A 230,686-nucleotide genomic window follows, 5' to 3' on the forward strand; every position below is an offset into this window, starting at 1 on the left:
ATTCTGCGTGCTTCATGCAGATGCCAGCAGTCCTATCCCGAGCAGACCGATGGAACAGCAAGCCGGTTTCACACAGTATCCCGTTCGCATGACCGCAGTCATGGTCGCGGTGATCCTGTTGGCATTTCTCGGCTTCAGCATCGCGGCTCGATGGTATCTGCTACCCAGTCGAATGGATGACGTCCTAATGAATGCATCCGAAGGCGAAATTCCCGAGCGAATGACGCTGGTATTACAGCATTCGCCCACGCCTTATCAGAAACTTGCGAAGTGGATGGCATCGGATCGGCCGGCGATTTCGTTAGAGGCAAGTCGTCGCTTGCACGAGCAGATCAAGCAATGGGAGCAGTACTCCGGCATTCAAATTGCCAACGATGCAACGCAACTTGCCGAGGCATTACACAAGGAGATGGCCCAATATCCCGACAAGGTTCGGGACGACGTCCATCAAATGGCCGTGCGAATGGCTGGTTGGGACATGGGAGGAGCGACTCAACAGGAAGGAGCTTTTCTCGTGGCGGTCGAACGGTTGATGAATCGCTCGGCAGCTTCGAAGGCGGCATCTGAACCGGCGGCAAGTGACGCGATGCTGTCAGAGTATCTCGATCAAGCCGATACCAAAGAAGCAACGTATCCTAGAATCGAACCGATCAAACATGTCAACGAGGTACCACTTAGCTCTGGCCTGCCATGGAATCAGGCTGATTTGCCGACACTTCCTCGTGTGAAAAGCACGGCCTCCCAAATTCCATTAGAACCATCTGTTACGACGAGTGCAGATGTGAATGAGACGTTACGTGCCAATCAACTACTGAGTATCGGCCAGCCCCTCAAGCTTCCACCACTGACTTCGTCACCAAGGCATATCGATCCGGGGCCTAAGCCGCTGGAAGAACTTCCTAACTATGGATCCCTAACGACATTGGAAGTTATCTGGAAGCTTCATGCTCAAAGCACGCGATTAGTAGAGCACGCACGTAATGAATTGACATCCAGGCGATTTACATCAGCCGATCTAGAACTTGCTGCACGTGTTTCGCACCCAGAAATAGCCCAGCGGCTTCAAGTTGTACGCGAGTTGCCACTCATGCAGCGTGATGATCGCAAGACGTGGCTTTACTATATGACGAAGGACCCAGATGAGAGCGTCCGCTATGCAGCTGCGGCCGCTCTCATAACTTCATCCGATCCTCGTCTCTTAAGGCAACTGAAGGCCGAGTTAACGACTGATCCCAGTCCTCGCATCCAGTCCTTGATCAAGAGATAGGTTGCCTGGGCCGTATTCGGGCAAGGCCTTAAACAGAAAGTCGACTTAGCATATCGACTGCTTCTTTAGCACGAGAAACGCCACCCAGCGTTTCGACGAACTCTTTCGCGGTGATTAAGTCATCGGCCGTAATCTTGCCAGACTTGCCAGGTCCTTGTGATTTGCGTTTATCCATCGACTTGATGGTGCTGACATATTGCGGCGTTACATCTTTGTAACCTGACTTCTTAAGCGCATCGGCAACAACGGAAGGAGACGCGCCTGGATTGTCCTTCTGATAGTTGCGGATAGCATCGGCTTTGGAAGGTTTGTTTGCTGGGCGTTTGGCCATGGTAATTACTTTTTTGTGTTAAACAGATAAATGTGATAGATGCAGTGTCGACGTTGAATTCTAGTGTAAGCATAAACTAGTCAATCGTCGATGAGACGGTGAGAGATTTCGCGATGTCCGCAATCTCCGAGAACGTCAGTATGTCTCGTGGATTTTTCGCAACATGCTTGATGTTAGCCGCAAGCAGGACATCTTCGCGTTATATGAAACATAGCATGTAGACTCATCGACATCTTATATTTCACCACTTAGGTTCCCACCGAAACGCATCGACGCGGATCGATAGATGATGTAACTGTTAACATGGACTGTACTGCAGGGTGGATTGCAATTGTCTACGTGTGGGGGTATGTGATTCCCCGCGAAAGAGTCGTGCCTGTTCGTCAAAGGCAGGGAGTCGTAGTTCTATTAGGTTGTATGTCTGGCGCTACAAGGGTGCTAATTGCAAAGCGACTCGCAGGTTCTTGCTATGACACTTCGGCAGTACGCATTGACTAGTTACAAACGCGTGGCGGCCATGCCCGCCTAGAAACGTCTAATTGAGAGAGATGATTCTCACGCTCTTCTTGTTGTGGTTGGTCAACGCACGTCGTGGCTTGAGCGGCACATTGACTTGCCTTTGCCCCGAAAGTGGTAATTGATGCTGAGATAGAGAGACACGTTCCACCAAAAGGTGGTGGAACGTGTCATGCTCGGCAACGTGGACAAGCTAGGTCCAGTGTGAGTGTGATTCGGCAAACATGCCGGATATCAGAGTGTGTTCTATCCGATCCGCGAATGAAAATTACGCGGCGATGAGAAAAAGAAGTGGGGATGACAGGAATCGAACCTGCACTCCTTGCGGAACTAGATCCTAAATCTAGCGCGTCTGCCAGTTTCGCCACATCCCCAGGTTACCGTTCTCCCCTATGTGGACGTCGGGGACGGTCACTAAGTTCCTCAATATATCACGGACTTCCCCCGCTTGGCAACGCGGCCCCTCTTGGGCAATCTGGGAAAAAATGAGACAACCGAAACAGGCTTTCCCAGAAACCAGGTTCGCCTTACTCATTCAATTACCCCGTAAGAAGTAGAAAACGAGATGTCTGCGATCCGCGCCGTGGTGTTTGATATGGATGGAACCATCCTGAATACCGAGATGCTCTATCCCAAAGTATCTGCCGAGATCTTACGACGGCGTGGTCTCAACCTGACGCAAGATTTGACCGATGCCATGATGGGCCGACCAGCTCCGGTGGCATTTCAGGCGATGATCGATTGGCACGACTTGGCGGATACGATCCAAATTCTGGAACGAGAATCGGAAGAGATCTTCGCAGATATCTTGGAGGTTTCCCTGGGGTTGATGCCTGGCTTCACTGAGTTATTCAAATCGTTGAAGGATTCCAGGTACCCACTAGCTGTTTGTACCAGCGCCAGTCGCTCGACTGCGCTCGATTTGCTGAGTCGGTTTAACATCACGCCCGATTTAGATTTTGTAATCGGGGGTGATGAGGTACAGCACGGCAAGCCACATCCTGAAATCTATTTGACTGCGGCAAGTCGTCTTGCGGTTTCCCCGCAAGAAATTGCCGTGTTCGAAGATAGTGAAACGGGCTGCAGGGCGGCAATTGATGCGGGTACACATGCCATTGCTGTACCCGGAGATCATAGCAGAAAGCACACATTTGATGGGGCACAGCTGATTGCCGACACGCTCCATGATCAACGTATCTACGATCTGCTGAAACTCTCTCGGCCGGTCTAGCGGTACCTTGTGATAAGTCGAGCAATCACCTAGTTTCGTTCTTAAGATTGACGAAAAACACCTGCGCCCCCTACACTGCAAGTGCAGACCCCTGGCCGCGTGCTGCGGCCGCACCTCCCTCCCGCACTAAAGGATTGCCGCGATGAAACACCTCGCCATCGTTCAGATCGATGACCAACTCAATTTGGCACCTGGAGAGCAGCGAAGCGACGCATTGGCTCCCAGTAAATTGGCCGGTCGAAAGCTTGCCGCCAAACCTCTGATCGAATGGCTGGTTCGACGCGTTTCGGAGGCTGAACTTATCGACGGTATCGTGGTCGTTATGCCAGATGAACCGCAGTATCGCGAGTTGGCGAACTTGATTCCGCTCGATATCCCTTGCCATTTCAGTACGAAATCAACTCCATTGGCCCGACTGGCCGATGCTTCGGCTGAGTACCCATCCAGTTCGGTCGTTCGTGTTCCTTTAGAAACGCCCTTCTGCGATCCCGTGCTGATTGATCGTCTCCTGACAACCGCTCAGCAGCACGAGAAAAAGGACTACATCGGATATTCAATGGAAGATGGTTCGCCGGCTTGTCGGTCGAATATTGGGCTTTTTGCCGAGTGGATTCGAAGTTCGGCCCTAGCCAAAGCGGCCCGAGAAGTGAAGTCCGTAGCCGATTCGTACCATATCAATAGCTCGTTCCTCGACTATCCCGAACTATTTAAGCAAGAGACGCTGCCGGTCCCCAAATCGCTTGATCGGAATGATCTTCGTTTCTCCGTGGGCAACGAAGATGACTGGGAAGAACTGCTGGCGATCGTTGATGTGCTGGGAACTGAAACCTTGGAATGGCAAGACATGGTCCGCGTTATCGATGGTCAGCCGACGATGCGAGATCGTATGGCGCAACGAAATCGTGTGATCGCTTAGTTTTGTGAATCCCAGCAAATTCAAATTCAAATTGAAAGGCCGGCCTCGTTTTCGAGGCTGGCTTTTTTCGTAGAGAGTCAGGGCGAGGGAGCTGTTAAGTGCTAGCACTCGTTGGCAGTAAATCCGTTGTAACCGTTAAATTCGACTCAACTTGCCAGATTCGGTACGTCGATAGAAGGAAGGAAACGATATCCCTCGACGATTCGGCTCCCTTTGCAAGGCTGCGATGCCATGAAAACATCCCTCTACCTGATCGCCACTGTTATGCTATCCAGCAGCTTGGGCTGTTCGATGTGTAGTCATCCTTTTGACTACTCGTATGCGGCGTTCGACGAGGCGCAAATGAGCGGCCATCGCGCGGGGTCCGCTTTTGCTCCCTACAGTTCAACGACTCACACGGTGATTGACGGTGCTGGTCCGACCGAGGCTGATGGCGAAATCGAATCGATGGAAGAAGAAGTCATTTACTACGATTCTGCCAACCCGTAGTCGAAGCGCGCCGCGCTCCAGCCACGCACTCTCTTCTCTCTCTATCACAGGCAAGTTCTTTTCAAGCCTGTCAAAATGGGTTAGCCTGTAGCCAACCTCCTCCATCATCCCCCGGGACGCATGTCCCCTCACCTCGTTGTCTCCCATGAGCGAAGCTGCGCCCCCTCCCGGAGAAACACCGGACGAGATCGATCTCACTCTGGATCCACCTACTCGTTTCGCTTCCATGCTTACGCGACTCGGGCCTGGGCTAATCGTAGCTGGCTCAATCGTTGGCTCGGGCGAGTTAATCGCTACGACTAAGACGGGTGCTGAGGCAGGGTTCGCCCTTCTGTGGCTCATCATCTTGGGCTGCGTGATCAAAGTATTTGTTCAGGTCGAGTTCGGACGTTATACGATTACCTCCGGTAAGACCGCGCTTGACGGATTGAATGAAATCCCAGGCCCTGCCGTTCGTTTCAGAGCCTGGGGAGAGCGCCGAAGCATCAACTGGTTGATGGTTTATTGGCTGTTGATGACGTTGGCCAGTCTCGCGCAGCTAGGTGGTATCGTCGGGGCGGTGGGGCAGGCGATGCAAATCTGTGTCCCGCTGACCGAACGAGGACAGCAGTACAACGAATTCGCCAAGACCCAAGCTGAGGTTCAAATTCAGGAGACACTCGCGCGACTTGCTCGGCAACGCGACGACAAGCCTGCGTTGGCTCTGGCAGAAGCAAGCCTAGATTCTTTAGAAGCCAATATGTCCGATGTTTCGACGCAATACTTAGAACTACGGCGAACGATTCAAGCTACTCAAAGTCAACTAAGCACTACAACAGACGAAGCAGAAATCAAACAACTAAATCAACGAATAAAAAACTCGCGTTCAGCGATGGAGGAATTAAAGCAATCCATCGTCAGTATTGATGACAAGCTGTGGGCCGGGATCATTGCCGTTATCACCTCCGGATTGCTGTACATGGGGCGTTACCATTTCATCCAAAACTTCTCGACGATCTTGGTTGCCAGTTTTACGTTGGTCACCATCGGCAATCTCTTTGCATTGCAGTTTTCTCCTGACTGGGCTGTCTCCGGCAGTGAAGTACTAAAAGGGCTGAGCTTTAGTTTGCCAGGAACCACCGTCGCCGGAGCAACGCCTGTCGTGACGGCACTCGCCACCTTCGGCATCATTGGTGTCGGGGCTTCCGAGTTGATCACCTATCCCTACTGGTGCGTCGAACGAGGGTATGCCCGATTCACTGGCCCATGGGAAGCATCTGAGGGCTGGGCGAAGCGCGCCACAGGTTGGATGAAGGTCATGCAACTCGACGCATGGGGATCGATGTTCGTCTATACGTTCGCCACGATCGCGTTCTACTTGCTAGGGGCCGCAATTCTCGGACGCGCCGGAATGAATCCAGAGAGCACCGAATTGATCCGAACGTTAAGCGTGATGTACGAACCTGTTTTCGGCGCGATCGCTCCTACACTATTCTTGTTTGGTGCGTTCGCAGTCCTGTATTCCACATTCTTTGTCGCTAACGCCGGGCATGCACGCGTCGATGCAGACGGGATTCGCTTATTCGGAGTCATCCCTCCTTCGCCCCAGGCACTGCACAACACCGTTTCGGTCTTCAACATTGCCTTCCCGCTGCTTTGCTTCGTTGTATATGCCTTTATTCCAGCCCCCGCCCGACTAGTGCTTTTGAGCGGCGTGATGCAAGCGATCATGCTTCCGATGCTTTCGTTCGCAGCGTTATATTACCGATACCGACGAATTGACGCGCGACTTACGCCAGGGCTGCTTTGGGATATCGGACTTTGGCTGTCTTCGTTCGGGATGTTGATCGCTGGAGGTTATCTGTTTTACGCCAAACTCCCCGAGTTAGCGGTATTGCTAAGCGGGGAGTAATTGAAACGTCTCACAATCGTTACAAACGATAACGACGACGTCATGCAATGTTCGCATAAGGCTAAATCGATCAAGCTGTGACGCTTGATGGAACGTACGTTTGAGAAAATCAACTCAAACGACGAGCCCATCATGTCTGATGTCATTCTATCGCCGCCTGATCAACAAATCGCAACCTTGCCGGAAGAACCGCAGTTGCGTCCTTTGGCCAAAGTTGCACACGTCATTAACGGCGAATTTTATTCCGGAGCCGAACGCGTCCAAGACCTACTCGGCAAGTGTCTTCCAAGCTTCGGCTACGATGTAAGCTTCGTTTGTCTGAAGCCTGGGCAATTTGCAGAATCTCGCTCGGCAAGCGTTGGCCCCATTTACGATTTGCCGATGCGAAGCCGTCTCGACTTGTGGAAAGCCAAGACGCTTGCTGACCTGATCAAGCAAGAAAACTTTGAGATCGTGCATGCCCATTCACCTCGGAATGCGATGATCGGAATGGGAGCTGCCTATTTGGCGAATGTTCCTTTCGTCTATCATGTTCACAGTCCCACGTCGCGAGATTCAACGCATCAGTTCCGTAACTGGGTGAATCAGCGAATCGAACAAGTCTCAGTTACGCGGGCAGAGAAACTTGTGTGCGTTTCTAACAGTCTAGCGGCCCACATGAAATCGCTCGGCGTACCTGAAAGCAGGTTGGCTGTGGTCCATAACGGGGTACCACAGGTTTTCGATGTTCCTTACCGCGAACTCCCGGTTGGTGACTGGACTTTGGGAACGGTCGCCTTATTCCGACCTCGCAAGGGCCTCGAGGTGTTATTGGAAGCGATGGCACAGCTTCGCGAACGTGGTCATCAGGTTCGACTACGAGCTGTCGGTCGTTTTGAAACGCCTGACTACGAACAAAAGATCAAGTCGTTGGTCACTCAGTTGAGATTAGCCGAAGCGATCGACTGGGTCGGTTTCACGAACGATGTGGTCTCCGAATTCGCAAAAATGGATCTCTTTGTCCTGCCTAGCCTGTTCGGTGAGGGACTGCCGATGGTTGTTCTCGAAGCAATGGCCACCGGAGTGCCGGTCGTCGCGACCGACGTGGAAGGAGTCACCGAGGCAATCATTGATGGCGAAAGTGGAATCATCGCGATTCCGAACGATCCCAATAACTTGGCGCAACGAATCGAATCGATATTGATCGGTACCGTGGACTGGCGAGCGATGCGTCGCAACGCCATGGAGCGTCATGCGGAATCGTTCTCTGACATGGCCATGGCCCGTGGTGTCGCATCGGTTTACGACGAGATTTTGCAGCGAACTCCCGCGGTTTTAGAGACCGTGTGACCTAACGTGTCATGTCCCTGCGAGAGACTTGATCCGTAATGCCACTCTTTAGGTGACTTCTCCTCCATGCCGAGGGGCTGTATCCTACGAGGGACACGGACAAGATTTTCTCCAGGGATGGCCTGATGCCAATATCGCGTAAATTTCTATCCTGGGACGAGCCCATTTTACCGTCGGCGGCCGATTGGCTGATCCGCACCATGGGGGTAACGACCAGCGACCCACCCCTGGTTGACCTTTCCCGCTGCTTGGTGGTCGTACCTGGCGGTTTGGCGAGTCGACGTCTGCAGGAACTGCTCGTTCAGCGCGTCGAAAAGGATGGTCGCTCGCTCATCCCCCCTCAGGTGATTACGGTTGGTTTGTTGCCTGAGCATCTATACGACGCGCGATTTCCTTTCGCATCGGAATTGACGCAGCAGTTTGCCTGGGGTGAGACGCTTCGTAGTGTTTCCCCTGCCGAACTTGCGCCACTTATTCCTCAGCCGCCAGAAACGACCGATTTCGCCAGTTGGCGAGACTTCGGCGATGCCGTCCGGAAGGTTTATCGCGAGTTGATTTCCAACGCGTTCGACTTCACCGAGGTGGCAGAAAAAGCGCAGTCACTGGAAGGATTCACCGAACAAGCCCGCTGGGACGTTCTTGCCCGTCTCCAATCTGCCTATCTCGAGCGTCTTGATGCTCTAAAAATCTGGGACAAACAATCGGCCCGCCTATATGCCGTGAAACATAACGAGTGTCATTGTGATGAACACATCGTCCTATTGGGGACGGTCGACTTGAACCGTGTTACGCGTCAGATGCTCGATCAAGTCGCTGCCAAACAAGGGGAAATCACGGCCTTGGTCGGGGCTCCGGAAGCCTGGAGTAATCATTTCGATGAACATGGTTGTCTGATCGCCGACGCTTGGGAAGAAGAGGCGATCGACCTCGATTGGCAATCGATTGCCATTGTCGATGGACCGACACAGCAAGCCGATCAAGCTGTAGGCACCATCGCTCAGGTTGCCGAGCAGTATTCCGCCAAGGACATTATTATTGGTCTGCCAGAAGAGTCGCTCCTGGGTGAAATTCGCCGGATTTTCCAACAGCATGGACTCAAATGTCGCTACGGTCCTGGTGAGCCTGTTACGGCCTCGCTGCCGTTTCGCTTGTTGGAATGTGTGATCGAGCTTTCTCAAACGCGCCGATACCAAGCCCTGGCGTCCGCGGTGCGGCACCCAGACTTGTTCGGTTATCTGAAGTTCTTTAATCCAGGCATCGAACAGTTAGATGCCTGGTTTAACGATCGCTTGCCAGACGAAGTGAGTAGCAAGCTGATCGACGAGAAACTAGGTGAAGCGGTCACGGCGCTGTCCGAATTGACCACGCCATTCGCCACCGACAAGCTGACTTTGCCCGAGTGGGCCGAGCGCATTCGTGAATTGCTCCAGGCCATCTATGGCGAGCGGATGATTGACCTAGATTCAAGTGATAACCAACGCATCGCTCGTCCCCTTTCCTCCATCAATGACGCTTTGGCTGCCTGGAGCGAGATTCCCGAATCGCTTTCATTGCCATGCGTTTCGACGGACATGATGAGAGTCCTAAGGAACCAACTTGCCTCGCTCATGGTGCCGGCCGAACATGATCCCGAGTCGATCGAGGCACTCGGTTGGCTCGAACTGCCGTTAATGGACGCCCCTGTTTGCATTGTAACCAGCTTTAGCGACGGGTTGATTCCGAGTTCCAATTCGGCCGATTTGTTTTTGCCAAATACGTTACGAAAACTATTGGGCCTGGAAGACGATTCACTTCGCTATGCTCGCGATGCGTATCAAGTTCAGGTGATTCAGCACACGCGTAAAGTAACTGCTTGGATCGTGCCCAAACGAAACGCGGATGGCGACCCGCTGGCACCTAGTCGATTGCTCTTTACGGGGGATACAACGGACCTACCGCAACGCGTGCAAAAGTTCTTTGGTTCGGCTCAGACGCCACTGAATAGTGCGAAGCAACCCAGTTCAGAAACGCGTGATCATCGCCAACGCATTGTCATTCCTGCTCCGGGTGAATATGAGATGCCGTCGTGGGATCGCTTTTCCGCCACTCGCATCAATCAGTATTTGAAGTGCCCTTATCGCTTCTATCTGAAATACGTCGCACGGCTCAAAGGAGATGATGACTGGGCGACAGAACTTGACGGGGGCGCGTTTGGAAACCTGGCTCACGATACGCTGCAAGCCTTCGGTACCGGAGACGTGAAAGATTCGACGGATGAAAAGGTGATCTTTGACTTTCTGTCTGATACGCTCAGCGATGTTGCCCTCAAACGATACGGCAAGGATCCACAGGCAACTATTAAATTACAAATCGAACAGCTAAGGCTACGTTTACGTGCTTTCGCACGCGGTCAGTCGCTGCACCGGCAAGAGGGCTGGCTGATCAAACGAACCGAGGTTGAAATCGAAAGTCCTTATCCTACGATCAAAGTTGATAAGAAGGAGATCGAACTCGAAGGACGAATTGACCGGATTGACCACAATCCGGAAACGGGTGAATGGGCCGTGTGGGATTACAAGACGGGCGATAGCGTAAGCGACCCCGAGAAAGATCATCAATCAGGTCCACGCAACGAGAAAGTATGGACCGGTGTGCAGTTGCCGTTTTATCGGCACCTAGTTAAAGCGGTAGGCGTCAAAGGTCCGGTATCGCTTGGCTATATCACGCTTCCTAAACTCGGCGAGGAGTTTCGCTTCCGCGTAGCAAAGTGGACTGAAGATGATCTCGATCAAGCAGACGCAACCATCGTTGATGCCATCCGAAATATAAGAGCCGGAAACTTCTTTCCGCCTGCCGAAATGCAGTACATCGACGAGTTCTCTCGAATCTGTCAGGACACGGTTCTCGGCAAATGGGAGGTCACCCAATGAACGCGGCGTCTCCCTTCCCGAATACGTTGATTCGCGCCTCGGCTGGTAGTGGTAAGACCTATCGCCTGTCGAGTCGATACCTAGGCATCGTTGCGCACAGTGGCCGTCCGGATGAAATCTTGGCGACGACGTTTACGCGAAAAGCGGCCGGTGAGATTCTCGATCGTATCATGATGCGTCTGGCGGACGCAGCCGCCAGCCCGAAGAGATTGGCAGAGCTTAACGCTTCCATTGAAGGGCAACCGCTCACGCAAAGCGAATGCTTGGAAGCCCTTCGCCAAATTCCGCAGCAAATGCATCGACTGCAAGTGAAGACGCTTGATAGTCACTTCATACGCTTGGCGCAGTGTTTTAGCTTCGAGTTAGGTTTGCCACCCGACTGGAATATTCTTGACGACGTCGACGACCAGCGGCTGCGAATGGACGCCGTGAATCGGGTACTCTCGCATCCAGAGACGAGCGAAGTCGTTCAATTACTTCACTTGTTGAGCAAGGGAAGTTCCGAGCGAAGCGTTTCCCGATTGGTGATGAACCTGGTAAACGATCTGTACGGAATCTTCCTCGAATCCACCGAAGCATCATGGCAGGTTCTAACCGCCTCGGCCGCGCCGAAGGAGAAAGAGGTCGAGGATGCAATCCATTTTTTGGAGAGCTACCAAACCGATGCGAAGTCGCTTAAGAAGGCAATCGATGCCGATGTCGAGCGGTTTCGTAGTTCGAACTGGCCTAAGTTCTTCGACACAGGAATCACGCCGAAGGTAGTCGCAGGCGAAGAAGTCTTCAGCCGCAAGCCGATTCCAAAAGAGATCATTCGCGTTTATCAAACGTTGATTCGCTATGTTCAAAGCATTTTGATTGGTCGTACGGTTGATCAAAATCGTGGCGCATATCAGCTGTTATCACAATTTCACGAGCAGTACGAACGCCTGAAATGGCAACGACGCGGATATCGCTTCGAAGATGTAACGCGCAAACTGAGCGATGCCTTGGAAAAGAATTCCGAAATTCAGAATCAGTTTCGACTCGATCGTAAAATCGAGCACTTGCTGCTGGATGAATTTCAAGATACCTCGCCCACACAATGGGAAGTGATTCGTCCAGTCGCTCAGAAGATCGCTCAGCAACCTCAAGACCGGTCGCTGCTCTGCGTCGGCGATATGAAGCAGGCCATTTATGCCTGGCGTGGTGGTGTGGCAGAGATCTTCGATGCCGTCGAGAACACGCTGCCAGGCATCGATTCGGTCGACATGGATCGTAGTTACCGATCTTCGCCTATCATCATGCAAACGGTCAACAAGATCTTCGGCCGCTTGAAAGACTTCCCCGCAGCCGGGAAATTACGAGCAGGCATCGATCATTGGCTGCGTTTTTTTCACGACCATGAGACGGCTCGTACCGAGTTGCCAGGACACGTGACGCTGGAAACGGCGGCACTCGACATCGAAGGTAAACCAAGCGAAGAGATGGTCTTGCGGCGAACGGCGGACCTGGTTGCGGAACTCGCTCACAAGGCACCGCACGTCACGATCGGGGTCTTGGTGCGTCGCAACGCGACAATCGCTTCAATGATCTACCTGCTTCGCCAACGCAATGTCATGGCCAGTGAAGAAGGGGGCAACCCTCTCACTGATTCGGCGGCCGTTCAGTTGATTCTTTCGCTGCTTGAGTGGATCGATCACCCAGGCAACACGGCGGCTCGGTTTCATGTACTCGAATCTCCGCTGGCCACATTGCTGGAATTTGAGGGAGGTAAACCGGCAAACTGGGAGTCGGTGGCAAACAAACTTCGGTACGAATTGCTGGTCGATGGCTACGGTGCAGCCATCGGTCGTTGGGCAAAATTGATTCAGCCGAAATGCTCGCCGCGGGAAGAACGTCGTTTAGAACAGTTGCAACGATTGGCCTTTGCCTATCAGTCGAAAGCAACGCTTCGCCCACAAGATTTTGTCCGGTTCATCGAATCGCAGCGGGTTGGGGATTCTTCGAGTGCGGCTGTCCGAGTGATGAATGTTCATCAATCGAAGGGCTTAGAGTTTGATGCGGTCTTTCTGCCAGAACTCGACAACCGAATTCCATCTCAATCGGATAGCTTCGTCCTGGAGCGAGAAGATCAGATCGGACCGATCCGCGGTGTAACCCATTACATCTCTGAAAATCTGCGTCAATTATTGCCAGAGCCCATTCAAGAGATGTTCGAACAAGCACAGCAGAAGAATGTGGTCGAATCCTTGTGCGTGCTGTACGTCGCATTGACCCGGGCCGTCCATGCATTGCACATGGTGGTCGCGCCTCGTCCCCAGCCGAAATCAGGGGGCGATGGGCCATCCAAATCGTTCGCAGGGATCGTGCTGAATGGCCTTGCCGATACGCCGTATCCAATTGAACAGCGGCTTCTGTATCACGACGGCGATCCCGTCTGGTACAAACAGGTCGAACAGGAAGTCGCCGAGTCTGACGATCAGGCTTCCGCCAGTGAAACACGCTTGCCAGTTACATTGAAACAAGCCGACAATTTCGCCTTGGGCGAGTTTGTTGCTCCTTCCTCGCTCGAAGGAGGACGACTCCGCCGCGTCAAGGATCTCCTCCGTAGCGAAACGAACAACGCTGGCATGCATTACGGCTCGGCCATGCATCATTGGTTCGAGTCGATAAATTGGCTGGAAGGTTTTAGCGTGGAACGCAGCGAGATGATCGCTTCCGCGCGAACTTTGTTTGGCGAGTTCCCGTATGAGAACGCATTCCGCAAGTTCGAGTCACTACTGAAATCGCCGGAAGCAATCGGACTGTTGTCTTCCGCAGGATATCAGACAACTCCTTGGTGGAATTCCACTACCGAATGTGAAGTCTCGATTCGCTGCGAATTTCCCTTTGCGATTACACATGAAGGGGGAGTGTTGCGGGGCTCGATCGATCGTCTTGCATTGGTGCGACAAAATGACAAACTGATCGCGGCGGATGTGATCGACTTCAAGACCGATCAGTTCGATAGTGAAGAGCGACTTGACGAAAAGGTTACGCACTATCGCCCGCAAATCGACTGTTATCGCCGTGCGGTCGCCAAGATGTTTCAACTTCCCTTATCATCCATCCGCGGAACGTTGTTCTTTGTGCACGGCCCACGCGTGATCAATTGGCTGGAAGAACCGACGACATGACGAAATTCATCCACACCGCCGATCTCCACATCGATAGCCCTCTGCGTGGCTTGGCGATGCGTGACGAGACGATGATGCGCACGGTACAGCGGGCTACCCGTACCGCACTCCAGCGGATCATCGACCTGGCGTTGAAGGAACAAGTTGCCTTCGTCCTAATCGCGGGCGATCTGTTCGACGGCGAATGGAAGGACATGCACTCTGGGCAGTGGGCGGCAGGGCAGTTTCGTCGACTGGAAGAAGCGGGTATCGGCGTCTATTACATTCGTGGTAACCACGATGCCGTCAGTCAGATTCAACGTAAGATTCGCTGGCCTTCGAATGTCGTTGAACTCCCGCATGACGAGCCGACGACAATCGTGTTGGAAGACCTGGGCGTAGCGATTCACGGACAAGGGTTCGCCGATCAGAAAGTCGAAATCGACTTGGCGGCTCGTTATCCCGAAAGGATCAACGGAATGTTCAACGTCGGTATGCTGCATACCAGCTTGACCGGTAGCGAACAGCACGACACCTATGCCCCGACCTCATTGGAAGTTCTGAAGAGCAAAGGGTACGACTACTGGGCGCTGGGGCATATTCATTTGCGAAACGCCGAGCCGATTTGTGTCGAGCCGTATGTCACTTACAGTGGGAATCCTCAAGGACGTCACATTCGCGAAGCTGGCGACAAAGGCTGCCTGATCGGCGAGATCGAAGGAGAGTCGCTTAAGGAAGTCAAGTTCCACAGCACCGATACGCTTCGCTGGCAGGAATTAATCGTTGACGTTTCAAATGATACTTCGCTCGATGGCGTGTTGGCCAAAGCTGGCCAGGCCATCCAAACCCAACACACACGGCACGGCGGATTGAGTTCTGCATTTCGATTAACCTTCTCCGGGGCGACCAAGGTACACGAGGAACTCTCCGACCTGATTCGACGGGCCGAAATATACCAGCAAATCTTTGCGGCCGCTGAATCGGTCGACGATGAAGTGTGGATCGAGAAGATTCGTTTCGATACACGACCTGTGGAAGACGCGATCACGCGTGATGCCCACGAACTGTGGCAAGCAATTGCCCAACAATTTGATCAAACACAAGACGATCCGGAAGCGAACCAGCAGTTGCAGGAATTGGTTAAACCGGTCCTTGATAAAATCACAGCCGCCCACATCAACTTGAGTGAAGAAGGCACGCTTGATCAGCGCTTACCGCAATGGATGGAAGCCGCCAAGCAACTTCTCCGTAGCCGACTAGGGGCACAGAACTCGTGAAACTCCGCCGACTCGACCTCGAAAACTTTGGCATTCATGCCGAACAGACATTTCCCTTCGCCGAACAAGGGCTGCAGCTGATCTACGGCCGGAATGAAGCAGGGAAATCAACGCTGCTACAATCGGTACGTGAGCTCCTGTTCGGCTTTGCGCATGCTGGGAGTAATCCGTTCGCACCAGATTCCAAAACGAAAAAGATGCGAGCGACTGCCCAGCTCACGCTCAAAGATGGAAGCGAACTAGAGATTGTTCGCCGTCAGGGGAACAAGAACACACTTAGCGGTGGCTATGTAACGAGTGAAGAATCGGTTGATGAAGTGCGCTGGCAACAACTGCTTAGTGGTGCCGATCAGCAGATGTATCAGCATGTCTTCGGTTTCTCGCTCCAGGAGCTCGCCACCGGCGAGGAAAGCTTGAAGGAAGCGAACCTCGACGAAGCACTGTTCGGTGGTGGACTCGGGCGATTGCATGATTACAAGCAACTGATCAAGAGCATTGAGGAGGAAGCCGACAATCTGTTCAAAAGTCGAGGTCAGAAACAGCAGATCAATAGCATTCTGGCAGAAATCAAAAGCTTAAAGTCCGAGCTGAAAGAATCCTCTCTTCGTCCGGCCGAATACGAAGAGTGGCTCAGTCAGGCCAATCGATGTGAGGAAGAACTGACGCGACTTCAAGCCGTTCGGGATCAGGTGTTTCGTCGTCAACAACATCTCGATCGGTTGAAGCGAGCTCATCCGCTATGGATCGAATTGCAGTCCAAGCAGCAACAGCTCGCCAAGCTCGATGCACCAAGTTCCTTTCCCGCCGATGCGTTGGATGAACTCGCGCAGACACGTAATCAGGCCAAGAAGCTGGCTAGTGAGATCGATGACCTCGTCCGCGATTTGGCTCGTATCGAAAAAGAAGTTGGCGATATCGAGTTCAACGAGGCGTTGATTGAATCAGGCGAGGCAATCCGCTCGCTGGTTTTTGGCATCAAGGAAGTCCGCAATTACCGTCGCGACATTCCGGTTCGTCAACAAGAGCGGGAGCATGATCTCGACGAAGCTCTACGCATCCTGCGACGAATCGATCCAAAATTACAGCTCGATCAGGTTGGCCAATTCGAATTGACATTCGCCGACCGAAACAGCATCCAGCAGCTCGCTCGCAAACGGCAACGCGTACTAACCGAATTGGAATCGCAAGCCCCGGAACTGGAGCGACTTGATCGCGAAATCCTCGAGCTGGAAGCGACTTTGGACGCCATCCCAGTCAAATCGCAAGAGTTGGTCGATAAGTTGCGCACCAGTCGCCAACCGTTGGCCGAGGCCATCAAAGAAAAACGCGAGTTGGAAGCGGCGATTTCCGATTTGACAATGCAGGTTTCCCAGAGAAGTGCAAGTATCGAGTCGGTTCTGACGGAAGAATTGAACTGGGAAAACGCCCTGCCGGTACCGATGGAGTCGACAATTACGAAGTTCGATCAGCAGCTGCAAGTCATTGCAGAAGAGATTCGCAGTGCCGAACGTACCGTTCGCGAAACGAACGAAGAGCTCGTTGCCAAACGAGATGAACTACGCCGCATGGAACAAGGCGTTGATTTGGTTTCGCAAGATTTATTGGACGAAAGCCGCGGCAAACGGGATGCGAATTGGAAGTCTCTGCGGCAAATCTTGCTGGGCGAATCGGACAGCCTGGCTCGTGACGAACTTCACCCACAGACGGAAGCGTTTGAAGGCCAAATAAAAGAATCGGATGTGATGGCCGATAAACGTTATCGCAATGCCCAGTTGCTGGCCGAACATCAAGCAGTCGCCGGACAAATCGCGACTCTGGAAGAGCGTTTTGAAGGACGTCAATCGCACGTTACAAATCTGAATGAGAAGCAAACACGCTTGCTCGCCGAATGGGAAGCCGAATGGAGAACGTGTGGCATCCACCCAAAGTCCCCTCGTGAGATGAACGCTTGGCGTCTCGCGTATTTGGAGTTAGTCCAGATTCATGCCGAGATCGATCGCAAGCGGCATGAACTGCAGCCTCTCGAAAAACGAATCGAAGCGACGACGAAGCTCCTGGCTGATACGAAGCAGTTGCCCGAGCAGGTGTCGACCATGGAGATGTTAAGCTGGATCGATGCTTATCTACGTGAAGCTGAGGGTTTTCGAGAAAAGCAGACGGAACTGAGGATTCGTATCGAATCGAAGCAGGACGAACGCCGATCGTCACAACAACAGCAAGAGAAGCGACAACAGCAACTCGCCGAGATCGAAGCTCGTGGTAGCGAGATCTTGACCATCTTTCAATCTCTCGGTGACGTTGACATTGAGTTGGCGGGCGAATTGATCTCGGCGATCGACGAGATTCAGGGGCATTTGACTAGCGCGGCCAAGCTGGAGCAGCGAATCTCGGACATGGAGGCGGGGTTGATTGATTTTCAACAGCAAGTTCAAACCGTCTTGGAGTCCACCGCGGAATCGCTTGAAGAAATGCCGCCAGAACATGCGGCCGAACGCCTGGGGACATTGTTAACGGAGGCCGAACGTCGTCATTCGAGGCGGAAGGAACTGCAATTCGAACGGCAGGTGACCTCACAAACACACGAGAACCGTCAAGCGGAACATGCGGAATTGGAGGCCCGATTGGCCAAGTGGCGGAAGCAAGTTGCTGTCAACAGCGACGAAGAACTGGAGAGCGTTTCGCAAACCGTTCGTGCTCGCCACAAGATGGAAGAGGAAATCGCAGCCAAGGAAAATGAACTAGCCTTGGTGCGTGAATCAGAAGAGCCCACGTCGTTTCAGGAAGCACTTGCGAGCCTCGATCGTGATCAGCTTGAACTCGATCTCAACGAGGTGACACGTGAGTTTGCTGGTATTCAGGAAAATCTCGCCCAGTCCAATCAACAACTGGGTGAACTCAATTCACGTCTGCGCGAAGTCGATCTTTCTAGTCGGGCCGTGATTGCCCAAGGAAAGATCGAGTCGCTTCAGTCCGATCTCTCTGATTGTCTTGATCGTCTGGGGCCACTGCTGATTGCCAAAGAAATGCTGGCCCGCGCGATGAAGGCGTTCCGGGAAGAAAACTCGGGGCAGCTGTTAGCTTCGATCAGCGAACTTTTGGAGCGGATGACCGAAGGGCGTTATGTGAAGGTCGAACCCGACTTGGAGAAAGAAGGCGGGCTGCTATTGGTGGGGCAGGGGGATATTCGGAAGAAGCCTGTCGAACTGAGCACCGGCACACGCGAGCAGTTGTACTTGGCGATTCGTCTGGCGTACATTCGCCACTATTGCCAAGGCGCTGAACCGTTGCCCGTGTTGATGGACGATATACTGGTGAACTTCGACGACGATCGTCAGGTCGCTACGCTGAAGGTGCTTGCTGATTTCGATCCTGAAATTCAAATCATTCTGTTGACATGCCATCAACCGCTCGTGGCCAAGGTACAATCGTTGAAAGGGGATAACCCGATTCATCGACTCGACGGACAAGCGGTCGTTGCAGAGACCGCCAAGCCGAAGTCAGCACGTAAGAAGTCCTCCGCAAAATCCTCGACACCGAGCTTGTTTTAAGATGTCTGACGAAGTCGTTGCTTTTTTTGCCTACGGAACGTTGAAGCGTGGGGAAGTTCGCGAGAAGCACTGGCCCTGCCGACCGATCGCCGTACTGCGTGGTTCGACGCCTGGTAGCTTGTGGGAAGTCGCCGATTATCCTGGTATGAAGATCGAAGGAGAAACCCGGGTAGCGGGCGAGATTTGGTTATTTCCCGCGAAACAAGAAGAGCGAATCTTGGCGGTGCTCGACGAAGTGGAAGGATACCCTGAGCTTTACTCACGTGAAGTGGTCGACTGTGAAACGCTCGACGGCCAGCCAATCGCCGCCACCGTTTACCTTTTCAATCCGCCGATATTGCCAAGTCATGCTCAGGTGCCAGCCGATGAACAAGGCCTTGTTACTTGGCGTGGATCGGGTCAGCGTTTCTCGTAGACCTCGGCCATCTTCTGCACGCGAGCCTTAATGGCTTCACGCGTCGATTTCGGGGCGAGGACCTCCGCTTCTGGTCCCAATGCCAGCACGCGCGGAATGATTTCGAGTTCGTGTGCGGCTTTCACAGTTAAGACAATCGAACCATCGTTTTGTAGTTCGACGGATTGTTCGGGATGCCAGGGATCTTCGACGACCCAGTTGGCCGCGATTGCGGAGATCTTAATCTTAAAGTCCATCGGCTTGTGGGCCGCGAAGATTCCGATCGAACCGCCTAAGTGTTTTTCCAAGTCGAAGTCTTTGGGAAGCTTGAAATAGTCATCCGTGACTTCCGCCTTCTTGAAACGATCGAGCTTCCAGTGCCGGATTCGGTTGGGATCACCCACTGGGAGTTCACTAGCGGCGGCCACGATGTAAATGCTTCCTTGGTGGAAAACGATTCCGTACGGTTCGAGTCTTCGCTGGCTGGGGGAAGGCTGTCCCGGCTTTTGATAGGCGACCTCCACGATCCGGTGCTGGTGGATCGCGCGATTGAGGTTTTTCAACGTCCCTTCCTGTGAAGAATAATTCTTCGCTGCTAATCCGGTCACATAAAGCACCTGGCGATATTTGCGATAGTGATCCCAGGTTGTTTCAGGAAGCTGTTCTTGGATCTTGGTCCAGAACGATTCAATCCCAACCCAGAAGGGCGTTCCCGACAAAGGAAGCAGCAGATCGCGTCCCAGCGAGAGTGCGATCAACTCCGTCGCAGAAGCGGTAATCTTGTGCATGCCGCGACCGCTGGAACCTAGCTTCCAAACCCGCCCCCGACCTGAATCGTGAACATCGATATCGAGACCGGCGGATTGTAATGATTCAATATCACGGCGAACGGTCCGCGTATGCAGCGATGAGAGTCCGAGCTCTTCGACCAGTGCGTCACGGATCTCTTCCAGCAGGCAGCCGTAGCGATAACGCTCGAGGATTTGCAAGATCTTATGCTGCCGGATGAGTTGCTCGTTGCGAGCCATGCCGATTGCCTCCGTGCCGAAATGGATGAGTTCAGGTTTCCGAGTTTACCTGACCAAACCGCTCGAATCTATCGATCGAACGTCCGTTTTTCTCGCAGCAAGTGATGATAATGCTGAGCGAAGCGGTGCGACTCGTCCCGCACGTACTGCAGCAGTCGCAGGGCGAACGAATGGCGGCTCAGGCGAATCGGCTCGCTTTCGCCGGGGCGGTAGACTTCTTCCTCGCGTTTGGCTAGCGAGATGACCGTTGGGGGCTCGATTCGCAGATCCCGAAATGCTGCCATCGCTGCGTTAAGCTGCCCTTTGCCACCGTCGATCAACAAAATATCCGGAAAGACTTCCGAGTTGTCACTTAGGCGTTTGAACCGCCGAGCGACGACCTCGTGGATACTCCGAAAGTCGTCGACCCCATCGACACCGCGAATTTTGAAGCGGCGGTATCCTGGCTTGAACGGCAGTCCGTCAAGGAACTGTACCAAACTGGCCACCGTGTCGCTGCCGCCGAGGTGTGCGATATCGACCCCTTCAATGGTCCGCGGCGTGGTTGCCAGGCCGAGCACCTTGCGGAGGCCTGCTAAGCCCTTCTTGGGATCAACGTAGAATACCTCGGGCTGAGCATGCGTTTCGAGTTCCCCTCGTTCGTCGAGACGATCAAGCATGTTGATCTCATCCCGCAGCTTCGCGGCTTTCTCAAACTCCAAGTTTTTCGAGGCTTCGAGCATCTCCTCTTGCAACTGCTTTACCAGACGTGTTCCGTTTCCTTCCAGGAACATTTGCAGGCGACGGATGTCCTTACGATACTCTTCCTTGCTAATCCGCAAATTGCACGGAGCAGTGCACTGATCGATACTGGCGAGCAGACAAGGACGAAACCATTTCCAGCGTTCGTCTGTTTCGTCGATATCAAGATCACAAGTGCGGAACTTGAAAATCCGCTGCAATACCTGAATCGCACCACGCAGGGCACTCGCACTGGCAAAAGGGCCGTAAAGCTTGGCATTCTTGTCGCGAGGTTCGCGTGTGAATTCGACCCGAGGGAAATCTTCCCGCTGAGTGATCATCAGGTAAGGAAACGTTTTGTCGTCTTTTTGTTCCTTGTTGTACTTCGGCTGGACATCTTTGATCAGCCGCGATTCCGCTAACAAGGCGTCGACCTCGTTTTCCGTTTCCAGAAAGTCAGCATCGGCGATTTCATTTACCCAATAACCGGTTCGCTGATCGATTGCTGCTTCCGCTAAGAAGTACGACCCGGCCCGCGAGCGGAGGTTCTTTGCTTTGCCGACGTAAATTACGCGTCCCTTGTCATCCTTGAAGATGTAAACTCCGGACGTAGTTGGGAATTTACGGACCTTATCCGCCGTAAGCGTGAAAGGGACATGCTCCGCAGGTTTGCCTTGATTAGTTTCATCAGCCGTCGGGGGGGAGTCCGCCGGACCGTTCGGATTATCTGCCATGAACTAGAAGTGTTGAGGGTGAACAAGTTTCCATCACCGAATTCTACCCCGTACCCGTATTTTTGGCAGCCTGGTTAACGTGCGGTTTATGCCAACCCGCACGCTAGCATCCCATTTGGGGGATTGTGAACCGAAGTGCGCCTCGCAAGCGATTGGCACTAAGTCGGCGGACGAGATGTCGGCGGTTCGATATGTCGATTCACGGTTCCATGAGCCAAAGCTTGAAGCGCCGCGCGATCGACTTTGCCGGTGACATTGATCGGCATCACTGGCAACACGACCACTTCTTCCGGTGCCTTATAACCGACGCGAGCCTGAGAGAAGGCAATGAGTTCGGAGATGGTCGGACGTGGGACATCGGATTGGAAAGTAACGTAGGCCCGGACAATCTCTCCATGAATCAGATCATGGATGCCGACAACGCCGGCAAAGGCCACGGCATGATGCTCTAGCAAGGACTCTTCTACTTCCTGAGGACAAATGTTCGATCCGTCGTGGACAATAATTTGCTTCTTGCGACCACGAAACCACAGATAGTCTTCTTCATCCGCCGATACCAAGTCGCCTGTATCGAGCCAGCCGTCGACAATAGTTTCCGCTGTTGCCTCAGCCAGGTTCCAATAACCGACCGTATTGCCACGGAAACGAATCCAGAGGCGACCCTCATCGCCCGTGGGAACTTCATTGCCTGCTTCGGATCGAATGGAGGCCTTGTACCCTGGGGCCAGTTTGCCGATGGAACCGATACGATTTCGTGTCGTTGGACTGATCGTTGAGAGGCCGGTTTCGGTCATGCCGTACACTTCCTCGATCTCCAGACCGGTGAGCTCGCTGAACTCGCGTTCGAGCTCCAGGCAGATTTTGTCTCCGCCAGAAATGCAGCGGCGAATTGAATGGAAATCGTCGCGAGCGGCGTTGTGATCGCGAACTAAGCCGAACAAGGGGGCTGGCAACATGCAGAGCAACGTAGGGCGAACGCGGCGCAAGAGTGGCAGGATTTCGTCGCCGCCAAATGACCTGGCAATGGCAACTTGCGCCCCGGCAGCGAGTCCAGCGAACGAAAACGAGGAGGCGGCAATGTGGGATGCAGATGTGGCAGGCACGAATGTATCCTTCGCGGATAACGATAGCCCGGCGATCGTACTGGCAATGATCCAGCCAAAAGTTTCGTGCGTATGGGTGACTCCCTTTGGCTTACCTGTGCTGCCGGAAGTGAAGAAAATGAATGCTGCCGTCTCAGGGCTTGGTGTCGGTAAATCGATCGGCGGAGATTCTTGAGCGAGCAAGTTGTTAAACTCGCAGCCATGTTTATCAACCCCCTGATAACGAAGTGTGCCGTGCGTTAACCGAGAGGCAAGTTGGCTTTCCGAGATTACCGTATCTCGTTCGGCATGGGCGATTAGGAGTGAGGCCTCACTGACCTTCAGGGCATGATCGACTTCCGCGGCTTGATAACGATAGTTAAGTGGCGTAGCGGTGAGACCTGCTTTAAAGCACGCCAGATAGTGAATCAGCAACAAACCGTCGTTGGGTAACAACGATGCGATTCGATCCCCAGTCGCCAAGCCCATGTTCAGATACTGCCGGGCCAAGTTCGTCGAGGCGTCGTCCAGTTCGATCCAGGTCCACGTGCGATCTAAGGATGCCAGTGCAGTACCGCTGCCATTCAGGCGAAGTCCGGCATCCAACAGCGTGGCCAGATGGACCGGGTGATCCAGTTGTTTGCCTACCAAGCCCACGGCCTCTTTCTCCGAAAGGTTGTCTCTCTACCGAAAAAGATGTACTTCCCAGGATGCATCGTCGAAGCCGTTCTACATCTTCAACGATTTTGGCACGATGTGTATCGCAACGGCAATCAAAGTTGTTAGATTCCCGAAAGATAGCGGTGATGTCGATCGGTTTCATCTCGCTATTGGCTATGCGAGAATATGGCGTTCCTCATCTTCTTTTATCGATTCCCCGAGCATAACGATGTCCCTGCCATCTGCTTTGCAGTCTTATGTGACGACACGCCGATTTTGGACCGATTTCTTGTGGATAACAGATGCAGAGCATACGCAAGGGCAAGATCCTTACCCACTTCTCAAGGATTTTCAATTCCGGTTCTCGGTGGCAGATGGATTTGAGGTCTCGATTTCACTGGATCAGGCACTGTGCTTCACGAGTCTCGATTTTGCTGTGCCTGGAAAGGACTCGCAGAACATTGCTTGGGATGATCAAGCTCATTGGCATCCGCACGTGTTGCGATGGTCGGAATTGGACCTGCTTTGCCAGTGCGTCGCGGCGCGCGATCCCAGTTTGGCTCACCCCGGTATTCCGCTGTTGTTTCTGCATCGCTTTGCCCCGATTTGCGTAGGGGATGATATCGACCAGATCGTCGCATTGCTCGAGACGGCCTGGCGAAAACTGGATTTGTTTTCTTCGGCCGAGATCACGACATTCATCGAACGCTTCGACGCCCGGGACGCTGATTTCCAGTGGAGATTTGAAGCTGGCAAAGGATGGTGCATCGAACAAGAGGACGATTCCGCGTCGAGGGGACTCTATTCACTACGAACGGCTGAAAACGACGAGTTTCCCTTCGCGGACTGGGAAAATCTAATCGATGCGGCCGAGCAGGTACCGAAGGTTGCCGCTGAAGTGCTGCCTCCTCCGCGCTGCTTTCCGCGCAAGAAGCATTCGCTGCATCTCACGATTCCCCATCAAGACAAGGATCGACCCGTACCGGTCCCTTTCATGCGACTTCTGAATCTCACGGTCGACCGAATGCTCTGCGATCTTCAGTGGGGACATTCGGAGCCTGGAGGTGGCATGTCGTCTCCCAACGGAGATGGTACCTACACCGAAATCGAATCGATGAATTACCTTCAATTGAAAGGGGATTTGAACGCGTCGCTCGATTTACTGCGCGGGCTGCTGTGGTGGAGCAAAGCTCCCGCGTCGGTTCGGCTTTCAGAAGGATATTCGGAGCCAATAGAATGGGATTTGACTCAGCCAGGGACCAACGTGCCTTTGGCGATTCAGCTGGGAAAGTTGATAACCTATCGCTGGAAGTCTGGCTATCGGTTTGATCCTGTTTCCCTGAAGAAGGCATTCCAAGAGTATCTGCGTGACCTCTTCGCCCAGGCGGATGTCATAGGGCCCGACGAAGATGGCTGGTACGACCTGAGGCTGCCTGACGAAGGGCAGCTAAGCATTTGTGCGAAACAGCTTGATGGCGAAGATAAGTGGTTTGGGCTGACGGTGATTATCAATCATTTGACTGAGGATGCCTCGGCCTGGGTCTATAGAACGATGAACGAACATGACTTGCTGTTGTTACCAGCGGTGATCGCGACGAGCGACAAAGTTGCGCAGCAAATCGATGCGCCTTGGCCAGAAGTATCGATCGTGTCAAACGCCAAGCAGCTACATCAGATTCTGACGGACGGCCCTTATGCCTGGTGGAAGCAATAATCGAGGCGTTCCGAATCAGAGTTGAAGGTCAGGGGGATAGGGGCTCTTCCGAAGTACGCCAACGGGTGATCTGCCGAAACGAACGTTCGTGGCACATTAGGTAGTCGCGCGTGCCAGGGATTGGGACGATCTCGTAGGCGGAACCTGCGTCGTCTGATGGAATTGAAGCGATCGGCTCTTTTTTCCCTGGTTGCCAAATATCAAATTGCCCCTGCCGAGCCGTAAGAATCGACTTTCCATCGGGGAGGAAGGCGGTTCCCATTTTGATTTCAGTGTTGGCCTGCCATTGATGCCTTACATGCATAATGTGGGTCAAGACTTCCTTAAATAGAACGCTCGCTCCATCTTGCGGAACGTTCACCAACAGCGACTCACCATCAGGAGACAAGATGACGCGTCGAGCTTGCGTGTCGCCGATGTATGAGAAACCGTCCATTGCGTCGGTCTGCAGATCGTAACGACGCAAGACATACGCGGGAGAGCCTACGACGGCATTGGTCACGGATGCGTACAAATAACGACCGTCTTTGCTGAATTGAACACCCTGGGCATTTGACAGATCGGCTTTGAAGGATCGGGCGATCTTTTGATCAACGACATCATAAATGTCGAGCGAAGTCCCCTGCCCAGCGACGGCAATCCAGGGACGTGTTGGGTGAAACGAAAGATAACCACATCGCGCCGGTAAGTTGATCGCACGGAGTTGTTTCCAGTTGTCAGTCCGGTAGAGTACCAACTGCTTCGGACCGACCGCAGCGAGAACTGAGGAATCGGGTGAATATCGCATGGCCAGTATAAACTGGTTGTCCGGTTCGATTTGCTTGATTACCTTTTGCGACTCGGTGTCGAAAACAACGATTGTTCCTAGTCGACCTGCGATGGCGAATTGTTTTCCCGAGGGAGAAGCTGCCAAGCCGTAGGCGACTTCGTTGAACGGGGTACTTTCCCAGACCTTTTGAATAGGGTCTGCAGCGCAGAGCGGACGAGCAGCAGGGAGACTGGTCAACAGAACCGATAGTCCCAAGACGACCAGGTTGGGGGAAGACGGCATCGCAGAGTTCGCAGGATGAAAAGTGGCAAGATGAGGTACTTCGATCCTACCTCGTTCGTGAAATTGATTCAAATAAGTTGCTCACGACAATAGCACGCTCACACTCCAAACTTCAAATGAAACAACTGTTCTCCGATTCGGAACTCGCAATTCTGGCCCGGCTCAAGGGTAGCCTTCGGCATTTTTAACCAGACGCCGTTGACCGACTTGTTATTTTTAATCGACCAATTTCCGCTCTTACTACAGCGCAGCAATGCATGCTTCTTACTGGTGAAGATGTCACTCTTACGTCGAATGCGGCACGTTTCGCCTCGACCGATCCAGTACTCCGGTTCGAGCAGCAACGTGGTGGAAGTTTTGCCACCGGCAAGTAGTTCAACTAACGCTGGGGCAGCGATTTCCGGCATGGTCTCGAACGGCAATGTTTCTACCACCGGTTTTCGATGGGGTGGTTCGTCCACGGAATCTTCCTGCGGAAGTTCAAAACGGTACTTTCCTCCCCCGATCAGAAACTCAGCTTGATTTTCGAGGCGCGCTTTGCGGACCTTGAAGTAAAGCCCATTTCGACTTTCCAGGTCTTCGATAACAAGACGTGGACTCTGTCCGTTCAATTGTTTCGTAATGACGACATGTCGTGCTGAAACCAAGTCGTCATGGGCGAGGCAGAGATCTCCCTCGGAACGTCCGATCTGAAAGGCGTTCTTTCGAATCCGAATTGATTCGCCGGTGCGTTTTCCATCGTCACAAACCGTCAAGATTGCGATCGGAGGCCGCTGGCTCGGACGAAATAATACCGCGTCCGGCGTCGGCTCGGACTTGGCTACATGGGTGACGGTTTGAATGTCGGCTTGAGCTTGCGCCGTTTCGTCACTCGATTCCAACAACGTATGGCGAGTCAGCGTTTCACTCATGCGGTTCACTTGGTCTAAGGTGTACGGGATTTAGTAAGCCCAGGGAACGATGGACGCAATCCGATTACTTGGAAAGCGGTCGGAAAGAGATGTTATCAAAGCGAGCGTAGTTCTTCGAAGTTCGCTTCCGATCAGAAATCAGGCTCACGCGAGCGTAGTGAGCGTTTTGAGGGATCGGTACCAGCAGTGCCACCGGCGCCCAGGCTTCGCTTTTAGGTAAACTACTTTCGTATCCCAGGATAGGAGGGCCGTCGCGAGTCTCTGAGTACGCGATGCGAAGTTTGGCTTGAACGTATTTTGGGTCATCGTTCTTCAACATCCCGCTTAGCAAAAAGTAATCGGTCTGGGAGGTACTTCGAGAAAGGTCCACGATCTGATAGCACTCAGCATCCTTCGTGCCGGTGGCAATCGTGTATTGCTCCCCCAGGTCCGATGTATGCTGGTGCGGTTCAACTTCCCAGTTACCACTGGCCGACTTCCAGGGAATAGCAATTCCGTTGACATCTACCGATTCGAAACTACCGTTTTCTATGAGCTCGGGGCCAATGTAGTCGTCAAGTAAATCGACGGGGTAATAACTCTTGAAGTTCTCTAAGTCTTGACGTAGTTTGTTCGCCCGATTGACGGCGCCAATCAGCTTGTAAGCATTGATCGCGTCCTCACACGCCGAGACCAACGCGGTGACATTCGGGGCTGGTTGGGAAATATTTTGCAGAACGTTCGGATTCACTTGCATCGTCGAAGCGAATTGGTCACGAAACTCGAGGATTTCAGCAGTCTTTCGCGTCGAGCCTACGCCGCCAGCGTTTGCTTTCATCTCTTCCGTTCGCAAGTAAGCTTCCAAGGCACTAAGGTGGGCAACTAGTTCTCGATGATAGTTCGAGATGCTGAAACGCAATCGCTGTCCGATCGCCATCGCTTGAGGAGAGGTCTCCAACGCGGGTGGAGCTGGTTTTGTGGATGGCGATGGATTGGCATCCGCTTGCTCGATCAGATCGGCCAGCGAAAGTTTCGAGGAAGCGTTATTGTTGACCGCAGATGCTGACGGATTAGCGTCCGGTTTTGTGGTCGTATCGGGCGAACTCAACGCGATGTTAGCTGGGTTGAGAGGGCGGTACTGAAATGATCGGACCTCGACTCCTGGCTCACGGTAAAAGCCGACTCGTCCCGTTGGACAGCGACGATCGACAAATGCGAACATCGCCCTTCCGTCGAGCCAAACCTGAATTTTGTTTCCTTGAAAAATAACGTCGACGGTATGCCACTGATTAGGAATAATTTGCTGGCTGGCAAATCGCCCGATCGAAACTTCTTCGGGGGTCAATGGTAATTGCAGATCTACTTCACCGAAGGAGGGTCCAGCGATTGGGATTAAGTAACCAACCGTTTGATTCTGCCCAGTCTTCAAGTAGTTAAGCAATATTGACGCGTTGGCCTTCGAATGGAGTACGCGATATTCGATTCGAAGGTGCCCATCAGACTTGGATTGATTCGAAAGTAGTAGACGTCGATGCGGATCGGATGCTGTCAGCAGCGAATCAAGATTATCGCTTCGGATGCTCCTGGCTTCATTCTTCTGTAAGGAGCCGAGGGAACGGTCAACTTGCTGGCTGGAAAGAATTGTTTCCCAGTCAGTCGTGTCGGTCATATTGACATAAGAAGGTGGAAAGAACCAACTGACCTTAGTGGCTTGAGCCACGTTGGAAGGCGTCGATGGTTGCTTAGGCGAGTCTGGCGTTTCCTGTGTTTGGTCGTCGACGGTTTGGTTAACTTCGGGGTCGGCATCCGTTGGAGTTTGCTTTTCCTCAAGCGGCAGCGGTTGGTAATCGATCGTCGTCAGTTGGCCTGCGACCACTTCAACGGTTGCGGATTGAACTAAGTCTCCGTTGGTATAAATCTTGACGTTTCGGTTACCAGAAGGGAGATCCGCACGTAGATTTCCACCGGTTTTATCGATGCTGGTGATCGGCTCACCATCGACAACGACTTCCGCCTCTGGAGACGCATTTCTAATTAACAAGGAACCTAGATCAGCCGAAGGATCGAACTTAGGGGCGAGAGTCCGCGACTGGAAGAAGCTCCACCCAAGCCAGCCCATAAGTAAAACCACCACCAATGAAATGGGTATGGCATACTTTGCCAGGGCTCTCGAAAGACGCTTGGACCATCCATTTGGGAGCGTCGTTTCACGCTCGCGGGTTTCGATTGGCGGAGGTGGTGGTGACGTACTCAGGTGTGGCGGAGTTGCTCTAGGGGAGGCAACTTCGCTCGGAAAAGGTGGAGGGGGAATGGGAGGCCCAGAGGCTGGGAAGCCAGAGCTCGTAAGGCTTGATCCTGGCGTATCGAAGAACACTTCGCCACCAGGGGCTGGCATCGATTGCGGCGACCCTATGGCCAAAGCCTTGAGTGCTTGCTGGACTTCGCGTGGGGTTTGAAATCGCTCGGCGGGATCTTTCGCCATCATTCGAGCGACAATGTCGGCCAACTCATCGGGGATATCAGGACGAACCAGATTCACTGTCGGCGCCGACTTCTGCGTTTGCGCCATCATTACTTCATACAAGGTACCGACAAACGGCTGGCGACCAGTCAGCAGGTGATAAAGCGTACAGCCGAGACTGTAGATGTCGGCTCGAATGTCAGCGTTGGCTGCGCTGATAATCTGTTCGGGGGCCATGTACTCGGGAGTACCAAGGGTCGCGCCGTCTTGCGTCAAACCACTCGAAGCCGCCTCCTTCATTGCTTTCGCCAAGCCGAAGTCCAGGACCTTCACGCGGAGTTCGGCATCTTGGGAAAAAACCATCACATTGGCTGGCTTCAAGTCGCGATGAATCAAACCGTTTTCATACGCATGTTGCAAGGCGGCGGCAATTTGTTGGCCGAGAGCACAAGCAACGGCTACCGGGACGGGATGATTTGCTTTGATGTATTGATGCAGACAAGAGCCGTCTACATATTCCATCGCGAATGCCAAGTGATTCTCTAGCGGGACTACCCGGTAGAACGTAACGATCGTTGGGTGGTTTAGCTTTCCGCCTGATTGGATCTCGTTGATGAAGCGTTGCTTGGCCGAATCTTTCGCGTAGAGATTCGAGTTGAGCACCTTGATCACTTCAAGGCGATCCATCGATACGTTCTTTGCGAGATAAACAATGCCCATCCCGCCGCGACCAAGTTCCTTCAAGATTTCATACTCTGAGGACTCAGCAAGTTCTGACGGGAGGTCGGCGAGAATCGAAGCACGTTCTCGTTTTTCGCGAGATGCCTTGGCAGGTTCGCGTTCTTGCTCCGCGATGTCGGTCCCGCGTGATAGTTGGGTCTGGCGATCAGCGGGGCCAGATTGCTGGGCACGAATCGCTTCAATTCGCGATTGAAGTTTGGGATGCTTTTCGGCGTAATCCTCGACTTTGCGTGCCAAGTGGGGATCAAGCGTTCCGCGCACGAAATCGCGCAGCATCTGATCGTCAATCTTACGCCGCTTCGCCATGCCCTGGAAACTTGCCCCCGACTTCTGGTGTCGTCCAATACCTCCACTAAGTGTAACTATGGACAGTACTTTATGCTACTCAGATCGTCGATCTGCCAAGTAGCCTACCGCTATGGTGCGGAACAAGGTGATAAGCCTGCGAACTATTGCCCTGGCTTCAAGTGCGTGTCAAAGAAGTCGAGGATGATTTGCCGCATTTCAGGGGTTTGAAATTCTTTTCCACCGTGACCTGCGCCGTCGACGATTCGGAATGTGGAGGAAACGCCTGCTTCGGTCAGCTTCTCGTGAAGTTTTCGGCTTTGTTCCAGCGGAACACTGGGATCTTTACTGCCGTGCATGATTAGGAAGGGAGGATCGTCCACGCTGACCTGGTAGAACGCACTGGCCTGCTTCGCGAGATCTGGCAAGTCGCGCACCGGACCGCCTAGCAGACGAGCTCCGTTCGACTTGGCGACATCCTCCGCGGTTCGACCATTGCCAACCACGTTCGGTGGCATCGTCAGCAAGTCGGAAGGGCCATACCAATCGCACACTGCTTGAACGCGACAGGGAAGCTGTTCATCGATTGGGGCATCGAGAGTTCCTAATAACGCGGCCAAGTGCCCGCCGGCCGAGCCGCCCCAAGCGCCGATGTGATCGGCATCGAGTTGGAATTCTTTCGCATTCGCTCTCAGCCAACGAATGGCAGTTCGACAGTCGTTGATCTGGGCAGGCCACTGGGCCTGATCGAGCAAACGGTAGTCAATACTAGCTACCGCGTAACCATGTTCGGCCAGCCATGCCGCAGGACAGCGGTCTTTTGTGCCACCTTTCCAGCCACCGCCATGCACCCAAACGACCACCGGTACCGGCTTCGATTGGTTGGTAGGATAGAACATGTCGAGCAGCAGAGGCTTACCATCTGCTTGGCCATATTCCAGATCGCGGTAAACGACAACGTTTTCTGTCGAAGGAAGCCCCTTTCTGTTCACCGGTTTCATTCCCGCACCAGCACGAGCGCGATCGATCGTGAAGTTGACGAGGCTTTGACAATGAAAGAACCCCGGCCAAAAGTTGTGGCCTTGTCCCTTGGGAACCACAAGATCCAATGCTTCGTCTGAACCGGCGGTGTGGTAGGCATCGGCGAGTGCCGCTGAATTCTGCTTCAACGGAACCACGCTATCTTCGTCGCCATGAATGATGTAAACCGGAATCCTCGCTTTCGCCAATCGGTCGACTTGGGAGATCGGATTGTTTTCATTTAAGCTCTTTTCGAGCTGTTCAGGTGTGAGTCCGTAGGCGGGCGCTGCTCGCTTTAGGCCGGGATAGGTTCGCAGATCGTAGACGGGATAAATGCCGGCAATCCCAGCCACTTTATCGGTGTTCCGAATCGCCCAGCTGCTCACCCATAAGCCGCCTCGACTGCGGCCCAGCAGGCAAGGCTTCTTCGCGAATCCTCGCTTCTCGGTCAGTTCGGTGTATAACGCCGAATTCGCTGTTTGTGATTCAGGGTTACCGTAGGCCTCGCCAACGTCGATGCCTGCAACCGCGATGCCTGCATCAAGGAATTGCTGGTGCATCCACTTCTCGTGCTGATCAGGATAAGCCGGCAAAGTAGGTGCGTAGAGTACCCATGGTTGTGGCTCACGCCGCTTCTCTTTCTCTGGCCACAAAATAAATGCTGGGTGTCCCTCGAGTAGGAACGACTCGCCAGGAAGAATCAACTTCTTAACAGACTTGCTGTCGTCTTGTGCGTGCGTGAAGTGAAAGGAAAACAGAAGCAGCACAATTGCGATCAGAAGTGTCGAGGTGCTTTTCATGACGTGGATCAATCGGAAAGGTGGGATGGGGGAAGAGAGCGAAGCCGTTGAGGTAACTCGATTCTCGCATGGCCGCATCAGACAATCCACCGGCGAACTTAAAAATGCGGACTTTGGAATGGTTTCGACAAGACCCCTTTCTAGATTGGCAATCGGAATGAATATCGATCACAATGTCAGCTACTTTCCTACTCAACTACTCATCAGGAGCCCTGCCCGATGAAGCGTATCCTCTTCTCGTTTGTAGCATTGCTGGTCTTGCAGCAAGCACTCCACGCAGCCGATCTGAAGCCACTGAAAGATGTGCCGTACGGGACCGACCCGCGCCAAGTGCTCGACTTCTATCCCGCCGAGTCCGAAACTCCGACGCCAGTGGTTTTCTATATCCATGGTGGGGGTTGGCAAAAGGGAGATAAGAAGACCAATCCCAAGCCATTTCTCGATAAGGGGATCTCGGTCGTAGCGATTAACTATCGCTACGTGAAGAACGCCGCGAAGGAGGGAGTCTCTCCGCCGGTCAAAGCTCCTTTGGAAGACGCGGCCCGCGCTTTGCAATTTGTGCGATCGAAAGCGGGCGAGTGGAACCTTGATAAGGAAAAGATAGGTGCGACTGGCGGTTCGGCCGGGGCCTGTTCTTCGTTGTGGCTTGCATTCCACGATGATATGGCTGATCCCAAGAGCGAAGATCCAATTAGCCGTGAGTCAACGCGTCTTTACTGTGCCGCGGTCAATGGAGCCCAGGTTACGCTCGATCCCAAACCACTGCGCGAGTGGATGCCCAACTATCGTTACGGTGCTCACGCATTCGGTTTGCCCAACCTGGAAGCGGTGATCGAGAAACGAGAAGAAATTCTGCCGTGGATCAAAGAGTATTCGCCGATGGCCCACGTAACGAAAGACGATCCACCAATCTACCTGTTCTATCGCGGCGAAGTCCCAGTCGTTGGCTCGTCCCCCAAGGATCCCACCCACTCCGGAATTATGGGCGTTAAGCTGGCCGAGAAGTTGGAAGAGACCGGTGTCGAAGTCGACATGAATCATCCCGGCATAGAAGATCCAGAATACAATACGACAACCGATTATCTGATCGATCGACTGACAAAATAGTAAACGCGTTTGAAAGCGTAACTCGAAGGGGACGGCCAAATGGCGGTCCCTTTTTTTGTTGATGGCTACCAACTCCACTGCATACGGACTGGTTCCGGCTCAGGCGGTTGGGGGATTCCGTTGACCGCGCCGAAGCCGGAGGAGATCTGGTAGATCGATTGGGCGATCTTTTGTTTGGTTTCCCAGTGGTTGGAGTCGTGATACATTTCGAGCAGCAAGGGCAATGCGGGCTTGGCCGCTGGTCCGAAATTGCCAAGCGACTCGATCGCCGCATCGACGGGGGACGGGAAGTACAACGGCTTCTTGCTCTGCCGTTTGCCTGCCAAATACTCGATGATGACTGGAACCGCCGCTGCGGCTGGTTCGCCGATTCTGCCGAGGGTGCGGATCGCGGCGACGGCGTGGTCCTCATCTTCCAGGTAGCTTCTCAGGTCCGGCACCGCCGCGGCGGCTTCCGGGCCGAGGTTGCCGAGTGCTAAGATCGCCGTGAAGGTCATTTCCGGGTCATTCTTCATCACGTCGACAAGAGCGGGCACCGACTGACTGGCCAGCCCCGATTGCGTTCCCAGTGCCTGAACGGCGCCCCGCCGATAGCTGATGCTCTTGGAATTTGTCCCTGCGATCAGCAGGGGCACGATCCGCCGTGGGGCTTTCACGTCCGTTAGACTCAATTCCCGGAGCGCCACAAGTCGCATGTTCCAATTGTCCCCTTCGAGGGCAGCCGCATACCGTTCCGCCACAATCGGCGCAGGAGCAAGTTCCGAAAGTTCGCGTAGGGCATCGTATTGATGGAACGGATCGGCCAGTTTGCGATCGAATGGTTCGATCAAAACCGATGTATCGGCTTCAATCGCTCGAAGTGTTCTCGCCACGGTTTCCAAGCGATGTGGCTCCTGGCCATATTCCAAAATCGTGGGGGCAGCTGAAATCGCCGCGGGGCCGATCGCGGCCAGCGTGCTACATGTAAACTTGAAGTTAAAGGGTTCGTCGTTGGCGAGAAGTTCGGTCAACTTGCCGACGGCTGGTGAGGCCTTCGGACCGAGAGTTTCCAGCAACGTGGTCGCGGCACTGGGGTATTCGTCCGGCGAATCAAGCATTTCAATCAGTTCCGGCAATAAGGGTTCCAATGCTTCGCCCGCTTTGTTCAGACGCTTCTCTGCTTCCATGGCTGTTTCCCAGTCCACGCCAGATCCAAACTCGGATTCTGCCTTGACGACGTCCAACAGGCGTCGCACGATTTTGGGATCTTTCGGGGAATAGTAGGAATAAAGGATCAGCGCCGAATGACGAATCTTGTCATCTTGCGAGTCGAGCAACTCGTCAAGTCCATCGGGCGGCGTTTGGGCGAGTATCCTAGTCAGATCGCCATCGTACCACTCAGCTTCGTCGAAAACGTTGCGTAGCACCTGTAGGATTTTTTGCTGTTTGGATCCGGTGTTTTGGGGGATTTCCCGTTCCAGTCTTCGGAATAATTGCATGTTCATCCGCTCGTAATCGAAGAGATACGGGGCATCAACGTCCACGTGATTCACGATCGCATCCACGATCGCGTCTTGGGATTCGATTGAAGTGGCTCCGTAGTCGGATAAGAATCGGACCAATGGTTCACGATCGCTATCCTCCGGCAGTTCAAGACACAACTTTGCCAATTTAGATATCAACTCGGTCGCACGCGCCGGATTGGCTGGAATCGCTTCCTCGGCCGCGAAACGAATGTCGTTGTTCGCATTTGGCAACCAGGCCGAGACCAGCAGTGGCGTGAGATCGCGAGACGTTTGCCCGAGATTCGTAAGCATGATCGCCGTGGCCTGGGCGACGCTTGGTTCTTTATCTTCGAGAAGTGAGACGAGGGCGTTCCACTCCTGTTCGCTGAAAACTTGCTGGCCTTCTTGCTCGTTTTCAAATGCTCGCAAGGCGAAGATACTGTTCATCCTGGTTTCTGCTGTCATGTTTGAGTCGAGGCTAATTTCGAGCAGCGTCTTTTGGCCAGGGATACCCATACCAAACAGGTTGGACGCAAGGGAGAACGAGCGGGGCTCGTGAATGATCTTGTCTTTCAAGAATTGCAGCAGATCGATTCGGGGAGGTTTTAACTCGGGATGTCGCGCGAGGTATACGAAGATCTCATCAGAGTGAACACCATTTTCAGCCAATTCGACAAGCTTTTCCACCAGCTCGGTACTGCTGGAATCGATTGCCAGAGCGTGGAACGCGTAGTCAATATCGGGACGTCCAGGAGTCGAGATCCATCGTAATACCGCCGGGTTCACTATCGCTGCCGGCGGTTTGGGCCACATATTCCGCAGGGCGACGAAGGCATCGTCCGCGACAGGGGACTCTTGCTCGCTTAGTTCCGCCAGTACCTTGGCAATTTGATGATTGTCATGCGGCTTATATTTAAGAAGCTGGAAGGCCGCCAGGGCGCGAGTGTCACGGTCGTCTGACTCGAGAGCGTCGTACAGCGGCTGCAAGGAAGGATCGTCTGCGTCGACCCAAATGGGAAATTCCTCGCTGACCTTCTTTCGCAATTCGAGCGGTTGCGATGGATCGGCCATGAACGTGGCGCAGGGCCTAATGGCAATGTTGCCGAGTCCCTGGACAGTACGTCGCACATCATACCACTGGTGGTCGACATTTCGCACTAAGGCTGAGATCACTTCTGGAGCATAGACGCCGTCCTCAACTAGCCGCATCGCGGCGACCGCTTGGACTTTCCGGCAGGGATCGCTCAGGTGCGCTCGATAGATTTGTTTTGCCTGATCGGTATCGACGTCGGCGGCTCTCAGCAGGTAGATCGCATTGTTGCGCGTTCTGGCGTCCGAGTGATCGACGTGTGCCAGGACGTAGCTCTTCGCATCGTCGCCGAGTTCTTCGATCCATCGCTCTTCGCCGTGATAGTCGAAGCGAGGATCCCGCAGGGCGAAGTATCGGTCTTCATCATCGCCAATCTCTTCGTCGGTAGGGCGATAGTCCTTGCTAGAGCTCACACATGGGTCTTGTTCCGCGGTGACATCTTCCCCTTGGCAGATCGGTACCGTAGCACACGAAAAGAACGCGAGTATCGCTAGTGAAAGTTGAAATCGGAGAGTGGCCCGAAGCATGCGTTGTTCCTACCAGAGAACTCAATCGATGAACGTGTGGTCGCATTCTCTTGAGATTGTGTAAACCTGGCAAGCAATTCTTTTGGCCTTTTTCGCGTGCGGTCTTGATGCTGCAAGACATCGCAAACGCTGCGAAATTTGACGTACGGGGCGGATCCGGGCAGAATGCAGTAACTTTCCTTTCGCGAGTTCTCGCGGAGTGTCCTGCCAAAGTATCTTCTCACCCTGTTGGGAGCCTGCCATGTCGCGTATCAATCGTCGTACGTTTCTTCAAACTACCGCTGCCGGTACTGGGCTGATTCTTGCCGGAACATCGGCGTCCGGTGCGGTTTTGGGCGCGAATGACCGCGTTCGGATTGCCGTCGCCGGTTTGAATGGCCGCGGTAAAAGCCATATCAACGGCTGGCTCGGCCAAGACAACGTCGAGATTGCTTACGTGATCGACCCGGATGAGAAGGTGCTTGCACGAACGCAAAAAGCGTTGCAAGAGAAGGTGAATGGCAAATACACGGTCAAAGGCGTCCGTGATGTGCGAGAAGCGTTGGATGACAAAAGCTTGGATGCCATTTCCGTAGCGACACCGAATCACTGGCACTCGCTCATCACTATTTGGGGGGCCCAGGCCGGCAAGCACGTTTATGTTGAAAAGCCAATGAGTCACGACGTCGTCGAAGGGCGTGTGGCGGTCGAAGCCCAGAAAAAGTATGGAGTCGTCATTCAGCACGGTACACAACGCCGCAGCGACGCCAAGATAGCTGGCCTGCACGAAGCGATTCAGGCCGGCAAGTGGGGCAAGCTAAAGATCTCGTACGGATATTGCTGCAAGCCACGTAATGGGATTGGCAACGAACCGATCAGCCAGCCTCCGTCGAATCTCGATTGGAACTTGTGGCGCGGACCGGCCGAAGTTGAAGAGTACCACGCCAACTATCACCCTTACGATTGGCACTGGTTCTGGAAGACGGGCAATGGTGACCTGAATAACCAGGGAACGCATCAATTGGATGTGGCACGCTGGGCCATCGATAAAGACCAAACCCATCCGGTGAAAGCGATGGCGATTGGTGGTCGGTTTGAGTGGGACGATCAAGGCGAAACTCCCAATACGATGTTCGCCATGGCCGAGTATCCCAACGGTCAACAAGTCTTCTTCAACGTAAGAAACGTGAACTACAAGGGCTACGAGCACCAAGTCGAGAACGAGTATTACTTCGAGGATGGGGGACGAATCATCCGCGGCAAGTATTACGCCAAGGGAAGCGATAAGCCTGAGAGTCTCGACATTAAGAGTGGAGACGTCACGCCAGGGGGCAACTGGGGAAGCTTCATCTCGGCAGTTCGGGCGAACGATCCGAGCATGGCCAACGGAAACGTCAACGATGCTCATTACGCGTGCGTGTTGGGGCACTTGATGAACAATTCGTATCGCCTGGGCGAAAAAGTTCCGTTCAGCAAGAAGGCGGGCAAGTTTGGCGACAATAAGGATGCCGCCGAGCATTTCGAGAAGCTGCACGATGTCATGGCCAAGGGAGTTGGTGTAAGTGACGGTGCCAAATACACGGTCGGCCCCACCCTGACCTTCGATCCAGAAACCGAACGTCACGTTGGCGATCATGCCGAGGCAGCCAATGCGTTGCTAAAGGATGAGAACCGTAAGGGCTTCCAGATTCCTGATTCGACCAAAGTGTAGGTTTCTGAAACCATTCAAAGTTGAATTGAGAAACGCCGCACTGATAATCGTCGCGGCGTTTCTTTTTTTCTTGCCAATTGAGACTTTGCGCACCTGAAGAGGGGAGGACCGTTGGCGAGCCGCGTTGCGACCGAATAGGATGGAAGGAACGCCAAACCCATCGATTCACCTCAACGATCTTCAAAAAACGCCCCATGAAAATCTCTTCTTTTGTCAGGCTGCATGGCCTGAGCTGCGTCACGCTGGTTGTCCTTCTCGCGTCGTCGAATCTCTTCGCCCAAGAGAGTGCCCGGCAAGATATTGTGATCGCTGACTTCGAAGGAGACTCGTACGGCGATTGGAAGGCGACCGGCGATGCTTTCGGTGAGCAGCCGGCCGCTGGCACGCTCGAGGGGCAGATGGACGTGAGCGGATTCGAGGGGAAGTCGCTCGTCAATTCGTTCCGAGGTGGCGATCGGAGCACCGGCACGCTAACTTCGCCGCCAATTGCAGTCGAGCGCCCTTACGTTACGTTTCTGATAGGTGGTGGTGCTCACGAAGGTGAGACTTGTTTGAACCTATTGGTCAACGGCGAAGTCGTTCGTACTGCGACCGGCCCCAATAAGACCTCAGGCGGAAGCGAACGTCTGCTTCGTGCTTATTGGGACGTGAAAAGTCTCGTTGGCAAGCAGGTTGTTTTTCAAGTCGTCGATCGGCATCAAGGCGGCTGGGGACATGTCAATGTTGACGACATCCGAGGTAGCGATCAAGAAGCTGGGATCCCGGCCGCAGATATCACCAAAGGCCCCGATCTGCGAACGTTTGCCACCTACGAAGAAGTAGGCTACGACCAGCCGTATCGGCCGCAGTTCCATTTCAGCTCGCTGCGGAATTGGTTGAACGACCCGAACGGAATGGTTTATCTCGACGGGGAATACCATCTCTTCTTTCAGCACAATCCGGTTGCCACCGTGTGGGGCAACATGACATGGGGACATGCTGTCAGCAGGGACATGGTTCGCTGGAAGCAATTACCGCATGCGATCTTGCCGTACGAAGGAGGAACCATCTTCTCGGGCACAGCAGCCGTCGATGTGAACAACACATTAGGCGTGCAAAAGGGAGATGTGAAGACTTTGGTTGCTGCATTTACGTTTGCCAAGTCCCCCTTCTATCAAGCGATGGCCTACAGTACCGATCAGGGGCGAACGTTCGAGCTGTGGAACGAAGGGAAGGCGATCGTTGCGAACCAAGGTTATGATTCCGGCGAACGTGACCCAAAAATCTTCTGGCACGAGCCGAGCAAGAAGTGGGTGATGGTCTTGTGGGTGAAGCAAGCGAAGCCAGGTCGTGTGTTGTTCTTCAATTCCGACGATCTGCAAAAATGGACGGAAGTTAGCCAATTTGATCGCGACTGGGTGTTTGAGTGTATGGACCTGGTCGAACTAACCGTGGATGGTGACCCTAACCAGAAGAAGTGGCTGTTGTACGATGCCAGTTTTGAGTACGAAATTGGTGAGTTCGATGGCAAAACGTTCACGACCGACAGAAAAGTTCACCGCGGCGACTACGGCCCCAACTATTACGCCGCCCAAAGCTTTAACAACATGCCGGACGATCGTTGTGTGTCGATTGGCTGGATGCGAGGCGATAACCATCCGTTCCTGAAAGAAGACATGCCGTTCAACCAGCAAATGAGCTTTCCTACGACGATGGAGCTGAAATCGACGGCGGACGGATTGAAGCTTTATCGCTGGCCTGTGAAGGAAATAGAAGACCTCTACGGCGACACGCTGACCATTGAAGCGGCTGATCTAAAATCGGCCGCAAATAAGCTGCAGAGCTATCCCGCGGAACTGGTCGATCTTAGCTTGGACTTTGAAGCAAACGACTCCACGGAACTGCTGCTCTACTTGCGTGGTGAGAAGATCACGTACCGAGAAGCAGCATTCCACTATGGAAACACGGTTGTGCCTGCCAAACCGGTCGATGGAATCGTTTCTTTGCGAGTTCTGGTCGATCGGGCATCGGTCGAACTCTTTGTGAATCAAGGAGCCGCGGTTTCGACCCATTACGCGATTCTCGAACCGCTGAATCGAAGTCTTGGACTAAGTTCCGAACAGAACGTCAAGATTCGCAAGTTGACCGTGAACCGTTTGAAATCGGCCTGGTGAATTTTGATCGGCGAAAGATCAAAAAGAGGCTGACCAACATATGGGTGGTCAGCCGTCCACTAAGGTCAATTGATGCGCTTCGGCCCAGGTTGGCGGTTCCAGCCGGTCGGCCAGGCGGCGAATGATCGCCTCTGGCACAACCGTCTCGCGCGACTTGTTTTGGCGGAAAAGGACATCAAGTGGAGGCTCGACGTAAACGATCTCGATCCAAGCAGCGTAGTCCGCAAACAAATCGAGCCAACGACCTCGCGTCAGGTGCATGGTGTTGGTGGCGTTGTACGCGAACGACGTACCAGCACGCAGGTGCTCGCGGCACGCTTCCCGAGCTCGCTGAATGACTTTGCCCTGATTGTCGGTCGGATCGATCATGAGGTCGCCTCGGATTTCGTCAAGCGAAACAACCGGCAGCTCGCTACGATGAATCGCCAACCATCGGTCTTTGCCGCTGCCTGGGAGCCCCGCCATCACGGTGACGCGACAGGAGAAATCCTCATGCGGTACGTAATGCAGATTCGGTTTATCCTGATGGAAAAACAGAAACCGAGCATGATCACTGGCAAACGGATACGGGCGCTCATAACAACTAGCTTCTTCGGAAGCAATCTTCCAGAAATGAAGGTCTTCCTCCGAACGAGTTTTCTTCTTCGCGCAGCGACCACGGAAGTCGGCGAGCGCGAAGAGGTAAAGCAGACGGTTGTTTACCAACCACGAATGACGAACGACCTCACGCGTCGGATCTGATTTATGCATCAGAAATACCGGCCGGCCGTGATACCGTACCATTCGGGCAATCTCTTCCCGTGTCGTCAAGTCACAGCCGCATTCTCGTAAAATCGTCCGAGCAAGATGCTCGCCTTTGACGGCATGCTTCGGCGAAATGATGTTACCGGTTAGAGGATCGACCTGTGTCGTGAGCGGCTTGGCGACATCGTGAAAGAGCGCTGTGAAGATGAGCACCGTTTGATCGTGGGACGAAAGATCGCTCCATGATTCCAGCTGCGGGAGTTCGTGCATGACCATCTGGGTATGTGTCCAGACATCCCCTTCGCTATGCCACTTGGCATCTTGCGCGCATTCTTGCATGGCCGCGCACCAAGGCTGGGTGGATGCCCAGCCGATGATCGACTTGATCGAAGCGGATTGTAACTGGCTCCATTTCATGACCAAATATCGACACCATTCGCAAGTTGATTGGGAACCATCGTCTGTTGTTGCCAATGGATACTTTGTTTGACTTTTTCGGTGAATTCAGGACGAACCCATTTTGCTCTAGCTGTGACCGTACCGCTTGCCTCGGTGCGGAGGTAAACTCCTTCCATCACATTGTCGATCTGACCAGTCACCGGATTCTCGAAGACACTCTCGAATTGCGATGGTCCTACCAACTCGGTCAGCGTCTTGCGAGATACGGCTCCACGATGAACCACTGGGACGGTTTCGATTCCGCTTCCTGCCAGGATGCCTAATCGCTGTTCGAGATCGATAAACGCGCTCTTCGTTTTGTCGTAAATATCGAACTCAAAGAAGTAATGCGACAAGCAACGATACGCAACCGAATGCCGAGCGTATACCCACTCTCCGAACAGAATGTACCGGTCCATCAAGCGATCTTCCAGCGTGTTTCGCTTGACGGCGGCCCACTGCTTGAACAGGTCGTACTGAGGATGCATTCCTTCAGTAATCAGATGCCCGCGACATTGAAGGACCAACTCGCCGGTTGAGCAAAAGTGAATACCGACATTCGTACCGTCCAGCTTCTCCTCTACGATCAGCGATTCGTCCGCCAGAAAGCGCAAAGAGTCCGCTTCCGACATGTGTTTGTCGTCGTCCGTACCGCGTGAACCAAAAAGGTGGGGCGTCCGCGGATACTTCACGAAATTGCCAAATGATGTGCCCATGAGGGGCTCCTCTCGCTCTGGGCGAAACAGCGATTCTCTGACGAAGCGGTTAGTTTTCTTAACAGAAGGTAGCTGAAAAGGACGCCACAACAATAAGAAAGGTTCACATTCATTTGCGCAGAATCTTCGCAAGTTCGTTCTACTTCGATTTCTTAAACAAAACAATTGACCTTGGTGGTGTAAACTATACACTAACTGTAGCGGCAGAATGAGAAGCCGCAAATCTCATCTTGAAAGGAACCCGAATCATGTTGGGGATTGGCTACGTTCAATCGCCTCCGACGACATACGTAATGCTCTTCCGAAAAGGAAAGCCGGTGTGTGAGGGGGCGGGGCTATCATTCTTCTATTTCGCACCGAATGCCACGCTGGTACAGATTCCGCTGGCCAGTACGGACGTTCCTTTTGTCTTCAACGAGGTGACGTCCGACTTTCAAGACGCCACCATCCAAGGTGAGCTGACCTTTCGCGTCAACAATCCAGGCAAGTTGGCCTCGCTTCTCGATTTCAGCGTCAATGGCCGAGGACGGTATCGTTCGGAAGATCCGTCGAAGCTGAGTGATCGGCTTATTCATACGACCCAGACTCTCGCGCGAGCGTTCACGCTTCGTAAGACTTTGCGTGAACTGCTGGTCGGCAGCGACGAGCTCGTGGCGCAGGTCTTTGCCCAACTAGCCGAATCGCCGGCGGTGGCCATGCTGGGGGTAGAGGTGATCAACTTGGCGGTATTGTCAATCAAGGCGACCCCTGAGATGGCGAAAGCACTTCAGGCTGAGGCGCGAGAGAAATTGCTTTTGGAAGCAGACGAAGCGATTTACGCTCGACGTAATACGGCTGTCGAACTCGAACGTCAGATCAAGGAAAACGAGCTAAATACTGAAATCGCCGTCGAGCAGAAACAACGCCAAGTGCGGGAAACGAAACTGCAAGCCGATATCGCGATCGAGCAAGAGCGAGCGACCTTGGTCGACAACCGTATCGAGAACGAACGGAAGGAAGCCAGTGCGAAAGCGGATGCATTGAAAGCCATGCTCGATCCGTTGAAAGAGATCGACTGGCGAACGTTGTTGGCGGCTGCTCCAGGGGGACTTGATGCCAACCAGATGATCGCGATGGCATTCCGCGATTTGGCAGACAACGCCGACAAGGTGGGCAATTTGAATATCTCGCCTGATCTCTTGTCGACACTATTGGGTGAGCAAGAGCAAAGTAACGGAAGCAAGCCGGCCAAAGGGAATCGACGTCGCTAGTCCATCGAGGAGGAATGTGCTATGTACGCTGGGACGAAGATGATCGCTGTGATCACGCGCGAGACACGGCTGGCCGGTTTGAAGCAGCGTTGGGGAACAGCAAGCCAAGCCGACTTTCTGATGGAAGCCGCCGTCGATCATGAAGTGGAGCGACGGCGAAAAGCATATTCTGCGAAGGGAGTCGATGTCTCGGATGATGATTTCCTATTAATGGAAGCATCTGCCGAGGAATTAACCGATCACTCCGCTTATGAAGAGGAGGACGAGACATACCAGCAATCGCTCCGAAAGCTGATGCAAGAGTTGGATGTCGATGTTCCGGTGCGGGAAGTCGATCGGCGTTATGTCCCCAACTTTGATTTTGATCGCTGCCTAGCCGTGGTGGTGATTGGTCAGGATGGACTCGTAGCGAACGTCGCCAAGTATGTGGGCGATCTGCCGGTGATTGGGGTGAATCCAGAACCGAGGCGATATGACGGTGTTTTGCTCCCCTTTCACGTGTCGGAAGCTCGGGCGGCCGTGCTACGAACCATCAAGCAGAAGGCACGAATCGAGAAGGTCACGTTGGCTGAGGTTAATACAATCTCGGGACAGCGAATGTTGGCGTTTAACGACTTTTTCGTTGGTTGCCGTACGCACGCATCGGCCCGTTATACGTTAGAGTCAGGCGGAAGCCGAGAACCGCAATCGTCCAGTGGCGTCTTAGTATCGACCGGTTCTGGTGCAACCGGCTGGATGTCTTCCGTCTTCAACATGGCAGCCGGGATCAGCCAGTATGTGACCGGAAAAGAAGTGCCGCGGTTGTCCTTGACCCGCGATGATCGAAAGCTGATGTGGACCGTACGCGAACCGTTTATGAGTCGCCATTCGTCTGCAGATAATGTGATGGGGATGATCAACGATCAGGAAGAACTGGTGATCGGTTCCCAGATGCCCACCAACGGTATAATCTTCTCGGACGGAGTCGAAGATGACTTTATTGAATTCAACAGTGGTAACATCGCCACGATCACGGTTTCCGATCAGCGAGCGCGACTGGTGGTTGGATAATACCGAAAAAGCCCCGGTCAAACGGGCTTCGACCGGGGCTTTCATGGTTCACTATTCCGCAGGCTATTGTCTTACTTCGCCTGGAACATCTTATCCTTAGAATCTCCGCCAGAGAGCACAAATGCAGTCAGGTCGTAGATTTCTTCTTCGGTCAACCAGTTCATCATGCCGCTGGGCATGATGGTGGTGGCCGTGGCGGATTGGTCTTCGATGTCTTCCTTCTTGATGATCGTTGGCTTGTTGGGATTGAGCGGATCGGTAACCAGGCGAATCTCGTCCTTGTTATCGGCTACGACTAATCCAGATACCACCTTGCCGTCGATCGTTAGAATCGTCTGCATGCGATACTTTTCGTCAATGTCCTTCGATGGATCGAGGATCGACTCGAGTACATGCGAGGCCGTTTTCTTCTCGGCTGTCAGTTTCGACAGGTCGGGACCAAAGTTACCTCCCTTGTCGTTCATCGAATGACACTGGGCACAGCCGAGCCGGTTGAAGTAAATTTGACCAACGGCGAAGTTACGTGGTGTGGCTTGAACTTTCTTCGGGTCGACATCGGCCAGCTTCCATTCTTCGACAAACTTCGGCACCCACTGATCGCCTTGCGATTCGATTGGCTTACGACCATCTTCCAGTGGGTATTTGGCCATCAGATCGTTAACGTGCCAGAACGTCGCGTCGCCACGATCGATCGAGCGAATCTTAGCGACCTGACTCGGTTCAATCGGTTTCGCGCGGTTCGTCCACGAGTTACGGACATAGGTCAGCACAGCGGCGAGTTCTTCGTCGTTGAGCAGTTGGCGGAAGCCGGTCATTGGTGGAAGTGGTGGGGAGCTATACGTCTTCCCTTTCACCTCAATCGTGCCATGCATACCGTCGAGTGCCAGTGCGATCAAGCGATCTTCGGAGCCGGTCGCCCAGAGGCTTCCGTCGATGGGCGGATAAAGGTTCGGCATCCCCTGGCCGTGCACCTGATGACAGGTCGCACAGTGGCTTTCGCGGGTGAACACTTCTTTACCGAGGGCCATCACTTTCGGATCAGCTTTCACAGGAATACTATTTCGCAAGTCAACCAGGGACTTAGAAAGCTGATTTCGGTTAGTCGTCGTCTTGGCGACCAACGTATCGCCCAGCGTCAGCAATGCGGCGTACGCATCCGATTGCTTTTCAACTGGACTAGCATCTTGAGCCAGCGTCACAAGTGACGCCAAAACCGCATCACGAGCACTTGCCGAGAGGGTCTCGGCGACCGTTTCAGGTGGCAGCGTCGAAAGGGCTTTTAAACCTTCGTCGGATAGATCGCCCGAGGTACTGAGCATCGCAAAGTCTTCAACCTTCTGCTTCACCTGGCCAGGCCAAGTGGTAACCGCTTCAATTGCGGCAACTCGTAAGTCGACCTGACCGGCAGGACGTAAAGCGGAAGTTGGAATTGGCTGCTTCTTGATGCCAGGACCTTCCCACATCACTCGCAGGCCGTCACCACCTCCGTTATCGAAGTAAGTGACGATCAACTCGTGCGGGCCCGCCGACAAACTGGCAGCGCCACTTCGTTCGACCATTCCGTGCAGACCGTCGTTGTTGATCAGTTCCGCACCGTTGAGATAGAGCCGCGAGCCATCGTCTGACGCGATGTAGAACTTATAGTTCCCGGCCACAGGAATCATCACGGCGGTCGTCATCTTTGTGGCGAACTCGTCTTGCTTTCCTTTGGGGACGTACTTTTTGAAGTTATCCATCCGCCCAGATAGCGTCGGCTTAACCGCGTTGAGGGTTTCAATGGCGACGTTTTGAGCCGGGTGAGGTGCGTAATGATCAAACGCAACCGCTGGACCATCCAGGGCAACCGATTTACTTTCTGGACGCAGATTCTCCGGCAGCTCAAACATTAACGGACGAATCTTAGTGAGCAGTGGTGCGGCAGCATCCGAGTTACTCACCTGTTTGGCACTTCGCAGCAGATCGGCCATCAGGGCATGGGATTGGGAAGCTTGTTGCCAAGCCGCGTCCGCACCACCTGCGAGAATCCAAGCCTGATAGACGGCACGACGAACCAAGGGAGTCTTGGTTGCCGCAGCGAGTTTGGCCAACTCTGAAGAAGAAGTCTTCAGTTCGGTAGGATTCGACTTTGGTAGCATCTGAGCCAGGTCATTCAGACTAGCCAGGTTTTGGTTGTCTGCCGTGGTAATCCAAGTTAGAAGTTCGGGAACTATGGAACTACTGCCAGACTGAGAAGCTAAAGCACGTAAGGCTTCCTGACGATATTGCGTTGGCACGCCACTACGGCTGAGGATTGCCTGATAAACAGCATCACTCCGATCAAGCTTCAAGAGCAAGTCAGTGCTGGCCTTCTCCAGCGCGTAGCTGGTAGCCGCCGGGGAAAGCTTGCGACCGGAACGAACCGCTTCGACGATCATCTGATCGACATTGATCCGGCTGCGAGCATACTTCAAAACGTTCGTCAATTCGGCATCCATCGGATGTGTGGCGGCTTCGAAGATAACTTCGGCAGACGCTGCACCAGGGAACTCAACGGCAGCTTTAATCGCTTCCGCGCGGACCAGCGGGGATTCGTCGGATGCGGCAGCGAGAAGAGTTTCTTCCCAATCTTCGACCGATCCAGCCCAATGTCCCAGCGTGCGGATGGAAGCAGCACGAACACGTGGCTCAGACGCTTGGAAGACGGTTTTCACAAGGTCGATGTTCGGCATGCGGTGTTCTTCTAGAGCCCATAAGCATTCGAGCATCGCTTGAGCATCGTCAGGGTCGTTCACATCTTTAGCCGCCACGAATTCAGAGATCGCCGACTGGACTTCTTCCGAATTGCGGCCACTGAGTTCGATTCTTGCCCGGTAACGCGTCGCATTATCCTTGGCATAAAACGCCGCGAGAACCTCCGGTAATGGCTTATCCTTCAAACGAACTGGTTTCAAGAGCGGGCGACCAGCAGCCGTGACACGGATGATGCGACCGTGCTGATGGTCACGGTTTGGGTCACGCATGTTGTGCTGCATGTGCCCAATCAAGGCATTCGCCCAGTCCGCGACATAAAGTGCTCCGTCTGAGCCAACTTCAACATCACTGGGACGGAAGTTGGGATCGGCTGAAACCAGGATGGGTTCGACTTCCTTACACGTGATGTCGGCACCGTCGTACTGGACTTCATGGTTCAGCACGCCCAGGAAACCGATGCAATTGCAAATCAGAAAGTTGTTTTGCAATTCTTCCGGGAAGTGGCTGCTAGACAGAATGCCGGTTGCAGCGACCGGGCGAACCCGCTTCTCGAACCACTGCTTGTTGCCAATTCCCTTACCGATGTTCACATAGGAACCGGTACCTGAGGTGCCATCGTTGGCGAACTGGTAGCCCCACCGGTCAAAAACGTCACCGTGTGGATTGGGGCCGATGGGATAGTGGAACTCCATCTCGAAGGTTCGCGGGTTAAAGCGGTGAACGCCTGTTCGAGTGGAGCGATAGGTTTGCGTGGGGGTTTCCATCGTGGCGACGTTGAACACACCGCGCGACCAATAGATCCATCCGTCGGGGCCAAGCACCATCGCATTGGCCGAGTGATGCGAGTCCGCACTGGAAAGGCCTTGCAGCACACGAATCTTCACGTCTGCTTTCAGGTCACCATCGGTATCTTTCAGGAACCACAGTTCGGGAAGCGCGGCGACCAGCATGCCACCTCCCCAAAACTCGAACCCGGTCACGCTGTTCAGGCCATCGGCGAAAACAACGCAGCGATCTGCTACGCCATCTTGGTTTTCATCGGGGAGGCAGACAATGCGATCGGTGCGGGGCTGAGTCGGATTCCAGTGAGGGTAGCTTGGCCAAACGGAGGCATATAAATTGCCGTTCGGATCAACCGCCATTTGGACAGGGTTGATCAACTCAGGGAACATCTCTTCCGAGGCAAAGATATTGGCTTCCAACCCATCGTGCAGTTTCAACTGCTCGAGCCCCTCTTCAGCGGATCGATACGAGAAGCTACCGTCGGGCTTGTCGCCGTCGCGATTCGATTTGACAACCAACTCTTCCGGGATGTTATCGTCTTTGACTTCCAAGTCGCCACCTTTGGCGACCGCCCAGACTCGGGCATCGCGGTTGGCGGTCATGACGTCAAAGATTTCCATCTCGCGCTTCATGACGTCGGCGTTTGATTGACCGAACCAAGCAAGCTTCGAGCGACCACCAAAGACGTTGTAACCGTCGACCACGCGATATCGACTGAACCAATAATAGTTCTTTTCGAGAACGGCATCCCGTAGCCTTTTGACCTCTGCTGAGTCAGCTGAGGGAGCTTGCTGTCCGAACAACTCGGGAACAATCACTTCGGCCACGGCTTGATTGCCATGATCGAGGAGATGGATGCCATTCATCGTGAGCGGCGTCTTCGCATCGGCGTAGAGCTTTTGTGTGGGCGTGAATAGATCGACGAACAGTACATCCTTCTGTTCGCACACTTCTCTCATTGCTTCGGTGTAGAGCTTCAAGTTGGGGTTATTCTTCGATCCATCCGGCAGATGACGGTTGTAAAGGTTCTCGTGAGCGATTGGGGAGAACATTACGATCTCCGGTGCGGACTCGCCGTTGTATTGCTGAGCACGCATTCCATCAATTGTTTCTCGCAAATCCTTCTTGAAGCTGGCGACGGCTTGGGGCCCTTTGAGGGCTTCGTTGTAACCAAAGAAAGCGAAAATTACGTCGGTTTCATTCTTGGCCAGCCATTGGTCTGGGCTGCCAAAGTTATCTTCGCGGGGGCGAACTTTGAGTTCATCACCAGGAAATGCCAGATTGCGAAACGTCAGATTCAATTCAGGGTGCAATGCGTGGACGTACGTCTCGAGCCAAGCATGATGTTGCATTCGATCGGCAGTGGTATTGCCGATGATTGAGATGTGATCTCCCTTATTGAGCTTCAACGCTTGAGCATGAGTATCGGGCGCCACGAAAAGGTTAGCCGAGACCAGCAGAGCAAGAATGAGAGTTCTCATGGGTACCTTGGTTCTGGGGAGGGTGAGAAGTAGGAGCAGTAGGGACCGCATTCAGGTGGGACAAGCTCAATACTAACCCGTGTTGATGCTGACGACCAGAGCTGAGCGGGAATCAAAAAGAAACGATTTTGCGCAGAGCCCAACTATGGTAGACTAAGTTTACTGTGGCAAGAGCACATGATTCCATTCGCGAGAAATCGGCTGTTTGCTACTAACTTCCCACCCTAAAAACCTTACCGAAGACGTTTCTGTTTCGGATCCCCGTAGTTTAAACCTGGCATCGGTACAGATGTATTCGGTTTGTCTTCGAAAACAACTTCCCAAAAGAAGGGGCTGCGTACCTTGAACCTACGTCGACCTCCTATCATGGCATTGTTTCCCATTGGTGCGATCGGCCTCGTATTGTGCATCGCAAGTGGTGCCCATGCAGAAGATCTGGTTGACTTTCGGAGCCAAGTGCGTCCGATATTGTCGGATCGCTGCTTCCACTGCCATGGCCCCGATTCGGGCAACCAGGACTCCGAGTTTCGGATGGATACCGAGGAGAATCTTCGGGCCGATCTCGGCGGTTATTTCGCCATTGTGCCTGGCGATCTCGCTGCCAGCGAATTCCACGCGCGAATTCATAGCGACGATGAATCGAGCGTTATGCCACCCCCAGATAGCAACCGGTCGTTATCGGAGGAAGAGAAACGCATCCTTGATCGTTGGATCGAACAAGGGGCGCCGTACCAAGGTCATTGGGCATTTGATATTCCCCAAAGGGCAGACGTGCCTCTCGATGAGATTGCTCGTTCGGATTGGCCGAACGAAGTTAAACAGCGCTGGTCGCAGAATCCGATTGATGCGTTTGTTGCGAAACGACTAATCGAAAAAAATATTTCTCCGTCGCCGGCCGCCGACCCACAGTGGCAATTACGCCGCGCGGCCCTCACACTAACCGGTTTGCTTCCATCAGCAGAATTGCAATCTCGATTCGCCGCTGATCCGACGGAGAAGGGTTATCGCAACGCAGTCGACGACCTGCTGGGTTCGATGAACTATGCCGAGAGACAAACCCTCCGCTGGCTCGATGCGGCTCGGTATGCGGATACCGACGGATACCAGAACGACAACGAGCGAACCAATTGGCCCTGGCGTGATTGGGTGATCAAGGCCATGCATGAGAACATGCCGTTTGATCAGTTCACGATTCAGCAGATTGCTGGCGACATGCTGCCCAACGCCACACCAGAGCAACGACTGGCCACTGCATTCAATCGCAATCATCGCCAGAATGGCGAAGCGGGTGCGCTGGCTGCTGAGTTTGGCGTCGAGAATGTTATCGATCGGGTTGAGACAACCTCGACGGTGTGGTTAGGGCTGACGATGGGGTGTTGTCGGTGTCATGATCACAAATACGATCCGATCAGCCAACGCGAGTTTTACCAATTTTATGGCTACTTCAATAACATCGGCGAATCGGGGATTGGGCGTGGTACCCAGGCCAATCCGATTTTCAAAACAACTTCTCCGCTGGCTAAGATCGATCCAGAAGTTCAGAAGGAATTGCACCATGCTCAAGCAAAATTGGCTGACGCGAAAGCTGGACTGCCGAAACGGCAAGAGGCCTGGGTAAGTGCTTATCGTCCGCCGAGTGGGGAGGAGCAAGTTGCCTGGCAGCGAGCCTCGATCGGCGATGCCAAGTTAACTGGCGATGGCGGCTTGATTGTCAACGAAGACCAGACCGTACAGTTTTCCCCTGGTAAGAAAGGGGCAAACATCACGCACGAGTTGATTATCACTCCGACAATCGAACGGCTGACTGCGGTGAAGTTAACCGCCTTGGTCGATCCAGCCTTCGCTCGCCCTCGTCAGCTTGCCCCAAGCGTGAACGGCAACTTCGTGCTTACGAATCTTTCGTTAATGTATGAAGGTGTGCCGGTTCCGCTCGATTCGATTTCGGCAACGTTCGAGCAAGAGGGCTTTCCTGTTGCCAACGTGATTGACCAAAACCCAAGTTCCGGTTGGGCTGTCTTTGGCAACAATGTTAAGGCCGAGCCTGTTGCGGCGATGGTTCGTTTGGCGAAACCAATTCAGGTCAAACCTGGCAAGCCGTTTGTCCTAGAGCTCCGTTATGACAGCCAATATGCCAACCATGTAATTGGTAAGCTTCAAATCGAGTTGTCAGACCATCCGGAAGCCGGCAAGGTGGAAGCAGAGAACAAACATGCGACAGCAATTGCAGCTTTGTCGAAACCGGCTGAGAAGCGTAGTGAGCAAGATCTAAAAGCAATCGGCGCGTATTACGAGACGTTCGATCCACCACTTCGAGAAGCGAAGCAGTCGCTGGCCAAGGCAGAGGCAGCCTATCGCAAGCAAGCAGGTCCCGAAGTCGGTGTCATGGTAATGCGCGAGCGAGAAGGAGATGCGACTCCGATTTATCTGCTGGATCGAGGGCAATACAACGAACCGGTGAAGGACGATCCGCTGAGCCGGGGAGTCCCGCGGGAACTGCTGAACAGTAAAGACATGCCCCCCCCATCCAATCGCTTGGAACTGGCCCAGTGGTTCGTTTCGCGCGAGAACCCGTTGACCGCTCGGGTAATTGTGAATCGTATTTGGCAAGAACATTTTGGCCGAGGATTGGTAAAGACGGTCGACGACTTCGGTCTACAGGGAGAAATGCCTAGCCATCCCGATCTGTTGGATTGGTTAGCGGTCGAGTTCATCGAATCAGGCTGGGATGTCCAAGCGATGCATCGATTGATCGTGACCAGTGCAACCTACCGTCAGTCGTCGGTGCACTCGGCGAAGCTGAACGAGTTGGATCCGGAAAATCGCCTGCTTGCTCGCGGGCCTCGCTTCCGTGCTGATGGTTTCACGATTCGCGATATCGCGTTGCAAGCCAGTGGACTACTGAGTGACGAGGTTGGAGGCCCTTCGGTCAAGCCTTATCAGCCAGACGGCTTATGGACTGTTGTAGCGGCCAGTGCCAATCAACGCTACGTGGAAGGGAAGGGAAGCGATCTTTATCGCAAGAGCATGTATACCTACTGGAAGCGTGCTGTGAATCCTCCTCGTCAGACTATTTTCGACGCTGGCGGACGCGAAGTTTGCAATGTGCGAGCACCTAGAACGAACACGCCGCTTCAGGCGTTGGTTTTGATGAACGATCAGACGTTCGTTGAGTGCGCCCGCAATTTAGCTCAGAGAGTATTGAAGTCGGGAGCCAAGTCGGATCGCGAGCAGCTTCAACAAATGATGCAACTGGCAACTGCTCATGATTCGGATGAGTCATCGCTGACGATCTTGGCCGAGAATCTGAACTTCTTCCGCCAACATTTTGCCCAGCAACCAGACGACGCGGAAAAGCTTCTTTCCACGGGGAAGTCGCCACGCGACATGTCGCTCGATTCAATAGATCACGCGGCCATGACTGTTGTAGCACATTTGATCTTGAACTTGGACGAGTTTGTTACCGTCGAGTAGTCCAGTGCCAGTCGTCCAGATCTAAGGAAATACCTGTGAAACCATTCGATGATGCCAGCGAAAGCCGGATGATGTTAACCCGTCGCCACTTTTTCGGGCGAACGGCTTCTGGGGTCGGCATGGCGGCACTCGCTTCGTTGATGGGGCGGGAGGCAAACGCGGACACAAACGAGGTGGAGAGCTCGCTCCGTGGCGGGGCGCTGACACAGTATCACGTTCCCCCGAAAGCGAAACGTGTTATCTACCTGTTTCAGAGTGGCGCACCGTCACAACAAGAGCTATTCGATCCTAAGCCAGTGCTGCGAGAAAACGAAGGGAAAGAGCTGGGTGACTTTGTCGAAATGACGCAGCGCGTCACGGGCATGACAGCGGGCCAGAAGTCATTTCCTTTGGCCGGATCACGCTACAAATTCACGCGATGTGGCAAGTCGGGTATTGAACTAGGGAGTGAGCTCTTACCCCACATCTCGACCTTAGCTGACGATATGTGCCTGATTCGCTCGATGCAGACCGAGGCGATCAATCATGACCCGGCGATGACGTTTTTTCAGTCAGGCAATCAATTACCAGGTCGTCCGAGCTTCGGTGCCTGGCTCCACTATGGTCTGGGAACGAGCAACGACAACTTGCCGACCTTCATTACCATGGTCTCACGGGGTACCGGCCGACCCAACTGTCAGCCCCTTTACGATCGACTCTGGGGAAGTGGCTTTCTTCCGTCGACCTACGCCGGGGTGAAGCTGATGAGTGTCGGAGACCCAGTGCTTTACCTCAGTAATCCAGCCGGGCTTGATCCGGTTGCTCGGCGACGGATGCTGGACGATTTGGCTCGGATGAATCAACAAAAATTGGATGAATACGGCGATCCTGAGATTCATACTCGCATTCAACAGTACGAACTGGCTTACCGCATGCAGACCTCGGTGCCAGAGCTCACCGACTTCTCGGACGAGCCACAGCATGTATTGGATGCTTACGGACCGAACGTGACCAAACGCGGCACTTACGCTTACAACTGCCTATTGGCGCGCCGGTTGGCAGAACGAGACGTTCGCTTTGTGCAGTTATTTCATATGGGCTGGGATCAGCACTTCACGCTGCCCAAGCAGTTGCCCGGCCAGTGCCAAGATACCGATCAGCCCACCAGGGCCTTGGTCAACGATCTGAAGCAGCGCGGCATGTTGGAAGATACACTGGTGGTTTGGGGTGGTGAATTCGGTCGAACGTCGTACTGCCAAGGAACACTCAACGCCGAAACCTACGGGCGCGATCACCACCCACGATGCTTCTCGATCTGGATGACCGGAGCCGGCGTTAAGCGTGGCATGACCTATGGCAAGACCGACGACGTCTGCTACAACGTGGTCGAGAACCCGATGCATGTACATGATTTGCATGCCACCATGCTGCATCTGTTGGGAATCGATCACGAGCGATTGACCTACCGCTTTCAAGGTCGTTACTTCCGTTTGACGGATGTCCATGGGAAGGTCATGCACGAACTTCTAAGCTGACCCGCTCCGTCCGGCGGTCCGCTGGCCAAAGAATGATCAGGCCGCACGAATGTTAGGTGAATCATGCTCGATCCGCGTGATTTCCCCTTCACGAGTTCTGCGCGATAAGCAACAATTCCTAGATGCCAGTCGTCTTTCGTTTTGTAGGAATTAGTTGTGCCGTCGAAGTCTGTTGAAACGATCACTTCCCCAGAAAACTCTATTGAACAGCCCTACGTTGGGGTGTTCGATTTGTTCAAAATCGGCATCGGTCCTTCCAGTTCCCACAGTGTGGGCCCAATGCGGGCCGCCGAGATGTTTCTGGCTAAGCTGAGCGAGCGAGGTCAACTCGATGCCGTCCAACGCGTGGAAGTCGATCTGTACGGTTCGTTGGCCTTAACGGGGATCGGTCACGCAACTGACATCGCGGTATTGATGGGGCTCCAAGGGGAAGTCCCCGATCAAATCGATCCCGAATCTGTCGCCGAAAAATTAGCGGTCATCCGCCGACAGAATCAACTGCATTTTGCTGGCCAGCGCGTGATCTCGTTTGTGGAGAAAGAGGACCTGCTCTTCCATCGAAAGACCTTCCTCGAAGGGCATCCGAACGCACTCCGATTTCGTGCATTTTCTTCGCGAGACTCAAGCGAACCGCTTGCGAATGAGACGTACTTTTCGATTGGTGGCGGGTTCGTGATTCAAGAGGGCTGCGAAAGTCAAGCGATTCAACACCCACTTTCTGCTGTGCCGTTTCCCTTCAGCTCTGCAGCCGAGCTATTAAGACTGGCTGAACAGAATGGCTGTGGTATCAGTCAAATTGCCTGGGAAAACGAAAAGGCATTTCGCTCGGAGACGGAGATCCATGATGGCTTGCAAAAAATCTGGGAGACAATGCAAGCATGCGTTGAACGAGGTTGCCGCAACGAAGGTATCTTGCCTGGCGGCTTGAACGTGCGTCGTCGGGCACCAAGTTTGTTTCAGACGTTGACTGGCCGACCCGAAGCAAACATGCGTGATCCGCTGAATATTCTCGACTGGGTCGATCTTTACGCAATTGCGGTCAACGAAGAAAACGCTGCGGGCGGGCGTGTGGTGACGGCACCGACCAATGGGGCGGCGGGAATTATCCCAGCCGTATTGTGCTACTTCGATCGTTTCTGTCCCGAGTCAACGCCTGAGAAGATCCATCAGTTCCTTCTGACGGCGGCGGCAATCGGAGCACTGTATAAGAAGAATGCGTCGATCTCCGGTGCGGAAGTTGGTTGCCAGGGTGAAGTTGGCGTCGCTTGCAGCATGGCCGCGGGAGCCCTGACCGAAGTTAGGGGAGGTAATCCACGCCAGGTCGAAGAAGCAGCCGAGATCGGCATGGAACACAATCTCGGTCTGACCTGCGATCCGATCAAAGGGCTTGTGCAGGTTCCTTGCATTGAACGCAATGCGATGGGGGCGGTCAAAGCGATCAACGCTTGCCGTTTAGCCTTGCGCGGTGACGGATCTCATTTCGTCTCTCTGGACCGCGTGATTCGGGTCATGAAACGAACCGGGGCAGACATGTCTTCCCGGTATAAAGAGACCTCGAGAGGTGGATTGGCGGTCAACATCAGTGAGTGTTAGTGAGCAGCCGTTCGCCATTTTAGCCCGAATTCGCCGTCACCATGGGGTGTATCTGCTTTTCCCGTAACCTTATGCCTAACTTAGGCATAGGTAGGAAGACCGTCCGTCGGTTCACGCAATTCTTTGCTGACGTCGAGGGCTCGTGGATATACTGGACCTATGAAAATCTCGCATCTTGCGCTCTCTTATTTTGGGAGCTTAATTGCTGCTTTCCTGCTTATCAATGTCGCTCGGTCTGCCGAACCTGGTGACATTCAGGCATTTTTGACGACGCATTGCGTCGAATGCCATGGCGTTGATACCCAGGAAGCAAAGATCCGGCTCGATTCGCTTGAATTCCCGAGTCGCAAACACGATACGACCCATATCTGGACTCGTGTGTTCGACGCGATCGAACGGGGCGAAATGCCGCCTGACTACCAGACGCAGCCCAAGGATCTGGAAAAGCAATCCGTTCTTCGTCAGATCATTCAAACGCTGTCTCGATCGACAACGCGGCCCACGGCCCTGCGTCGGCTCAACCGCCTCGAATATGAGAACACCGTTCATGACCTGCTCGGTATTGACATCCCCCTGGCTGATTTGCTTCCCGAGGATGGCAGTGTGCAAGGATTTGATAAGGGCGCGGAAGGCCTCAGTTTTTCCTCTGTGTTGGTAGAGGAGTATCTGACCGCTGCCAACGTTGCTTTTGATGCTGCGATTCGACGCTTTGCACCTTTGCCCCCTGAGGCACGCCGCGCAGAGTTGATGACGCTCAAAGAGAACATCGACTCAGTCAAAAAGAAGAAGGGAGGCGTCATTGAGGTCGACGATTCCTTCGTCAAGTTTACCCCAGGCTGGCCTCCAGCGAGAATTGATGCCGCTCATCCGATTGAGGATGGAATCTACCGATGCCGCGTCGCGGTTTGGCCGCACGACCCCAGCGATCGAACGGTGGCGGTCGCTCTGTACGTTGGTTCCTTGTTTGGTCCAGATACTCAAGACTTTGTTGGAATCTTTGACGCAACCGGAACCTCCCAAGAGCCCCGCGTCATCGAGTTTACACGCCGGATGAAAGAAGGGGATACGATTCATGTCGTACCGCGAGTTTGGCCTGAGCACATTACTTGGCGCGATAAACACGAACCACGTCCTGGTGTGGGGATTGCCTGGGTAGAAACGTACGGACCTCTCGATCAGAGTTTCCCCTCCGAAGCGACCAAGAAACTATTCGGTGAGCATGATTCCATTCAGATGAAGGAAGAATGGTCGATCTGGATGCGACATCGCAAAGGAGTCAAGAATCACGTTGTCGAATCGACCCAGCCGGAAGCGGATATCGAGCGGATCATGCGCGAGTTTATTCCGCGTGCTTTCCGTCGCCCTGTTACGGACGAAGAGATGCGTCCCTTCGTGGAATTGGCCTTGGGGCGATTTGCCGCAGGACGAACCTTTGAACAGGCTGTTCGGACAGGAGTCACGGCCGTACTTTGCTCGCCGAGGTTTTTGCTTCTCAATAGCGAACCTGTGGTGGACGATTACGTGCTCGCTTCGCGTATGTCCTACTTTCTGTGGTCGACCATGCCCGATCAGGAACTTCTCGATCTGGCAGCAGATGGAAAACTGAGCGATCCCAACGTTCGATACGCTCAGGTCGAGCGGATGATCAAAGACTCGAAGAGTGAAGCATTTGTCAGCGATTTTACGGGCCAGTGGCTGGATCTTTACGATCTCGAATTCACGACGCCTGACAAAAAACTTTATCCGGAATACGATCCACTGCTGTTGGCTGCCATGCTTGGCGAATCGCAGCACTTCTTTCGACATGTACTGGAAGAAGATCTGAGCGTTACCAGTTTTATTGATGCCAATTGGACCTTTCTCAATCAACGCTTGGCCGCTCACTATGGGCTGCCCAAAGTAGAAGGGCACGAACATTTTCAGAAGGTGATGCTGCCAGAAAACAGTTTGCGAGGAGGTGTCCTTTCACAAGCCAGCGTCATGAAGGTCACTGCCAACGGCACGACTACCTCGCCGGTCATTCGAGGTGTTTGGGTTGCTGATAAGTTATTGGGGCGTCCAGTGCCTCCTCCGCCTCCCGGGGTTCCGGCTGTGGAGCCAGATATTCGTGGAGCCACGACGATTCGTGAGCAACTCGCTAAGCATTCGAGCAACGGGGACTGTGCGAGCTGTCACAAGCGAATCGATCCTGTTGGCTTCGCTTTGGAAGAATTCGATGCGATCGGTGGGCATCGGGCTTGGTATCGCTCAATCGGTGAAGGGAAGAAAGTTGAGAACATCAAGACCTATCGCCAAGGCTTTGATGTGGAATCAAACTGTGAACTGCCTGATGGACGAGCGTGTTCGAATTTCACGGAGTTTCGTCAGACTGTTGTCAGCGACAAGACGTTTGTTAAACGAGCGATCGCGGAGAAGCTTTTGATCTACGCCACGGGACGGCGCATCGGATTAGGGCAGCGTAATACGGTCGAAAAGGTAGTTGCCGATTCGGCCAAGCAAGACAACGGACTGAAATCAATGATTCACGCCGTCGTCGAAAGTGATTTATTCCTCGCTCCTTAGTAAATTGCACTGAAACCTCCTCAAAGGACGTGCTATGGATTCCAGTTTGAATCGTCGAACCTTTTTACGAGCATCCGGCATCGCAATGGGTTTGCCACTTTTGAGCAGCATGGGGGCTTCTCGTTTGTTCGCTGAAAAGCAGGCTGCCGAGTCGACCGATGTGCGACGAATGCTGGCCGTATGCGCTCCGCTGGGAATTCATACCCCCAACCTGTTTCCGACCGAAGCTGGCCGGGACTATGAATTGACGCCCTATCTTGAACCAATGCGAGACCTGAAAGAAAAGTTCACGGTTATCTCGGGAATCATGCATCCCAACGTCGATGGGGGACATGCAGCGGAGAAGAGCTTTCTAACCGGGGCAGCTCATCCTGGACAGCCAAGCTTTCAAAACACGATATCGGTCGACCAGCTTGCCGCGGAGCAAATCGGTTACAAAACGCGTTTTGGCTCATTAACCCTGGCCGTTGATTTCAACAGCTTGTCGTATACGAGAAGTGGTGTGCAAATCCCGGCCGAGCGTAGTCCCGCTAAACTATTCGCGAAGCTTTTCCTGGAAGGGACCAAACAGGAAAAAGAACAGCAAATGCGGCGAATTGAAGATGGGCAGAGCATCATGGATCTGGTGCAGGATCAGACTCGTAAGGTGACCAAGAACGTTGGACGAGAAGACAATCAGACGCTCGATCAATACTTTACCAGTGTGCGAGAGTTGGAGCAGCGATTGGTTCAGGCGGAAGCATGGGCGAAGCGACCCAAGCCGCAGGTCGATCGAAAGACTCCGGAAGATATCGCGGATCGCGCTCAATTGACGGAACGCTTGCGTCTGATGTACGAGATGATTTTCCTCGCCATCCAAACCGACTCGACAAGATTGATCACGTTGGTTGGTCCAGGCGGAAATGAAGTCGTCGATTTAGAGGGCGTCGACGACGGTTGGCATAATCTCAGTCATCACGGTCGCGACCCTGACAAAATCGAAATGCTCTCCATCATCGAATTGGAAGAGATGCGATTAGTGGCTGAACTATTTCAGCGGCTGGAAAACGCTAAGGAGGGTGGCAACTCCCTTCTCGATCAGACCGCGATTTTGTTTGGTTCAAATCTTGGAAATGCTTCGAGTCATAACAATACCAATCTTCCGATATTAGCGGCAGGCGGTCGTTTTCGACATGGACAGCACTTGGCATATGCCGAAGGCAAAGCACCCCCTCTATGTAATCTGCTGGTCAGCTATTTACAGCATTTAGGTTTGGAAGTCGAACAATTCGCGTCCGGCAGTGGCACGCTAACCGGACTGGACGCGGTTTAGGTTGATTTTTCTTCGCTAGAAAGCCGTTGCGCATTGCCTGAGCGCATTGTTTCCAGCTTACGGTTACAATGTTTGGATCGTCGCTAACCTCTCAGCGGACGATCTTTGTCTGATCCCCCGCCTCATAAATAGACCCTGCTAACGTTACGGTTCTCTCATGATTCGCACTAGTCTCTGGGTGTTGACCTTTTCGCTCCTGCTTACTGTTTCTGCCCGAGCTAATCCATTGGTCTATGAGGGAGATTCAGGAATAGGGAAAGGGAAGCATATAGTCTTCCTAGCGGGTGATCACGAATACCGTTCCGAAGAATCGCTTCCGGCGATGGCCCGGATCCTTGCTAAACATCACGGCTTCAAATGTACAGTTCTGTTTTCGATCGATCAGAAATCTGGCGAGATCTCGCCTGGTTCGAGCTACATGCCAGGGACTGAGGCTTTAGCATCGGCCGATCTGATGGTGATCTTTCTGCGGTTTCAGGATTTCCCGAGAGAACAGATGCAACCGATCGTGGACTACTTACAGCGTGGCGGCCCGGTTGTTGGGATGCGTACTTCGACCCACGCTTTTAAGATTCCTGGAAATTCCGAGTTCGCTCGCTTTAGTTACAACTATCAGGGGGACGACTTCAAACTGGGATTCGGCCGCCAAGTTTTAGGGGAAACATGGGCTGGGCATTATGGTGCCAATCACAAGATGAGCACGCGGCTAGATATCGTGCCGTCGGAGAAAGAACATCCCATTCTGCGCGGCGTGAAGAATCCATGGGTGCAAGCAGGCGGCTATTGGACGGAGCCGATGCCCGATAGCGAAGTGCTGGCGATGGCGCAACCACTCGACGGAATGAAACCAGATTCACCGGTCGCCGAAGGAAAGAAACCTTGTCCCGGTGTCTGGACGCGCGAGTACGAATCGAAATCGGGCAAGAAGGGACGAGTTTTTACAACCACCTATGGTGCCTCAGAGGATTTGCTTGACGATGACTTCCGTCGCATGATGATCAACGGTTGTCTTTGGGCAGCCAGTATGGAGGAGCAAATCAAACCCGATCTGACAATCGATTTTGTGGGCCCCTATCAACCAGTTACCTTCAGTTTTGGTGGGCACCGAAAGGGAGTAAAGCCGTCCGACTTGGAAGAGTGGACTTCGCCGATCTTGCCAGATCACTCGCAGCCCAATAAGAAGACGACTAAACGTCCGGCCGGACGAGATCCACGCGTTCAAAACAAGATGGATGCCAGGAATCGCACCGCAAAGAATCCACCGAAAACGACGGATGAAAATTACTCGGCCTTCGCAATCTACGAAAAAACGGCTCCCAGGCCCAAAGCTGCCAAGCCGGTGGTCACGTCACTTCCTTTGACATTGGAAAAAGGAGACCGCATCGCCTTGACCGGGAATACGCTGCTTGAGCATTCACAAGACTTTGGTCACTTTGAGGCCATGCTTCAGCAGCAGTTTCCGCAACATCAATTGAGGGTCCGGCACCTGGCTTGGTCGGCCGACGCGATCGACAATCAGCCACGCCCTGACAATTTCGCTGATACGCAGCAGCATCTCGTTCACGAAGAGGCTGACGTGGTGCTGGCCGCATTTGGATTCAATGAATCGTTCGCCGGCGAATCAGGCTTAGCCGAGTTTCGAAAAAAGCTAACCGACTACCTTGTCGATCTCAAATCGAAGGCCTTCAACGGCGAGTCGGCGGCAAAGATTGTACTCATTTCGCCAGTTGGCAACGAGAATCTCGAAAACGTTCCCGCGGCCGATCTCAACAATCAGCGGATTGCCTCGTACGTCGAGGTGATGCGGGAAGTGGCAGGGGAACAGGAAGTCGGGTTCGCAGATGTTTTTCAGGTGACCGCCGATGCCATGGCCAGTCCTGGTTCTGACCTCACGATTAACGGTGTTCATCTGAATCGAGAGGGAGATCGCTTGTTTTCTGAGGCTTTATTTGAACAACTGTTTCAAGCCAAGCCTCCGGAAATCAGCAACACGTTGTTGTCCACGATCGTGGATAAAAACCAGCAGTTCTTCCGCCGCTTTCGTCCGTTGAACACGTTCTATTACACGGGTGGGCGAAATAAAGATTACGGCTACCTCGATTTCTTACCCGCGATGCGAAATTTCGATCTGATGGTCGCCAATCGGGATCAACGTATTTGGGACATGGTGCAGGGTAAGACGGTTCCCGACAAAGTTGACGACTCGAATGTTCCACCACTCCCGACAACAATCCAAAGTCGAGGCGCGAACGAGTGGATGTCGGCCGCAGAAGAGCAGAAGGCGTTTCAGGTGGATCCTCGTTTCGAGGTAAATCTATTCGCTGGCGAGGAGGAATTTCCCGACATGGTGAATCCGATTCAAATGCGGTGGGATGCTAAGGGAAGGTTGTGGGTCAGTTGCTCGACAACGTACCCGCACGTTTATCCTGGTAACGAGCCCAACGACAAACTCGTCATCTTGGAAGACACCGATGGAGACGGCAAAGCGGATAAATCGACGGTTTTTGCGGATAACCTAAGTATTCCATTATCGTTTGAATTTGGCGATGGAGGCGTTTATGTTTCGGAGCAACCTTGTCTGTCGTTCTTGAAAGACACGGATGGCGACGATAAGGCCGACGTCCATCAAACTGTACTTCGCGGTTTCGGTACCGAAGATTCTCATCACTCGCTGCATGACTTTACCTGGACACCTGATGGTGATTTGATCTTCCGTGAATCGGTCTTCCATCATTCCCAGGTCGAAACTCCTTACGGTCCGGTACGTCAACAGAATAGTGGTTGGTTTCGCTTCGATCCAAAAACGCAGCGACTGCTCAGCTTTGGTACCTATCCCAGTACCAACCCGTGGGGAGTCACGTTCGACGATTGGGGGCAACACATGGCGAGCCATCCAGTCTACGCGGAAGCTCATCAAGCTCTTGACCCGCCTTATCCGCTGCAGAACGCCCCACCGAAAGGTCTTCAGGCTTACTCCGGGGTTTGCGGACATCAATTTGTCGACACGGCCTCTTTTCCGAAGGATATGCAAGGAGACTTCATCAAGGTTCGCTATAAGCCAACCAATCGAGTTGAGATTTTGAGATGGAAGGAAGGTCCTTTCGGATACAGCGAAGAATACGTTGGCGATCTTCTTTTCTCAACCAACCTAAGCTTTATTCCTGTCGATCTACAGTTTGGACCGCGTGGTGACTTGTACGTCTGCGATTGGTACAACCCGATCAAAGGACACATGCAGTACTCGCTGCGAGACGATCGTCGTGACCGCCATTCTGGAAGAATCTGGCGAATTACTGCCAAAGGTATCCCGCTGCAAGAGGCACCCAACATCGCAGATGCATCGATCGACGAGCTATTGGATCTGCTCAAGCGTCCTGAGTATGCCGTCCGTTATCGAGTGAAGCAGGAACTGGGGCAACGCGATGTGGATCAGGTGAAACGCCACCTCGACCAATGGATTACCAAGCTTGATGACGCCGATCCACGGTTTCGCCATCATCAAGTGGAAGGCATTTGGACCTATCGCTGGATCGACCAAGTCGACATGGTTCATGCCGAGACTTCGATGCCTACTGCTGACTTGAATGTTGCCACCAGTGTGCTTCGCGATCTCTTATCATGCGAAGATTCTCATGCTCGGGCCGCCGCCACGAAGCAGCTACGCTACTGGTACCCGCTGCTAACAGATTGGCCGCAACTCTTGCGAGATTCGGCGAACGACGAGAATGGAATCGTCCGCATGCAGGCCGCGATTGCCGCGACCTACATCGGGACGAAGCCAGCATTTACTGCGATGCTCGATGTCTTACGGCATCCGCGGGACGGGCACTTAGCCTATGCGATCACCTGCTCGCTGATGTCGAAGTCGATGCGAACGCACTGGGAAGGCAACTCGCGGTACGGAATTGCTCGTATTTTGAAGCAGGCTGCAAAGGACGCCGAGATTAAAGAACCGAAACCCACCAAAGCTCAGGCCAACTTCGACGCCCAGTCAGACTTAAAAGTGGTAAAAGTTACCTGCATTCCAGAGCGAATGTTGTTCGACGTGAAACACTTCATGGTCAAGCCGGGACAACCACTCAAGATTGTATTCACCAATCCAGATGCAACAGATCATAACTTCGTCCTAGTTCAGCCGGATTCGCTGGCAGAGGTTGGAATGGCGGCCAACGAGATGGCGAAAGATCCCACGAACGCCGATTCCGACTTCATCCCGTACGACAAGTCGGATTTGATTATTGAACATACGCCAATGATTGGTCCAACGCGTGCCGCACAGATCGCGGTGCTTCGCTTCGAGGCTCCAACCAAGCCAGGGATTTATCCATATGTTTGTACTTTTCCAGGTCACTGGGTCGTCATGAACGGTGTGATGGTGGTCGCCGAAGATGACGCGAGTGCCCAAGCTCTGATGACCGCCAGCGTCCCCCAGGTTATCAAAGAATGGAATATGGAAGATTTCGCCGACTTCCCAAGTGTGATTCGTCCGAAGGATGAACAAACGCTGACCCGCGGAATGACCGCATTTGTCAAGGCACGCTGCAATCAATGTCACGTCGTTGCTGGGCATGGGACCAATCTCGGGCCAGACTTGGCCGAGTCGGTAAAGAAGTTGAAAGGTAAAGAATTGCTCAAGCAAATGGTCGATCCTTCCAGTCAGATTCACGAAAAGTTCCGGAACGTCCAATTCCTGACGATTGATGGGCGAGTAACGACGGGCGTTGTCGTTAAGCAAGATGACGAGGCTTATCACGTTGCGACCAATCTGTTAACACCGAACTCGTTGACGAAGATCCTGAAAGAAGATGTCGAGGAGATGGGTGCTTCGAAGATGTCGCCGATGCCAACGGGTTTGCTTGATACGCTTACCAAAGAGGAAATCTACGATCTACACGCGTTTGTTGAAGCTGGGGGGTATGAACTCCCTGAGCATCTCCAGCATATGCATCAACATGGCTCGAACGCGAATCCCGATTAAATGTAGATACTGCCGGACGTACTGGAAAGCAGTACGCTTTCCAGTAAGCCGACAACATCTTGCGAAAGGCTATTCCCATTCGGCGAATACTTCATCGATATACGCTGGGTCGTTGATCGCATCTCCGAGAACTTGTCCGAACATTGCAGCGGAGTCGTAGTTTTCTGCGGTGATAATTCGCCCATCGACGATCACATCGTCCGTGGCTGTCGTCGGATCGCCGATCGAGCCAGATTGGACCATAGAGCCTCCGTTGTATTCGATCTCTTGGCGAGTCGTGTGAAAAGCGGTATCGGAACCTGGCGAAGTATTCGCCCATGCAGAAACTGTCTTTCCGCTAATCGGACTCACGCCATCGACTCGAGCCCAGGCTAATACGGATACACCGTGGCAAATCGCGGAGACGTACTTGTCTTGATCGACAAAATCATTGATCAAGTCGTTAACGGTCGATTTGAGTTCTTCCGTACTATTGTAGGACCCATTGCTGTAGGTTCCCTCGAAGGCGTACTGGTAGCTCGCTGCTCCCCAGCCACCCACAAAAACGATCGCCGAGTAGTCGTCCGCATTCGCGTCAGATAACGCCAAGTCAGGTGTGACATGACCGCTCCCGTCGCCTTGACCTGAATTGGCATGCGGCGTGGCCGTTTCAGTGGTCGTAGCCGCGACAACAACTTCCAGACCTGCGGCTTCCAGTGATGCACGGGTATCGGCATACTCCTGGTAGTAAAAGTCTTGGTTGGCTATCACCATCAACACTGGTGGTGGTGTTTCGTCTTCCACCGGATCATCTTCATCGGCTGGCGGCGTCTTGAAATCATCGATCGGTTCGGTCACCGTGACCAACACCAAATCAGTTGGCCCACGCTGGACACCATCCGTAGCACCGACCTCAATCTGAAAACTTCCTGTGAATTCGGCACTAGGCATAATGCGGAGGATATCTCCTTCCACAACAACATCGACATCGGGCGATTCCGGATCGGTCAGCAAATCTGGATTGTCGTAATAACTGGTATCAAACGAGCCGAGGTGCAAGCTCCGATCGAACGACCCCCGCCAGCGGAAAAACTCACCTTCTGGCGTTAGGTAGAACCATCCCGCACTATCCGAGCGAATCCAGCGATTGTTTTGTCCCAAACAGTTGGTGTGATAATCGTCGGACTCGGTCAAATCGTATTGCGAATCGAGTTCCTGAGCGAGGGAAGGCACGATCGACGCCGAGAAGATTAAATCTTCCGATTCGATATTGCCACTTGCCGTCAATTCGACCTCAAATGCTTCGCCACCTCCGGCGAATTCGAGATCTCCAATCGGATTCATGCTCCAATCAGAAGTTGGGGTAGCCAACGTCGAAGTATCGACAAACTCCGATTCCAATGGCAACATCGCAACGTCGCCTGCCATCATGCGGCGATCTTCCAGGCATTGTAGTTGGGTGCCTAACCGACGTGATCGACGCTGCGGTGAAGCCTTTCTAGTGCGTTTGTTGGCGGCAAGAAGTCGTTTTAAAGCCATGTCTCTCTCCTTCTCATTTTCTCTTGGGGTGACTGCTGTGTTGCTGGCACAAGAGAGAAATGGGCTGAGAAAGAAGGACCTTTCAGCAGAAACCAGGTTTTTTAGAAAACAATTTCGAGAGAATAAATTGTACCGTTGTTTTCAGTTAGAAATTGGCCGCAAGCGGACGCTATGAAACGTCGTCTCGCTATCGTAAGCTCCCAGTCCCAGGGAGGGGCGTGGTAGCGCCCACAAGCCCAGATAACTCAAGTCCGAGCCATCACCGAGGTAGGTCGTGAGCAGCTTGCCATCTAGAAATGCCTCGACCCGATCACGCCGAACGCGAAGACTGATCGTATACGTCTGCCCGTTAACCAAGCTCACATTGTCCGTACGCGTTGGATTAGCGCGTGCATCTTGTCCATCGATGTTCTGAATCCCAGCGAGATTCTCTAGCCAGCCGTCGACATCGAACGTCGCTTCACCATCTCCATCCACGAAATGCAAAGCAATCGATTGATCACCTGAGTGACGCGTAAACATTACCTCGAAGTCATACTCACGGGGTGGCGTATAATTGATCATGATGCGAGCATCCTCTGCCGCGTCGACATGAAGCTGCCCGTCGTCGGTTCGCTCCCATTGCCCAGCAACGACATCGCCATCTAAGTCGACGTGTGGAATGAGGTCGACCATTTCTTGCTGCTGCGTGGCAGAATGAGGCGGCGTGACCAAGCCATTTTCGGCAATGTTTTCCTGTTCGGGGATAACTGGTGGGATGGGCGGAGAATCGTTTCCACCTAGCTTCCCCAATACGAACCAAGCAGCGATAGCACCGCTAAGGGCTGCCAATCCACCAACGAGCCAGCGGTTTTCGCGAATCCAGCTTGGACGGAGGTCATCCAAGCGATGCGATCGAGCTTTAGCCGACGCTTTTTCTTTTTGCACCGTCAACTTTGGCGGTGCCTGCCTCTCAACAGAAGGCATCGCAAGTACCGTATTAGCAGCACTTGGCTGAGTATCGGCAGTATAAGTCGAGTCAGGTCGACCGTATGGTTTCAGCGCTTCGACAAGTTCTGCTGGCGTTTGAAAACGATCGTCTGGTTTTTTGGCCATCAAGCGATCCACAATCGCTATGACTTCTGCGGGGATGTCGATTCGTAATTCGGAAATAGGTTTTGGCTGGCGTTCGCAATGGCCAAGAACCTTCTCGAAGGACGATCCGCCTGGGAACGGTGGTTGGCCGACTAACAGATAATAGAGAGTACAACCGAGGCTATAGAGATCGGCGCGGATATCTGCCCGTTTGGAATCGCGAGCTTGCTCTGGGGCCATGTAATCAGGTGTTCCGAGCGCCGTGAAGTCTGCGGTCAGGCCAGGATCATCCGACGCGCCATCCGCTTCGGTGGCAAACCGTGCGAGGCCAAAGTCAAGGATTTTGATCGTGCCCCTCTTCGTCCTCATAAGGTTATGCGGCTTGATATCGCGATGCACCATTCCTTTTTGAAACGCATGCTGCAAACCTTGCGCGGCTTGCATAACATAGTTGCAAGCATGTAACACCGGTAACTGTTTCCGTCTCGAAACAAGTCCCGAGAGACTGATCCCGTCGATGTACTCCATCACGAGAAAATGCATGTCGCCAGCTTGCTCGGCATCGAAAGCGGTCACGATATTTCGATGTGAAAGCTTCGCCGCAGCTTTTACCTCTTGCCGAAATCGCTCGACGGCCAGGTCGCTGCTAACCAGACGAGACGTAATCACTTTCAGCGCGACAGGTCTTTCCATCAGCTTATGCTCGGCCTGATAGACCACGCCCATTCCACCCTGACCGAGCATCCTTACGATACGATAACGGGGATGATCAAGAAGTGCGGCTGGAATTGTGCCTGTCTCATCGGCAATGTCAGTCGATGAAGGGCTGCTGAATGGGGTTGTTCCATCATCGACCGAACTAGTCGCGGCATGAATTCGTTCAACGAGCGGATCGTGAGGAATGGTGCGCAACACATCACAACACGAGTCACACTTGGCAATGTGGTCTTCGATAACCTGACGTCGCGATTCCTCGAGAGTGCCGTGAAAAAACGACTCGAGCTCGGTTCGCGAAGGATGGGAGACGGTTGTCTCACTCATAGGTCAGAGCACCGGTTGAAAAGCGAAGAGAAATCTATTCGATCAGGCCCAGCCCGCGTTGACGTAATCGGGACAAGATCCGTGATTTAGCTACGAAAACAGCATTCACCGAAATCCCTAACTCTTGGCTGACATCGTCCGCACTTAAGCCATCCAGGGCGAACCGCTGAAATGCCTGCCAGGTCTTGTCGGTAAAAGAAGGGCGTACTTCGTCAAGCAAGTATTGTAGCACGTGCCGATCATGGTCAAGATTCCACTGGGCACTTAGCCCGCTATTGGGATCTTCCAACTGATTGATCACTTCGCCAAAAGCACTTCCACCCATTCCTGCGGCGTGTTTGTTCTTCTTTCGCCAGTGATCGCGGACACAATTGACGGTAATCGTCCGCAGCCAAGCGCGAAATGCCCCGGTTCGGGGTTCGCGACGAAACTCCGGAAAGCGGCGAAATACCACGGCGAGCACGTCCTGACAAATGTCATCTAGATCCGTCACTGCCGCTCCATGCCGCTTGAGCCAACCACGAATCAACGGAGAGTAGAGTTCAACCAGGCGAGACCAAGCCTCTTCGTCGGAGGTTTGCTGCAAGGAGTCAAGAAAACTGACCGAGGTATCCATATCGCCAAGGGCATATTCGTGATGTGTGGGGTTCGGTGGAATGTCCCATCCTACACAGCTTTGGCGAACTCCGCCCCATGGACGAAGCTATTTTTCCTGGAACCGGCAATCTCTTGTGACAAAGATTTTGATTGGAATGGTCGGCCGAAGTTTCTATCTTGGAGACGTCATGCCCCCTCAACTACCCCAAGGTGATTCCCCCATGCTCAAAACCTTGTTTGCACTGGTACTGGCTTTTGCGATCAGCTTCGACGATCTGTGTGCAGCCGATATCTCAGGCGATTTGAAAACGTGGCACAAGGTCACGTTAACCGTCGATGGGCCTGAGGCCAAAGAGACCGATACCAATCCAAATCCGTTTATCGACTACCGGATGACGGTCACGTTTACGCACGAAAGTGGCGAGCCAACTTATCAGGTCCCCGGCTACTTCGCCGCGGATGGCAATGCCGCGAATAGTTCGGCGACCGCGGGAAACAAATGGCGCGCCCATGTTTCCCCGGATCGACCCGGTAAGTGGGATTACGAAGTTGCGTTCGTGCGAGGGAAGGGGGTTGCCTTGGAGCCTTTCGCAACCGGTTCCGCAATTCCGCCTACGAATGGATTGAAGGGCAGCTTCGAGGTCACAGCAAGCGACAAATCGGGAAGAGACTTTCGAGCAGAGGGACGCTTGAACTATGTCGGCCAACATTACCTCCGCTTTGCTGGAAGTGGAAAGTACTTTCTTAAGGCTGGCCCGGATGCACCAGAGACCTTGCTTGCGTATGTCGACTTCGACGGAACCGAGGCGAAGAAAAAGAACGTGCCGTTAAAGACCTGGCAGCCGCACGTTCGTGATTGGGGCGAAGGCGATCCGACGTGGAAAGAAGGGCAGGGAAAAGGCCTGATTGGTGCCGTGAATTACTTGGCTGCCAAAGGATGCAATTCGATGTCATTCCTTCCTTACAATGCAGGTGGCGATGGCGACAACGTCTGGCCTTTCGTCTCGCGGGATGACAAATTTCATTACGATTGCTCGAAACTTGACCAGTGGCAGATCGTTTTCGATCACGCACAAGCCAAAGGAATCTTCCTCCATTTCAAGCTGCAAGAGACCGAGAACGACGACAACATCCGAAATGGAAAAGCCGAAGTACCGACCTCCCTCGATGATGGCGACCTGGGACCGGAAAGAAAGCTGTACTGTCGTGAGCTAATTGCCCGGTTTGGATATGAGTTGGCCCTAAACTGGAACTTGGGAGAAGAGAATACTCAGACTCCCCAGCAGCAGCGTGATATGGCCCGGTACATTCATGACGTCGATCCGTACGATCATTTAATCGTCGTACATACGTTTCCAAATCAGCAGGATAAGGTTTATCCGAAGCTGCTCGGTGATCAATCGGTACTCACGGGAGCGTCGTTGCAAAACGATTGGGATGTTGCCCACGCTCGAACGCTGAAGTGGGTAACTGCATCGGCAGAGGCGGGCAAACCTTGGGTCGTGGCGAATGATGAACAAGGCCCGGCATCGCTAGGCGTGCCACCCGATGCCGAATACGAGGGGCACAGTGGTATCGCGAAGGAAGGAAAGAATTCATACGATCGCCACGACATCCGTAAACAAACGTTGTGGGGCACCCTTATGGCTGGGGGCGCCGGTGTCGAATATTACTTCGGCTACAAGCTTCCACAGAATGACTTAGTTTGCGAAGACTTCCGAAGTCGCGATCAAAGCTGGGATGATTGCCGAATTGCCATTTCGTTCTTCCAGAAGAATCAGATTCCCTTTTGGGAAATGACCAACGTTGACCGACTTCTAACTTCGGAGCATTCAAGTAAGACGTACGGTTTTGCAAAACCGGATGAGCTTTACCTTGTGTTTCTACCACAGGGAGGCGATGTTTCGCTCGATCTTCAAGACGCTAAAGGAAAGTATCAAGTCCAGTGGTTCAATCCACGCACTGGAGGTGACTTACAAGATGGTTCCGTCCTGGAAGTCATCGGCGGCCAAAATGTCGATCTTGGCAAAGCGCCCAGCGAAGCGGATCAAGATTGGCTTGTCATTGTAAGTAAAGCGAAGTAGTGGCTTGTCCATTAAGAAAGGGCGATCTAATGATCGCCCTTTTCGTTGATTTCTTATTGCCGATTGCGAATGCTTAGCGAATCACTTCCCCTTCAACATCGAGCAACTGCGAATTCGGCGCCGAGTTGCCGAAGACGTTGAACATATCAAACGTCCAAACTACCTTCTTCGTCTTCGGATCGATTTCAACGAGCAACGGATTTTCTGGACCGGCGTGGCAGTTGCCAATCATGTAGTTGCCGTTCGGAAGCACTTCGAGTGTCGTGACCCAAGCCAAGGTGATTCCGGGTAGGTCGTTTTGAGTAATCTTCCAAACGATTTCCTTGTCAGGCGTTACTTCGATCACACTGTGCCCATTGCCCGTTGCAATCAACGTGTTGCCATTCTTAAGACGCATTGCACTAAAGGCTTTATTGCCGAATGCTTCTGGTCCATGACCACCACGTGGCTCTTGACCAAACATCGGGACTTCATATTCCCAAACGATTTCACCGCTCTTGCCATCATATTCGCGAATGAACCCATCTGCTTCCTGAGCGACCAAGTAATTGCCACTATTAAGCTTACGAACTAAGCGGGTATCGGAGTGAGCGTCGGGATGATTTCGCTTCAGGGGAATTTCTTTTAGAAGTTTGCCATCACGATTGATTTCGATGATACGACCAGCACCTGACTCGACAATCATCACGTGGCCATTATCGAGTGGCTGAAACGCATGGACTTCGATTCGTTTCCCTTCGTTGCCGTTGCTTTTGGCGGAATCGTACGACCAGACCACCTTCTTGGTTTCCGGATCGATCTCAGCGACCTTGGCGGCACCTTGTTGGACCATGATGTGTCCGTTGTCCAATACGTGGATGTCGTGGATTCCGCCCCACGGCATTTCCCATTCGATCTTGCCGTCCTGATCGACGATCGCCAGCTTGTTATTCCCTTGCATGACCAAACGATAGGGGCCAGCCACTGCGATATTCGCAGTCAAAACAAAAAGGGCCAGGAACATGGATGCAAAACAAAACCAACGCGACATGAGAGAAACTCCGCAGGGTGCAAAGATATGGGGAAGGGACAGGGACTATCCGAGTATAAATTACCCAGGCAGACATCCCATCGTGGCAAGCGATTGGAAATGAAAAACCAACACGATTCTTGCGGATTTTCGCCGGTTTTTGCAGCCAAATTGAGAGTTCTTACGCATCAGCAACGCATTCCCCTGCCGTGTTGCTTGGGGAAGTCACCCGTCTAGATTCTAAAATTCACGGGGTCACAACCGCAACAAAGACGAGAGGGGGCGCCAAGCACAGTTAGATGCCAGACGCCCAAATGGTTCTTAAAATCGGGCGAGGGAAGAAGCCGGCGCGACGGTTTGTCGCGTCCATCAGCGCCGACTTGTTAGCAGCCATTGAATCGAAGCGCGGACCGAATTCTAATGTCGTAGCGACGCCATATAGCTTTCCGCGGAATCTTCATGATCTGGCACGCTCACGGGTGTTTTCAAACTGACGCGATCTTCACGAGGACGTACCAACTCGGCGACTGAATCGATGATCAAGTCTGGCTGGTAAGGATGTCCTGGAACATCTTCGCGCTTGGTGCCACCAGAGAGAACCAAAATCGTTTGATAACCCATCTGAACACCGCCGAGGATATCGGTTTCCATGGTGTCGCCAATCATGACCGTTTCCGACGTTTCCAGGCCAATCTCTTTACGCGCCATGCGCATCATCAATGGACTTGGCTTGCCGATGCTGAGGGCCTTGCGACCAGTGGCTTTCTCAAGGAAAGCAATTGTTGCTCCCGCTCCAGGACGCGTACCTCGCGACGTCGGGCAATTCGGATCATCGTTCGTGGCGATCAGCTTGGCACCATCTAAGATCATTTGGGTAGCCGTCTCGACCATATCCCAGTTCAACGTACGCCCTTCACCCACAACGACGAAGTCAGGATCGTGGTCCACCACCGAATATCCATTCTGGTGCAAGGCATTTAGAAGGCCGCCTTCACCCAAGACGTAGGCCGTGCCGTTCGGTTTCTGGTTGGCCAGGAATCGAGCCGTTGCCATCGCGCACGTGAAGACATGCCTCTCTTCGACCTCGATCCCCATGCGTGACAACTTGGTGACTACATCTCGACGGGTACGTTGACTGTTGTTGGTAAGAAACAGGAAGGGGGTCTCGTCGTTTCGAAGCTGTCGAATAAATTGATCCGCGCCAGGGATCAACTGACTGCCCCGATACATGACGCCATCCATGTCGATCAAAAATCCCTTACTCATCACTGAACCTCTCAAGGATAAAATTAGGTCCGCGCCGCCTGCCTCCTGAGAGGTGGCCGCCAACCGAAAAAGTTCTCAGTTGTTCCGCCAGATCCATTGGCAACGACTGTGCCAAGATTTCAGTAAGGGAAGAATCTTTTGTGGCCACTTTCGCAGAATGCGGAGAAAAAGCGGCGAAGCGTTAAATAGTGGTAGCTATTGTCACGTAGCAGAAAAAGAAGACTTTGCCAAAGATCGTTATTTCAGGGAGTGCTGTCAGTTTACGCGTGCTGTCTGCTGAATGTTTCGGCAGATGCCGAGCAGCTGGCATTCAATCGTCCCTAGTCTGGGGTGGTACGTAATGGCCATAGATTAAATAAATCAATAAGTCTTAAAGAAGTGCTTATCGTGTTCATCGCATCTTATTAACCGAAACTACGCAGTTTAAATGCTTGCTACGGTGTGTTTGAGTGTTGACGCCCGCTAGAGAGAAGAATTGGCTGTTTAGGCGATTTACGGCGCAACAATTTCCTGGCCATTCAAGAATGACAAAGTGTGGATTCAGGGAACGTTTCCTAAGGATAGCTGCAACTAGCCTAAATCTTGTTTTTCATCTTCCTACTCTCGTTAGATGTTTCGACTGCCGCTTCGACATGGATGAAGCAGGCAACGAATGGTGCATGGGCAGGAAAAAAGCCCGGCATTACAATGGGCCGGGCTTTCTGGTTTACAACATGTTGGTGACACGATCGGCCAGGCCCTTTTCGCCTAGTACGATGTTCAAATTACCAGTCATGGCGATCTTTTCGAGAACTTCCAGCTCGCGCAATCGCATCAAGGTCGGGTTGTCGGACAGCATTTTGGCCGTGTTGGCCTGACTTCGCATCGCGGCGACTTCCTCGCGCCGGACAATCAGGTTGGCTTCGGCCGCTTTCTTGGCTTCCATCACCTGATTCAGCAGGTTCTTCATTTCCCCAGGTAGAATCACATCTCGGATTCCAACGCTGACGATGCTTAGACCTAATTCACCAGCACGCCGCCGGACAATCGTTTCCAGCTCTCCCGCAACGGATTCCTTGGCACTTAGGAACGAATCAAGTTCCTGCGAACCGATCACGCTCCGCAGTGCCAACTGCACTTCGCGGTAGAGTGACTGCTGCAAGCTGTTACTTGCGGTCACCGCCAACTTGGCATCGACAATCTTGTAGGTCGCCACGGCGTTAATCCGCAGCGTGACCTTATCTGCCGTCATGATGTCCTGACCACCGATGTCGAGCATCGTCTCTCGCAGGTCATTTTCAACTAGCTTGATATCGGCTACTCCTCGCCAGAACGCGTAAGTACCTGGGGTCAGCGTTTCAACGTAGCGGCCATCAATGAACAATACGCCAGCGCACTCGCGATTGACGTCGTAGAACTCAAGTTGCTGCCGCGCGAACGTGTTCTGCCAGATCGGCTTCAATTGAGCATGTTCGAAGCGAATATCGCGCGCGTCAAAGGTCTCGACAACTACGTCGTGGAACTTCGTCCAGTAAGCGTACAAACCTGGACCGAATGCTCGATCGAAACGACCATCAACCCAGACCAGCGCGCGCTGGTGCTGCTTCAAGTCAAGAACTTGTGCTCGTTCCGCAAGCTCGCCCGACTTAACAATCACGTCCAGTTGTTCGTCAACAAGAAATGCGTCGCGCTGCGAATGAATCGACACTCGAACCTTATTCCATGGATCGAAGAACTTATGCGCTCCTGGTTCCAAGATTCCCGCGAAATCACCTTCACGAAACAGGAATCCGACTTCAAAGTTCTTGATCTTGATTTTCTTCTCGAACAACATGTTGCACCTCCTTTTGGCACAACGTTACTTGACCCGACGTGCGGTCCGCAAAAATAAACGTCCTCTCAGCGGACTCTTTCGAAGCAATTTGTTTGCAAGATAAAAAAGACACCCTTGGCAAACGGACGTTCGCGGTAGTCCCAGAAAAAAACGCGGAGTCATGGCGATTGCAATTACGTCGTTAGGCGGTCGGCGATCGTCGCCGAGACGATTACCGCAAAGCAAGCTCGACGGTAAAGCGAATCGAATTAGATCGCAGTTGGCCAAATTCGGATGGTTGCAATCAGCCATCCTGCAAGGCATTCTTCATCTGGTGCTGCGGGTGTGAGCCTGGTTCAACTTGGCACGCTGTCTGCCGAAACAAACAGCCCGCTTCCGTCGACGAGGTTCCCTCCCAGAGCTGATATAGCGTCGTCCGCTCGCCTCAGGCACTTGGTGGACCTTTCGGCCCGGTGGAGACGGATCTCTCGATCTGTCGTTTCGAGTGGGCAGGAGTCGAACCTGCAACTTTCAGTTCCCTAGACTGATGCTCTACCATTTGAGCTTCCACAAACCCAAGTTTGCCTTTTAGAGACCGTTCGTAGAACGCAAGGTACTAACCTGCCCAAAGGCATGAGTCCTGGCGCCACCGGAAAGCAAACTCAGACGTTCCTTACAAGGAGACGCGGGTGGGAATCGAACCCACGATAAACTGTTTTGCAGACAGCCGCCGCACCACTTGGCTTCCACGTCCTATGCAGAGGTAGACAGGAAGTCAAAAGAAGCGTTCGCTCAGAACCGTAAAAAAAAAATCGGCCGAACGTAACGACGTTCGGCCGAAGGGCATGACGCGGCGCTGCTCGCCGGGGATTAGTTTTGTGGTCGTGGACCGCCCGGGCCGCGACCGGGGAAACCCATGCCGGGGCCGCCGCGACCAGGACCGCCAAGTCCAGGACCTTGCTGACTCATTTGTTGCAAGCGGGCAAGTTGATCGTCGGTCAGGATGCTCTTTAAACGCTTGTCGACCAGCTTCTGTAGGGCGTCGAGCTGTTTCTTCTGAGGAGGCGTCAACTCGAGCTCCGCAGCCAAGAATTCGGGTAGAACTTGACCTGGCTGCATGGCCGGAGGACCACCAGGGCCGCCGCCAGGAGGAAAGCCTCCCATTCCAGGACCACCTAGTGGGCCACCGCCGCCCGGTCCGCCACCACCAGGGCCTCCTCGGAAACCGCCACGATGTCCGGACGATTCTTGCTCAAACAATGCAACCAGCTCGTCCTTCGTTGCTACGCCGTCCCCGTCCTTGTCCGCACGCTTTACGAGCGGCAGTAACCGTGAGTCTGTCATCTCTTCGGCGGAGATCGAGCCGTCCTGATTGGCGTCGAACACTTTCAGGCGAGCCAGGAAGCTTTCGACGGTCATCTGGTTAGAGCCGCGGCCAGGGCGGCCAGGTCCTTGCGAATAGGCAATGCTCGTGATCGCCAGAAGAGCAACCACGGAAGTGAAACAAAGGATCTTTCTCATGGCAAACTTCTTTCTCGATGGTGTTATGTCACTGGAAGAGTCTTAGCGGCGGGATTCAAATTGACGCTCATCGGGCGTTCGGCCAACGACAATGTCAAAATTCGCTGCCAACTCTCCTATCATCGATCCCTTAACTGGATTGAAGTCTGTTTGAACGAGTTCTCGATCAACCAAGTCTCCAGTCGAGCGGAAAACGCCGTCGGTATCATTTCCTTTGAATCCTCGAATAAAGATTTGCGAGGTAAGAAGTTCTCGGTCCCCTTGGGAAACCTTGAAGTGGATATGCCCAGCAGGACGTCCCGGATAGGGGACCGGCTTGATCGTGCGGAATCGGTATTCGCCGGAAGAATCGGTTTCAAACTTTCCATAACCTTGGAAGTTTTTGTCCTGCTGGTCCTTCTTGCCATTGCTATCGCGGGTATGGAGATAAACCGCATTGGCATCGCACTGCCAAATCTCAATAGTGGCATTCTTCAACGGCGCACCACTAGGTGACAAAATCTTCCCGGTAAGGTGCGTGATCTCGCCGATCGCGCGCGTTGTGCTATCGTTAATGATCAGCAGATCATTGTCTTGATCGAGCGGAAGCTTGTCGGGATAAAACGGACCTTCTGTCAAGCGTGGGGTCAGCGAAAGCATTTCCGCAAACACGCCTGGCGTAAACAAGGCCGTTGCACCCATAGCGGCGGCACCACGAAGAATTTGGCGTCGGGATGCAAACAGAGATGAACATGACATAGAGTCAACTCCAACGAATTGAATGAGACAAGGGACTAGAAAGGGATCGGTGGCCGCTACACCTACCCACTACGATGAAACCCTGCGAATCGTTCTAAGTTTCGCGGTTGCTGCGGCTTAATCGATCTAACGACTGATTTTCTCTAGGGATCGATCGCAATACCAGGCAAAGTGGGGCTTTTGCCCAAAGCCAATTTCCGCGACGATATTCATTATACGCTTACAGCACCCCTTCTTGAGAGGTGCGCGACTGATGTGAAATAACCTCCTGCGTTTGAACAATATGCCGCTGATTACGCTGAAGAACGTTCGCCATTCCTATCATGATCGACCTTTATTCACGGACGTGAATCTTGTGCTCGAGCCGGGCCAGCGTGTTTGCTTGATGGGAAGGAACGGAGCAGGTAAATCTACCCTTCTCAAGATTTTGGCAGGCGAAGTCATCCCAGACGACGGCGAAGTCGCTACGGCTGTTGGGTTGACGCGTGCTCAGATGGCACAAACCGTTCCGACTGACGATCGAGGTACGGTTTTCGACGTCGTCGCCGACGGCGTCGGGGATCTGGCGGCGATCCTACGTGAGTACCATACGCTTACCCATCAATTTGCAGAGAATGCAACGGACGAGATCGCCAAACGTTTGGATGAACTGCAACACGAAATCGATACGAACGACGGTTGGAATCTGCAGAATCAAATCGAACAAACGTTAACGCGAACCGGCCTCGATGGGGAATTGGTTTTTCAGAAGCTCTCGGCGGGGATGAAACGCCGTGTGCTGCTTGCTCGCGCGCTAGTCAACGAGCCTGATTTGCTGTTGATGGACGAACCGACGAACCATTTGGATATCGATTCGATTCTGTGGCTGGAAAAGTTACTGCTTAATACTTCTAGTTCGATTGTCTTTGTTACACACGACCGCGCTTTCGCAAGAAAGCTGGCCACCCGTGTGGTCGATGTCGATCGCGGGCGTGTTACCAGTTGGTCGTGTGGCTACGACGATTTCTTAAAACGAAAAGCCGAGTCTCTCGAAGCGGAAGAGAAACAGCAGGCTTTGTTCGACAAAAAATTAGCCCAGGAAGAAGCTTGGATTCGCCAAGGTATCAAGGCTCGGCGAACACGCAACGAAGGTCGGGTGCGCGCGCTGAAGAAGCTGCGAGAAGAGTTTCGTGATCGACGGAAGCACGTCGGCAGCGTGAAAATGGAAGCTCATGCGGCGGATCGGTCGGGGCAACTGGTCTTCAAGGCGGATGACCTCTCGCACCGATTCGGCGACTTACGAATCGTCGATGACTTTTCAACGGTCGTGATGCGTGGTGATAAGGTTGGCATTATTGGCCGGAACGGCATCGGTAAGTCGACTTTGCTGCGGATCTTATTAGGTCAACTCAAGCCTGACAAAGGTCAAGTCAAAGTAGGGACCAATGTTCAGATCGCCTACTTCGATCAACTTCAAGCTCGTCTCGATCCAGAGCAAACTCTGCGGGCCAATATTGGCGAAGGGAACGAGTTCATTCAAGTTAACGGCAAGTCGAAGCATGTGGTCGGCTACCTGCAGGAGTTTTTGTTCACACCCGAACAAGCGAACCGGGCGATCAAATACTTAAGCGGTGGCGAACGCAATCGCTTGTTGTTGGCTCAATTGTTTGCCAAGCCGTCGAATGTGTTGGTACTTGATGAACCAACGAACGACCTCGATGCCGACACGATGGAACTACTGGAAGACCTGGTAGTGAATTATCCTGGAACGATTCTTGTGGTCAGCCACGACCGCGAGTTTCTGAACAATGTGGTCACTAGCACGATTGCTTTTGAGGGAGATGGCATCGTTCGTGAATATGCAGGTGGATACGATGACTATTTGATTCAGAAGAACAAGGAAGAGACTCCGCAGTTTGAACCAGCCAAGGTCGAGCCCAAACCGGTTGCCGAAACGAAGCCTTCCGCACCCAAGAAGAGCAATGCGGAAGGTGGCCGCGGTCGGAAGCTGAGCTACAAAGAGCAACGCGAACTCGACAACTTGCCAGACCGTATCGCGGAACTGGAAGCGGAGCAGGAAAAGCTTCAGGCCAAGATCGCCGATCCAGGGTTCTATCAGCAATCGCAGGATGAAATCAAAAAGGTTTCCCAGCGAGTTGAAGAAATCGGCGACGAATTATTGATGGCGCTAGAACGCTGGGAAGAACTAGCGACAATCCAAGAAGGGAGCTAACGCTAAAATTGGGAAGTCGCGATAAACGTGCCCAGCATCAAGATCCAAACGACATCCAGAAAGTGCCAGTAGATCGCACATAGATCGACGCCCCAGTGGCTTTCGTGATCGTAGCGATGGTGATACGCGTGGTAGATGATCCAACCCAGAAAGATCATTCCGCCAACAACGTGCAGACCGTGGACGAAGACCAGAAAAAACGCGACGCCGAACTGAGGTTGTAGCTGATCTTGGCGATTTACCGTCTGAATGCTTTCTAGCAAAACGCTCAGTCCAACGGTTTGGCACAAGATGAATACGATCGACACAGCGACCGACGCCCAAAGCCAGTTCCGCAATTGAATCTGCCGCTCGCGACGGACGCTGACAACCGCTTGATGCAGGGTAAAGCTGACGCCCAGCATGAAAAGCGTGCCAACGGTTAATGGCCAAGGAATGCCGCTGAACGGGATGGCCAGGACTTTGGGGAAGAATCCAATCGCGATGAAGCCGACCAAGCCCGCCAGGAAGAACATGGTCAACGAGGCAATGAAGAGGGCGAAACCAATCCTGGCTTGGTATTCCTCGCGTCGCATCGACATCGTCGAGAAAGAGTTTCGGAGCATTGCGACTTGAGACCTCGACAGGTGGACCCATTATCCTGCTGGGCCACCTGTTCAACTCACGTTAACGGATGGTTACTCCACCGTCGCCGTAGCGTTGTAATACTGCTCGATCTGTGGCTGATACTGTTCCGAGTCGAGTAACGAGAACCCGATGAACAATGCCACGAAAATCAAGCTGAACACCAGCAGGAGCACGTTGAAAAACTTGTCGAAATAAAGGTGCATGAAGAATGCAGCAACCAACAAGGCCTTTACGGTAGCAATTGCCAAAGCAACCCAAATATCGATGCCGCCCAGTTCCCACTCTGCCACTGAGACCGTGAAAAAGGTCAGAGCGATCAGAGCTGCGAACGTTCCCAGCAACATCGGAATCGACATCACGTGCGATAGGCCGTGATCGTGATTGTCGGCAGAATTCGAATGGTCAGACATATCAGGATTCCGGGTTGGAATTAGGAACGAATGAGGTACAGAAGCGGGAACAGGTAAATCCAGATCAAGTCGACCAAGTGCCAGTAAAGACCGACGTAGTCGACAGGCCCAAAGTACTCACTACTGAAGTCACCCCGAATCGAGCGACGAATCAACCAAGCGATGGCAATCATCCCACCAACAATATGAATCCCGTGCAGACCAGTCATCATATAGTAGATGCCGAAGAAGATTTGAGCATTACGCGGTGCGTTCACAAACTCTTCAGGGCCACCGTGACCGTGAGCGTCGCCATGCTCAGCGGAGGCATGCTCGCCGGAGTCATGTGCAGTGGCGTGCTCTTCTTCACCATGGGCCGCTTCGCCTTCGCCGTGAGCGTGTTCTTCAGCGGCAGTATGTTCTTTCTTTTCCGCTTCTGCGACTTCCTCGGCAACCTCCGGGAATTGGATCGGGTGCTGCACCTGGTAGATGACGTTCGCTTCGCCCGTCAAAAGCCCCTTCTCGAACTTGTGAGTGTACTCGAAGTACTTAATCACAAGGAAAACGCCAGCCAGCAAAAACGTAGTGACAAGCAGGCCAATCAGGAGTTTCTTTTGGCTCAACTGAGCAGCGCGAACGGCCCAAGCCATCGACAAGCTACTAACGATCAGTACCACCGTATTGACGGCACCCAGTAACGTATTGAGTTCTTTATGAGCGTACAGAAAGACTTCCGGATGGTTGTACCGGTAGATAATGTACGCACAGAACAGCCCGCTAAAGAACAGGATTTCTGTGATCAAAAAGAGCCAAATGCCCAGCTTGCCCGAGTCGAACTGCTGTTGCATCGTCTCGAAGTGGTGAGCCTGGAACGGTGAGTGACCGTGATGGTCATCCTCCGCATGATGGGCGTTATCGTGGGTTTCGACGGCGGCGCTCATAGGGCAAATTCGTTTCTAAACGTCGTCACGCTAGGGAATGAATGAGTACTGACTGTTAGTGATGCGAATCAGTTTTTGGCTTATTCGCTGCTTCGGGATCCTTCACAAAGCCGCCCACCTGAGGATCGTACTTCAGGTCGCTGAAATCGTAAGGCGAACCGACAGCCGGAGCATGTTCAAAGTTGTAGTAGGGCGGAGGACTCGTGCAAGTCCATTCCAGTGTTGCCGCACCCCAAGGATTGGCAGGTGCCTTGCGGCCTTTGAACAGGGAGACAATCAACACGGTAACGGCACCCACCATTCCGAGACCGAGCACAATCGCTCCGATGGTCGAGAGTTGGTGGAAGATTTGGTATTCCGGGACGTAGGTTGCGTATCGGCGAGGCATGCCACGAGAACCCATGATGAACTGCGGCAAGAAGGTGAGGTTGAATCCGATGAACACCACCAAGCAGAACAAGCGACCGAACATTTCGTTGTACATCACACCAAACATCTTCGGCCACCAGTGATAGAGGCCACCGACGAATGCGATAACGGTACCCCCCATCATCACGTAATGGAAGTGAGCGACAACGAAGTAAGTGTCGTGCAGGTGAATGTCGGTTGCCAACGCACCGAGGAACAACCCAGTCAGACCACCAATCGAGAAGAGGAAGATAAACGACAAGGCGTAGCACATCGGCGTAGCCAAGTTGATATTCCCCTTGTACATCGTGGCCAGCCAGTTGAACACTTTGATGGCCGATGGAATTGACACGCTGAAGGTCAAACCACTGAAGATCACGGCCGTCATTGGGCTTTGACCACTTACGAACATATGGTGGCCCCAAACCAGGAAACCAAGCAGAGCAATCGCAATCGAGCTGTAAGCGATGAACGTATAACCGAAGATCGGCTTACGGCTGTAGACCGACATCAATTCACTGATGATCCCCATCGCGGGCAAAATCATGATGTACACAGCTGGGTGCGAGTAGAACCAGAAAAAGTGCTGGAACAAAATCGGGTCGCCACCCAACGCTGGATTGAAAATACCGATCTGCAGGATTCGTTCGGCCATCAATAGCAGAAGTGTGATACCCAAAACTGGCGTCGCCAGAATCTGAATGATCGCAGTCGCGTAAGTCGCCCACATGAACAGCGGCATCTTGAACCAGGTCATACCTGGCGGACGCATCGTGTTCACGGTGACGATGAAATTCAAGCCGGTGAAGATCGAGCTGAACCCGAGGATAAACGCACCAATAGTGGCCGCGATCACGTTGGTGCTCGTCTGGATGCTGTAAGGCGTGTAGAACGTCCAACCAGTGTCCAATCGCGTGGTAACCAAGGCGATTAGAAAGAAGATACCGCCCAGCACCCAGAGGTGGAAACTGGCCAGGTTCATTCGCGGGAACGCGACGTCCTTGGCGCCCACCATCAATGGCAACACGAAGTTGCCGAGTGCCGCAGGCACGCTAGGGATGATGAACAAAAACGTCATGATCGCGCCATGCAGCGTGAACAGTTGGTTATAGGTATCGTTATTGACCAGCCATTCTGGGAACAGGCCGTTCGGCATGAACAAGTGCAATCGCAGCAGCAACGCCATGATGCCGCCCAGAAAGAACGAGCTGAAAATGCCGACCAAATACATCACGCCGATCCGCTTGTGATCTAACGTGAAGGCCCACGAGAGAAACCCACGCGAACTAGTCAGGTAGTTCGAGCTTGGGTCGTCGTTGTGACCGATGTCGATTTGTGTGTCTGGCGTTATCGTAGCCATGGCTTAAATGCCCTATCTGGATTTCTTACTTGAGCGATTTGAGGTAAGCGATAATCGCGTTGATTTCATTGTCTTTGAGCAGCTGCGGCGTGAACACGGGCATCACCGGTTTGCGTCCCACAACTACCTTCGCATTTGGTTCGCGAACCGATTCGCGGATGTAGTTTTCGTCCATAACGACGGCTTCTGGCGAACTCGCACCACGTGGGATGACGTTGCGTTCGGTGCCCCATTGGCCATTAAGGGCCGGACCAGCGTATTTGGCCGAGTTGTCCCCCTCGACCGAATGGCACTGCGTGCAACCTTTCTTCTTGAACGCTTTTTCGCCGCCTTCTTCGGGTGGGATTCCTTCCAGGTAGTTCGCGGCACCTTCTAGCCACAGGTCAAAGTCACTTTGCTCGTGCACGTACACCTTCGCCAACATGCGAGAGTGATCTTTTCCGCAGTATTCTGCACAGAACAGGTCGTATGGTTCGTGAGCGTCTTTCTCGATGCCCTCCCCGGTCGTCTCGTTGGCGATGACCCAAGTCGATGTGTATCGCTGAGGAACACAGTCCATCTTGATACGGAAAGCAGGGACGTAAAAGCTATGCAGCACGTCGGACGATTGCAGAACAAAACGAACCGGCTGACCAACAGGAATGTGCAATTCGTCGGAGTCGGCCCCGTTGGGGTAGATGAACTGCCAGCTCCATTGCTTGGCGATCACCTGAATCTCGTAAGCGTTTTCCGGCGCTTCCCGCATATCAAGGTATTTGGTGAAGCCGTAGAAGAAGATGAAACCGACCAGGATGGACGGAATCACGCTCCAGGTAATTTCCAAGACTTCGTTGTGCGACGCGGAAGGCGTTTCAACATGACCTTTGCGGCGGTGATAACGCAGTACGAAGTAGACCATCACAGCTACAATCGCGACGAAGAAGAACGCCGAGAGGTAGTAGATGAAATCAAAAAGTCGGTCGACATCGCCCGCGAAGGTGGATCGTTCCGGCGGAAAAAACATGGACGAACTGGCGTCCGCCAAGATGGAAAGCATGGTTGAGCCTATAAGGTGGACCATCGCGTGCTAACTTGTTTACTTGCTTAGGTCGCTTGGGAAGACGAATGGCCTTCCGTTCGCTTGGAATATTCGTGATTGTTATTGGCTAAACTCTTCTGGCGATAGATCCAGAAGGGAGCAAGGCCAACGATCAAGCAAAGTACCGTGGTGAGGGCACCCAATTGCATGATCCTAACTGCTTCCGGGCCGTAGCGACCGGTTGTTTCATCGTACATGAAGCAAGTGAGGATAACGCGATCGATGGTGGTGCCGATCTTTCCCTCACTGGCTTCCACCAGCGACAAACGCAGGGTGGGTTCGTCAAACTGAACGCCGTAAATGTAACGTGAAATTCGCCCTTCCGGCGTGCATAACATCAGCACAGCGATGTGGGCATATTCTTTTCGTTCGGGCACATAGCGAAATTTGACGCCTGTGGCTTTGGACATCGCCAAGATCGACTTGGGAGCTCCTACCAGAAAGTGCCAACCGCTACCGGTGCCTCCTCGACCATACTCTTCGTAATAACGCTTACGGGTTTCTCTTGCACGTTGAGGAGTTTCGTTTGGATCGATACTGATCGACACAATTTGAAATGCTTCGCCAACGCTGGGATCCATTTCTCGCAGCGTGGCCACCAGGCCGTTCAGCTGTTGCTGACAAAGCATGGGGCAGTTGGAATAGTTCAGCGATAAGATGACAGGCTTCTCACCATCGAAAAAGTCACCGAGCCGAATTTGATTACCAGTATGGTCGGTGAATTTCGTATCGAGGGGGAGTTGGTCGTTGAGATGTTCTTCGACGTCCAACCCATCGACGGCTGCTGGCGTTTCGTTAATTTGGGCGGATGCGCTCATGCTCAGTAACGAGCACACGCACATGGCCAAAATTGATCGAACTAGCAAACCGCCTCGCATTCTATTAACACGCTGTTGAGGAAATAGTTAGTTGGATTCGTATTGCTGGGCGACAACCTTCATGGCCTGATCGATAGGCATGCCGATTGTCTTGGTTTCTTTATTGACCCAGGTGTAGCCATTGTTCAACTTGGCCTTCTGAGCACTTAGGATGCTCTCGACAGCTCCCAGACGAACATCACGTTTTGCGGCTTCGTGCGTGGTCGAATACTGCAAGTAGGCGGCCTGAAGTCCAATGATACAAATAAAGGTAACGATCGCACTCAGAAAACCTACCAGGGCGATCATCGGTGTGTTGAGATCGTCATAGTTCGGCGCGGTAGGAGCGTCGTGAGCATGATCGACTGCCGGAGCAGGCGTTGCTTCCGAAGCTTCCGTTTCAGGTGCGTTTTCAGGTGTATCTGACATCCAATCGCCCTAATTAATGATTTTGAAGGGCCAACGATTCGTCCAATCGGGGATCTTTGATCGGAACGAGCGGCTTATCCGTGGCAAACCAAATTAGCGAGCTAATGTAGACACCGCCAATTCCCAGCAAACAGCAGACATCCGTCAAACCGAAGGTCGGTGGTCCGTCTGCGGCACCAACTTGTGGCATGATGATGTAATACAGGTCAACGTAGTGCATCACGAGGATGAAAACGGCCCAGCCCGAAAGGATGTACTTGTTGCGACGGACATGTCGCGACATGACACCAAAGAATGGTATGAAGAACTGGCCGAAAAGCAAAAAGATGGCGACGTATGCCCAACCATGTTCCTGCCGACGCAGATACCATTCAGTTTCTTCAGGGATGTTGGCGTACCAGATCAGCAAGTACTGACTGAAAGCGATATAGCCCCAGAACAGCGTGAAGCCGAACGTGTACTTACCAAGGTCGTGGTAATGTTCCTTCGTGACGATGCCAACAAGCTTTCCGTCGCTTTGCAGGAGGAACAGGATCAACGTGATCGCTGCAAAAAAGCTAACCGCACAACCAGCGAAGAAGTAAACACCGAAGATGGTGCTGAACCAATGCGGATCGAGCGACATCAACCAGTCGAACGAGGCGAACGTGACCGTGAGGGCGAACACGATGACCGCAATTGAGCTGTTCTTTTGCAGGTTCAAGGTGATCTGCTTGTCACCCGTACCATCTTGTTTTAGCGAGTTGGTGTAGAAGTAACGAGCGATCCCAATCCATGCCGCGAAGTAAAGTACGGCACGAATGGCGAAGAATCCCCAGTTCAAGTAGGGAGATTTGTGGGCGATCAGTTGATCGTAATGTTCGCCACCGGGGACGGTGAGTTCGGGATTGTTCCAGTCGAACAACGAGTGGCTGCCAAACAAAACCGGAAGGAGGATGACGAGAAATAAGATCGACATCGGAATCAGGTTTTGCATCATCAACTCAGCCACACGACGAACGACAACGTTCCAACCTGCGCGGGCGAGGAAGTGGATCGGCACGAAAAACAACGCACCCAGCGAAATGCTCAGGAAGTAAACGAAGCTCGTGAGGAACGAATGGAAGAAGTAAGACTTATCTTCCTGCATCAGGCCAAGAGCCATGGCCAGAAGCAAGAACACGACTCCAGCGCCGAGCGCGACGACCCGCACCGACTGCCAAGCCGGATTGAGGCGGATCGATTCATCATCCGTCACGGTGATCGTAGGTTTATGGTGACCGCCCATTGCGTTACTGACCCTTAATTTCCAATTCTTTCAACTCGACGGCAGGAATTTCACTCTCCGTGCCCGTTCGCGTCTTCTGCAGAGCTCGAATGTAGGTGACGATTGCCCAACGATCTTCCGGCGGAATCTGATCGCCATAACCCTTCATCTTGCGGATGCCGTGAGTAATGGTGTTGAAGATCTTGCCATCTGGTTGCGTCAGAAGGTAATCGGTATGCAAGTTCGTTGGAGGAACCCAGGTGGGTTGTTCGCGTTCGATTGCTCGCTGCGAAACCAAGCCATCTCCGTCTCCAGCCAAGCCGTGACAGACCGAGCAGTAAATGTTGTACCGCTTCTGACCACGTTCGACGGTCGATTGTGTGACTTTAATCGGGGCAATCTTTACCCAGTTGGGTTCGTTTTCTTCAGCTGGGGCAGCGGCAGGGGCCTGGCCGTCCGCAGGGGCTTCGGCCATCGGTTGTTCCGCTGCTTCCTCCGCAGGCTTCTCTTCTGCGGGTTCTTCCGCAGCAGGTTCCGCTGGTTTGTCTTCTTCCTGAAGGAAGACGACGTTCTGTTCGTCTGAATCAGCCGCGATACCAGTCACGAATTCCGTATCCAACGAATCGCTGCGCGACACGGTGCCAGGAATTCGAGGCCGCATGGCACGGCCATCTGCGAAGATGTCCGAAGGCATCGTGGTTTGGGTATCCGCACGAAGCTGAACGTCCATGTCGCGAATCGGATTGATCCGTGGCACCGTTGAGGTGGAGTTGTAAGCTTTCCACAGGAGCAGTGGCGGAATCAAGGCGATGACGATCGCACACAGGCCCACGATCTTGATGACCGGAGGAAGGTTGGCTTCGCTTGGGTCTTCGTAGACTTCGAGTACGGCTGTTTGACCGCGGAAGCCATCAAACAATTCACGAGTCTTGTTGGGCTTGTACGATGGATCGTTGATGTCGACGGTCAAGAAGAACTTGTCGTCGGTAGCTCGGGCGAATTCCGGCACGCGGAATAGCGGATTCGAGAACGTTGGCAAGCGGTTGAGTGCCAACATGCCGATGAATACGGCGATGGCGGCATGCAGAATCACCAACTCGAAGATCACCGGAATGTTCGCAGGCAAGCTGAAAGTAGGCTTGGCCGAGATCATGAATGGATAATCGAAGGCGTTGGTATAGTACTGCAGAGCAAGACCAGCGGTTCCACCGATGATACCCAAGGACAACACAATCCAAGGCAGGATGGTTGGCTTGATGCCCAGTGCTTCGTCGATCCCATGAAGCGGGAACGGGGTGAAGGCGTCGGTTTTCGTGTAGCCCGCCTTACGCACTTTTTCGCACGCCACCAACAATGAGTCGGGGTCGTCGAACTGTGCCATCAGCCCGATCAGCTTTTGGTCCGAGTTGTTCGATTCTTGTGCCATTTATCTTTGGCCCTGTGGAAATGCCAGGGAAAAATGTCGGAATATTAGTGGTCGACTTCGTCGTCGTGGTAATCGCCTTGCGGAATGTCGTGGATGTCGTGATGCGGATGAGCCATCACCGACTTGACTTCCGCCATGGCCACGATGGGGCCGAAGCGAACGAACAACAGGAACAACGTGAAGAACAGCCCAAAGCTGCCAACTAACATTCCATAGTCAACCCAGGTAGGAACGAACTCGCCCCACGAGGAAGGTAGGAAGTCGCGTTGCAGCGAGGTTACGGTGATCACAAACCGCTCGAACCACATGCCGATGTTCACGAAAATACTGACGACGAACATGACCCATGGGGTAGTTCGGCAGAATTTGAACCAGAACAACTGTGGGCTGATCACGTTACAGGAAACCATCACCCAGTACGCCCACGGTGTCAGACCGAAAGCACGGTTAACGAAGGCGAATTGCTCCATCAGGTTACCGCCGTACCAAGCGATGAAGAATTCCATTGCGTAGGCGTAGCCGACCATCGAGCCGGTCGCCAGGAGAATCTTACAAACGTTTTCCAAGTGTCGTTTCGTCACGACATCTTGCAGGCCGAAGATCTGGCGAGCAGGTACCATCAAAGTCAGCACCATACCGAAACCACTGAAGACCGCACCTGCAACGAAGTAAGGTGGGAAAATCGTGGTGTGCCAACCAGGTAGCTGCGAAACGGCAAAGTCGAAACTAACGATCGTATGCACCGAAAGCACGAGCGGAGCGGCTAGAGCGGCAAACAATGTGTAGGCTTTTTCATAACGCGACCACTTACGAGCCGAACCGGTCCAACCGAGCGAAAGAACCGAGTAAACGATTCGCAGGATCGGGTTCTTCGTGCGATCCCGCAAAGTAGCAAGATCGGGAATCATGCCCGTGTACCAGAAGATGACCGACACGGTAGCGTAGGTCGAAACGGCAAACACGTCCCAGAGCAGTGGACTGCGGAACTGTGGCCACATCGAAAGTTGCAAGCTTGGGATTGGAAATAGCCAGTAAAAGACCCAGACACGACCGATGTGGACTGCCGGGAAAACACCAGCACAAGCGACCGCGAAGATCGTCATCGCTTCCGCGAAACGGTTGATACTTGTTCGCCAGTTTTGGCGGAAAATAAACAGAATCGCGGAAATCAGCGTACCAGCGTGACCAATACCGACCCAGAACACAAAGTTCACGATCGGAAAGCCCCAGTAAACTGGGTTGTTGTTACCCCAGACACCGACACCGGTGAAAACCAAGTAACCGATCAAGCTGCCGAACATGCCCAGCGTCATCAGGGACACCGCAAACGCAATGTACCAAGCAATGGGCGTTTTCGATTCGTTGATGCGGCAGACCAGCTCTGTCACCGAGCCGTAATTGTGTCCGCCAATCACGAGCGGAGTCCGGTTACCCGGATCGTCGATGGTGGTGTCGATGACTTCGTTTACGGTGGCCATTCGTGCTCTTGGTATTGAAACTCAGGCTAATGGATTTGCGAGGGGCGTTGTTGGGAAAAGAGGCTTAGTGCTTCTCTTCCGCCTTTTCCATTGGATGCTCTTCCGCTTTTTCGCCCTCAGCGTGTTCGCTGGTAGGATGGGCGTGCTCGTCTTCTCCGTGCTCGTGGCCATGTTCCTCTCCACCGTGACCCCCATGCCCTTGCGGAATCTCTGGGGCCAGCCATGGGTGCGGATTGCGGATCTTGGCCAAGTAGCGAGTACGTGGTTTGGTGTTGAGTTCAACTAGCATCGCGTAAGCCCGGGGATTCGCGTGGGCCTTGGCGACGCTGCTCTCTTCATTGTTCAGGTCACCAAACTCGATCGCTTGGGAAGAGCAAGCTTCCTGGCAAGCGGTTTTGATTTCGTTGGCACCGATCGGACGGCGTTCGGCTCGGGCTTCGATCTTGGTGTTCTGGATTCGCTGCACGCAGTAAGTGCACTTCTCCATGACACCACGATTTCGAACCGTTACTTCTGGGTTGAAGATCAGCTTCGCAAGTTCGCGGTTCGCGGTTTCGAAGCGGTAGTCTTCGGCACGCCAGTCGAGGTAGTTGAAACGACGAACCTTGTACGGGCAATTGTTACCGCAGTAACGAGTACCGATACAGCGGTTGTAGACCATGTCGTTTAGGCCTTCATTACTGTGAACGGTCGCGGCAACCGGACAGACGCTTTCGCATGGTGCGGTTTCGCACTGCATACAGGTCACTGGCTGAGTCACCGAGTGAACGTCTTCTTCTGGAGTCGTTTCGGGGTCAACTCCATCGCCGAAGCTGAAGTAGCGGTCGACACGAATCCAGTGCATTTCGCGGCCAACCGAGACTGCTTCCTTACCGACGATCGGAATGTTGTTCTCAGACTGGCAAGCGATGGTGCAGGCGTTACAGCCGGTGCACTTCGACAAGTCGATCGACATACCCCAGGCGTGGTTGTCGTACGAGGGGAGTTCCCACAGTGATTCCAGCGGTGGATGGTGAACCACATGTTCCGCGAAATTCGGATGCTCTTCATATTGTTCGAGCGTACCTTCGCGGACCAGTTGGCCAACGCGACGACCAATTTCTTCCATCCCGAGCGTGTCGATCGAGAAGTGGTCTTGCGTGGTTGCCAAGGGGAACATCTTTCCGGTGCCTTGGATTGTAACACCAGTGGTCAGATGCATCGTGTCCTTGGTACGTAGAGGACCGACATCGACACCCACAGTCGGAATGCCATCGTCAACCTTGCCGCCGACCATACCGGCTTGCGTTCGTCCGTAACCCAATCCGACGGCCAGTGTACCGTGCGACTGATTTAGCTGAATATAAACCGGCAATTCAACGGTGGTGTCATTGGCGGTAATTGCAAGCAACTCACCTTGTTTCAGGTTGTTGTCTTCGGCGGTCTTGCGACTGACGGTGACCACGTTGTCCCAAGTGACTTTGGTCAGTGGGTCAGGCAATTCTTGCAGCCAGCCGTTGTTAGCGTACGTACCATCGTAAGTAGCGGCACCAGCGTGGAACATCAGTTCCAGGCCTTCTCCCAGACCCGCTTTCCAAGCGGTAAAGTCCACATCACCCAGGTTCAGCGATTCGGCGAAGGTTGCTTCCACCGGAGAGCTAGCGGAACCAGCGATGAAACCATCATGGACGGCTTTCGTCCATGCAGCTTCGGTGGTGTTACTGGCGTACGAGCCAGAGATTGTCTGTCGAACCGCTTCGAGTGTTTCGGTGACTGGCGAACCAGCCAGCAAGCTCAGAAACTGAATCGGATCCTTGGAGTCAAAGATTGGTGAGATCAGCGGCTGTGTGATGCAGTAGCTACCATCGTAGGCGATCGCATCGCCCCATTGTTCCAGACCGTGTGAAGCGGGCAGATGCCAGGTGCAACGCTTGGAAGTTTCGTTCTGGTAGTCGCCGAAGTAGACCGACTTGGCCTTCGCGGCATCCAAAGCACCAACGAAGTCGAGGTCGGCCGGAGCATCGTAAATTGGGTTGCCACCGAGAACGAGAAGCGTGCTGACACTTCCACCGGAAAGAGCCGTGGTTAACTCTTCGATGGTGCCAATGTTTTCGCGGCTTAGCTCAGGAACATCAATGAACTCGATTGTCTTACCGAGATTTTCGAGCTTGTTATTAATTCGCCAGATGCGAACCAGAGTATCGTCGTCGAGGTAGGTCCCCCCGACGATCATGCTCTTGCCTTTATGGCTGACAAGGTCATTGACCATGGCGGCCAACAGCTTTTCAACCTTATCTTCTGGAGCTTCTTTCGTCTCGCCGTTTTCGAGGGCAGCGTCGATCGCCTGTTCCAGATCAGCAACGAAGCTGTTCATCTGTGAAGCGGCTACGGCCAAGCGATGGTCGGCTGCAATGCCGGTGACCGAAAAGCGGCTCTCGACGACGTACAAGCGATTCATGTCGCCAGTTTCTGGCGTGCGCCGCTTGCCGAACTCGAGGCTGTTGTAGCCGTGTGTAATGTGCGTTCCCAACAGGTCGGCACCGAGGTCGACAATGATGTCGGCCTGCTCAACGCGGAGTTGAGGACGTAGGGCCTTGCCGAAAGCAACTTCCGTAGCGAGCGTGCCGTCGCTGGAAATGGAATCGTACTGGTACCACTTCGCTTCTGGGAAGCGTTTGGCCAGCTGATTCATTTGCTCGAGGACACTTGGCGATGCATTGGTTTGATGCAGGATAGCAAGCTTGGCCGAGCCAGCACCTTCAAGAGACTTGGCCTGATCGTTCCACCAGCTGGTGAATTCTTCCCAAGTCTTCGCCATGCCTTCGTCGTATTTGACGGGGGTTTGGCTGCGATCTGGGTCGTAAAGCTGGAGGATGGATGCCTGGGCGAAGGTGTCCGCACCGGAAACCAATGGATGTTCCTGGTTACCGTCGATCTTAATCGGGCGGCCATCATAGCTGGTAGCGACTACAGGGCAGACTTTACCGGCGGCGATCAGCGTGGTGGCAAACTTCTCGGTCGCACCGGGAATGCGGCCTTCCGGACGACGTGAGAAGGGGGCGATCTGCTCTTCCGGATAACGGAAGCCAACCACTTCTTCTTCTGGGTATCGGCAACCGGCAGCACCGGTTGTCAACGCCAGAGAGGCTCCCATCAACTGCATCCAGCGACGACGAGAGACTCCGGTCGGAGCTTCTTCGGCAGCTTCCGGAAATTCGCGTTTGAGGAACTGCTCGAACTCAGGAGAGTTGTTGAGCTGTTCCAGACTACGCCAATATTTCGGTTTTTGATTCTGTTGTGTCATCGATGGCAAGTCGAGCAGTTGGTGGAAGGTTGAATTTTGAGCTCAGTACTGAGTTTCTCGCCGATCACGGCAGCTTCACCGTCCGGCACCCAATCGAGATTCGTCACCTCGTCGACCGGACGAATGTGCGATGTGTGGTCTCGGTGGCATTCCAAGCACCATGACATCGAAATCGGTTCTACTACCGTTACCACGTCCATGCGATCGACTCGGCCGTGGCATTCCACGCAAGAGACGCCACGCGTGACGTGAGCACTGTGATTGAAGTAAACAAAGTCCGGCAGATTATGAACGCGTTTCCAATCGATCGAGTCGCCTGTGGCCAGGCTGTCTCGCACTGGTTCCAAGGCGACACTGTCTGGCAAGACGGAAGCGTAAGGCGTGACCCCAGCAGCGTCTTTACCACTGTGGCAGTTACCACAGGTCGAAGTCGGTGGGACTGCCGCGTGGGCGGCTTTTTCGACGGTGTTATGGCAATACCGACAGTCCATCTTCAGCCGACCAGCGTGCAGCTTGTGGCTGAAGGGAACCGGTTGCTTTGGTTGATAACCGCGATTGAGGATCTCGGGAGAACTGGCTACGAAGAGCACTGTTCCACCGTACGCGCCTCCTATCAGAAGCACGCCGATCATCAGCGGAACGAACTTATTAACCCAGCGGGGAAATAGAAACCGGTCCATGACTTTCTCAGGCGTAGGTCGCTTTGATCACGAGACTTGGCGACGGAAAAGGGCTCAACTTTTGTTCTTCGAGTGACTAGTAAATCACCACGAAGTTTTTAAGCGGAGCACGTGGTCGTTAAATGCAATGTTAAGAGCGATAAGGTATGCTATTTCGCAATTCCTGTGCACCGCTGTTCGCGAGTAAATCGTAAAAAAAGGGGTGAAAAACCACGACGTGACAATAGGTCGCACAAGGATGGGGGGTGAGTGCTAATTGCCATTTCATGGGGCTAATTTCTTCAGCTTTCGTTGCAGCGTTCGGCGCGGAATATCGAGCAGTCTCGCAGCTTCGGAAAGGTTGCCACCGCAATCGTTTAGGACACGATGAATGTGCTCCCATTCTGCTTCGGCGAGAGATTGCGGATTGTAATTCTGTGGCTCGACGCTGGGTGTTTCCGCCTCGCGATTCTGGAAGGCTGCGAGTATTTCGTCTGCGTCGGCTGGTTTGGTCAGGTAGTTTATTGCACCCAATCGCACCGCTTCGACCGCGTTGGTAATGCTTCCATATCCGGTAAGGATGACCGTCTGCGTAAGTGGTGATACCCGTAGGAGCTCCTTCAGAATTTCGATTCCAGAAGTTTCTGGCATCTTCAAGTCAAGGACTGCTCGTTCTGGTTGAGCTTCCTCGGCCTGCGTGATGGCGTCTTCCTTCGTCTTGGCCGAGTAGACATCGAAACCACGTGACGTGAGGGCTCGCGTCAATCGATTTCGCAAGATGTCGTCGTCATCGACGAGGAGGATCGAAGGTCGCGACATGGTTCCGACGATTCCTGGCTGGGTAAGCTGGGGCTGATCTGATTAGCTCGTAAGTGCTTTTGGATTGTCACTATAGAAAAAACCGTCAGAACTGCCTATGCATCACGTCCCAAATTTGGAGGGGAATTTCCGTTTCGTATGGAGGGAACAAGAGGAATCGAAACCACAACGGTGGTTCCTTCGTCCGGAACCGACTCGATATGAACATTGCCATCAAGCTTTTCGATCACATTCTTCGCTAGGAAAACACCCAATCCGGTGCCCGAACCGGGCTCTTTGGTTGTAAAGAATGGCTCCCCAATACGGGCTAAAATATGAGGTGGCATGCCAGTCCCATGGTCCCGAATCGTAATCAGCATGTCCGAATGTCTTGCTGTCAAAGCTAATTCAACCGGCGCGTTACCAGGCGTGGCGTCCAAGGCATTCTTTACCAGTCCTCGAAGTGCTTGGGCTAACAAGTGCAGGGGCGCTTTTATCTCAGTAGTTGATTTTGCCGTCGAGGCTTGAATACGTTTGCGGAGCTGTGATTCAATTCGTTGAATCACTTCTTCCAACAGCATTTCTGCGGAAATGACGACGATTGGTTCGCCCGTAGCCTGTCCGGCATCCGTCGACATCTGATCGAGAATGGTTCGGCACCGATCCAATTCGCTTCGTATCAAGCCGATATCTTCTTTGATCTCTTTGGGAATATCTCCGGTTTCCAGTTCGCGCTGAACTTCCTTCGCGACCACCGCAATGGTAGCCAGCGGCGTTGAGAGCTCGTGCGCGGCCCCCGCGGCCAGTGTTCCCAAAGCTTCCAGCTTCTCGCTTCGGGCTTGCTGCATTTCCGTGCGACGGAGATTGGCTTCTTTGCGCTGCAGTTCTACATTCAAACGGGTGGTAAAATAGACGACCACCATGGCACACGTTACCAAGGCCATCGAAGAGCCGGCCAGCAGTACATGGACGGGAATGCCGCTGTGGTCGAGGTTTTCGATCTGCCAGCGACCGAGGAAGGGGAGCGGATAACTAGCGAGAAGTAATAGCCCGATACATCCAACGGTAATTAGGGCTAAGATTCCCGTGTTTTTGGGGGTAAGCACGATCGCTGCGAGGGCGACATTGACCAGGTAGAACACGGAGAATGGGTTAGATATCCCACCTGTAAAGTAGAGCATCGCTGTTAGAAAGCCGAGGTCCATCAGCATCACGGCGAACAGCAGTGTCTCCCACGCGGTCAGACTTTTCAGGTCTCTGGCACGCAACTGCTCGAAAAGGTAGGTGAAAAGCAGGTTACTGCTGGCGGTTAGAAATATAATGACGGCAAGAGGCTGCCAACGCACCTGGATCCCGAATAGGAACATCACGACCGCGATGGTGAACCATTGGCCGAACGCGGCCACCCAGCGGAGCTTGATCAGCCAGGCAGTATTGATCGTCAGCCGGGCCTTCCGCCCTTCCAGGAGATAGGGGCTGTTATCAAAATGGTTGGTTTGCGGCATGTCGTGGGTAGCCGGCAAGCAAGGTGATGGCGAAAAATAAAAGGAAACGAGCGGGCTTACCTGCCTGAGGACAGATTACTTCATGAACGAAATTGCTCAAGATCCCAACGCCCTGCGACTTTCCAAGTTTGGGCTAACTTGTTTCCTGGCGGCCGTCGTCATTATTCCGATCGGACTGATCTTGTTGCTCTTGGTCTCCCTGCCCAAAGCGTCCGATCGCCCGCTTCCGGTATCATTGCGACTGACAGAGGTAAACAGTCGTCCGGCGATCATTCTCAAGAATGACTCGGAGGAACCAATCACAAACATCGGGATCACGCTGAACGATTGGTTCAATTACTACTCCGGCAAACCGCTGCCTGGGGGGGAAGAAATGACGATCGCGCTCGGTTCGTTCGAGCGTAAGAACGGCATTCCTTTCGATCCGGCAATCCACCAGCTAACAGAAATTGGCGTCTACGCCCAACTGAAAGACCGTTCACGCGGCATTTGGGAACGCAAATCGGAGCATCTCATGGAAGATTTGCAGGCCGAAGCACAGTCCAGAGAAGCCCCACAAACGTGAAAATTATAGCGGAATTGCGGGATTTTAACGGTTACGCCCTCGTTTTTGCCTATCTTAACGCTTAACCTCCTAGGAGAATTCACGGGCTCGTGACATGATAGAGGTTTACCCTCGAATCGACGGCGGCCCTTGTAGGCAAGATCATGCACCAGACCGATAACATCAATGTTCATCGCATCGAAAAGCTCGCCCCACCTAGTGAGATCAAAAGCGAGTTTCCCAGTTCCGAAGCTGCCCAAGATTTCGTTTTCGAGAGTCGTCAACACGTTCAAAACATCTTAGCTGGTGAAGAAGAACGTTTGATCGCGGTCGTTGGTCCCTGTTCGATTCATAACGTCGATCTGGCGCTGGAGTATGCTTCGCGTCTTAAGAAGTTGTCGGATCAGGTCTCGGACACCATGCTTGTGGTTATGCGAGTCTATTTCGAGAAACCTCGAACCACGGTTGGTTGGAAAGGTTTGATCAACGATCCGCACCTCGACGACACATTCGATATCGCAGAGGGGTATCGGATTGCCCGCAAGTTGCTTGTTCATCTGGCTGAAAGCGGTCTACCAGCGGCTACCGAGGCACTTGAGCCGGTGACTCCGCAGTATATCGCCGATCTGATTTCGTTGGCTTCTATCGGTGCTCGGACTACTGAGTCTCCCACCCACCGACAGATGGCTAGTGGGTTGTCGATGCCGATCGGGTTCAAAAATGGAACCGATGGCGACTTGCAGATCGCGCTCGATGCGATGATGTCCTCGAACGCTCCGCACAGTTTCCTCGGCATTGACGGCGAAGGGGCTACCTGTGTGATTCACTCGAAGGGGAATCCGTGGGGCCACTTAATTTTGCGCGGCGGTCGTTCCGGCCCGAATTACTCGCGCGAATCGATCGCCGATGCAATCGCTCACCTAGAGAAGCGGAACCAGCAGCCTCGTCTTCTGGTCGATTGCAGCCACGGCAACTCGCTGAAGGATCACACGCGCCAAGCCGCCGTGTGGCGCGATGTCCTTGATCAGCGGATGGAAGGTTGCCGAGCAATCGCTGGACTAATGTTGGAGAGCAACTTGCTCCCCGGTAACCAGAAACTGGGAAACGACCCTTCCAAGCTCGAGTATGGAATCTCGATCACCGACGCATGTATCGGATGGGAAGAGACCGAGCAGTTGTTGATGGAAGCTCACGAACGCTTGAAGTCACTTGTCTCTGCTTAAGTGATCACTGTTTCGTGAGTCAGTTCTTCCAGATCGCAACGTTAGCCGACCTTCCAGAAACCGGGGGACGGCTGGTCATAGTCGACGAAGCTTGGATAGGGCTCTTTCTTTCGGATGGCACGGTCTACGCCGTTGATGCAATGTGCCCACACGCCGGAGCCAATTTAGCCAAAGGAGACGTCTGCGATGGCGTCGTCTTATGTCCCGTGCACTTTTGGCGATTTCGGCTCAGCGATGGGCGTTATCTCGACGCGGACGCCGATCGCTTTAACCTGAAAATCTACGGGGTACAGATCGACGGAGATGCGATCTGTGTCGAGTTGTCAGCGGAACCAAAGTCAGTTCGGTTAATTTAGCCGTTGCACTTCTTCACAGCAGCCACGACTTCGTCATGAAGCGTACCATTGGTGGCGATCACTCCTTGGTTCTCGGCCAACAAGGCTCCCTTCGAGAAATCGAGCGGATGGCCATGGATATCCGTCACCTTGCCGCCGGCTTCTTCGATAACCAGACAGCCAGCCGCGTGATCCCAAATTTTTTCGACATAGCCAGGCTTGGTAGGCAAGCGAAGATAGATCTCCGCCTCACCACGTCCCACGACGGCATACTTGGCTTGGCTGTCGAGGCGAACCGAATCGCGTGAGATTCCCAATTCCTTCGCGATGTCGGAGGACCAACTATGATCGCTATGTCCCGATTCGACTGACTCGCAGAAGCGTGCCTGATTGGCTTCCGTGCAATCCGACGTGGAGATCGGCTGACGATCGTTTGGATTGGAGAGAGGAGCGACAAATGCTCCTTCGCCACGAATCGCGGAAAAGACAAAACCGACTTCGTCACTTTCGGCGGTGTCGAGGTTGGGACATGCGAGCGCTGCAACCTGCACCTTGCCATCGACGAGCAATGCTAACGCGACCGCATACTGTTCTTTACGTAAGAAGCCCTTGGTTCCATCGATTGGATCGAGCGTCCATGTTCGCGGTGCCGCGTCGCGGGATACTCCCTGATCGATCCACGAAAGAACCTCGTCTGAGGATGCCGTCGGGAACAATGTCTTAACTTCTTTCACAACGCGTTCCAGCACCGAGATTTGGTCTGGTAGTCGAAGGGCAGCCGAATCTTCTTCGGCAATGATAGGATCACCCGGGAACGCTTCGTGAATTGCTTTACAAACCACTGCCTGGCTGCCAAAGTCGGCGACGGTGACGGGGCTCTTGTCATTCTTGGACAGCTCCGAGAATCCTTCGGTCGATTGTATGTGACGGCAGATCTTGCTTGCTTCGACAACGGCATCGATCGCGACACGAAGTTCTTCAGAAAAGGGGCTGCTGGCCATATCACTCGTTTCCAAGGGGATGGGTTGTCCTTGCAGATCGCGGTCAGACGCCATACGATCGGCGGTACGCTTAAATCTCAATTTAACCTACCAGTGTAGGGAGCTGACTTGATCTCCCACAACACCCCTTGATCGACGGACGGGAAGCGATGCAAACCTATCAGGCTCAGTGCGTTTTCGATATTCAAGCCACGCTCGGCGAAGGCCCCTCTTGGGATGCTACGAGCCAAAAGCTCCTGTGGGTCGATATCGAAAACAGCCTCGTCAATCGTTTCGATCCCACAACTGGCACCAATGAATCGTGGACGGTCGAAAAGGAGTGCAGCTTCGCGATTGCGACTTCCAAGGGGGATATCGTCGTGGGTACTCGCTACGGCATCGTACGGTTGGATCCGGAAAGTGGCAGTATCACGAAGGTCGCGAATCCAGATACAAACTCTGAGACCAATCGCTTCAACGATGCTAAGTGTGATCCCCGTGGGCGATTGTTTGCTGGAACGATCTCCGACACGCGAACACCTGGCGATGCGAATTGTTATCGGTTTGATAGCAAGTTTAACTACGTGACCGTCGTGCCCGGCGTTGTGAATAGCAACGGTCTGTGCTGGTCGCCTAATCAGAAGATCTTCTACTACATCGATACAGCCACACGAAAAGTCGATGCTTTCGACTACGAGATCGAAACGGGCGACATCACAAACCGCCGGACAGTCGTCGACATTCCTGAATCGATGGGCATCGGTAAGCCCGATGGAATGACGATCGATAGCGAGGGGATGCTGTGGACCGGCATGTGGGGCGGAGCCTCCGTTTGTCGTTGGAACCCGGAAAGTGGCGAGCTAATAGGTAAGATCGAGATGCCTTGTCCCAACGTCACCTCATGCTGCTTTGGTGGTGAGAAACTAGACCGTTTGTACATCACAACGCCACGAAAAGGTTTAAACGACGATCAACTGAAACAGTTCCCCAACGCAGGTGGCCTGTTCGTATGCGAGCCAGGAGTAGCCGGCGGACCGACGTTCCCGTTTGCGGGGTGAGATGAGTTTTTGGCTGTGCCAATTTCCACCATGCATAACTTTGTGGGGAAGCCCGTTTATCAATTCCGCATAAGCAAATACGATCCGGCCTATCGTGATCCCGAAGGCCACTATTTGTTGGAAGAGTGGACGAGTTTCAGCGACATCGGAAAGGTGTTCCAGGGGGAGCTCTTAACCTTCGACTTCTATGAGCAAATTGAGAAGGCCTATTTGCAGACGGCACAGGAATTCTTGCGAGAGTCGGGCGTGAGAGAGTTATTGATCACTAGCCCTGAGAATCACCATCAGCATTCGATCCCTGGAATCAGTTTTGATACCGGTGTCCAGCTCTCTGGCTCGAAGTTGGAGCACGTGATGCGTGATATTTTGCGTGAACGATGGTGGTGCAAACTCGAAGCGTCTGCATGCTTCATTCATTTTGGCTGGGATTACTACATGTACATTGGAGTCCCCGACAAGTGTGATCGCGCACAGAGAATGGCTCGGAAATTAGGGCTATATTGTGAAGTGTTTTCTTCGCCTTATCAGTGAGTCATTTCGCATGGCGATCAACCGAACCGCACGCGATGAGCCTAGAGATCAGACCGTCCACGATGCGGCAGCAAACGATTCGGATCACTTGCAGCAATTGTTGCGAAAGAATCCCCAGCTTAGGGACGCACCTGGTTGGTTTGGTAGAAGCCCGCTTCATGTCGCGGCAAGTGCCGCGAACGAGAAGTCAGTCAAAATTCTTTTGAACGCGGGAGCCGATGCCAATCGTCCGGAGGGTTTGCATCAAGACACGGCTCTAGCCTATGCAGTCACCGCCGACTCGGCGGATTGTGTGCGATTGTTGTTACGCGGCGGGGCAGATCCCAATCGCCGAGGAGCACGCGGACAGACGCCTATTTTCTTATCGCGATCCTTGCAAGTTTTGAATCAACTTGTCGAGGCAGGAGCGAAGCTAGATGTGGTCGACGCGAACGGAGATTCACCGATTCAAGCGTGTGCCAGCTATACCGGTTCGCTAGAGGTCTTGCGATTCTGGGTTGAGCGAGGCGCCGACCTCGACGCTGAACCGGTCGTCGGTTGGCCGCCACTGATTGGCATTGTTTCAACAGCGATTCCACTTGCCAAGCGAAGTGAGAGTGAACGCCTCGAAATGATTACGTGGCTGCTCGACCATGGGGCTTCTATCAACGTGCAGGATAACCAGGGGATGACGGCCCTCGCATACGCTGCTGAGAATTACCAACATTTGCCCCAATGCGTGCAGCTACTGCTCGAGCGCGGTGCCGACCCTAACTTGCCGCGAAAGTCACAAGAGACGCCACTTCACCTTGCGACGCAGCGGGGTTACTTGGATGTCGTGCAGATGCTTGTCACATATGGAGCAGATCCGAGTGTCCCGAACATTCACCAAGTTTATCCTCTTGATCTTTCTGGCAATCATGATGAAATCCGAGTGCTTCTTGAGCCAATAACGCACAAACAACTGCGTCCCGTACCGACGTCCGAAGCAGTGGTTGATCGTTTAAAAACAATTCCGAGGTATGCAGAAGTTGCCTTTCAAGGTTGTACGGAAGAAGAGATCAACGCGTTAGAAGAACGTCTGCACGTTTCCCTACCGCAATCTTACCGAGCTTTCCTGCGGACGATGGGCCATGGAGTTGATGACTTCATGGTTTCCGATCGTTGGACGTTTACGATCGACGACCTTCCGAAGATTGCCCGTGACAAGGAGTACGAAGACTTCTGTGATCTGCCGGAGAATTATTTCGTCTTCGCCGATCGAAGCGGCTACTGGTGGGTGTTCTTCATTCTCGATGGTATTAATGAAGATCCACCGGTTTATGGGTTTGATGACGGGGAAGATCGGACTTACCGGCAAGTCGCCCGCAGCGTCTGGGAGTTTGTCGAGTCGCTGGTAATCGACTACGAGCATTGGTTCAAAGACGAAGCGAAGTGACTGCCACGTTGTTGCGTCCACTCACGGACTCTCAAAAAAAACGGCTTGCTGGATAGGTGTACTGGTGTATACTTTCTGTTGCTTCGATCATGGCTCTGATGATTGATTGGGAAATCTGTTTCCTGGGGCGATTCGGGCGAGAACTTTCCTTGGCTGAAAGAATGGGCCATCGTATGGACGGCAAAGTCAAGAAGGTCGGTCGGGGTACTTCGCTCGACCCCCATAACCGCTTTGAATCGATCAGCAAGGAAGCGGACTGGGAACATCTTGAACACGACGAGGCAATCGCGAGTGGAATACCACAGAAAGTTCCTACGGAGTATTTCGCTGATGCTACCCAGTCTTTAATCACTAAGAACAACAGTCCCGATATTCCATTCACTTACAGTTTGAATCCGTATCGCGGCTGCGCGCATGGTTGTAGCTATTGTTATGCTCGTCCTTACCACGAGTATCTTGGATTCAGTAGCGGTCTGGATTTCGAGACCAAAATCATGGTGAAGCAAGAGGCACCACGACTCTTTCGTGAATTCCTTAAAAAGCGATCCTGGAAATGCGAAGTGATCGCCATGTCAGGTGTCACGGATTGTTACCAGCCGGCGGAACGTCAGTTCGAGGTCACGCGCGGTTGCCTCGAGGTTGCCTTGGAAGCTCGGCAGCCGCTGGGCATTATCACGAAGAACGCACTGATCCTGCGCGATATCGATCTTTTGTCGGAGATGGCGAAACGAAATCTCGTGTGCGCGAATATCAGCATCACGTCGCTCGATCAAAAGCTGACCAGCAAAATGGAGCCGCGAACTTCCAGTCCCGAGGCCCGGCTCAATGCCATCGAGAAACTGACTGCGGCCGGTATCCCAGTAAATGTGATGACGGCCCCAATTATCCCGGGGCTTAATGACGCGGAGATCCCCGCCATTTTAGAGGCCGTGGCCGAGCGTGGTGCTATCGGTGCCGGGTACACGTTGCTACGGCTCCCTCACGCGGTAAAGGAGATTTTCACCAACTGGCTGGAAGAGCATTTACCGGAACATGCCGAGCGAGTTCGTTCACGAATCGAGGCCTGCCATGGAGGACAATTGTACGATTCGACGTGGGGAAGTCGGATGCGTGGTCAAGGAATGATTGCTGAGACGATTGCCAAGTCATTCGCGATCTTTCAGCAGAAGTATGGATTAACGCAGCGCAGGGTATCGCTCGATACAACGGGATTTCGTGGGCCAGGACAAAACGGCAAAGCTCAATTGCGGATGTTCTAGGGAGAGGATGGCTTACTTGGTTGAAGTTGGGGAGTCGGCAAAGGATAATAGAGGGCCCTCCCAAGCCCCCATTCCCCAACTCAAGTTAGGAGTTCTCTCTCAATGCACAAAACAATTTTGCTGTCTGGTCTACTGCTTTTCGGCCTCACGACCGTTGCTCAAGCCGAGGAAGGTTGGATCGAATTGTTCAATGGTAAAGATCTTTCTGGCTGGACTCAGAAGAACGGCACCGCGACCTACGAGGTAAAAGACGGAACGATCGTCGGAACGACGAAGACGGGCAGTCCGAACTCTTTCCTTTGCTCGGACGAGGAATACGGCGACTTTGAACTTGAGTTCGATGTCAAAGTCCACGACAAGCTGAACTCTGGCGTTCAGATCCGTTCGCAGACCAAAGGCAACACGAACGAAGGCCGTGTGAACGGTCCGCAGGTCGAAATCGAAGCGGGTGTTGCCGAAGCTGGATACATCTACGGCGAAGCAACTGGACTCGGCTGGTTGACGCCTGAGAAGGAATTGATTCCGCACAAAAACTTCAAGAGCGGTGAATGGAATCATTACCGTATCGTTGCCAAAGGTCCGCGTATTCAAACTTGGATTAACGGCGAACCAATTGCCGACCTAACTCATGAAGAGATTTACAAGACTTATCCAAAAGGGTTCATCGGTCTGCAAGTGCACGGCATCGGTAAAAACGCTGGTCCTTACGATGTCGCTTGGAAAAATATCAAGTTAAAGAAACTGGACGACTAGTCCCTTCTGAATAATCGTTCCAATCCATCAAAGGGCGGTTCTCTTGAACGAGAACCGTCCTTTTCTTTTGCGCTTTGAATGGCCGTGATTCAAGCTGATTGTCGGACGACCATGGTTTGCTGATTAAGGAACTGCGTTGCGGCGACAATCAGATTTTGAATAGCTGCGAACTATGTGTTTTAGGACATGTAAGTCGAGAGTATTTCACCAGATAAAGCGAACCACGATCGTTGTTAGGTCCCGGGGTTTAGGGTGAATGCGTCGCTATTGGCACTCTGATTGCCATGTAGAACGGGCAACACATCATCGTGAACAAGCCGGCTAACGCTGCAAGTTAAGCCGGATGGGATGTCGTCCACACGAGGAAACATCCGCACGAACTTGGAAGTTCCCCCTCTCGATAGTAAAGGAAACCCAAATGAAATTTTCAACTAGCCACTGGATTTTGGGGCTGATCGCCGCATCCGGTATGGCATTGTCAAATAGTGCCTACGCTCAAGACGCTGGCGTTGATCTCGGAGCTAACGTTGAAGCTTCAGCTGAAGCGACTACTGACGCCGTAACGGACGGAGCGCAACAGGCTGCAGACGCAACCCAGAAAGGCGCGCAGCAGACCGCTGATACCGTGAAGGAAAGTGCTCAGGAAACTGCCGAAGTCGGTAAAGAAGCTGCCGACGGCGTAACTCCCGAAAATCCAGTCGTCCCGGAAACGCCGACTCCTTCCAACGATTTGACTGAATCGATCGAAGGTCCTTCCAAAGCAGCTGCCGATGTCGACACGACACTCGACGCCAGTGCACCGAACCTAAACGAAAATGCGGACGTCGATAGTCCTCCACAACTCGACGCCAAAGCTCAACAAGAGCTCGATGCGGATGTGAACACGCAAGCTGACGTCGACGTCGATGCCAACACTCAGCCGATGGTTGACGCAGATGTAAACGCCCAGCCGATGGTTGAAGCTAATGCAACGGCCGAGGCTGATGGTCGTATGCGTAATCGTGATGGCGACCGCGATCGTCGTGATCGTGGTGACCGCAACGCTCGCTGGCGTTTCAAGAACCAGAACGGCGTCTGGTGGTATTACACGCCTTCGAACTACTGGATGGTCTACCGTAACGGTGGATGGAATCGTTATAACGGGCCCGGTTACGGTCATGGCGGTGCTTGGTACGACAATTACCAGCCACGTACGACCACCGGTTATCGTGGATCGCCATACTCAGACGGACTGTACTACCGCGACAATGACGGCATGCGATTCTACTACAACCAGGGTCAGCGATACTACTTCGATAACAACGGTCGATACTACTTCGGTCCGAATGGTTCGCGAACCTATGATCGTCGCTTTGCCGATCCAGATACCATCCGTGGTGCCAACACTGGCGCTGCAATCGGTGGTGCCATCGGCGGGCAGCGAGGTGCCCAGATTGGTGCTGGTATCGGTGGCGCGATTGGCGCTGGCCGATAGTCAGTAATCCTTGAACCAAGGATGTTCAGGCCCCGTGAAGAAAGCATCTTCACGGGGCCTATTTTATTGCGCCGCTCTGTTACTTCTGCATCGGCAGATTGATGGTTCGCGGTTGGCCATCACGAATCACTTTGATGGCTACTTTGTCGCCAGGCGGGCAGTTCGCCGTTGCGTAAGCAATCAGGTCGGTTTCACGGACAAGATCATCTTGACCATCGAAGGCGACGAGAATATCGTCGACTTTAAAGCCCGATTTCATGGCCAACGCATGGTCGCCGTATCTCCCCATGAAACGGACACGCAAAGCCATCTTGGATGGATCTTTGATGCCTGCTGCTTTCCGCTGATCTACAGTCGCTTCTTCCAAGACCAGGCCACCCAAGACCATGCGACGCATTGGCCATGTTGAAACTCGCCACGAAAGATCATCCTGTTGCCGCCAGCCTTTGGGAAGTTCGATTGACACATCGATTTTCTTATCACCCCGCTCGACGACGGCCGCTACCGAATCGGTATCGTCGCAATGGTGTAAAACCCATTGGATATCGGCGATCGATAAAATAACTTGACCATTCAAGCTGACCAGTTCGTCGTCGGCCTGAAGGCCAGCTTTCGCTGCGATTGAGTCTGACGTTACCTCTTTCAAGGTGTTTGTCTCACTTGGATCGATGATCATGCCGATCGACTTCGGGTGAGGGTAGGGAAAGAGGTACTTGTCAGGAATAGGTTTCGCCTGGTCACGGAAGACAGCCTTTTGTGCGTCACCAATCTGATGGCAATGAATGCAACTCTTAACGACATCCCCTTCGTAATTCAGCGTCGCAGTGTATTTGTCTTTCAGTGAAGGGAATTTCTCTGGGGAAGGGTAAAGTGGCTCGTCCCCTTGCTTACCTTGGAACAACGCTTGATTCTGCGGGTAGTTGTCGTGAAGCTTCAGCCCCTGGGCCATTGCCTTGGCGAGCCCTTCAATCGAAACGTCGCTCGTCCAGTCGGTGCGATGCGAACGAGTACCAAAGCGACCGTAGATCGTCTTGTCGGCATTCATCAGGAATACCGCGAACGATTGATCGTAGTCGTATTGAAAGAGATTTAGGTCTAGGCCGTTCGTACCAACGATTCGGACTCGCACGTACTTATCCAGAAGGGGACGTAGAACGGGATCCGATTCCATGATCTCTTCGTCTAGCTTGACGCATTCCTCACATGGAATGCATCGCAAGACAACGACTAAGGGTTTGCCAGTTTCCTTCGCTTCCGCTAAACCTTTCTGAAAATCGTTGTAGATCCAGTATCCGCTTGAGAGGACTTTTTCGCGGTCTCCTCTTACCTTCTCCTCGCGTGTTAGCTTCTTCGGTTCCTCGCTAATCAGCGGAGCCAACATTAGTAGCAAAAACAGAATCGAGGTACATGTTCGCGGTAAGCTAATCATGAATAGATCCCAGAGAAGAGTAGAAAAAAGGGGAAGCTTCCCCGGTTGGTTACTTCGGACTGCGGAAGCAGTAGAGCCCTTCCACACTCCGAAGGTATAGGCAATCATCAACCACGGCGCCTGATGCCTGAAATCCAGAGGGGAAATCTGCTTCGCTGACTTCCTCGTATTCGTCGGCAGCCTTAAACACCGTAGCGTGACCGTCGTCGGTAAACGCGTAAATGAAACCGCCAGCACAAACCAGCGATGCGCGATAGTTGCCGCCGATTCGCTTGTTCCAGACGACGTCGCCCGTCTTGGCATCGAGGCAGGTCGCAACACCCGAGTCGTCGATTAGGAACATCCAGTCGTTCACAAACACCGGACCAGGACGTTGCGGGATTGCTTTGCCACTGTTCCAAACGATGTGCGTGAGCGAAACATCGCCACTACCAGAAGGGTCGACCGCGACCAGTTTCGTTTGTCCGTCACCACCAAAGATGTAGACCAGGCCGTGACGATAAACCGGACGGATTGCGGCATTCATGCCCCCATGACGTACACGCCAAAGTTCCTTTCCGGTTGGTGGGTCGTAGGCGATTGTTGCCGTTGCACTAGGGATCACCAACTGGCGTCGCCCCTTGTGAGTGAAGATCAAACCGGTTGAGTACGCTTTGTAGCGATCACCGTTATCGGTGCCATAATCGATGTTTCGATCTTTTTTCCACGTCGTTTCTCCCGTCTTCTTATTGAGTGCGACGACATACTGGAGATCGAACCCGTCGAGTGCGACGTAGACATTTTCATCGTCAATGATTGGCGAGGAAGCAGGACCACGGAAGTGATCGCAAGGGAATTCGCGACGTTCCCATAGCTTCTCGCCCGTCTTGGTATCGAGACAAGCCGTGCCGTACTTGCCGTAATGGACGTAAATTCGGCCCTCTTCGATGGCCGGCGTGCACGATGCGTAAGTATTCGTTGGATGACAAAAATCAGGCTCACTGTTTTCAAACACCAAAACGTCGTGAATCATCTCACCGGTGTGGCGATCGTAGCAAAGAGCGAATTGCTGCTTTCCATCCTCGGTTGCTGTGGTAATCCACAATTGATCACCCCAAATGACAGGCGAAGACCAGCCTCGACCATGCGGTTTGGTCTGCCAGGCGATATTACTCGTTTGGCCCAGGTCGGTGGGAACATGCGCCGACATATCGGTTCCGCTTCCATCGGCACCACGAAACTCGGGCCAATTGTTTTCTGCCTGCAAAGTGTTCCACAAAACCAAAGCAAAGCAGCAAGAAAGAAAAATCGAGAGACGCATTCAGAGATACCCTTAGAAAAGCTCAATGGCGAGGATCGTGGCAGTAGCCGGTGGGAAGCCACATTATCATCCGCCAGATGTTTCACCGTCAACTGAAATGCCCTTCATTGCCGGGGGGATCCATTTACAATAGACGCAACTTTAAATCAGAGAAGAACGCGGAATAGAGTGAGAATGTCAATGGAATTTGAGGGGCTTATTTTTGATCTCGACGGTACCCTGGCCGACACGATGCCGGCGCATTACCTGTCTTGGCGCGAGATCACCCAAAAGCATGGCCTGAAGTTTTCGGAAGATCGCTTTTACTCGTTAGGGGGGGTGCCGACTTCTCGAATTTTTTCGATGCTCGCCGACGAACAAGGCGTTTCGATTGATCCAGGTGCCTGTGCGATCGAAAAAGAAGAGACGTTCATCTCTTACCTCTCCGAAGTCGGACCAATCGATCCAGTCATCGAGGTGGTCCGCGAGAATCACGGCAAAATCCCCATGGCGGTTGCCACCGGGGCCATGCACTGGGTCATGGAGCGTATTTTGGACGAGCTTGATATCCATCACTACTTCACGGCGTTTGTCTCATCCGAAGATACCGTGCGGCACAAGCCGTTCCCGGATGTTTTCCTGGAAGCGGCTCGCCGGTTAGGTGTTACGCCCGAAAAGTGCTGCGTGTACGAAGACGCTCAGCTTGGGATCGAAGCTGGCAAAGCCGCCGGGATGCAAGTTGTCGACGTTCGCGAATTCCACACGCCTCGCCGGATTACGGCGGGGGCATAGCTAGAAGAATCGGTATGCTGACCAACGTCTATCATCACAAGATTGAAGTCGTTTCTGACGACATTGACCTGCAAGGGCATGTCAACAATCTGGTCTACTTGAAGTGGATGCAGGACGCAGCCGTGGCTCATTCCGTCGAAAAGGGATGGGGGCAAGAGCAGTACGAACGACTTCGTTGCGGTTGGGTGGTTCGTTCGCATCAGATTGAATATCGCTGGCCCGCGTTCGAGAAGGACTCACTCGAGATCGTCACCTGGGTTGAGTCATTCCGTCGGGCTTCCTGTGTTCGGAAGTACGAAGTGCATCGCTTGAGTGACCAGAAAGTGCTCGCGATTGCGGAAACCAACTGGGCCTTTCTCGATCTTGATAAGCGAATTCCGGCCAAAGTGCCCCAAGAGATTATCTTAGCATTTCAGGCCGATGGGGCCGCGATTTAACGCTTGGGGCTGCTGAATTACCCCTAAAATCCGCATTTCCGATTTTCTTCGGCCAAACTTTGGAACCGTAGCTAAGGGGTTCCTATAATTGGGGATAGGTTTTCAGAAGAGGTCTTTTTCCCCACCCGAAGTCTGTGAAGCAAATTTCTTCTATCAACTCGGTCTGCGTGATGGCGATCGTTTCTTTCACGATCGTGGTCGGTAGTGGTGCGGATGTGCGGGGAGAAATCTTTCACTTATCCAGTGGCGGAACCGTTGAAGGAACCTTGCTGAATCCAGATCAGTCTCCGCGAGTGACCTACGAGGTTCAAACCAACAAAGGTAAGTTGGTCTTAGGACGGACGACTGTTCGTGACGTAGTCGCGTTTTCGGAACAGCTTCGCCAGTACGAGACTTTTTTGCCTCGGATGCCCGATACCATCGAAGGGCAGTTCCAGATGGCACGCTGGTGCGATCAAAACAACCTGCCTGAGAAACGGGATTACCACTACAACGAGATTCTTAAACGCGAGCCGAACAACGTCGATGCTCGTAAGGCCCTGGGATACGAGAAGTTTCAAGGGAAGTGGATCATTCGTGAAGACTGGAATCGCCAGCAAGGCTACGTGCGATACGGCGGCACGTGGCGCTATCCGCAAGATATCAAGATGAGCGAGCAAGAGTCCGCCATCGAAGAGAAGCAGGTTGAGTGGCGGAAGCAAGTTCGCATTTGGCGAAGTTGGCTGAAACGTGGCGGCGACAAGGCACAGGAGGCTGCCACCGAGTTCCGCAAGATCAACGACGTCTACGCTGGTCTGGCGCTAATCGAATTGTTAGAGGATGAAAAGCTTCCGGCCGTGAAGGAACTGATCGTCGATGCGTTGACCAATATCAAGACGCCTGAATCGACGATGGCTTTGACCGAATTAGCCGCCAACGATCCGGACGAATCGATTCGCGACCGAGCGACGATTGGGCTCGAAAGCCGCGACAATCGTCGCGCGGTGAATTACTTGATCACGCAACTACGAAGCTCTGAAAACGAAACCGTAAACCGTGCGGCATTGGTCTTAGGACGTTTGAAAAATCCCGCGTCGATCATGCCGTTAATCGATGCTTTGGTGACGACCCACAAAGAAACGATTCAGTCGGGCGGTCAGCCTGGCCGAACGACGGCGGGATTCGGCACCGGCGGTGGTGGGATGTCATTCGGACAACCCAAAGCACAAGTCATTGAACGAGACGTTCAGAATCAAGGTGTTCGTCGGGCATTACTCGAGGTGATCGAAGATAACGTCGACTTTCAGTTCAACGAGAGTGCTTGGAAGGTCTGGTATGCCAACAAGAAGATTCCTTTGAACGTTGATCTTCGCCGTGACGATTAAACTTCGATCGCAACTTCTAGCGACTCGCAAACTGCATTGCTTGTTTGCGGATATCAAGCCCTACCATCTCTTCCCAGGCCGCAATCAATCGCTTGAAAACAGGACCTGGTTGGCCCACGCTGACCGGTTTTCCGTTCCATTGATTGCACGGAACAATGCAAGGAGAGGTGCTGGTCAACAAGATCTCGTCCGCCGTGCGGAAGTCTTCTGGGGTTAGTTGTCGATGAGTGACTGGGATGGCCAACTGGTCGGCCAATTCGCCAAGCGTTGCGATACTGATTCCAGGCAAAACCAATTCAGCGGGCGGTAGTTCAAGACCAGTATCAGGATGGTATTTTGCGATATTTGCCGTCGTGGCTTCCATCACATAACCATCTTGGTCGAGCAAGACGGCCCGCGATTTCGGATCTTGTTTCTTTGCTTCCAGATCGGCCAAGTAGTAATGAACCCGCGAGCGGACTTTCAATTCTCGTGGCCAGCATGCGACTGGTACCTGTCGTGTATCCGGAACGTAAAGTGCCTGACCTTCTTCGTACAAATGCGCGAACGTGTTGAAGGCTACCATCTGTGTGTGCACAGCCAGCCGGCCGGTCTTGTGCGGCTTGTAAGCCTGCTCCATCGGTCCAGGCGTAATAAAGATGGTAACACCCAGATCCGCTCCCGACGGGAGAATAGGATGATTGTGCTCAACAATCTGGTGAACGACGTCCGTCAGCGACTCGCGAGATTCAGGGGACTGGACATCGACGATTGCCAGACTTTGCCACAAACGATCCAGGTGTTGCTCAAGACGAAAGATCTTACCGTTGAACGTGCGTAGCTGTTCGGCGACGGTGGTTCCCAGCACGAAGCCGGTATCGTTGAGCGGAATCGTTAGCTCGCTCAGGGGCTTCCACTTTCCTTCCCAATAAGCAATTGGCTCGGCCATGGGTATCCTTTCAACACATGAAGTGAAGACGACCGAGCTTCGATCGCCATCAATTCGAGCTTAGCGTAGAGGTCTCGTCCGCGGAAGCGGGCGTCTTGTTTTGAGGAGGAACTGAAGTGAGCTGAACTAGGCCATCCCCGGATTGCTTTTTGCTACCGCAAGATCCGCAACCACCGCCACAAGATCCGCCAGCGGCTTGGGAGATGCCACGATAAATGGTCCAAACGACATAGCTGACGGCGATCGCGACGATACCCAATACAATTAAGTTTTGCCACATAGCAGGAAACTCCTAGTTGGAATCGTTACTTGTTTTCAGGGGAAGTCAACGCGATGAAGAGCTAACCCAAGAGAAACAACGCCGATACCTGGTAAGTGACCAACGCACCTACGTAAGCCAGGACGGTCATGTAAGTAAACGTAAAGATGGGCCATCGCCAGCTATTGGTTTCCCGTTTGATCACTGCCAACGTCGCTGCGCATTGGGCACAGAGGGCGAAGAACACCATGATCGACAAAGCGACAGGTACGTTGAATACGTTTTCTTCCGATTCATGCCACTTGGCATTTTTGATCGTTTCTTTCAGTGGCTCGGACTCTTCGTCGGTATCGCCGCCAAGGTTGTATAGCACGCCCATCGTGCTGATGATCACCTCACGAGCGGGGAACGAAGCGATCGCAGCGCTACCGATTTTCCAGTCCCAGCCAAGTGGCTTCACAACCGGTTCGACCCAGTGGCCGGCCATTCCCAGAAAGCTGTTGCGAAGAAGTTCGCCATCGATCTCGTTCTGAATTTCGGCCAAACGTTCATCGATTCGCGTCGCCTCTTCTTCGTTGGCGCCGTCACGTTGCTGTTCGAGCTGGGCGATTTCGTCGGCAAATGGAGCTTCCGCTTTGTTCTCGTTGCGTGGAAAGTAACTCAGGGCCCAGATGATCACCGTCATTGCGAAAATCAACGTGCCAGCTCGCTTTACGAAAGCCCACCCCTTTTCAACCACGACCCAAAACACGCCGGAAATAGAAGGAAACTTGTAGGTAGGAAGTTCCATCACAAACGGTGGTGTTTCGCCCGGCAGAATCGTGCGTCGCAAAATAAACGCTACACCAACCGCCGCCAGAATCCCCAGCAAGTACATGCTGAGCATCACCAAAACTTGCAGCGGGATGAAGCCGAGCAGGTTTGTGGCAGGAATGAATGCTCCGGTCAGCAAGACGTAAACCGGCATACGAGCACTGCAACTCATCAGCGGCGCGACCAGGATCGTGATCAGGCGGTCACGGCGATTCTCGATCACACGTGCCGCCATGATGCCCGGGATCGCACAGGCGAAGGAAGACAGCAGCGGAATGAATGACTTACCGCTCAGTCCCACTTTGCTGAACAATTTGTCCATCAAATAAGCGGCACGCGATAAATAGCCGCAGTCTTCCAAAATCGCGATGAAGAAGAACAAGATGCAAATCTGAGGCAAAAATACCAACACGCCTCCGACGCCGGCAATCACACCGTCGATCATCAACGATTTGAGGGCTCCATCCGGCAAGATCGCGTCGACCCCATTGGCGAGCAACTCGAATCCCGATTCAATCCAGCCCATGAGGATACCGGCTGAATAGTCGCTAAACACGGCCATGAACATCGATGACATCACGAGGATGAAGAAGATAGTCCCGGCAATCTTATCGGTCAAAATTCGGTCGATCCGGTCCGACCAAGTTACCTTGCGGTTTGCTTCACGCGTGACGACGCCAGCAAGTGATTCCTGAACCCACTTATATCGTGAAATGGCCTCGATGGCGGGGACCGGTTGGCCGAGTTCAGCCAGTTGGTTTCTAGATTCGACAATCCAACTGTGCAGATCTTGACCACCGTTGACAAGTTCTTGCTCGAGGTAGCCACTGGTGTCCAGTAGCAACCGTTCCGCCAAATAGCGTGGGGCGTCAGCTGTTTGCTCTTTGAGCTTGGAATGAAGCTGCGAAACTTTGTCGCGGAATTCTTCCGGGAACGGGCTGGTCGGTGTGATCGATTCCTGCCCAGCCAAAGCGATGATGGTTTCACGAAGACGATCGAGGCCTCCGCGTCGGTTCGCTTGGGTGGGGATAACAGGAATACCGAGTTGCGTTTGCAGCTTCTCGGCATCGATCGTGATTCCTTTTTCTTCAGCAATGTCGACCATGTTAAGTGCGACAACCGTTGGCAGCCCCAACTCTTTCACTTGGCTGACGATGTACAGGTTCCGCTCCAGGTTGCTCGCATCAACGATCACCAGAACGGCATTCGGTTTCGCTTCGTTCGACTGTCGGCCCAGCAAAACGTCAACCGTCACCATTTCGTCTGGCGAGCGGGGGGCCAAGCTGTATGTGCCTGGCAGGTCAATCAGCGTTACCTTTTGCCCTTGGTGGGTGAACGTGCCGTGTTTCTTTTCAACAGTAACGCCAGGGTAGTTACCGGTCTTTTGTCGGACACCAGACAACGCGTGAAAGAGTGTTGACTTGCCCGTGTTGGGGTTTCCGACCAGAGCAACGTTCAGAGTGCGAGCAGGTGCGTCGACAGACATTCGGCAAGATTTACTGGGGATTGCGGTTCAAGGAATCAGGCAGGAGGACGCACGAGGTGAGATTATCCGCGTTGGTAATAACCGGATCTGGCATCAACTCACGAGTTCAACCAATTCAGCCTCGGTGCGTCGCAGGCTGAGATGGTAACCGCGAATCTCAACCTCTAGAGGATCGCCAAAAGGAGCCGTGCCAACCAGTTTGACCGCACAGCCAGGTGTCATGCCCATTTCCATGAGCCGTACGGCCGCGACACCTGAGTTGTCGATCGAGGCGATCACCCCTTCTTCGCCGATTGCCAGTTCGGACAACTTCAACATTCCACCATGTCCGTGTTGACCAGGATGTTGAGGATGTCCGAAGGTCGGAAGCAGAGCTTCGAATGGCCGACGCGAAGGATGCAGGGGCTGCCACTTTGCAGCATTTCGACTTCCGTGCCGTCGCGCAAACCGAGTTCCGCCATTCGCTTTACATCATCGCAACCACCGATGACTTGCGAAATGCGGACCTTCGTCCCACATCGAACCATGCTTAAAGGAATATCGGGAAGCATTTGCATTACCTGCTAATTGAGAGCGATTCTCAGTACAGGAATCTTACCCTAGGCCAGCAGCAGTGACAAGAGAGTTGGCCTGCTTCTTTTGTGGCGAATCTTGGTAAATGCCGCCTGAGGACGAAGTCGCATCAGAGTCGCGGCAATTCGTTAAGCCAGACAAAATTAAGTTGAATACCAGTCTCTACATCCCCAGCCAGGCTGGACGTAAGGATTGTCCAGAAAAGAACTTAATCGTTCTCGTTTATTTCGTGGAATAGCCTAACTTCATTCTCGAAATAGTGATCGGAAACAGTGAAGAAAGGCCCTGTCGTGTTGCGTTGGCGAATGTGTAGCCCAAAACAGCAATCGCCTCCCTGGAGAATGCTGTATCCATTTCCACAATGACGGAATTTCCAATCGATTCCAATCTGTTCGTCGAGCACCTTCAGATATTCGCGCATTGTTAATTCGCGGGAAGGAAGTTGAATCATCCGATTGCGATCCGCTTCCGCCAACTGATAGGACGCAAGAATCCGCTGGGTAGGTGAGTGCCGCGAAGCCCATACCCCGAGGTCTCCGAGGGGCATTTCGAGTTGAGGAAACGAGAGTTTTCTTTCTAATTCGATTTCAACAGTCTTCACGGGCTGGTAGGAATGAGCGGTGTAAATGATTCCCAAGAAGATCAATGCCGTGGTGATTGTTCCGAGTATCGGAACGGGAGCCAGCCCTCTTTGCCGCCGAGATCGGACACGGGTCGAAAAGATAAAAAACCAGATCACAAGAGCAAGTAGCGCGAACGCGATAGGACCGATCACAACCAGACCAAGAACGGTCGGAAGGAGCAAGTCGAAACCAAACGAGAAGTCATCGCGACGCATGAAAACCAACTTCCTCAACAGAAAACAGCTACGCGAAATATCAATGTTCGAGTAACCCAAGGCAACAATTCTGCAAAGCAAGCGAATCATTGCTCACGGAGAATCTTGCCTTTGTTGCTTGACCAACTCCACCATCGTTTCGCCAAATGCATGACCGATATGGAAGAACGTGTCTGCCCTGCCGTAATAGTGGTAACCACCGTCAAACGATTCACCATCGCTGATCACGTAAGGGCTGGTCTTTACGAAGCGAACTTGGCCATGGAACTCCGGGAGCTCGGAGACGTCTGATTGGATCTTGCGAAAGTTGAAGTGCTTTTCAGCGTAACGCTTTTCTGGCTCCATACCCTGCTGGCCAAGTTCGCCGATGACAAACGGAAGGTTAGGAACATCAAGATCACGACGAACGTCGCGAATCAAGTTAGCCAAATTCACGCCGTACTCATCCATCTTTTTCTGATCGATGATGTCATTGAATCCTTGGAAAAAGACGAAGCCTGAAAGTTCGTAGCCATCGTCTTCTTGATAGTTGGGGACAAGCTTGTCAATATTCTTCAGAGAGTCTTTGACGATGCGAATCGTATCGCGATACGCTTCGCCATAGGTTTCCTCTGGCAGCGGCACGAGTTCCTTCGTTTTCTGATCACGCTGCGTGTAATCTCCTTTGCCTGAGCTGGGCGGGCGGAAACGAACGGCAAGGGCCCGTCCGCCCCATGCACACTTGACGATTAAAATTGGTTGATCGAATGCATTGCCAACGACATGGCCAAACTCAAGTTCTGGGCCAAAGCGATCTGTTGGAGTTCCGTATCCCAGTCCGAGCTTACCCTGTCCTCGATCGTCGTTGTACTTAATAAAGACATCGTCTCGTTCGACCCATTCGTCACCGCTGCGCAAATGAGCGTACGTTTTCGCAGTCTTGGGGTCAGCCAATAATTGCTCCAGGTGTTTGACAGCGCCTTTCCCTTCCATATTGGATTGGCCGCATAACACAAAAACCTTCACGGGGGCTGCCCAGGTAGAGCTGACAACCACGGTGGCGATTGTCACAGTAAACGACAAGATTAGAACGCGTGATGGGATCATCATGGAGAGACCTTCAGGCAAGTGAAAGTAGACAAGTTCAGATTTATTGTCCTCTACCGATGTAATGGAATCAAACAGTCATCATCACGATTCATTCGATGACTCTTAGCTGACTTGATCAGCCCAGACCTTGAAAGTTTTCAATTCGTTCATTCCAAATGTTGTCGTCAATGCGACATCGGCCGCATCTCGTCCCCGAGCCATGAGAACACGACCGATACGAGGCTTATTATTTCGAGCATCGAACGTGTACCACTGCCCGCCAAGGTACGCTTCAAACCAAGCGCTAAAATCCATCGGATCGGCCGATGCAGGTACGCCGATATCGCCAAGATAGCCAGTGCAATAGCGTGCTGGAATATTGCAATTGCGGCAAAAGGTGATCGCCAAGTGGGTATAGTCGCGGCAGACTCCGACTCCCTCGCGATAGACACCTAACGCTGTGCGATTGGCGCTCGCCTGCATATAGTCGAATGCAATATGCTCATGCACAAAATCGCAGATGGCTTGCACTCTCGGCCAACCGGGTGGGGTATGCCCGAAGAGCTCCCAGGCAATATCTTTTAGCTCGCTGTCGACCTCGCAATAGCGACTGGCCAACAGATAGGTCAGCGTTTCGTAGGGAAGTTCTTGAACTTCGGCTTGCCTGGCCTGCGGGACCTGGAGATCGGGAAGTCCACAATCGTCGACAAGCGCTGTATTGCGAATGACAATCTTCCCTTTGGGGGCGACAATTCGACCGCACCGATTTCCGTACATATCGTAGTATTCGGAAATCGGTAGATTGGGTGAGGTTCGTAGCTGATCGTGTTGGCGAGTCGTCAATTCTCGAGTTGGATGCAGATACAACATCAACAGCATGGGAGCTGGTTGTGGCGAGTCAAAGGCGATTTCGAACCCGACACGAATAAGCATAGGCATCCTTCTCCAAGTAGAAAGAACGAAGGCTTGTGCGGCCGGAGGAACATGAACCGTTTACCGTGCAAGACTCTTCCGAACAGAAATCGGACCGTGCTTTGATCGTACCAGTTCTTCGCCAGCGATCCGTGACTAATCGAACCACAAGCGGCAAAACGGTGTAATTGTCTCAAATAGTTTCGGAACCGTGCTCGTTTTTAGTCGCGATGCTGCTATCCCTGCACCATGGATATCAGCACTGAGAGTCTGGCATGTCGTCAAACTCTCAGTGCCATTAGAAGCGATTAGCGAAAACTCATTTGCGATTCAGCCAAACATAACGAACTTCAATCGCGCCCTCGCCAGGGATTTTGAGGGCCGAAAGAGTCAGATTGTCTCGTCCCTTGGGAAGATTCAATGTGCCTAGTGAGAATGCCTTGAAGTCTTTAACCGGAGATTCCGCTCCACGATTGAAGCGATCGCGTTCTGGGCCGTAGGCTTCTGGATCGTGCGCCTCCTGAATAGAAGCAGCCGTCTTTTGACCGAGTAGCTCGGCTTGGATTTCGACTCCCACATTTTCCTTAGGGCAAGTGTAATAGACAATCGCCTCATATTGTCCTGGTTCGTGGACTTCGACATCCCAGGTGATCGTGCCCTCTTCTGTTTTCCAATTGGTGAAGTAGGAACAGTTGGGCGCTGGGGCGCTTCGCTTAATCTCACCGTGAGCAACGCCATCGCGAGCAGGAAGCGGTGTATTCGCCGAATAGCCGACCGTAAAGGGACGATCATCGTCCCGGGGCAGCATTTCTTCGCGATACTGCTTGGCAACTTGCATTAGTTGTTTCGTGATCTCAGGATTCTGTTTCGAGACATCTGTCCGTTGGCCGATATCTTGCAAGATATTGAACAGCTTGCCATCGTTGTCGAGTCGGTAGGTTTGGTTCCGCACGCTGACCTGATTGTTGCGCGAGGCAATGAGCTCGCGATCTGGCCAATCGGTCTTTTGGCCCGTTAGGAGCGGTTTCAAGCTGCGGCCGTCGATTGGTTTTGGATAGTTCGCGTCGATTCCAGCAAAGTCTAGGAGAGTTGGAAGAAAGTCGACGGCGCCGGCTATCTGTGTGATTTGCGTGTCTGGCTTAATCGTTCCCGGCATGCGAATGAAACAAGGAACACGGGTGCCTCCCTCGTCGAGCGATCCTTTGCGTCCCTTCATGTCGCCGTTCCAGCGAAAGCTGTTGGGGCCATTGTCGGCGAAGTCGATCACAATGGTGTTGTTGGCCAGATCAAGATCGTCCAGCTTCTTCAGAATTCGACCAACGTTCCAGTCAACGTTCTCGCACATCGCGAGTGCGGCTCGCGTCATACCAAGTTGTTCCTTTTGCGGATCACGATTCTTCATCGAAGGATTCATCTCGGCAAACTTGTCGTAGAATTCGTCCGGAACTTGCATCGGCGAATGGGGTGTGCAGTAAGGAACATAACAGAAGAACGGCTTGTCCCTGTTGTCCTCAATAAACTGCATCGCGTGATTCGTGAAATCGTCGGTAACATAGCCATCGCCGCGGACCAACGTGTTGTTGTGATCGAGCTCAGGACTGAAGTAGTGCCCCCAGTGCCCGGAGCAAAAACCGTAGTATTCGTCGAAACCGCGAGCATTGGGATGATAGGGATGCTGCATCCCGTTATGCCACTTGCCAAACGCTCCCGTCACATAACCCGCTTCTTTGAAGTACTGAGCAATCGTTTTCTCGTCGAGATTCAGGCGTTCCTGTCCCGTAGAAACGCCGCGGACGCCCGTCCGGGCGTAAAAGCGTCCGGTGAGCATTTCCGCACGCGTCGGAGCGCACAAATGGCAGACGTAGAACCAATCGAATCGGGCACCATCTTTGGCTAGTTGATCGATATTCGGGGTGTCGATGTTTTTGTTGCCATGAATGCTTAAGTCCCCCCAGCCCTGATCGTCCGTAAGAATCATCACGACGTTAGGCCGCGAGGGCTCCGCGGCGAAGGTGTGCGAAGCCAGCCATGGCAAAATAAGAAGCGAGGCGAGAAAGGTGAATAGCGTAAGTCGGCGGGGCATAACGTAACCTGCATGCGAGATGAGACAATTTTGGGCGGGGTATCGAGATGACTCCTATTGTCATCGCGCCAAACGTCTCGGTCAATTAAGCAATGCAGGCTAATTCAGAAGCATCAAATACAGCGAGAAAATATTGATTTTCGTTCGATGAGTCCCGACAGTGCCTGAAAAGTAAAACTATGCGCAACGAAACAGGGGCAGAAGTTGGCTCGGAAAAGCGTCCCCTCCGCCCCTGCTCGCTGCTCAGGTTCAACTATGACTCTGCCGGACAAATCACCTGGAGATCGAGTTCGGGTGATTCTCGGAAAGCGGGGGCCGGTACGGCCTTGTTACCTGGATGCGAATACTGTGGCGGTGATTCGCTGTAGGGAACCATCGTTGGCAGATTATGGATGGAAGCCATAACGTTGCTGCGGATAGTTTCCGAAATCTGATTGAGCGGAAGATGATTGAGACGTTCTTCTGAGAATGGGTTCTCCAACTCAACGCCAATTTGATCGAGCGCCAATAGCGGATACGCAACTAGAAATACAATCAGCGGTGTTGCCATGCCGGCTGCGTCAACAATCGCGACGGGTAAGAACAACAAATACAGAAACAAGAATCGGCGAATCTTGATCGAGAATGCTTGGGCTAAGGGCGTTTTCAAAATTCGTTCGCAGCCGCCAATGTGATCGATTAGTCGAGCTCGTTCCGCTTCTGCTTGCAGAAAGAAGAAGCGGTCCATCTGACCTTGATTAACCGCTTCCTGCAGCATGTCGGCGACTCGGCGAACTACGTACATGGGCATATGGTTCGATTCACTTAGTCGTCGCGTTTCTTCTGTGCCAATTGTTTCGCTCAGTTTGGCGATCTCGTCGAAGGAACGCTCGCCTCGCAAACTGTGGCAGCAAACCGGCGAGAAAGCGGCAACCCAGCGTGCGTAATTTTCCTGCCAGGCTCGATCCTTCGGCCCATACATCAAACCAATCTGAGCCAGGTTTCGAGATTGATTGACGATTCCTCCCCAAATTTTGCGTGCTTCATACCATCGATCGTAGCCAGCATTGGTTCGCATCACTAACAGCAAGGCAAGGACAACACCGATGTACTCGTAGTGAGCGGTCGCCAAGCCGTTATGAACCTGGAGGACATCGAAGAACATGTAAACGGCAGCTCCGAACAATGAAAATGCTAGGAGTCTGCCAGCAACCCGTGGGGTCACGGATCCGTTCACCTTAAATACTTCAACCCAGAAGTCTTCTCGAATCATATGCTCTCTTCTTTTTCCGTTTTCAGCAGGCGTAGCGAGTCGCGGTTTGTTGGGAGTTATCAGCCAACGAGATAAAGGTCGTGCTCGGTTCGTTGCAAAATGTCCAGCGGAATCGCACCCGTGAGTCGACTCCAGAATCCAAGATTGGGAGGAATACCGAGGACCAGCAAGTCCGCCTCCCATTTATTTGCGTAAGGGATCAGTACGCGTCGAACAGGCCCGACCAAACAGCCAGTCTCTAAGTCGTAACGCTGCGTTTGGCAATAATCACGCATCGCCTGAAACGCATTCGATTTCTGATTCGCAGCGGCACCGATCCCTAGCAACCGACAATGAGCGTCCGGCAGCGGATTCTGTGCCAAGAAGGAACGAATCGCTCGGGCTGAAGCATCCGAACGGTCGTAAACTAAAAGCACTCGTTGGGGAGTGCTGAGGATTCCACGAGATACGTAATGCGGAAGCCGAGAACGAGCGGTAAGTTCCAGGTGTTGCCAGGGCGTTAAGTCGTAAGGATACGATTGACCTTGAATTGGACAGCAGGAAACCAACAAATCGTGATACTGCGACTCGCGAACCAGGTTTTCGATTGTGTCCCCCTCGGTGCCGCGAGATGTCGCCTCAATTTCCAAGCGAGCACCGACCTCCAGTAAGTGATCGTGTGAGAACGACTGGCGAAGTTCGAGATGGGCACGTTGACCCGATTCCGCCAGCATATGGGCCGCTGAGACAATACGCTCGCTCGATTGCGAGTCCTGCGATTCCAACGCGGAAAGTCCATGCAGGCGAGCGTAAGCACCTTGAGCGATCAATGCCGCTAACTCGATAGCCCGATCGCAGCCGCTACAGCCGCTCAAGTGGACGAGTACGCTTTTCAGCATGATGCTTCTTTCTGAACTATTCCCTGATCCCGTTCCTGGATGTTCGACATCCCGTAAGGTTTATACGCACTTTCGACCCCCGCGGGCACAGTCATTCTTTCAACTAGAGGCATCGAAAATTTCTATGTTCGAGAATCGTTTTAGGGGGGTATGGAAATTTTCTATGCCAGCAAAACTTCTGACGATAAATTAGGTGTCAGGGGACAGGCGTTTCGCCAGATTGCGGTTTCCGCGCGCGGTTGCCTTGCTAGAATGTGGCACCACCCTTCGCCGAATTAATATGAAGGGTGGCGAATGCGAAGCCCCACGATTGCCACGAACACGATGGACAAATTGCCTACATGATCGAGCGCCTGCAGGATCTCAATTTTCTTCATTTGTTCTACTTTTGGGTTGCCGTTCGCCAGGGAAGTATTACGGCTGCTTGCGAGCACCTTCATCTTTCGCAGCCGACCGTCAGCTCGCAGATCAAAAAACTGGAGAAATCACTCGGTCATCAATTGTTCGATCGCAGCGGTCGCGAGCAGCAACTGACCGAAGTCGGTGCGATGGTAATGGAGTATGCCGACGAAATTTTTTCGACCGGTCGTGAGATGCTTGGCAGCTTGCGCGGTATGGAGACTGAGCAAACGCTTCGTCTGAATGTCGGAGTTCCGATGTATGTTCCCAAGCTGATTACATATCGGCTCTTGGAAGTGGCCCTCCGATTTCCGACGCCGGTCCAAATCGATTACCACGAAGCTCCGATGGAACAGTTGGTGGACGATCTGGTTCATCATCGACACGATGTCATCATCTCGGATCGACCGATAGCTTCCGATGGCCGTCTTAGCAGTTTTAATCATCCACTTGGTGATTGTTCCGTCGCCTTTTGTGCGGTGAAGCCGCTGGCCGAACAGCTCCGCGCGGACTTTCCAAGTTCGTTGCAGCGAGCCCCAATGCTGATGCCGTCTCCTTCTACGGCGCTGCGTCGAAGTCTCGATCATTGGTTCGATCAGCACGATATTTGTCCTAAGGTGGTCGCCCAGTTTGACGATAGCGCGATGCTGAAGGAGTTTGGCAGCGGAGGTGCAGGCGTGTTTCCAACGCCGGTGGCCGTGATTGATCGCGTCTGCCGTCAATACGATGTGGAGGTAATTGGGACGCTGGAAGATGTACGAAGTCATTTCTTCGCGATCACCTCGCAGCGACGACTCATTCATCCGGTGGTGGTTGCGATTTCGGAGGAAGCGCCAAAGATCTTGCTCGATATGCGGAAAGGCAACAGCATCGGGGAATAGACGAAGTCGAGCATTCGGATCCAATGTTCACATCTCTGTTCGCTGGCATGTCTACGCTTCGTTCTTCAAGATTTAACTTGGGATGCGTGTTAGCTTTGCTAAACTCGATGCATTGTCACCAAGTGTCTTTATTCATTCGCCAACTGCGAGCCATGAACGACCCACGCCCCTACGACGAGCACGAACGCCTGCACGAAGAAATCCTCGACTCACTTGACGAAGAATTCGAGGCAGAACTTGAAGATGCCATGATGGAGCGGGACGAGGCTCGCATAGAAGGAGACGGCAAGGGGCGATTGCCTCGACGCGTCTACTTCCGCGAGCTTCTTCAGCTACAGCGTGAATTGATCAAATTGCAAAGCTGGGTAGTCGAGAACAATGCCCGTGTTGCGGTACTATTTGAAGGACGAGATGCGGCAGGGAAGGGGGGAGCGATCAAGCGTATCACGCAGCGCTTGAATCCGCGTGTGTGCCGAGTGGTCGCCTTATCGGCTCCGTCGGAGCGAGAGAAAACGCAGTGGTACTTCCAAAGGTACGTGAACCATTTACCTGCTGCTGGCGAGATCGTGCTGTTCGATCGAAGCTGGTACAACCGAGCCGGTGTGGAGCGGGTAATGGGGTTCTGCACAGAGAACCAACTCGAAGAGTTCTTTCGCACGGTCCCGGAGTTCGAGCAGATGCTGGTCCGCTCGGGGATGTACCTAATAAAGTACTGGTTTTCGATCAGCGACGAAGAGCAACAGTTTCGCTTTCAGTGTCGTATTCATGACCCACTCAAACAGTGGAAATTGAGCCCGATGGATTTAGAGTCGCGACGAAGGTGGGAGCAATACACGGTCGCTAAGGAAGAAATGTTTGCGCGAACGAACATCCCTGATGCTCAGTGGTGGGTTGTTGAAGCAGACGATAAAAAGCGAGCTCGGCTGAACTGTATGCATCACTTTCTGCAGCAGATCCCTTATACGGAAGTCCCACAGCCAGAAATTTCTCTGCCGCCTCGTGAGCACGAAGAGGGCTATAAGAGGCGCCCTCTGCCAGAAGACGTCTTCGTGCCGTCGATCTATTAGTTTTCAGAAGTGATCTTGAGTGGTCTAGCGAGAACCCCTTCGTTGCTAATCGTGATTGGCTTGATGTGACCGTTCTCATCGAACTCCATCCGATCGATGCAGGTCACGCGTGAATTACCGTCGGTCTCGCCAAGCGGGCGTCGATGGTAAACCGCGTAATACTCGTCTGTCCCTGGAATATGAATCACTGAGTGGTGTCCGGCGCCAGTGGCGATTTTGGGATCTTGCTGTAAAACTTTTCCGATCCGCTTGAACGGACCGAATGGTGAGTCTGCAATCGCATAGGCCACGCTATAGTTGGGGCCAGTCCATCCACCTTCCGACCACATGAAGTAATACTTGTTATTGCGGATGAACATGAATGGGCCTTCGACATAACCGTCTGGCGTGATCTCTTGAAAGGTTGTTCCGTCTTCAAATGGTATGAAGCCGGAGAAGTCGTCGTTGAGTTGAGCGATATTGCAATGTCGCCAACCACCATAAATCAGGAAATACTTGCCATCCTTGTCCTTGAATGCAAATTGATCAATCGGTTGGGCACCATTGTGAAACTTATCGATCAGTGGCTTACCAAGATGATCTTTAAAAGGACCCGCCGGTTTGTCAGCTACCGCCACGCCGATGCCGCCTAGTTGATCGTTGTTTTGGATGTCATTTGCACCGAAAAAGAAGTAGTACTTTCCGTCCTTCTCAATGATGGAAGGAGCCCACATTGCACGGCGAGCCCATTTGATTTCCTGGTTGTCCAAGATGCGTGGATGCTTGGTCCACGTGACGAGATCCTTCGAGGAAAAGCAGTCGAAGAACGTTTGCTCGTCGTAGGGCGCGGAGTAGGTCGGGTAGATCCAATAGGTATCTTCGAAAAGGATTCCTTCCGGATCGGCATACCAGCCTTCAAATACAGGATTTCCAGATTTCACTGACTTCTCGTGAGCGTACATCGAAGTGTTGAACGTCACAGTCAGGAGCAAGATCAAGGAGAGAGTTCGAGTCATGGATTCTTCTGGATGCAAAGGAGCGTCGGGCATTACTTCCGTCATTCTAGACGCCAATTTTTTCCGGGAAGAGCAACTCGAATGAATCGAAGCAAAAAGATCGAATCCTTTCGGTGCGAACACAAAAAAAGCCTGCCAAATTGAGATCTGGCAGGCTTACTTGTTTCAGAATGTACTTACCGATTAGTACATGTCGTCGTGGCTGTGGCCACCCTTCTTGTCGGCCTTTGGCTTCTCAGCGATCAAGGCATCGCTGGTCAGCAGCAAGGTCGCGACACTAGCCGAATTGGCCAGGGCGGTCTTGGTGACCTTGGCTGGGTCGATGACGCCCGACTTAACCAGGTCTTCGTAGGTATCGGTCAACGCGTTGTAACCCTGGTTGCCTTTGCTTTCCAAGATCTTTTCGCAGATGATACTACCGTCTTTACCAGCGTTGGTGGCGATCGTGGTGATCGGAGCACGGCAAGCACGGATGACGATGTTGAAACCGATTTCTTCGTCGTGGCTCAGGCCTTCGGCACTCACCTTCGACGAAGCTCGCAGCAGAGCAACACCACCGCCTGGAAGAATGCCTTCAGCAGCGGCAGCACGCGTGGCGTGCAAAGCGTCTTCAACGCGAGCCTTCTTTTCCTTCATTTCGCTTTCGGTCGCGGCACCGACGTTGACCTTAGCGACACCGCCAGCCAACTTGGCCAGACGTTCTTCCAGCTTTTCCTTGTCGTAGTCGCTGGTCGAGTTGTCGATTTCGCGGCGGATCTGAGCGATACGATCCTTGATGTTCTGAGTATCGCCAGCACCTTCGATGATCGTGGTGTTGTCCTTGTCGATGATCACCTTCTTGGCGCGACCGAGTTCGGCCAAACCGAGGTTTTCGAGCTTAATGCCCAGGCTTTCAAAGATGGCAGTACCACCGGTCAGGATGGCGATGTCTTCCATCATGGCCTTACGGCGATCGCCGTAGCCAGGAGCCTTCACGGCGACACACTTGAAGGTGCCACGCAGGCGGTTGATAACCAGCGTTGCCAATGCTTCACCGTCAACGTCTTCGGCGATGATCAACAGTGGCTTGCTTTGCTGGACGACCGCTTCCAGAACTGGAACCAGATCTTTGATGTTGCTGATCTTCTTCTCGAAAACCAGAACGTAGCAATCTTCCAGGTCGCAGGTCATCGTGGCCGGATCGGTCACGAAGTAAGGCGAAAGGTAACCGCGATCGAACTGCATGCCTTCGACCCATTCCACTTCCGTGGCGAGCGACTTGCCTTCGTCGACGGTGATCACGCCGTCCTTACCGACCTTTTCCATGGCGTCGGCCAGGAGTTCGCCGATTTCGCGATCGTTGTTGGAAGCGATGGAACCAACGTTGGCCATTTCTTCCTTCTTCTTGATCGGAATCGACATGCCGTTCAGTTCGGCGGTGATGGCTGCGACAGCCTTTTCGATACCGGCCTTCATCTGAATTGGGTTCACACCGGAGACAACAGCCTTCAAACCTTCGTTGAAGATCGCTTCGGCCATCAGCGTGGCGGTGGTGGTACCGTCACCTGCGACGTCCGAAGTCTTGCTGGCAACTTCGCGAACCATTTGAGCGCCCATGTTTTCATAGACGTCTTCCAGTTCGATTTCCTTGGCAACGGTTACGCCGTCTTTCGTGACGGTCGGGCTGCCAAAGCTCTTCTGGATGATAACGTTGCGTCCCTTAGGACCCAGCGTCGTTTTGACGGCCTTCGCCAGCTTCGATACGCCGCGGCGGATCGCTTCGCGAGCTTCTTGATCAAAGGCGATGATCTTTGCCATCGATGGTTTCTCCTAAAAATTCTTATTCGTCAGAGGTTGTACGGGTAGGGATGGAAGCCGAACCGAGGCCTAGCCTTCGATGACTGCCAGGATGTCGTCTTCGCGAAGCAGGATGACTTCTTCATCGCCAACGGTGAACGTGTCGCTGCCGGCATACATGCTGAAGACAACCTTGTCGCCTTCTTTGACCTGCAGCGGGCTACGGCTGCCGTCGTCCAACAGACGGCCACTGCCCACGCTGACAACAACACCGCGGGACGGCTTGTTCTTGGCGGTTTCTGGCAGGAAGATCCCACCAGCGGTCTTTTCTTCCAATTCGTCGCGACGGACCACCACGCGATCGCCCAGCGGCTGCAAACGTTGTTTGGTGCTCGAAGCCTTCTTTTTCGTAGCCGTTGCCATGCTCTTGCCTTCCTCCAGAAAACTAGGGGGTGCTGTTTCCTGCACTTCCGTCAGGAAACGCCGATGCGGGATATGAATGGATTTGGCAGGCAAGCGAGGTAAGTCTAAACCTCATCCGACTGCCATTGTTGCGCGAACAATTGCGTGCGGTGCTAAGAAGCAACTACTGTGCCAATAAGTGTCCTTGATGACGTAAGGGCATTGGTGTCAGCAGTTTGTGGCAAATCGAAGATCGGCTCGCTTGGCCAGGAATGACAAAGGCGAGCCGGTCTGCCAATGTGGCAGAACTGACTCGCCAGAAGGTTGTCACTCGTGGCAGAGCGAAGATTCGTGCTCAGAAGCAAGAGATTTATTGATTCAAAGCGCCTGAGAAGTGGCTGCCACCACCTAGAACAAAGCTGAGAATCGCGACGCCGGTCCAAATCATCATCAGTTGCCGAGCCTGATACTTGTCGACATTGACCCAACCCAAAACGAATGCGACGAGAAAACCCAACCCCAGACAGACTAATGAACCGAGAGAGAGGCCCCCTAATAAGGGGTCGCCATGCTGGAACATCTTAATGACGATAACGACATAACAGCCGATCGAAATGATGCCGAGAATACCGAGAAGGAAAAGTAGCAGAATCGCGATCATGATCTAATTCCCCCGAATTAAGTAGCGAGCCCCTGCGTCTCACGGTGAAACGTTGATAAAAGCTTTCTAAACCTCGCGGTGACCACAACGCAAATTCAATTCTGGTTTTGTCAGCGACTTTTCTCGGAATGTTTACCCGAGGCGCAATCTACCTGCGTTTTCTTACGACCGAGGTGGTTGCCGGTCGCGAAAGAGGACCTCAATGAGTCCGACCAAGACATCGCCCAGACAACTGAAGAGTTCGAGCAGCGCTTCCATAGCTTCCATTGGGTACTCCCTGCAATGTGATTTGATTCCTGCAAGGAGATATTCGCCAATATTCGAGCGTTCTTCCGCTAAATCGCCGGTGGATTTTGCGGATTTTCCACCCGTGCACTGATGGAGTATTCGGCTCGCTACGGAACGCTGGTTATCGATAACTCAGCAAGTTTTCACTCTGCATGAGCATCAAGGTATACGCCACAGCGAAGAGAAACTGGGCGAAGGAGATTGCCGTCCAAAAGCCCATGAACCTAAGCGAATCGTATTTGGTGACGTAGACCCAGCCGCCGATAAAAGCGATCAACACGCCAAAACCAGAGCAAAGCGTGAGTAGCAGCGAGATCAATGCGAGCCCGATATCTTGGTAGGCGAACATCTTCACTAAGATGATCACGAAGCAAACCAGATTGACGATACCCAGTCCCCAACACATCGCCAGCAGCATGGTTTCTGCAACAGCCATGATCTCTCTCCCCAAATTTAACCGCTTGGCGAGCGACCCACAGCGGGCACATTCGGCCAAGGATATCTAGGTCGAGAAAAAAGGGGGAGCAAGCGGACGATTATTAACCACGTGGAAATCGTGACCTAACCGTTACAACCGGTATTTTCTACCTACGGTTGCGGCGGCGCTGACGGGGCCTCGGGATTCAGTAGTTGAAAGAATAGAACGACGCACAACGCAAACACGCCATACAGGATTAGCTCAGCCGCCACCAAGCATGATAGGAAAATCATACGTTTGGTGGACTCGTACTTTCGATGATTACGCCAACCCACGACGAGCACGACCAACGTTCCGACCCAACTGACCGCACTTAGGGCAATTCCCAGGCCAGCAACATATTTGCCTGCCCAGTTATCCGCTACGCCACAAAGCGCGGTGATCAGCGTAATCCAACTCCAAAGCTCGTCGCCGCGGTCACTCATTCGGGACGAAAGGCCAAGCATACAGAACAGCTTGGCGATTCCCAGAATCGTAAGCGCGAAGACAAATGCCTTAAGGCCCCAAACCAGCGTATCTGCGTCTGGCATGTTTCATGCTTCATGGATGTTGACGAAAAATTAAACCCGAACCGCTTTCCCCTTCGCAACCGAATCGGCTTGTTTCTGGCACAGGACCAGGGCATCGACCGCCAAATCGCCGGCCAGAATGCTGGATGGTTCGCCGGTGAGAATGCTCTTCTCGACTTCCTTCAACTCTGCCACGAACGAATCGATTGGATCGGTGCTCTTGAGCTTGGGTTGTTTCGATTTCCCTTTTCTCGGGAGCACCGTCAGCGGCATCGAGCTAACTGGGGCCCCATCGATTACGGCGAAGTCCATCAGCAGGGTGGCGTTCTCGTAATGTATCTCGAAGGCGTGGGTGAAGCTTCGCGTGGCTTGGTGCAACACACCACTGGTCGCAGTTACCACGTAATCTTGTTCGGCAAAACCGAATTGCGTGGTGCAGTACTCCACGCAATCTCCGTTCATGCGACCGACGCTGCTGACGCTGGTCGGCATGCCGAACATCAAGCGAATGAAGTGGGCGTCGTGGATATGAAGGTCCAACAGCGGACCACCGACCTTTTCAAGATCGAAGAAATCTTTCAACCAGCTAGGATTGCTGATCAAACGCTTGAAATGGCCCCCTAAAAGCTTGCCAAACTTGCCGCTACGGGCTGCTTCCAACGCGAAATTGAACTCAGCAAAGAAAGGTAGAACATGCGCAGTCAGCATCAGCTTGCCGCTCTTGTCGGCCGCCTTTTGCATTGCTTTAGCGGCTTTCGTACTCAGGGCGATCGGTTTCTCGACTAGCACGTGTTTGCCTGCATTGAGTGCAGCAATGGTTGCTTCTTCGTGCATTGCCGGTGGCAAGCAAATGTCGACCATGTCGATCGAATCGTCGGCGAGCAACTCTTCAATCGTCGCGTAGACATTCATCTTCGAGACGTCGATCTTCTCGCCAGGAGGGCCGAAATTGCCTTGGATGCCGCGCCAATCCCCTTTTTGCTTTTTGGGATCTCGCGAACAGAACGCAGCCACCTGTATTCCGCGTATCTTCTGATACGCTAGGTAATGGATCCAACTCATAAACCCAACGCCGACGATTCCAACCTTAATCATGGGTGCTTTCCTCTTACGATCGATCTTTGAACTAACGGGGTACTTGGCGAGAATGCGAAGGGCATTGATGGGAGGGATGTTTGACACCACCTATGTGCCGAAATAGTCTCTTGCAGGATTGCTGTACTATGAACGACGGCCTGAGCAGTGGCAACCCAGTCAAAGGTAGGAACTTAATATCTTATGGCGCGAAAAGACTTGCACTCGTCGGCTGATTTGCCACTTGAGACTCCACGAACCTGGCTGCGCAGGATCGAAATTGGGGACTTCAATCGCGTATTAGCCATCTACGGAGACGAGCAGAGTGCCCAATTCGATTTCTATGGGCCATTCGGTGCCGCCGACGTAGAGCAGATGATCTTGTCTCAGTCCGATATCTATCTCGGAGATCCTGGTGTTCCTGTCTATTTAGCGGTACTTGAACGTGAAACAGGTGAGTTGATAGGAGTTATCAATCTAACCATCGATAGTCCTATCGATCGACAAGGCTCCATCGGGTTTGTGTTTGATCGCGCGTTCCACGGCCACGGATATGCATTTGAAGGAGCGAATGCGGCACTGCAGTTCGCTTTCACGAAGTTAGAGCTCCATCGTATGATTGCCGCTTGTGATACACGTAATGAGCGATCATGGAAGCTGATGGAACGACTTGGAATGCGCAGAGAGGCTCATTTCGTTCACGATGGCTACAGCGCAGACGAGAACATGTGGACGGACAGTTTCATCTACGCGATGCTCGACCACGAGTGGCGACCAAATGCTTGATGCGATCGCTGCCGGGGTCAGTCGACCTGCGTGACTTTCTCGAACCTTGGGAAGGCATCGTCCCACATGGTGGGTGTCTTCGGAGTGTAGGTGACAACGGGGAAACTGTTACGAATGACTTCTCGCCCCTCGGCCAAACTGTCGATGTCTCCGGCGGCCACGGCTTGCAGCATTAAATTGCCAATCGCCGTAGCTTCAACAGGACCTGCGACAACTTGGCAATTGCACGCATCGGCGGCCATCTGGCAAAGCAATTGGTTTTGCGTGCCTCCGCCGACGATATGAATCGTGTTGATCTTCGTACCGGTCAAGTCTTGGAGTTTGCGATGAACCACTCGGTATCGCATCGCCAGGCTCTCTAGCACGCAGCGGATGACTGCCCCATCGTTTTGCGGAACGATCTGGCCAGTTCGTTCGCAGAAATCGCGAATTTCGGCGGGCATGTCTTGCGGAGCGACGAAGTCGGCGTGATCTGGATTCACAAAGCTGGCTAGTGGTGTGGCTTCCTGCGACATTCGCACCAAGTCGGAATAACCGTACTCATGGCCGCGCTGTTTCCAGATGCGTCGGCATTCCTGAACCAGCCACAAGCCGGCGATGTTCTTCAGCAATCGTGTGGTGCCGTAAACCCCACCTTCATTCGTATAGTTGAACTCGGCACATTGCTCGTTGATGATCGGATGAGGTGTTTCCACGCCCATTAACGACCAGGTTCCACTGGAGATATAGCACCAATCCGGCATCTGACCGGGTGAGCTTTCCGCTGGGACAGCGACCACTGCCGAGGCCGTATCGTGGGTGCCTGGTCGGACGACCTTAGTTCCGTTGAGTCCGATTTGTTCCAGCACGGTGTCACGTAGTGGTCCGACAACGGTGCCTGGATCGACGATCTCGCCAAAGATCTTCTCAGGCAAACCCAAGCCATCGATCAACTTCTTCGACCACGATTTGGTAACGGGATTGAATAGTTGGGTTGTCGTGGCGTTGGTCAGCTCATTTCCTTTTTCGCCGGTTAACAACCAATGAAATAGGTCGGGCATCATCAGGAAGTGCTCGGCGGCTTCCAGAACCGAACTGTTTGCTTCTTTCATGGCCAGCAGTTGGTACAGCGTGTTGATCTCCATGAACTGGAGACCGGTCTCGGCGAAGATCTCCTCACGGCTGACCTTCGCGAATGCTCGCTCGAACATGCCGCTGGTGCGTGGATCGCGGTAATGATAGGGATTGCCTAGCAGTTCATCATTGCGACCGAGAAGGGCGTAATCGACGCCCCATGTATCGACACCTACACTGCTAATCTCGCTGCCGAACTTGGTACCTGAAGCGCTCAGCCCGTCTTTGATGTTCTGCCACAACTGCAAGAGATCCCAGTGCAGATGGCCCGCCAACGCGATTGGCCCGTTGTCAAACCGATGAACCTCTTCCAATTGCAGTTTGGAACCATCAAAACGGCCTCCGAGAACACGGCCACTTGAAGCACCCAAGTCAACAGCGAGGTAAGTCTTTTTCGACATAGCAGAAGGTATATTCAATGCAGGATGAGGGGGCAGAAACCCTGGCAGACCAAGGAAATGGCCCAGCGAGGAAGTGGGTATTGCAGTGTAATGGACGCACGCGGTGTCAACAATCGTTGCGGAGTGGCATATTTGCTAACAAACTTGCGAAAGCCCTATTCGCCTGAACCGGGTAATCGACGTAAAACTGTTGGAAGGCTTGGGCCCGGACTGCCGAAACCAACATTGATGCGACAACTTCCGAAAAACCAGCTCAACTAGCTAGAAAAACCGCCTGTGGACCCACTAGAAATCCTAGCACTCGACCTGATTGTGATTCTCGCTGCAGGATTCCTATCGGGGGCGTTATGTCGATATTTCCACTTCTCGACGATCGTCGGCTATTTGATTGTCGGTGCAATCATCGGAGAAGGTGGGCTGGGCTTTCTCCATACCGAGAGTCACGACTTGCAGATGCTGGCCGAAATGGGGGCTCTGTTCCTTCTGTTCTCGATCGGTACGGAAATCTCATGGGAGGAATTAAAGCACGTCGGGCCATGGATTCTGATCGCTGGCTTCATCCAGTTGATCGCGGTGAGTATTCCGGCCAGCTTACTTTTTGCCTTAATCGGAATTCCATGGCAGGGAGCCTGTCTGATGGGGGCCGCCGTCGCGTTGAGTTCAACAGTGCTCGTGTTCCGCGCCTTGCATGAACAGAACGTCGCCACTTCGCCCGCTGGTATCCGAAGTGTCGGTATCTTGCTCTTTCAGGACATGGCAATCGTGCCGTTGATGCTGGCCGTGCCGCTGTTATCGGCCACGGGGGAACACTCCAGCTACGAGTTTGTGCGTCTGGGACTGGTCTCTTTACTATTCGTGACGACAATCCCGGTACTGGCTTTCGTGACCCATCGCTTCGCTTTGCCGCTCTTCTCGTTGCTGCGAAGCCGAGAATTGTTGCTCCTATTTGCCCTCGCGCTGCTAGGCGGTGGCTGTTTCGTGGCCCACCGTTTGGGACTGCCGGCCGCCTTTGGGGCATTCGGTGCCGGGCTAATTCTTGGAGGAAATCGCTTTACGCAACAGGTCGACGCACTGACACTTCCGTTTCGTGAAAGCTTCGCCGCGGTGTTCTTCATCTCATTGGGCGGTTTGCTCAATTTTGCGCTCCTATTGGAAGATCCGCTGGTGGTGATCATCGGCTTCCCTTTGGTGCTGCTTGTGAAAACCTTCGGAGCCGGGCTCGCCTTGAAGCTTTCGGGCATGAACTGGCGAGTTGCCTTGCTAATGGGATTGGGACTCTCGCAGATCGGCGAATTGAGCTTCCTGCTTCTGTCTGAAGGGATGGACTCCGACTTGATTGATGAAACCAACTACAACCAAATGTTGGTTCTCGCGATCGGGACGATGATCATTACGCCAGGGCTAATTAAGTTCGCCGTTCGTAAGCTGGGGGATCACGAGTCGCTTCACACGAAGAAGGAAGAGAAGCCAATCGAGGCCCGGGAGTCAATTCGCGAGGCTGTTATCATCGGGGTTGGACCGGTTGCCCGACAGGTTGCTTCGCGGATTGAAACCTCAGGGGCGGATGTTCGCTTCATCGACTTGAATTCAGTGAATACCTACCCTCTGATCCAAGCTGGGTTTCGAGCGGTCACGGGCGATGCGACGAAGCGATCAACATTGCGCGAAGCCGAGATCGCCCATGCCAATCTCGCTTTGGTTGCGGTTCCCGACGACGAGGCGTCCGTCCAGATCGTTAAGAATATCCGCAGCATGAACCGACACTGCACCATCCTAGCCCGCTGCCGCTATCAGCGAAATCGCGAACGCCTTCACCTGGTTGGGGCGGACTACGTGACCGACGAAGAGTCGCAAACCGCCCTCATGTTGATTGGCATGATCGAGAAGCTGGAATCGAGTCACTCGTTCTAGATCGATTGGCTTACAAGAGGGGGTATTTCTGGTCGCACCCCTACAACCGGCAAAATTCATCCTGAAGATCATTGCCCTGCGTAACCGATGAAAATTCACGGCATCGAACCTATTGTTGACTAAGTTTGTCATGTTAGTTAACAATAAATCTAAGGGCTTCAAACCCATGCAACTGATTAGCCTCACCACGGACTTTCCAATTCAAGTGAACGCCATGTCGGCCGGCAAAGTAACTCCAGATACAGCAACGACTTCCGAGATGCTCGAGCCCACGCCAGAGCTTTTCGCCGAACTCGAGGAAGCCTCCCAGCGGCTAGAAACCGCCGAGCCTGCGGAGATTATCCGCTGGGGTGCCGAGCGTTTCGGCCAGAAGCTCACGATGGGGACGGCATTTGGCCCGGAAGGGTGCGTGATTCTTTACTTGCTTTCCCAAATCGCGCCCGATACGCCCGTTTTTAATCTCGATACGGGTTACCAGTTTCAAGAGACGCTCGATGTCCGGGATCAGATTCGCGAGAAATTCGGCATCGACGTCAAGCTGCTCAAGCCAGAGCACACGGTGGAAGAGTACGAAAAAATCCATGGCGGGCCACTCTACAAAACGAACCCCACGCAGTGCTGCTTCGATCGGAAGATCAAAGTGCTGCAGCGCGGTGCCGCGGGTAACCATGCTTGGATTAGTGCGATACGTCGCGATCAAAGCCCTGACCGTGCGAAAGCGAGCATCGTTGGCTGGGATAAGAAGTTTGGGTTGGTGAAGATCAATCCACTGGCCAACCAGACGAAGTCCTGGGTCTGGCGAATGATCACCGAGAACGAGATTCCATACAACGTCTTGCACGATCAAGGGTACACCAGCATCGGTTGCTGGCCATGCACCCGGGCCGTGATGGCCGGCGAGGATGAACGTGCCGGACGCTGGAGTGGCACAGGAAAAACGGAGTGCGGGCTGCACACCTTAGACGATAGTCCTAACGTATAAGCGAGCCATGAACGTTTCAGCGAAAACAGAATATGCCTGTATCGCGATGATCGAACTGGCGGCCCGCTATGAAGCAGGTCAGCCGGCTCGATTGCGTGAGATCGTTGAAGCCCAGCGGATTCCGCAGCCGTTTCTCGTGCAGATTATGTCTCAGCTAAAGGCAGCCGGACTCGTTGTCAGCACACGAGGGGCAACCGGCGGCTATCGACTCGCGAAGGCCCCAGATCGAATCTCTCTGGCTGACGTTTTTCATGTCGTGGAAGGGGCAGGGGATCAAGCCGACTCTAACCTGCAAAAGCCTTCGCCGGCGACGGAAGCGTTATGCGGTGTCTGGAGCCAAATCTGCCAGGCTCGCTCGAAGATTCTGGAGGAAGTCACACTAGCTAACCTCGCCGCACGCGTTGCGGAACAGCCGGACGAGATGTTTTACATCTAGTCATAAGACTTTCTCGATCTTTCTGCGGACTACGGCAACCGATGCCCCATCTTGTCTCGCTTGGTATCGAGATACTTTTGGTTGTGCGGATTGGTTTCCGCCATGATCGCAACCTGATCGACCACCTCTAGATCGAAACCGCCGTAGATGAATGCGTCGGTCTTCTTAGGGTTGTTCGTAAGTAACCGAATCTTGCTCAGGCCGAGATCTTTGAGAATTTGGATGCCGACACCGTAGTCACGCATGTCGCTCTTAAAACCAAGAGCATGATTCGCTTCCACCGTATCGAGACCCTGATCCTGAAGAGCGTACGCCCGGATTTTGGCTTTCAAACCAATGCCACGCCCTTCCTGCGGTAGATAAACGACGGCTCCGACACCTTCTTCGCTGATTCGACGAAGGGCCATATCCAACTGGTCACCGCAATCGCAGCGGAGCGAAGCGACAAGATCGCCAGTAAAGCAGCTGCTATGAAGGCGAACCAAAGGCGCGTCGACTGACGATAGATCGCCCATCGCCAGGACGATTGGTTCCTGCGTTTCATACTTCACATCGTAGACGATGATATCGAATTCGCCGTATTTTGTGGGCAACTTGGCTTCCGCACCACGCTCGACCAGCTTCTCGTTCACGCGACGATGCGAGATCAATTGCTCGATCGAGATGATCTCCAGATCATGCTTCTTCGCTAACGCGATCAGTTCGTCGCGCGAGGCTCGATCCCCTTCTTCGTTGAGGATCTCACAGAGGGAGGCGGCCGGGGTGAGTCCTGCCATGCGGGCCAGATCGACCGAGGCTTCGGTATGCCCGGCACGTCGTAAGACACCTCCTTCCTTAGCGAGTAGGGGATAAACGTGTCCTGGTCTAACGAAGTCATCTGCGGTCGAATTGGGATCGACCATCGACATGATCGTGTCTGATCGCTCGCGTGCTGTGATTCCCGTACGAGCAGTCTTGTGGTCGATCGGCGTTGTGAAGGCCGTACGCAAAGGAGCGTTGTTGTTCTCGACCAGCGGAGTGAGTTCTAGTCGCTCGCAAATGTCGGGTAGACACGCCGCACAGAGCAGACCCCGCCCTTGAGTGATCATGAAGTTAACGACTTCTGGGGTCGTTTTTTCTGCTGCAGCGACAAAGTCCCCCTCGTTTTCCCGGTCTTCCGCATCGACCACAATGATGACTTTTCCGGCTTTGATCGCGTCGACGGCCGCCTGGACGGTGGAGAAACGGTGAGTCACGGGAAGCAGTCTCCTGAAAACTTGGGGCAATGCCGATTAAAAAAGGGATGCCCTTCGCGACCTTCGGGGTTAATAATTGGGCTAGATCGGCGGAATAACTCATTATAGGAACCGTAGATTCGCGGCATAGTTCACCTTGACGGAGTCCCATGTGACTGGTTGGAAAATAACATCATTCGCGGCGATTACGTTGCTCGTCTGCGGGGCATTCGCCCGGGCCGAGGAGCTTGCCGTGCGAATGGTCCCAAATCAGCTAATTGCAGAACGGGCAGACAAGACCCTGCGGGCTGATGTGTACCTTCCCGCTGGCGAAGGTCCGTTTCCTGCCGTGTTGATGATTCATGGTGGTGCGTGGGCTGGCGGCTCGCGAAGCAACATGGCGGGCAACGCCTTATTTCTCGCAAATAACGGCTACGCAGTCGCTTCGATTTCCTATCGATTCGCACCCAGCCACGTGTTCCCGGCTCAGTTAGAAGATTGCCGAGAAGGCTTAAAATGGCTGGTCGAACACGCGGAGCAGTTCCATATCGATACCAATCGAATTGCAAGTTGGGGGCACTCGGCCGGAGGTCACTTAGCCTGCCTAGTGGCTGCAACCGATGCTGAGAAAGATCCTGAGGCTCCTCAACTGAAAGCAGTGGTCGCAGGAGCGGCACCATGCGACTTCACGAACGAACCGCTGGAAAGCCGGCGTCTGTCGTTCTTCCTGGGGGGCTCCAGAGCCGAAAAGCCGGGCGCGTACGTCATGGCTTCGCCCATTTCGCATGTGACCGCCAAGTGTCCGCCGATCTTTTTCTTCCATGGGACAGAAGACAATGTGGTGCCGATCGAGGAAGCTCAGGTGATGCACGACAAATTGTCGAGTCTTGGTATACCGACCGTTTTCTACAAATCTCAGGGCCGAGGTCATATCGGTAGCCTGATCGATCCGGAGGCCCGTCGAGAGGCATTGAAATTCCTCGACGGACAGCTCAAACTCGGTGGGTCGTAATTGGCCTGGGAACCGTTTCTCGCCGAGGCATCGAACCGGATGTGATTTCTCTGGTCATCACTCGAATCGCGTCCATACACCTGGTTTGCGGACGGCAAGCCCACTTGAGATGGCAGGAAATGCATGAGTGACGCGGCAAGCCAAGGGCCAGGACTCGATGTCGAAGAATACATCGAGCAGCAGCACTTCTTTCAGGGCGTTCAATCGGGATTAGATGACAATCGTCCGATGCAAGACATCCTGAAGTCGATGCGTGACGAGATTCTCGTGACCACCAAGTTGCCGATGGCGATCGACTATCTGGCCGCCGAATTGCGCCACAGCGGCCTATTTTACCCAGCGATGAAGCGTTTGGCTCACTATTTTACGGGGTTTCAAACGTTCATTGTGGAGTCGTCGGAAGACGATCGAGGAAAGTTCGATTTCTTGTCGGGACTTGAAATCTTAAAACTGGAGGCCAAGCTGCGGGCCGAGCATATCTCGGCTCAGAGCTTGTTTCTCTATCAGTTCGAGACCATTTGTCGGCATCGTTTGAAGTACGATCAGGGATTCGCCGCAATGGCATCCGATCCGATGTACGACGAACATTGGCGGCGATTTTTGGAGATCAATCGCCGAAGAGTCGGGCTGATCGATATCGCCGACATGATTTATACCCGTAGCGAGCATTACATTACGCAGCAGATTCGTCGTGGCGGCAATTTGCCTGGCTCGGACTTTCCTCCCCTTTTTGGTGAACGCGAAGGTCGGATTGCGCTGGCCAATCGGAAACGTGATCCGCTACTGCTCTTTTCCGCTTTGCAGCGTCAGATGGGCTACCCCAAGGTGCCGGTCAAGCGGAAGGTAGATGAGGCCCAGTTCCTGATTCCGCAGATGATGCGACGAATGGAACGGTTGGAAGCACGCATCAAGTTACTGGAAGACGAAAATCGTGGCGGCATCGATCTGACTAAGTTCTATCAGTCCGATAAGGGGGCCCCTAATTTCGATGATTTCGGGGACTGATAGCATCTCTTTGCCCGCCGCCCGCGGGTGCCGAAAAGTGTCCACCGAGTGGTAAGAGACGCCTAAATTGGATATGTGTGTCCATTTTTGGTGGTAATTGCGGTAATTTCTCCCTATTTTGCCCGTGTTCTCCTGGACGTCTTGTTCTCCGCCAGGGGGGAGATTGATAGACTATAGGTGTGCGTGAACCCCGAAAAATCGGCATAACCGGCAAATTTGTCACAGAAACGATAGGGGCCTCGTCGAAATCACATTTAGTAAATGCCGTTGCGATGGCAATGTGTTTCGGAAACCATCAGACAGATTGAAGGCGGATCGTTGCCAAAGAGGGCAGGGATCAATCGGCTTTTTCAGAGGCCATGAAGACCAAAAGGGATTTCGTCCGGCAGAACGCTGACGGGGATTCTGTCCACCACAGCACGGTGTGCGGTATCGCCGTGGTAGCCATGCTGTCACCTGAGGACGCTTCGAGGGTAGCCCTTCAAAGCGACACTCATTCTGCGGAATCAGGTCTTCACGCCCGATTTGCCGATTGCCTTGATTCGCAACTGTTTGATGCCCAGCGGATCGGTGCCTGCCGTCTTTTCAGCCAGCGGCTATCCCAGATCGGGATGGCTTCCAGCCCAAATTGCGTGGCGGACATTCATAACATTTGGTTAAGTAGTCACTCGCGAATTTTCGCATCGTTCACAGCTTCGCCAGCATCGCAAGGTCAGCGCCTTAACGCTATCCGATCTGCGCTCATTAGTCGCAGGCATCGCGATCTTCATAAATTCAATAGCAATCCAGTTGTTCCTCGGATACCCCGATAGATCATGTCCACCACTACCGAAAATACGACTGCCCTCAAAGACGTTCAGCCCCTGGAAGAAGCCACCGTACGCTTCTGTGGCGACTCTGGGGACGGGATGCAGTTGGCCGGGACTCAATTCTCGAACACTTCAGCACTCGCTGGGAACGATATCGCGACGTTCCCAGACTTCCCGGCTGAAATCCGCGCCCCGCGTGGAACATTGGCCGGGGTGAGCGGATTTCAGATTCACTTTGCTTCCCATGATATCTTTACACCGGGTGAGACGGTCGACGCCCTGGTGGCGATGAACCCGGCTGCCCTAAAGACGAATCTGGGCGATCTCCGCCGTAACGGCGTGCTGATCATTAACAGCGACGCGTTCGATAAGAAGGCCCTTGGCCAAGCGGGTTACGAGTCCAATCCGATCGACGACGATTCGCTGAGCGGATTCCAAGTGTTCGCTGTGCCAATGACCAGCATGACCCGTGGTGCAGTCGACGGGCTCGATCTCAGTGTGAAAGAGGCAGACCGCTGCCGGAACTTCTTCGCGATGGGTTTGGTCTTCTGGTTGTACGGTCGATCGATGGAGCCGACCCTGCGTTTCATCGACGCAAAGTTCTCGAAGTTGCCTTCTATCGCAGAAGCCAACCGCCGCGCGATCAAGGCTGGTTACAACTTCGGTGAAACGACCGACGCATTCCGTAGCAGTTACAAAGTCGATAAGGCCAAGCTGCCACCAGGTACCTATCGCAACATGACCGGCAACCAGGCATTGGCTTGGGGCTTGATGAGTGCTGCGAAGCTGAGCGAAAAGAAGCTGTTTTTGGGTTCCTATCCCATTACGCCTGCCAGCGATATTTTGCACGAACTGAGCAAGTACAAAAACTTCGACGTGCTGACCTTCCAAGCGGAAGATGAGATTGCGGCCGTTTGTGCGGCGATAGGAGCGGCTTACGGTGGCCAAATGGCACTCACCACGACCAGCGGTCCTGGTATGGCGTTGAAGGGCGAAGCGATGGGCTTGGCCATGATGTTGGAATTGCCGCTTGTGATCGTCGACGTACAGCGTGGTGGTCCAAGCACGGGTCTGCCGACCAAGACGGAACAAGCCGACTTGCTACAAGCAATGTTTGGTCGGAACGGCGAGTCTCCCATTCCGGTCATCGCAGCTCGCAGCCCAGCAGATTGCTTTGACGTCGCAATTGAAGCTTGGCGAATCGCAACACGGTTCATGACGCCAATCATCATCCTGACCGATGGTTATATCGCCAACGGTAGCGAGCCATGGCGTATCCCGAACGTGGCGGACCTGCCTAAGATCGAGATTAAGCATCCAGGCCCGCGGAACGAAGAAGATCCACCATTTATGGCCTACCAGCGTGATGAGCAATTGGCTCGACCTTGGGCGATCCCTGGTACGCCCGGCTTAATGCATCGCGTGGGCGGTCTCGAAAAACAGGATGGTACCGGAAACGTCAGCTACGATCCGCAAAACCACCAGCACATGGTGAATACGCGTGCGAAGAAGGTCGCCAATATTGCTGATTTCGTTCCCCAACAAGAGGTTATGGGAGCGGAGAGTGGCAAGGTTTTGGTCCTAAGCTGGGGCGGTACCTACGGTGCCTGCCGTACGGCTGTCGCTCGCCTTCAGGCCGAAGGAAAAGAGGTCAGCCACGCTCACCTCCGCTACTTAAATCCGTTCCCTCGAAACCTGGGAACCTTGTTGGCCAGCTTTGATAAGGTGTTGATCCCTGAATTGAACATGGGGCAACTTCGCATCTTGATTCGCGATAAATACTTGGTCGATGCGGCGGGCCTGAACAAAGTGCAAGGTAAGCCTTTCACCACCACCGAGATCGCCGAGAAGATCGAGTCGCTGCTCGCTTAACAAAACACCTCACATTCCCAATTGCATATATTCCCATGATAGAGAAGCAATCCACCATGGCATCCGCAGAATTGCCCGTTTTGAAGCCCGCGGACTACGGCACCGATCAGGACGTGCGTTGGTGCCCCGGCTGCGGTGACTATTCGATTTTGGCCCAGATGAAGAAGGTCATGTCGAACCTCAACATGAGCCGCGAAGACACCGTCTTTGTCAGCGGTATCGGTTGCAGTAGTCGTTTTCCGTACTACATGAACACCTACGGCATGCACAGCGTGCACGGTCGTGCCCCGGCATTTGCAACCGGTCTGAAGTCTTCGCGACAAGATCTGACCGTTTTCGTGATAACTGGTGACGGCGACGCGTTGTCGATCGGTGGTAACCATCTGATGCACGTGCTGCGTCGTAATGTCAATCTGAACATCATTTTGTTCAACAACCGGATTTACGGACTGACGAAGGGGCAGTACTCGCCAACGTCTGAAAAGGGCAAGGTTACCAAGAGTACGCCGATGGGGGCGATCGATAATCCGATTCATCCGTTGTCGGTGGCGATTTCGTGCGAAGCGACCTTTGTTGCTCGTTCGATTGACGTGCACATCAAGCACTTGGCCCAAACTCTGGAACGTGCTGTCGCCCATAAGGGAGTTTCGTTCGTCGAGGTTTACCAAAACTGCAACGTATTCAACGACGGTGCTTACAAGTGGGCGACCGATAAAGACACGAAGATGGAAACCGTGCTCGAGCTTGAACATGGCAAACCGCTCATCTTCGGGAAAGATCGCGACAAGGGAATCCGCCTGCATGGAATGACCCCTGAAGTAGTCGAATTGGGCAAGGGTATCAGTGAAGACGATCTGCTGTTCCACGACGAAAAGACCGCCGACCCGACACTAGCCTACCTGTTAACGCGGATGTCGCATCCTGAATTCCCTGAGCCGATCGGCGTACTGCGTGATATCGACGCCCCTTGCTATGACGACGCGATCAACTATCAAGTTAGCCAAGCCAAGGAAACCCGCGGCGAGGCCAGCTTGGATAAGTTATTCAACTCAGGCGATACCTGGGTCGTCGAATAATTCGCGAGCAGATCTACGGCAGTAAAAACAAGAGTCGGCTTAATGCGAAGGCCGACTCTTTTTACGCGCGTTCGCAACTGAATTCAGGTTGGCCAGTTGTAGCGGTTTCAACGACGCCCCGCTTTTCACGCTAGCGGGATCTCTGCGGTTCCGATAATTGTGACAACGAACGATTCAAACATCGATGCAGCGCGACCGCGTTGCCGTCGGTCCTTGTTTACCGGCGAAAAGGATTGTCACGGAGGGAAAGGGAATCTTGCCATGTGGCGCTCGCTATTTTTGGCAGTCGGGATCACGCTGATTATCGTCGGGGCTGAATGCCTGGTCGTCGATTCGGCCATGATGGCCAGCGACGGCGGTCCCAAACCATTCACGCCGCCCGATTGGGCCCCCTGGAGCATGATGTCGAGCGGTGCGATCGTGATCCTTTATAGCTTCACCATTCCCAAGCGGATGAATGGTTAGCGTTAAGAGTGTCGCTCTTTGCGATTCGTCTTCAAGCAAACGTGATCGCCAGTTTCAATCATCCAGTTTCGCAACAAAAAACGGCGACCGCATAGCGGCCGCCGTCTGTGGCTCTTCTGAACTAATTTTCTCTGATCCCTGAAAGCTTTCAGGGCGTGAAGGGTTCTAACCGATCGTTATCGACCTTCCCGAACGCGGTTGAAGTATTCTTCGGCGTTCTTCTGGTGATCCTTCGAGAGACGTGTCTCGGTTAACGCGTCGCCACCCAGAGAAGATTCCGATTCCATTGCGGCTTTGATGTCGATCAGCGTACGGCCAGCTTTGTTCTTGCCGTCTACATAGTCGACGATCACACCCTTACCATTCTTAGGATCGGCACGCACTTGCGAGTCGTATGATCCGGTCGCATTTTCTTCTTCAGGGCGGTCACCTTGTCCTTGCCCCTTGCCAAGTCCATTGCCCATTCCTTGGCGTCCCATCATGCCTTGCTGGCCCATCATCCCGGGCTGACCGTTCTGGCAGGCCTTGCACATCTGGTCGCGGGCCATTTCCATTTGGTCCATGGCTTCATCTAGCATTTCCAGTTCATCAAGCTGAGCTTGCAGGTCTTGCATCTCTTGGGCCATCTTATTCAGCTGGTCCGCAGCAGCTTGTTGTTGGCCGTTGGCCATCTGTTCGGCGGCCTTTGCCAGTTGATCGCCCATTTCCTGCATACGCTGCATTTGGGCGTCCTGCATGCCCATTTGGTCGAGCTGCTTCTGAAGTCGTTCCGCTTCCTTTTGGTCACCGGCCTGCTGGGCTTGTTTGATTTGCTCTTGCAAAGCCTTCTTGGCGTCTGCATGGGCTTTAGCCATCTCTTGCAGCTTCTTGCCCATCTCACCAAGTTGCTTTTGGAGCTGTTCCTTTTCTTCTTTGGTTAACTGATCGTTGTTCAGTTTGTTCTGCAAATCTTTCATCGCCTGCATGGCGTCTTTCAAGTCGCCTTTCTGCATGGCTTTGGCCAGCTCTTCGGCTGGGCCACCTTTCAGCATGTCTTTCAAGGCTTCCAGTTTCTTCTTGAAGTCTTCACTCGAAGCCAGTTCGTCGCGACGTTTCTTCAGTTCCTTGGCCAGATCGTTCAATTCGAGCAAGGTTTCCTTCTGTTCGACCTTATCTTTCTTGGCGATGTCCTTGGTGCCTTCTTCCAGCTTGCGGAACAACTCTTCCGCCTCCTTGAGACCTTTTTCTTCGGCTTTCTTCTTTCGCTCTTCGAGTTCCTTACGCAACTGGTCTGCCGTTTTCTTGACGACCTTGGTTTGCTCAGGATCGAGCTTGCCCGTATTGGCTTCCGCCGTATTGGGATCAATCACGGCATCAGGCACGAAGAGAGCGATCAACAAGGCACCCGCCATAACCAGAATAGGCGTCAACCCGCCCCAACCGCTGCGGATGGGAAAACGCTCGGTCACATCGATCCGTTCGACTTGGTGAGCCGCATCATTCATCAAGGCTTGGCCCCACTGGGTTTGACGCGACTCTTCGTCGAGTGACAACGAACTGGAAACGCGTTCCTTTAGTCCATACCGGATATCGACTTCAATGGCAGCTGCCAACGAGGAAGCTCGTTTGACGTAAGTCCAGGTGCTGGCCGCGATCAGACCCGCAGCAGCGGCGCCACCGATCCAGCTCCACATCCAGATGAATGGATCGACCCCGAGATGCCAGATTTTCGGAACGATCACCGCAACAGCGGCTAAGCTCATGGTGATAGAGAGGCAGATGATCAGCCTTCCTACGAATTGCTGTAAGATCATTCGCCATTGGGCTTTACGAACGTGCTTTTGCAACGTATCCATCAGCGTCGTCCCTATTTAATTCGATGCAATTCGGGGGGGCTCTTGCCTACCTATTCGTATACAAGAGGAGTTCATTGTTAAGTGTACCGGATTGGAAGCGGAAAGATCCACTGATTTTCCATCCAAAATGGATGCAACGGCGTTTAAATTGCAGTGTTTAACCCTTGATAGTCCCGGTTAAATCAAGGAAGGCACCTTGTTTCTACCTTTACGACGTTGCTTGAAGGGAAGAAGATTCTTGCTTTCAGCGATTAGGCAGACAGAATTGAAGAATCTATGAGTACGAAAACGCAGCAGAAGGGAACCTCAAGCGGTCTGCCCAAGCCAGGGCAGCGGCCAGGCAGCGATGTCGTGATCTACGATGGTGATTGCGTAATCTGTACCGGTGGGGTGAAGATTCTTTATCACTTGGATTGGTTTAAGAAACTCTCCTATCTCTCGCTTCATGACGATCGTGTCTCTGAAGTCGCCCCTGATCTTTCTTTCGAACAAATGATGGAGGAGATGTGGGTGATCGATAACCAGGCCCGAAAATATAGTGGAGCAGAGGCATTTCGCTATCTGACGCGTCGACTCGTGTTATTGTGGCCAGCCATGCCGCTACTTCACATTCCTGGATCGCTTCCTTTCTGGAAATGGCTCTACCAGAAAGTAGCTTCCGCGCGGTATCGTTTCGGTAAGATGTCCGGCGAAGACTGCGGCGATGCCTGCCAAGTTCATTTCGGTCCACCGAAAAACGATAATAACGCCGGCTAATTATTACGATCGCGATTTTGCGGGAAGGAGTCCTGGCGATGTTCGATCTTCGGAAGCACATGTCCCACGGAACGGGTAAACCGAAGGCAATTCGGCGCGCGGGGATGAAATCGCCGATCGTGGAAACCTTCGAGGATTATCAGATCGAAATCTCGGAGCGACCGGCCAGTCCGATCTCAAGCCGCGTTTGTTTTAGTGTGAAGATCGACGGCGGTGAACCGCTGCTTCGCGCCTACCTAACCGGGTTTCTCACCGAGAAATCGGCTCGAGCCGCAGCTCACTCAGAAATCAAAAAGCTCGAGTTCAAGTACGGACAGTACTATTCGCCTATCCAGGGCATTCTTAATAGCTTGAAGCAGCAGCGCGCGGCTAAACGGCTGCGTGACTTCAACGAACGGCGAGCTTAACAGACTCTCGCCGATGCAACGTTAGAAGCGAACGAACAAATCGTGCTGGTTCGCTAAGCCGCCGACTTCTTAGATTGGCGATTGGTCGCTGCTTCCGAGTCGTCCTCGACGTAGAGGCGTCGATAGGTCTTGCTTGTTTCGATCAGCTGCTCGTGCGTACCGGTGGCTTCGATTTGTCCGTGGTTCATCACGACAATACGGCTGGCAAGTTTCAGTGTACTAGCGCGATGTGTGATCAAGATGGCTGTTCGACCTGCGATGCAGTTTTTCAGACTGTCATGAATTAGTCGTTCGCTCTCCATGTCAATCTGGCTGGTCGCTTCGTCCATTATGATAATGTCAGGATTTCGCAGCAGAGCACGAGCGATCGAGATTCGCTGACGCTGTCCGCCTGATAGGCTGGTTCCGCGGTCGCCACACATCGTATCGTAACCGTTAGACATATGTGTTTGGACGAACTGATCGACATAGGCCAATTTGGATGCTTCCAATACCTGTTCGTCGGTCGCATCCATGCTTCCATAACGAATGTTCTCGCGAATCGATTCGTCGAACAGCACGGTCGACTGCGTGACCAATGCAATCTTCGAGCGAAGATCGTGTTGGGCAAATTGCCGCAAGTCGGTCCCACCCAGCAGTACCTGACCGGAATCAGGGTCATAAAACCGCATCAACAAATTGATGATCGTGCTCTTGCCGCAGCCGTTGGGACCAACAATAGCAATCGCTTCGCCATGTGCGATGTTCAGGTTCAGCTTCTTTAGTACCGGTGTGTTTTCGGTGTAACAGAACTCCACATCTTTCAGTGTGATATCGCGGCCAACACTGGACATTGGAACTGGATCTTTCGGGTCTTCGATCGGCATTTCCATTTGCAGTAGTGGGTAAACAAGTTCCGCACTTGCAATGCCGGCTTGGATGGCGCCAAACACATCGCCCAGTTTTCGCAGCGGATCGGTGCAGCCGACCAGCAAAGCGTAAAATGCCAAGATCGAACCTAACTCCATCGGCTTGTCTGCCAACGGAATTCCAAAAATGTGCGTTTCTTGATTTAGCACAAGGTAGCCGCCTGCAATCAGCGAAAGGCAGACCATACCTAGCCCTAAGACTTCGTTGTTGACACGGACCATCGAGTTGAAGAACCGAATCTTAACTTGTTCCCAGTAGGCCTGACGCGATTTAGCCTCGAAGCGAGCTTGTTCGTATTCTTCGGTGCCGTACGCCTTAACCACGTAGTAGCCATGCATGATCTGAATAAAGAACCCGGTGATGCGGGCGTTGATCATGATCTGCGAAAGGTTCAGGTTTTTGATCGTGCGTGCTAAGCGATATAAGACGAAAGCGGCCGCTGGAGCAATCAACAGCGACAGAATCAACAGTCGCCAGTTAATGTACGCCGCACCGGCTAAACAGGCGATCATCTTGATCGGTTCGCGAACGGTTTTGCCGAACAAGATTTCGAGCGAACCGCCGATCGAGGCAACGTCACCATTCATACGGCTAGTTGAATCGCCGGTTGAAATGTGTGTTTTGCCGAGGCGGACGTCTAGCAATTTCTTGAATAGCTGCTGCTTCAGGTCGAGCGTTGTCAACTGTGTCGCGCGGGCGACCAGCATCATGCTAAGTGAAAGGAAAATCCCTTTCAGTACGGTGCCAATAAGAAGAAAAGCGACCAGGGCGAGCAAGGTATTGAATGGGCCATGCGGCGCGTAAGCATCGATGTACGGCTTCGATTTTTCGACGTTCCCTAGCTTGGATTCCCAGCCCTTCAATTCGGTGTCAGCGAAATCACGTGACGATTTCAGCTTGGAGATTTTGCCTGGATCTTGGGCGGCAGCAATCTGTTGATCGAAATCAGCGATGTCCGCTTGGACTTCGGCGATCTTTTCCTTGCAGTTGGCTGTTTCGGTTTGCGCCCATTCGTGCAGACTTTGCCCTTTAAAGATGACTTCTGCAAACGGATAGACGGCACCGATATTGGCTCCCCACAAGACACCCACCAACAGGGAGCAAATCAGCGAACCAATGATCGACCAGCGGTACTTGGTAACACAGTGGCGTATCGCGAGCAGCAGGTAGTTCATGCTTGAATCGTGCAGTTTCTGAGTCGGCCGTGAGCAAAGGTTTCCCGGTGCACCACGCCGTCGGTCATCGCCGTCGGCCGAGGCACATCCGTGGCCCCCTGCCAGCATGGCGAAATTAGGAACCGGAGAAAGCTACAACGATTCGCGATGTCCAGCAATATCATTCGCCAGCATCGCGTGATTTCCAGCGGTTGCTAGCAGTTCATTTGTCAGAATTCGCCTTCTCGGCCAACATCTTTAGCATTCCGTCAGCCTCGAGAACCCCCAGTGCGAAGGAGGTACCCAGCATTAACTGACCCTTGGTATCGTAATGGACCGTATCTGCTAGCAGAGGTATTCCATCCGTGGGGACGTTCCAGACGCCAGTGATCGCCCGTGCTGAACCAGATCGCATATCAGCATCCTGTTGCGATTGGCGAATTTCGTGTCGATGCGTGAATCGCTCGAGTGCGGGATCGTGTGGCAGTACCTCTCCCATGACGAATGGAACTGGCGTGCTTTCGCAATCTTCTTCGATGCGACGCTTGAGTAGTGCAATTGACTGATCGTACGTCTTCGCAGAAACCTCTTGCTTGGCGTCCGCTTCTCCTTGCATCCAGGCAACACCGCGTAGTTGGGGCGTCTTGCCTGCTTCCGTCAGCGCGGACAGTGCCGCGGAAAACTGTTCGTGAAGTCGTTGGTAATGCTTACCAATGTTCGGATCATCGGCCGATTGACCGGGATAAAAAGTGGCGCGGTTAGGGCCTGGTTCTTCACCCATCCATTTTCCACCATTGAATCCAGCATGCAGTGGCTGACCACTGAGGGCGAATTTCACGATGTAAAACGTTTGGTCTGGATGCAGCGAGCCAAGGGTGTGAATGAAGCCGACCTCGGGCCCGAACCGATCAGGGCCGTTCAAGTGAAGCTTTTCGGGATCGAACGTTACGAATTCTTTTCCTGTCCAGTATCGAACGTTGGAAACAGGCTGCTTCCAGTGACTCGGCAACTGCGCTTTGCGTCCACTTCCCGCCATATTGGATTGGCCGGAGAGAATATAGACATCAGCAATCTCTTGCCCGAAAGCTGCCGAGGAAACGAAAAACGTCAACACGAAGAAAAGCAGGGTAGGGAGTCGATTCAGCATGATTGGTCGGGGGGAATCTAGGGAGTGACTAGCGTTAGGACTCTATGTTAACCCGTCAGGGAAGGCCTTCGAAACGAAAAAACGGGATGAAAATCTCCTCTCGGATCTGCGGCGTCCTATTCTTGCAGGTATCGCAAATCGCTCTTTCTCCTGACTAGGATACGATCGCAATGAAGAATCTGATTTTCACACTTGGCTTGATTTTGTCCGCCACGCTGCTCAGTGGTGGTGTCGAAGGGGCAACGGTTTTTGTCCTGGAAGGAGAACCGGGGGACGTTCCGGTGAAGATGACGATCGACGACATCTCGATGATTCATCCTTCCGCGATCGCTGGTTCGGTGATCACGGTAAAGGTCGACGGCCCGGCGGCTGCCAGAATGTACGATGTCCAGAAGATTGATGGACAGATGCCGCTCTTGGGAATGGCAAATAAGCGGGTCATGATTTTGCCGATCGACAAAGGCAAAGTCAAAGTCAGCGTCAAGATTAAGTCGCCGACCAGCGAGTCGATGAAGATCGAAGTCTACCAATTCGAGATAAAATAGCGGACTTCATCCTTTGAGAGTCCGTACGAAAAAAAGCCCACGTCAAACAATGTGGGCTTTCTCGAAGAGCGGGTGAAGGGAATCGAACCCTCGTAACTTGCTTGGGAAGCAAGGGCTCTACCATTGAGCTACACCCACGAGTGCTTCTGATAATATACCGCTACGCTAAGTCAGGGCAAGGATGTGACCGATCGAATTCGAGCTCGGCCAAATTGCCGGAATTGCGGGTCGAGTCGGTTTTGTCGGACAGGGAACGACTGACCTGACGTTTTTTGCTCTCCTTTTTCCTTCGCGCCCTTCTCCATCGCGCACACTTGGGAAACTCTCCCGAGAACCAAATCCCGGTCGATGGTGGTATGGCTTACTACTGGAAGGAATCTGAACGCGTCTTTTGGATCGCCGTGTATGTCTATGTCACGGTCTTGATTGCGTCTGCCGTTCCTCGCGCAGTGTCTGCCGAATCGATTTCTCGCCCTGCCACATTAGCCGAACTAAGTTGGGCGGCCGAGGGGAATTTACCCAACGAACGCATCGGTCAAGCGCAACAGCGCCTTCGCGACCATCTCCAATGGATGGAACAGCACCTTCCCGCTCGTTGGGGACGTATGGGGCTGAAAGAGCGCGGTGAATGGGTTTTTCAGTCGATGCACGATCAGCTTCTGATTGGCAACTACGCTGAAGATCAGAACTTGCTCAGCGAGGCACTACTCGGTGGCGATTACAACTGTGTTTCGGCGACCATTCTCTATCAAGTCTTAGCAGATCACGCTGGATTGCCAACGATGGCAATGCAAACCCGGGGACACGTTTGGTGTCGGCTACTTTCTCGTCCGGAACTTGATATCGAGACAACTTGCCCGACGTGGTTCTTATTAGAGCCGCACGACCAAGATCAAGCTCCAGGGATCCAGGCCGGTGATGCTGCCCGCGCCCTGACAGCTCGCGGCTTGGCAGCCAAGATTCCATACAATCGAGCAAGCCTCGCTGCCGCCAAGGAAGAATACGCTCAAGCAATTCAATTGCTAGATCGAGCATTGGTTTTAGATCCGCAAGATCCTGCCGCGATGAAGAATCGTGTAGCGATCCTCAATAACTGGGCGGTTCGTTGTGTGAGCCAGCACGATTGCGATCGTGCGCTTGAACTGCTCGAACAAATTGAGGCCCAGCAGGGTGGGGAAACGCAGGTTGGTGAGAATGAACGCCGAATCGTGGATACTGTGATCCAGCAGTGGTGCCGGGAAGGTCGCTTCGCCGACGCCGTGCGTTTGGCGCAATGGAAACCGGGAGAGAGTCGGCATTCCGTTCGTTCCATTTATGAGACTTGGATTGAAGATGCCAAATCACGCGGGGAGTGGTACGAAGCTAAGAACGTTTTGCACTCCGCAATGACCGCTCTCAGCGACGATCCACTCGCTGTCGCCCAGCTTAAACGTCAATACCGTCACCTACTGCCCGGATAAGTACGACTGCGATCACCCGCAATCGGGATTCGGGTGATTTGCCATCAGCACATCATGACGTATTTATTTCAATAGTTCCGAGACGACTGTTCGTGAAGAACGTCCGCGCCGACCGCCAGGTTAAGTGACCCAGTTGTCGAGCCAGACTCCTCATGCTGATCCCATCGATGTTTGTATTGGCGTTGGAACGCGCCAAACCGGCTTCTCTTTTTTGCTTCGCTTTTTCCCCTCCAGGTGTTGCGCTATGGCGAATGGTTCACCCGCCGTGTCAATTACGTCTGAATTTGATTTCACCTCTGTTCCATCCTGCTCAGAGTGCAGTGAAGCGAAAGTTCGTTCGACGGTAGGACACCTGATTAGCCGCATCTTGCCGAAGAAGATCACGAACGAGCGTCGCAAGGACTTTCGCTACCCCTATCCGCATTTGGTTTATTTAACACCCATTGATGCGGCTGGGCAGCCCTTGAACGAACTGACGACGGTGGTGGTTGGCAAAAATATCACGGAAAGAGGCATCGACTTCTTTCATCGCGAACCACTCCCTTATCGACGTGTAATCTTGACACTCGAATCGGAAGATGGAACTCGCGCCTCAGTGGTGACCGACTTGCTGTGGACACGTTTCACACGGCAAGGCTGGTACGACAACGGCGGCCGTTTCCTGCATGTACTGAGTCAAAACGGGCCAGACAGCCTTTCGGCATGATCAACTCCGATTCGCACCTCCTCGCTGAACTGAACTCAGCCAGTTCAGCGGAGGCTGCGTAGCGCTTTCAGAATCTCGACGTTGCCTTCCAGGCCGTCATGGACTTCTTCCAGAGTGACTTCCCCGTCACTGTTCTGGTCGAACTTGTTGAAGAGCCCGATTCCGATCAGGTTAACTTCGGCCTTTTGGACAATTCCGTCTCCATTTCGATCGAACCGCTGGACAATCTTTTCTGATCGATCAGCGAGATCTTCCTGGCTTGCGCCCATCACCAACAAGCCAATGCCTGGATCAGGCGCATTGCCGTTTTTCGGTACGGCAACATCAAAGTAACCGATCATCATCTCGTCGGACGTTTGATCACCCCAATGAACCGTTTTCGTCGGATCGGGATTGAAGAGATTCTTTTTCGAGTTGTCGTAGTGTGCGATGGCGTGAATGTACGATCCCTTAGGCATCTTTCGTGGTTGCGAGAGCATATACGCGGTTTGCCAATTGAAATCGTATTGAGGAATATCAATCAAGATTTCCTTCTCACCGGCTGGTGAAACGCTCATATAGCGAAACGACTTACCACGCAGATGCATGTGGGGCATGAAGCCCAGTAGGACGGTATTGTCATCTTTCGAGCGAGGCGAATCGGCGATTTCTTCGTGGTTGCCATCTCCCGGAGGAATATCGATTCGACGCTGTAGCGCGCTGGTGGTATGAATCTCATACTTCACTTCCTTCTCGTCGATGAAGGAAAGCCCTAACTGGCTGAGATCTTCCTGAGGGGATCCGTTCGGCGTGTAATGCATCTGAAAGATCAGCGTCGACTTGGCTGGGATTCGTTTCGCCATGCCTTTGGGGTAGTTCTCGGCGATCTTCCCGGGAACGTAGCCGACGAGAAAGCTACGCGCTCCGCCTTGGAAGCGATCCATATTGGTTCCGGGAGGGATGGCGAAGCAAAGAATATGATGGACGACCTGTAAATTACCTGGGCGAAGCTCGGCGCCCTTGATCCAAACATCTTTCTCGAAGCCCGGATCGACTCTGATGTACTTGTATTCGACTTCTCCTTCGGCAGGAACTGACGCGGCTTTCCCCGTTTCCGTAATATCGAGAATCAGGTCCGGCTTCTCAGGCAACGACCAACCCTTTACATAAGTCTTGGGTTCCGGCAATTGCTTGGGATCGCCTTCTGGCGCGCCAGCTTCGACCCAATCGAGCAGTGTGGTTTTCTCCTGCTCGCTCAAGCTGCGATCGTTCGAGAAGTGGCCATACTTTGGATCGGCATGCCAGGGAGGCATCCGTTGATCTTCCACCACTTCGGCGATCATCTCCGACCAGCCAACGACTTCGTCGTAATCGGTCAGGGCGAAGGGAGCGATCTCACCTTCTCGGTGACATTCAACACAACGGTTTTGCAGGATTCGAGCGACTTGGTTTGAATACGTGACTTCCGACGATTCGTCTGCTTCCAGGATACGGCCAATGTGGCAGCCGACTGGATCGGTTTCCGGGACGGTAACCTGTTGACCGTTCAGGACCTCTTCAAGGGCTATCTTGAGATCATCGCGGGTTGCCCCTTCGCGAACATTGCCAACGAGAAAGTGATCGTCGATTCGTCCGCGGTATTGAATGGTACGGCTTTGATCGAGCAAGATTACCTCAGGCGTGCGACGTGCTCCGACCTGATCGGCCAATCGGTTGGCTAGGTCTTTCAAGAAGGGAATCTCCAGCGAGTGCACCTTAGCGAACCCCGCCATCTCAGTGATCGAGTCATGCTGATTGGCGTCGATCGCTAGAATCGTGACGCCGTCGTCCTTGAATTCTTCGGCCAATTTCTGCAGCGTCACCGTGTACCGCTTGGCGACAGGGCACTCGCAGCCAATGAAAGCCAATACAACCGCCTTGCTGTCGGCGAAGTCGGAAAGCTTGTAGGTCTTTCCGCGGTAATCCTTCAATTCGAACTGCTCGATCTTTTTGCCGATCGGCTGCGGTTCGATCTTCGACTCGCGGGCGAATGAAGAAAGGGTGAAGAAACCGAGAAGGCAAACGGCGATCAGGTTGCTACGAAGCGGATGGTTCACGACGCGAACACTCCCAGGGATATCGAGGCAAGGTAATTCCTACTTCGTAAACTGTAACGAAGCGGTGGAAGTTTCGCCAACGAACAATTTTTCCCCAGGTTAGTCGGCCGATTAGAAAGTGGTCAACCGGTTCACACTGATGTTAACCCCCTGGAAGGGGACGACGCCGTAAATCCCTTTGGTGAATACCAGTTCGATGAATTCATCCGCCCATAAGATCGGGCTTTTGGGGACGATCACGATGTCCGCGTCGCGGATCCAAATCTCGTCCGAGGGAGCAGGGCGTTTGCCGTACAATGCACCCTTGAGATCGAGCTTGGTTGCGACCAAACGCCAATCTTCGGCACGGCGGAAGACGACGATTTCTCGCAGGTTCGCCCCAACTTTCCATCCCCCAGCCAGTGCCACACTTTGAATGGCCGTAGTCGGACCGGTTAACTCGTACCGACCTGGGTTCGGGACTTCTCCCAGCACATAGACGTAACGAGCCGCTCGTTGGATCAAAACCGGAGTGACTTCAATGCCTTCGATCTCTCGGGCGTATCGTTCGTCGATTTCGCGTTTGAGCTCGTCCAACGTCAGGCCTTGGGCTGGAATGCTGCCGATTGCCGGCAGTTGGATCGTCCCCTCGGGGGTAACCCGACTGCTCCGCTGCTGACCACCGACACCAGCGCGGCTATCGACCGTCGCTCGCAAGTCTTCCAGCTTGGTGTTGATCTTCACCGGTGTCACAGTGATCGAAGGTACTTTGTAGTACTTCTGATATCTCTTCTCGAGATCATCACGGACTTCTTGAATGCTACGACGGGCAGCTTGGACCTGTCCTAAGAGCATGACGGTAATGGAACCGTCTGGCATGACTTCGACCCGGTCGCGATCTAACTGCTTGTCAGTTAGTGACTCGATTTTGATTTCGTCCCCAACATTCAACCGGTAAACCTGCGAGGTTTCTTGCCGCGTCAAACGAAAGACGAAGTCGATTTGGTCATCGACACGCAACCGATATTCGGGAACATGCGGCGTTCGTGCGGGACCGACATATTCTCCTTGCGCGAAAACTTGCCAAGGGATCGGCCGTCGGGCGTTCCAGTGTGGCTCGCCTTCGCAGGTCGGATCGGTCGAATCGACACCAACGAGGATGTCCTTAGTCCGAGGATCGCAGCCTGGCTGAGCGTATTGAGCACGGGCTGAAGAAACACAGAAGGTGCCTATCAGACCACAAAGGATGAAGATCGTGTTGCGCATGGGAGGTCGAATCCTTGACCGTCTATCGAGTCGATTGCTGAGAGCGACGCTGAGCGATCGGCGGGATGTTCGCCGAAGGTGCCGATTGCTGCAGGTTGACGTCGGCGGCTTGTCCGTGCCGTGCCATTTCCTCTGGAGTCACCCAGCGGACGGCGTTCAGGTCACCGTTCAATTGTGCATATTGCTGAGCCATCTCCGCTTCTTGCTGAGCACGACGTGCCATCTCGGTTTCGCCGAGGGTTTCATGAATTGATGCCAGATTTTGCCAGATTTCTGGACGTGGCGACGATTGAACACCTTGCAGAAGTGCCTGCTTCGCTTCGTCAAATTGACCATATCGTGCCAGGAGGACGCCAAGTTCGTTGGCAGCTTCGAAGTTGTTTTGATCGACCGCCAAAGCGGTTTGGAATAGAGCAATCGAACGAGGGCCGATCAGAGTGCGATTGTCTCCCGTAGAGCCGTAAAGGTATTCCTGAATGCGTCCCAGCCCGACGAGAGCGCGGGAAGTTTCAGGAAGGTTGCCGCAAGCGATGATCAATTTCTCTTGGGCAAACGAAAAATACTTCTGCGTCGCCGTTAGCGTCGTTTCGTACTGTAGGTTTTGTCCTTTGAGCACCGGAGTCCGATGCGAACTAACGACCAGGTCGAGGTCGACGTTCGCCTCCAGGCGAGCCCCTTGCGGGATGAAATCGCCCGCTTCGTCGAGTGCTGCCACCGCTTCGGCCAAGGCATCGCTATGGCGGTGTGTTTTCTCCGCCGTATCCAAGGTTTGCGTCGCCAGGCGTAATGCTTGAATGAACTCAGCTCGCGACGAGTAGTAGGCACCTCGTTGGGCAAGTACCAGACCATGATCGACCAGCGAGTTCATGCGGCCGCGTACCGCGATCAACGCGTGGTTGATTTCGGGTGCCGACTTTCGTGGTGGTAACTCTCGCTGCGGTGCCGGCAGAATCGGCTGTGTTGGTGCGGGAACCGATAATCCAGGGCCTTCGAGATCCTCGATGACTTGCCGGTTAGGAATTAGTGCCGGATTTCGTTTGGACGAAGCAGGAGCCAGGCTGATGAACGAGGCAGGTGGTCCGGTGACGGACGGCAGCTGTTTTTCAATCGTCGGGGTTGGTGATTCGTTGTTCTGTGTGAAGCGACCAGCAGGTGGTAAATCTCGCAGATAGTTCGGTTCGATCGTCTTGCTTGGTGCGGGAGATTGCTGAGGACCATTTCGTTCGGAACTGGAAGATGCCTCATGTTGAGGTTCCAGCAGATCAGGTAGATCCAAGTCAACAAGATGCGGTTGAACTTCCTCCACTTGCTGCTGCGGTTGAGCTTGAGTATCTGCAGGCGAGGAGGGATTCAACGCGAGTGGCACTTGCGCGGTATTGAACTGTGCTGGCGGGGTCGCGGGGAGTCGCTCTGGAACTTCGTCCGTATGCGCTTTCTGTTGTGGTTTTGTCGATTGTTCCGGTTGCGTGGATCGTTCGATCTTTATTGGAAAGCGAACTGTTTCGAGCGGCGATTCGTCTTTCTGCGATGCCTCAGGCGTGACTGGCGGAATGCGATGTGGTCGGACGTGAGGATTGGCCACGATGTTCTCGTGCGTTTCGCTAATCGAGAGATGAGCAGCCAATTGCGCCATCGGGCGGACATCTTCCGGCGCATGAAAGAGGTGAGGCGCTGGAGCTCGTGTGGAGGCTTTCTCGGAATGGTTGGCGATTTCCGAACTACGTTGACACCCGATAACAGCTACAGCCGTTAAGGTCAACGCAATCGCAACACGCCGAGTTGGGGGCAGAAGTCGATCCATCGGTCCATCCATGAAGTCACTAAGACGAGACGTATTCCGATCCGTGGAAAATGTCTGTCGATTCCTATCAACGAAATCGACCAATCCAAAACGATGCAATCACTCATTCCGACGTGCCAGAGGGGCATCATACATCGTTGGGCTGGCATACTTGATACACATCGTAAGAGGGGAACCTTCGTGACAATCGTTACCATCCGCATATGGCGGACAAGAAACAAAGATAGATCGTGACCTGAAATCCTGGTCACATTTCTGCAAGATCCCGCCGTGATAAGAATTGTGTCCTAACCTTGTGAGATCTCAGATTTCGAGAGGTTCGTTAATACCTCGCATCCCAGAGCGCTGAATTGAGCACTCCAACGGTCCTACAATACGATAGTTGTCCGATTCGCAGCCGGGTTCTGGTTGTGGACGACGACAAGCTCATTCGAACGCTCGTCTCAGAGTTTTTGACGCGCGAGGGGTACGAGGTAATCACCGCAGAGAATTGCCTGCGAGCCCTGGAGTTGCTAGAAGATCCGAAATATGAATTCAAATTCATGGTCACGGATTGGGAATTGCCCGATGGCAATGGAATCGATCTGATACGCCACGCGCGACATGTGGTGCAAACACATTACATGTATATCGTGATGGTCACTTCGCATGGCGATCGCGAGAACTTGACGTTAGCGCTAAACTCTGGCGCCGATGATTTTCTGACCAAGCCGATCGATCGCGGCGAACTAATTGCGCGAATCCGGGCAGGACAACGCATTCTGAACTTGGAAACGCGGCTTACCCAGTTGGCCAATAGTGACGTTCTCACTGGATTGCCAACGCGCCGTGTCTTCGAGGAATTGGTAGCGAAAGAATGGAGCCGTACCCAACGTTATCGCTTGCCGATGTCATGCGTGATTTTCGATATCGACTTCTTCAAGCGAATTAACGACATCCATGGGCACGCCGCCGGGGACCAAGTTCTGCGGGAGATCGCTCATATATTCGCCACTTCCGTGCGTAAGTCCGACATCATTTGTCGCTATGGTGGTGAAGAGTTTTGCGCGATTTTGCCAGAAACATCATCGGCCCAAGCCTATGTTTGGGCAGACAATATTCGAAAACGAATCGCATCGACAGAAATCATCCTCGATACGGCCGTGGTAAATGTCACAATCAGCTTGGGCCTGGCTGAACCGTTATCGGAAATGGAAGATCTGAACGATCTAATTGATGTCGCCGACCATTGTCTGTTGGAGGCGAAGTCTAAAGGCCGAAACCAGATCGTTGCTTTCAACGAATTAAGTGAATCGGTTAGTAAGGACCCGACTGGGCACTTAGATTCCACGTTCCAAGGTGCGATAGCCGCTGATGCCATGACTCCGGTAGTCAGCACAGTGACTCCCCAGTCAAGCGTGTTTGATATCGCACAGTTCTTCCTCGACTATCGAATTCCTTCGGCGCCAGTCGTTGACGACAGCGGAAAGCTCGTCGGCATCGTGTCGGAAAAGGACTTGATGACGGTCGCGGTACGTCCGAATCCTCAAGATATCGAGATCTCAGAGGTGATGCGGCGAAATCTTATCTGTTATCCACCTGGTACATCCCTGCGAGTTGTCTGGGAATTCCTCAATCGGGTTTCGATTCGTACGGTGTTGATCACTGAGAACGACAAAGCCGTTGGTGTGTTGAGTCGGCAGAGCATTTTGCGGTGGTTTGCCAACACCTACTGGAAACATACTAGTCCCAAAGATCATCAGCTCTTCCAAGATATCCAAGAACGTGGCATGACGATGCGTCGGTTGGAAAACGCCGCACGGCTCTTGGCCGAGACCTCGCGTCAACTTACCGCGGATGTTGAAACACGCACCCCAGACGAACATGGAGCCATGGTCATCGGTACAGTTTCAAAGATGCAAGACCTCATGGTCGAGATGCTTGCCTCGGTTCGCGGCAATAAGAGCACTGGCGCGATGCAACTTCACGCGGCGGTTCCATCTCTGGAAGACTAACAGCCTGTTGAACTTCTCAGATCGGCTACGTCATTGAGATTGGGGCGATTGCGGCGTTGTGAATTCCTCGACATATCTAGTGGATATGCCTGCGGACTCACGCCTTGCCCTCGCCCCAATCTCAATGACTCGCTAACGAAGCAGAAAATCAACAGACTGCTAAGCCACTCATTTCTTTGGTCGTCTAACGAACCCAAATCTCATAGATCCACTGAATCGTCTTGGGGAACGGCTCTAAGTCAAGAGACGCATTTACCTCAAAGCCGTTCTCATTGGCGGGTATCTCAGGCGTTGGAAATTGTTCCTGCGGAATCACGTCAACGCAAACCTCGGCTCCGTTGATCTTCCAGACCCAAGGACCATCTAGCTCGAGGGTCGGCTCTACTTTGTTCTCGAGAAGCGATCCGTAACGACTGCAGATCCGAATTGGGTAGCCTTGCATCCGACAGGCGACCGAGAAGCGAATTCGTCCCGGTTCTTTTGTCGGTTCGACCGCAGCGGACCAATGGCTTTCGCCTGCTTTGCCAACCAGTAAGGCAATCGTGTTTTCGCCACGCTGTTCGAGATGAACCTCCTGAAGCGGCGGACTCTCAGGCCAGTCTTCGTCATCCTTGGAGCCTTCGATCGAAACAAAAATCGGCGTGCATTCTTCGCCTCGAACCAAGGCAACAACGTGACCAAAGCGATCGGCGTTTTTGACGAAGCTGACAAACAAGCCGACGTTGTCTTCACGGATCGATTCCACGAAGTGTTCTGTAGGTTCCGGCAATGTTTGCGACACGATGTTGTACTCCTGACGATCGATGAACGTGTTGCCGATCTATTGCCGGCAACACGCAAAAGCACTATTAATTCTGCGGCGACTCTTGGCCGACTCGCCAACGAAGGTACGAATCGAGGAACCCTTGAATTTCCCCGTTCATCACGCTGTGGAAACTGCCGACGTAGAAACCCGTCCGTGCGTCTTTCACGCGTTGGTCAGGGTGCAAAAAGTAATTTCGGATCTGTGAACCGAAACCAACTTTGGCTTGCGTCTTGTACTTTTCGGCTTGTTCACTTTCGCGGCGTTCTTCTTCGACACGTGCAATCCGCGAGCGAAGCATTTTCCAAGCCTGGGCTCGGTTCTTATGTTGGCTGCGTTCGTTTTGGCATTGAACGACGATTCCAGTAGGAATGTGGGTTAGTCGGATCGCACTGTCGGTCTTGTTGACGTGCTGCCCGCCCGCTCCACTGGCTCGGTAGGTATCGGTACGGACATCGTCTTCATCGATGTCGACTTCTTCACTATCGGGAATCTCGGGCGAAACGTCGACGGCGGCGAAACTCGTTTGGCGTTTTCCTTCCGAGTTAAACGGGCTAATTCGTACCAGGCGATGCATGCCCGTTTCACCCTTAAGGTAGCCATAGGCCATGGGCCCTCGAACGACGAAGGTCGCATTGTTGATGCCGGCTTCTTCGTTCTCGGTTCGATCGATCAACTCGACCGCATAGTCATGTTGATCCGCCCAGCGACCGTACATTGTTAACAGCATCTCGGCCCAGTCGTTGGCATCGGTGCCGCCGTCGCGAGCGTTGATCGTGACGATTGCCCCACAATTATCGTAGGGACCATCCAATAACGCCTTGAGTTCTAACGCTTCCAGCGTTTTTTCTAACTGATCAAGCAACCCAGGGACTTCAGCGGCGAGGGAGTCATCCTCTTCAGCCATCTCCAACATCACATCCAAGTCTTCGATGCCGCTGAGGCACTCATCCAGCGGTTCGATCAGGCTGCGAAGCGACTTCATCTGGCCGACCGTTTCTTGGGCTGCTTCCTGGTTATCCCAGAAATCGGGCGCGGCCATGCGTTCTTCAATCGACTTCAATTGCTGCTGCTTCGTAGCGTAGTCAAAGAGAGTCCTTCAGTTGAAGGAGTCGTTCGCGAATACTTTCAGCGCGATCGTAGAATTCACGTTCCATTGCGGATGCCTTTGTCCCAAGGGGTGCGTTGGCTTAAATGAGGCAGCGGATGAAGTATATCCCGGGTGGGGCAGGGCGGGAATGTCCCGCCCCAATGCCAAATCTTACTCGTCGTTGAGCTCGAAAATGGCTTCGACTTCGACAGTCATACCGGCGGGAAGAGCGTTGACGCCGATCGCACTGCGGGCCGCAACTCCGCAGTCCTCGCCGAAGACTTCTTTCATCAGTTCGCTAAAGCCATTAATGACGGCTGGCTGTTGGGTAAATCCGTCAACGCAATTCACCATGCCAAACGTTTTGACCAGACGTTTGATCTTATCGAGGCTTCCTAGGTGAGCCTTCAGCGTGGCTAACATTGCGAGACCGGTTTGTCGTGCCGCGGCGTTGCCGACTTCCTGTTCGACATCCTGACCAACTTTGCCTAGTTGCAGCGTACCGTCGGTGCTAAGCGGGCCATGTCCCGACAGGTAAACCAAGTTGCCCACGGTGATCGCCGGTTTGTAAAGGCCCATCGCCTTAGGGGCAGGCGGAAGTTCGACGTTCAATGCGGCGAGGTTGGCTTCAAAGCTCATGGTAGGTCTCTCGGTTGATTACTTCTTATAGACGTCGTTCGGATTGACCAAACGTGGTTCAACAATCTTGGTTTCGTCGCTTCCGACTTCCCGGAAGAAACAGGTGCGGTAACCCTCGTGACAAGCGGCTCCCTTTTGTTCCACCTTGAGCAGCACGGTGTCGGCGTCGCAGTCGACGAGAATCTGGCGAACCTGCTGTTGGTGGCCGCTTTCCTCTCCCTTTCGCCACAACTTGTCGCGGCTGCGACTAAAGTAAACGGCCCGGCCGGTAGTCAGCGTTTCTTGAAACGCTTCCCGATTCATCCAGGCCATCATCAGTACCTGGCCGTTGTCAGCATCTTGGGCGATGGCAGGCACCAAACCACCAGCCTTCTCAAAGTCGGGCTCGCGAGGTAAGGAGATCGACATCGCTCAAAACTCGTATTAATGGGCAGAGAAATGGGAAAGCAATCTGGTTTAGTGTGACCGTAGCGGACTCGATCGGCAACCGGGTAGGGGGCGTGTGACTAGCGAATTACGGCGAATGAGACGACCACTTCTTAACCCTGACCCCCGGGTAAACGGTACAGCCAAATCGGGGAGATCATTCGGCTTACTCGTAAGACTCGGCACATCCGAACCGACTTCGCTAGCGTTGTAGTCACTGGAATCGCTTTGCCGAATGGTTAGAAGGCTGGCCGACGATTAGGCCAACTGGGGCATTCTTCCCCCTAACGCTGCAATGATTTCTCCCCAAATGCATTAGGACAAAGGTACCGTCGTGAATAAGTCTCTTAGCATCGTCATGCCGGTTCATAACGTCCAATCGAGCATCGCCGCGGAAGTTGATCGCCTGCTGGAGATCATGGCCGACCTGACGACTGAATTCGAGCTGATGATCGTCGATAACGGCTCGACCGACGGTACGGAAGAAGTACTGTACGACTTGGTTTGTCGCTATCCCCAAGTTCGTTCGCGTCGGCACATGCCCAAACAAAGCAACGCGACGGCTATCGATCTCGGTTTGGCGGCTGCTTCGGGCGCTGTGGTTATCATCCAGGATATGGATCGCAAATTGACTTCCGACGATATCGTTTCGTTATGGGCCATGCACGTCGATGCGACGGCCGCTGGTCAGCAGCAAGTCATCAGTCCAGTTGCTCCTGCATTTCCTGAGCACCTTTTGCCAGAAGATCCTCGCCCGCTGAACGAAGACCTGCTCCGACGTTTGTCGGCTTGGGGGGCGGATATCTCGGAACTGGAAGAGTTGCCGGAAGCCCTGCTCCCGGAGAACGGCAATTCGCAAGAACGAAAAGACGTTGTTCAACCGCAATCACCCCGTTTGAAAATGCCACGCTTTCTCAAGCGTTTGCACGACTTCGCTACCGGCGAATAAACGGCAAATTGGGTGAAGTTTTCGGTTAGTTCAGATGCTGCCCCTTATCATGTGATCTGGGGCAAATTACTTTCCGATAAATTTGAGAAACGCTTGATTTGATTGAAACCTTTCGATAGAATCAGCCAGTGCCGAGAAAATGATTCAGGCGCTATTTTCCTCATTATCTCACCAAGGTGACCACCAAGTCCTAACTGATTAGGGCGGTCATCCGCGGCAGCTTCGGACTCATTCCGATGCTTGAAGCGTTTTCAGGCACACTTTTCACGAAGTTTGGTGACGTCCTGACTCTCCTCGAGGGCGCTTACTCGGCTTCAAAACAAGGCTTCGCCGATGGGACTAGGCACCCCTGGCAATTGGGCCTGATTCGAAACTACCGGAACAGACAATCAACTATCCCACTTCTTCACTGGACGCTCCTGCGCCCAGCGGATCTCACGTGGAATGTTGTCTACGACGTTGGTGGCGAATTCACCCACGAGCCAATCGGTAAAGTCTCCGGAATAGGGAGGACTTCTCATGGCTACGGTTCCATTGACTATGGACCACGCGGTTATTCCGTTTGCGCCTTCCGAGATGGGCAAAAAGTCCCCTCGTAGGCTGCATCGCATTCGCGAACTACGTAAACAACAGGGAGTTTCCCTTCGAACGGCATCTCGGAAGCTAGGCATGCCTGCTTCCCAGGTTCGCGAAGAGGAAAAGCCCGACACTGATCTACTGGTCTCCGAGCTTCTGCAATGGGCTGAGATCTTAGATGTTCCGATCGCAGATCTTCTGGAAGAGCCACAGAACAACCTTTCATCCCCGATTCGTGAACGTGCCAAGTTGGTACGGATCATGAAAACGGTGAAAGCGATTTCTGAGCGAACGCAGGAACCGAACATCGGAATTTTGTCGGAAGTGCTTGTCGATCAGTTGATTGATCTGATGCCGGAACTGGCGGAAATCAATGCTTGGAATAACGTAGGCCAGCGTCGCTCGCTGAACGACTTAGGCCAAATCGCTGAGCGTAGTATCGCCTGCGATTCGATTATCAATGCAATGCGAGACTAACCTCTCCGCGTCACAGCGCTTTCGTCCCGAACACCCCCAAATGCCCCAGGTTCGACTTGCTCGAGTCTGGGTCATTTTTTTTGAACGTCAGAAGATTAGGTTCCGCCAAGTGGCACGGACTTAGACCAAGTCCTTAAGGTGGAAATGAAACTTGCCAAGTTTTCCGCCATAGTTGCCAGCACCGATTGCCAGAACACCTTCTAACGCGGCCGCGTTCATCGTGGCTTTCATTCCTGCGGCCACTGCCTGTTCGCTGGTTCCGTCCAGCACGATTTCGAGAACGCAGTTCGCTCCTTCGACAACCTGCGATTCGACTCGGCCACGCAGTGTGGGGCAATTGCTATCGGAAGTAGAGGCCATGAGCCCCTTGTATTTCGATCCCACTTTACTCCCACTTCGGGCAACGCCTCCTGGGAAAGGCGCGATGATGTCGGCCATGGGAGCCAAAGCTTCTATGGCCTGTCGAGCGGCTGTGAGCGCGGTGGGTTGATCGATCGCTTGGAAAATGATGTTCCCGCCGGCGACTCCCTTTTCAATACCTACGGATTCGACGCACAAGAACTCACCATCCATGACAGGAATTCGCCAGTACCTGGTTCCTCCGACGACCTTACTCTTTTGGAAGCCGTCGCCAAAATATCGCAATGTTTTTCCAAGTGGGCAGCGCTTTTCTGCTTCTGGAAGGCCATCGAATACGGCGGTCGAGGCGCAGGTCATCACGCACTGGCCAACCCGTTTCGAGATCGCTTTGGAGAGAGCGTCACCTGAAAAACCAAATGCCAAGACGGCGGCACCAGGGCGTCCATCGGGAGTTTCTTCGGTCGTTAAAAGGCGTTCGACGCCCACTTCGGCGTCACATGCGATCACACTACTGCCGTAGCCGCAAACCTCGTTGGTCGCTGCTGAAAGCCAATGCTCGTCGAAGGCGGTGATGATAAGACGCGTGTAGACCATCCCGAAGGCTTCGGCAAAGGTATCGACGATTTGAGTATTACCAATCTGCACAACGTCTTCCGTCGGAATAAGCCCTAGTTATTTAGGGGAGGCCCTGATGCCATATCTTCCCCCGCGTTCCCCCTTCTGCCAACCCCGCCCAACGGACGCTTGGGTAACCAATCGAAGCATCACGTTCTACAATAGGGAAACCCTTCGAAACGCGAACTCCTATGAAAACAGGCCAGCCATGACCCAACCATCCTCAAATTCACGTCGAGTTGCAGTGATTGGAGGGGGGATTTCCGGACTTGCCGCCGCGCATCGCTTGAACGAACTTGAACCCCGCTGCGAGATTCATCTCTTCGAGGCAGATCAGAAATTGGGGGGCGTGCTGCAGACAACGCACACTTCGGATGGCTATTTGTTGGAACATAGCGCCGACAACTTCATCACCAACATTCCCTACGCTTTAGATCTGTGTAAGCGGTTAGGGATGGAGGCAGATCTGTTGCCTACCAATGAGTCCTTGCGCAAGGCTTATGTGCTACGGAAAGGAAATCTTTATCCAGTGCCTGAAGGGTTTGTCTTGATGGCCCCCAGCCAAATGTGGTCGGTCGTCACGACGCCCATTCTCTCTTGGGCTGGAAAGTTACGTTTGGCTCAGGAGTATTTTGTCAAAAGGAGGGATAGCCCTGCCGACGAAAGTTTGCAATCGTTTGTCACGAGACGTCTGGGCCAGGAAGTCTACGATCGTTTAGTTCAACCACTGATTGGCGGCATTTACACCGCCGATCCTCAAAAACTTAGCGTTCAAGCAACGCTTCAACAGTTCGTGAAGATGGAACGTGAGCACGGCAGCCTGATAAAAGGAATGCGGAAGCGTTCTCAAACCAGCGGTGAGGGAAAAGAGAGCGGTGCACGCTATTCGATGTTCGTCGCTCCCCGGAAGGGTATGGCCGAGTTGATCAGCAAGCTGCGAGAGAGCCTGGCAGAGCAAACGATTCATCTTGGGGCGAAGATCAACGGAATTCAGCTAGGAGAACATGGTTGGCTTGTTCAGCATGATGGGGAAGAGCAATGCTTCGATGCCGTGATTGTTGCGCTACCCGCTCCACAGGCTGCCGAAGTATTATCGCCGCATGATAACCTAGCCAAGTTCCTACGTCAGATTCCGTATGCTGGGTGCAGCGTCGCGATTGTGACCGTCGATCAATCGCAGATTCGCAAACCGGTTGAAGGATTTGGCTTTGTAGTACCTGAGATCGAAAACCGGAAGATCTTGGCGGTGAGCTTCTCAAGTGCCAAGTACGCTGGTCGAGCGCCGAAGGGTAAGGTGATCATGCGGGTTTTCGTCGGCGGTGCCTGCCATCCAGAACTGGCTGACCTCAACGATGACGAGATGCGTTCCATTGTCCAGAGCGAACTGGAGGAACTGATCGGGCTCGAGGGGGAGCCAGAGAACTTCATGGTGACCCGCTGGAATGGCAAGATGCCGCAGTATCACCTCGGTCATCTCGATCGCGTCGCTGCGCTTGAGGAGGAAACGTCTAAGCTGCCAGGCTTGGAGTTAGCCGGCAACGCTTATCGAGGAGTTGGGGTTCCACAATGTATTCAGAGCGGGGAAGCAGCTGCATCGCGCGTTATTGAATACCTCAAACAGTCCACGCCGACCTACACTGAGACCAATTGATAATTGGCTGCCTCGCCACCAACGTAGGTAACGTTCAGCGAGGAGCGTTTTTGTTGATCGTGCGAAAGCTCTGCAACAGCAGCTTGCGGGTCTTCATTGTAAGCTTGAGCAAATCGAGCCTGATCGCCGGCCGCTTTTAATGCGGATGTCTGAGCGGCAATGCTGGAAAGCAACGTCGATGCCTCCTGGGACTTCTGCAGGAGAGCATTCACTTGTTGAGCGAAGGGATCATCCGGATCGGACTGCAAGCTTCCATCTGGATTGAATTGCAGTTGATAAGACTCTGGCAAGTCGATTCCAGCACTGTGGGCCGAGCGACGCAGGACGTCTTCGAACTGCGACAGTAAGCGTTTCAGCTCATCACGAATATCCTCGGACTGATCGTTAAGTTGCCCGTTAGCTGCCAGGAACGATTCGACAGCCTGACTGCTCTCTGAGGATTTGGTAGCCGAGTTTTCCTCGGTGTCACTCTGCAAGAACGAAAAGAAGTTCTCGGCGGTGGACTGGATAGTCCCGGCCGCCAGCGATGCGGCTCCGATTCCGATCGGTAGTGCTGCTGCGATATTCATACGCGAGCTTTCTTATTCCAAGTGACATGAAACTGTATTCCAAGTTATCGTCTGACCGAATTGCACGACTTTAACGATTCGGTCGACTTTGCGGGCAAGCGGCGACCGCAAGATGAGCAGCTTGATGTAGTGCGACTCGAAGTTACTTGATGAGCAAAGAAGTGCTGCCAAGAAAGAGAAAAAGTTCCCATTACCTACGATTGAAACGCAACCATGTACCAGCCTGATATCAGCTCGATACCCTGCCCCAGGAGGTACACCTATAGGTAATGGGAACCAATTCTACATTCGTTTTAAGTTCGCCGCACATCTAGTGCGATCGAACCGCGGTCTCAGTTTCTCGACCGCGCAAGAGTCGATTCGACAATAGGTTATATCGAGCAGAATAGCGGTCTGCTTGAGCGTGGTCAAGGAAAAAATGCCGCAAATGGGTATTAATGCGCTATCCCTCTCCGTTGTATCACTCTACGAAGGGGGAGATTGATCACGCTGCGGCCAACCGCGCCTCATCTCGGAGGGTGCTTGGGAGGTTAAGAACTTCCCGGTAGAGATCAACATATTGCCGCGCAGCATTGCGCCAACAGAATCGGGCGGCAGATTGCTTCAGTTGATCGGCATAATTAGGGACCTGCTGAAAGGTCTCCATGCCTTGCTGATAGACATCCAACATGTGCTCGGCCGAGAAGTCATCCCAGTAGAACGCCTTTTTACCGCCTACTTCCGGTAAGCTGGTGCGACGTGCCAGGAAAACTGGTTTGCCGACCGTCATTGCTTCGATTGGGGGTAGGCCAAAACCCTCGGTAAGCGATGGGAAGACGAATGATTCACAGTTCTCATAAAGCCACTGTCGTTGCTCGTCGCTGACCGGACCTGGCAGAATCACGCGATCAGCCACGCCCAAATGCGCTGCAGTTCGCAAGATTTCGATGGCATAGTCCGAGTCATTCTGGCCAGCGACAATCAGATTTCGGCCAGGTAAGTTTCGTAGGAGGTCCAAGAGTACGTGGAAATTCTTCTTGCGGTCGATGATCCCGATCGAGAAGAGGAACGGTCGATCTTCACTGAGCCAAGTTGGTCGTTCGGCAGGAATCTGCGAGGTTTCAGGGCGACCGTTGTAAATCACGCGAAGCGGGCGGTTGCCCAAATCAAAGTGTTGCTGTACTTCTTCGGCGACAAAACGCGAGATTACGGTGACTGCGTCAGCCCTGGCAATGAGACGAGCAATGCGTCGATGTTCGCGAACGATCTTCTTGCCATTTTTCTCGCGTAGGTAATTTAGGTCGTGAATCGTGAGAACGACCTTGGTCTTGGAATTAAGCGGAAGGTAGCGAGCTTGTTGATGCGTGGCATGCCAAAGGGCTGTGTCAGGCGGGGTGATCATTTGCGTCCAGCGGTACCAACGCTGAAACATTTCTTTTCGCCATGCTTTGGCAAGCAAGGTATCTTGCGTCTCGAAATCATGCTCCTGCGCCGCAGCGACCAGCGGGACTGGTTCCAGTCCGCGAGCGGTCATTTCGGTCGTCAGCGCCCGTCCAAGATGGTAGGCAAACTGCCCCAGTCCGGAACAGCGGTTCCGTGACTTTTCCAAATCGAGAACGACACGTATGGGTGAATGGTGCATGAAGTTTGTTGTCGGAAACTTCCCCTGGGAAAAGCGATCTCCACCTGGGCAGCGTTGGTGCGACTTCAACTCTGCTAAGCGGGCGGGGCGAATTATCGCCTATCCATCCAGCCTATGCAGGGCCCAGAGATTACCCGTTTCATCGTCCGGGGGGAATACGAATCTAAACGATTGATTTGCCTAGTTTCCATTTGCTAGCATCCCGGTTCGAGTCACAATCGTTATAAGAAGTTAACAATGCCAGCACTGCGAGCGTCTAAGACGCTTGGTTCTGCCGTTCAAATAGGGCAGAATAGGCGTTTTCAGCGATGCCTTTCATCCTCGTCCTTCTCGTCCTACGCCCCACATTGAGGAAGCCACCCCTGTGAATATCTATCTGGGAATCGATATTGGTACGTCCGGAACCAAAACCATTGCCATGGCGGAGGATGGCAGCATACTGGCGGAATCGTCTGCTAGCTATCCGGCTTCGCATCCGAAGCCTCTCTGGAGCGAGCAAGATCCTGAATTGTGGTGGAAAGCAACGGTCAAAACCGTTCGGGCCGTGGTAAAGGCCGCCAAGGCCAAGCCGGAAGATGTCAAGGCGATCGGTCTTTCGGGACAGATGCATGGCTCGGTCTTTCTCGATAAGGACGACCAGGTCATTCGGCCTGCGCTGCTGTGGAACGATCAACGCACGGCAGCCGAATGTGCCGAGATTGAGTCTCGGGCCGGCGGCCGTAAGAATTTGATCAAAATGGTAGCCAATCCAGCGCTCACTGGATTTACTGCCCCGAAGATTTTGTGGCTGCGCAACAACGAACCGAAGAACTTTGATCGCTTGGCGAAAGTGCTCTTGCCGAAGGACGACGTGCGTCGTCGTCTGACTGGCGAGTATGCCACCGAAGTGAGCGATGCCAGTGGAATGTTGCTCTTGGATGTCGCCAATCGGAATTGGTCGACCAAGCTGCTTTCGAAACTCGAACTCGATCCAAGCCTGCTCGGCACCGTCTACGAATCGGAGGACGTCACCGGTACCCTCACTAAGCAAGCGGCCAAACAGTTGGGACTGACGACTGACTGCGTAGTTGTTGGTGGAGCAGGGGACTGCGCTGCCAACGCACTGGGAAATGGGGTTGTGAAGAAAGGAATCTTGGCGAGTTCGCTGGGAACCTCCGGCGTGATGTTCGTGCACAGCGATGAAATGGCCGCTGATCCAGAAGGTCGCTTGCATACGTTCTGTCATGCCGTACGTGGCAAATGGCACATGATGGGAGTCACGCTGTGTGCAGCGGGAACACTGGAATGGTTCGTGCAGAAGCTTTGCAGCGAAATGCGAGGACCACGTGGCAAGGTCGATCCTTACGCCACCCTAATGAAAGAAGCCGAGTCCGTCCCTTGTGGAAGTGAAGGATTGATGGTGCTGCCTTACCTGGCTGGCGAGCGAACTCCGCACGCCGATCCAGATGCTCGAGGCTGCTTTATTGGCATAACGCTGAAGCACGAGCGAGCCCATGTGACACGTGCGATCATGGAAGGGGTGACCTATTCTCTTCGCGAAAGCCTGGAAGTGCTCGATCAAATGAGTATTCCTGTCCGTCAAGTTCGTGCTGGAGGAGGCGGCGCCAAAAGTCCGCTTTGGCGTCAAATGCAGGCCAACGTTTTCGGTAAGAAGGTCGTTACGTTGAATGCCGAACAAGGTCCTGCTTATGGGGTCGCCTTGTTGGCAGCGACTGGCGCCGGAGCGTATAAGAATATTCAGGAGGCCTGTGCGGCAACGATTCGCGAAGTGAGCGAAACGAAGCCAGATCGCGCCGCGAAGAAGTATTACGATAAGGCTTTCCTGGTTTACCAAGATCTATATCGAGCGTTGAAAGACGACTTCAAGAAGTTGGGGCGTCTGGACGACTAGTGCCGAGTGCGGAAAGGGATGGCGACATGACGTGCCGTTTTTATCGCGAAGAAGAAGTGGCGGATGTGTTAGACATGGCCACCACGATCGAAGTCGTCGACGAAAGCTTTCGCCAACTCGGCTCTGGTGGTGCCGACAACGTACCACGTCGCAGAGCTCGGGCACCAGGCTTCGTGCTGCACGGGATGCACGCATCTGCCGAGTACCTGGGAACTGCCGGCTGGAAGATGTATTCGACGACGCGCATCGGCGCCAAATTTCATGTCGGAATCTATGATACGGATTCAGGGCAGATGATTGCCCTGATCGAAGCCGATCGGCTTGGGCAATTGCGCACCGCTGCCTCCTCCGCCGTTGGTGCTCGGTATCTGGCCAAAAAGCCTGTTACGCAGGTGGGGGTGTTTGGCGCCGGTTGGCAAGCGGAAGGCCAGCTAACGGCGATGGCGACCGAGTTTCCTCTCGCGCAAGCCTACGTCTATTCTCGAGATGAAGAAAAACGCCAGGCGTTCGCCGAACGAATGTCGGAGAAACTTAAGCTCGAGGTTCTGCCGGTCCACGATCCGCGCGAAGCGGTTGAGGATTTGCCGCTGGTCATCACGGCGACAACCAGCAAGCATCCGGTGTTTGACGGCAACCTGTTGGCGGAAGGCGCGCTTGTCTGTGCCGTTGGAGCGAACTGGAACTTCAAACGTGAGATCGATGTAATAACCGTGCGGCGCGCCGATAATTGGGTTTGCGATTCGATCGAAGCGTGTCGTGGTGAGGCTGGTGATTTCGTTCTCGCGGAAGAAGAAGGCTACCTCGATTGGACCAAGGCGGTCTCGTTGTCCGATGTGATGGCCGGAAATTCGATCGGTCGCAACAACCAAGACAGCATTGTCGTTTACAAAACGGTTGGGTTAGCGCTGCACGACGTGGCCCTGGGAACCAAGTTCTTGGAACTTGCAGGAAGCCAACCTGAAATCGGCGTCGATCTACCGTTTTGAGGAGACTCCGAATCGACGTTTCATGTTAGCGGACACTCTCGGCCGGGTTCTGAGGCAACTCGGCTACCGATTCAGGTGAATGAATCGGCTGAGTCGGTTGGCGTGGCGAGTTTGCTGTGATCGACTCGGCGTTGGCTACACGCAATTGGATCTCTGTTGCGTATTTCGTCACCGGCTGAGCACAATGAACTTCCGGCCGCACTACGAAGCTGCCGACTTGGCGAGTGTCGATCGTGACGGTAAGTCGAATGCTTTTGCCAGGAGCAATCGTCAGCGGGTCGAACATCGCTTGTCCTAGTCCCACCTTGCCCGGGTGACCATCCACTTTTAGTGGTTCGATCCCTTCCGACATGTTGACGACAATTTGCACCAAGTCGGTTTCTTTATCACTCAAATTGGTGACCTCGATGCCGTAATTAACCGGAGTGCCTTGGATGGCCTTCTCGTTGGGCGTGTAGACTTGAAGTTTCAATGCATCGATCGGCTGAACTGAAATTGTCGGCTCGACGGAGGCGCTGGCGGCACTTTCCGCAGCAATCTTTTCGATGGTCTTGTTCGCTTCGGCGACGACTTCTGGTTCAGGGGCTACTGGCTTGGGTGTTGCTACCGGAAACCAGTTCAGGTTCAACGGGACGTCGGTCAACGATTGCACCAAGTCCCAATCATTCTCAGCGATCAAAATCGAGTTAGGTTCCGGGACCAATCCGTCTTCATCCTTCACTAAGGCAACGTTGCCCATCGTCAGCTTGTTGGCGTTCTCGGTCTTGGAGATCACGTTCGTTCCAGAGTCGGTGACCTCGAATTGTCCGATGGGCATCCGCCCGGCGTACAGATCCCCCACACGCAGTCGTATCTCTTTCGCTTTCAAATCTACGGCCATCAGGACAGGACCTTGAAGGATCTTCATCGAGTCGCCCGGGGTAGGACCGTTTTCGTCGGTCCAGTCGTTGATTAACTTGAGGAAGCGAACTGGCAGTTTGTGTTCTTTCGCAACTTGTTCCAGCGACATACCCGGTAGGAACGTCATCGGTCGTTCGGCCAGGTGCTTATTCGGCGCGTAAATCACCGCCTTAGCCAGGAAGTCTCCCTTGTCTCGGATTTGCTGCATCTGTTCATCGGTGTAATTCCAACTACTGCTGACCTTGTCGATCTCTTGAAGGGCTTCTTTCCATTGGAATGCAGCTTCTAGATCGGCGATCTTGGCGATGAAATCGTCGAAGGCGAGCACGTTGGGTGTGGCTACGGAGGACTTCGATGAGGTTTCAGGCTCAGTCAACCTCGGTGCTGGCATGTTCGCGTCCGCTGGTTCCGAAAAGCGACTGGTCTTCTTCGGTTCCAAGGGCATCTCTGCCATGACGGTGCTGGTTGAGGCTGCGTCGGCTGGCGAAGGGGCTGTAACGTCCTCGACTTCGGCCGCAGCCTCAAGCACCGGGTTTGCTACCGGTATGTTTGTTTCGGCGGTGGTTTCTGAGGTAACCACCGTGGGGGGCACTTCAATATTGGCTTGGCTACGGTTCTCGGCTAACTCAGTAAACGCCTCCGCATTGAAGAGCGGCGCTTCCGCAACTGCCTCTTGGTCAGCAGGGGGTGAGGTGACCATTTGATTGCGGTAAATAACGTAGCCGTTATAGGCAACGCAGACCAAGAGTCCCACGATCAAAAGATTACGAAAAACAGACACGGCAAGCCTCGGCTAGGGCGAGTTGTCATTGAATAATTGCGCAAGTTAGCCGTGCTTTATCAAATCCATCCAATCCCATCCAGGCCAATAGTGTGGAATTTCCAAAGGAAACTGATGTGATTGTGTTTTTCCGTGGCGAGATTCTCAGCCATCTTCTACTATTAATTAAGTGATTCTAGGTTGGTGCTTTACCTCTATCTGACATGACCGACGCGCATGCAACGACCTGCCCAGCAAGAAGACTGGTCTCATTCCCAGGCCAAACTTATTCAATCCCTGCTAGCGGTCCGCGCCGATCAAGAGCTGCCCAAGCGCCGACTTCTGTCTTGGGATAATATCACGGGATCGGCATCCTTCCTCGTTTCTTTCTCTTTCCACTTCGCCCTGATCCTGCTGTTGGCGATGTTCACAATTGCGGAGCTTCCTACCAAGCAGGTCGAGCTTGTGGTGGTCGAGCCAGAGGACGAAGAGCGAGAACGCCCACTGGAATTCGAGCTAGACGAATCGGAGAAGATCGCCACAGAAATGACGATCGCGAACCTTACCATCACCGAGCAAGGCATGGAAGGAATGGTTGACGCCTCGCTCAGTGCTCCTTCGCTCGAATTGCCGCCTTCAGAATACCTGGATGGACCAGAGGTCACGCTCGATGTGAATTCGTTTCTCACGAAGAACACCGAATCTTTAATTGAAGACATGCCGATTGGCTCTGTTGGTTCTGTACAAGCGGTTGTCGGTGACTATCAAGAGGCGATGGATCAGATCTCTCAGGAACTGATCTGGATGCTTTCCAAAAACAAGGTCTTGGTGATTTGGTTGTTCGACCAATCGGAAAGTATGAAAGATGATCAGGAAAAGATTCGTCGCCGGATCCATCGGATCTATGGAGAAGTCGGCTTGAGTGAACATTCGAAAGGAAATGCCCTGACCTCGGCAGTCGCTAGTTTTGGTCAAGGTTTCCAACTACATACTCGAGCGCCAACCAGCGATGCGGAAGAAATTGATCAAGCAATCGCTGAGGTTCCGGTCGATCCATCGGGGGAAGAAATGTTCTGCTCAGCCGTCGGCGAAGCGTTGACTTTGCACCGGCGATATTCCAAGACCGCCGATCGGAAGATCGCTTTGATTGTGGTCACCGACGAAAGCGGCAACACCAAGGACAACGAAGGTCGCTTGGAAAAAGCCATTTCGGTCGCCCAGGCCACCGAGGCCCGCGTGTATGTCCTGGGACGTGAAGCCGTGTTTGGTTATCCTTATGCCCACGTTCGCTGGGTTCATCCCGAAACCGGTAGCACCCATTTGTTACCGGTCGATCGTGGTCCCGAAGCGGCTTTAGTGGAACAACTACAGACCGACGGTTTCGGCAAGCGAACCGACGCGATGGCGAGTGGCTTCGGTCCCTACGAACAGGTCCGCATGGCCAAGGAAACGGGTGGGATCTTCTTTATGCTTCCGGGCGAGGAGTCGAACATCAACCAGTCGATCGATCGTCGCTATGAAGCAAAGCTGATGGAACGCTACCGCCCTGACCTTCGCTCCCGCTTGGAGCAACTGACGGATGTCAAGAACGATCCACTTAAGACATTGGTCACTAAGATCATCTACGATCTGAATCCGTACCAAGAGAGTGTGTCAGATGTGATTGAGATTCAGCAGAGCTTTAGTGGTGATCCAAAGCGGTTCGCGCAAGATGTTCGAAAGCAGCAAGCGAAGATGATCACCTACATCAACTATTTGGATCGAGCTATTGAAGTTGCGGAAAAGAACCGAAACCTGCGGGACGAGTCGACCTCGGTGCGATGGGTGGCGAATTATGATCTACTGTATGGCCAGCTATTAGCCTACCGAGCTCGCGCGTTTGAATATGGTGCGTACCTGACGAACTTTCTACAGAACCCACCGAAATTACCGTCTCAACCGTCGTACATGGAATTTCGTGGTTGGCGGCTCGGGACGAGTAACGAACTGGCATCTGCCGAGAAAACGGAAGCAGATATCGCACTTTCGCAAGAGATACTAAAGCAAGTGATCGACGACCATGCCGGAACCCCTTGGGCAACGCGGGCGAGTTGGGAGATTCGCCGTGGATTTGGGGTGAAGCTTGAACCGACGTTCGTCGATACGCGTCGAATTAATCGGCCACGACCTGCTCCGGCGATGCAAATGCCGAATGCCCCGCCACCTATGCCGGTACGAATCCCTAAGCTGTAGTTTCTATTTTTCGTGCAGCGAGATCGCCTTCCAAAGTTTCGGAGGTGACATCGGAAGCTCGGTCATTCGTACTCCACAGGCGTGATAAATAGCGGAAGCAAGCGTCGCTGGAGGCGCGACAATCGGCGTTTCTCCCACGCCGCGGACTCCGTAAGGGTGATCTGGATTGGGAACCTCGACAATAATCGTATCGATCATCGGTAGGTCGTAGCACGTAGGGACTCGGTAATCGAGAAGCGACGCGTTAGCGACGGTGTGATCGTTTCGATAGAAGTACTCTTCATTCAGCGCCCACCCGATTCCTTGGGCGACACCCCCTTGCAGTTGTCCTTCGACATAGCTGGGGTGGATTGCCTTGCCTGCATCCTGAATTGCAGTGTATCGCAAGACGCGAACTTTGCCAGTTTCGGGATCGACCTCAACGTCGCAGATATGCACACCGAAGCCGTTGGTTGAGACATCCTTAGAAATGGATGCCCGACCTACGACCGGTTCGCCCGTCTCGGGCAACTGTTCGGCGAGTTGACGGAAAGTCAGGGAGTGACCCTTATGCGAGAAGGTCCCTTGATGAAATTGCACGGCGTCAGCGTCGCATTCCCACAGCACTGCAGCTCGCTGGCAAAGTTGTTTCTTGAGGTCGAGCCCTACCTCGTATGCGGCCAATCCAGTGGCAAACGTCGTGCGACTTCCACCCGTGACATCGGTGTAACCAACACTGTCAGTATCGACCACTTTGGGGTGAACGTCTTCTGCGGCGATGCCCAACGTTTCCGCCAATTGCATCGCAATTGAAGTTCGCGTCCCGCCGATATCGGTGGATCCCTCGAGCAGGTTCACCGTGCCGTCGTTATTGACGGTGGCCGACACACTCGACTTTAGACCAATGTTGAACCAGAAGCCTGCCGCGATACCACGTCCGCGATTCGCACCTTCTAGCGGCGTATTCCAATGATCGCTGTTCTTGGCGGCCTCCAGGCATTCGACCAAGCCAACTCTTGGGAGAACGGGGCCATCAACACGACGTGTTCCTTCCTTCGCGGCATTCAACAGGCGAAGTTCGAGAGGGCAAATGCCTAGCGTATCGGCGAGTTCGTTCATGACCGATTCGAATGCGAATGCGGCCTGAGTTGCGCCGGGAGCACGATACGCTTGGGTATGCGGCTTGTTGAGACAAACGTCGTAACCATGAACGCGAGCATTGGGAAGTTCAACGCAGCTAAACAAGCACATGCATCCGGGGCCAATGACACCGCCTGGGTAAGCTCCCGCATCATAAGCGAGATGAGCATCGCCAGCGACAAGCTTGCCATCCTTCGTAGCGCCAACTTTGACTCGCATAAACGAAGCCGGGGTCGGGCCGGTTGCCTCGAATACCTCGTCTCGCTGCATGACCATCTTTACTGACCGTCCACATTTTCGACTAAGGATCGCAGCAATCGGTTCGAGGTAAACCGAAATCTTACCCCCGAATCCGCCGCCAATTTCGCATGGGGTTACGGTCACGCTTGATATCGGAATTTGCAGCAGTTCCGCGACTTGTTGGCGACAGGTGAATGCTCCCTGGGTAGACGTCCAGATCTTCAGCTTGCCATCCTCGTTCCAAAGGGCGACCGAGTTATGAGGCTCGATGTAACCTTGGTGCACCGTCGCTGTTTTGAATTCTCGTTCGATCACGACGTCGGCCGAAGCGAACGCTTTTTCAACGTCGCCTGTTTCAAACTCCAGGTGCAAGGCAATGTTGGTTGGCTTGTCCCCTTTCTGGCCGAGGTAATCAGTTCGAAGGTCGTCATGGAGGATCGGTGCATCGTCTCGCATCGCTTCCTGGACATCGATCACCGAGGGTAAGACTTCATACTCAACCTGGATCAATGCCAATGCTTCTTCGGCAACGTGCACATTCCGTGCGGCAACGGCGGCGACTGGGTGCCCTTTATAAAGAACTTTGTCCAAAGCCATACAGTTAGCGCCGAGGTCGGCCAAGTTGATCGCGCCTTCACCCAAATTGGCAATCTTATCTTTCAGATCGGGCCAATCTTTGCCGGTCATCACCGCGAAAACGCCGTCAATCTGTTCGGCCGCTGCTGTATCGATGGAAACGATTCTGGCGTGCGGATGTGGGCTTCGCAAAATCTTTCCGTGAAGCATGTCAGGAAAGTGAACATCGTTGGTGTAGATCGCGCGACCGGTCACCTTATCGGTTCCATCGTGACGGATGGGCCGTGTTCCCAGCACTTGGTACTTCTTGTCGCTGTAGGAAATGGGAGATCCGTTCATCTTCATGATTCCTATTGCTGCTGCTGTGCTTGTTGCTGGGGCGATGGTGTTGCCACAACTGTCCCATCGGCTTGAATTCTCTTGGCGGCCGCTTGAACGGCACGAACGATTTTGTCGTAGCCTGTGCAGCGGCATAAGTTACCCGCCAAAGCGAAGCGAATTTCTTCTTCGCTCGGGTTCGGCTTTTTATCAAGCAACGCTTTCGCCGCCACGATAAAACCAGGCGTACAAATTCCGCATTGCAACGCGGCTCCTTCGAGGAAACATTGCTGAATCGGATGCAAGTGTCCTTGCTGGGCGATGCCTTCGATGGTTGTCAACTCGCGATCGGCTATTTCGACCGCGAGAACGATGCAGCTATTTACTGGCTCGCCATCGAGCAGCACCGTACACGCTCCGCAGTTCCCGTTATTGCAGCCTTCTTTGGCACCAGTTAACTGCAGAACGTCACGCAACACTTCCAGTAGACTTTGGCGCGGTTCACATAGAAAGTCATATGACTGACCGTTGATGGTGGTCGAAATAGCTGTTTTCGCTGGGGGCTTGCCTGGCATGCGGAGAACTTTCGAGCTTGGCTGCAAATTCTTAATGGGGATGGGCGACGATCACTTCGCCAGCCGCGCGACGCAAGGCAGTTTGCAGCGTGCGTTTCACCATCACGTAGGCTAATTGCTGACGGAATTCGATCGTGCCTCGCATGTCGTCAATCGGATGAGCATAAGTCGCAGCTTTTCTGGCTGCGGCTTCGATCGCCTCCTCGTTCGGCAATTTACTCATGAGCATGGCGGAGGCTTCGTCGGCTAATATTGCTGTCGGACCCACGGCACCTAAAGCGATTCGTGCTTCCGCGACCGTCCCATCCTTACCTAGTTCGACGTACGATGCCGCATTGGCGACAGCGATGTCCATTTCGTACCGCGGAATGAAACGCTGATACGCTGAGCCTGATTGGTTACCAGCCGGCGGAATGTAGATGGCGATCAAGAGTCCTTTGCCATGCATCACGTTTTTACCAGGACCGGTACAAAACTGACTCACAGGCAATTCTTGCACACCGTCCGAAGTGGCAAACTTTACCGTTGCCCCCAGTGCCAACAGCGCCGGAACGGAGTCAGCCGCAGGCGAACTATTGCAAAGGTTGCCACCAATGGTTGCTCGGGATTGGATTTGCCAACCGCCGATAATCTGAGTCGCATCACGGAGGGCCGTGTAAGATTCGGTCGCGGGACTGTTAAGAAACTGATTGCAGGTGACTGCCGCACCAAGAACTAATCCATTGGCGCCATCCATGCTCAGCTCGTTCAATTCGCTGATGTGCTTTACATCGATGACTTGGCTGGCATGCCGCAGATTTTCGCGAAGTTGAACGAGTATATCGGTTCCGCCGGCGAGGAAGACTGCGTTGCCGTCGCCAGAGGCTAACAATTGGGTCGCTTCCGGGACCGAGCGGGGCGCATGGTACGTGAACGATTGCACGCGAACTCCGTTTCATGAACTTGGGGCATTAGCTGGACGGCGCGTGAAATTAAACGCCAGAGGAGATGCTGCGATGTCCTCAATATCAAGAGTTGGCAGGGCAGTGTCAAGCAAAGCCAGTCGCGGAAGAACTAGGCGGAAGTCTATTCGTCGTCATTGATCAGAAAACGAGCGGACGCAAGCCCATAGCGTTTTTGATTTTCTTCTTCCCGCGTGAGTCTTGGATCACTTCCTGGTGATGCCTCTGCTGGAAGTTCCGCATAGGTCGCATTCGCGGTCGAGACACCTTCGGGTGGTTGATAACGCTCGGCAAAATATTCTTCCGAACAGGGGACGGGATCGCTCTTGGCGATTCCCAGAAACGCGGCGGTATCCAAAATCGAACCTGCAATAAAACGTCCCGGACCCAGCAAGCCATGCCAGAAAAGTAGTGTGCGATTCCAGTTATCGGAGTAATGAAATGGATCGTTAATGAGACCACCCATCCAGCCGAGGTTGTCCGTATCGGGGCTGGGGATAAAGAAGAAGGCAATCCCTACGTAAAGCATGACAATCCCGGACGAGACCGCCACACTTTGCCAGCCATACAAGGGAAGAAAATGGAATGGCACCCAGAAGAGACCGGCGGTCATCATCGTTGCGGCAAACAACTTAAAGCAGACCACGCCAGGGCTCGTTTGAGCGATATGTTCGGTATTGAGATCGACACTTCCGATCGGTTTCGGATCGTATTGCTCGCACCAATATTCATACAAGCTCATTTCCACATCACTCCCACGCAATCGCCAGACTTTTCTAAAGCCTATGCCACAATTGCCGGTTGTGTGCAGCGGAACAAATGTTGAGAGAAAGTCTCAATAGTTTACTAGTGAATTTTTATTGAGGGGGGAGCGAAATCTAGTTAGCGGACGACTACGATAGACACCAATGCGCGGAATCTGACGATTCCGCAGATTGCCTGTTTTCCTGCCTATTGTTGGAGAGAAATTGGTTATGAAGAAGTCTCTGCTCGTTGCGACCGGGCTGCTTTCCGTTGCTTTGCTATGCGGTGTTGTCATGGCAGATAAAGGGGAAGACTCGAAGTACAGCACCGAAGATATTATGAAGAAAGCCTTCAAGGGGAAAGATGCTCTCCTCGGTAAGGTCGTCAAGGGTGAAGCAGACGAGAAAGAATCGAAGCTCTTCCTAGAGATGGTCGAATCGCTCGGTAAGAACGAACCGCACAAAGGAAGCGAAGAGAGCTGGAAGGAAAAGACTTCCGCCCTACTCGCCGCTGCTAAAGCGACCGTCGAAAAGAAGGAAGGCGCTGCGGAAAAGCTAAAAAAGGCAGCCAATTGCAAGGCTTGCCACGACGAACATAAATAAGCAAACGATTACAAATTGTTTGAGAATTTGAAAAAGGCTCCCGGCCTTCTTGGCGGGGAGCCTTTTTGTGTTGGTTGCCAATTTGAGCGTCGTCCGGTAGCCTAAAAGGTTTGTGTGCCGCCCATTATTGTGGGCAATCTCCCCCTTAAGGAATCGCCATCCATGAACCGCGTCTGGATTCTCGGCTTAATACTCGTTGCTTTGCCCCTTTGTGTCGGCTGTCCCAGCAATACTCCTTCGCAGCCTACGTTAAAAGATGGCGGCTCTGGTTCGCAAACACCGGGCTTACCTGCGGACGATCCGGAAGCGGTCGCCGCTCTTGAAAAGCTGGGTGCCAAGCTCACCAAAGATAGCGAAGGCAACGTGACGCACGCAGACTTCACGACGATCGTGATCGAAGATGACAAAGTTTTCGAGCCCATCTCGAAGCTCGCTCACCTGCAAGTCGCGAAGTTCTACGGAGCAGAAATTACCGATCAGGTCACAACCTACATGAAGGACTTGACCCAGTTGCGTGATGTGACGTTCACCAACGGCGTGATCACGGATGCAGGTGTTGCCAACCTAACGAACTCGAAGGACCTATCGGCATTCGGGCTTCGTCGGACCAACATCTCGGACAAGGCGATCGAGATCATCTCGAAGTTCCCGAAGGTTCGCTACCTTGACTTCCGTTACTGCAACGTCAATGACGAAGGTATGCAGTACGTCAAAGATATGAAGAACTTGGAAGTCCTGCGTACGGAAGGCTCGTTCATTGGTGACGAAGGCTTGGCCAATCTGGCTGGCCTGTCGAAGCTCAAGTTCTTAAACCTCCGCGATAAGCGAATCACCGATGCCGGTATCAAGCATCTAGAGGGTCTGAAGAATCTGGAAACGCTGGAGCTGAACGAAGTCGCTTGCTCGAATGAAGGGCTTTCCTACCTGTCTGGTTGTACCAAGATGAAGAAACTTCATTTGTTCCGCACCAAGGTGACGGACGACGGCATGCAGTATCTCAAAGGCATGACCGAAATGGTCGACCTAAAACTGCGTCAGTCTCCCGTGCGTGGGATGACGATGGATCAACTGAAGGGGATGAAGAAGCTGAAAGACCTCGACGTCAGCGAAACACCGTTTGGTGACGAGGGTGTTGCGGTTGTCACCGAATTCGGGACTCTCGAATCGCTCAATCTCTGGAATACCTTCATCACCGATGCCGGTTTGGAGCCCGTGAAGAATCTGACGAACTTGAAGGAACTCAATCTGCAAAACTGCGGACTGAGCGATGCAGGTATCAAACATCTTGAAGGCATGACATCGTTGACCACCTTGGCACTCAAGGAAAACAGCTCGATCACCGAAGAGTCGGTTCCCGTTCTATTGACGCTAAAGAATCTGAAAAAGCTGACACTTAACTTCACGCAGATCTACGAAGATGGTGTCGAGAAGTTGAAGAAAGAGATTCCCGGTCTGGACGTCGAATACTAATATTCGCGTCGGGAAGAACCAGTCACAAAATCCTCCGTGAGTTTGGCTCACGGAGGATTTCTTTTGCGCTAAGCTTTCTTGCGAAGCGTCCGTAGGGCTCGGTGCGTGATTCGCTTTGTATGGGGCGAGTCATTCTCCGATCGCCAACGGTCACACAGGTCTTGCACAAAGTCCGGTCGTGTCTTGCTGGCATCGTTCAGCCAGTTGGCGACCGAGTCTTGAACGTACTTCTCAGAGTCTTCACGACAATGCGAGAGGAGTTCTTCAGCGATCTCGGGGCGTTGTTTTAGAGCGGGAATGTGTTTGCACCAAACGCCGCACGGACGTGAGACCTCGATTGCAAACCGACGAGCGAGGTAATTCTTGTGCTTTGCGAACGAATAGAGCCGTTCAATGTCGTTGACAATCGCATCGGCAGCCGGAAAGCGAACGCACATCCAAGCGATCTCCCGGACGCCCATGTTGCTATCCGTGGCGAACTTGCGAGCCCGCTGCAAACGTTTACTGAAGGTCAGGTTCGCATCTGCGGCATCCATGTAGGCCGCCCAGTTTCGTACGACATCGCTGGGATGCTCGGTCAACTCTTGATAGACCTTTTCTCGCGATTCGCTGTCCTCAAGCGTTTCGTGGAAAGCGGCACCGGTCGCGACCAATCGCTGCATAACTCCTTCCGAGGAGAGCCGTTTGATGGCCAAGGCGATTTTTTTGGCGTCCGCGTCGGCAAGCGATAATGCAGGACGGACAGCTTTGAAAAGTTTGACGTGGTCGATGACCAGAAACTCGACGAGGTTGACCGATTCCAGTTCCCCTCGATTAAGCGCGGTGACAACGTTCGACGGAACTTCGCTCCGTCGAACGGCACCTTTACGGGCACGCAGTGTTTCTAAGTCTGCCACATCAACGCCCTGGTTTTAGCTGCCGACGGTCGAATCGAATACACGAACCGTTTCCCAGTTCTCTTTGTTCTCTTCGATGAACTGTACGTGGCGTTCGGCGACCTGGTAGGCGTTTTGAGATTCGAGCGAATCGAAGACAACGTGCAGGGCAACCTGAAAGTCCCGATCATTGACGGGGCGATTCAATTCTTCGGTCAGCACTCCGGCGGCGAAGAAGACACAGCCAGGATGGCCGGACAAGTATTTCTGGCAGGCTTCGACGAGCTTCTGCTGAGCTTCAGGAGACTTATCCTTCAAAGTGAAGAAAACGTTGTGAGCGATTTGGGTCAGTTTTTCCATAGCAGGCAATTTGTCTTCTATGTGAATGAGGGGGAGGATAACGTAGAGCAATGCAATGTAGCGGTCGAGCACGTGGCTCACAACGCAGGCGCATGAAAAATGCCATGACGTGTTGATCATGGCATTCAATGTCCTTTTCGATCGAATCTAATCGCAAGTTCCTAGGACTTACGTCGGGCACTACCGATTCCGGCACGCTCTAACAAGGACTTGCCCAGGATTTCTTCGGCCACGTTGTTTTCGGCGGGAGGTGGTCCGGTGGCGCCTAGTTCAAGCGGATCGTAATGCAACTCATACTCATGCTTGGCAATCGCGATCACGGTACCTGGATCGATTCGCTTATCGGTCTCTCGTACCCGTTTGCCGTTCACCTTCGTGCCGTTGCGGCTGTTTTGATCTTCGACGAACCAGTAACCCTGCTTTACGTACAGCTGACAGTGATTACTCGAGACGTTGGCAAATCGAAGGACGACGTCGCAGGTTTCACGACGACCGACTAGGAGTGTTTTCTTCAAAAGTGGGATTGGATCGCCCCCACCGACGGGGACAAGCTCCCCAAATTTCTGACTCATTACAAGTGCCTCGTTCCGCTAGTGCCTGGAAGATAAGTCGTAAATCGATAAGAATACGGCAATCTTCACTCTATCAATTCCTAATCCCGAGTCAACGTTCATCAGTAGAGATTGATTTGTCTTCGGCTGCGAAATCGACCTGGCGCGAGGCCGGGCTCCGTTATTATGCGTATAGTTGGTATCTTCGGCAGCGATTCGGTGAACGAATCCAGAAGGTCAGCCTCGACGCAAAGTTCACTTGCCCAAACGTCGACGGGACGGTCGCCAAAGGGGGGTGTACATTCTGTGACAATCGCAGCTTCAGCCCCAGTCGCCGCGAGCCAATCCGGGATATCACCGACCAGCTTGCCAACGGCATGACACGGCTGAAACGCCGCTATAAGGTCGACAAGTTCATCGCGTATTTCCAACCGGCGACTAATACCTACGCTTCGGTCGACCGTTTGCGACCTCTCTATGAACAAGCGATTGACCACGAAAAGGTGGTTGGTCTCAGTATTGGAACGCGTCCCGACTGTGTGGCCGAGGACGTGATGGACCTCTTGGAAGAGTTTGCCGGTAGGACGTTCATGTCGGTTGAGTACGGCATGCAAACGATCCACAACAAGTCACTCGATTGGATGAATCGAGGTCATCATCATGACGCGACGATCGATGGCATCGAACGGAGCCGAGGTCGCGGCTTTGAGATCTGCCTACATGTGATCCTCGGTTTACCCGGAGAAACGCATGACGAGATGATGGCCACTGCCGCCGAAGTGGCCCGTTTGGACATCGATTCGGTGAAGATCCACAACTTGTATTGCGTGAAGAACACGAAACTAGCCGATCAGGTCGCTTCCGGCGAAGTCGCGTTGATGGAGCGTCAGGAGTACATTTCGACGTTGGTCGACTTCCTGGAGCGTATTCCCGAGAACGTGCTGGTGGAGCGAACAATCGGAGATGCCCCACCTCAGTTCTTCGTTGGGCCAAGTTGGTGTCTCGATAAGTCGGCGGTTCTCCGTGCGATTGACGATGAACTGGTCCGCCGCGATACATGGCAGGGCAAGTTTGCTTAAGCAACTAGGAAGACCGCTTGGCGCGCGAAAAAACCCAAGTGGATCGGTAAGCCGGGTTCTGTCCCGCAATGAATTGCGGTGATAGCCATTCCTCTAGGGCGGCGATTGCTCGACGCCTCAAGCAGCGTACCCGACGGTAAATGACGGGCCGGACGAGCCCGTGAGCGACTTGTTGTCAGGTCGCTCTTCCGCCTGTTTGCCTTGCTCCGGGTGGGGTTTACCAAGCCAGTCGAGTCGCCTCGACCGCTGGTGCGCTCTTACCGCACCTTTTCACCCTTACCGTTCTCCCGAAGGAGACTTAGGCGGTTTGTTTTCTGCGGCACTTTCCCTAATCTCGCGACCGGTCGACGTTATCGACCACCCTGTCCTGGGGAGCCCGGACTTTCCTCCCGTTGCCATCTAAAAAAGAAGGCAACCGGCGGCTATCTGATCCACTTGGGCAAGTGTTAGCATAGGTTAGATTGTGCTTGGTGACCACTTCCAGAAGCACTCTTGTTAGGGCTAGGAACGTGCATCGTGGGAAAAAGTTCGTTCCCTAGCATAAAATACTCGCGAAAAGAAGTTCTGAACTCATTAGAATAGAAGTCGTTAACCCTCCTTATCCATCCTCAACTTCTCGGGATACGTTGCACGATGCGCACTCTCTTCCCTCTCCTCCGGGTCGCCGCCTGCCTTTTGATGTCCACCTGTTTTGTCTTGAGCAGTTCGGCCGAAGAACGTGTTTACGAGCTTCGCACCTACACCACGAACGAAGGTAAGCTCGACAATCTTCATGCCCGCTTCCGCGACAACACAATGCGAATCTTCGAGCGGCATGGCATCGAGAATCATGTGTACTGGACCCCAGTGGGGGAAGGGGAAGACAACACATTGGTCTATATCATTTCGCACGCAAGCAATGATGCCGCCAAAGAAAGCTGGAATGGCTTCCGAGAGGACGCGGAATGGAAGAAAGTCGCTGCGGAGTCGGAGAAGGACGGGAAGATTTTGTCGAAACGGCCTGACGCCGTTTATATGGAACCTACCGATTTTTCCCCTCAGAACTTTGAGTCAGCTGACGAACCACGATTGTTCGAGTTGCGTACTTATACCACTGCAGAAGGGCGTTTGCCCGCTCTATTGAAGCGTTTCCGAGACGGCGAATTGAAGCTGTTCGAGAAGCAAGGCATGACAAATGTCGCTTATTTTACCCCTCAAGGCACGCCGAATACGCTAATTTATGTGGTGGCTCATAAGGACGAGGATGCCATGAAGAAATCTTGGGAAGGTTTCCGAAGCGATAAGGAATGGCAACAATTGTGGGAGAACTCGACGAAGGACGGCAAGATTGTGATTAAAGTCGATCGCCAGATCTTGCGACCGGTCGATTATTCGCCACTCAAGTAATTTGGTGAGGTAAGTTTGCTGCGGATTGCTTCTGCCAGAAGATGGGTCTGGATTAGCTAACTCATCAATTGTTCGTCGTGTCGGTCCACCGCTTTGCCCAGTCGCGCCTGAAGCAAGCGGAAGTAGGTTAGCCGTGGAATGAAAATCGAATTTCGTTGCCATAGTTGCCAGCAAAAGCTGAAAATCTCAGCTAAGGCAGCGGGTCTGCGACGAAGGTGTCCACGATGCCAAACGGAATTGGTCGTGCCGGCTCCCTCGGGGGGGCTGCATTCCGATAAGCCGAATTCGACGCTCCATTGGAACGACCGGCTTCCGGATGGTTCCGCTTCCGAACAGTGGAAAGCGCCGCCGCAGCGACCTTTCCCGGCTCCCTCGCAAAAAGAGGAGCACTTCGAGCGGCGGCTGCCGATCTCGGCTCCAGAATTCCCCTCGGATGGGTTGCGAATTCTCAAAGCGTTTGGTCCCCCCGTTAAAAAGACCGAGCCAACTTGGGCTTACAAACTGGGCGTTGCGGTCGTTGCGATGGTGATGATTGCCTTGCCGCTGGTCTATTTCACCTTCGTTGGAAGTATTTGCTACGCGATCTCCTGGTACTTTTCGGCAGGGCAATATGCGCTGTTGCCTGGCGCGAATATGGCTGTGGCGCGGTTATTTGTTGGTGGAGCCATCGGCGTGGTTGGAAGCGTCGTTGTCTTCTTTCTTCTGAAGCCGATTTTCGCCCGCCCGGTGAATGTGATTCGGACCCGTTCGATCACACCGCAAAGCGATCCTATGATGTTCGCCTTCGTTTCGCGCGTGTGCGACGTGGTAGGGGCTCCTTTTCCAACGCGAATCGATGTCAGTTACGACGTGAATGCTTCGGCCAGTTTTCGATCGGGGCTGCGAAGTATTTGGAAAGGGAACGACCTGGTGTTGACCATTGGGGTTCCCTTGGTTGCTTCGCTCACAATGCGTCAATTTGCCGGTGTGCTGGCCCACGAATTTGGCCATTTTAGCCAGGGAACTGGCATGCGGCTTACGTTCGTTATTCGCTCGATCAGCGATTGGTTTGCTCGCGTTGTTTTCGAGCGAGACGAATGGGACAAAGCCTTGGAAATGGTCTGCGGCCCGGAATTTCTCCCGTTGGCGGTCGTGACATGGCCAGCACGCTCGTGCGTCTGGCTATCGCGGCAGTTGCTGCGGTTGTTGATGAATATCGGCCTTCTCGTCGGCGGTTTTTTGCTTCGTGAGATGGAATACGATGCCGACCGATACGAAGCCCGTGTGGCCGGAAGTGACGAGTTCGTTCGCACGAGCTGGCGTATTCAGTTGGCGGGTTACGCTTGGCTGCATGCCCAGTCGCAAATATCTCAACTGGTCGATCGTGACATCATGATCGACGATGTAGCTCTCTTGGTTCGGCATCACATCGCGAGTATGTCGGATGCGATCATGGAACAAGTTCAACGCGAGAGCAAGTCAGGAAAAAGCGGCCTGTTTGATTCGCATCCAAGTGAAGCCTCGCGCTCGCAAAATGCGAAACGTGAGAATGCGCCTGGTATTTTCACTATCGAAGATGATGCGAGAAATCTGTTCGCCGACTTTGAGACGATGGCCAAAAATGTCACCTGGGACCTCTACTGCCAACTCCTTCGCCGAACGGTGAAGCGACAATCTTTGCAAGATACGCAAACTGTTCTCATGCGTTATCGAATCGGCGTCGGAACCGTTCGCCCATGGAACGAACCGGACTACTACTAGTAGGGCACGTTGCCTACAATCTTGTTAGCCAGAGTCGCACATTGCGGCTCTTTTGTTTTGTCGACTAGGCCACGGTTAACGGGATAGGCATGCCGTCGAAAGCACAACCGGTCAGATTACCGATCATTGGCTGGCGAGAGTGGGTCCAACTCCCCGATCTCGGCATTGCGAAAGTCAAAGCCAAAATCGATACCGGTGCTCGCTCCTCTTCTATTCATGCGTATGACTTGAAGTACGAAGAGCGAGACGGTGAGCAATGGGTCCGTTTCAAAGTCCACCCTCGTCAGCGAAGCTCGGCTGCCCCGGTCAGTACCCAGGCCAAGGTCCTGGAATTTCGCAAAGTACGAAGTTCCAACGGTCACGTGACGAAGCGACCGGTGATCCTCACAATCGTCGATTTGCTCGGCGAAAAGTGGGAGATCGAGGTCACGCTCGCCAATCGCGACGCGATGGGGTTTCGGATGTTGTTAGGTCGCGAGGCGATACGTGGCCGCTTGCTGGTCGACTCCGGGGCTTCGTATCTTTCCGGTGTCCCCAAACGCCTCAAAGGAAAAAAGGGGACCAACGGAACACCGGCAACTCGAAATTCTGAGAAGCCTCAACGTGATGCCTCCTAGTAAACTGGTTGCCTCTCGGCAAAATGTCTCTACCATGACGCTGGTAGGTGACGCCCCTTCCGCCCGTCTTACCACCTTGCGGGTGGCATTTTTAGAAACCTGTCCAGATGGATATGCGACGTTATGAAGTTAGGGATTCTATCGTGCAACCGAAATTGCTACAGCACTCGTCGGTTGCGCGAAGCTGCCGTGGAACGAGGGCACGAGGTCAAGGTGCTCAATACGCTGAAGTTCGCAATCGATCTGGAACAGGGCGAGCCTGACCTTTATTTCCGTTCCAAACAGCTCACATCCTATGACGCGGTGCTGCCCCGGATCGGTGCATCGATCACTTATTTCGGCACGGCAGTGGTACGCCAGTTCGAGCAAATGGATGTGTTTCCGGCGAACAGTTCGTCTGGCATCACAAACTCACGCGACAAACTCCGTAGCCTTCAAATTCTTAGTCGGCATCACATCGGGATCCCTCAAACCACATTCGTCCGGGATCGAGCAGACATCCTGCCCGCGATTGAACGTGTTGGTGGTGCCCCAGTCGTTATTAAGTTAATTGAAGGTACGCAGGGGGTCGGCGTTATCTTGGCCGATTCGGTGAAGATTGCTGAGGCGATCATCGAAACCTTGCACAGCACGCGACAAAATGTGCTGGTTCAGAAATTCGTTGCGGAAAGTCGTGGACGCGATGTGCGAGCTTTCGTGGTAGGCGACCAAGTTGTTGCCGCAATGCGCCGTGTTGCGCAGGGGACCGAATTTCGTAGTAACGTTCACCGCGGCGGCTCGACGGAACCTGTCGAACTCGACGATCAATATCGCGAAACGGCAGTTCGTGCGGCTCAGATCATGGGGCTACGTGTGGCTGGCGTTGATATGCTCGAGAGTTCCAGCGGCCCTCAGGTGATGGAGGTGAATTCTTCACCTGGGTTGGAAGGCATCGAGCATTGCACGAAGCTCGACATTGCTGGTGCCATCGTTGATTACATCGCCGCACAGGTCGATTTCCCAGAGATCGATATTCGTCAGCGTTTGACTGTAAGCCGTGGTTATGGCGTGACGGAGTTGCGAATTCCAGAGGGTTCGGAATATTGCGGAAAGACGATCGATGCGTCTGGTCTGCCAGATCACGATATTAACGTACTAACGCTCTATCGCGGCACTTCCGTCATTCCCAATCCGCGATTGAAGCGAACTTTAGAGCCGGGCGATCGCTTGTTGTGCTTTGGAAAATTGGACGCGATGCGAGGTTTGATTCCTGAGAAGATCATCAAGCAGCGACGACCCAAGGTTAAGAAGTTGTCGAAGAAGGCCTTTAAGGGGGAATGACGCTTCCCCGTTTCGTCTAATTATGAAGAACGCCGCTACTTCAAAGCTTGCCTGAATCAATACGCAAGCTCTTGCTTGTTCGCAGTGTTCCCGGCCAAATTTGCTCTCAATTGAAACGCGTTGCACTCTTGCACGCGTTCTGATGTTGGTAACAACCCTGACAATCGCGCAGCTGCGGTTGCCCGTGTTGCCAGTACCGAGTCCGAATTCTGCTCACGCTCGAAGTGTGAGAAATACGGTTGAATTCCAACATCACACGCTGCCATGCGTCCGGCTAAAATTTGGTCGAAAAAATGTTCGATAAAGTCGCTGTAGCCCGTCGTGACTCGCAACTAAGAACGTGGAAAGTATCGTCCCGTAAGTCTATGAATTGCGAGACGGAATCGGCCATTAGTGAAGTCGAATAGGCCAGGCTACCCACGCCGTAAACAGCGACCTACGCTTGCGAGGGAACCTGATGGAATGAAAACCGAATGTCAGGTAAAACAACACGCATCCCAATAGTCGATAACGTATTTATTCCCCAGTCATGCAAGCTACAGATCGCGTCCGTTTGACGCTGCCAATTCTGTGCGCATTACGTTGATGAGTTCGTTTCGTGGATGGGAACCGGTCAAATGAATTGGCTACTTCAACTCGCTGAGACTAATCCAACTGCCCAGGCGTTTGCCGTCATCTCTTTGGTGTGCATGTTGGGAATGATCCTGGGAAGTGTTCGCTTCAAAGGAATTGGGTTGGGGACCTCAGGCGTTCTCTTCGCTGGCATCATCGTTGGCAACTTCAGCAAACCAATTGATCACGAGACGCTCGACTTCCTGAAGGAGTTGGGACTTGTCTTATTCGTTTTTTGTATCGGACTTCAATTGGGCCCAGGCTTTTTTGCCTCGTTGCGAAAAATGGGGCTGCAACTAAATTTGTTGGCGGCAAGTATCGTTGGGCTTGGTGCGGCGGTAGCCGTTGGGCTTGGCTGGCTAATGGGGTTGGATCACGCGGCAGTGCTGGGTTTGTTTTCCGGAGCGACGACCAATACGCCTTCGCTGGGTGCCGCTCAGCAAACGCTAACGGGTATGGAAAACGTTCCGCCCGAGGAAATGGTTCTGCCTGCGATGGCTTACGCGGTCGCGTATCCGTTTGCCGTTGTGGGGATTATCGGGACATTGCTGGTCTTGAAGAGTAGCTTTAAGATCGATCCCGAAGCAGAAGCGAAAGAGTTCGAGAGTGCGAATGCGAACAAATCTGATCCTCTCGTTCGGCGAACGTTTATCATCGATAACCCCAATCTGGAAGGCGTTGCGATCGGAGCCGTTCCTGGTCGAATCGAAAGCCCGGTGACGGTTTCTCGTATTCGCCGATCGCAGCATTCCGAGATTGAAATCGCGACAAGCAGCACGACTCTCAGTCAGGGCGACACCATCCTGGCGGTCGGAACGCGTGAACATTTAGATCAGTATCAACGCGTAGTTGGACATGCGATTAACGAAGACTTGGCGACCATGCCGGGCAAAGTGGAATACCGCAAGGTGATTGTCACCAATTCGGAAGTACTCGGCAAAACGATCGAGCAATTAGGGCTTGAGCAAAAGCACGGAGTGGTTGTCACGCGTATCATTCGCGGTGACTTGGAACTGACGCCGGATCGTGAGTTGCGATTTAAATTTGGCGATGGCGTGCGTTTAGTTGGTCGGAAGGAAGATCTCAAGCGCGCGAGTAACTTGCTGGGCAATTCGGTTAACGCATTGAATGCGACGCATTTCGTTCCCTTTTTCGCAGGAATCGCGGCTGGGATTGCGCTGGGAACGATGCCCATCAACGTTCCCGGCCTGCCTGAGCCGCTGCGGCTGGGGCTTGCCGGCGGCCCGTTGCTCGTCGCAATCCTGGTTGGTCGATTAGGGCAGATCGGACCGCTGGTCTGGCACATGCCACGTAATGCCAACTTGGCGATCCGCGAGTTTGGTATCGCATTGTTCTTTGCGAGTGTCGGCTTGATGGCAGGACCGAAGTTCTTTGGGATTGTCTTTAGCTCGATCGGTTTACAGTGGCTCTTCGCTGGGGCGCTCGTGACCTTGATTCCGCTGGTGACGGTAGGGTTGTTCTCGCGGCTGGTCCTGCGGATGAACTTCGTCGCGATATCAGGTTTGTTCGCTGGCAGTATGACCGATCCACCTGCGTTGACCTTTGCCACCAACATTTGTCAGGCCGAGTCGCCGGCGGTGACCTATGCGGCTGTTTACCCGCTGACGATGGTCTTGCGAATCATGACCGTGCAGATCCTGGCCGTGCTCTTCTTTGGTTAGCGATTAGCCGGTTAGCGTAATGCGCATAAAAAAAAGCCTGAGACCACTTCGTCTCAGGCTTTTTGAATTGAGTGGAGGATAACGGGATCGAACCGATGACCTCTTGCATGCCATGCAAGCGCTCTCCCAGCTGAGCTAATCCCCCGTGCTAGGGGCATCGATCGAGCTCCTGTTCGGCGTTACGATCGATGCGTTTTACCTTATCGGCAATAAGTGCCGTCAGGTGAAGGGTTAAAGTTACCAATCTGGTTTTCGCCTGTCAATAAGTGGTAACGAGAGTTTCGTCGTAAGTTACACTTGAGATACGCTTTCCGCCGATTTCTTAGCGGACACGTGCCCTTTTCTGGGCGGATAACCGAGTGGTATGGAATCAATCTGCGTGAAAAAACACCTTCTCACTTTACTACGTTTTTTGGTACCCGGAGCGATCCTTGCCTACCTGTTATGGACGATCGGCAGCGATCCCGAAAACCTGGATGCGGTTCGTCAGATCTTTAGTGGTAAGACTCATTGGACTAGTGTTGGGTTCGCGTTCGGATGTGCGTTGGCTGCCCTTTCGCTGACCTTTTTGCGCTGGTATCTGTTGGTCATTTCGGTGGGAATCTCGTTCAATTTAAAAGATGCTTTCCGACTTGGTTTCCTCGGATACATGCTCAACTTTGTCGGCCTGGGCGGCGTCGGTGGCGATTTGTTCAAAGGCTTCATGCTGGCCAAAGCAAATCCCGAGAAAAGGCCGGAAGCCGTGTCAACGATTTTTATGGATCGACTGATTGGGCTCTACGCTCTGTTTGTCGTGACATCTCTTGCCGCGTTGAGTTTAGATTTAGAGAGTGCCACGCCTGCAATTCGGACAATGGTTTATTTCGTCCATGGCGCGTCTTTCGCTGGGCTGATTGGTTTGACGATCGCGGTGCTGCCAGGATTTTCGCGTGGGTCGCTGCGTGAGTTCCTGGAATCGATCCCGAAGCTAGGCGGCATCTTCAAACGAGTTTTCTCGGCAATTGGAATGTACCGTCGCCGTCCCAGATACTTGGCGATCATCGCCGTGTTGAGCCTGGGTGTGCACTCGCTGTTTTCCTTAGCGGCCTATTTCCTGGCGGCTGGATTGTTTGGGGTTCACCCAAGCGTGTTCGAGATGATGATCATCACGCCGCTGGCAATGGTCTTCGCAGCGATTCCGATCTCGCCGGGTGGGATGGGAACGCTCGAGTTGGCATTCACCGAACTTTACACAAGTGTGCCGGCGGAAGAGATGACACGAGCCAGTGCGATTACCGTTGCGTTAGGCTTTCGCGTACTGACGATTGGCTTGGCATTTATCGGAGCGATCTTCTACTGGACCAATCGCGCTACCGTGGATCAAACGATGGCAGAAGTTAACGCTGAAGAGGAGACGCTGGAGCACCTGGCCGAGGAATCCGACGAATCATTTGAGCGGACTGTGCGGCTGGAGCCTCACTGATTGGTTCGCCATCGATCTCGATGCGAGCGTCCTTCTGATAGGTTGCCGGAGCCGTGTTCTCTAACAAAGTGCTGTCCAAAACGGTCGTCTTAGAAAAGCCTTCGCCACGGAGCTGAACCGTGGCGTTATCGCCCAGCAGCGAGCGACTGATTGTGACTTTCGAGGCACCACCCACCGACACGCCGCTGCGGCCGTTGCCGCGCGAAGTGATTGAAACTAACTCGGTGTTGTAACAATTGCTGTGGGCGTTGATGCCGTCGAGTTGGAAGCCTTGTACGGTAAGATCGACGATCTGCACGTTACGGACTTCGTACAGTGTGATACCGGTTCGATGAGCCGTGTAAGTGATTCGGTAATTGCCTGGATCGACGTCTTTTTCAGAGCAGAAGAAGATCATTCCGTCGACCAAGTCCCAGGTCATCGGCTCGAGCTTGTCGAGCTGATTACGGCTTTCGACTTTGATCCGCTTAGCCGGTTTACCGTCCAAGTAGAGTTGTTGATATTGCTTGTAGGTTGGGGCGAAGCAGTAAACGTCCCCTTGCACGAATTTCCAATCTTCGATCTGGATTGGCGCCGTTCCATCGAGGACTGCTCCGTTGCCTTGAATGATGAAGGGAGCGAAGTCGAAGCCACTATTGTCGCCGCCTTGCAGCGAGATCGATTCCTTGTAGGGAACTCCGGTGTTGGTCAAGATGATCCGATCACCTTTGCGCGCGATTCGCAGTGCTTTGGCGATTGTCGAAATGGGGCCGCCAGATCCCTCAGATATCGAATTCGTGCGGCCTGTGTTGCGATCGTCGCCGCTGACGTTATTCACAAAGATATCACCGCCGCGTGCATTCGATGCGGAGAAGACCAGCAGTAAGACAAGGGCGAAACGTCGCATGGAAATCCACTTAATTGATGTAATCGTCAAAGTCGGCACAGTTTTCACCACCATCATGGCGTGCTAGCGACTGCTTTACCAGGGTGTTTGTCCATTTAAATGGCTAAAACCAAACGCGTAGGCCCGAAACAAATCCATTGAGTTCGACCCCCTCGAGGTTGGTGTACTGGTACCCTGAGTAGGCTTCCAGTCGTTTCCAATGCACACCCAGAGTCGAACGAAATCGAAACAAGTCGGCGGACCCCACTTTTCCGAGGTCGAGTTCTGTCGACCAGATCCAAGGCTTGCCGATGTAGGCGTCGTAGCTTCCGGTAAAGTTGATGCCCGCCTCCGAGCCGTTAGTATCGGCCAAGATATTGGCACCTAAGCCAAATCGAAGTTGGCCGTGATATCCTTGGTAATAACGCAGTGTGACGTTGATATCTCCGAGCGTTAGCTGATCGGTCCCGCCGCCAGGAACGTTCTCGAAGTACTCGTCCCACTGCGTATCGAGCCCCCAACGACGATTCCCTTCGACCAACAACTTTGTGCCGATTCGGGAAAGGCGAGAAAAATCGCTTGCGTATTCGACGGAGGCCCGGACCGATTTGTATTTGCCGACGCCGTACCACTCGTCTCCCATCAGCATGTAGCCGAAGTCGTATTGGTAGGGGTAGTCGGAGAAATAGCCTGGGTGTCCGATAAGGACAATCGTTTCTTCCTGCCCGCTATCGTGGGTGTAGATTACGGAGCGACGCTGCGGGATCGCCGCGTTGGCGGTCGCCAAAGCGCCCAACGCCAGCATTCCGCCAAACAGCTTGATACCTGCGTTACCGAGGTCGTCGTCGCAGTCATCGCAATCACTATGGTGATGCTTCTTTTCGCTCTTTGGCTTTGGGGGATCCGGAGTCGGCGGCGGATCGTCGGTGCGAGTTTCGTTCGCGGCTGACGAAAGTATCCCAGCGGACATGGCAGGTTGGGCGCTGGCATTGACCAGCATGATCAATACGATCAAACCGCTTACCAGTTTCCTTGCCATGATTGATGTCCTTGTGCTCTGGGCGCGCATGCGCGGCCTTCTTGTACGGTAATTACAAGCGCGGCAACGTTACGGAGAAGCGAATTTTGGGTCAAGGTGAATTCGGGTAAACCCATAGTGTCGCTGTTTCCGTCGCCGCTGGAGATCGTGCTCCTTCGTCGCGTGGGAAGTGATAGCCCTGGTAGCGTCCGCAGGCGTTCTCAGTACGATTAAGATTCGACCTCACTTTCTTCAGACCCCACTGCAGTAGATCATGGCACGCGTTCTTATTACCTCGGGCCCGACCCGCCAGTACATTGATCCGGTTCGTTACCTCACCAATGCGTCGAGTGGACGAATGGGGTGTAGCTTGGCAGAAGCTGCGCTGGCGGCCGGCCACGAAGTGGTAATTGTCTCTGGGCCTGTCACGGTAACGTACCCCAGCGAAGCCACGATCAAGTGGGTAACAACCACGGAAGAGATGCTGGAAGTTGCTCGAGAACAATTCGCGACCTGTGATGGGCTGATCGGGGTGGCTGCCCCGTGTGACTATCGCCCTGAGTTCGTTCAGGGGCAAAAGATCAGTAAGACTGGTCAGCCTTTGGTTCTGGAGCTGATCGAAACGCCCGACATTGTTGCTACTTTGGGGGCAGAGAAGGGGAGCCGCTGGGTCGTTGGCTTTGCCTTAGAAACGGAAGATCGTCGTTTCCGCGCTTTGGTAAAACTAGAAAAGAAGAGCTGCAACTTGATGGTGCTCAACGGCCCCGAAGCGATGAACAGCGACGACAACCAGGTTGAAGTTTTGGCAAAAGATGGCACGGTCGTTGCCAGTTTGTCGGGCAGCAAGCCGGAAGTTGCCACCCGAATTATGGAGATCGTCGGAAATCAGCTAATCTACGCGTAAAACGGCGGGAATGCGGGTTGGTTTGCCTTCGCGCGTGATACAAGCGAGCAGTGTACTTCCTTCCACGACCAACTCATCCTCGCGGCGAATCTCGTAGCTTAGCTCGATTCGAGCCCCCTTCGCTTTGACGGTCTTAACCGTTACGAGCAGCAGATCGTCGAATTCCGCGGGCAAGTGATAACGAACTTGGACATCGCGGACAACGAGCAGAAGTCCTTCTTCTTCCATTCTTTTATAGTTGAAACCGCCAGCTCGCAGCATTTCTGTTCGGGCGAGCTCGAAATAGGTGATATAGTTCGCGTGATGGACACGACCCTGGGCGTCCGTTTCCTGATAGCGGACACGGACTTCGATGGTATGTTCTGTCAGCATAAGACGCTTCTAAATTCTCCGTTCTGGTCGCCGGTTTGCGCGGCCCCGACCGGTGGGGGCAATGATTGACCGAAATCTAAGCCTTTTTTATAGTTGCGAGTATTACCCACCAATTTGGTTTTAGCATGATTGGGGCGACATGAGTACGGGAGCCGGCTCCGGTACCAACTTCAGCACGATGCGAGGTCGCGATTACCCCTCGCTCCGACAGTTCACCGTCTTTCTCGAGAACCGTGTCGGACAACTGCTGGAAATTGTACGAAGGTTCGAGGGAAGCAACGTCCGCATTGTTGCCCTTTCTATCAACGACGCCACCGAGTGTTGTTTTGTTCGTTTCCTGCTAAGCGATCCCGAAGGTGGACGCGAGATCTTAGAGCGAGCTGGACTCGCCTTGATCGAGTCCGACCTAATTGGCGTGGAGCTACCGAACGAAAAACAGCCCTTGTTGCGGGTATGCACGGCCCTCCTGCAATCGGAGGTTAATATCGTTCAGGCTTATCCACTGCTATATACTCCGCACAACCGAGCTGCGGTTGCACTGATGGTCGATAACGCTGACATTGCGATGGATACTCTGTTATCGCGTAACTTCCACGTGCTTACCGAAGATGATCTGAAATTCGACGAATAACCGCGCGTGGCGAACAATCGTTAAAATCGCGCTACGCCGAACGGAAGGCAATCTTCTCGGCTTGGTTCCGCTAATCGATTGCCTAAGTGGGGTCGTCGTCATATAGAATTCATTGCACGATGGATGGTCATGGACCGTTCCCTTTCCCTCGCCACTGGACACTGGCAGCCGCATGATTCACGTTCGTGATCTCGTCAAATCGTACGACGATCTCCAACTCGGCAAATTCACGGCAGTGGATCAAATTAGCTTTTTCGCGATGCCTGGCGAGATCTTTGGCTTGTTGGGCCCCAACGGCGCTGGCAAGACGACCGCGCTGCGGATTCTCAGTACGGTGCTCGAGCCCACGTCAGGCACGGTTAAGATTGCCGGCTACGATGTAACTACCGAGCCGGCGATGGTACGGCATCAAATCGGGTTTATGTCTGCCAACACGGCAGTCTACGACCGAATGACCGCCTGGGAAATGGTCGAGTACTTCGGCCAGTTGTACGGCATGCCCAAAGATCAGCTGCGCGAGCGGATGGAGGATTTGTTCCATCGACTCGGCATGCGCGAGATTCGCGACGTCCTCGGCGCGAAGATGTCGACCGGAATGAAGCAAAAGGTGTCCATTGCTCGCGCTCTAATTCATGACCCGCCTGTTTTGATCTTCGACGAACCGACCTTGGGCTTAGATGTCTTCGTCGCTCGTGCCTTGGTGCAATTGATTGCCGAACTACGTGACCAAGGGAAGTGCATTATCTTCTCGTCGCATATCATGCGTGAAGTGGAGAAGTTGTGCGACAAGGTCGCGATCATGAACCGAGGAAAGATCTTGGCTGAGGGAACCATCGAGGAGCTTCGCACGCAGTACGATCAGCCTGACTTGGAAGAGTTGTTCTTCCACTTGATCGGCGAACCGGAAGGAATCGAGAACTAAGGTGATCTTCCACCGCGGGATAATGGAATGAACTGGGACAACGTCAAACTGATCCTGAAACGAGAACTGCGTGACCAGGCGCGTGATCGCCGCACGCTATTTTCCGTGATCGGTTTGCCGGTACTGTTGTATCCGTTGATGGGCTTGATGGTGCTGCAAGTCATGCAGTTTCGCCAAACGCACCCGACACGTTTACAAGTAATTGGCCTATCCGAGCTTCCCGACACACCCGATCTTTTTGTCCCGGTTGAAGCGAAGAGTGAAGGCAATAGCGAGCCTGAAACACACTATGAATTCTCGCCAGAGCTACTAAAAGATGCCGGTGTGACAAGCCGGTTTGAGATTGAAGCCACCCAGGCTTCCATTGATTCTGAGGTGGTCAGCAAGACGGCCAAGGAAACGCTCAACTCTGACGGGTTCGATGCGATCATCTATTTCCCACCCGGTTTCAAGGAACGGTTGGAAAGTTTTCAGAACGAGATGGCCAATGGGGAAGGGGAAACCACGAGTGAGTTTCCTTCGCCGCAGTTGATCAGCAACTCGTCCGAGGAACGCTCGAAACTCGCCGATGTTCGTATGCAGCAAATCTTGCATGCGTGGCGCGAGAGGGTTATCCAGAAGAACCTGGAGGCTAATCACGTCCCAACAGTCATTACCGATCCCTTTAAGATTGGCACGCTCGATCTGTCGGAGAAGCCGCTTGATCAGTCGTCGTACATGTGGGCGAAGATCTTTCCGTTTATTGTCGTGATCTGGGCGTTGACCGGCGCGTTTTACCCGGCAATCGATCTCTGTGCTGGCGAAAAAGAACGGGGCACGCTCGAGACGTTGCTCTCCAGTCCGGCGCTTCGTTCTGAGATTGTGGCCGGAAAGCTGTTAGCCATCATGACATTCAGCATCGCAACCAGTGTGTTGAATCTCATGAGTATGGGCTTTACTGCGAGCTTTGTCATGGGGCAATTTGGCGATGGGGCGATGGCCGGTCGGATCAACTTCGGACCGCCACCGATCTGGTCGCTAGGTTGGCTTTTCCTGGCGCTGATTCCGATGGCCGCACTGTTCAGTGCGTTGGCCCTAGCAATTGCAACGATGGCACGCAGCAGCAAGGAAGGGCAGTACTACCTGCTTCCGCTGCTGATGTTGAACTTGCCTCTCGTCGTTTTGCCCGTGTTGCCAGATACCGAACTGACGTTTGGTACCTCGTTGATTCCGGTCAGCGGGATGTCCTTCCTGCTGAAGTCGTTAATGGAAGGAGACTACCAAACGGCGGCACTGTATACGCTGCCTGTGCTCGGTGTGACCGCGTTCTGTATCTGGGTAGCAATTCGCTGGGCGATCGATCAATTCAATAACGAGTCGGTTTTGTTCCGTGAGAGCGAACGTTTCAGTCTGCAAGCTTGGCTGCGCAAAGTTTGGCGTGATCGTCAAGCGACACCGACAGCGGCTGGTGGGTTTGTGATGGGGATCGTGCTTTTAGCCTTGCCTCACATGCTGGGTAAATATGTCTTTCCGTCTCCTGGAGCTGACGGAAAGTTAGGGACACCGGAACTGATCAAGTACATGCTGATCATTCAAGTCGGTTTGATCTTGCTACCAGTCTTAGTCGCAGCTGCGATCTTCACCCGCAGTATGGCGAGAACATTCTTGCTGCGAATGCCTGATCGACAAATGATGCTCGGAGTCGTGTTGGCTCCGGTGCTGGCGATTTGTCTCCACCCATTTGCACTCTATCTGCGAGGAATTATCCAAAACACGATTCCGATGTCGCAAGATCTGCAGGAGCAATTGCAGAACACGTTGGGTGGCGTCGAGAACTTGCCGATCTGGGCTATCTTCACAATGTTCGCGATCTTGCCGGCGATTTGCGAAGAGTTCGCGTGTCGTGGTTTTATCCTTTCAGGCATGCGACACATCGGCCACAAGTGGGCGGCGATTAGCATCGCGGCGATCTTCTTCGGTTTATTGCATGGCGTGTTGCAGCAATCGATTCCCGCTGTCATCTTCGGTTTGATGATTGGATTTGTCGCCGTACAAACGCGAAGTATCTTGCCAGCGATTTTGTTCCACGCGACCCACAACAGCCTGGTGTTTGCCCAGGGGATGATCGTGAATGACACCATCAAGGACTTTTGGCCGCTCAAGTTTCTGGTCGCCACGGTTACCGATACGCCAGGGGAGGCGGAGTATCATCCAATCTTGGTCGGCCTATGTGCCCTCGGGGCGTTCCTGATTGTGGGCGTCTTGGCGCGAATGCCGGCTGAGCTTTCGGCCGAGGAACGACGTCAGGCCGCGCTCGATCATCAGGGTACATTTCAGAATCAAGTCGGCAAATCGAAAGACGCCAGCCCAGCGGGGTAGCGCCAGCGGCTTAGCCGTGAATAGAAAACTTGTTAAAAAAAGCAGCCGCGTTTTTTGCGACGCGGCTGCTTACTTGCGATTCATCATTAGCGGAAATGTGCCTAGCGCGGTTTCTTTCTATTCCGCCCAAGCTGGGGCCGGTGCCTGGAAGGTGACCATCTCATTGGTTTGCGGATGTCGGAACGTGACTTCCCAGGCATGCAGGCACATCGGTGGTTCGTCGATGCCAAGTGTTTGCTTCTCTTGCATGACGCCTCCTTGTTGGTACATCGGATCACCAACGATCGGGAAGCCTAGATGCCATATGTGCAAACGGATCTGATTCGTGCGGCCAGTTTTCGGCGAGACTTCAAGCAATGCAGTACCATCTTCGAGGCGAGCACGAACGACGAAATCGGTACGAGCCGACTGACCACCTTCTTCCACGCGACGACCGCCGCCCGTTACGCGGGATGTGCCGATCGGCTCTTCGCAAATGAAGGAATCTTCCGTCGGATGACCGTACACGCGGGCCAGATATCGCTTCTCGACGCGGCCTTGTTCAAATTGTGGTTGAACTTGGCGAGCGACAGCGCTCGTTCGTGAAAGCACTGCGACACCGGTCGTGTTGGCATCCAACCGATGGGCGATCCGTAGCTTTTGAGGATGATAAACCTGTTCCAGGAAGCTGATCAGCGAATTCTTGTTAAATCGTCCACAAGGATGCATCGGCAGTGGAGCCGGCTTATTGACCACGACCAGTGCGGTGTCCTCGTACAGAATTTGTAAGTCGGTGCTTACGTCCGGCTCAGTAGTGCCTGGATATCGAAGCTCGAAATGTTGACCAGGCGTCAGTGGAGCGTTGGAATCTACTGCGCGGTATTCGACCAGGCGTTCGTCTTGGTGTTCGACGATCTCCACCATCAGACGCTGGGCCATCATTCGTTCCCAGAAACCTTGCGAGGCAGCCGGCACTTTCTTGGCCAGTACCTCGAAAAGTGTCTTTCCCTTTTGCTCGGACGAAACGTAGAGACGTCGCGTGTTGGTATAAGGGATACTGCCTGGAAGTGGCGTCGTGACCTTCTTGAGTTTCTCTTGCCGGCGAGCAACGACCGCGGCCATTGCTTGCTGGGTCGACTTAAAGCAGTGAGGGCAAGATTGTCCGGGCACGTAAAGTGGTGACTTTTGTTCTTCCGGGGTTAGTGGAGCCTGGCAGGCAAAGCATTGTGCGATCGCCGATTCCTGCAGTTGAGGATCAACGGCGACACGTTGGTCAAAGACGAAGCAGTCTCCTTGGTAGTGATCGCCACCGACCAGCTCAAAGTATTTCAGAATGCCCCCTTCTAACTGATAGACTTCCTGGAAACCCGCCTGCTGCATGAAAGGTCCCGCTTTTTCGCAACGAATTCCGCCAGTGCAAAACATCACCACGGGAGTTTGCTTGGCATCGTCCGGCAGTCCGGAGACCGCTTTCGGGAAATCGCGGAAAGTATCGATGCCGGCTGGGACGGCACCTGCGAAAGTTCCTACCTTTACTTCGTAGTCGTTACGAACGTCGTACAACATCAGTGGCTTCCCATCATCGAGCCACTGTTTGAGTTGTGCGGGCGGAAGCTTAGGAGCCGTGCGTTGGGCTGGCTCGATGCCGTCGATGCCAAACGCAATGATTTCTTTTTTGATTTTCACAAGCATTCGTCGAAATGGCTGGTAGCTAGTGAAGCTTTCTTTCGCTTCCAGCTTTTCCAGACCCGGCACCTGACGCAATTTGTCCAGAAGTTTCTGGACATTCTCATCGGGACCGGCGACGAAGAGGTTGATCCCTTCCGTGCTGAGAAGGATGGTCCCGCGCAGGTCAAGGCGCCGACAGGTCCGACGGAGCGAATCGCGCAGCCGCTTCAGGTCGCTCAGCGGCGCGAAGAGGTACGAAGAGATATTCAGTACGGGCCCAGTATCAGGCAGAACGGTAGTCGTATTCATACCACGAATTATCCGAGGTCACCCAGTTTTCGCAAACAGGGGGAGACAAGCTTATTGTGGTATTTCTTCCAGGGTGACTCGTAAGGGAAGGCCGCCCTTGTCACGCATGATCGGATCGGGACCGCACGAGAGAAGTAGCTCTTGCTTGAGCTCGGCCCCTTCAAGGGTGCCCGACCACAACATACTGCGGCCAGTTTCGTGGGCTTCCAGTGTTAGGTGGTAGCACTTTTCCAGCTCGTAATGAAACACATTACGGATGGAATCAATGACGTAATTAAAAGAATTTAAATCGTCGTTGTGCAAAATTACGCCGAAGGGAGGTTGGCGTTTTGGTCTCGATTGAAGACTTAGCTCTTCAGTGCTCATGGTGTTAAGTTCAAAACGAAAGAAACAAAGAAAGTGTTCCGATCTCCCCCACATATCGTTTTACTTTGCGGGTCGTTCGCTGCCAAAGGATTTTTTTCGCGGGTCTCCGTGAATTGTTATGAAAAAAAGGGCCGGCAACATCGCAATGCGAATATGCCAGGCCCTTTTTCGTCCTCAGCCGCAATCGAATTCAAGTCCGCAGTCTTTCTTTCCACCGGTTACCCGAAGGTCGAAAAACGCGTTGGAAGCGCTATGGGTTGCCGAGAGCGAGTGACGGTCGTGGGGTACCGTGATCGCCGGCTGGTTGTCTGTCTCGTGCTTCCGGGCCGAGGCCATGCAGTGCAAGCACCAACCCTTCGGCGGCAGGGGAGCCTTAGTCGTTCGGGATCATCGAATCGTCGATGACCTGCAACAGCTTCGAGATGCAAAGCTTGTTCATGCTGGTACGACGCGAGTGGGCTTCAACTCGCAACGACTCGTGCAGGCTCTTTGGCAGACGCACGGTAATCACGCGGGTTGGCTCTTTCGATTCGTTCTGAACGTTGGTGCGTTCACGCAGCTTGACGATCATCAGCTGGATTTCGCCGTACTCGTCCGACTGCTCGAACTTGGTGAACTCTTCCGGTTGTGGGAACAAGCGATGGATAACACCTTCGACGCCCATGATCTCACGGAAGAAGGTAACCCAATCAGGCACGCCACGGAAAAAGTCACGAGCGATGCGGACGACTTCAGCCTTCTTCTCGTCGAAGGTGGCGGTCGGAGCAACGTTCATCGCTGGACCAGCCGGAGCGGCCGGTTGAACAGGTGCCTGAGGCGTACCGGTGAAAGTCGGGCGAGCCGAAGCATAGCTGCCTTCGGTAGCTTGCGGCTGTGGCTGCGAAGTGTGATATGGCTGTTGTCCGCTTTGCTGCGGTGGGAATGTGGTGCTTGGGAAAACGGGTCGCGCCGCTGGCTGAGGCGTCTGCGGATACGAGTTAGTGCCTTGGTTGAACTGCGACATGGGGAGGCTCCTTCCTGGAAACGACTGAGGACAAAGTCACCGTCGTGGCTTGTTTGGCCACGCGATGTGTAACGGTATGCCAGAATCCTGTGACTTGAGTCAAGAGCAGCGTAGAAGTGACTGCAATGCAAGCACTTAGAGCTACTAGCAGTGCCTGCACGATTCGCTTGCAGTGACGCAACTTTTTTAGGCACGAAGGTCTCTGCCTAATTGTTAGGCAGTGTCGAAAGTCGCATCGGCCTAGTTGTCTTCCGAAGGCGGGCAAATTTTCTCGGAAATAGTTCAAATAGTTTCGCGCATGGTGGTTTAGATAAGGTGCTAGCGTAAAAAAGCCCCGGCGGAAGATTCCGTCGGGGCATGATTCAATCGAGATAGATCGGTTGGCTTAGGCCGATAGCTTTTCGGCGCAACGTTCTAGGAGCTTGCGGGTCGCAATGATTCCTTCGACTTCGCCGATTCCGCCACCTTCCCACTCGATGCCAACGAAGCCGTGGTAGTTGTGCTTGTTGACGACGATATCCATCATCTTGAAGTAGTCGGTATTCGTTTCGTTGCCTTCGTCGTCAAAGTTGTGCGTCTTTGCACTGACGGCTTTGGCGTATGGCATCAACTCGTCGACACCTTTGTACCGGTCATACATTTCCTCGTTGCTGACACGGAAGTTACCAAAGTCAGGCAGCGTGCCGCAGTTTTCCATGTCAACGGCCTTCATGACGCCGGCCAGCCAGGCACCGTTCGACGAAAGGCCACCATGATTTTCGACAATCACGTTCATATCAAAGCCCTTGGCAAATTCGCTTAATTGGGCCAAGCCGTCGGCGGCTAGTTTCATTTGTTCTTCATAGCTACCGCTGCTGGCTGCATTCACACGGATCGAGTGACAGCCCAGGGTTTTTGCGGCTTCGACCCATTTATGGTGGTTTTCGACGGCTTTCTTACGGGCTGCTTCGTCTGGAGCACCCAATTGACCTTCGCCATCGCACATGATGAGCACTTGCGTCACACCGTTGTCGGCGGCTCGCTTGTTTAATTCAGCCAGGTACTTCTCGTCCTTCGCTTTGTCTTTGAAGAACTGGTTCACGTATTCAATGGCTTCGACGCCACAGGTTTCCTTGGCGGTCTTAGCGAAATCGAGATTGTCGAGCTTGCCACTACGAAGTGTGCGGTGTAACGACCATTCGGCCAGCGAGATCTTGAAAGGAGCAGCCTTTTCAGCGGCAACAAGTTGTGAGCCAAGGGCCAGTCCGGCGCCGGCGGCAGCCATCGATTGAAGGAACTGACGTCGACCGAGATGCATAGGCATGGGTGTAATCCTCAGGTGGGATGAGTGATTTAGTGAACATTTGGCGGCAAGTTGCCTCTACTGTAGTTTAGAAGACGGAATATCCCGCCGCTATTCCTGCGGCCTGATCGAGGGAAAAATAGGTGGCTTGCTGCCGAAAATCTTGCCGTCAGGGGGTATGAATGCACCTTCGCTGATACGCCGAGGGTAGTTAAAATTGAAATAGAAGTCGTCCGAATACCCGCGGCGGCAGAAAATGGTTCCCGTGTCCGAACGAATAACCTTTCGGGGCACAGGTCATAGAAAGGAAAAGCAGGCACCGCTTGTGACAGAACGAGATCGTAAACAGAGCGTCGCTCAGGAAAATGCCATTCTCGTCAAGCTACTGGATCCGCACGTGGATTATTCGGCAGATCCACTGGATGAACTGGATGGATTGGCGACGACGGCTGGCACCACGGTGGTGGGTAAGCTGACTCAGCGACGGGAAAAGCCAGATCCAGGGACCTATCTAGGTAAGGGGAAGATTGAGGAGTTGAAGCTCTGCGCTGATGCGTCGGCAGCCGATGTGATCATCTTCGACAACGAACTGTCCCCTGGGCAGACCCGAAATCTGGAGCGGGAAACCGAGCGAAAGGTCATCGATCGCACCGAGCTAATTCTCGACATTTTCGCCACCCACGCACAAACGCTCGAATCTCGCTTGGCCGTGGAATTGGCTCAACTCGAATACTCGCTACCGCGGCTCAAGCGGATGTGGTCTCACTTGGACCGTATCAAGATGGGCGTCGGTATGCGTGGTCCGGGTGAAAAACAGTTGGAAGTTGACCGACGTTTGGTTGAGAAGCGAATCAAGGATCTGAAGGACGACCTGGAGAAGGTTTCTAAGCGGCGAGAGCGTCAGGTTTCTGCTCGCCGCGAGTCGATGACGATCAGCTTGGTTGGCTACACCAATGCTGGCAAAAGTACGCTCATGAATCGGCTGACTGATGCTCAGGTTTTGTCGGCTGACATGTTGTTCGCGACGCTCGACACGCGAACGCGGCGCTGGCGGCTGCCGCACTGGGGGCCGGTACTTTTGAGCGACACGGTTGGTTTCATTCGTGACCTTCCTCACCGCCTGATTGCCAGCTTTAAAGCAACGCTCGAAGAAGCCAATCAGGCCGACCTTTTGCTGCACGTGGCCGATGCCAGTAACCCGGAAGTCGAGCAGCAAATCGCAGCCGTTTATGACGTACTTGAGGAAATTGGCATTGAGCAGAAAGACACACTGCTGGTGCTTAACAAGATCGATCGGATCGAGGATTCTCGGCGTTTAGAACAACTGCAGGCTCGTTATCCGGGCTCGGTCGCCGTCAGTGCATTTACTGGCGAAGGGAGTGAGCGTCTGGCGATCGCTGTCAGCGACGCTCTTAGTAAATCGTTCTCTGACGTCGAAATTGAAGCCGAGGTTGGGAATGGAAAGTTGGTCGCTTACTTGGCTACCAATGGTGAGATCGTATCGAAGCGATATGGCGATGAGCGGCTCGTCGTGCATTGCCGAATTCCGACCGCCCACCTGGGGCGAATTCAGAACCAGAACCCCGACGTAGTTATCCGTCCTTACGGCGAGGAATCGTCGCCATCGGATGCTGTGGGGGATGTCGCCTGATGCGTCGTCAATTAGACGGTTTGAGGATGCTCGTCACGGGAGCATCCTCGGGAATTGGTCGTGCGATGGCCATTCTTGCGGCAGAGCAGGGGGCCAAGTTGCTGTTAACGGCCCGTCGAGAAGATCGCCTGGAAGAGCTTCTCGAAGTGGTTCATGCCAAGGGTTGCGACGCCACCTATGTGGTCGGCGATATCACCGATCCGGCCCTTCATCAGCGTCTGTTTGAGCGTGTGCAGCATGATCTGAAAGGGCTTGATGTCCTGGTCAATAATGCCGGCATTGGGGCCCATGGGAACTTTGACGAAGCGTCCCCGGAACGGCTTCGCCAATTGATGGAAGTTAACTTCTTCGCGCCGGTCGAATTGACCCGAAAGTTCCTACCGCTTCTGGAGCAGGGAAGAACGCCAGCGATCTGCAATATCTCGTCCATTTTGGGACACCGGGCAGTCCCGGGAAAGAGTGAGTATTGTGCTAGTAAATTCGCCTTGCACGGTTTTAGTGATGCCTTGCGGGCCGAGCTGGCGACTAAGGGAATAGACGTGATTTTGGTCAGTCCCAGCACCACGAGCAGTGAGTTCGGAGCCGCTGTGATCGAGCAGCGAGGTAAGCCGCCGGCAAAAGGAAAATTCGCTCGAACGCCGCACGATGTCGCCAAGGCGGCGCTCAAGGCAATTAAGTCGGGTCGGCACGAAATCATTCCCAGCAAGTCCGGCTACTTGATGGTCTGGATTGATCGTATGTGTCCTTCTTTCGCGGATTGGATGGTGGCTAAATTCGGTTGATTTTGACTAGTCAAAAATATGGCGTTGTTTTGGCTAGTCAAAAAGCTGTCCTGGTGCGTTAATTCTCGAACGAAATACGCTTTTGGTCGGCCGGCTTTCAGCCGCCGCTAGAGCATCCTTCTAGCGCCCTGGCTCGATTACCTGAGTTGGTTTCTTTCGGCTACTTATCGCCACACCGAAATAGTTGTCAGAAGGACTAAGAACAGTTATTCTTAGAGCAGCTCGAAGACACCCTAATTGGGGCGGTAATGTTGGTCATCTCGTGATCGCATGTCGCTTCGGTGTTCATGAGCGGTCCCACCTGCTACTCCGCACGAAACCTCTTGTTCATATAAAGAAGGCTATTCCCTATGACGAATCGCAAGTCTCGACGCGAGTTCTTGGAAAGCTCGATGTTCGCCACCGCGGCTGCCGCGGCTTTCGCTGCTCCGACTTCTTTGCTGGCTGCTGAAGCTAAACAAAGTAAGAGCCCCAATGAAAAGTTGCACGTCGCTGTTGTCGGTTTGAACGGTCGCGGCAACTCTCATATTGGCGGTTTCACCAACCGTGATGACGTGGTGATCACGCACTTGTGCGATTGTGATTCGAAGTTCGGCGAGAGCAAAGCCGAAGGGGTCGCCAAGCGACAGGATGGTCACAAGCCAAAGTTCATCCAAGACGTTCGCAAGTTGCTCGAAGAACCCGGCATCGATATCGTCAGCATCGCGACGCCCAACCACACCCACTCGCTGTTGGCTATCTGGGCCCTGCAGGCTGGCAAAGACGTCTACGTCGAGAAGCCAGTCAGTCACAACGTGAGCGAAGGTGCTCGCGTGGTTGAAGCTGCTGAAAAGTACGATCGCATTTGCCAGGCTGGTACCCAAAGCCGATCGAACCCAGGCATGCGGGAAGCCATGGAATTCGTTCATAGCGGCAAAATCGGCGACATCAAAGTCGCTCGCGGTCTTTGCTACAAGCCGCGTAAGAGCATCGGTCCAAAGGGTGTGTATCAACCGCCAAAGACGGTTGATTACAGCTTGTGGCTTGGCCCAGCTCAGATGCAAGACGTGACCCGTCCTCAGTTCCACTATGATTGGCACTGGCAGATGCCGTTTGGTAACGGCGACTTGGGTAACCAGGGTATCCACCAGATGGACCTGGCTCGCTGGGGGCTTGGTGTTAACGAGCTGAGCAAGAACGTCATCAGCTACGGTGGTCGTTTCGGATATGAAGATGCCGGCGATACACCAAACACCCAGGTCGTTGTGCACGATTACGGCGATAAGTCGCTCGTGTTCGAGGTGCGTGGTTTGGTCTACGACAAGAAGTTGAAGGAAAGCAGCGTCAGCTACAAAGGTTCGCGTATCGGTGTGATCTTTGAAGGAACCGATGGCTACTTGGTCATGACGACTTACCACTCGGGTACCGCGTTCGATAAAGATGGCAACAAGATCCGCGATTTCAATGGTGGTAACGATCAGTATCACTACAACAACTTCGTGGAAGCCGTTCGCAGCCGTAAGGCCGAAGACCTCAACGGTCACATCCAGGAAGGTCACCTTTCCAGTGCTTTGTGTCACACCGGTCTGATTTCGTACCAACTGGGCGAACAGGTCTCGAAGCAAGAATGCCTCGATCGAATGAAAGACATCAAGACCACGGAAGACGTCAGTGCGACTATGGCACGTGTCCAGGATCACCTGATGGACAACGGCGTAAATCTGGACAAAGAAGGTGTCCAACTCGGCCCGATGCTCGCATTCGATCCGAAGACCGAAACGTTCACCGACAGCGAAGCCGCCAACGGTCTGCTGACTCGTGAATATCGTAAGGGCTTCGAAGTCCCGGCCAAGGGCCAGGTCTAATCGGGCACTTGCCTGCTTCAGCAATCTGAAATGAGAGAACGCCGAGCTTCATCGCTCGGTGTTTTCGTTTCTTGGCGTTCGCTTGTGGGAAGCTTAAGTCGTCAGGCAAACGATCGCTATAATGGGCCGGATGAAAGAATCCGCAAGCAAGCCTGAGTTTGAAATCCTGTATGAAAAAGGTCCCTGCATCTGCGTGCAGAAAAAGGCAGGCTTGCTAACGCAGGCCCCTCCCGGGATCGACAACCTCGAGGATCAGCTGCGCGAATTCTGTAAACGGCGTGAAGGGAAGACCGGTAATATCTACTTGGCGATCATTCACCGCCTGGATCGCCCCGTCTCGGGAGCGATTGTGTTTTGTCGGAATGTGCGGGCCGCCCAGCGTCTAGCGGCCCAGTTTCGTGAACGTACCGTGCAGAAGAAGTACTGGGCCATCGTGGAAGGTGGCCCGGGTGAGGATCATGGCGAGTGGAACGACTTCGTCCGCAAGATCCCGGACGTTGCCCAAGGAGAGGTTGTCGATTCATCTGCTGAGGGAGCAAAGCACGCTGAGCTGGCATACCAGGTACTAGCGCGAAGCGATCATCATTGCTTACTAGAAATCGAATTGTTGACCGGGCGATATCACCAGATTCGATTACAGTGCGCGGTGCGTGGCTATCCGGTTGTCGGCGATCAATTGTACGGAGCGAGCGAGTTGTTCGGCCCAGAGGTGGAAGACCCCCGGCATCATCATATTGCGCTGCATGCTCGGCAATTGTCGTTTCGTCACCCGATGGTCGATGAAATGGTGGACATCACGGCGCCATTGTCCGATGCTTGGAACGAGTCCCCGGTTTGGCAGCAATTTCGCACGCAACTCAACAAGGAGTTCGCACCATGATCTGGAAATATCGCGTCGGCTGGGTATTTACGATTTGCGGGCTGCCGATCCAAGATGCCACTTTGATGGTGGAAGATGGCGAAATTGTCGCAATCGAAGAGTCGGCAATTTGGCCTGACGCAATTGATCTACGCGAGTGGTCCGTGATGCCAGCGCTGATCAATGCTCACACGCACTTGGAATTCAGCAAGCTGAAGTATCCGCTTGGTACTCAAGGCATGTCGTTCCCACAGTGGATTACCGAGGTCATTCGCTACCGACAAGGATTCGGCGACAATATCGGCGTCGAGAAAGCTCAGGCAGTTCAAAAGGGTTTGCGCGAATCGGCGAAGTATGGTGTGGGTGTTGTCGGTGAAATTGCCACGCTCCCGCTAACCGAAGCGTCTTATGATCATTCCAGCGTACACATAGTCTCGCTCTTGGAAGTATTAGGGCTCGATCCCGAACGTGTTGCTGAGCGTCTGGCCCAAGCCGAGGAGCATGCAATCTATCCATGGTCTCTTAGCAATATCTCGCCAGGCCTAAGTCCTCATGCTCCTTACACGGTGCGGATGGATGTGGTGCAACATTGCGTCGCGCTCTCTGCCGCTCAGCAGTTGCCGATTGCCATGCATCTTGCTGAGACGATGGAAGAATTAGAACTGATTGAAGAAGGGAGCGGTCCCTTCCGGACGATGCTCGAGAACATGGGCCTGTTTAGTCCAGCCGACTTTCCTGGTGGCAAACGCGTGCTCGGCTATCTCAAGCAGCTATCTCAGGCCTATCGGGCGCTGGTCGTCCATGGGAATTACCTCCATGAGACCGAGATTGCTTTCCTGGCCAAGCATGCCGAAACGATGTCGGTTTGCTATTGCCCGCGAACTCATGCTTACTTCCATCACGATCAACATCCGATTGAAGAGCTCTTGGCTCAGGGAGTATCCGTTGTGTTAGGAACCGACTCGCGGGCCTCAAACCCCGATTTGAATTTATGGAAAGAGGTTCAGCATGTTCAAAAGGAGTTTCCCGACATCCCTGACGAACAGTTGCTGGGGATGGTGACCAAGGACGCTGCGTTTGCCCTGGGCGTGGAAGACTCGTTTGGAACGATTGAGCCTGGTCGGCGTGCGTTGGTTGCCGCTTTCCCGATTCCAGGGGATGGTCCCGATGTGCTGACCGAGATGCTGGCTGGTCAGCCTAGGCTGTGGAATCTTGGGAACGGACTATCGGAGGTGGACCTTGCCACTACCTGAGGTGACCTTGCCGATCTCGAACACGTCGCAGCCTCCTTCGGCTAACATCTTCTGGACGCTCGCCGCGTAATAATTGCTGACGATCACTACCAGGCCGATGCCCATGTTGAAGACGCGCGCCATTTCTTCGTCTTCAATCTCGCCCAATTGCTGCAACCAAGGAAAGACCGGTAGGTCTGGCCAGCTTCCTTTTTTGATTTCGACGTCGACACCTTTCGGCAGAATGCGCTCCAGGTTTTCCTGCAGGCCGCCGCCGGTAATATGAGCGATTCCGTGGACTACGTTCTTGATCTTGTAGTGCGAAAGCACATTGCGGACAGGTTGGACGTAAATCTTGGTTGGCGTTAGGAGGGTTTCGCCGACCGTGCCGCCCAAAGCTTCAATTTCGTCATCCAGTGCAAGACCGGCGATGTCGAAAACAACTCTCCGCACCAGGCTAAACCCGTTGGAATGAACCCCGCTGGAAGAAAGACCGAGGACGACATCGCCTTCACCAATCGCTTTGCCATCGATCAGATGTTTGCGATCGGCCACACCCACGCAGAAACCGGCCATGTCGTAGTCGCCGACCTTATATAGGTCAGGCATGATGGCCGTTTCTCCACCAATCAGTGCTGAATCACTTTCAACGCACCCGTTCGTGATACCAGTAACGAGTTGTTCCAGCAGTTCGGGATCATCCTTTCCCATCGCAATGTAATCGAGAAAGAACAGTGGTTCTGCCCCGCAGCAGATTGCGTCATTCACGCACATGGCGACCAAGTCGATGCCCACGGTATCGTGCTTTCCACTATCGATCGCCAGCTTGATTTTGGTTCCGACGCCATCGGTGCAGGAGATAAGGACGGGGTCCTCATATTTGCGTTTGAAGAGGGCATTGTCGAAATCAAGCTTGAACAGCCCTGCAAACCCCCCATCGAGCTGCATCACTCGCGGGGAAAAGGTTCGCTTGACCAGCCGAGGAAGACGGGACATCGATTCTGCGTAAACGTCTAAATCGACGCCGGCATCTTTATAGGTGGCTTTTGCCATTACTGTCTGCTGAATGGGGCAAAGGAATTACCGCTAGCTTCGATGCCAGATTTTCGAGGGGATAGCGTAAGTTGTCAACGCACCATGCGAAGCAATCGTCAGCACGCGATTCGGAATGAAGCCCCAATGCTCGTCAGCTCTCACAGGGGGTTTCGCACACGATTTGGGCAGAAATCGCCTATGAAGCTGATCTCGGGAGGGGCTTGTGCTCATTTTCGGTGGACCGCATAGTTAAAATGAACCGGCAAAATCGGAGAAATAGGAAATTTGCTACTTGGCGGATAGGGCAAGCTATCCTATTTGGTCCGATGATTGCAAAGAACGGAAGCCAGCTGGGGGCTACACGGGATGGTGCGATTGTGACGCTCCCCAGGCGACTAAGCGGCAGGTAGCATTCCTTCGATTCGGTAAACTCACCGCAGGACCTACTCCTTCGCCCTAAGCTATTATTTCGCCAGATGATGCATCACGTGTTTTGAAGTAAAAAATTTGCTTTTAGGAGGGGTGTCTTCGCCGTGCTTTCAACGTTTTGAGTGGTAGTGTTTTATCACGTCCCACGAGAAATGATTCGTTGAAGGTTAGATCGGAATAGTCACCTATGCTTATGGTTCATCCGCATCCGGAGCTGCAATTTTCCCACGTGCTTCCTTATGGAGCCATTTTGCACGAACGCGGCGTTCGGTTTGTTGTTTTTAGCCGATCCGCCACGGCGATGCGTCTATTGTTGTACAACAACGTCGATGATCGCGAGCCGTCGGAAATCATCGATTTCGATCGTGAAACCGACCGCTGGGGAGATATCTGGAGCATTTTCATTCCTGGCCTTTCCGCAGGTCAGCTGTACCACTTCCAAGCGGAAGGCCCGTACAACCCTGATCAAGGAATGTTATTCGATGGGCGAGCTCGGTTGATCGATCCGTACGCCAAAGCCCTTGCCGGAACGTTCCAGGCCTCGACCGATGGCATTATCCGCCCGCCGAAGTGTGTCGTCGTCGACGAAAGCTTCAACTGGGAAGGGGATCGCCACCTCAAGAGAGACCTGAGCGAGACGATCATCTACGAGATGCACGTTAAGGGTTTCACCGCGGACGACTCCAGCTCGACCAAGAATCCCGGTACGTACCTGGGAGTGATCGAGAAGATCCCGTATTTGAAGTCGCTTGGTGTGACGGCGGTCGAATTGATGCCGATCCACGAGTTCCCGATCATGGACATGATGACGGGCAAGACTCCAACACGCGGCAACTATTGGGGCTACGACTCGATGGCCTTCTTCGCGCCGCACCGTGGCTATGCGGCTAGCAAGACGCCCGGTGGCCAGGTTCGCGAGTTTAAGGAGATGGTCAAAGCCCTTCACCAGGCGGGTATCGAAGTGATTCTCGACGTGGTCTACAACCACACCTGCGAAGGTAACGAGAAGGGACCGATCCTCAGCTTTAAGGGGCTCGAGAATCAGGTTTACTACATGCTGGCCAACGGCGGCCGGGAGTATAAGAACTACTCTGGTTGTGGTAACACGGTCAACGGGAACCACCCGATCGTTCGCGAGATGATCTTTAACAGCTTGCGGCACTGGGTGCACAACTACCACGTTGATGGTTTCCGCTTCGACTTGGCATCGATCTTAAGCCGCGATCGTAATGGTAATCTCGTGGCGAACCCGCCGCTGGTCGAAGCAATCGCAGAAGATCCGATGTTAGCCGATACCAAGATCATCGCCGAAGCCTGGGATGCCGCTGGTGCCTATCAGGTCGGTTCGTTCGCCAACTTGCGTTGGGCCGAATGGAATGGTCGCTACCGTGACGACATCCGCAGCTTCTGGAAGGGCGAACCCCACAAGCTAGGTGCATTGGCCACACGCTTGGCAGGTTCCAGCGATCTTTACCAAGCCGGCGGCCGTCAGCCGTACCATAGTATTAACTTCATCACGTCGCACGATGGCTTTCCGATGAACGACCTCGTGTCGTACAACCACAAACACAACGAAGCGAACGGTGAAGGAAACCGCGACGGCGACAACCACAACCTGAGTTACAACTATGGTGTGGAAGGTCCAACGAAACGAGCCAGCATCGAGAAAATTCGTACCCAGCAGATCAAAAATATGTTCTGCACGCTGCTATTGTCGCAGGGGGTGCCGATGATTTTGATGGGTGACGAAATCCGTCGAACGCAGCATGGTAACAACAATGCCTACTGCCAAGACAATGAGATCTCGTGGCTCGATTGGAAGCTTGTTAAGAAGAATGACGAGATGCGTCGCTTCGTGCGTGCGTTGATCGCGTTCCGTCGTGATCAGCCAACGGTCCGTCAGAAGCACTTCCTGGGTGGCTATCCAACTGGCCGGCGTGGCCTGTTTGACGTGAACTGGTACAACAATCTTGGGACCGCAGTCGATTGGGACAGCGGCGACTCGATGTTGACGTGCCTTTTCGCAGCACCAACCAAAGAGACCGACCCAGAACAATTCGGTCGCGACGTGTTGCTGTTGATGAATGGTAGCCCTTCGCCACAGCAGTTCATTCTGCCTCCGGTTGCCAAGGGAACGAGCTGGCGGATGTTCGTCGACACAGCGGCCTCGTCCCCGAGCGACGTCTACCCAGACCTCAACGGCCCACGCCCACCGGCAGCTGGCAAGTTTGTCATGCCGGAACGAAGCGTCCGAATCTACGTCGCTTCGCGATAAGTTCGCATCAACGGCAATAACAACCTAAAATGGCGGCTCGGATACGGGCCGTCTTTTTTTGTTCTTGTTCGAATTCTAATGATCAAAAGAAAACCAATCGCGCAGTGGACGATCTTGGAACTCATCTTTGTCCTCGGCGTGGCGACCATTGTTATTGGCGCAATGTACTCGACCGTGATCATCGCTGAGCTTTCCCTGATCTTGGCGATGGCTATCCTCTTCGGAAATCTGCTTCTGGCCATTGTTGGAAAAGGGGAGTGGCAGACATTTGCAATCAGCTTCACCGCGGTTGTCGCGACGTATGGGGCACTTATTTTTCTGATTGAGGATAGAATGGGGCCCTCACAGATTCATCGTTTCCTTCCGACCACATCGCTGTGGATGTATTTGAGGGAACCATTGACCAGGCGGCAATTTCTGATCGATGACAAGCCGATCGCGCCTTCTCTGGGCCCAAAGCTCTTGGAAGATGGTCGAACCATCGTAGACAAAGATGGAACGCCGTTGGGCGTTCGTAGGAAGAGCAGAGCTAATCAAACCCTGATCGCTGTCAAAGATACTCCGAACTTAAGCAGGTTCGAGCGGACTGGCTATTTCGCGTGGCTATTGCTTGCAGGTTATATGGGCGGAAAGTTCGCGGTAGGTTTTCGTCGATATCAGGACAAAGTTGAAGACGATTCGAGTGCTTCAGGGGGGCAAGCAAGTGACGGAATCTAAACAACCGTTGGTTCAGTGGACAGTCGCCGAACTCATCGTGGTTTTGATAACCGGATCCTTCACCATTGGCGCTATGTGGGCTCACAAGTCAGTGGTTTGGCTGGTGATGTCGTTGGCTATGGTGATTGTGTTTGCGATGCTGGCTATTGCATTCGTCGGGCGTCGCGATTGGCGTGTGTTTGGGGTCGGTTTCAGTGCGTTCGCGATTGGGTATTTTCTCACGCTTGCCATCGTGGAACGGTCTTCGGAGGGTATTCCCAATACGATGGGGCAGCTACCGACTACGTACGCTTTGATGTTATGCCAGGAATCGTTGACGTACGTAACTTACAAAGTCGACGGTGAAGTAATTCCCTCCGAGCGTGAACCGAAACTGCTCGCTTCGGGTACGCTCGTAGATCGTGATGGGAATCGGCTGGGAAGCAATCTCGTTGGCCCATTTATTCCAGGCTTAACGAGCCAGCCAAAAGGCATGGTCATCGTTGTTCATACGCCAGATCCGTTGACTTTCCATACCCTCGGCCAGATCTTTTGGATGCTCCTGTTCGGATACCTAGGTGGAAAGTTTGCTGTGGCGTTTGTCCGTTACCAAGATCGCCAGGAGACATTGGCGCTGACGAGCGTGTAAGGTAACAAGAACGCACCCTTCCCCCTCGTTTTGGAGTCATGCCATGAAAGCCTCATTTCTGCTTGGAATGCTTCTCACCTGTTTGTCATCTTTGGTTCATGCTCAGGATCAGCCTGTCTCTACACTGCAGCGTGTGATTGTCTCGTCTGACGGAAAAGATTTTCGTCTGCAAGGAACGGACGAACGTTTCTATGTCTGGGGAGTGAACTACGATCACGATCGAGGCGGGCGATTGCTCGAGGACTATTGGCATGAGGAGTGGCCAGCGATTGAGGAAGACTTCGCCGAAATGAAAACGCTGGGCGTGAACGTTGTTCGTGTTCACCTTCAACTTGCGAAGTTCATGAACACGGCTGAAGAGCCCAATGCACAAAATCTGGAGAAGCTTGCCGAGTTGGTAAGACTGGCTGAAAACACAAAGGTGTACCTCAACTTGACTGGGCTGGGGTGTTATCACAAGCAAGACGTACCGACCTGGTACGACGAAATGACCGAAGCGGACCGATGGCAGGTTCAAGCTAACTTTTGGAAAGCGATTGCCCAGACCTGCAAAGATAGTCCGGCAATCTTCTGTTACGACCTGATGAATGAACCGGTCCTAGGGGGCGGGAAAGACGCACAAGAGTGGCTCGTGGGTGAACCGCTCGGCGGCAAATATTTTGTCCAGCGAATCACAACCGATATGGCCGGTCGGGACAACAAAGAAGTCGCGGCTGCGTGGTTGAAGAAATTAACCGATGCGATTCGTGAAGTCGATTCGCAAACGATGATTACGGTTGGCGTGATTCCTTGGGCTCACGTTTGGCCTAATGCCAAACCGCTCTTCTACAGCGAAGAAGTTTCTGGGCCGCTAAGCTTTGTCAGCGTTCACTTCTACCCAGAAAAAGGTAAAGTCCAGAAAGCGATCGACGCACTCAAGGTCTACGACATTGGCAAACCGTTGGTGATTGAAGAATTCTTTCCTCTGAAGTGTTCGCTGGAGGAAGCAGATCAGTTTCTGACCGAGGCCAGACCAGTTACCGATGGCCTAACCAGTTTCTATTGGGGGACAACACCGGAAGAATATCGAGCCGAGGGGAACATGCAGGGAGCAATCATCGCTGGTTGGCTTGATTATTTCCAGGAGCATGCGGTGAATCATTAGCCACGGTGCTGGCTCGTTTTCATAAACTAGGGACTGTCATCCTTGTCGTTCAGATCAAGATGGTGCAGCGTGTCTTGAAAACGATCGTAGGTTGATTCGGCGTTGTGAAACCGGGTGTTTTTTTCGTCGTGCTCACTCTTCCACACTTCGGTTGTGCCGATCCGCAGGTAGATTTCCTGGTCGGTCATGCGTACCGGTGAGTATCGCCATTGCCACTGATTCTCGTTTCGTTGGGCTTCAACTAACAGCAATAGTTCCGGATCGGCTCCGGCGTCCCCCAACATCGCGAACAAAGCCCCAATGCGGTCCGGACCTTCGTATTGCATTAATTCCTTACCTAGCAATCGCAGCTCCCACCGTTTTCCTTCCCGGTCGATCGTATGGGCCTCGAAAGTTCTCGCAAGCTGACGAGCTTGTAATTGTCGTCGTGCATTCCCTGGTGCCACTGGAGGAGTGTCGGGGAACGGGTAGAAGCGATTACCGGCGGTTGGTATCCACGCTTTCAGTGCTACCTTGTTGACCGGAAAGATCCGTTCTTCCGTGAGTGCGTGCATTTCGTGAACAATTCGCTGGTTTTCTGGCTTTCCCTGCCAAGGAAAAGAAAAGATCGTCCCGACTACGGCAGGATATTCGCCGTCCATCCAAACGAACAAATGTCCAACTTGGCCGCGTGCTCGGCGAGGATTCGTCCAGACGAAGAGGGGCTGCTCGTTAAGCTTATACGTACGGTCGTGTGACGCATCGGCATATAACTGGTAAGCCTTGGCCGCATCCAAGTGGACCTGAAACATGTCCTCGGCCAAAACAGATTGAGCGGCAGCTTGCTGGGCCGACACTAGGAAACAGAATGCCGTAGCCGCGACAATAACAAGCCAGAAGCAATTCGACGATGAAGTTGAAATACGCATCCGATTCTCTCCGTAGCGAATTTCACGCGATGAGAAGTTTGGCAGAGTATCTTTTGGGCGGTATTATCAAGAATTATAGTAGGCTTGTCTATCTTTTTGTGGGTAAATAGATTTACGGCTTAGCAGGCGGAGCGTAGATTCTCGCTAAGAAAAGCAGTGACGCACTCGCCGGGAAGAGGTGCCGGTTGCCTGATAATACTGAATGGATCGACGAGTCAACGAAAACATCGGACGGTCGCTCGAATATCATCGAGCGACCGTTGTTCGATCTGTTTAGCAAAATCTAATTGGTGCCGAGCGTGCTCTTCAGCAAATCGAGCAGCATGGCCCACGACTTTTCGTCAGCGGCTTTGTTGTACTGCATGCCAGGATTGTTGTGCTTGCCCGAGTCTTCGACGGTGAAGCTATGCACCGCCCCTGGGAAGGCAACGAAGTCGAGGTCGACCTTGGCGTCGGCCAGTTTTTCCTTGAAGGCATCGATTGCCATTTGCGGTACGAAACCGTCATCGGCACCATGGCAAACCAGCACTTTCGCTTTGATGTCTTCGGCTTGCTCCTCGGTGGGCGTCGGCAAAGCGGCGTGGAACGTTGCGACAGCGTCCAAATCGGCCCCAGTGTAAGCAAGCTCTAAAGCGGTTGACCCTCCGAAGCAATAACCAATCGCGGCTAGTTTCTCGGGATCGCACTGCGGTTGCTTCTTGAGAATGTCCAAGGCGACCGTAGCCCTCTTCTGCCACTCGGCGACGTTAGCGCGGACTTTCCCGGCCATTTCGCCAGCATCCTTGGGGTGATCGACAAACTTGCCATCGCCATACATGTCGGCGGCGAAAGCAACGTAACCAAGTTCGGCCAGCATCTTGGTTCGCTTCTTCGCGTAGTCATTTAGCCCCCACCATTCGTGAAAGACCACGACGCCGGGACGCGGGCCCTTGATGGCATCGTCATAGGCCAGGAACCCGTCGAATGTCTTGTCGCCTACTTGATACTGGATGACTTTGGTTTGGACTTCGGCTTGGGCGAAGGTCGCTACGAAGAAAAGCAAAGCAAGGGAAACGGCAAAGCTGCGCATGGGTGATGCTCCTGGTTTAAGTTCAAGCAAAAAGGCCGCGAATCCCTGCGGGTGAATAGGTACGTCTCTCCGTTATAACCGCTAGCGATCTGCCCGTTCAATTCACCTGACGAGGGTATGTGGAATGGCTGGATTTATGTTGAAGACGAATGTTTGTGAGTCGGCTTAGAATACAGCGTGTGGATGCGCTATTGTGAGAAAGGTCCATAAAAAAACTCACCCCTACGAGTGGATAGGGATGAGTCATGGCTTTGATTCGAGTAAGCGACCAATGTGCTTACTTCTTGACTTCGTCCAGACGAAGGACTTTGATCGCCAGTTCTTCGAGCTGTTTGCGATCGACCGTGCTCGGAGCGTCGGTCATCAAGTCGGCCGCACGTTGCGTTTTCGGAAACGCAATGCAGTCGCGGATATTGTCCAAGTGACCAAACAGCATTACCCAGCGGTCGATACCCAGTGCGATACCGCCATGTGGTGGCGCGCCGAACTGTAGGGCATCGAGCAGGAAACCGAAGCGATTCTTGGCGTCTTCTTCAGTCATGCCCAACAGGCCAAACACCTTTTGCTGTGTCGCGTTGTCGTGGATACGAATCGTACCACCGCCCGCTTCGCTACCGTTGATCACCAGATCGTAGGCCAATGCGCGGCATTTGCCAGGATCGCTGTCCAGAAGTTCGATGTCCTGCGGACGTGGAGCCGTGAACGGATGGTGCATGGCGACCCAGCGGCCCTCTTCTTCGTCGTAGTCGAACATCGGGAATTCAACCACCCAACTGAAGTGCATCGCCTCGGGATCGTAAAGCTTCAGTTCGGCACCCAGCTTCTTTCGCAGGCCATAAAGTGCCTTGCAGGTTACCTCAAACTTATCGGCGACGATCAGGATCAAGTCGCCCGGTTCGGCGGCAAAGCGTTCCTTGAACTTGGCTAACAGTTCTGGTGTGAAGTTTTTAGCAATCGGTGAGTTGAGCGTGCCATCGGCTTCGACCTTGAACCAAGCGAGCCCCTTCGCACCGAAGTCGTCTTGGACCATCGAGGTCATATCGTCAATTAGACGACGCGAGTACTTGTCGGCGGCACCTTTCGCACAGATCCCGCGAACACGGTTGCCAGCTTCCGCCACGGCTTTGAAAACCCGGAACTCAGCTTCGGCGGCCAGATCCGTGGCGTCGACGATTTCCAAGCCGAAACGCAAGTCCGGAGCGTCGTGGCCGAAGCGTTCCATGGCCTCGTCATAGGTCATGCGAGGCAGCGGACCACTAAGCTCGATGTTGAGAACATCTTTGGCAACGTTGGCCACCAGGCCATCGATGATACCGATAACGTCGTCCATTTCGCAGAACGCCATTTCGAGGTCCAACTGCGTGAACTCTGGTTGGCGATCGGCGCGAAGATCTTCGTCACGGAAACAACGTGCTACCTGAACGTAGCGGTCGTAGCCAGCCATCATCAAGATTTGCTTGTACAGCTGTGGTGACTGCGGCAACGCATAGAACTCGCCATGGTGCACTCGGCTAGGCACCAAGTAGTCGCGAGCCCCTTCCGGCGTGCTGCGGCCAAGGATCGGAGTTTCGACGTCGATGAAGTCATGCTCGTCGAAGTAATCCCGCATCAACTTGATTATGCGACTACGAAGCAACAGCGTTTGTTGCATCTGCTGGCGACGTAGGTCGAGGTAACGGTGTTTCAGACGGAGGTCTTCGCCCGGCATGTCCATTTGGCTGGGGAAGAACGGAGGCGTCTTACACTTATTTAGGATCGTTAGCTTCTCGACTTTGATTTCGATTTCGCCAGTGACCAGCTTGGGATTCACTGTTCCATCCGGGCGAGGATCGACCTTTCCGACGACCTGGATCACGTCTTCGTTGCGGAGGCCACGGGAAAGTTGCTGCACTTCGGTGCCGCTATCGCTGCTGAAAACCAATTGCGTTTTGCCGTACCGATCACGTAAGTCGACGAATAATCCTCCGCCATGGTCGCGGTACGTGTCGACCCAGCCCGCCAGGGTGACGGTTTGGCCAACTTCGGATTTTCGTAATTCGCCGCAAGTGTGTGTGCGATACAAGGTTCTGTTCCTCGCGGAAGGGTAGGGCAACGTCGAAATGTTCAGGGGAAATCGAGTATTTTAGACCGATTGGGCCCAAGTGCCTAGATTGGGCTTCACGGGTCAATTTTCTGAGGGAACGGGGAGTTTTCAGCCCAAAAAGAGCACGCAGAACGTCAACTAAAGAAGATTTCGACCGTGGATTACTCGGATCAGAGCTTTGTTTGTGTTTGCTGATCGAATCTACTTACGATCCGTGGTTAGTCTTCGCATCTTCCAATTCACCTAGGTCTCTTCGCCTAATTAATCGCCCGTTAGTTCGTAACGATTGTGACGCCCGCTTTCCTATTTCCCTCGGTTCGGGTATACCGGCGCTCATGAGTAATCTGCTTGAAATTCCGGAAGTGGTCGGGCTGCAATCGCGAGCCGATGTCATACGTATCCCCCCCGAGTTGGACATCCCGATGACGCGTCGGGTTCGCCATTTAGTCGATACGGCCGAATTTCGCCGCTTGGTCCATATCAGCCAATTGGGACTGGTCTCGCTCGTTTTTCCGGCGGCACACCATAGTCGGTTCGAGCATAGTCTGGGCGTGTACCGGATGATGCTGCTCTATTTGCAGCGATTAGCCCATGTTCCAGCGTTTGCGGAAGTCATCGAAACCAAAGACGCCGAACTGATGATTGTGGCGGCACTGCTTCACGACTTGGGGCACTGGCCGTTTTGCCACCCGATCGAGGACATGCGGTTGAGCGGCGTACCGCAGCATGAATTGTTCGCCAACAGTTTTCTGCTCGAGGGAGAAGTCGCCGATTGCCTGCGTGACGATTGGGGCATTACGCCACGGGACGTGGTAAGCTTCCTGTCCGAGAAAGGGCGTAGCAGCAAGATGAAGCTGATGCAAAGCGTCATCTCAGGACCGATCGATGTCGACAAGCTCGATTATTTGCAACGCGATAGCTTGCATGCAGGCGTACCCTACGGACGTAATTTCGATCAGCAACGGCTGATTGCCAGTTTGTGCATTAGCCAAGCCGGGGACAAGTTGGCCTTGACCAACAAAGGACGCACAGCGGCAGAAATGATGGTCTTTGCCCGCTATGTGATGTTCAGCGAAGTCTATTGGCATCACGCGGTTCGGAGCGCGACGGCGATGCTGCAGCGTGCATTCTTCATGCTACGTCCGCAATTGGAACTGGACTCGCTGTTCCGCTTGACGGAACGCCCGATGATCGAGGCCATGCGTGAGGCAGCCGGCAATGGGCCTGCATGTGATTTGCTCGATGGTCTTTTTGGACCGACGCGACGTCTGTACAAACGGTTGTTCGAATACTCATTCTTCGATCACCCCGAGTTATTCCATCTCATTGCACGGCGTCCTTATGATTGGCTCGTTGATTTGAGCGATCAGTTCGCCACGGCACTCTCCAGGCATTTAGGACGACGGGTCGCACCGCACGAGATCTTAGTCGATGCTCCGCCAGTGAAGTTGGAAGTTCAGTTCAACATCGATGTGCTCGATATCAAGGCTGGTAAGTACCGTGGTCTGGGCGATGTTTCGCCAATGGTCGAAACATTAGCTAAGCGTCAATTCGACGATTATGTGAAGAAGGTCCGTATTTTTGTGCATCCGCGACTGCAAGAAGCGATGGGCAGCGATACGGCGATTGAGACCCTGTTTGTGGACACGGTTCGCGGAATGTTTCCAGAATCGGGTTAGCGATTACGATTACGATGCCATTGCTGATTGTTCGTAACGGGCCAGATACCATCCGTCCCCCAGCGAGACTGTGCGTTTCAGGAAATGGGGTTCGAGTAGGCCGCCGACGAACGATGCAGGAGCTTGTCCGCGGGGATGCCACTCCAGCCAAACGCCACGCTCTTTGCCAGACAATTGAAAGCGAATTCCCCCTTCATCTGCTTTCTCGACGCTGCTGAACGTCAAGCCATGCTGAGTGATATCGGGTGTCGTCAGCAGAATTAGCGTCTTCGGCTTGCCGGCAGGATAAGCCATGAAGGGGCCGAGTTGCTGATTGTCACCGTCAGCGGTTGGCCAGTCTTTTCGTAGGGAATCGGAGATGGGTTGAAAGGCAGCCACATGCGCGTCAATTCGCAAACGCTTGCCGACCCAAATCATCTCGTCCCAACCGGTTGCAAGGCCAAGCCAGCAGCAGGCGAGGGAAAGTACGACCATCCAGGAAGAAAGAGCTCGATGTCCACGCGCTCCCATGGTCAGTCCAAATGTCATTAAACCGAGGCTGAGCACCGAGATGGCGAGGATACCGCCGAGCAGATAGATCTTCCACTGAAGGAGAAACGTCGAGGCAAATTCGTCTAGCTTCGACGAGTCAGGTGTCAGACCAATTTCATATTCCAATTGGTCCCAAGTTGCGGTGAAACGTGCATCCCAGACAATCCAAGCCGCCAGTAGAAGTAAAAGGCCAGCGTTGATGCTCCACAAGATCACTGGATGCTTGCCCAGCACGAGATCCCGCAGCCAGAGGGCACGGGCCAGGAATCTCGACCATCGAGTGCTCGATGGTGAACAATCCACATCTGGGGATGGATCGTCTGCTGGAACTTGCATCGTGGATGAAGACTCTACGAAACGGTTACGAACACCTGACAGGTGACTCACCGTTTACTTTCTATTGGGGTGTTTGGCCAGCGGCTGGCTTTTGGTCAGCGTCGCAGTAAGACAATGCCATCAAAGCGAATGCGGTGGCCAGATTCTTATCGTTCTCGAACCAACGACCGTTTTCATTTGCCCATGAGCCGTCGTCATTCTGGCGCTCGGCTAACTCGTTGATTAGATCTTCTCGCCAGTTGTGCTTGTTACCTTCGGCGTCGGTCAACTCGTCGACTCCGGCTGTGCACAGACCGGCAGCGAAGGTGTGGTAGTAGTAAAACAGCCCAGCGCTACCCATGCCTGGATTCTTTTCAACGCTGTAATTCTTGGTAACCCAGTCGGTGGCAGCTTTCACCCGCGGATCATCTTTGGTCAGGCCGGCATAGATCATACTTTTCAGTCCGGCGTACGTCATCGAACCGTAGCTGCGAATGCCGCCGTTTTCGGTGTAACGTTCAGGTGATGTCGATGGATCGATTTTCTCGCGAGGAATCTCGTAAAAGAAACCGCCATCTTCCACCTTGTCAGCAAACTGAGTAGTGTTGTACTTGCTGGAAAGGTTCTGACAACGCGAGATAAAGACGAGTGCGCGTTGAATGGCTTCGTCGTCAGCTTCGCTGCCAGTTTCCACCAAAGCTTCGACCAGGTATCCGGTGTTCGACATATCGGGTCGGCCAGCCCCGCCGTAGCCGACACCACCGAACCAAACGTCGTCTTGCTTCATTTCGCCGTCGCCGTATTGCAGTCCCGTAACGAAAGCACGGGCCTTCTTAAGCAACTCGTTATAGCGACCGTCGGCGTTGGCTTCCTTAAAACAGAGCATCGCCACGCATGTCTCGTAGTTACGAAGGCGACCATTGCCGTAGATGCCACCGTCTGGTTTCACGAAGCCTTCGAGCGCCTTGAGACCTTTGGCAACGACAGGGTCGTCCACAGTCTTGCCGTTACGAAGGGCGCCGGTCAGTGCAAGGGCGGTCAAGCCAGGGCCTGCTTGGGCCGTAAAGGAACCGTCGTCTGCTTGTCCCTTCGTTTCGAGGTATTTCAATCCTTTGCCGACAATCTCATCGAGCTTCTTGTGCGCGTCATTAGAAATAGGAGGATCGGCGGCAACTGCCAGCGAACCGAATGTCATCAGCAGACAGGGCGTGAAACCCACGAAAATACGACGGGAGATATTCACTATTACCTCTTTCCTCATTAAGACGTTTGCCGCGGTGATCAGAATCGACGCAAAAAACATACCACGCATACATGTGGGAGCAGCCTTGAAAACATCGGGAGTTCGGCTGCCCATTTGGCCCACGTCGCACTGTTCATGTCACTTGACGCGACATGCGTGTTATGAAATGTGACATGTCGAATCGGATCAATTGCGATGATCGTTCCGATCGGAATCGTCCACTTGTCGGGCTTGCCGCTTGGCGTGCAGCAATCGATTGAGATAGCCCGGCTCTTCCGAAGTTTCCAGCGATGGATTATCGCGAGGAGTATCCACTGAGGTATCGGAGGTAACAATCTCAGCGGTCGATTCCGTTGGCGTTGTCCTCGTAGTATCGGACGCGAATTCTTCATCCCACTGCCGATTAAGCGATTGCTTTTGGGCTTTGAGACGCTCGAGAGATTTTGGTTGAGCTGCCTCCTCAATAGGACGATGCGTCATCCGATTCCAAAGCGTGCGTGTCCAAGCAAAGCCCCATAGAACACGGCGATTGGCGATGTCAATCAAAAACAGACAGGCTGTCCCGACGAGAATCAGGTACCAGATAGGTCGTTGGCTGCTAGCCTTCGGCAAGTCGTGCCGAAAAGGTGTGGCCTCAATGGTGGCAAGTTGTTCTGGTGTCATATCGATATTAAAAATCTCACCGGATTTTCCTCCCGGTGGAGATAACGCAGCCATTCGCTGCAGCATCGGTAAGTGATCTGTCTGATCGCGGAATTCTTGCGTGTTCTGAACATTGATTCCTATTCGGACTGGCGTTTGGCCAGGGGTCGGCGCGACCGCTAAGAAATGTGGTCCCGACTTGGCGGCTTCAAATTCAGCCACGTAGCGACCGGGAGCTACCTGCTTAAAGGTTCCATCGATGGTTCCTGATTGTGGGCCGACGCCATGCAACTGCGGGGAAGCAAAGTTCATGAAGTTGCCTTCGTCGTCCAACGCGTTGAGGGTAACTTTGACCTTCGAACCATGAATTTCCGTAGCGACTATATAATTCGAGTCGTTGTCGGTATTTCGCATCGTCCAGCGAACCATCTGCAGAAAAAGCTTTTCATAGCCGTCCCAGCTTGTCCAGTTCGTGGTCCAGCGTTGTCCTGCATCGCTGGTCCAGCAGACACTCCTGCCAATTCCATATTGCCAGGTTGCCAGCAGGGCGTTTGATTGGCCGACAGGTTCTGGAAGCATTAACGGCACGTCGACCAAGGGACTGTCTTTCGGCGTCGACATGACGTAGCCGCTCAGCGGTAGAAAGCCTGAGGGAAGCCCTTTCAGAATCTCATGTTCGCTTGCCAAGGATGGCTGAATGCCTCCTTCTTTCTCAAAGATCAGCGGCCTGGCAACGCGACGGGCTTCTTGCATGAAGATGCGCGGAATGGCCTTGGGAGACGTGACTTGATAAAACTTGCCCCGGCCAATCGCGGCGATCTGATTCAGGAGGCGAACGTCCGCATCTTGACCCACGGCAACCGTCGTGACGGTAATTCCCCGGTCCGAGATCTGTTTCGCCAACCGAGCGAAGTCTGCCGCAGGGGTTTGTCCATCGGTCAGCACAATCATGTGCTTTACGGCGGCATCGGCGGCTTCCAGCTGTCGAAAACCGTCCTCCATCGCTGGGAACATATCGGTGCCACCATCTGCCGCCAAACGCGAAATCATCTGCTGGACGAATTGACGATTTTCGGCGCGCTGGAGCGGAACGGTGCGTTGCGTGATCGAATCGAACGAAGTAACGCCGATAAAATCGCGCGAGCCGAGTGCACGTAGGGCTTCACGAGCGGCCGCTTTGCACCAATGAATCTTCTCGCCGGCCATCGAACCAGATTTGTCCATGACCAACATCAACGCGCCGACCGGAACGACCTTGGCGTCTTTGATTTGAAAATCTAATGGCATGGCTTCTTCAAGCGGCGTATTGGCCCAGCCACCGGCACCGAAGCTGTCCGGCCCCCCCAGCATGATCAGGCCGGCGCCAAGGTCTCGTGTATTGTCTGCCAAGATCTGCATTTGAGCGTCACTGAACGCTGTGATCCCATTCGTATCGCCGGTACTTCGCGCGACGTTCCCTAAAATCACCAGGTCGTACGGCTGCAGGTCGGACAAGTTGGTGAAAAGCTGATCGCTCGGCTGAACGGTGACTTTCAAGTCGTTGCGTTTCAGCATCGCGACTAACTCGTCAAACTCATTGGGACGGGCCGCATCGACGATAAGCAGTACGTGTCCGCTTGACTCGATGTGGGTAAAGCTACTCGCGCTATTGTTTTGGGTGAAGCCATCCATGCCGCGTTGATCTGGCGTGAATGCGGCATCGTATGTGTAGAAACCTCCGTCAGGGAGTTCATCCTGAAAGGCAAAGACTCGTGTACCTGGCTCCAATTCAATTTGTTGATCGACGACCACGGTATCACGACCGCCACCGCTGCGGATAACGCGAATGTTGCCGCTGACCGGCTTCTTCATACCCTCGCGGTCCCAGAGTGCGCCAGGTTCGTTCTTGAGAACCACTTGAACAGGAAACGGTGTTTTCTCGCGTGTTGTCGATGGGGTGGTGATCTTCTCAACCGTGATTTCCCCACGAGCAATCGTCGAGACGGGCACCACATCGATTCCGATGCCAGATTGAGTCATTGCTTGTGCAAGTTGCATCGCGTTGCCAAGCGTTTCTTTTCCGTCCGTAACGATTACCACGCGTTTGGCGGCATCGATCGGGAAGGCAGCTTGAGCCAACTTCATGGCTGCTTCCAAGTTGGTTTGCTGCCGATCAATCTGAGTTTCAAATTGTGATCGCAAATACAAATCGCTCGACCAAGGCGGGATCTCAATCGCTGCATCTCCACCGAATGTAATCACCCCTACACGATCATCCGGCGACGGTTTGCGAAAGGTGTTCGCGGTCGAACGTACGTACTCGACCACTTCATCGAGGCGGTCGGGAGGGATGCTGAGTGAGCGGTCGATCAGGTAAATCACCGACAAACGATCGGTCTTGCGTACCAGTTCGACCTCGGCCAGAGCGAGGATTACGAGAAAACAGAGCAGGGTTCGCAATGCGGTGGCGAGCGACCATCGCCAACGTCCACCGATGGTCAAGCTCTTCCAGGAAACGCTCCACAGAATGGGAATGATCAACAGGAGCAGTAAGAACCAGGGACGTTCAATGGAGAATTCGTAATCGAACATACGCGAGAATCCTACGGTCGCATTCAAACTTTAGCCACCGCATTGTATGCCAGAGGTTTGTGAAAAGTGAACCGTTTGTGCGGTTGAGTGGGAAATTCGGGGGGATTGCTCTCCTCAATAATGTGAGGTCCGTTACGATGTGGTCACATGAAACAGGCGATTTGAAGAAGGAACAAGTCGCACGCGACTTAAGGAGAAACTATGAGCACACCTGCCCCGGTAGCCGAACCGCCATCCGAGCAGCGTAGTCCCATTCTGAAGAACATCATTGATGTTGTCGATCGATTTGTTGTCCCATTGGTATGGTACAGCGTGATCATGCTGGCAATCGAGTGTCAGTTCTATCCCGAAGTGGACAGCCATCGGTCAGCTCCGATCTTTCTGTGGTCCGAACGCATCGTTGCCCTGATCTTCACACTGGAATACATTGTCCGCTGCTTGCGAAACTCTGGCCGTGGCTTCTATCCGATAACGGCCTTCGGGATAATTGACTTGATTTCGATCGTGCCATTTTGGATTGG

General features: G+C 53.3%; 177 protein-coding genes, 4 tRNA genes and 1 other RNA gene (1 of these 182 only partly in view). 84 read left to right on the forward strand and 98 right to left on the reverse strand.

Annotated features, from left to right (window positions below; genetic code table 11):
* Nucleotides 1–49: 49 nt before the first annotated feature.
* Nucleotides 50–1,267, forward strand: coding sequence for a HEAT repeat domain-containing protein (locus tag C5Y83_RS25265; protein ID WP_105332583.1), 1,218 nt, complete (start codon nt 50–52; stop codon nt 1,265–1,267).
* Nucleotides 1,268–1,295: 28 nt separating this feature from the next.
* Here the strand turns inward: C5Y83_RS25265 and C5Y83_RS25270 are convergent, their stop codons facing one another.
* Nucleotides 1,296–1,598, reverse strand: coding sequence for a hypothetical protein (locus C5Y83_RS25270; protein ID WP_105332584.1), 303 nt, complete (start codon nt 1,596–1,598; stop codon nt 1,296–1,298).
* A gap of 808 nt (nt 1,599–2,406) precedes the next feature.
* Nucleotides 2,407–2,488 (reverse strand) — tRNA-Leu (locus C5Y83_RS25275).
* A gap of 191 nt (nt 2,489–2,679) precedes the next feature.
* On the opposite strand from C5Y83_RS25275, the gene C5Y83_RS25280 reads away from it, so the two are divergent.
* From C5Y83_RS25280 to C5Y83_RS25325, 10 genes are all read left to right on the forward strand, one after another.
* A complete protein-coding gene (locus C5Y83_RS25280; protein WP_105332585.1) occupies nt 2,680–3,345 on the forward strand; it encodes an HAD family hydrolase in 666 nt (221 codons plus the stop codon).
* 142 nt (nt 3,346–3,487) lie between these two features.
* On the forward strand, nt 3,488–4,261 hold the full coding sequence (locus C5Y83_RS25285; RefSeq protein ID WP_105332586.1) for an NTP transferase domain-containing protein: 774 nt from the start codon (nt 3,488–3,490) through the stop codon (nt 4,259–4,261).
* Between the two features lie 231 nt (nt 4,262–4,492).
* A complete protein-coding gene (locus C5Y83_RS25290; RefSeq protein ID WP_146117922.1) occupies nt 4,493–4,750 on the forward strand; it encodes a hypothetical protein in 258 nt (85 codons plus the stop codon).
* 145 nt (nt 4,751–4,895) lie between these two features.
* Nucleotides 4,896–6,641 carry an Nramp family divalent metal transporter gene (locus C5Y83_RS25295; RefSeq protein WP_199195134.1) on the forward strand — a complete coding sequence of 582 codons (1,746 nt, stop codon included), beginning with the start codon at nt 4,896–4,898 and terminating at the stop codon, nt 6,639–6,641.
* A gap of 132 nt (nt 6,642–6,773) precedes the next feature.
* Nucleotides 6,774–7,970, forward strand: a complete 1,197-nt coding sequence (locus tag C5Y83_RS25300; RefSeq protein ID WP_105333053.1) for a glycosyltransferase — start codon at nt 6,774–6,776, stop codon at nt 7,968–7,970.
* 125 nt (nt 7,971–8,095) lie between these two features.
* Entirely contained in the window at nt 8,096–10,879 is a 2,784-nt protein-coding gene (locus C5Y83_RS25305) for a PD-(D/E)XK nuclease family protein (protein ID WP_105332588.1), read from the forward strand.
* A complete protein-coding gene (locus C5Y83_RS25310; protein WP_158262514.1) occupies nt 10,876–14,034 on the forward strand; it encodes a UvrD-helicase domain-containing protein in 3,159 nt (1,052 codons plus the stop codon). The genes C5Y83_RS25305 and C5Y83_RS25310 overlap by 4 nt, the downstream gene beginning before the upstream one ends.
* Nucleotides 14,031–15,290, forward strand: coding sequence for an exonuclease SbcCD subunit D (locus C5Y83_RS25315; protein WP_105332590.1), 1,260 nt, complete (start codon nt 14,031–14,033; stop codon nt 15,288–15,290). The genes C5Y83_RS25310 and C5Y83_RS25315 overlap by 4 nt, the downstream gene beginning before the upstream one ends.
* A complete protein-coding gene (locus C5Y83_RS25320) occupies nt 15,287–18,838 on the forward strand; it encodes an AAA family ATPase (protein WP_105332591.1) in 3,552 nt (1,183 codons plus the stop codon). Before C5Y83_RS25315 ends, C5Y83_RS25320 begins: the two co-directional genes overlap by 4 nt.
* 1 nt (nt 18,839) lies before the next feature.
* A complete protein-coding gene (locus C5Y83_RS25325) occupies nt 18,840–19,253 on the forward strand; it encodes a gamma-glutamylcyclotransferase (RefSeq protein WP_105332592.1) in 414 nt (137 codons plus the stop codon).
* Here the strand turns inward: C5Y83_RS25325 and C5Y83_RS25330 are convergent.
* The 3 genes from C5Y83_RS25330 to C5Y83_RS25340 form a co-directional block, all read right to left on the reverse strand.
* The gene (locus tag C5Y83_RS25330; protein ID WP_105332593.1) at nt 19,238–20,260 is read right to left on the reverse strand and encodes a helix-turn-helix transcriptional regulator; all 1,023 of its coding nucleotides are present in this window, start codon (nt 20,258–20,260) and stop codon (nt 19,238–19,240) included. The genes C5Y83_RS25325 and C5Y83_RS25330 overlap by 16 nt on opposite strands.
* A gap of 68 nt (nt 20,261–20,328) precedes the next feature.
* Nucleotides 20,329–21,714: an excinuclease ABC subunit UvrC gene (locus C5Y83_RS25335; protein WP_105332594.1), complete on the reverse strand. Its 1,386-nt coding sequence runs from the start codon at nt 21,712–21,714 to the stop codon at nt 20,329–20,331.
* Nucleotides 21,715–21,872: 158 nt separating this feature from the next.
* On the reverse strand, nt 21,873–23,453 hold the full coding sequence (locus C5Y83_RS25340) for a class I adenylate-forming enzyme family protein (RefSeq protein WP_105332595.1): 1,581 nt from the start codon (nt 23,451–23,453) through the stop codon (nt 21,873–21,875).
* A 232-nt stretch (nt 23,454–23,685) separates the two neighbouring features.
* On the opposite strand from C5Y83_RS25340, the gene C5Y83_RS25345 reads away from it, so the two are divergent.
* Nucleotides 23,686–25,170 (forward strand): hypothetical protein, encoded by a 1,485-nt coding sequence (locus tag C5Y83_RS25345; RefSeq protein ID WP_105332596.1) that lies wholly within the window; start codon nt 23,686–23,688, stop codon nt 25,168–25,170.
* Nucleotides 25,171–25,198: 28 nt separating this feature from the next.
* Here the strand turns inward: C5Y83_RS25345 and C5Y83_RS25350 are convergent, their stop codons facing one another.
* From C5Y83_RS25350 to C5Y83_RS25365, 4 genes are all read right to left on the reverse strand, one after another.
* A complete protein-coding gene (locus tag C5Y83_RS25350; protein ID WP_105332597.1) occupies nt 25,199–26,221 on the reverse strand; it encodes a WD40 repeat domain-containing protein in 1,023 nt (340 codons plus the stop codon).
* A 98-nt stretch (nt 26,222–26,319) separates the two neighbouring features.
* The gene (locus tag C5Y83_RS25355; RefSeq protein ID WP_105332598.1) at nt 26,320–27,132 is read right to left on the reverse strand and encodes an FHA domain-containing protein; all 813 of its coding nucleotides are present in this window, start codon (nt 27,130–27,132) and stop codon (nt 26,320–26,322) included.
* A 64-nt stretch (nt 27,133–27,196) separates the two neighbouring features.
* The gene (locus tag C5Y83_RS25360) at nt 27,197–30,619 is read right to left on the reverse strand and encodes a protein kinase domain-containing protein (RefSeq protein WP_105332599.1); all 3,423 of its coding nucleotides are present in this window, start codon (nt 30,617–30,619) and stop codon (nt 27,197–27,199) included.
* Between the two features lie 143 nt (nt 30,620–30,762).
* Nucleotides 30,763–32,418 carry an alpha/beta hydrolase gene (locus C5Y83_RS25365; protein WP_199195135.1) on the reverse strand — a complete coding sequence of 552 codons (1,656 nt, stop codon included), beginning with the start codon at nt 32,416–32,418 and terminating at the stop codon, nt 30,763–30,765.
* 219 nt (nt 32,419–32,637) lie between these two features.
* On the opposite strand from C5Y83_RS25365, the gene C5Y83_RS25370 reads away from it, so the two are divergent.
* A complete protein-coding gene (locus tag C5Y83_RS25370) occupies nt 32,638–33,525 on the forward strand; it encodes an alpha/beta hydrolase (RefSeq protein WP_105332601.1) in 888 nt (295 codons plus the stop codon).
* Between the two features lie 65 nt (nt 33,526–33,590).
* Here the strand turns inward: C5Y83_RS25370 and C5Y83_RS25375 are convergent, their stop codons facing one another.
* Nucleotides 33,591–36,626, reverse strand: a complete 3,036-nt coding sequence (locus tag C5Y83_RS25375; protein ID WP_105332602.1) for a HEAT repeat domain-containing protein — start codon at nt 36,624–36,626, stop codon at nt 33,591–33,593.
* A 241-nt stretch (nt 36,627–36,867) separates the two neighbouring features.
* On the opposite strand from C5Y83_RS25375, the gene C5Y83_RS25380 reads away from it, so the two are divergent.
* Complete coding sequence (locus C5Y83_RS25380; RefSeq protein WP_105332603.1) at nt 36,868–38,316, forward strand: Gfo/Idh/MocA family protein; 1,449 nt, start codon at nt 36,868–36,870, stop codon at nt 38,314–38,316.
* A gap of 194 nt (nt 38,317–38,510) precedes the next feature.
* Nucleotides 38,511–40,469: a glycoside hydrolase family 32 protein gene (locus tag C5Y83_RS25385; RefSeq protein ID WP_105332604.1), complete on the forward strand. Its 1,959-nt coding sequence runs from the start codon at nt 38,511–38,513 to the stop codon at nt 40,467–40,469.
* A 48-nt stretch (nt 40,470–40,517) separates the two neighbouring features.
* On the opposite strand, the gene C5Y83_RS25390 is transcribed toward C5Y83_RS25385, so the two are convergent.
* Complete coding sequence (locus C5Y83_RS25390; protein WP_105332605.1) at nt 40,518–41,630, reverse strand: AAA family ATPase; 1,113 nt, start codon at nt 41,628–41,630, stop codon at nt 40,518–40,520.
* Nucleotides 41,627–42,367 carry an RNA ligase family protein gene (locus C5Y83_RS25395; RefSeq protein ID WP_105332606.1) on the reverse strand — a complete coding sequence of 247 codons (741 nt, stop codon included), beginning with the start codon at nt 42,365–42,367 and terminating at the stop codon, nt 41,627–41,629. Before C5Y83_RS25395 ends, C5Y83_RS25390 begins: the two co-directional genes overlap by 4 nt.
* Nucleotides 42,368–42,615: 248 nt before the next feature.
* Between C5Y83_RS25395 and C5Y83_RS25400 the strand changes: the two genes are divergently transcribed.
* Together C5Y83_RS25400 and C5Y83_RS25405 are read left to right on the forward strand one after the other, a co-directional pair.
* The gene (locus C5Y83_RS25400; RefSeq protein WP_105332607.1) at nt 42,616–43,617 is read left to right on the forward strand and encodes an SPFH domain-containing protein; all 1,002 of its coding nucleotides are present in this window, start codon (nt 42,616–42,618) and stop codon (nt 43,615–43,617) included.
* Between the two features lie 21 nt (nt 43,618–43,638).
* Complete coding sequence (locus C5Y83_RS25405; RefSeq protein WP_105332608.1) at nt 43,639–44,667, forward strand: NAD+ kinase; 1,029 nt, start codon at nt 43,639–43,641, stop codon at nt 44,665–44,667.
* Between the two features lie 71 nt (nt 44,668–44,738).
* Here the strand turns inward: C5Y83_RS25405 and C5Y83_RS25410 are convergent, their stop codons facing one another.
* A complete protein-coding gene (locus C5Y83_RS25410; RefSeq protein ID WP_158262515.1) occupies nt 44,739–49,661 on the reverse strand; it encodes a c-type cytochrome in 4,923 nt (1,640 codons plus the stop codon).
* Between the two features lie 366 nt (nt 49,662–50,027).
* On the opposite strand from C5Y83_RS25410, the gene C5Y83_RS25415 reads away from it, so the two are divergent.
* The 6 genes from C5Y83_RS25415 (at nt 50,028) to C5Y83_RS25440 (ending at nt 65,091) form a co-directional block, all read left to right on the forward strand.
* Complete coding sequence (locus C5Y83_RS25415; protein ID WP_105332610.1) at nt 50,028–53,132, forward strand: PSD1 and planctomycete cytochrome C domain-containing protein; 3,105 nt, start codon at nt 50,028–50,030, stop codon at nt 53,130–53,132.
* A gap of 68 nt (nt 53,133–53,200) precedes the next feature.
* Complete coding sequence (locus C5Y83_RS25420; RefSeq protein ID WP_105333054.1) at nt 53,201–54,646, forward strand: DUF1501 domain-containing protein; 1,446 nt, start codon at nt 53,201–53,203, stop codon at nt 54,644–54,646.
* Between the two features lie 156 nt (nt 54,647–54,802).
* Complete coding sequence (locus C5Y83_RS25425; RefSeq protein ID WP_261341479.1) at nt 54,803–56,239, forward strand: L-serine ammonia-lyase; 1,437 nt, start codon at nt 54,803–54,805, stop codon at nt 56,237–56,239.
* A gap of 159 nt (nt 56,240–56,398) precedes the next feature.
* Nucleotides 56,399–58,801, forward strand: a complete 2,403-nt coding sequence (locus tag C5Y83_RS25430) for a DUF1592 domain-containing protein (protein ID WP_105332611.1) — start codon at nt 56,399–56,401, stop codon at nt 58,799–58,801.
* A 34-nt stretch (nt 58,802–58,835) separates the two neighbouring features.
* Nucleotides 58,836–60,113, forward strand: coding sequence for a DUF1552 domain-containing protein (locus C5Y83_RS25435; RefSeq protein WP_105332612.1), 1,278 nt, complete (start codon nt 58,836–58,838; stop codon nt 60,111–60,113).
* A gap of 157 nt (nt 60,114–60,270) precedes the next feature.
* The gene (locus C5Y83_RS25440; protein ID WP_105332613.1) at nt 60,271–65,091 is read left to right on the forward strand and encodes a PVC-type heme-binding CxxCH protein; all 4,821 of its coding nucleotides are present in this window, start codon (nt 60,271–60,273) and stop codon (nt 65,089–65,091) included.
* Nucleotides 65,092–65,160: 69 nt separating this feature from the next.
* Here C5Y83_RS25440 and C5Y83_RS25445 read toward each other — a convergent pair whose 3' ends face one another.
* The 3 genes from C5Y83_RS25445 to C5Y83_RS25455 form a co-directional block, all read right to left on the reverse strand.
* Nucleotides 65,161–66,609, reverse strand: a complete 1,449-nt coding sequence (locus tag C5Y83_RS25445; protein ID WP_146117923.1) for a hypothetical protein — start codon at nt 66,607–66,609, stop codon at nt 65,161–65,163.
* A 141-nt stretch (nt 66,610–66,750) separates the two neighbouring features.
* Nucleotides 66,751–68,724 carry a serine/threonine-protein kinase gene (locus C5Y83_RS25450; protein WP_105332615.1) on the reverse strand — a complete coding sequence of 658 codons (1,974 nt, stop codon included), beginning with the start codon at nt 68,722–68,724 and terminating at the stop codon, nt 66,751–66,753.
* 34 nt (nt 68,725–68,758) lie between these two features.
* Nucleotides 68,759–69,340 carry an RNA polymerase sigma factor gene (locus C5Y83_RS25455; RefSeq protein ID WP_105332616.1) on the reverse strand — a complete coding sequence of 194 codons (582 nt, stop codon included), beginning with the start codon at nt 69,338–69,340 and terminating at the stop codon, nt 68,759–68,761.
* Nucleotides 69,341–69,509: 169 nt separating this feature from the next.
* Here C5Y83_RS25455 and C5Y83_RS25460 point away from each other — a divergent pair, with 169 nt between their 5' ends.
* Complete coding sequence (locus tag C5Y83_RS25460) at nt 69,510–71,405, forward strand: DUF5060 domain-containing protein (RefSeq protein ID WP_233207360.1); 1,896 nt, start codon at nt 69,510–69,512, stop codon at nt 71,403–71,405.
* 73 nt (nt 71,406–71,478) lie between these two features.
* Here the strand turns inward: C5Y83_RS25460 and C5Y83_RS25465 are convergent, their stop codons facing one another.
* From C5Y83_RS25465 to C5Y83_RS25495, 6 genes are all read right to left on the reverse strand, one after another.
* Entirely contained in the window at nt 71,479–72,435 is a 957-nt protein-coding gene (locus tag C5Y83_RS25465; RefSeq protein WP_105332617.1) for a PQQ-binding-like beta-propeller repeat protein, read from the reverse strand.
* A gap of 396 nt (nt 72,436–72,831) precedes the next feature.
* Nucleotides 72,832–73,680 carry a TIGR01457 family HAD-type hydrolase gene (locus tag C5Y83_RS25470; RefSeq protein ID WP_105332618.1) on the reverse strand — a complete coding sequence of 283 codons (849 nt, stop codon included), beginning with the start codon at nt 73,678–73,680 and terminating at the stop codon, nt 72,832–72,834.
* A gap of 706 nt (nt 73,681–74,386) precedes the next feature.
* On the reverse strand, nt 74,387–75,493 hold the full coding sequence (locus tag C5Y83_RS25475; protein ID WP_105332619.1) for a slipin family protein: 1,107 nt from the start codon (nt 75,491–75,493) through the stop codon (nt 74,387–74,389).
* Nucleotides 75,494–76,153: 660 nt separating this feature from the next.
* A tRNA-Cys gene (locus tag C5Y83_RS25485) sits at nt 76,154–76,225 on the reverse strand.
* 117 nt (nt 76,226–76,342) lie between these two features.
* Nucleotides 76,343–76,993: an EF-hand domain-containing protein gene (locus C5Y83_RS25490; protein ID WP_199195136.1), complete on the reverse strand. Its 651-nt coding sequence runs from the start codon at nt 76,991–76,993 to the stop codon at nt 76,343–76,345.
* Between the two features lie 42 nt (nt 76,994–77,035).
* A complete protein-coding gene (locus C5Y83_RS25495) occupies nt 77,036–77,731 on the reverse strand; it encodes a protocatechuate 3,4-dioxygenase (RefSeq protein WP_105332620.1) in 696 nt (231 codons plus the stop codon).
* Between the two features lie 283 nt (nt 77,732–78,014).
* On the opposite strand from C5Y83_RS25495, the gene C5Y83_RS25500 reads away from it, so the two are divergent.
* Nucleotides 78,015–79,943 carry an ATP-binding cassette domain-containing protein gene (locus C5Y83_RS25500; RefSeq protein ID WP_105332621.1) on the forward strand — a complete coding sequence of 643 codons (1,929 nt, stop codon included), beginning with the start codon at nt 78,015–78,017 and terminating at the stop codon, nt 79,941–79,943.
* Nucleotides 79,944–79,945: 2 nt separating this feature from the next.
* Here the strand turns inward: C5Y83_RS25500 and C5Y83_RS25505 are convergent, their stop codons facing one another.
* From C5Y83_RS25505 to C5Y83_RS25570, 14 genes are all read right to left on the reverse strand, one after another.
* On the reverse strand, nt 79,946–80,548 hold the full coding sequence (locus tag C5Y83_RS25505) for a heme-copper oxidase subunit III (RefSeq protein WP_105332622.1): 603 nt from the start codon (nt 80,546–80,548) through the stop codon (nt 79,946–79,948).
* Nucleotides 80,549–80,620: 72 nt separating this feature from the next.
* Nucleotides 80,621–80,980: a cytochrome C oxidase subunit IV family protein gene (locus C5Y83_RS25510; protein WP_105332623.1), complete on the reverse strand. Its 360-nt coding sequence runs from the start codon at nt 80,978–80,980 to the stop codon at nt 80,621–80,623.
* 20 nt (nt 80,981–81,000) lie between these two features.
* A complete protein-coding gene (locus C5Y83_RS25515; RefSeq protein WP_105332624.1) occupies nt 81,001–81,900 on the reverse strand; it encodes a cytochrome c oxidase subunit 3 family protein in 900 nt (299 codons plus the stop codon).
* 55 nt (nt 81,901–81,955) lie between these two features.
* Complete coding sequence (locus C5Y83_RS25520; RefSeq protein WP_105332625.1) at nt 81,956–83,668, reverse strand: cbb3-type cytochrome c oxidase subunit I; 1,713 nt, start codon at nt 83,666–83,668, stop codon at nt 81,956–81,958.
* Between the two features lie 25 nt (nt 83,669–83,693).
* Nucleotides 83,694–84,704, reverse strand: a complete 1,011-nt coding sequence (gene coxB / locus C5Y83_RS25525; protein ID WP_233207361.1) for a cytochrome c oxidase subunit II — start codon at nt 84,702–84,704, stop codon at nt 83,694–83,696.
* A 47-nt stretch (nt 84,705–84,751) separates the two neighbouring features.
* A complete protein-coding gene (locus C5Y83_RS25530; protein ID WP_158262516.1) occupies nt 84,752–85,564 on the reverse strand; it encodes an SCO family protein in 813 nt (270 codons plus the stop codon).
* Nucleotides 85,565–85,651: 87 nt separating this feature from the next.
* On the reverse strand, nt 85,652–86,032 hold the full coding sequence (locus C5Y83_RS25535) for a hypothetical protein (RefSeq protein ID WP_105332627.1): 381 nt from the start codon (nt 86,030–86,032) through the stop codon (nt 85,652–85,654).
* A gap of 13 nt (nt 86,033–86,045) precedes the next feature.
* The gene (locus C5Y83_RS25540) at nt 86,046–87,299 is read right to left on the reverse strand and encodes a quinol:cytochrome C oxidoreductase (RefSeq protein ID WP_105332628.1); all 1,254 of its coding nucleotides are present in this window, start codon (nt 87,297–87,299) and stop codon (nt 86,046–86,048) included.
* Nucleotides 87,300–87,303: 4 nt separating this feature from the next.
* The gene (locus tag C5Y83_RS25545; protein WP_105332629.1) at nt 87,304–88,704 is read right to left on the reverse strand and encodes a quinol:electron acceptor oxidoreductase subunit ActD; all 1,401 of its coding nucleotides are present in this window, start codon (nt 88,702–88,704) and stop codon (nt 87,304–87,306) included.
* A gap of 44 nt (nt 88,705–88,748) precedes the next feature.
* A complete protein-coding gene (gene nrfD, locus C5Y83_RS25550; RefSeq protein WP_105332630.1) occupies nt 88,749–90,182 on the reverse strand; it encodes an NrfD/PsrC family molybdoenzyme membrane anchor subunit in 1,434 nt (477 codons plus the stop codon).
* Between the two features lie 64 nt (nt 90,183–90,246).
* Nucleotides 90,247–93,465, reverse strand: a complete 3,219-nt coding sequence (locus C5Y83_RS25555) for a TAT-variant-translocated molybdopterin oxidoreductase (RefSeq protein WP_105332631.1) — start codon at nt 93,463–93,465, stop codon at nt 90,247–90,249.
* Nucleotides 93,462–94,145: a cytochrome c3 family protein gene (locus C5Y83_RS25560; protein ID WP_105332632.1), complete on the reverse strand. Its 684-nt coding sequence runs from the start codon at nt 94,143–94,145 to the stop codon at nt 93,462–93,464. The genes C5Y83_RS25555 and C5Y83_RS25560 overlap by 4 nt, the downstream gene beginning before the upstream one ends.
* Before the next feature lie 264 nt (nt 94,146–94,409).
* On the reverse strand, nt 94,410–94,943 hold the full coding sequence (locus tag C5Y83_RS25565; protein ID WP_105332633.1) for a response regulator transcription factor: 534 nt from the start codon (nt 94,941–94,943) through the stop codon (nt 94,410–94,412).
* A gap of 95 nt (nt 94,944–95,038) precedes the next feature.
* Nucleotides 95,039–96,427 carry an ATP-binding protein gene (locus C5Y83_RS25570; RefSeq protein ID WP_105332634.1) on the reverse strand — a complete coding sequence of 463 codons (1,389 nt, stop codon included), beginning with the start codon at nt 96,425–96,427 and terminating at the stop codon, nt 95,039–95,041.
* An 82-nt stretch (nt 96,428–96,509) separates the two neighbouring features.
* Between C5Y83_RS25570 and C5Y83_RS25575 the strand changes: the two genes are divergently transcribed.
* The 3 genes from C5Y83_RS25575 (at nt 96,510) to C5Y83_RS25585 (ending at nt 98,550) form a co-directional block, all read left to right on the forward strand.
* A complete protein-coding gene (locus C5Y83_RS25575) occupies nt 96,510–96,992 on the forward strand; it encodes a hypothetical protein (protein ID WP_105332635.1) in 483 nt (160 codons plus the stop codon).
* A gap of 143 nt (nt 96,993–97,135) precedes the next feature.
* Nucleotides 97,136–98,194 carry a 3-deoxy-7-phosphoheptulonate synthase gene (locus tag C5Y83_RS25580; RefSeq protein ID WP_105332636.1) on the forward strand — a complete coding sequence of 353 codons (1,059 nt, stop codon included), beginning with the start codon at nt 97,136–97,138 and terminating at the stop codon, nt 98,192–98,194.
* A 14-nt stretch (nt 98,195–98,208) separates the two neighbouring features.
* Nucleotides 98,209–98,550 (forward strand): Rieske (2Fe-2S) protein, encoded by a 342-nt coding sequence (locus tag C5Y83_RS25585; protein ID WP_199195137.1) that lies wholly within the window; start codon nt 98,209–98,211, stop codon nt 98,548–98,550.
* Here C5Y83_RS25585 and C5Y83_RS25590 read toward each other — a convergent pair.
* A complete protein-coding gene (locus C5Y83_RS25590) occupies nt 98,547–99,584 on the reverse strand; it encodes a 3'(2'),5'-bisphosphate nucleotidase (RefSeq protein WP_233207362.1) in 1,038 nt (345 codons plus the stop codon). The two genes, C5Y83_RS25585 and C5Y83_RS25590, sit on opposite strands and share 4 nt — an antisense overlap.
* A gap of 95 nt (nt 99,585–99,679) precedes the next feature.
* Here C5Y83_RS25590 and C5Y83_RS25595 point away from each other — a divergent pair, with 95 nt between their 5' ends.
* From C5Y83_RS25595 to C5Y83_RS25620, 6 genes are all read left to right on the forward strand, one after another.
* Nucleotides 99,680–100,567: an SMP-30/gluconolactonase/LRE family protein gene (locus tag C5Y83_RS25595; protein ID WP_105332639.1), complete on the forward strand. Its 888-nt coding sequence runs from the start codon at nt 99,680–99,682 to the stop codon at nt 100,565–100,567.
* A gap of 15 nt (nt 100,568–100,582) precedes the next feature.
* Nucleotides 100,583–101,098: a hypothetical protein gene (locus C5Y83_RS25600; RefSeq protein WP_146117924.1), complete on the forward strand. Its 516-nt coding sequence runs from the start codon at nt 100,583–100,585 to the stop codon at nt 101,096–101,098.
* A gap of 10 nt (nt 101,099–101,108) precedes the next feature.
* Nucleotides 101,109–102,515 carry an ankyrin repeat domain-containing protein gene (locus C5Y83_RS25605; protein ID WP_105332641.1) on the forward strand — a complete coding sequence of 469 codons (1,407 nt, stop codon included), beginning with the start codon at nt 101,109–101,111 and terminating at the stop codon, nt 102,513–102,515.
* 173 nt (nt 102,516–102,688) lie between these two features.
* Nucleotides 102,689–103,774, forward strand: a complete 1,086-nt coding sequence (locus C5Y83_RS25610) for a PA0069 family radical SAM protein (RefSeq protein ID WP_105333059.1) — start codon at nt 102,689–102,691, stop codon at nt 103,772–103,774.
* A 102-nt stretch (nt 103,775–103,876) separates the two neighbouring features.
* Complete coding sequence (locus C5Y83_RS25615) at nt 103,877–104,527, forward strand: DUF1080 domain-containing protein (protein ID WP_105332642.1); 651 nt, start codon at nt 103,877–103,879, stop codon at nt 104,525–104,527.
* A gap of 418 nt (nt 104,528–104,945) precedes the next feature.
* Nucleotides 104,946–106,001 (forward strand): hypothetical protein, encoded by a 1,056-nt coding sequence (locus C5Y83_RS25620; RefSeq protein ID WP_105332643.1) that lies wholly within the window; start codon nt 104,946–104,948, stop codon nt 105,999–106,001.
* A gap of 79 nt (nt 106,002–106,080) precedes the next feature.
* Here C5Y83_RS25620 and C5Y83_RS25625 read toward each other — a convergent pair whose 3' ends face one another.
* A complete protein-coding gene (locus C5Y83_RS25625) occupies nt 106,081–107,430 on the reverse strand; it encodes a Trx7/PDZ domain-containing (seleno)protein (RefSeq protein ID WP_158262517.1) in 1,350 nt (449 codons plus the stop codon).
* Nucleotides 107,431–107,479: 49 nt separating this feature from the next.
* Complete coding sequence (locus C5Y83_RS25630) at nt 107,480–108,730, reverse strand: PQQ-binding-like beta-propeller repeat protein (protein ID WP_233207363.1); 1,251 nt, start codon at nt 108,728–108,730, stop codon at nt 107,480–107,482.
* Nucleotides 108,731–108,904: 174 nt separating this feature from the next.
* Here C5Y83_RS25630 and C5Y83_RS25635 point away from each other — a divergent pair, with 174 nt between their 5' ends.
* The 3 genes from C5Y83_RS25635 to C5Y83_RS25645 all read left to right on the forward strand — a co-directional run bounded on the left by C5Y83_RS25635 (nt 108,905) and on the right by C5Y83_RS25645 (nt 111,302).
* Nucleotides 108,905–109,501: an HAD-IA family hydrolase gene (locus C5Y83_RS25635; RefSeq protein WP_105332645.1), complete on the forward strand. Its 597-nt coding sequence runs from the start codon at nt 108,905–108,907 to the stop codon at nt 109,499–109,501.
* A gap of 14 nt (nt 109,502–109,515) precedes the next feature.
* A complete protein-coding gene (locus tag C5Y83_RS25640; protein ID WP_105332646.1) occupies nt 109,516–109,938 on the forward strand; it encodes an acyl-CoA thioesterase in 423 nt (140 codons plus the stop codon).
* A gap of 170 nt (nt 109,939–110,108) precedes the next feature.
* Nucleotides 110,109–111,302, forward strand: coding sequence for a HEAT repeat domain-containing protein (locus C5Y83_RS25645; protein ID WP_146117925.1), 1,194 nt, complete (start codon nt 110,109–110,111; stop codon nt 111,300–111,302).
* 16 nt (nt 111,303–111,318) lie between these two features.
* On the opposite strand, the gene C5Y83_RS25650 is transcribed toward C5Y83_RS25645, so the two are convergent.
* The 11 genes from C5Y83_RS25650 to C5Y83_RS29505 all read right to left on the reverse strand — a co-directional run bounded on the left by C5Y83_RS25650 (nt 111,319) and on the right by C5Y83_RS29505 (nt 122,392).
* Nucleotides 111,319–112,230: an aminotransferase class IV gene (locus C5Y83_RS25650; RefSeq protein ID WP_105332648.1), complete on the reverse strand. Its 912-nt coding sequence runs from the start codon at nt 112,228–112,230 to the stop codon at nt 111,319–111,321.
* Between the two features lie 49 nt (nt 112,231–112,279).
* Nucleotides 112,280–112,510: a FeoB-associated Cys-rich membrane protein gene (locus C5Y83_RS25655; protein ID WP_105332649.1), complete on the reverse strand. Its 231-nt coding sequence runs from the start codon at nt 112,508–112,510 to the stop codon at nt 112,280–112,282.
* A gap of 61 nt (nt 112,511–112,571) precedes the next feature.
* Nucleotides 112,572–114,788 carry a ferrous iron transport protein B gene (gene feoB / locus C5Y83_RS25660; RefSeq protein ID WP_105332650.1) on the reverse strand — a complete coding sequence of 739 codons (2,217 nt, stop codon included), beginning with the start codon at nt 114,786–114,788 and terminating at the stop codon, nt 112,572–112,574.
* A 93-nt stretch (nt 114,789–114,881) separates the two neighbouring features.
* Nucleotides 114,882–115,106, reverse strand: coding sequence for a ferrous iron transport protein A (locus tag C5Y83_RS25665; RefSeq protein WP_105332651.1), 225 nt, complete (start codon nt 115,104–115,106; stop codon nt 114,882–114,884).
* Nucleotides 115,100–115,339: a ferrous iron transport protein A gene (locus C5Y83_RS25670; protein WP_158262518.1), complete on the reverse strand. Its 240-nt coding sequence runs from the start codon at nt 115,337–115,339 to the stop codon at nt 115,100–115,102. Before C5Y83_RS25670 ends, C5Y83_RS25665 begins: the two co-directional genes overlap by 7 nt.
* Before the next feature lie 230 nt (nt 115,340–115,569).
* Nucleotides 115,570–116,199 carry a hypothetical protein gene (locus C5Y83_RS25675; RefSeq protein WP_105332653.1) on the reverse strand — a complete coding sequence of 210 codons (630 nt, stop codon included), beginning with the start codon at nt 116,197–116,199 and terminating at the stop codon, nt 115,570–115,572.
* Between the two features lie 93 nt (nt 116,200–116,292).
* A complete protein-coding gene (locus C5Y83_RS25680) occupies nt 116,293–117,288 on the reverse strand; it encodes a sialate O-acetylesterase (RefSeq protein ID WP_105332654.1) in 996 nt (331 codons plus the stop codon).
* Nucleotides 117,289–117,390: 102 nt separating this feature from the next.
* Nucleotides 117,391–118,200 (reverse strand): transglutaminase-like domain-containing protein, encoded by an 810-nt coding sequence (locus C5Y83_RS25685; protein WP_105332655.1) that lies wholly within the window; start codon nt 118,198–118,200, stop codon nt 117,391–117,393.
* A 298-nt stretch (nt 118,201–118,498) separates the two neighbouring features.
* Entirely contained in the window at nt 118,499–120,262 is a 1,764-nt protein-coding gene (locus C5Y83_RS25690; protein ID WP_105332656.1) for an arylsulfatase, read from the reverse strand.
* Between the two features lie 253 nt (nt 120,263–120,515).
* On the reverse strand, nt 120,516–121,514 hold the full coding sequence (locus tag C5Y83_RS25695; RefSeq protein ID WP_158262519.1) for a bestrophin family protein: 999 nt from the start codon (nt 121,512–121,514) through the stop codon (nt 120,516–120,518).
* A 59-nt stretch (nt 121,515–121,573) separates the two neighbouring features.
* Nucleotides 121,574–122,392 carry a universal stress protein gene (locus C5Y83_RS29505; RefSeq protein ID WP_158262520.1) on the reverse strand — a complete coding sequence of 273 codons (819 nt, stop codon included), beginning with the start codon at nt 122,390–122,392 and terminating at the stop codon, nt 121,574–121,576.
* 341 nt (nt 122,393–122,733) lie between these two features.
* Between C5Y83_RS29505 and C5Y83_RS25700 the strand changes: the two genes are divergently transcribed.
* Entirely contained in the window at nt 122,734–123,672 is a 939-nt protein-coding gene (locus C5Y83_RS25700) for a LysR family transcriptional regulator (protein WP_146117926.1), read from the forward strand.
* Between the two features lie 152 nt (nt 123,673–123,824).
* Nucleotides 123,825–124,739 (forward strand): polyphosphate kinase 2, encoded by a 915-nt coding sequence (gene ppk2, locus C5Y83_RS25705; protein ID WP_105332659.1) that lies wholly within the window; start codon nt 123,825–123,827, stop codon nt 124,737–124,739.
* Here the strand turns inward: ppk2 and C5Y83_RS25710 are convergent.
* The 7 genes from C5Y83_RS25710 to C5Y83_RS25740 form a co-directional block, all read right to left on the reverse strand.
* The gene (locus C5Y83_RS25710; RefSeq protein WP_105333061.1) at nt 124,736–125,734 is read right to left on the reverse strand and encodes a glycoside hydrolase family 43 protein; all 999 of its coding nucleotides are present in this window, start codon (nt 125,732–125,734) and stop codon (nt 124,736–124,738) included. The genes ppk2 and C5Y83_RS25710 overlap by 4 nt on opposite strands.
* Before the next feature lie 183 nt (nt 125,735–125,917).
* Entirely contained in the window at nt 125,918–127,531 is a 1,614-nt protein-coding gene (gene groL, locus C5Y83_RS25715) for a chaperonin GroEL (protein WP_105332660.1), read from the reverse strand.
* 69 nt (nt 127,532–127,600) lie between these two features.
* Nucleotides 127,601–127,933: a co-chaperone GroES gene (gene groES, locus C5Y83_RS25720; RefSeq protein ID WP_105332661.1), complete on the reverse strand. Its 333-nt coding sequence runs from the start codon at nt 127,931–127,933 to the stop codon at nt 127,601–127,603.
* Nucleotides 127,934–128,282: 349 nt separating this feature from the next.
* Nucleotides 128,283–128,573 carry a hypothetical protein gene (locus tag C5Y83_RS25725; protein WP_105332662.1) on the reverse strand — a complete coding sequence of 97 codons (291 nt, stop codon included), beginning with the start codon at nt 128,571–128,573 and terminating at the stop codon, nt 128,283–128,285.
* A gap of 409 nt (nt 128,574–128,982) precedes the next feature.
* On the reverse strand, nt 128,983–129,297 hold the full coding sequence (locus tag C5Y83_RS25730) for a hypothetical protein (RefSeq protein ID WP_105332663.1): 315 nt from the start codon (nt 129,295–129,297) through the stop codon (nt 128,983–128,985).
* A gap of 152 nt (nt 129,298–129,449) precedes the next feature.
* Nucleotides 129,450–129,869, reverse strand: a complete 420-nt coding sequence (locus C5Y83_RS25735) for a hypothetical protein (RefSeq protein ID WP_105332664.1) — start codon at nt 129,867–129,869, stop codon at nt 129,450–129,452.
* A gap of 30 nt (nt 129,870–129,899) precedes the next feature.
* Nucleotides 129,900–130,943 carry a Gfo/Idh/MocA family protein gene (locus C5Y83_RS25740; RefSeq protein ID WP_105332665.1) on the reverse strand — a complete coding sequence of 348 codons (1,044 nt, stop codon included), beginning with the start codon at nt 130,941–130,943 and terminating at the stop codon, nt 129,900–129,902.
* Nucleotides 130,944–131,126: 183 nt separating this feature from the next.
* Between C5Y83_RS25740 and C5Y83_RS25745 the strand changes: the two genes are divergently transcribed.
* Nucleotides 131,127–131,708: a GNAT family N-acetyltransferase gene (locus C5Y83_RS25745; protein WP_105332666.1), complete on the forward strand. Its 582-nt coding sequence runs from the start codon at nt 131,127–131,129 to the stop codon at nt 131,706–131,708.
* Nucleotides 131,709–131,725: 17 nt separating this feature from the next.
* Here the strand turns inward: C5Y83_RS25745 and rhaB are convergent, their stop codons facing one another.
* The gene (gene rhaB / locus C5Y83_RS25750) at nt 131,726–133,222 is read right to left on the reverse strand and encodes a rhamnulokinase (RefSeq protein ID WP_105332667.1); all 1,497 of its coding nucleotides are present in this window, start codon (nt 133,220–133,222) and stop codon (nt 131,726–131,728) included.
* A gap of 276 nt (nt 133,223–133,498) precedes the next feature.
* Here rhaB and C5Y83_RS25755 point away from each other — a divergent pair, with 276 nt between their 5' ends.
* The 3 genes from C5Y83_RS25755 (at nt 133,499) to C5Y83_RS25765 (ending at nt 136,551) form a co-directional block, all read left to right on the forward strand.
* Nucleotides 133,499–135,133: a cation:proton antiporter gene (locus C5Y83_RS25755; protein WP_105332668.1), complete on the forward strand. Its 1,635-nt coding sequence runs from the start codon at nt 133,499–133,501 to the stop codon at nt 135,131–135,133.
* Nucleotides 135,134–135,347: 214 nt separating this feature from the next.
* The gene (locus C5Y83_RS25760) at nt 135,348–136,115 is read left to right on the forward strand and encodes a phosphoadenylyl-sulfate reductase (protein WP_199195157.1); all 768 of its coding nucleotides are present in this window, start codon (nt 135,348–135,350) and stop codon (nt 136,113–136,115) included.
* 7 nt (nt 136,116–136,122) lie between these two features.
* A complete protein-coding gene (locus tag C5Y83_RS25765) occupies nt 136,123–136,551 on the forward strand; it encodes an RrF2 family transcriptional regulator (protein ID WP_105332669.1) in 429 nt (142 codons plus the stop codon).
* A 29-nt stretch (nt 136,552–136,580) separates the two neighbouring features.
* On the opposite strand, the gene ribA is transcribed toward C5Y83_RS25765, so the two are convergent.
* The gene (gene ribA, locus C5Y83_RS25770) at nt 136,581–137,786 is read right to left on the reverse strand and encodes a GTP cyclohydrolase II (RefSeq protein WP_105332670.1); all 1,206 of its coding nucleotides are present in this window, start codon (nt 137,784–137,786) and stop codon (nt 136,581–136,583) included.
* A gap of 238 nt (nt 137,787–138,024) precedes the next feature.
* Here ribA and C5Y83_RS25775 point away from each other — a divergent pair, with 238 nt between their 5' ends.
* The 5 genes from C5Y83_RS25775 to C5Y83_RS25795 all read left to right on the forward strand — a co-directional run bounded on the left by C5Y83_RS25775 (nt 138,025) and on the right by C5Y83_RS25795 (nt 144,004).
* Nucleotides 138,025–138,777: an alpha/beta hydrolase gene (locus C5Y83_RS25775; protein WP_105332671.1), complete on the forward strand. Its 753-nt coding sequence runs from the start codon at nt 138,025–138,027 to the stop codon at nt 138,775–138,777.
* A gap of 123 nt (nt 138,778–138,900) precedes the next feature.
* Nucleotides 138,901–139,782, forward strand: coding sequence for a hypothetical protein (locus C5Y83_RS25780; protein ID WP_105332672.1), 882 nt, complete (start codon nt 138,901–138,903; stop codon nt 139,780–139,782).
* A gap of 815 nt (nt 139,783–140,597) precedes the next feature.
* Complete coding sequence (locus C5Y83_RS25785; protein ID WP_199195138.1) at nt 140,598–142,463, forward strand: 2-oxoacid:acceptor oxidoreductase subunit alpha; 1,866 nt, start codon at nt 140,598–140,600, stop codon at nt 142,461–142,463.
* Between the two features lie 56 nt (nt 142,464–142,519).
* Nucleotides 142,520–143,539, forward strand: coding sequence for a 2-oxoacid:ferredoxin oxidoreductase subunit beta (locus C5Y83_RS25790; RefSeq protein WP_105332674.1), 1,020 nt, complete (start codon nt 142,520–142,522; stop codon nt 143,537–143,539).
* A gap of 261 nt (nt 143,540–143,800) precedes the next feature.
* Nucleotides 143,801–144,004 (forward strand): hypothetical protein, encoded by a 204-nt coding sequence (locus C5Y83_RS25795; protein ID WP_105332675.1) that lies wholly within the window; start codon nt 143,801–143,803, stop codon nt 144,002–144,004.
* 176 nt (nt 144,005–144,180) lie between these two features.
* Here the strand turns inward: C5Y83_RS25795 and C5Y83_RS25800 are convergent, their stop codons facing one another.
* Nucleotides 144,181–145,839 carry a hypothetical protein gene (locus C5Y83_RS25800; protein ID WP_105332676.1) on the reverse strand — a complete coding sequence of 553 codons (1,659 nt, stop codon included), beginning with the start codon at nt 145,837–145,839 and terminating at the stop codon, nt 144,181–144,183.
* 276 nt (nt 145,840–146,115) lie between these two features.
* Between C5Y83_RS25800 and C5Y83_RS25805 the strand changes: the two genes are divergently transcribed.
* Together C5Y83_RS25805 and C5Y83_RS25810 are read left to right on the forward strand one after the other, a co-directional pair.
* Entirely contained in the window at nt 146,116–146,595 is a 480-nt protein-coding gene (locus C5Y83_RS25805; RefSeq protein ID WP_105332677.1) for a thiol-disulfide oxidoreductase DCC family protein, read from the forward strand.
* A 38-nt stretch (nt 146,596–146,633) separates the two neighbouring features.
* Entirely contained in the window at nt 146,634–147,002 is a 369-nt protein-coding gene (locus tag C5Y83_RS25810) for a hypothetical protein (protein WP_105332678.1), read from the forward strand.
* Between the two features lie 53 nt (nt 147,003–147,055).
* Here the strand turns inward: C5Y83_RS25810 and C5Y83_RS25815 are convergent, their stop codons facing one another.
* Complete coding sequence (locus tag C5Y83_RS25815; protein ID WP_158262521.1) at nt 147,056–149,086, reverse strand: ABC transporter ATP-binding protein; 2,031 nt, start codon at nt 149,084–149,086, stop codon at nt 147,056–147,058.
* Nucleotides 149,087–149,288: 202 nt separating this feature from the next.
* Nucleotides 149,289–150,212 carry a sialate O-acetylesterase gene (locus C5Y83_RS25820; protein ID WP_105332680.1) on the reverse strand — a complete coding sequence of 308 codons (924 nt, stop codon included), beginning with the start codon at nt 150,210–150,212 and terminating at the stop codon, nt 149,289–149,291.
* A gap of 170 nt (nt 150,213–150,382) precedes the next feature.
* Here C5Y83_RS25820 and C5Y83_RS25825 point away from each other — a divergent pair, with 170 nt between their 5' ends.
* Nucleotides 150,383–150,757, forward strand: coding sequence for a hypothetical protein (locus C5Y83_RS25825; protein ID WP_105332681.1), 375 nt, complete (start codon nt 150,383–150,385; stop codon nt 150,755–150,757).
* A gap of 67 nt (nt 150,758–150,824) precedes the next feature.
* Here the strand turns inward: C5Y83_RS25825 and C5Y83_RS25830 are convergent.
* A tRNA-Gly gene (locus C5Y83_RS25830) sits at nt 150,825–150,895 on the reverse strand.
* Between the two features lie 176 nt (nt 150,896–151,071).
* On the opposite strand from C5Y83_RS25830, the gene C5Y83_RS25835 reads away from it, so the two are divergent.
* Nucleotides 151,072–152,217, forward strand: coding sequence for a tetratricopeptide repeat protein (locus tag C5Y83_RS25835; RefSeq protein WP_146117928.1), 1,146 nt, complete (start codon nt 151,072–151,074; stop codon nt 152,215–152,217).
* Between the two features lie 265 nt (nt 152,218–152,482).
* Complete coding sequence (locus C5Y83_RS25840) at nt 152,483–152,923, forward strand: hypothetical protein (RefSeq protein ID WP_105332683.1); 441 nt, start codon at nt 152,483–152,485, stop codon at nt 152,921–152,923.
* Between the two features lie 44 nt (nt 152,924–152,967).
* Here C5Y83_RS25840 and C5Y83_RS25845 read toward each other — a convergent pair whose 3' ends face one another.
* From C5Y83_RS25845 to C5Y83_RS25855, 3 genes are all read right to left on the reverse strand, one after another.
* Nucleotides 152,968–154,998, reverse strand: a complete 2,031-nt coding sequence (locus C5Y83_RS25845) for a redoxin domain-containing protein (RefSeq protein WP_199195139.1) — start codon at nt 154,996–154,998, stop codon at nt 152,968–152,970.
* A 111-nt stretch (nt 154,999–155,109) separates the two neighbouring features.
* Nucleotides 155,110–156,243, reverse strand: a complete 1,134-nt coding sequence (locus C5Y83_RS25850) for a polysaccharide biosynthesis/export family protein (protein WP_105332684.1) — start codon at nt 156,241–156,243, stop codon at nt 155,110–155,112.
* Between the two features lie 22 nt (nt 156,244–156,265).
* Nucleotides 156,266–158,044 (reverse strand): tetratricopeptide repeat protein, encoded by a 1,779-nt coding sequence (locus C5Y83_RS25855; protein WP_158262522.1) that lies wholly within the window; start codon nt 158,042–158,044, stop codon nt 156,266–156,268.
* Between the two features lie 350 nt (nt 158,045–158,394).
* On the opposite strand from C5Y83_RS25855, the gene C5Y83_RS25860 reads away from it, so the two are divergent.
* Nucleotides 158,395–160,038 carry a diguanylate cyclase gene (locus tag C5Y83_RS25860; RefSeq protein WP_105332686.1) on the forward strand — a complete coding sequence of 548 codons (1,644 nt, stop codon included), beginning with the start codon at nt 158,395–158,397 and terminating at the stop codon, nt 160,036–160,038.
* Between the two features lie 184 nt (nt 160,039–160,222).
* Here C5Y83_RS25860 and C5Y83_RS25865 read toward each other — a convergent pair whose 3' ends face one another.
* From C5Y83_RS25865 to hisI, 4 genes are all read right to left on the reverse strand, one after another.
* A complete protein-coding gene (locus C5Y83_RS25865) occupies nt 160,223–160,819 on the reverse strand; it encodes a hypothetical protein (RefSeq protein ID WP_105332687.1) in 597 nt (198 codons plus the stop codon).
* 67 nt (nt 160,820–160,886) lie between these two features.
* Nucleotides 160,887–161,997, reverse strand: a protein-coding gene (prfB, locus tag C5Y83_RS25870) for a peptide chain release factor 2 (RefSeq protein ID WP_338065817.1) whose coding sequence is annotated in 2 segments (ribosomal slippage) — nt 160,887–161,927 and nt 161,929–161,997 — 1,110 coding nt in all. Because the reading frame shifts where the segments join, the coding sequence is not laid out codon by codon here.
* Between the two features lie 104 nt (nt 161,998–162,101).
* The gene (locus tag C5Y83_RS25875) at nt 162,102–162,569 is read right to left on the reverse strand and encodes a RidA family protein (RefSeq protein ID WP_105332689.1); all 468 of its coding nucleotides are present in this window, start codon (nt 162,567–162,569) and stop codon (nt 162,102–162,104) included.
* 18 nt (nt 162,570–162,587) lie between these two features.
* A complete protein-coding gene (gene hisI, locus C5Y83_RS25880) occupies nt 162,588–162,977 on the reverse strand; it encodes a phosphoribosyl-AMP cyclohydrolase (RefSeq protein WP_105332690.1) in 390 nt (129 codons plus the stop codon).
* Between the two features lie 352 nt (nt 162,978–163,329).
* Between hisI and C5Y83_RS25885 the strand changes: the two genes are divergently transcribed.
* Nucleotides 163,330–163,944, forward strand: a complete 615-nt coding sequence (locus tag C5Y83_RS25885) for a glycosyltransferase family 2 protein (RefSeq protein ID WP_146117929.1) — start codon at nt 163,330–163,332, stop codon at nt 163,942–163,944.
* Between the two features lie 389 nt (nt 163,945–164,333).
* Here the strand turns inward: C5Y83_RS25885 and C5Y83_RS30025 are convergent, their stop codons facing one another.
* The gene (locus C5Y83_RS30025; RefSeq protein WP_261341480.1) at nt 164,334–164,465 is read right to left on the reverse strand and encodes a hypothetical protein; all 132 of its coding nucleotides are present in this window, start codon (nt 164,463–164,465) and stop codon (nt 164,334–164,336) included.
* Here C5Y83_RS30025 and C5Y83_RS25890 point away from each other — a divergent pair.
* Nucleotides 164,464–164,997: a helix-turn-helix domain-containing protein gene (locus tag C5Y83_RS25890; protein WP_105332692.1), complete on the forward strand. Its 534-nt coding sequence runs from the start codon at nt 164,464–164,466 to the stop codon at nt 164,995–164,997. The genes C5Y83_RS30025 and C5Y83_RS25890 overlap by 2 nt on opposite strands.
* A gap of 120 nt (nt 164,998–165,117) precedes the next feature.
* On the opposite strand, the gene fhcD is transcribed toward C5Y83_RS25890, so the two are convergent.
* Nucleotides 165,118–166,002 (reverse strand): formylmethanofuran--tetrahydromethanopterin N-formyltransferase, encoded by an 885-nt coding sequence (gene fhcD, locus C5Y83_RS25895; protein ID WP_105332693.1) that lies wholly within the window; start codon nt 166,000–166,002, stop codon nt 165,118–165,120.
* Between the two features lie 178 nt (nt 166,003–166,180).
* Here fhcD and hemG point away from each other — a divergent pair, with 178 nt between their 5' ends.
* Nucleotides 166,181–167,623 carry a protoporphyrinogen oxidase gene (hemG, locus tag C5Y83_RS25900; RefSeq protein WP_158262523.1) on the forward strand — a complete coding sequence of 481 codons (1,443 nt, stop codon included), beginning with the start codon at nt 166,181–166,183 and terminating at the stop codon, nt 167,621–167,623.
* Here hemG and C5Y83_RS25905 read toward each other — a convergent pair.
* Both C5Y83_RS25905 and C5Y83_RS25910 read right to left on the reverse strand, forming a co-directional pair.
* Nucleotides 167,605–168,192, reverse strand: coding sequence for a hypothetical protein (locus C5Y83_RS25905; RefSeq protein WP_105332695.1), 588 nt, complete (start codon nt 168,190–168,192; stop codon nt 167,605–167,607). The genes hemG and C5Y83_RS25905 overlap by 19 nt on opposite strands.
* Nucleotides 168,193–168,676: 484 nt before the next feature.
* A complete protein-coding gene (locus C5Y83_RS25910) occupies nt 168,677–169,813 on the reverse strand; it encodes a glycosyltransferase family 4 protein (protein ID WP_105332696.1) in 1,137 nt (378 codons plus the stop codon).
* Between the two features lie 364 nt (nt 169,814–170,177).
* Here C5Y83_RS25910 and xylB point away from each other — a divergent pair, with 364 nt between their 5' ends.
* Both xylB and C5Y83_RS25920 read left to right on the forward strand, forming a co-directional pair.
* Complete coding sequence (gene xylB / locus C5Y83_RS25915; RefSeq protein ID WP_105332697.1) at nt 170,178–171,704, forward strand: xylulokinase; 1,527 nt, start codon at nt 170,178–170,180, stop codon at nt 171,702–171,704.
* 26 nt (nt 171,705–171,730) lie between these two features.
* Complete coding sequence (locus C5Y83_RS25920; protein ID WP_105332698.1) at nt 171,731–172,690, forward strand: ornithine cyclodeaminase family protein; 960 nt, start codon at nt 171,731–171,733, stop codon at nt 172,688–172,690.
* A gap of 25 nt (nt 172,691–172,715) precedes the next feature.
* On the opposite strand, the gene C5Y83_RS25925 is transcribed toward C5Y83_RS25920, so the two are convergent.
* On the reverse strand, nt 172,716–174,371 hold the full coding sequence (locus C5Y83_RS25925) for a hypothetical protein (protein ID WP_105332699.1): 1,656 nt from the start codon (nt 174,369–174,371) through the stop codon (nt 172,716–172,718).
* Between the two features lie 216 nt (nt 174,372–174,587).
* Between C5Y83_RS25925 and C5Y83_RS25930 the strand changes: the two genes are divergently transcribed.
* On the forward strand, nt 174,588–176,582 hold the full coding sequence (locus tag C5Y83_RS25930; protein WP_105332700.1) for a vWA domain-containing protein: 1,995 nt from the start codon (nt 174,588–174,590) through the stop codon (nt 176,580–176,582).
* Nucleotides 176,583–176,585: 3 nt separating this feature from the next.
* On the opposite strand, the gene C5Y83_RS25935 is transcribed toward C5Y83_RS25930, so the two are convergent.
* From C5Y83_RS25935 to C5Y83_RS25950, 4 genes are all read right to left on the reverse strand, one after another.
* Nucleotides 176,586–178,856, reverse strand: coding sequence for a xanthine dehydrogenase family protein molybdopterin-binding subunit (locus C5Y83_RS25935; RefSeq protein WP_105333064.1), 2,271 nt, complete (start codon nt 178,854–178,856; stop codon nt 176,586–176,588).
* 11 nt (nt 178,857–178,867) lie between these two features.
* Entirely contained in the window at nt 178,868–179,410 is a 543-nt protein-coding gene (locus C5Y83_RS25940; protein WP_105332701.1) for a (2Fe-2S)-binding protein, read from the reverse strand.
* 31 nt (nt 179,411–179,441) lie between these two features.
* Nucleotides 179,442–180,332, reverse strand: coding sequence for an FAD binding domain-containing protein (locus C5Y83_RS25945; protein WP_105332702.1), 891 nt, complete (start codon nt 180,330–180,332; stop codon nt 179,442–179,444).
* A 143-nt stretch (nt 180,333–180,475) separates the two neighbouring features.
* Nucleotides 180,476–181,093, reverse strand: a complete 618-nt coding sequence (locus tag C5Y83_RS25950; protein WP_105332703.1) for a hypothetical protein — start codon at nt 181,091–181,093, stop codon at nt 180,476–180,478.
* A gap of 232 nt (nt 181,094–181,325) precedes the next feature.
* Between C5Y83_RS25950 and C5Y83_RS25955 the strand changes: the two genes are divergently transcribed.
* A complete protein-coding gene (locus C5Y83_RS25955; RefSeq protein WP_105332704.1) occupies nt 181,326–181,697 on the forward strand; it encodes a hypothetical protein in 372 nt (123 codons plus the stop codon).
* Nucleotides 181,698–181,859: 162 nt separating this feature from the next.
* Entirely contained in the window at nt 181,860–183,167 is a 1,308-nt protein-coding gene (locus C5Y83_RS25960; protein WP_105332705.1) for a leucine-rich repeat domain-containing protein, read from the forward strand.
* 68 nt (nt 183,168–183,235) lie between these two features.
* Here the strand turns inward: C5Y83_RS25960 and C5Y83_RS25965 are convergent, their stop codons facing one another.
* The 3 genes from C5Y83_RS25965 to C5Y83_RS25975 form a co-directional block, all read right to left on the reverse strand.
* On the reverse strand, nt 183,236–184,063 hold the full coding sequence (locus C5Y83_RS25965; protein ID WP_105332706.1) for a DNA alkylation repair protein: 828 nt from the start codon (nt 184,061–184,063) through the stop codon (nt 183,236–183,238).
* Between the two features lie 15 nt (nt 184,064–184,078).
* Nucleotides 184,079–184,402: a Dabb family protein gene (locus C5Y83_RS25970; protein WP_105332707.1), complete on the reverse strand. Its 324-nt coding sequence runs from the start codon at nt 184,400–184,402 to the stop codon at nt 184,079–184,081.
* A gap of 161 nt (nt 184,403–184,563) precedes the next feature.
* Nucleotides 184,564–184,974 carry an FHA domain-containing protein gene (locus C5Y83_RS25975; RefSeq protein ID WP_105332708.1) on the reverse strand — a complete coding sequence of 137 codons (411 nt, stop codon included), beginning with the start codon at nt 184,972–184,974 and terminating at the stop codon, nt 184,564–184,566.
* Between the two features lie 116 nt (nt 184,975–185,090).
* Between C5Y83_RS25975 and C5Y83_RS25980 the strand changes: the two genes are divergently transcribed.
* The gene (locus C5Y83_RS25980; RefSeq protein ID WP_233207364.1) at nt 185,091–186,032 is read left to right on the forward strand and encodes a TIGR01212 family radical SAM protein; all 942 of its coding nucleotides are present in this window, start codon (nt 185,091–185,093) and stop codon (nt 186,030–186,032) included.
* A 31-nt stretch (nt 186,033–186,063) separates the two neighbouring features.
* On the opposite strand, the gene rnpB is transcribed toward C5Y83_RS25980, so the two are convergent.
* Nucleotides 186,064–186,470: RNase P RNA component class A (rnpB, locus tag C5Y83_RS25985), an RNA gene on the reverse strand.
* A 195-nt stretch (nt 186,471–186,665) separates the two neighbouring features.
* Here rnpB and C5Y83_RS25990 point away from each other — a divergent pair.
* The 5 genes from C5Y83_RS25990 (at nt 186,666) to C5Y83_RS26010 (ending at nt 193,389) form a co-directional block, all read left to right on the forward strand.
* The gene (locus C5Y83_RS25990) at nt 186,666–187,418 is read left to right on the forward strand and encodes an NIPSNAP family protein (protein WP_105332709.1); all 753 of its coding nucleotides are present in this window, start codon (nt 186,666–186,668) and stop codon (nt 187,416–187,418) included.
* A gap of 243 nt (nt 187,419–187,661) precedes the next feature.
* Entirely contained in the window at nt 187,662–189,158 is a 1,497-nt protein-coding gene (locus tag C5Y83_RS25995; RefSeq protein WP_158262524.1) for a M48 family metallopeptidase, read from the forward strand.
* An 89-nt stretch (nt 189,159–189,247) separates the two neighbouring features.
* Complete coding sequence (locus tag C5Y83_RS26000; protein ID WP_105332711.1) at nt 189,248–189,775, forward strand: ATP-dependent zinc protease; 528 nt, start codon at nt 189,248–189,250, stop codon at nt 189,773–189,775.
* A 123-nt stretch (nt 189,776–189,898) separates the two neighbouring features.
* Nucleotides 189,899–191,095, forward strand: coding sequence for a RimK family alpha-L-glutamate ligase (locus C5Y83_RS26005; protein ID WP_105332712.1), 1,197 nt, complete (start codon nt 189,899–189,901; stop codon nt 191,093–191,095).
* A gap of 617 nt (nt 191,096–191,712) precedes the next feature.
* The gene (locus tag C5Y83_RS26010; protein WP_158262525.1) at nt 191,713–193,389 is read left to right on the forward strand and encodes a putative transporter; all 1,677 of its coding nucleotides are present in this window, start codon (nt 191,713–191,715) and stop codon (nt 193,387–193,389) included.
* A 72-nt stretch (nt 193,390–193,461) separates the two neighbouring features.
* Here the strand turns inward: C5Y83_RS26010 and C5Y83_RS26015 are convergent.
* Nucleotides 193,462–193,534: transfer RNA gene (locus C5Y83_RS26015), tRNA-Ala, on the reverse strand.
* Nucleotides 193,535–193,768: 234 nt separating this feature from the next.
* On the opposite strand from C5Y83_RS26015, the gene C5Y83_RS26020 reads away from it, so the two are divergent.
* Nucleotides 193,769–194,851 carry a lysylphosphatidylglycerol synthase transmembrane domain-containing protein gene (locus tag C5Y83_RS26020; RefSeq protein WP_158262526.1) on the forward strand — a complete coding sequence of 361 codons (1,083 nt, stop codon included), beginning with the start codon at nt 193,769–193,771 and terminating at the stop codon, nt 194,849–194,851.
* On the opposite strand, the gene C5Y83_RS26025 is transcribed toward C5Y83_RS26020, so the two are convergent.
* Together C5Y83_RS26025 and C5Y83_RS26030 are read right to left on the reverse strand one after the other, a co-directional pair.
* Nucleotides 194,766–195,737 (reverse strand): right-handed parallel beta-helix repeat-containing protein, encoded by a 972-nt coding sequence (locus C5Y83_RS26025; protein ID WP_146117930.1) that lies wholly within the window; start codon nt 195,735–195,737, stop codon nt 194,766–194,768. The genes C5Y83_RS26020 and C5Y83_RS26025 overlap by 86 nt on opposite strands.
* A gap of 103 nt (nt 195,738–195,840) precedes the next feature.
* Complete coding sequence (locus tag C5Y83_RS26030) at nt 195,841–196,755, reverse strand: hypothetical protein (RefSeq protein ID WP_105332716.1); 915 nt, start codon at nt 196,753–196,755, stop codon at nt 195,841–195,843.
* A 253-nt stretch (nt 196,756–197,008) separates the two neighbouring features.
* Here C5Y83_RS26030 and C5Y83_RS26035 point away from each other — a divergent pair, with 253 nt between their 5' ends.
* Nucleotides 197,009–197,638 (forward strand): phosphopantothenoylcysteine decarboxylase, encoded by a 630-nt coding sequence (locus C5Y83_RS26035; RefSeq protein WP_105332717.1) that lies wholly within the window; start codon nt 197,009–197,011, stop codon nt 197,636–197,638.
* Here C5Y83_RS26035 and C5Y83_RS26040 read toward each other — a convergent pair.
* A complete protein-coding gene (locus C5Y83_RS26040) occupies nt 197,624–198,010 on the reverse strand; it encodes an acyl-CoA thioesterase (RefSeq protein ID WP_105332718.1) in 387 nt (128 codons plus the stop codon). The two genes, C5Y83_RS26035 and C5Y83_RS26040, sit on opposite strands and share 15 nt — an antisense overlap.
* A 139-nt stretch (nt 198,011–198,149) precedes the next feature.
* Here C5Y83_RS26040 and C5Y83_RS26045 point away from each other — a divergent pair, with 139 nt between their 5' ends.
* The 3 genes from C5Y83_RS26045 to C5Y83_RS26055 all read left to right on the forward strand — a co-directional run bounded on the left by C5Y83_RS26045 (nt 198,150) and on the right by C5Y83_RS26055 (nt 201,921).
* Nucleotides 198,150–198,641, forward strand: a complete 492-nt coding sequence (locus C5Y83_RS26045) for an acetolactate synthase (RefSeq protein ID WP_105332719.1) — start codon at nt 198,150–198,152, stop codon at nt 198,639–198,641.
* Between the two features lie 172 nt (nt 198,642–198,813).
* On the forward strand, nt 198,814–199,563 hold the full coding sequence (locus tag C5Y83_RS26050; RefSeq protein ID WP_105332720.1) for an ABC transporter ATP-binding protein: 750 nt from the start codon (nt 198,814–198,816) through the stop codon (nt 199,561–199,563).
* Nucleotides 199,564–199,590: 27 nt separating this feature from the next.
* Nucleotides 199,591–201,921 (forward strand): ABC transporter permease subunit/CPBP intramembrane protease, encoded by a 2,331-nt coding sequence (locus C5Y83_RS26055; protein ID WP_105332721.1) that lies wholly within the window; start codon nt 199,591–199,593, stop codon nt 201,919–201,921.
* Between the two features lie 117 nt (nt 201,922–202,038).
* Here C5Y83_RS26055 and C5Y83_RS26060 read toward each other — a convergent pair whose 3' ends face one another.
* From C5Y83_RS26060 to C5Y83_RS26075, 4 genes are all read right to left on the reverse strand, one after another.
* Nucleotides 202,039–203,877: a sulfurtransferase gene (locus C5Y83_RS26060; protein ID WP_105332722.1), complete on the reverse strand. Its 1,839-nt coding sequence runs from the start codon at nt 203,875–203,877 to the stop codon at nt 202,039–202,041.
* 51 nt (nt 203,878–203,928) lie between these two features.
* Nucleotides 203,929–204,243 carry an ATP-dependent Clp protease adaptor ClpS gene (locus C5Y83_RS26065; RefSeq protein ID WP_105332723.1) on the reverse strand — a complete coding sequence of 105 codons (315 nt, stop codon included), beginning with the start codon at nt 204,241–204,243 and terminating at the stop codon, nt 203,929–203,931.
* A gap of 373 nt (nt 204,244–204,616) precedes the next feature.
* Nucleotides 204,617–205,246: a toxin-antitoxin system HicB family antitoxin gene (locus C5Y83_RS26070; RefSeq protein ID WP_105332724.1), complete on the reverse strand. Its 630-nt coding sequence runs from the start codon at nt 205,244–205,246 to the stop codon at nt 204,617–204,619.
* Nucleotides 205,247–205,631: 385 nt separating this feature from the next.
* Nucleotides 205,632–206,549: a sugar phosphate isomerase/epimerase family protein gene (locus tag C5Y83_RS26075; protein ID WP_105332725.1), complete on the reverse strand. Its 918-nt coding sequence runs from the start codon at nt 206,547–206,549 to the stop codon at nt 205,632–205,634.
* Nucleotides 206,550–206,853: 304 nt separating this feature from the next.
* On the opposite strand from C5Y83_RS26075, the gene hflX reads away from it, so the two are divergent.
* From hflX to C5Y83_RS26100, 5 genes are all read left to right on the forward strand, one after another.
* Nucleotides 206,854–208,179: a GTPase HflX gene (gene hflX, locus C5Y83_RS26080; protein ID WP_409994601.1), complete on the forward strand. Its 1,326-nt coding sequence runs from the start codon at nt 206,854–206,856 to the stop codon at nt 208,177–208,179.
* Nucleotides 208,179–208,961 (forward strand): SDR family NAD(P)-dependent oxidoreductase, encoded by a 783-nt coding sequence (locus C5Y83_RS26085; RefSeq protein ID WP_105332727.1) that lies wholly within the window; start codon nt 208,179–208,181, stop codon nt 208,959–208,961. The genes hflX and C5Y83_RS26085 overlap by 1 nt, the downstream gene beginning before the upstream one ends.
* A 350-nt stretch (nt 208,962–209,311) precedes the next feature.
* Nucleotides 209,312–210,805, forward strand: coding sequence for a Gfo/Idh/MocA family protein (locus tag C5Y83_RS26090; RefSeq protein WP_105332728.1), 1,494 nt, complete (start codon nt 209,312–209,314; stop codon nt 210,803–210,805).
* A 130-nt stretch (nt 210,806–210,935) separates the two neighbouring features.
* Nucleotides 210,936–211,685: an RluA family pseudouridine synthase gene (locus C5Y83_RS26095; protein ID WP_158262527.1), complete on the forward strand. Its 750-nt coding sequence runs from the start codon at nt 210,936–210,938 to the stop codon at nt 211,683–211,685.
* Nucleotides 211,682–212,917, forward strand: coding sequence for an amidohydrolase family protein (locus C5Y83_RS26100; RefSeq protein ID WP_105332730.1), 1,236 nt, complete (start codon nt 211,682–211,684; stop codon nt 212,915–212,917). The genes C5Y83_RS26095 and C5Y83_RS26100 overlap by 4 nt, the downstream gene beginning before the upstream one ends.
* On the opposite strand, the gene purM is transcribed toward C5Y83_RS26100, so the two are convergent.
* Nucleotides 212,888–213,949 (reverse strand): phosphoribosylformylglycinamidine cyclo-ligase, encoded by a 1,062-nt coding sequence (gene purM / locus C5Y83_RS26105; RefSeq protein ID WP_105332731.1) that lies wholly within the window; start codon nt 213,947–213,949, stop codon nt 212,888–212,890. The two genes, C5Y83_RS26100 and purM, sit on opposite strands and share 30 nt — an antisense overlap.
* A 598-nt stretch (nt 213,950–214,547) precedes the next feature.
* Here purM and glgX point away from each other — a divergent pair.
* The 4 genes from glgX (at nt 214,548) to C5Y83_RS26125 (ending at nt 219,124) form a co-directional block, all read left to right on the forward strand.
* Complete coding sequence (gene glgX, locus C5Y83_RS26110; RefSeq protein ID WP_105332732.1) at nt 214,548–216,635, forward strand: glycogen debranching protein GlgX; 2,088 nt, start codon at nt 214,548–214,550, stop codon at nt 216,633–216,635.
* Nucleotides 216,636–216,713: 78 nt separating this feature from the next.
* A complete protein-coding gene (locus C5Y83_RS26115; protein ID WP_105332733.1) occupies nt 216,714–217,352 on the forward strand; it encodes a hypothetical protein in 639 nt (212 codons plus the stop codon).
* A complete protein-coding gene (locus C5Y83_RS26120; RefSeq protein WP_146117931.1) occupies nt 217,339–217,980 on the forward strand; it encodes a hypothetical protein in 642 nt (213 codons plus the stop codon). Before C5Y83_RS26115 ends, C5Y83_RS26120 begins: the two co-directional genes overlap by 14 nt.
* Before the next feature lie 43 nt (nt 217,981–218,023).
* Nucleotides 218,024–219,124 carry a cellulase family glycosylhydrolase gene (locus C5Y83_RS26125; protein WP_105332735.1) on the forward strand — a complete coding sequence of 367 codons (1,101 nt, stop codon included), beginning with the start codon at nt 218,024–218,026 and terminating at the stop codon, nt 219,122–219,124.
* A 26-nt stretch (nt 219,125–219,150) separates the two neighbouring features.
* Here C5Y83_RS26125 and C5Y83_RS26130 read toward each other — a convergent pair whose 3' ends face one another.
* From C5Y83_RS26130 to aspS, 3 genes are all read right to left on the reverse strand, one after another.
* The gene (locus tag C5Y83_RS26130) at nt 219,151–220,032 is read right to left on the reverse strand and encodes a hypothetical protein (protein WP_105332736.1); all 882 of its coding nucleotides are present in this window, start codon (nt 220,030–220,032) and stop codon (nt 219,151–219,153) included.
* 283 nt (nt 220,033–220,315) lie between these two features.
* A complete protein-coding gene (locus tag C5Y83_RS26135) occupies nt 220,316–221,101 on the reverse strand; it encodes a dienelactone hydrolase family protein (protein WP_105332737.1) in 786 nt (261 codons plus the stop codon).
* 277 nt (nt 221,102–221,378) lie between these two features.
* Nucleotides 221,379–223,163 (reverse strand): aspartate--tRNA ligase, encoded by a 1,785-nt coding sequence (gene aspS / locus C5Y83_RS26140; protein ID WP_105332738.1) that lies wholly within the window; start codon nt 223,161–223,163, stop codon nt 221,379–221,381.
* Between the two features lie 356 nt (nt 223,164–223,519).
* Between aspS and C5Y83_RS26145 the strand changes: the two genes are divergently transcribed.
* Nucleotides 223,520–224,863, forward strand: a complete 1,344-nt coding sequence (locus tag C5Y83_RS26145) for an HD domain-containing protein (protein ID WP_105332739.1) — start codon at nt 223,520–223,522, stop codon at nt 224,861–224,863.
* Between the two features lie 9 nt (nt 224,864–224,872).
* Here the strand turns inward: C5Y83_RS26145 and C5Y83_RS26150 are convergent, their stop codons facing one another.
* From C5Y83_RS26150 to C5Y83_RS26160, 3 genes are all read right to left on the reverse strand, one after another.
* Complete coding sequence (locus tag C5Y83_RS26150; protein ID WP_146117932.1) at nt 224,873–225,781, reverse strand: hypothetical protein; 909 nt, start codon at nt 225,779–225,781, stop codon at nt 224,873–224,875.
* Between the two features lie 10 nt (nt 225,782–225,791).
* Nucleotides 225,792–226,970 carry a prenyltransferase/squalene oxidase repeat-containing protein gene (locus C5Y83_RS26155; protein WP_114304712.1) on the reverse strand — a complete coding sequence of 393 codons (1,179 nt, stop codon included), beginning with the start codon at nt 226,968–226,970 and terminating at the stop codon, nt 225,792–225,794.
* Nucleotides 226,971–227,138: 168 nt separating this feature from the next.
* Nucleotides 227,139–230,165: a VWA domain-containing protein gene (locus C5Y83_RS26160; protein WP_105332741.1), complete on the reverse strand. Its 3,027-nt coding sequence runs from the start codon at nt 230,163–230,165 to the stop codon at nt 227,139–227,141.
* 201 nt (nt 230,166–230,366) lie between these two features.
* Here C5Y83_RS26160 and C5Y83_RS26165 point away from each other — a divergent pair, with 201 nt between their 5' ends.
* Nucleotides 230,367–230,686 carry the beginning of an ion transporter gene (locus tag C5Y83_RS26165; RefSeq protein ID WP_105332742.1) on the forward strand. The gene runs 586 nt beyond the window's last position, so the window shows 320 of its 906 coding nt (coding positions 1–320); the start codon lies at nt 230,367–230,369; its stop codon lies beyond the right edge, outside the window.

Origin of the sequence: Blastopirellula marina, from assembly GCF_002967765.1 — a bacterium.
GTDB classification, from domain to species: domain Bacteria; phylum Planctomycetota; class Planctomycetia; order Pirellulales; family Pirellulaceae; genus Bremerella; species Bremerella marina_A.

What these genes read in the sequence shown, in the direction of transcription:
- C5Y83_RS25450 (WP_105332615.1), bottom strand. Translation starts at nt 68,724, where the DNA reads ATGAGTGAGACAACCGTCTCCCATCCTTCGCGAACCGAGCTCGAGTCG.
- C5Y83_RS25420 (WP_105333054.1), top strand. Translation starts at nt 53,201, where the DNA reads ATGATGTTAACCCGTCGCCACTTTTTCGGGCGAACGGCTTCTGGGGTC.
- C5Y83_RS25890 (WP_105332692.1), top strand. Translation starts at nt 164,464, where the DNA reads ATGGCTACGGTTCCATTGACTATGGACCACGCGGTTATTCCGTTTGCG.
- C5Y83_RS26000 (WP_105332711.1), top strand. Translation starts at nt 189,248, where the DNA reads ATGCCGTCGAAAGCACAACCGGTCAGATTACCGATCATTGGCTGGCGA.
- C5Y83_RS25970 (WP_105332707.1), bottom strand. Translation starts at nt 184,402, where the DNA reads ATGGAAAAACTGACCCAAATCGCTCACAACGTTTTCTTCACTTTGAAG.
- C5Y83_RS25265 (WP_105332583.1), top strand. Translation starts at nt 50, where the DNA reads ATGGAACAGCAAGCCGGTTTCACACAGTATCCCGTTCGCATGACCGCA.
- C5Y83_RS25740 (WP_105332665.1), bottom strand. Translation starts at nt 130,943, where the DNA reads ATGATTAAGGTTGGAATCGTCGGCGTTGGGTTTATGAGTTGGATCCAT.
- C5Y83_RS25280 (WP_105332585.1), top strand. Translation starts at nt 2,680, where the DNA reads ATGTCTGCGATCCGCGCCGTGGTGTTTGATATGGATGGAACCATCCTG.
- C5Y83_RS25330 (WP_105332593.1), bottom strand. Translation starts at nt 20,260, where the DNA reads ATGGCTCGCAACGAGCAACTCATCCGGCAGCATAAGATCTTGCAAATC.
- C5Y83_RS30025 (WP_261341480.1), bottom strand. Translation starts at nt 164,465, where the DNA reads ATGAGAAGTCCTCCCTATTCCGGAGACTTTACCGATTGGCTCGTGGGT.
- C5Y83_RS25555 (WP_105332631.1), bottom strand. Translation starts at nt 93,465, where the DNA reads ATGACACAACAGAATCAAAAACCGAAATATTGGCGTAGTCTGGAACAG.
- C5Y83_RS25620 (WP_105332643.1), top strand. Translation starts at nt 104,946, where the DNA reads ATGAAATTTTCAACTAGCCACTGGATTTTGGGGCTGATCGCCGCATCC.
- C5Y83_RS25595 (WP_105332639.1), top strand. Translation starts at nt 99,680, where the DNA reads ATGCAAACCTATCAGGCTCAGTGCGTTTTCGATATTCAAGCCACGCTC.
- C5Y83_RS25940 (WP_105332701.1), bottom strand. Translation starts at nt 179,410, where the DNA reads ATGCCAGGCAAGCCCCCAGCGAAAACAGCTATTTCGACCACCATCAAC.
- C5Y83_RS25805 (WP_105332677.1), top strand. Translation starts at nt 146,116, where the DNA reads ATGAGTACGAAAACGCAGCAGAAGGGAACCTCAAGCGGTCTGCCCAAG.
- C5Y83_RS25335 (WP_105332594.1), bottom strand. Translation starts at nt 21,714, where the DNA reads ATGGCAGATAATCCGAACGGTCCGGCGGACTCCCCCCCGACGGCTGAT.
- C5Y83_RS25635 (WP_105332645.1), top strand. Translation starts at nt 108,905, where the DNA reads ATGTCAATGGAATTTGAGGGGCTTATTTTTGATCTCGACGGTACCCTG.
- C5Y83_RS25465 (WP_105332617.1), bottom strand. Translation starts at nt 72,435, where the DNA reads ATGTCGCGTTGGTTTTGTTTTGCATCCATGTTCCTGGCCCTTTTTGTT.
- C5Y83_RS25680 (WP_105332654.1), bottom strand. Translation starts at nt 117,288, where the DNA reads ATGATGATCCCATCACGCGTTCTAATCTTGTCGTTTACTGTGACAATC.
- coxB (WP_233207361.1), bottom strand. Translation starts at nt 84,704, where the DNA reads ATGCTTTCCATCTTGGCGGACGCCAGTTCGTCCATGTTTTTTCCGCCG.
- C5Y83_RS25690 (WP_105332656.1), bottom strand. Translation starts at nt 120,262, where the DNA reads ATGCCCCGCCGACTTACGCTATTCACCTTTCTCGCCTCGCTTCTTATT.
- C5Y83_RS25990 (WP_105332709.1), top strand. Translation starts at nt 186,666, where the DNA reads ATGCGCACTCTCTTCCCTCTCCTCCGGGTCGCCGCCTGCCTTTTGATG.
- C5Y83_RS25765 (WP_105332669.1), top strand. Translation starts at nt 136,123, where the DNA reads ATGAACGTTTCAGCGAAAACAGAATATGCCTGTATCGCGATGATCGAA.
- C5Y83_RS26155 (WP_114304712.1), bottom strand. Translation starts at nt 226,970, where the DNA reads ATGAGGAAAGAGGTAATAGTGAATATCTCCCGTCGTATTTTCGTGGGT.
- C5Y83_RS26115 (WP_105332733.1), top strand. Translation starts at nt 216,714, where the DNA reads ATGATCAAAAGAAAACCAATCGCGCAGTGGACGATCTTGGAACTCATC.
- C5Y83_RS25780 (WP_105332672.1), top strand. Translation starts at nt 138,901, where the DNA reads ATGAGTGACGCGGCAAGCCAAGGGCCAGGACTCGATGTCGAAGAATAC.
- C5Y83_RS25935 (WP_105333064.1), bottom strand. Translation starts at nt 178,856, where the DNA reads ATGAACGGATCTCCCATTTCCTACAGCGACAAGAAGTACCAAGTGCTG.
- C5Y83_RS25390 (WP_105332605.1), bottom strand. Translation starts at nt 41,630, where the DNA reads ATGAAATGGAGCCAGTTACAATCCGCTTCGATCAAGTCGATCATCGGC.
- C5Y83_RS25760 (WP_199195157.1), top strand. Translation starts at nt 135,348, where the DNA reads ATGTCGGCCGGCAAAGTAACTCCAGATACAGCAACGACTTCCGAGATG.
- C5Y83_RS25910 (WP_105332696.1), bottom strand. Translation starts at nt 169,813, where the DNA reads ATGCACCATTCACCCATACGTGTCGTTCTCGATTTGGAAAAGTCACGG.
- C5Y83_RS26100 (WP_105332730.1), top strand. Translation starts at nt 211,682, where the DNA reads ATGATCTGGAAATATCGCGTCGGCTGGGTATTTACGATTTGCGGGCTG.
- C5Y83_RS25560 (WP_105332632.1), bottom strand. Translation starts at nt 94,145, where the DNA reads ATGGACCGGTTTCTATTTCCCCGCTGGGTTAATAAGTTCGTTCCGCTG.
- C5Y83_RS25410 (WP_158262515.1), bottom strand. Translation starts at nt 49,661, where the DNA reads ATGAGAACTCTCATTCTTGCTCTGCTGGTCTCGGCTAACCTTTTCGTG.
- C5Y83_RS25735 (WP_105332664.1), bottom strand. Translation starts at nt 129,869, where the DNA reads ATGCCAGACGCAGATACGCTGGTTTGGGGCCTTAAGGCATTTGTCTTC.
- C5Y83_RS25405 (WP_105332608.1), top strand. Translation starts at nt 43,639, where the DNA reads ATGTACGCTGGGACGAAGATGATCGCTGTGATCACGCGCGAGACACGG.
- C5Y83_RS25855 (WP_158262522.1), bottom strand. Translation starts at nt 158,044, where the DNA reads ATGGATCGACTTCTGCCCCCAACTCGGCGTGTTGCGATTGCGTTGACC.
- C5Y83_RS25630 (WP_233207363.1), bottom strand. Translation starts at nt 108,730, where the DNA reads ATGCGTCTCTCGATTTTTCTTTCTTGCTGCTTTGCTTTGGTTTTGTGG.
- C5Y83_RS25790 (WP_105332674.1), top strand. Translation starts at nt 142,520, where the DNA reads ATGGCATCCGCAGAATTGCCCGTTTTGAAGCCCGCGGACTACGGCACC.
- groES (WP_105332661.1), bottom strand. Translation starts at nt 127,933, where the DNA reads ATGGCAACGGCTACGAAAAAGAAGGCTTCGAGCACCAAACAACGTTTG.
- C5Y83_RS25710 (WP_105333061.1), bottom strand. Translation starts at nt 125,734, where the DNA reads ATGACTCGAACTCTCTCCTTGATCTTGCTCCTGACTGTGACGTTCAAC.
- C5Y83_RS25460 (WP_233207360.1), top strand. Translation starts at nt 69,510, where the DNA reads ATGCCCCCTCAACTACCCCAAGGTGATTCCCCCATGCTCAAAACCTTG.
- C5Y83_RS25670 (WP_158262518.1), bottom strand. Translation starts at nt 115,339, where the DNA reads ATGCTTCCCGATATTCCTTTAAGCATGGTTCGATGTGGGACGAAGGTC.
- C5Y83_RS25610 (WP_105333059.1), top strand. Translation starts at nt 102,689, where the DNA reads ATGGACGGCAAAGTCAAGAAGGTCGGTCGGGGTACTTCGCTCGACCCC.
- C5Y83_RS25435 (WP_105332612.1), top strand. Translation starts at nt 58,836, where the DNA reads ATGGATTCCAGTTTGAATCGTCGAACCTTTTTACGAGCATCCGGCATC.
- C5Y83_RS25580 (WP_105332636.1), top strand. Translation starts at nt 97,136, where the DNA reads ATGCACCAGACCGATAACATCAATGTTCATCGCATCGAAAAGCTCGCC.
- feoB (WP_105332650.1), bottom strand. Translation starts at nt 114,788, where the DNA reads ATGTCTGTCGACGCACCTGCTCGCACTCTGAACGTTGCTCTGGTCGGA.
- C5Y83_RS25375 (WP_105332602.1), bottom strand. Translation starts at nt 36,626, where the DNA reads ATGCTTCGGGCCACTCTCCGATTTCAACTTTCACTAGCGATACTCGCG.
- C5Y83_RS26050 (WP_105332720.1), top strand. Translation starts at nt 198,814, where the DNA reads ATGATTCACGTTCGTGATCTCGTCAAATCGTACGACGATCTCCAACTC.
- C5Y83_RS25665 (WP_105332651.1), bottom strand. Translation starts at nt 115,106, where the DNA reads ATGTTGAAGTTGTCCGAACTGGCAATCGGCGAAGAAGGGGTGATCGCC.
- C5Y83_RS25545 (WP_105332629.1), bottom strand. Translation starts at nt 88,704, where the DNA reads ATGGCACAAGAATCGAACAACTCGGACCAAAAGCTGATCGGGCTGATG.
- C5Y83_RS25795 (WP_105332675.1), top strand. Translation starts at nt 143,801, where the DNA reads ATGTGGCGCTCGCTATTTTTGGCAGTCGGGATCACGCTGATTATCGTC.
- C5Y83_RS25820 (WP_105332680.1), bottom strand. Translation starts at nt 150,212, where the DNA reads ATGCTGAATCGACTCCCTACCCTGCTTTTCTTCGTGTTGACGTTTTTC.
- C5Y83_RS25815 (WP_158262521.1), bottom strand. Translation starts at nt 149,086, where the DNA reads ATGAACTACCTGCTGCTCGCGATACGCCACTGTGTTACCAAGTACCGC.
- C5Y83_RS25415 (WP_105332610.1), top strand. Translation starts at nt 50,028, where the DNA reads ATGGCATTGTTTCCCATTGGTGCGATCGGCCTCGTATTGTGCATCGCA.
- C5Y83_RS25590 (WP_233207362.1), bottom strand. Translation starts at nt 99,584, where the DNA reads ATGGCGTCTGACCGCGATCTGCAAGGACAACCCATCCCCTTGGAAACG.
- C5Y83_RS26135 (WP_105332737.1), bottom strand. Translation starts at nt 221,101, where the DNA reads ATGCGCAGCTTTGCCGTTTCCCTTGCTTTGCTTTTCTTCGTAGCGACC.
- C5Y83_RS26090 (WP_105332728.1), top strand. Translation starts at nt 209,312, where the DNA reads ATGACGAATCGCAAGTCTCGACGCGAGTTCTTGGAAAGCTCGATGTTC.
- C5Y83_RS25950 (WP_105332703.1), bottom strand. Translation starts at nt 181,093, where the DNA reads ATGAGCTTGTATGAATATTGGTGCGAGCAATACGATCCGAAACCGATC.
- C5Y83_RS26025 (WP_146117930.1), bottom strand. Translation starts at nt 195,737, where the DNA reads ATGCGACGTTTCGCCCTTGTCTTACTGCTGGTCTTCTCCGCATCGAAT.
- C5Y83_RS25700 (WP_146117926.1), top strand. Translation starts at nt 122,734, where the DNA reads ATGATCGAGCGCCTGCAGGATCTCAATTTTCTTCATTTGTTCTACTTT.
- C5Y83_RS25520 (WP_105332625.1), bottom strand. Translation starts at nt 83,668, where the DNA reads ATGGCTACGATAACGCCAGACACACAAATCGACATCGGTCACAACGAC.
- C5Y83_RS25510 (WP_105332623.1), bottom strand. Translation starts at nt 80,980, where the DNA reads ATGTCTGACCATTCGAATTCTGCCGACAATCACGATCACGGCCTATCG.
- C5Y83_RS25500 (WP_105332621.1), top strand. Translation starts at nt 78,015, where the DNA reads ATGCCGCTGATTACGCTGAAGAACGTTCGCCATTCCTATCATGATCGA.
- nrfD (WP_105332630.1), bottom strand. Translation starts at nt 90,182, where the DNA reads ATGGCCACCGTAAACGAAGTCATCGACACCACCATCGACGATCCGGGT.
- C5Y83_RS25955 (WP_105332704.1), top strand. Translation starts at nt 181,326, where the DNA reads ATGAAGAAGTCTCTGCTCGTTGCGACCGGGCTGCTTTCCGTTGCTTTG.
- C5Y83_RS26010 (WP_158262525.1), top strand. Translation starts at nt 191,713, where the DNA reads ATGAATTGGCTACTTCAACTCGCTGAGACTAATCCAACTGCCCAGGCG.
- C5Y83_RS26030 (WP_105332716.1), bottom strand. Translation starts at nt 196,755, where the DNA reads ATGGCAAGGAAACTGGTAAGCGGTTTGATCGTATTGATCATGCTGGTC.
- C5Y83_RS26040 (WP_105332718.1), bottom strand. Translation starts at nt 198,010, where the DNA reads ATGCTGACAGAACATACCATCGAAGTCCGTGTCCGCTATCAGGAAACG.
- C5Y83_RS25685 (WP_105332655.1), bottom strand. Translation starts at nt 118,200, where the DNA reads ATGCTTATTCGTGTCGGGTTCGAAATCGCCTTTGACTCGCCACAACCA.
- C5Y83_RS25960 (WP_105332705.1), top strand. Translation starts at nt 181,860, where the DNA reads ATGAACCGCGTCTGGATTCTCGGCTTAATACTCGTTGCTTTGCCCCTT.
- C5Y83_RS25430 (WP_105332611.1), top strand. Translation starts at nt 56,399, where the DNA reads ATGAAAATCTCGCATCTTGCGCTCTCTTATTTTGGGAGCTTAATTGCT.
- C5Y83_RS25675 (WP_105332653.1), bottom strand. Translation starts at nt 116,199, where the DNA reads ATGCGTCGCGATGACTTCTCGTTTGGTTTCGACTTGCTCCTTCCGACC.
- C5Y83_RS26125 (WP_105332735.1), top strand. Translation starts at nt 218,024, where the DNA reads ATGAAAGCCTCATTTCTGCTTGGAATGCTTCTCACCTGTTTGTCATCT.
- C5Y83_RS25725 (WP_105332662.1), bottom strand. Translation starts at nt 128,573, where the DNA reads ATGATCGCGATTCTGCTACTTTTCCTTCTCGGTATTCTCGGCATCATT.
- C5Y83_RS26060 (WP_105332722.1), bottom strand. Translation starts at nt 203,877, where the DNA reads ATGAATACGACTACCGTTCTGCCTGATACTGGGCCCGTACTGAATATC.
- C5Y83_RS25575 (WP_105332635.1), top strand. Translation starts at nt 96,510, where the DNA reads ATGAACGAAATTGCTCAAGATCCCAACGCCCTGCGACTTTCCAAGTTT.
- C5Y83_RS25535 (WP_105332627.1), bottom strand. Translation starts at nt 86,032, where the DNA reads ATGTCAGATACACCTGAAAACGCACCTGAAACGGAAGCTTCGGAAGCA.
- C5Y83_RS25745 (WP_105332666.1), top strand. Translation starts at nt 131,127, where the DNA reads ATGGCGCGAAAAGACTTGCACTCGTCGGCTGATTTGCCACTTGAGACT.
- C5Y83_RS25370 (WP_105332601.1), top strand. Translation starts at nt 32,638, where the DNA reads ATGAAGCGTATCCTCTTCTCGTTTGTAGCATTGCTGGTCTTGCAGCAA.
- C5Y83_RS29505 (WP_158262520.1), bottom strand. Translation starts at nt 122,392, where the DNA reads ATGCTGAAAAGCGTACTCGTCCACTTGAGCGGCTGTAGCGGCTGCGAT.
- C5Y83_RS25540 (WP_105332628.1), bottom strand. Translation starts at nt 87,299, where the DNA reads ATGGGCGGTCACCATAAACCTACGATCACCGTGACGGATGATGAATCG.
- groL (WP_105332660.1), bottom strand. Translation starts at nt 127,531, where the DNA reads ATGGCAAAGATCATCGCCTTTGATCAAGAAGCTCGCGAAGCGATCCGC.
- C5Y83_RS25505 (WP_105332622.1), bottom strand. Translation starts at nt 80,548, where the DNA reads ATGCTCCGAAACTCTTTCTCGACGATGTCGATGCGACGCGAGGAATAC.
- C5Y83_RS25495 (WP_105332620.1), bottom strand. Translation starts at nt 77,731, where the DNA reads ATGTCATGTTCATCTCTGTTTGCATCCCGACGCCAAATTCTTCGTGGT.
- glgX (WP_105332732.1), top strand. Translation starts at nt 214,548, where the DNA reads ATGCTTATGGTTCATCCGCATCCGGAGCTGCAATTTTCCCACGTGCTT.
- C5Y83_RS25775 (WP_105332671.1), top strand. Translation starts at nt 138,025, where the DNA reads ATGGTCCCAAATCAGCTAATTGCAGAACGGGCAGACAAGACCCTGCGG.
- C5Y83_RS25455 (WP_105332616.1), bottom strand. Translation starts at nt 69,340, where the DNA reads ATGGATACCTCGGTCAGTTTTCTTGACTCCTTGCAGCAAACCTCCGAC.
- purM (WP_105332731.1), bottom strand. Translation starts at nt 213,949, where the DNA reads ATGGCAAAAGCCACCTATAAAGATGCCGGCGTCGATTTAGACGTTTAC.
- C5Y83_RS25475 (WP_105332619.1), bottom strand. Translation starts at nt 75,493, where the DNA reads ATGTTGTTCGAGAAGAAAATCAAGATCAAGAACTTTGAAGTCGGATTC.
- C5Y83_RS26145 (WP_105332739.1), top strand. Translation starts at nt 223,520, where the DNA reads ATGAGTAATCTGCTTGAAATTCCGGAAGTGGTCGGGCTGCAATCGCGA.
- C5Y83_RS25400 (WP_105332607.1), top strand. Translation starts at nt 42,616, where the DNA reads ATGTTGGGGATTGGCTACGTTCAATCGCCTCCGACGACATACGTAATG.
- C5Y83_RS26075 (WP_105332725.1), bottom strand. Translation starts at nt 206,549, where the DNA reads ATGCCTATGCATCTCGGTCGACGTCAGTTCCTTCAATCGATGGCTGCC.
- C5Y83_RS25605 (WP_105332641.1), top strand. Translation starts at nt 101,109, where the DNA reads ATGGCGATCAACCGAACCGCACGCGATGAGCCTAGAGATCAGACCGTC.
- C5Y83_RS25565 (WP_105332633.1), bottom strand. Translation starts at nt 94,943, where the DNA reads ATGTCGCGACCTTCGATCCTCCTCGTCGATGACGACGACATCTTGCGA.
- C5Y83_RS25640 (WP_105332646.1), top strand. Translation starts at nt 109,516, where the DNA reads ATGCTGACCAACGTCTATCATCACAAGATTGAAGTCGTTTCTGACGAC.
- C5Y83_RS25625 (WP_158262517.1), bottom strand. Translation starts at nt 107,430, where the DNA reads ATGATTAGCTTACCGCGAACATGTACCTCGATTCTGTTTTTGCTACTA.
- C5Y83_RS25975 (WP_105332708.1), bottom strand. Translation starts at nt 184,974, where the DNA reads ATGAGTCAGAAATTTGGGGAGCTTGTCCCCGTCGGTGGGGGCGATCCA.
- C5Y83_RS25310 (WP_158262514.1), top strand. Translation starts at nt 10,876, where the DNA reads ATGAACGCGGCGTCTCCCTTCCCGAATACGTTGATTCGCGCCTCGGCT.
- C5Y83_RS26095 (WP_158262527.1), top strand. Translation starts at nt 210,936, where the DNA reads ATGAAAGAATCCGCAAGCAAGCCTGAGTTTGAAATCCTGTATGAAAAA.
- C5Y83_RS25355 (WP_105332598.1), bottom strand. Translation starts at nt 27,132, where the DNA reads ATGAGTGAAACGCTGACTCGCCATACGTTGTTGGAATCGAGTGACGAA.
- C5Y83_RS25570 (WP_105332634.1), bottom strand. Translation starts at nt 96,427, where the DNA reads ATGCCGCAAACCAACCATTTTGATAACAGCCCCTATCTCCTGGAAGGG.
- C5Y83_RS25440 (WP_105332613.1), top strand. Translation starts at nt 60,271, where the DNA reads ATGATTCGCACTAGTCTCTGGGTGTTGACCTTTTCGCTCCTGCTTACT.
- C5Y83_RS26005 (WP_105332712.1), top strand. Translation starts at nt 189,899, where the DNA reads ATGAAGTTAGGGATTCTATCGTGCAACCGAAATTGCTACAGCACTCGT.
- C5Y83_RS25920 (WP_105332698.1), top strand. Translation starts at nt 171,731, where the DNA reads ATGACGTGCCGTTTTTATCGCGAAGAAGAAGTGGCGGATGTGTTAGAC.
- C5Y83_RS25270 (WP_105332584.1), bottom strand. Translation starts at nt 1,598, where the DNA reads ATGGCCAAACGCCCAGCAAACAAACCTTCCAAAGCCGATGCTATCCGC.
- C5Y83_RS25515 (WP_105332624.1), bottom strand. Translation starts at nt 81,900, where the DNA reads ATGAGCGCCGCCGTCGAAACCCACGATAACGCCCATCATGCGGAGGAT.
- C5Y83_RS25850 (WP_105332684.1), bottom strand. Translation starts at nt 156,243, where the DNA reads ATGCGCAACACGATCTTCATCCTTTGTGGTCTGATAGGCACCTTCTGT.
- hemG (WP_158262523.1), top strand. Translation starts at nt 166,181, where the DNA reads ATGACCCAACCATCCTCAAATTCACGTCGAGTTGCAGTGATTGGAGGG.
- C5Y83_RS25825 (WP_105332681.1), top strand. Translation starts at nt 150,383, where the DNA reads ATGAAGAATCTGATTTTCACACTTGGCTTGATTTTGTCCGCCACGCTG.
- C5Y83_RS25470 (WP_105332618.1), bottom strand. Translation starts at nt 73,680, where the DNA reads ATGAGTAAGGGATTTTTGATCGACATGGATGGCGTCATGTATCGGGGC.
- C5Y83_RS25295 (WP_199195134.1), top strand. Translation starts at nt 4,896, where the DNA reads ATGAGCGAAGCTGCGCCCCCTCCCGGAGAAACACCGGACGAGATCGAT.
- C5Y83_RS26070 (WP_105332724.1), bottom strand. Translation starts at nt 205,246, where the DNA reads ATGTCGCAGTTCAACCAAGGCACTAACTCGTATCCGCAGACGCCTCAG.
- C5Y83_RS25645 (WP_146117925.1), top strand. Translation starts at nt 110,109, where the DNA reads ATGGCGATCGTTTCTTTCACGATCGTGGTCGGTAGTGGTGCGGATGTG.
- C5Y83_RS25615 (WP_105332642.1), top strand. Translation starts at nt 103,877, where the DNA reads ATGCACAAAACAATTTTGCTGTCTGGTCTACTGCTTTTCGGCCTCACG.
- C5Y83_RS25315 (WP_105332590.1), top strand. Translation starts at nt 14,031, where the DNA reads ATGACGAAATTCATCCACACCGCCGATCTCCACATCGATAGCCCTCTG.
- C5Y83_RS25385 (WP_105332604.1), top strand. Translation starts at nt 38,511, where the DNA reads ATGAAAATCTCTTCTTTTGTCAGGCTGCATGGCCTGAGCTGCGTCACG.
- C5Y83_RS25325 (WP_105332592.1), top strand. Translation starts at nt 18,840, where the DNA reads ATGTCTGACGAAGTCGTTGCTTTTTTTGCCTACGGAACGTTGAAGCGT.
- C5Y83_RS25695 (WP_158262519.1), bottom strand. Translation starts at nt 121,514, where the DNA reads ATGATTCGAGAAGACTTCTGGGTTGAAGTATTTAAGGTGAACGGATCC.
- C5Y83_RS26065 (WP_105332723.1), bottom strand. Translation starts at nt 204,243, where the DNA reads ATGAGCACTGAAGAGCTAAGTCTTCAATCGAGACCAAAACGCCAACCT.
- C5Y83_RS25800 (WP_105332676.1), bottom strand. Translation starts at nt 145,839, where the DNA reads ATGGATACGTTGCAAAAGCACGTTCGTAAAGCCCAATGGCGAATGATC.
- C5Y83_RS25785 (WP_199195138.1), top strand. Translation starts at nt 140,598, where the DNA reads ATGTCCACCACTACCGAAAATACGACTGCCCTCAAAGACGTTCAGCCC.
- C5Y83_RS25395 (WP_105332606.1), bottom strand. Translation starts at nt 42,367, where the DNA reads ATGGGCACATCATTTGGCAATTTCGTGAAGTATCCGCGGACGCCCCAC.
- hisI (WP_105332690.1), bottom strand. Translation starts at nt 162,977, where the DNA reads ATGTCGATCTCCTTACCTCGCGAGCCCGACTTTGAGAAGGCTGGTGGT.
- C5Y83_RS25345 (WP_105332596.1), top strand. Translation starts at nt 23,686, where the DNA reads ATGTCCCTGCCATCTGCTTTGCAGTCTTATGTGACGACACGCCGATTT.
- ppk2 (WP_105332659.1), top strand. Translation starts at nt 123,825, where the DNA reads ATGAACGACCCACGCCCCTACGACGAGCACGAACGCCTGCACGAAGAA.
- C5Y83_RS25930 (WP_105332700.1), top strand. Translation starts at nt 174,588, where the DNA reads ATGCAACGACCTGCCCAGCAAGAAGACTGGTCTCATTCCCAGGCCAAA.
- C5Y83_RS25530 (WP_158262516.1), bottom strand. Translation starts at nt 85,564, where the DNA reads ATGAGCGCATCCGCCCAAATTAACGAAACGCCAGCAGCCGTCGATGGG.
- C5Y83_RS25365 (WP_199195135.1), bottom strand. Translation starts at nt 32,418, where the DNA reads ATGAAAAGCACCTCGACACTTCTGATCGCAATTGTGCTGCTTCTGTTT.
- C5Y83_RS25305 (WP_105332588.1), top strand. Translation starts at nt 8,096, where the DNA reads ATGCCAATATCGCGTAAATTTCTATCCTGGGACGAGCCCATTTTACCG.
- C5Y83_RS26160 (WP_105332741.1), bottom strand. Translation starts at nt 230,165, where the DNA reads ATGTTCGATTACGAATTCTCCATTGAACGTCCCTGGTTCTTACTGCTC.
- C5Y83_RS25905 (WP_105332695.1), bottom strand. Translation starts at nt 168,192, where the DNA reads ATGAATATCGCAGCAGCACTACCGATCGGAATCGGAGCCGCATCGCTG.
- C5Y83_RS25300 (WP_105333053.1), top strand. Translation starts at nt 6,774, where the DNA reads ATGTCTGATGTCATTCTATCGCCGCCTGATCAACAAATCGCAACCTTG.
- C5Y83_RS25810 (WP_105332678.1), top strand. Translation starts at nt 146,634, where the DNA reads ATGTTCGATCTTCGGAAGCACATGTCCCACGGAACGGGTAAACCGAAG.
- C5Y83_RS25360 (WP_105332599.1), bottom strand. Translation starts at nt 30,619, where the DNA reads ATGGCGAAGCGGCGTAAGATTGACGATCAGATGCTGCGCGATTTCGTG.
- C5Y83_RS26055 (WP_105332721.1), top strand. Translation starts at nt 199,591, where the DNA reads ATGAACTGGGACAACGTCAAACTGATCCTGAAACGAGAACTGCGTGAC.
- C5Y83_RS25655 (WP_105332649.1), bottom strand. Translation starts at nt 112,510, where the DNA reads ATGTGGCAAAACTTAATTGTATTGGGTATCGTCGCGATCGCCGTCAGC.
- C5Y83_RS26035 (WP_105332717.1), top strand. Translation starts at nt 197,009, where the DNA reads ATGGCACGCGTTCTTATTACCTCGGGCCCGACCCGCCAGTACATTGAT.
- C5Y83_RS25445 (WP_146117923.1), bottom strand. Translation starts at nt 66,609, where the DNA reads ATGGCTTTAAAACGACTTCTTGCCGCCAACAAACGCACTAGAAAGGCT.
- C5Y83_RS25290 (WP_146117922.1), top strand. Translation starts at nt 4,493, where the DNA reads ATGAAAACATCCCTCTACCTGATCGCCACTGTTATGCTATCCAGCAGC.
- C5Y83_RS26130 (WP_105332736.1), bottom strand. Translation starts at nt 220,032, where the DNA reads ATGCGTATTTCAACTTCATCGTCGAATTGCTTCTGGCTTGTTATTGTC.
- C5Y83_RS26085 (WP_105332727.1), top strand. Translation starts at nt 208,179, where the DNA reads ATGCGTCGTCAATTAGACGGTTTGAGGATGCTCGTCACGGGAGCATCC.
- C5Y83_RS25350 (WP_105332597.1), bottom strand. Translation starts at nt 26,221, where the DNA reads ATGCCGTCTTCCCCCAACCTGGTCGTCTTGGGACTATCGGTTCTGTTG.
- C5Y83_RS25490 (WP_199195136.1), bottom strand. Translation starts at nt 76,993, where the DNA reads ATGAGAAAGATCCTTTGTTTCACTTCCGTGGTTGCTCTTCTGGCGATC.
- C5Y83_RS25730 (WP_105332663.1), bottom strand. Translation starts at nt 129,297, where the DNA reads ATGGCTGTTGCAGAAACCATGCTGCTGGCGATGTGTTGGGGACTGGGT.
- C5Y83_RS25380 (WP_105332603.1), top strand. Translation starts at nt 36,868, where the DNA reads ATGTCGCGTATCAATCGTCGTACGTTTCTTCAAACTACCGCTGCCGGT.
- C5Y83_RS25650 (WP_105332648.1), bottom strand. Translation starts at nt 112,230, where the DNA reads ATGGCCGAGCCAATTGCTTATTGGGAAGGAAAGTGGAAGCCCCTGAGC.
- C5Y83_RS26045 (WP_105332719.1), top strand. Translation starts at nt 198,150, where the DNA reads ATGAGTACGGGAGCCGGCTCCGGTACCAACTTCAGCACGATGCGAGGT.
- C5Y83_RS25875 (WP_105332689.1), bottom strand. Translation starts at nt 162,569, where the DNA reads ATGAGCTTTGAAGCCAACCTCGCCGCATTGAACGTCGAACTTCCGCCT.
- C5Y83_RS25285 (WP_105332586.1), top strand. Translation starts at nt 3,488, where the DNA reads ATGAAACACCTCGCCATCGTTCAGATCGATGACCAACTCAATTTGGCA.
- rhaB (WP_105332667.1), bottom strand. Translation starts at nt 133,222, where the DNA reads ATGTCGAAAAAGACTTACCTCGCTGTTGACTTGGGTGCTTCAAGTGGC.